This window comes from Flavobacterium marginilacus, assembly GCF_026870155.1.
Classification (GTDB): Bacteria; Bacteroidota; Bacteroidia; order Flavobacteriales; family Flavobacteriaceae; genus Flavobacterium; species Flavobacterium marginilacus.
Genome location: NZ_CP113975.1, coordinates 1557128 through 1787813, shown reverse-complemented (window position 1 = coordinate 1787813; position 230686 = coordinate 1557128). Strand labels below are relative to the sequence as shown.

General features: G+C 34.7%; 184 protein-coding genes and 2 pseudogenes (2 of these 186 cut by a window edge). 54 read left to right on the top strand and 132 right to left on the bottom strand.

What is annotated here, in order from left to right; genetic code table 11:
- The 5 genes and pseudogenes from OZP07_RS07760 to OZP07_RS07740 all read left to right on the top strand — a co-directional run.
- Window positions 1-3225: the 3' portion of an efflux RND transporter permease subunit gene (locus OZP07_RS07760; protein ID WP_281637873.1), read on the top strand. Its footprint begins 6 nt before the window's first position; the window shows 3225 of its 3231 coding nt (coding positions 7-3231); its start codon lies beyond the left edge, outside the window; it ends in the stop codon at window positions 3223-3225.
- 64 nt (window positions 3226-3289) lie between these two features.
- Window positions 3290-4708: a TolC family protein gene (locus tag OZP07_RS07755; protein ID WP_281637872.1), complete on the top strand. Its 1419-nt coding sequence runs from the start codon at window positions 3290-3292 to the stop codon at window positions 4706-4708.
- 227 nt (window positions 4709-4935) lie between these two features.
- A pseudogene (locus tag OZP07_RS07750) lies at window positions 4936-6013 on the top strand (NADH:flavin oxidoreductase).
- Between the two features lie 490 nt (window positions 6014-6503).
- A complete protein-coding gene (locus OZP07_RS07745; RefSeq protein WP_281637871.1) occupies window positions 6504-7892 on the top strand; it encodes a DUF5723 family protein in 1389 nt (462 codons plus the stop codon).
- 48 nt (window positions 7893-7940) lie between these two features.
- Window positions 7941-9494 carry a hypothetical protein gene (locus tag OZP07_RS07740; RefSeq protein WP_281637870.1) on the top strand — a complete coding sequence of 518 codons (1554 nt, stop codon included), beginning with the start codon at window positions 7941-7943 and terminating at the stop codon, window positions 9492-9494.
- A 107-nt stretch (window positions 9495-9601) separates the two neighbouring features.
- Here OZP07_RS07740 and OZP07_RS07735 read toward each other — a convergent pair whose 3' ends face one another.
- The 5 genes from OZP07_RS07735 to OZP07_RS07715 form a co-directional block, all read right to left on the bottom strand.
- Window positions 9602-9976, bottom strand: a complete 375-nt coding sequence (locus OZP07_RS07735; protein WP_194640919.1) for a DoxX family protein — start codon at window positions 9974-9976, stop codon at window positions 9602-9604.
- A 2-nt stretch (window positions 9977-9978) separates the two neighbouring features.
- Complete coding sequence (locus OZP07_RS07730) at window positions 9979-10485, bottom strand: SRPBCC family protein (protein ID WP_281637869.1); 507 nt, start codon at window positions 10483-10485, stop codon at window positions 9979-9981.
- 7 nt (window positions 10486-10492) lie between these two features.
- The gene (locus OZP07_RS07725; protein WP_281637868.1) at window positions 10493-10996 is read right to left on the bottom strand and encodes an SRPBCC family protein; all 504 of its coding nucleotides are present in this window, start codon (window positions 10994-10996) and stop codon (window positions 10493-10495) included.
- Window positions 10993-11313 carry an ArsR/SmtB family transcription factor gene (locus OZP07_RS07720; protein WP_281637867.1) on the bottom strand — a complete coding sequence of 107 codons (321 nt, stop codon included), beginning with the start codon at window positions 11311-11313 and terminating at the stop codon, window positions 10993-10995. Before OZP07_RS07720 ends, OZP07_RS07725 begins: the two co-directional genes overlap by 4 nt.
- Window positions 11314-11457: 144 nt before the next feature.
- Entirely contained in the window at window positions 11458-13389 is a 1932-nt protein-coding gene (locus OZP07_RS07715; protein ID WP_281637866.1) for an LTA synthase family protein, read from the bottom strand.
- Between the two features lie 160 nt (window positions 13390-13549).
- On the opposite strand from OZP07_RS07715, the gene OZP07_RS07710 reads away from it, so the two are divergent.
- Window positions 13550-14227: a response regulator transcription factor gene (locus OZP07_RS07710; RefSeq protein ID WP_194640923.1), complete on the top strand. Its 678-nt coding sequence runs from the start codon at window positions 13550-13552 to the stop codon at window positions 14225-14227.
- Window positions 14220-15482 (top strand): sensor histidine kinase, encoded by a 1263-nt coding sequence (locus tag OZP07_RS07705; RefSeq protein WP_281637865.1) that lies wholly within the window; start codon window positions 14220-14222, stop codon window positions 15480-15482. Before OZP07_RS07710 ends, OZP07_RS07705 begins: the two co-directional genes overlap by 8 nt.
- Here the strand turns inward: OZP07_RS07705 and OZP07_RS07700 are convergent.
- The 38 genes from OZP07_RS07700 to flxA form a co-directional block, all read right to left on the bottom strand.
- Window positions 15472-16233, bottom strand: a complete 762-nt coding sequence (locus tag OZP07_RS07700) for a COG4705 family protein (protein WP_281637864.1) — start codon at window positions 16231-16233, stop codon at window positions 15472-15474. The genes OZP07_RS07705 and OZP07_RS07700 overlap by 11 nt on opposite strands.
- Before the next feature lie 10 nt (window positions 16234-16243).
- Window positions 16244-17008, bottom strand: a complete 765-nt coding sequence (locus OZP07_RS07695; protein ID WP_194641064.1) for a phosphatase PAP2 family protein — start codon at window positions 17006-17008, stop codon at window positions 16244-16246.
- 293 nt (window positions 17009-17301) lie between these two features.
- Window positions 17302-19752 carry a TonB-dependent receptor gene (locus OZP07_RS07690; protein ID WP_281637863.1) on the bottom strand — a complete coding sequence of 817 codons (2451 nt, stop codon included), beginning with the start codon at window positions 19750-19752 and terminating at the stop codon, window positions 17302-17304.
- Window positions 19753-20200: 448 nt separating this feature from the next.
- Window positions 20201-21499 (bottom strand): flexirubin biosynthesis putative acyl-CoA ligase FlxY, encoded by a 1299-nt coding sequence (gene flxY, locus OZP07_RS07685; RefSeq protein ID WP_281637862.1) that lies wholly within the window; start codon window positions 21497-21499, stop codon window positions 20201-20203.
- Entirely contained in the window at window positions 21499-23166 is a 1668-nt protein-coding gene (locus tag OZP07_RS07680) for a C45 family autoproteolytic acyltransferase/hydrolase (RefSeq protein ID WP_281637861.1), read from the bottom strand. The genes flxY and OZP07_RS07680 overlap by 1 nt, the downstream gene beginning before the upstream one ends.
- Window positions 23167-23228: 62 nt before the next feature.
- On the bottom strand, window positions 23229-24743 hold the full coding sequence (locus tag OZP07_RS07675; protein ID WP_281637860.1) for a phytoene desaturase family protein: 1515 nt from the start codon (window positions 24741-24743) through the stop codon (window positions 23229-23231).
- A complete protein-coding gene (locus tag OZP07_RS07670; protein WP_281637859.1) occupies window positions 24740-28426 on the bottom strand; it encodes an MMPL family transporter in 3687 nt (1228 codons plus the stop codon). The genes OZP07_RS07675 and OZP07_RS07670 overlap by 4 nt, the downstream gene beginning before the upstream one ends.
- Window positions 28416-29612, bottom strand: a complete 1197-nt coding sequence (locus OZP07_RS07665) for a DUF2062 domain-containing protein (protein WP_281637858.1) — start codon at window positions 29610-29612, stop codon at window positions 28416-28418. The genes OZP07_RS07670 and OZP07_RS07665 overlap by 11 nt, the downstream gene beginning before the upstream one ends.
- Before the next feature lie 15 nt (window positions 29613-29627).
- A complete protein-coding gene (locus tag OZP07_RS07660; RefSeq protein WP_281637857.1) occupies window positions 29628-30110 on the bottom strand; it encodes a hypothetical protein in 483 nt (160 codons plus the stop codon).
- 32 nt (window positions 30111-30142) lie between these two features.
- Complete coding sequence (locus OZP07_RS07655) at window positions 30143-30514, bottom strand: ApeI family dehydratase (protein ID WP_281637856.1); 372 nt, start codon at window positions 30512-30514, stop codon at window positions 30143-30145.
- A gap of 3 nt (window positions 30515-30517) precedes the next feature.
- The gene (locus tag OZP07_RS07650; RefSeq protein ID WP_281637855.1) at window positions 30518-31168 is read right to left on the bottom strand and encodes a porin family protein; all 651 of its coding nucleotides are present in this window, start codon (window positions 31166-31168) and stop codon (window positions 30518-30520) included.
- Window positions 31169-31171: 3 nt separating this feature from the next.
- The gene (locus OZP07_RS07645; RefSeq protein WP_194640935.1) at window positions 31172-31780 is read right to left on the bottom strand and encodes an outer membrane beta-barrel protein; all 609 of its coding nucleotides are present in this window, start codon (window positions 31778-31780) and stop codon (window positions 31172-31174) included.
- An 8-nt stretch (window positions 31781-31788) separates the two neighbouring features.
- Complete coding sequence (gene lolB2, locus OZP07_RS07640) at window positions 31789-32412, bottom strand: flexirubin biosynthesis protein LolB2 (protein WP_281637854.1); 624 nt, start codon at window positions 32410-32412, stop codon at window positions 31789-31791.
- Window positions 32390-33025, bottom strand: coding sequence for a flexirubin biosynthesis/transport protein LolA2 (gene lolA2 / locus OZP07_RS07635; RefSeq protein ID WP_194640936.1), 636 nt, complete (start codon window positions 33023-33025; stop codon window positions 32390-32392). The genes lolB2 and lolA2 overlap by 23 nt, the downstream gene beginning before the upstream one ends.
- Window positions 33015-33788, bottom strand: a complete 774-nt coding sequence (locus tag OZP07_RS07630) for a polysaccharide deacetylase family protein (protein ID WP_281637853.1) — start codon at window positions 33786-33788, stop codon at window positions 33015-33017. Before OZP07_RS07630 ends, lolA2 begins: the two co-directional genes overlap by 11 nt.
- On the bottom strand, window positions 33785-34849 hold the full coding sequence (locus OZP07_RS07625; protein ID WP_281637852.1) for a beta-ketoacyl synthase chain length factor: 1065 nt from the start codon (window positions 34847-34849) through the stop codon (window positions 33785-33787). The genes OZP07_RS07630 and OZP07_RS07625 overlap by 4 nt, the downstream gene beginning before the upstream one ends.
- A 121-nt stretch (window positions 34850-34970) precedes the next feature.
- Window positions 34971-36173, bottom strand: coding sequence for a beta-ketoacyl-[acyl-carrier-protein] synthase family protein (locus OZP07_RS07620; protein WP_281637851.1), 1203 nt, complete (start codon window positions 36171-36173; stop codon window positions 34971-34973).
- Between the two features lie 96 nt (window positions 36174-36269).
- Window positions 36270-36671, bottom strand: a complete 402-nt coding sequence (locus OZP07_RS07615) for a type II toxin-antitoxin system VapC family toxin (RefSeq protein ID WP_194640939.1) — start codon at window positions 36669-36671, stop codon at window positions 36270-36272.
- A complete protein-coding gene (locus OZP07_RS07610; protein ID WP_194640940.1) occupies window positions 36671-36910 on the bottom strand; it encodes a hypothetical protein in 240 nt (79 codons plus the stop codon). The genes OZP07_RS07615 and OZP07_RS07610 overlap by 1 nt, the downstream gene beginning before the upstream one ends.
- Before the next feature lie 122 nt (window positions 36911-37032).
- Window positions 37033-37290 carry a phosphopantetheine-binding protein gene (locus OZP07_RS07605; protein ID WP_194640941.1) on the bottom strand — a complete coding sequence of 86 codons (258 nt, stop codon included), beginning with the start codon at window positions 37288-37290 and terminating at the stop codon, window positions 37033-37035.
- A 2-nt stretch (window positions 37291-37292) separates the two neighbouring features.
- Window positions 37293-37907, bottom strand: a complete 615-nt coding sequence (locus OZP07_RS07600) for a 3-oxoacyl-ACP synthase (protein ID WP_194640942.1) — start codon at window positions 37905-37907, stop codon at window positions 37293-37295.
- Window positions 37907-39040: a beta-ketoacyl-[acyl-carrier-protein] synthase family protein gene (locus OZP07_RS07595; protein WP_281637850.1), complete on the bottom strand. Its 1134-nt coding sequence runs from the start codon at window positions 39038-39040 to the stop codon at window positions 37907-37909. Before OZP07_RS07595 ends, OZP07_RS07600 begins: the two co-directional genes overlap by 1 nt.
- A gap of 1 nt (window position 39041) precedes the next feature.
- Window positions 39042-39491, bottom strand: coding sequence for an acyl-CoA thioesterase (locus tag OZP07_RS07590; RefSeq protein ID WP_194640944.1), 450 nt, complete (start codon window positions 39489-39491; stop codon window positions 39042-39044).
- The gene (locus OZP07_RS07585) at window positions 39466-40731 is read right to left on the bottom strand and encodes an ABC transporter permease (RefSeq protein ID WP_281637849.1); all 1266 of its coding nucleotides are present in this window, start codon (window positions 40729-40731) and stop codon (window positions 39466-39468) included. The genes OZP07_RS07590 and OZP07_RS07585 overlap by 26 nt, the downstream gene beginning before the upstream one ends.
- A 7-nt stretch (window positions 40732-40738) precedes the next feature.
- Window positions 40739-41437 (bottom strand): ABC transporter ATP-binding protein, encoded by a 699-nt coding sequence (locus OZP07_RS07580; protein WP_281638460.1) that lies wholly within the window; start codon window positions 41435-41437, stop codon window positions 40739-40741.
- A gap of 65 nt (window positions 41438-41502) precedes the next feature.
- A complete protein-coding gene (gene darH, locus OZP07_RS07575) occupies window positions 41503-42501 on the bottom strand; it encodes a BtrH-related acyltransferase DarH (RefSeq protein ID WP_281637848.1) in 999 nt (332 codons plus the stop codon).
- Window positions 42501-42905, bottom strand: coding sequence for a flexirubin biosynthesis protein DarG (gene DarG, locus OZP07_RS07570; protein WP_194640947.1), 405 nt, complete (start codon window positions 42903-42905; stop codon window positions 42501-42503). Before DarG ends, darH begins: the two co-directional genes overlap by 1 nt.
- Window positions 42906-42914: 9 nt before the next feature.
- Entirely contained in the window at window positions 42915-43385 is a 471-nt protein-coding gene (locus OZP07_RS07565; protein ID WP_281637847.1) for a hotdog family protein, read from the bottom strand.
- A 9-nt stretch (window positions 43386-43394) separates the two neighbouring features.
- On the bottom strand, window positions 43395-43829 hold the full coding sequence (locus OZP07_RS07560; RefSeq protein WP_281637846.1) for a hotdog family protein: 435 nt from the start codon (window positions 43827-43829) through the stop codon (window positions 43395-43397).
- A 5-nt stretch (window positions 43830-43834) separates the two neighbouring features.
- Complete coding sequence (gene darB / locus OZP07_RS07555) at window positions 43835-44968, bottom strand: dialkylresorcinol biosynthesis protein DarB (RefSeq protein WP_194640949.1); 1134 nt, start codon at window positions 44966-44968, stop codon at window positions 43835-43837.
- Window positions 44969-44973: 5 nt separating this feature from the next.
- Complete coding sequence (locus OZP07_RS07550) at window positions 44974-45879, bottom strand: NADPH-dependent FMN reductase family protein (protein WP_281637845.1); 906 nt, start codon at window positions 45877-45879, stop codon at window positions 44974-44976.
- A gap of 49 nt (window positions 45880-45928) precedes the next feature.
- Window positions 45929-47584, bottom strand: a complete 1656-nt coding sequence (locus OZP07_RS07545) for a phytoene desaturase family protein (RefSeq protein ID WP_194640951.1) — start codon at window positions 47582-47584, stop codon at window positions 45929-45931.
- A 70-nt stretch (window positions 47585-47654) separates the two neighbouring features.
- A complete protein-coding gene (locus OZP07_RS07540; protein WP_281637844.1) occupies window positions 47655-48539 on the bottom strand; it encodes a lysophospholipid acyltransferase family protein in 885 nt (294 codons plus the stop codon).
- Between the two features lie 4 nt (window positions 48540-48543).
- The gene (locus OZP07_RS07535) at window positions 48544-48795 is read right to left on the bottom strand and encodes a phosphopantetheine-binding protein (protein WP_194640953.1); all 252 of its coding nucleotides are present in this window, start codon (window positions 48793-48795) and stop codon (window positions 48544-48546) included.
- A gap of 86 nt (window positions 48796-48881) precedes the next feature.
- The gene (locus OZP07_RS07530; RefSeq protein ID WP_194640954.1) at window positions 48882-50111 is read right to left on the bottom strand and encodes a beta-ketoacyl-[acyl-carrier-protein] synthase family protein; all 1230 of its coding nucleotides are present in this window, start codon (window positions 50109-50111) and stop codon (window positions 48882-48884) included.
- Window positions 50112-50126: 15 nt separating this feature from the next.
- Window positions 50127-50858 carry a flexirubin biosynthesis SDR family reductase FlxB gene (gene flxB, locus OZP07_RS07525; RefSeq protein ID WP_281637843.1) on the bottom strand — a complete coding sequence of 244 codons (732 nt, stop codon included), beginning with the start codon at window positions 50856-50858 and terminating at the stop codon, window positions 50127-50129.
- An 82-nt stretch (window positions 50859-50940) separates the two neighbouring features.
- Complete coding sequence (locus OZP07_RS07520; protein ID WP_281637842.1) at window positions 50941-52053, bottom strand: WG repeat-containing protein; 1113 nt, start codon at window positions 52051-52053, stop codon at window positions 50941-50943.
- Window positions 52054-52090: 37 nt separating this feature from the next.
- Entirely contained in the window at window positions 52091-53611 is a 1521-nt protein-coding gene (flxA, locus tag OZP07_RS07515) for a flexirubin biosynthesis tyrosine ammonia-lyase FlxA (RefSeq protein ID WP_281637841.1), read from the bottom strand.
- Window positions 53612-53811: 200 nt separating this feature from the next.
- On the opposite strand from flxA, the gene OZP07_RS07510 reads away from it, so the two are divergent.
- Together OZP07_RS07510 and OZP07_RS07505 are read left to right on the top strand one after the other, a co-directional pair.
- Window positions 53812-54885, top strand: coding sequence for a class I SAM-dependent methyltransferase (locus tag OZP07_RS07510; RefSeq protein WP_281637840.1), 1074 nt, complete (start codon window positions 53812-53814; stop codon window positions 54883-54885).
- 86 nt (window positions 54886-54971) lie between these two features.
- Entirely contained in the window at window positions 54972-56225 is a 1254-nt protein-coding gene (locus OZP07_RS07505) for an NAD(P)/FAD-dependent oxidoreductase (protein ID WP_281637839.1), read from the top strand.
- Between the two features lie 73 nt (window positions 56226-56298).
- On the opposite strand, the gene OZP07_RS07500 is transcribed toward OZP07_RS07505, so the two are convergent.
- From OZP07_RS07500 to OZP07_RS07480, 5 genes are all read right to left on the bottom strand, one after another.
- On the bottom strand, window positions 56299-56907 hold the full coding sequence (locus tag OZP07_RS07500; RefSeq protein ID WP_281637838.1) for a hypothetical protein: 609 nt from the start codon (window positions 56905-56907) through the stop codon (window positions 56299-56301).
- Window positions 56908-57278: 371 nt separating this feature from the next.
- Complete coding sequence (locus OZP07_RS07495; RefSeq protein ID WP_432419547.1) at window positions 57279-58718, bottom strand: TolC family protein; 1440 nt, start codon at window positions 58716-58718, stop codon at window positions 57279-57281.
- On the bottom strand, window positions 58699-61869 hold the full coding sequence (locus OZP07_RS07490) for an efflux RND transporter permease subunit (protein ID WP_194640962.1): 3171 nt from the start codon (window positions 61867-61869) through the stop codon (window positions 58699-58701). The genes OZP07_RS07495 and OZP07_RS07490 overlap by 20 nt, the downstream gene beginning before the upstream one ends.
- A 92-nt stretch (window positions 61870-61961) precedes the next feature.
- Complete coding sequence (locus OZP07_RS07485) at window positions 61962-63044, bottom strand: efflux RND transporter periplasmic adaptor subunit (RefSeq protein ID WP_281637836.1); 1083 nt, start codon at window positions 63042-63044, stop codon at window positions 61962-61964.
- A gap of 195 nt (window positions 63045-63239) precedes the next feature.
- A complete protein-coding gene (locus OZP07_RS07480) occupies window positions 63240-63623 on the bottom strand; it encodes a hypothetical protein (protein WP_281637835.1) in 384 nt (127 codons plus the stop codon).
- A gap of 319 nt (window positions 63624-63942) precedes the next feature.
- Here OZP07_RS07480 and OZP07_RS07475 point away from each other — a divergent pair, with 319 nt between their 5' ends.
- Window positions 63943-64512 (top strand): pentapeptide repeat-containing protein, encoded by a 570-nt coding sequence (locus tag OZP07_RS07475; RefSeq protein ID WP_281637834.1) that lies wholly within the window; start codon window positions 63943-63945, stop codon window positions 64510-64512.
- A gap of 90 nt (window positions 64513-64602) precedes the next feature.
- On the opposite strand, the gene OZP07_RS07470 is transcribed toward OZP07_RS07475, so the two are convergent.
- The 8 genes from OZP07_RS07470 to glyA form a co-directional block, all read right to left on the bottom strand.
- On the bottom strand, window positions 64603-65088 hold the full coding sequence (locus OZP07_RS07470; RefSeq protein ID WP_281637833.1) for a hypothetical protein: 486 nt from the start codon (window positions 65086-65088) through the stop codon (window positions 64603-64605).
- A gap of 160 nt (window positions 65089-65248) precedes the next feature.
- A complete protein-coding gene (locus OZP07_RS07465) occupies window positions 65249-65707 on the bottom strand; it encodes a VOC family protein (protein WP_281637832.1) in 459 nt (152 codons plus the stop codon).
- A gap of 208 nt (window positions 65708-65915) precedes the next feature.
- Window positions 65916-66662 carry a LytR/AlgR family response regulator transcription factor gene (locus OZP07_RS07460; protein WP_281637831.1) on the bottom strand — a complete coding sequence of 249 codons (747 nt, stop codon included), beginning with the start codon at window positions 66660-66662 and terminating at the stop codon, window positions 65916-65918.
- Entirely contained in the window at window positions 66655-68310 is a 1656-nt protein-coding gene (locus OZP07_RS07455; RefSeq protein ID WP_281637830.1) for a sensor histidine kinase, read from the bottom strand. Before OZP07_RS07455 ends, OZP07_RS07460 begins: the two co-directional genes overlap by 8 nt.
- A 121-nt stretch (window positions 68311-68431) precedes the next feature.
- Window positions 68432-68929: a GNAT family N-acetyltransferase gene (locus OZP07_RS07450; RefSeq protein ID WP_281637829.1), complete on the bottom strand. Its 498-nt coding sequence runs from the start codon at window positions 68927-68929 to the stop codon at window positions 68432-68434.
- Between the two features lie 70 nt (window positions 68930-68999).
- The gene (locus OZP07_RS07445; protein WP_281637828.1) at window positions 69000-70040 is read right to left on the bottom strand and encodes a GMP reductase; all 1041 of its coding nucleotides are present in this window, start codon (window positions 70038-70040) and stop codon (window positions 69000-69002) included.
- Window positions 70041-70240: 200 nt separating this feature from the next.
- Window positions 70241-70834, bottom strand: a complete 594-nt coding sequence (locus OZP07_RS07440; RefSeq protein WP_100430265.1) for a MiaE family protein — start codon at window positions 70832-70834, stop codon at window positions 70241-70243.
- A 208-nt stretch (window positions 70835-71042) separates the two neighbouring features.
- Window positions 71043-72317, bottom strand: a complete 1275-nt coding sequence (glyA, locus tag OZP07_RS07435) for a serine hydroxymethyltransferase (RefSeq protein WP_281637827.1) — start codon at window positions 72315-72317, stop codon at window positions 71043-71045.
- A gap of 107 nt (window positions 72318-72424) precedes the next feature.
- Between glyA and fahA the strand changes: the two genes are divergently transcribed.
- Both fahA and OZP07_RS07425 read left to right on the top strand, forming a co-directional pair.
- On the top strand, window positions 72425-73708 hold the full coding sequence (gene fahA / locus OZP07_RS07430; protein ID WP_194640973.1) for a fumarylacetoacetase: 1284 nt from the start codon (window positions 72425-72427) through the stop codon (window positions 73706-73708).
- A 170-nt stretch (window positions 73709-73878) separates the two neighbouring features.
- Complete coding sequence (locus tag OZP07_RS07425; RefSeq protein ID WP_281637826.1) at window positions 73879-75063, top strand: hypothetical protein; 1185 nt, start codon at window positions 73879-73881, stop codon at window positions 75061-75063.
- A 254-nt stretch (window positions 75064-75317) separates the two neighbouring features.
- Here OZP07_RS07425 and OZP07_RS07420 read toward each other — a convergent pair whose 3' ends face one another.
- Together OZP07_RS07420 and OZP07_RS07415 are read right to left on the bottom strand one after the other, a co-directional pair.
- Entirely contained in the window at window positions 75318-79070 is a 3753-nt protein-coding gene (locus tag OZP07_RS07420; RefSeq protein WP_194640977.1) for a transglutaminase family protein, read from the bottom strand.
- A 24-nt stretch (window positions 79071-79094) separates the two neighbouring features.
- Complete coding sequence (locus OZP07_RS07415; protein WP_194640978.1) at window positions 79095-79736, bottom strand: protein-L-isoaspartate(D-aspartate) O-methyltransferase; 642 nt, start codon at window positions 79734-79736, stop codon at window positions 79095-79097.
- Between the two features lie 166 nt (window positions 79737-79902).
- Here OZP07_RS07415 and OZP07_RS07410 point away from each other — a divergent pair, with 166 nt between their 5' ends.
- The 10 genes from OZP07_RS07410 to OZP07_RS07365 all read left to right on the top strand — a co-directional run bounded on the left by OZP07_RS07410 (window position 79903) and on the right by OZP07_RS07365 (window position 88282).
- A complete protein-coding gene (locus tag OZP07_RS07410) occupies window positions 79903-80868 on the top strand; it encodes a Gfo/Idh/MocA family protein (protein WP_194640979.1) in 966 nt (321 codons plus the stop codon).
- An 88-nt stretch (window positions 80869-80956) separates the two neighbouring features.
- Window positions 80957-81844, top strand: coding sequence for a 3-hydroxyacyl-CoA dehydrogenase family protein (locus OZP07_RS07405; RefSeq protein ID WP_281637825.1), 888 nt, complete (start codon window positions 80957-80959; stop codon window positions 81842-81844).
- A 39-nt stretch (window positions 81845-81883) separates the two neighbouring features.
- Window positions 81884-82405, top strand: coding sequence for a hypothetical protein (locus OZP07_RS07400; RefSeq protein ID WP_281637824.1), 522 nt, complete (start codon window positions 81884-81886; stop codon window positions 82403-82405).
- A complete protein-coding gene (locus tag OZP07_RS07395; protein ID WP_281637823.1) occupies window positions 82396-83055 on the top strand; it encodes a YggS family pyridoxal phosphate-dependent enzyme in 660 nt (219 codons plus the stop codon). The genes OZP07_RS07400 and OZP07_RS07395 overlap by 10 nt, the downstream gene beginning before the upstream one ends.
- Window positions 83056-83096: 41 nt before the next feature.
- Entirely contained in the window at window positions 83097-83459 is a 363-nt protein-coding gene (locus OZP07_RS07390) for a four helix bundle protein (RefSeq protein ID WP_281637822.1), read from the top strand.
- 107 nt (window positions 83460-83566) lie between these two features.
- Window positions 83567-84928, top strand: a complete 1362-nt coding sequence (locus OZP07_RS07385) for an exonuclease domain-containing protein (RefSeq protein WP_281637821.1) — start codon at window positions 83567-83569, stop codon at window positions 84926-84928.
- A gap of 248 nt (window positions 84929-85176) precedes the next feature.
- Window positions 85177-86094, top strand: coding sequence for a tRNA (adenosine(37)-N6)-dimethylallyltransferase MiaA (gene miaA / locus OZP07_RS07380; RefSeq protein WP_281637820.1), 918 nt, complete (start codon window positions 85177-85179; stop codon window positions 86092-86094).
- Window positions 86095-86142: 48 nt separating this feature from the next.
- Window positions 86143-86808, top strand: a complete 666-nt coding sequence (locus OZP07_RS07375; protein ID WP_281637819.1) for a carboxypeptidase-like regulatory domain-containing protein — start codon at window positions 86143-86145, stop codon at window positions 86806-86808.
- 2 nt (window positions 86809-86810) lie between these two features.
- A complete protein-coding gene (locus OZP07_RS07370; protein WP_281637818.1) occupies window positions 86811-87416 on the top strand; it encodes an outer membrane beta-barrel protein in 606 nt (201 codons plus the stop codon).
- Between the two features lie 125 nt (window positions 87417-87541).
- The gene (locus OZP07_RS07365) at window positions 87542-88282 is read left to right on the top strand and encodes an acyl-[acyl-carrier-protein] thioesterase (RefSeq protein WP_281637817.1); all 741 of its coding nucleotides are present in this window, start codon (window positions 87542-87544) and stop codon (window positions 88280-88282) included.
- 52 nt (window positions 88283-88334) lie between these two features.
- Here the strand turns inward: OZP07_RS07365 and OZP07_RS07360 are convergent, their stop codons facing one another.
- The 19 genes from OZP07_RS07360 to rpsF form a co-directional block, all read right to left on the bottom strand.
- Window positions 88335-89042 carry a response regulator transcription factor gene (locus OZP07_RS07360; protein WP_194640988.1) on the bottom strand — a complete coding sequence of 236 codons (708 nt, stop codon included), beginning with the start codon at window positions 89040-89042 and terminating at the stop codon, window positions 88335-88337.
- Window positions 89043-89045: 3 nt separating this feature from the next.
- Window positions 89046-90632, bottom strand: coding sequence for a sensor histidine kinase (locus tag OZP07_RS07355; protein ID WP_194640989.1), 1587 nt, complete (start codon window positions 90630-90632; stop codon window positions 89046-89048).
- A 59-nt stretch (window positions 90633-90691) separates the two neighbouring features.
- Window positions 90692-91288 carry a dephospho-CoA kinase gene (gene coaE, locus OZP07_RS07350; protein ID WP_281637816.1) on the bottom strand — a complete coding sequence of 199 codons (597 nt, stop codon included), beginning with the start codon at window positions 91286-91288 and terminating at the stop codon, window positions 90692-90694.
- 1 nt (window position 91289) lies between these two features.
- Window positions 91290-92288 carry a glycosyltransferase family 2 protein gene (locus OZP07_RS07345; protein WP_194640991.1) on the bottom strand — a complete coding sequence of 333 codons (999 nt, stop codon included), beginning with the start codon at window positions 92286-92288 and terminating at the stop codon, window positions 91290-91292.
- Window positions 92289-92397: 109 nt separating this feature from the next.
- A complete protein-coding gene (locus OZP07_RS07340; protein ID WP_281637815.1) occupies window positions 92398-93204 on the bottom strand; it encodes an enoyl-ACP reductase FabI in 807 nt (268 codons plus the stop codon).
- A gap of 95 nt (window positions 93205-93299) precedes the next feature.
- The gene (fabV, locus tag OZP07_RS07335; RefSeq protein WP_281637814.1) at window positions 93300-94490 is read right to left on the bottom strand and encodes an enoyl-ACP reductase FabV; all 1191 of its coding nucleotides are present in this window, start codon (window positions 94488-94490) and stop codon (window positions 93300-93302) included.
- Window positions 94491-94581: 91 nt separating this feature from the next.
- A complete protein-coding gene (gene recN / locus OZP07_RS07330) occupies window positions 94582-96234 on the bottom strand; it encodes a DNA repair protein RecN (protein WP_281637813.1) in 1653 nt (550 codons plus the stop codon).
- A 52-nt stretch (window positions 96235-96286) separates the two neighbouring features.
- Window positions 96287-97168: a type IX secretion system protein PorD gene (gene porD, locus OZP07_RS07325; protein WP_281637812.1), complete on the bottom strand. Its 882-nt coding sequence runs from the start codon at window positions 97166-97168 to the stop codon at window positions 96287-96289.
- Entirely contained in the window at window positions 97161-98372 is a 1212-nt protein-coding gene (gene coaBC / locus OZP07_RS07320; protein ID WP_281637811.1) for a bifunctional phosphopantothenoylcysteine decarboxylase/phosphopantothenate--cysteine ligase CoaBC, read from the bottom strand. The genes porD and coaBC overlap by 8 nt, the downstream gene beginning before the upstream one ends.
- Window positions 98373-98381: 9 nt before the next feature.
- Window positions 98382-98699, bottom strand: coding sequence for a DNA-directed RNA polymerase subunit omega (locus tag OZP07_RS07315; protein WP_026709525.1), 318 nt, complete (start codon window positions 98697-98699; stop codon window positions 98382-98384).
- 8 nt (window positions 98700-98707) lie between these two features.
- Window positions 98708-99502: an outer membrane protein assembly factor BamD gene (locus tag OZP07_RS07310; RefSeq protein ID WP_194640997.1), complete on the bottom strand. Its 795-nt coding sequence runs from the start codon at window positions 99500-99502 to the stop codon at window positions 98708-98710.
- Between the two features lie 128 nt (window positions 99503-99630).
- Window positions 99631-100518: a 4-hydroxy-tetrahydrodipicolinate synthase gene (dapA, locus tag OZP07_RS07305; protein WP_281637810.1), complete on the bottom strand. Its 888-nt coding sequence runs from the start codon at window positions 100516-100518 to the stop codon at window positions 99631-99633.
- Window positions 100519-100526: 8 nt separating this feature from the next.
- Window positions 100527-101015, bottom strand: a complete 489-nt coding sequence (locus OZP07_RS07300; RefSeq protein WP_281637809.1) for a DUF6913 domain-containing protein — start codon at window positions 101013-101015, stop codon at window positions 100527-100529.
- Between the two features lie 305 nt (window positions 101016-101320).
- Window positions 101321-102013 carry a hypothetical protein gene (locus tag OZP07_RS07295; protein ID WP_281637808.1) on the bottom strand — a complete coding sequence of 231 codons (693 nt, stop codon included), beginning with the start codon at window positions 102011-102013 and terminating at the stop codon, window positions 101321-101323.
- A complete protein-coding gene (ligA, locus tag OZP07_RS07290) occupies window positions 102003-104024 on the bottom strand; it encodes an NAD-dependent DNA ligase LigA (RefSeq protein ID WP_194641001.1) in 2022 nt (673 codons plus the stop codon). The genes OZP07_RS07295 and ligA overlap by 11 nt, the downstream gene beginning before the upstream one ends.
- A gap of 74 nt (window positions 104025-104098) precedes the next feature.
- Window positions 104099-104572 carry a DUF6495 family protein gene (locus OZP07_RS07285; protein ID WP_194641002.1) on the bottom strand — a complete coding sequence of 158 codons (474 nt, stop codon included), beginning with the start codon at window positions 104570-104572 and terminating at the stop codon, window positions 104099-104101.
- Between the two features lie 133 nt (window positions 104573-104705).
- Window positions 104706-105149, bottom strand: coding sequence for a 50S ribosomal protein L9 (gene rplI, locus OZP07_RS07280; RefSeq protein WP_194641003.1), 444 nt, complete (start codon window positions 105147-105149; stop codon window positions 104706-104708).
- 66 nt (window positions 105150-105215) lie between these two features.
- On the bottom strand, window positions 105216-105512 hold the full coding sequence (rpsR, locus tag OZP07_RS07275; RefSeq protein ID WP_007138295.1) for a 30S ribosomal protein S18: 297 nt from the start codon (window positions 105510-105512) through the stop codon (window positions 105216-105218).
- Between the two features lie 5 nt (window positions 105513-105517).
- A complete protein-coding gene (rpsF, locus tag OZP07_RS07270) occupies window positions 105518-105859 on the bottom strand; it encodes a 30S ribosomal protein S6 (protein WP_035634940.1) in 342 nt (113 codons plus the stop codon).
- Between the two features lie 165 nt (window positions 105860-106024).
- Here rpsF and OZP07_RS07265 point away from each other — a divergent pair, with 165 nt between their 5' ends.
- Window positions 106025-106720: a LytR/AlgR family response regulator transcription factor gene (locus OZP07_RS07265; protein WP_077370383.1), complete on the top strand. Its 696-nt coding sequence runs from the start codon at window positions 106025-106027 to the stop codon at window positions 106718-106720.
- Window positions 106721-106729: 9 nt separating this feature from the next.
- Here the strand turns inward: OZP07_RS07265 and priA are convergent, their stop codons facing one another.
- The 17 genes from priA to corA form a co-directional block, all read right to left on the bottom strand.
- Window positions 106730-109180: a replication restart helicase PriA gene (priA, locus tag OZP07_RS07260; RefSeq protein WP_281637807.1), complete on the bottom strand. Its 2451-nt coding sequence runs from the start codon at window positions 109178-109180 to the stop codon at window positions 106730-106732.
- Between the two features lie 24 nt (window positions 109181-109204).
- Window positions 109205-109960, bottom strand: coding sequence for a subclass B1 metallo-beta-lactamase (gene bla-B1-FLAV, locus OZP07_RS07255; RefSeq protein WP_281637806.1), 756 nt, complete (start codon window positions 109958-109960; stop codon window positions 109205-109207).
- A gap of 15 nt (window positions 109961-109975) precedes the next feature.
- Window positions 109976-110410 (bottom strand): DUF2147 domain-containing protein, encoded by a 435-nt coding sequence (locus OZP07_RS07250; RefSeq protein ID WP_281637805.1) that lies wholly within the window; start codon window positions 110408-110410, stop codon window positions 109976-109978.
- Window positions 110411-110520: 110 nt separating this feature from the next.
- Window positions 110521-111447 (bottom strand): YihY/virulence factor BrkB family protein, encoded by a 927-nt coding sequence (locus tag OZP07_RS07245; RefSeq protein WP_194641007.1) that lies wholly within the window; start codon window positions 111445-111447, stop codon window positions 110521-110523.
- Window positions 111448-111451: 4 nt separating this feature from the next.
- Window positions 111452-112309: a carboxylating nicotinate-nucleotide diphosphorylase gene (gene nadC / locus OZP07_RS07240; protein ID WP_281637804.1), complete on the bottom strand. Its 858-nt coding sequence runs from the start codon at window positions 112307-112309 to the stop codon at window positions 111452-111454.
- Between the two features lie 210 nt (window positions 112310-112519).
- Window positions 112520-113893 carry a M20/M25/M40 family metallo-hydrolase gene (locus tag OZP07_RS07235; RefSeq protein WP_281637803.1) on the bottom strand — a complete coding sequence of 458 codons (1374 nt, stop codon included), beginning with the start codon at window positions 113891-113893 and terminating at the stop codon, window positions 112520-112522.
- 112 nt (window positions 113894-114005) lie between these two features.
- On the bottom strand, window positions 114006-115928 hold the full coding sequence (locus OZP07_RS07230) for a discoidin domain-containing protein (RefSeq protein WP_281637802.1): 1923 nt from the start codon (window positions 115926-115928) through the stop codon (window positions 114006-114008).
- A 295-nt stretch (window positions 115929-116223) separates the two neighbouring features.
- A complete protein-coding gene (bglX, locus tag OZP07_RS07225; RefSeq protein ID WP_281637801.1) occupies window positions 116224-118524 on the bottom strand; it encodes a beta-glucosidase BglX in 2301 nt (766 codons plus the stop codon).
- Window positions 118525-118534: 10 nt separating this feature from the next.
- Window positions 118535-119248 carry a carboxylesterase family protein gene (locus OZP07_RS07220; protein ID WP_281637800.1) on the bottom strand — a complete coding sequence of 238 codons (714 nt, stop codon included), beginning with the start codon at window positions 119246-119248 and terminating at the stop codon, window positions 118535-118537.
- Window positions 119249-120640 carry a glucoamylase family protein gene (locus OZP07_RS07215; protein WP_281637799.1) on the bottom strand — a complete coding sequence of 464 codons (1392 nt, stop codon included), beginning with the start codon at window positions 120638-120640 and terminating at the stop codon, window positions 119249-119251.
- Between the two features lie 72 nt (window positions 120641-120712).
- On the bottom strand, window positions 120713-121612 hold the full coding sequence (locus OZP07_RS07210) for a LamG domain-containing protein (protein WP_281637798.1): 900 nt from the start codon (window positions 121610-121612) through the stop codon (window positions 120713-120715).
- Between the two features lie 16 nt (window positions 121613-121628).
- Entirely contained in the window at window positions 121629-123086 is a 1458-nt protein-coding gene (locus tag OZP07_RS07205) for a RagB/SusD family nutrient uptake outer membrane protein (RefSeq protein WP_281637797.1), read from the bottom strand.
- Window positions 123087-123090: 4 nt separating this feature from the next.
- Complete coding sequence (locus tag OZP07_RS07200; RefSeq protein ID WP_281637796.1) at window positions 123091-126102, bottom strand: SusC/RagA family TonB-linked outer membrane protein; 3012 nt, start codon at window positions 126100-126102, stop codon at window positions 123091-123093.
- A 242-nt stretch (window positions 126103-126344) separates the two neighbouring features.
- Window positions 126345-129089 (bottom strand): helix-turn-helix and ligand-binding sensor domain-containing protein, encoded by a 2745-nt coding sequence (locus tag OZP07_RS07195; protein WP_281637795.1) that lies wholly within the window; start codon window positions 129087-129089, stop codon window positions 126345-126347.
- Window positions 129090-129190: 101 nt separating this feature from the next.
- Window positions 129191-130387: an acetate/propionate family kinase gene (locus OZP07_RS07190; RefSeq protein ID WP_281637794.1), complete on the bottom strand. Its 1197-nt coding sequence runs from the start codon at window positions 130385-130387 to the stop codon at window positions 129191-129193.
- A gap of 76 nt (window positions 130388-130463) precedes the next feature.
- Window positions 130464-132557, bottom strand: a complete 2094-nt coding sequence (gene pta / locus OZP07_RS07185; protein ID WP_194641019.1) for a phosphate acetyltransferase — start codon at window positions 132555-132557, stop codon at window positions 130464-130466.
- A 116-nt stretch (window positions 132558-132673) separates the two neighbouring features.
- Window positions 132674-133744, bottom strand: coding sequence for a magnesium/cobalt transporter CorA (corA, locus tag OZP07_RS07180; protein WP_281637793.1), 1071 nt, complete (start codon window positions 133742-133744; stop codon window positions 132674-132676).
- Window positions 133745-133921: 177 nt separating this feature from the next.
- Here corA and OZP07_RS07175 point away from each other — a divergent pair, with 177 nt between their 5' ends.
- Window positions 133922-134563 (top strand): carboxypeptidase-like regulatory domain-containing protein, encoded by a 642-nt coding sequence (locus tag OZP07_RS07175; RefSeq protein WP_194641021.1) that lies wholly within the window; start codon window positions 133922-133924, stop codon window positions 134561-134563.
- A gap of 35 nt (window positions 134564-134598) precedes the next feature.
- Here the strand turns inward: OZP07_RS07175 and OZP07_RS07170 are convergent, their stop codons facing one another.
- The 4 genes from OZP07_RS07170 to OZP07_RS07155 form a co-directional block, all read right to left on the bottom strand.
- Window positions 134599-135051, bottom strand: coding sequence for a hypothetical protein (locus tag OZP07_RS07170; RefSeq protein ID WP_281637792.1), 453 nt, complete (start codon window positions 135049-135051; stop codon window positions 134599-134601).
- The gene (locus OZP07_RS07165; protein WP_281637791.1) at window positions 135041-136162 is read right to left on the bottom strand and encodes an AAA family ATPase; all 1122 of its coding nucleotides are present in this window, start codon (window positions 136160-136162) and stop codon (window positions 135041-135043) included. Before OZP07_RS07165 ends, OZP07_RS07170 begins: the two co-directional genes overlap by 11 nt.
- Window positions 136163-136268: 106 nt before the next feature.
- The gene (gene dnaK / locus OZP07_RS07160) at window positions 136269-138149 is read right to left on the bottom strand and encodes a molecular chaperone DnaK (RefSeq protein ID WP_194641024.1); all 1881 of its coding nucleotides are present in this window, start codon (window positions 138147-138149) and stop codon (window positions 136269-136271) included.
- Between the two features lie 251 nt (window positions 138150-138400).
- Window positions 138401-139297 (bottom strand): IS982 family transposase, encoded by an 897-nt coding sequence (locus tag OZP07_RS07155; RefSeq protein ID WP_281635207.1) that lies wholly within the window; start codon window positions 139295-139297, stop codon window positions 138401-138403.
- Window positions 139298-139637: 340 nt separating this feature from the next.
- On the opposite strand from OZP07_RS07155, the pseudogene OZP07_RS07150 reads away from it, so the two are divergent.
- The 4 genes and pseudogenes from OZP07_RS07150 to OZP07_RS07135 all read left to right on the top strand — a co-directional run.
- Window positions 139638-139955, top strand: a pseudogene (locus OZP07_RS07150) (SRPBCC domain-containing protein); the annotation flags it as partial.
- Window positions 139956-140165: 210 nt separating this feature from the next.
- Window positions 140166-140621: a MarR family winged helix-turn-helix transcriptional regulator gene (locus tag OZP07_RS07145; RefSeq protein ID WP_194641026.1), complete on the top strand. Its 456-nt coding sequence runs from the start codon at window positions 140166-140168 to the stop codon at window positions 140619-140621.
- An 11-nt stretch (window positions 140622-140632) separates the two neighbouring features.
- The gene (locus OZP07_RS07140; RefSeq protein ID WP_281637790.1) at window positions 140633-141265 is read left to right on the top strand and encodes an NAD(P)H-dependent oxidoreductase; all 633 of its coding nucleotides are present in this window, start codon (window positions 140633-140635) and stop codon (window positions 141263-141265) included.
- Window positions 141266-141312: 47 nt separating this feature from the next.
- Window positions 141313-141879, top strand: coding sequence for a YceI family protein (locus OZP07_RS07135; protein WP_194641028.1), 567 nt, complete (start codon window positions 141313-141315; stop codon window positions 141877-141879).
- A 195-nt stretch (window positions 141880-142074) separates the two neighbouring features.
- Here OZP07_RS07135 and OZP07_RS07130 read toward each other — a convergent pair whose 3' ends face one another.
- From OZP07_RS07130 to OZP07_RS07085, 10 genes are all read right to left on the bottom strand, one after another.
- Entirely contained in the window at window positions 142075-143124 is a 1050-nt protein-coding gene (locus tag OZP07_RS07130) for an alpha/beta hydrolase (RefSeq protein ID WP_281637789.1), read from the bottom strand.
- A 229-nt stretch (window positions 143125-143353) separates the two neighbouring features.
- Window positions 143354-143779, bottom strand: a complete 426-nt coding sequence (locus OZP07_RS07125; RefSeq protein ID WP_281637788.1) for a (R)-mandelonitrile lyase — start codon at window positions 143777-143779, stop codon at window positions 143354-143356.
- A gap of 92 nt (window positions 143780-143871) precedes the next feature.
- Window positions 143872-144750, bottom strand: a complete 879-nt coding sequence (locus OZP07_RS07120; RefSeq protein WP_281637787.1) for a helix-turn-helix domain-containing protein — start codon at window positions 144748-144750, stop codon at window positions 143872-143874.
- A 337-nt stretch (window positions 144751-145087) separates the two neighbouring features.
- Entirely contained in the window at window positions 145088-146284 is a 1197-nt protein-coding gene (locus OZP07_RS07115; protein WP_281637786.1) for an efflux RND transporter periplasmic adaptor subunit, read from the bottom strand.
- 10 nt (window positions 146285-146294) lie between these two features.
- Window positions 146295-150614 carry a CusA/CzcA family heavy metal efflux RND transporter gene (locus tag OZP07_RS07110; RefSeq protein WP_281637785.1) on the bottom strand — a complete coding sequence of 1440 codons (4320 nt, stop codon included), beginning with the start codon at window positions 150612-150614 and terminating at the stop codon, window positions 146295-146297.
- 106 nt (window positions 150615-150720) lie between these two features.
- On the bottom strand, window positions 150721-150993 hold the full coding sequence (locus OZP07_RS07105) for a hypothetical protein (RefSeq protein ID WP_194641069.1): 273 nt from the start codon (window positions 150991-150993) through the stop codon (window positions 150721-150723).
- 202 nt (window positions 150994-151195) lie between these two features.
- A complete protein-coding gene (locus tag OZP07_RS07100; RefSeq protein WP_281637784.1) occupies window positions 151196-151780 on the bottom strand; it encodes a Crp/Fnr family transcriptional regulator in 585 nt (194 codons plus the stop codon).
- Window positions 151781-152809, bottom strand: coding sequence for an SDR family oxidoreductase (locus OZP07_RS07095; RefSeq protein WP_281637783.1), 1029 nt, complete (start codon window positions 152807-152809; stop codon window positions 151781-151783).
- A gap of 115 nt (window positions 152810-152924) precedes the next feature.
- Entirely contained in the window at window positions 152925-153539 is a 615-nt protein-coding gene (locus OZP07_RS07090; protein WP_281637782.1) for a hypothetical protein, read from the bottom strand.
- 808 nt (window positions 153540-154347) lie between these two features.
- Window positions 154348-155133, bottom strand: a complete 786-nt coding sequence (locus OZP07_RS07085) for a ThuA domain-containing protein (RefSeq protein ID WP_281637781.1) — start codon at window positions 155131-155133, stop codon at window positions 154348-154350.
- A 264-nt stretch (window positions 155134-155397) separates the two neighbouring features.
- Between OZP07_RS07085 and OZP07_RS07080 the strand changes: the two genes are divergently transcribed.
- Entirely contained in the window at window positions 155398-157683 is a 2286-nt protein-coding gene (locus tag OZP07_RS07080; protein ID WP_281637780.1) for a GH92 family glycosyl hydrolase, read from the top strand.
- Between the two features lie 68 nt (window positions 157684-157751).
- Here OZP07_RS07080 and OZP07_RS07075 read toward each other — a convergent pair whose 3' ends face one another.
- The 14 genes from OZP07_RS07075 to OZP07_RS07010 all read right to left on the bottom strand — a co-directional run bounded on the left by OZP07_RS07075 (window position 157752) and on the right by OZP07_RS07010 (window position 188354).
- Window positions 157752-159422, bottom strand: a complete 1671-nt coding sequence (locus tag OZP07_RS07075; RefSeq protein ID WP_349293655.1) for an IS1182 family transposase — start codon at window positions 159420-159422, stop codon at window positions 157752-157754.
- 112 nt (window positions 159423-159534) lie between these two features.
- A complete protein-coding gene (locus OZP07_RS07070; RefSeq protein ID WP_281637779.1) occupies window positions 159535-160668 on the bottom strand; it encodes an acyltransferase family protein in 1134 nt (377 codons plus the stop codon).
- A 94-nt stretch (window positions 160669-160762) separates the two neighbouring features.
- Complete coding sequence (locus OZP07_RS07065; RefSeq protein ID WP_194641040.1) at window positions 160763-161413, bottom strand: DUF1349 domain-containing protein; 651 nt, start codon at window positions 161411-161413, stop codon at window positions 160763-160765.
- A gap of 184 nt (window positions 161414-161597) precedes the next feature.
- Window positions 161598-163814 carry a glycoside hydrolase family 3 C-terminal domain-containing protein gene (locus tag OZP07_RS07060; RefSeq protein WP_281637778.1) on the bottom strand — a complete coding sequence of 739 codons (2217 nt, stop codon included), beginning with the start codon at window positions 163812-163814 and terminating at the stop codon, window positions 161598-161600.
- Between the two features lie 196 nt (window positions 163815-164010).
- Window positions 164011-165648 carry a SusR family glycan utilization regulator gene (gene susR / locus OZP07_RS07055; RefSeq protein ID WP_194641042.1) on the bottom strand — a complete coding sequence of 546 codons (1638 nt, stop codon included), beginning with the start codon at window positions 165646-165648 and terminating at the stop codon, window positions 164011-164013.
- Between the two features lie 179 nt (window positions 165649-165827).
- On the bottom strand, window positions 165828-168248 hold the full coding sequence (locus tag OZP07_RS07050) for a glycoside hydrolase family 2 TIM barrel-domain containing protein (RefSeq protein WP_281637777.1): 2421 nt from the start codon (window positions 168246-168248) through the stop codon (window positions 165828-165830).
- Between the two features lie 64 nt (window positions 168249-168312).
- Window positions 168313-170529: a glycoside hydrolase family 43 protein gene (locus tag OZP07_RS07045; protein ID WP_281637776.1), complete on the bottom strand. Its 2217-nt coding sequence runs from the start codon at window positions 170527-170529 to the stop codon at window positions 168313-168315.
- Between the two features lie 404 nt (window positions 170530-170933).
- Complete coding sequence (locus OZP07_RS07040; RefSeq protein ID WP_281637775.1) at window positions 170934-172517, bottom strand: glycoside hydrolase; 1584 nt, start codon at window positions 172515-172517, stop codon at window positions 170934-170936.
- Between the two features lie 119 nt (window positions 172518-172636).
- Window positions 172637-175459 carry a LamG-like jellyroll fold domain-containing protein gene (locus OZP07_RS07035; protein WP_281637774.1) on the bottom strand — a complete coding sequence of 941 codons (2823 nt, stop codon included), beginning with the start codon at window positions 175457-175459 and terminating at the stop codon, window positions 172637-172639.
- A gap of 189 nt (window positions 175460-175648) precedes the next feature.
- Window positions 175649-177295, bottom strand: a complete 1647-nt coding sequence (locus OZP07_RS07030) for a glycoside hydrolase (protein WP_281637773.1) — start codon at window positions 177293-177295, stop codon at window positions 175649-175651.
- 1 nt (window position 177296) lies between these two features.
- Window positions 177297-178904: a RagB/SusD family nutrient uptake outer membrane protein gene (locus OZP07_RS07025; RefSeq protein ID WP_281637772.1), complete on the bottom strand. Its 1608-nt coding sequence runs from the start codon at window positions 178902-178904 to the stop codon at window positions 177297-177299.
- A gap of 12 nt (window positions 178905-178916) precedes the next feature.
- Complete coding sequence (locus tag OZP07_RS07020; RefSeq protein WP_281637771.1) at window positions 178917-181928, bottom strand: SusC/RagA family TonB-linked outer membrane protein; 3012 nt, start codon at window positions 181926-181928, stop codon at window positions 178917-178919.
- 45 nt (window positions 181929-181973) lie between these two features.
- Complete coding sequence (locus OZP07_RS07015) at window positions 181974-183371, bottom strand: cadherin repeat domain-containing protein (protein WP_281637770.1); 1398 nt, start codon at window positions 183369-183371, stop codon at window positions 181974-181976.
- A gap of 909 nt (window positions 183372-184280) precedes the next feature.
- Window positions 184281-188354, bottom strand: coding sequence for a hybrid sensor histidine kinase/response regulator transcription factor (locus tag OZP07_RS07010; protein ID WP_281637769.1), 4074 nt, complete (start codon window positions 188352-188354; stop codon window positions 184281-184283).
- 304 nt (window positions 188355-188658) lie between these two features.
- On the opposite strand from OZP07_RS07010, the gene OZP07_RS07005 reads away from it, so the two are divergent.
- The gene (locus tag OZP07_RS07005; protein WP_281637768.1) at window positions 188659-189219 is read left to right on the top strand and encodes a 2'-5' RNA ligase family protein; all 561 of its coding nucleotides are present in this window, start codon (window positions 188659-188661) and stop codon (window positions 189217-189219) included.
- Window positions 189220-189274: 55 nt separating this feature from the next.
- Window positions 189275-190543 (top strand): thioredoxin family protein, encoded by a 1269-nt coding sequence (locus OZP07_RS07000; RefSeq protein ID WP_281637767.1) that lies wholly within the window; start codon window positions 189275-189277, stop codon window positions 190541-190543.
- 103 nt (window positions 190544-190646) lie between these two features.
- On the opposite strand, the gene OZP07_RS06995 is transcribed toward OZP07_RS07000, so the two are convergent.
- Both OZP07_RS06995 and OZP07_RS06990 read right to left on the bottom strand, forming a co-directional pair.
- On the bottom strand, window positions 190647-191351 hold the full coding sequence (locus OZP07_RS06995; protein ID WP_194641053.1) for a LytR/AlgR family response regulator transcription factor: 705 nt from the start codon (window positions 191349-191351) through the stop codon (window positions 190647-190649).
- Window positions 191351-192385: a sensor histidine kinase gene (locus OZP07_RS06990; protein ID WP_281638459.1), complete on the bottom strand. Its 1035-nt coding sequence runs from the start codon at window positions 192383-192385 to the stop codon at window positions 191351-191353. Before OZP07_RS06990 ends, OZP07_RS06995 begins: the two co-directional genes overlap by 1 nt.
- 162 nt (window positions 192386-192547) lie before the next feature.
- Between OZP07_RS06990 and OZP07_RS06985 the strand changes: the two genes are divergently transcribed.
- The 3 genes from OZP07_RS06985 (at window position 192548) to OZP07_RS06975 (ending at window position 198536) form a co-directional block, all read left to right on the top strand.
- Window positions 192548-193933 carry a TolC family protein gene (locus OZP07_RS06985; protein WP_281637766.1) on the top strand — a complete coding sequence of 462 codons (1386 nt, stop codon included), beginning with the start codon at window positions 192548-192550 and terminating at the stop codon, window positions 193931-193933.
- 11 nt (window positions 193934-193944) lie between these two features.
- Entirely contained in the window at window positions 193945-197217 is a 3273-nt protein-coding gene (locus OZP07_RS06980; protein WP_281637765.1) for an efflux RND transporter permease subunit, read from the top strand.
- A 233-nt stretch (window positions 197218-197450) separates the two neighbouring features.
- The gene (locus tag OZP07_RS06975; RefSeq protein ID WP_281637764.1) at window positions 197451-198536 is read left to right on the top strand and encodes an efflux RND transporter periplasmic adaptor subunit; all 1086 of its coding nucleotides are present in this window, start codon (window positions 197451-197453) and stop codon (window positions 198534-198536) included.
- Window positions 198537-199154: 618 nt separating this feature from the next.
- Here OZP07_RS06975 and OZP07_RS06970 read toward each other — a convergent pair.
- Entirely contained in the window at window positions 199155-200135 is a 981-nt protein-coding gene (locus tag OZP07_RS06970; protein WP_281637763.1) for an IS30 family transposase, read from the bottom strand.
- A gap of 282 nt (window positions 200136-200417) precedes the next feature.
- On the opposite strand from OZP07_RS06970, the gene OZP07_RS06965 reads away from it, so the two are divergent.
- The 7 genes from OZP07_RS06965 to OZP07_RS06935 all read left to right on the top strand — a co-directional run bounded on the left by OZP07_RS06965 (window position 200418) and on the right by OZP07_RS06935 (window position 207133).
- The gene (locus OZP07_RS06965) at window positions 200418-201485 is read left to right on the top strand and encodes a reverse transcriptase family protein (RefSeq protein ID WP_281637762.1); all 1068 of its coding nucleotides are present in this window, start codon (window positions 200418-200420) and stop codon (window positions 201483-201485) included.
- Between the two features lie 7 nt (window positions 201486-201492).
- Complete coding sequence (locus OZP07_RS06960; protein ID WP_281637761.1) at window positions 201493-202137, top strand: hypothetical protein; 645 nt, start codon at window positions 201493-201495, stop codon at window positions 202135-202137.
- 390 nt (window positions 202138-202527) lie between these two features.
- Window positions 202528-203052, top strand: coding sequence for a hypothetical protein (locus tag OZP07_RS06955; RefSeq protein ID WP_281637760.1), 525 nt, complete (start codon window positions 202528-202530; stop codon window positions 203050-203052).
- Window positions 203053-203511: 459 nt separating this feature from the next.
- A complete protein-coding gene (locus OZP07_RS06950) occupies window positions 203512-204147 on the top strand; it encodes a Crp/Fnr family transcriptional regulator (protein ID WP_194641061.1) in 636 nt (211 codons plus the stop codon).
- A 349-nt stretch (window positions 204148-204496) separates the two neighbouring features.
- A complete protein-coding gene (locus OZP07_RS06945; RefSeq protein WP_194641062.1) occupies window positions 204497-204901 on the top strand; it encodes a hypothetical protein in 405 nt (134 codons plus the stop codon).
- Window positions 204902-205095: 194 nt separating this feature from the next.
- Entirely contained in the window at window positions 205096-205512 is a 417-nt protein-coding gene (locus tag OZP07_RS06940) for a helix-turn-helix domain-containing protein (protein ID WP_228520839.1), read from the top strand.
- Between the two features lie 565 nt (window positions 205513-206077).
- Window positions 206078-207133 (top strand): NAD(P)-dependent alcohol dehydrogenase, encoded by a 1056-nt coding sequence (locus tag OZP07_RS06935; protein WP_281637759.1) that lies wholly within the window; start codon window positions 206078-206080, stop codon window positions 207131-207133.
- A gap of 511 nt (window positions 207134-207644) precedes the next feature.
- Here OZP07_RS06935 and OZP07_RS06930 read toward each other — a convergent pair.
- The gene (locus tag OZP07_RS06930; protein ID WP_281637758.1) at window positions 207645-208058 is read right to left on the bottom strand and encodes a hypothetical protein; all 414 of its coding nucleotides are present in this window, start codon (window positions 208056-208058) and stop codon (window positions 207645-207647) included.
- Between the two features lie 672 nt (window positions 208059-208730).
- On the opposite strand from OZP07_RS06930, the gene OZP07_RS06925 reads away from it, so the two are divergent.
- Entirely contained in the window at window positions 208731-209117 is a 387-nt protein-coding gene (locus tag OZP07_RS06925) for a hypothetical protein (protein ID WP_194644074.1), read from the top strand.
- Window positions 209118-209279: 162 nt separating this feature from the next.
- Here the strand turns inward: OZP07_RS06925 and OZP07_RS06920 are convergent, their stop codons facing one another.
- From OZP07_RS06920 to OZP07_RS06910, 3 genes are all read right to left on the bottom strand, one after another.
- Window positions 209280-209681 carry a c-type cytochrome gene (locus tag OZP07_RS06920; protein WP_194644072.1) on the bottom strand — a complete coding sequence of 134 codons (402 nt, stop codon included), beginning with the start codon at window positions 209679-209681 and terminating at the stop codon, window positions 209280-209282.
- 885 nt (window positions 209682-210566) lie between these two features.
- Window positions 210567-212147 (bottom strand): NADP-dependent glyceraldehyde-3-phosphate dehydrogenase, encoded by a 1581-nt coding sequence (locus OZP07_RS06915; RefSeq protein WP_194644070.1) that lies wholly within the window; start codon window positions 212145-212147, stop codon window positions 210567-210569.
- A gap of 61 nt (window positions 212148-212208) precedes the next feature.
- Complete coding sequence (locus tag OZP07_RS06910; protein ID WP_194644068.1) at window positions 212209-212514, bottom strand: rhodanese-like domain-containing protein; 306 nt, start codon at window positions 212512-212514, stop codon at window positions 212209-212211.
- Window positions 212515-212722: 208 nt separating this feature from the next.
- On the opposite strand from OZP07_RS06910, the gene OZP07_RS06905 reads away from it, so the two are divergent.
- The 8 genes from OZP07_RS06905 (at window position 212723) to OZP07_RS06870 (ending at window position 219725) form a co-directional block, all read left to right on the top strand.
- Window positions 212723-213349 carry a Crp/Fnr family transcriptional regulator gene (locus tag OZP07_RS06905; protein WP_194644066.1) on the top strand — a complete coding sequence of 209 codons (627 nt, stop codon included), beginning with the start codon at window positions 212723-212725 and terminating at the stop codon, window positions 213347-213349.
- Window positions 213350-213462: 113 nt separating this feature from the next.
- Window positions 213463-214254, top strand: a complete 792-nt coding sequence (locus tag OZP07_RS06900) for a sulfite exporter TauE/SafE family protein (RefSeq protein WP_281637757.1) — start codon at window positions 213463-213465, stop codon at window positions 214252-214254.
- Between the two features lie 152 nt (window positions 214255-214406).
- Entirely contained in the window at window positions 214407-215819 is a 1413-nt protein-coding gene (locus tag OZP07_RS06895) for an MBL fold metallo-hydrolase (protein ID WP_281637756.1), read from the top strand.
- A 187-nt stretch (window positions 215820-216006) separates the two neighbouring features.
- Window positions 216007-216588, top strand: a complete 582-nt coding sequence (locus OZP07_RS06890) for a methyltransferase domain-containing protein (protein ID WP_281637755.1) — start codon at window positions 216007-216009, stop codon at window positions 216586-216588.
- Window positions 216589-216598: 10 nt separating this feature from the next.
- Window positions 216599-216802 (top strand): hypothetical protein, encoded by a 204-nt coding sequence (locus OZP07_RS06885; RefSeq protein ID WP_281637754.1) that lies wholly within the window; start codon window positions 216599-216601, stop codon window positions 216800-216802.
- Entirely contained in the window at window positions 216799-217095 is a 297-nt protein-coding gene (gene trxA / locus OZP07_RS06880) for a thioredoxin (protein WP_194644057.1), read from the top strand. The genes OZP07_RS06885 and trxA overlap by 4 nt, the downstream gene beginning before the upstream one ends.
- A gap of 64 nt (window positions 217096-217159) precedes the next feature.
- Window positions 217160-217336, top strand: a complete 177-nt coding sequence (locus OZP07_RS06875; RefSeq protein ID WP_281637753.1) for a hypothetical protein — start codon at window positions 217160-217162, stop codon at window positions 217334-217336.
- 148 nt (window positions 217337-217484) lie between these two features.
- Window positions 217485-219725 carry a tetratricopeptide repeat protein gene (locus tag OZP07_RS06870; protein ID WP_281637752.1) on the top strand — a complete coding sequence of 747 codons (2241 nt, stop codon included), beginning with the start codon at window positions 217485-217487 and terminating at the stop codon, window positions 219723-219725.
- 17 nt (window positions 219726-219742) lie between these two features.
- Here the strand turns inward: OZP07_RS06870 and OZP07_RS06865 are convergent, their stop codons facing one another.
- From OZP07_RS06865 to OZP07_RS06855, 3 genes are all read right to left on the bottom strand, one after another.
- Window positions 219743-222661, bottom strand: coding sequence for a PAS domain-containing hybrid sensor histidine kinase/response regulator (locus OZP07_RS06865; protein WP_281637751.1), 2919 nt, complete (start codon window positions 222659-222661; stop codon window positions 219743-219745).
- A gap of 462 nt (window positions 222662-223123) precedes the next feature.
- Window positions 223124-225139, bottom strand: coding sequence for a PAS domain-containing protein (locus tag OZP07_RS06860; protein WP_281637750.1), 2016 nt, complete (start codon window positions 225137-225139; stop codon window positions 223124-223126).
- A 323-nt stretch (window positions 225140-225462) separates the two neighbouring features.
- Window positions 225463-226029 (bottom strand): DUF4494 domain-containing protein, encoded by a 567-nt coding sequence (locus OZP07_RS06855; protein WP_281637749.1) that lies wholly within the window; start codon window positions 226027-226029, stop codon window positions 225463-225465.
- A gap of 259 nt (window positions 226030-226288) precedes the next feature.
- Between OZP07_RS06855 and OZP07_RS06850 the strand changes: the two genes are divergently transcribed.
- The 4 genes from OZP07_RS06850 to OZP07_RS06835 form a co-directional block, all read left to right on the top strand.
- Complete coding sequence (locus OZP07_RS06850; RefSeq protein ID WP_281637748.1) at window positions 226289-226915, top strand: TetR/AcrR family transcriptional regulator; 627 nt, start codon at window positions 226289-226291, stop codon at window positions 226913-226915.
- A complete protein-coding gene (locus OZP07_RS06845) occupies window positions 226905-228230 on the top strand; it encodes a TolC family protein (protein WP_281637747.1) in 1326 nt (441 codons plus the stop codon). The genes OZP07_RS06850 and OZP07_RS06845 overlap by 11 nt, the downstream gene beginning before the upstream one ends.
- 14 nt (window positions 228231-228244) lie before the next feature.
- The gene (locus OZP07_RS06840) at window positions 228245-229324 is read left to right on the top strand and encodes an HlyD family secretion protein (RefSeq protein WP_281637746.1); all 1080 of its coding nucleotides are present in this window, start codon (window positions 228245-228247) and stop codon (window positions 229322-229324) included.
- 153 nt (window positions 229325-229477) lie between these two features.
- Window positions 229478-230686 carry the 5' portion of an MDR family MFS transporter gene (locus OZP07_RS06835; RefSeq protein WP_281637745.1) on the top strand. Its footprint extends 381 nt past the window's final position, so the window shows 1209 of its 1590 coding nt (coding positions 1-1209); it begins with the start codon at window positions 229478-229480; the stop codon falls past the right edge of the window.

The window sequence follows — 230686 nt, the reverse complement described above, 5'->3', positions numbered from 1 at the left end:
AAAATATTTATACAAAGACCCGTACTGGCAACCGTTATCTCCATTTTACTGGTGATATTAGGTGTATTGGGACTCACAAAATTGCCATTACAACAGTTTCCTGACATTGCGCCTCCCTCGGTTTTAGTGACTGCAGTATATCCAGGAGCGAATGCCGAAACGGTTTTACGTTCGGTGGCACCATCATTGGAAGAATCTATAAATGGTGTCGAGAATATGACTTACATGAGCTCCACTGCCAGTAATGACGGTACATTAGCCATCACCGTTTTCTTCAAATTAGGAACCGATGCCGATCAGGCTGCGGTGAACGTTCAGAACAGAGTTGCTCAGGCTACAAGCCAGTTGCCTGCAGAGGTTGTTCAGCAAGGTGTAATTACAGCAAAACAGCAGAACAGTTTTATCATGGCCATCGGAATGTATACTGATGATGAAGCCAAATACGATCAGACTTTTGTTGCCAATTATGCTCAAATTAATATTATACCTGAAATTAAACGTATTCCGGGAGTTGGTGCTGCCAGTATTTTTGGAGGTGTAAAAGATTACTCGATGAGAGTATGGCTGAACCCAACGCAAATGTCAACGCATAATGTTACGCCAAATGAAGTAATGGCTGCCATTCAGGACAAAAGTCTTGAAGCTGCGCCAGGTAAATTTGGAGAAAGAAGCAACGAAGTTTTCGAATACGTTATTAAATACAAAGGAAAACTAACCAAACCAGAAGATTATCAAAACATTGCCATTCGTTCCAATGCCGATGGTTCTGTACTCCGCCTGAAAGATGTGGCGAGAGTGGAACTTGGTGCTTATTCTTATAACAGTTTAACACGTTTAAATGGTAAAAAAGGAATCGTTATTGGTGTGATTCAGCTGGCAGGTTCCAACTCCAATGATATTCAGATTGCAATTAACAAACTGATGGTTAAAGCTTCGAAAGATTTCCCATCAGGAATAAAACACAATATATTCTACAGCACAAAAGTATCATTGGATCAGTCTATTGAGCAGGTAGAACATACCTTATTAGAAGCTTTTATACTGGTATTTATCGTGGTTTTTATCTTCCTTCAGGACTTTAGATCTACATTGATTCCGGCAATTGCCGTTCCAGTTGCGATTTTAGGAACATTCTTCTTTATGCAGCTGTTCGGATTTTCGATTAACTTATTGACATTATTTGCATTAATTCTTGCGATTGGTATTGTCGTCGATGATGCGATTGTGGTTGTTGAAGCGGTTCATGCCAAAATGGAACATAAACGACTGTCTCCAAAAATTGCCACACACGAAGCAATGCACGAAATTACTGGAGCGATTATTTCGATTACGCTGGTCATGGCCGCGGTATTCCTGCCAGTTGGTTTTATGGAAGGCTCAACAGGTCTTTTCTATCGTCAGTTTGCTTTCACGATGGCGATTGCGATTGTTATTTCGGCTGTTAATGCTTTGACATTAAGTCCTGCCCTAGCCGCTTTATTTTTAAAAGATAATCACGGTGCTCACGGCGAAAATATTCCTTACGCTAAACAAGGTTTCAAAGAGAAATTCTTTACTGGATTCAATAATAGTTTTGAAGCTTTAACTAATCGTTACGTTGGCGGACTGAAATTCTTAATCCGTAACAAATGGGTAAGTTTAGGAGGTCTGGCTTTAATTACAATTGCAACGATTGTAATGGTAAAAACAACTCCGTCAGGATTTATTCCGACAGAAGATCAGGGATTTATTGCTATTGCAGTGAATACACCATCCGGAACTTCATTAGACGGAACGCAAAAAGTAATGACCAAAGCCGAGAATACACTGAGAGGTTTGGAATCATCACGATTTGTAACTGCCATTTCAGGTTTCAACTTATTAACGAATTCTACCAGCCCATCATCGGCAGTGGTTTTTGTACTGCTGAAACCAAATGAAGAACGCGGAAAAATCAAAGATATCAACGAAATAATGGCCGATGTACAAGGAAAATTAGGCGCCATTTCAGATGGAAGTTTCTTTGTATTTAGTTTCCCAACCGTACCTGGATTTAGTAATGTGGAAGCTTTGGATTTAGTATTGCAGGACAAAACCGGTGGTAAATTGGATAAGTTCAGTGGTATTTCTCAAACGTTCATTGGCGAATTAATGAAACGCCCGGAAATTGCTGTAGCCTTTACGAGTTTCAAAGCCGATTATCCTCAATTGCAATTGGATATTAATGATGAAAAAGCTGACCAATTAGGCGTAAAAGTAAAAGACATACTGCAGACAATGCAGGCGTATTTTGGAAGCGCGCAGGCATCCGACTTTAACCGATTTGGAAAATATTACAGAGTTGTTGTTCAGGCTGATATTGCCGACAGAGCCGATCCATCGGCGATTGACCGTGTATTTGTAAAAAATAAAAACGGCGAAATGGTTCCGATAAACACGTTGGTAAAACTAAGCCGTATTTATGGTTCGGAAACCGCTTCGAGATACAATCTGTTTAATTCTATTTCGGTGAATGCAATTCCGAAACCTGGATTCAGTTCTGGAGATGCTATTAAAGCAATTGAAGAAGTCGCAGCTCAGCAATTACCAGCAGGTTACAGTTATGAATTTTCAGGACAAACCCGAGAAGAGATTTCTTCAGGAGGACAATCAACAACTATTTTCCTATTGTGTCTGATATTCGTTTACTTCCTGCTTGCCGCTCAGTACGAAAGTTACATTCTGCCTTTAGCGGTAATCTTATCGATCCCAGCCGGAATCTTTGGAGTATTTGCGGCAATCGGATTAACCGGAATTGAAAACAACATTTATGTACAGGTTGCTTTGGTAATGCTCATCGGACTGCTCGCCAAGAATGCAATTCTGATCGTGGAATTCGCCGTACAGAAAAGAAAATCAGGACAGGCATTAGTCAAAGCTTCGATAGATGCTGCGAAACTGCGTCTGCGACCAATTATCATGACATCACTGGCTTTCGTAGTTGGATTGATTCCGATGATGAGTGCCAAAGGTCCGTCAGCTCAGGGTAACCACTCCATCAGTATTGGAGCTGCGGGCGGAATGGTTTCGGGAGTAATTCTAGGGCTGTTGATCATCCCGGTTTTATTCATCGTATTCCAATATTTACAAGAAAAAGTTACTGGAAAACCAGTAGCTGTAATTCATAATCACGAAAATAAAAATGGAAAATTATATCACAGCAATTCTGGTGACAATCATCATCAGCCTCACGTACATAGCGTATAAAGTGTCAAAAGATCTTGAAACTAAAAAAGATACTTGTCCTGAAATTTAATTACGAAAAATGAAAATGAAAAAATATATAACCAAAACCGTGATGATTACCTTTCTGATTGTCACAATAATATCCTGTTCGGTTTCAAAGGATATTGAAACGCCAAAAGATGCATTTCCTGAGAATTTCAGGAATGCATCGGTTTCAAAAGATACAGCCAGTATTGGTGATTTAGAATGGAAAAATTTCTTTACCGATAAAGATATTGTGCAGCTGATTGACAGTGCCGTTACCAGAAATAACGATTTGCAGATCGCTGCAAAAAACATCGAAATTGCGCAATACCGATTTACGCAGTCGAAATGGGGAAATGTCCCGCAGGTGAATTTATTGGTAACTGCCAATACCAATAATCCGTCAGACAATAGTTTTACGGGAATGAACCTGAATCAGGCATTGGGTATGAAACATCTTGAAGATTATTCTGCGGGGGCTTTACTTTCATGGGAAGCAGATATCTGGGGAAAAATCAAAAACCAGAAGAAAGGCGCTTTTGCCAGTTATCTGCAGTCGGAAGAAGTGAAAAAAGCACTGCAGACTACTGTTGTAGCTAATGTTTCTAAAGGATATTACAATCTTTTGATGCTGGATGCTCAATTGGATATCGCCAAGAAAAATGTACAGCTGATTGACAGTACCACTACTATCATCAAATTAAAATTTGATGCCGGACAGGTAACTTCATTGGCTATTCAGCAATCGGAAGCTCAAAAACTAAATGCGGGGCAATTGGTGCCGCTATTGGAACAAAACATTGCCATTCAGGAAAATGCTTTGAGCGTATTGACAGGCTCTTTTCCTAATTCTAAAAAAAGAAGCATTGCTCTTAGCGCAGTTGAAGTAAAAAACAATGCATCAGTCGGAATTCCGTCTTCAATCGTAAGCAGAAGACCAGATGTGAAAAGTGCTGAATTGGCCCTGAAAACCGCCAATGCCAATGTTGGAATCACCAAAGCCGATTTGTATCCTGCTTTAAGAATCACAGCTCAGGGCGGTTTAAATTCGTTTGAATCCAGCAGCTGGTTCAATATACCAGCTTCGTTATTCGGAACTGTGGCCGGTGGTTTGACACAGCCATTGCTGAATAATAAAAGACTGAAAACCCAATACCGTATTGCGACTGCCGAAAGAGAAAAAGCAGTTTTAAATTTCAGGCAGTCGGTATTAACCGCAGTCAGTGAAGTATCGGATGCTTTAGTAAAAGTGGAAAAATTGAACCAGCAGGAATCTATTCTGCAGGAACGTGTAAAAACCTTGAAATTGGCCATTAAAAATGCTAAAATGCTGTTCAAAAACGGAATGGCAGAATATCTGGAAGTACTGTCAGCACAGGCCAGTTTACTGCAGAGCGAACTGGAACTGGCGAATATTAAAAGACAGCAGCTTACAGCCAATACCGAATTGTACCGCGCATTGGGCGGCGGCTGGAGGTAATTTTTATTTAACCATTAATATTAAGGGAAATTAAGTTTTATTTCTTAATTGTAATAGTAAATGATTTATAAACCATTAAGACATTAAGATAGATTAAGTCTTTATTCCCTTAATATCTTAATGGTAAAAAAAACGGTTTGTAAACCGTAAAACAGATTGAGTCTTATTTCTTAATGATAAAACCAAAACAAATTAATAATCTAAATTTTAAATAATCATGAGTACCAATAATTAAGTCGCTGCATCTTAAAAACAGAATCGTGATGGCACCGATGACGCGCTCTTTTTCTCCAAACGGAATTCCGACTGATGCGGTTGCTGCTTATTACCAAAAAAGAGCCGAGGGCGAAGTGGGATTGATATTGTCTGAAGGGACAGTTATCGACAGGCCTTCATCCTCAAATGATGCTAATGTTCCTCATTTTTATGGCAGTGAAGCATTGAATGGATGGAAAAAAGTGATTGATGGAGTTCACGCAGCAGGCGGTCAGATGGGACCGCAGATCTGGCACATGGGAATTATGGACAATCATCATTCGGGCTGGGTGCCTCCGGTTCCTTTTGAAGGTCCTTCTGGATTAAGCAAATCTGGTACTATAAATTGGCAGTACGATGACTGAAAAAGACATTGAAGACACCATTATTGCTTTTGGAAAAGCAGCTGCTGATGCTAAAAAATCAGGTTTTGATACCATCGAAATTCACGGTGCCCACGGATACTTAATTGATCAGTTTTTCAATCCGGAAACTAATTTACGCACCGATATTTACGGCGGAAAAACCATAAAAGAACGCAATCGTTTTGCTATTGAAGTGGTGAAAGAAGTTAGAAAACAAGTTGGAAATGATTTTGCTGTAATTATGCGTTTCTCTCAATTCAAACCTTCGGATTACAATTACAAACTAGCGAAAACACCTCAGGAATTAGACTCCTGGCTCACGCCTCTAGTTGATGCGGGAGTGGATATTCTGCATTGTTCACAGCGCCGTTTCTGGGAACCTGAATTTGAAAGATCAGATCTGAATTTTGCAGGCTGGGCCAAAAAAGTAACCGGAGCTGCAACTATTACGGTTGGTTCTATCGGGCTTTCGGGTGATTTCTTTGGTGCCTTTGCGGGCGAAAGTTCTGAACCAGCTTCCTTAGACGAACTAAACAGACGTTTCGACAGAGGCGATTTTGATTTGGCCGCCGTTGGAAGACCTTTGCTTTCTGACCCCAACTGGACTGCTAAAATAAAAGCCGGGAAAACTGATGAACTTGTAGGATTCAGTAAAGAAGCTTTAGCCAAACTGATATTGGAATAAATTTTCAGCAGCTAAAAATACCCTTTTTTTATTATTTAATTTGATTGCGCTGCAAGACTTTAGTTTTGCAGCGTTTTTCATTTCTATGCTTAATGAAAGAATTATCAAAGGGCATCTATTTAAAAAAATCTAAACACTTAAAAATGACAGCCATCAGTTATTTTTTAAACTAAACAGCTCATTAATTCTCATTTAGAGTATATCTTCCTGATTTCAAAAGAATTACAAATAGTAAGTTTTTACTCTGGTACTTTGTTATTTGTATGAAAATTCAATAAATTATCAGTTCATTATCAGTAAAAAAAACACTTCAAACACTTTTTTTGTAGTCTTTAACTTATGTTTGTTATAAAAAAATTAATTATAACGATTTAATTTGCATTTAATAGATAATCTTTTCTAGTTTTATACCCATCAAATTATCAGGAAATTACGCCCTAAAGTAATATTCTAGTTAAAGTTTGTACTAGTCATTATATCACAGCCCCCAATGAAGTTTTTAAATTTATTAATTCTGTATGTTCTCATTTTTTTCTACAATGATTTTTATGCCCAAGAAACCCTTAACGGCTCTTTAGGACTTAGAAGAATTTACCAGTCAACATTAATTAATCCTGTTTTGATACCTGATTCAACTACAGTGGAAAACTCTGTATCCATACTCCCTTTGGATTTTGGAGGAAACATAGAAATCGGGGCATTAAATCTGGGGACCATTACTTCATCAATTCACGGAGGTGTCTTAAATCTAAACTCAGTAATTGACGGAATGAAAAATTCAAAAAACTCAAACTTGTTCGCTGGAGCAAATATGAGTTTAATGCATGTATACCTTAAAGTCGGGAAAAAAGGTTCCAGAATCGAAATTTCACAAAGATTCAAAACGTCTGCTGCTACGAATATGGTCAGTAAAAATGTTCTTGCTGTTTTTTTTGAAGAGAGTGACAATACAAATCCTACCGTTTCCAATCTGACCAATTCTAAAATAAGAGCTTTGGGATGGAGTGAAATAGCTATGGGTTATACCTCTAAAATTGGAAAAAAATGGAATCTGGGCGGTAAGCTAAAATACCTGACAGGTGTTGCTTATGCATCTTTCTATTCCTCAAAACTGATTGTTACTGCAGCTCAAAACGGAAACTCATTTGATATAAATTCAAAAATCAGAACCTCATCTTTAAATCCAATTGTCGATAAAGCTTACAATCAGGATTTGACTCCATACAAAAACGATGTCAAAACAATGATGGTAGATAATTTAACCAAAAATATTGGTTTTGCAGCTGATTTTGGCATTGGATATACAATCAACAAACAGACTAAAGCTTTTGCTGGATTCAACGATTTAGGATATATAAACTGGGGAAACAATCCATTAACCTATAATACCGTAGTTACACTCACGGATTTTTATCCTATTAAGTATGACTATAATACCAAGAAGTATGATTTATATCTGGATCCAATAATTAATAATGGAACTGCACAGACAAATTCTTTCAAAACAAGTTTAAATACACAGCTTAATGCAGGAATTACTTATCAGCCTGTAAAATGGTTTCACACAACTATTTTAGCAGATGCATATATAGCAGACAATACCTTCTCCTATCCGGGAGCAACGGTTGCCGGAACGCTAAACGGCGGTGATTTCTCTGAATTTACAATGAATGCAGGCTACAACAAAGACAGACCTTTTAGAATAGGAATGGGAATGTCTATGAAACTAAAAGTACTGCAGATGCATCTTTTTTCAAACAACATCATAGGAGCATTTGATGCTTCAAAAATGCGGTCTGCCGACTTACAGTTCGGTTTAAGCTGGGTGTGGAAAAACAAGGTTCCAAAACCCGTCCAGGATGATTTAAACCAAGGTTAAAACAAATAATAATTTCCCCAAATAAATTTAAAAACCTACAAAATAAGCATGAGCCTTTCTACGAAACAATACTCTTTACTAATCAGCATTTTTACTATATTTTTATTAACCTCCTGCGGTATATCTGACGAACTGGATAAAATAAATTCTATCGATTCTGTTGAAGCTTCCGGTTCAATGATTGGAGCTTTGGCTGAGGCAGATATGCCATTAAGCAAGTTTATGCCTCCAAACACTATAACCAAAAAAGATGCAGACGGACTTTACAGTCTTAGCTATACTACTTCGAGCAATTACAATATAGAGAATATAACTTTACCTGTGTTTAATTCTAAACCGGCGGAAATAAATCTGAATAAATTGAACTATTTTACCGACTACAAAAAAGCACCAAAAAATATATATTTCGATGCTCCTGAACAAACCATAAATCTTGACATCGCATCACTAATTCTTAAAGAAACTATATTACCTGACAATGCAGTAATTAAAAATATTACGCTAAAACCGGGTGCCCAAATTAATTTTAATTTAGACGCAGACAGTAACTCACAATCTATCATAACAATAAAAATACCATCATTAGTTAAAGATGGGATTGCTTATTCTAAAACTCTAGGACCAATTACAGGAACCCAGATTTTTAATTATTCAGATGATATCGGCGGATACACATTGAACCTCAGTCCAAATATAACTGTTGGCATTCAATTAAGTATTTACAAAACAGCATCTCCTGCAAATGGTACTGTAAAAACTTCAATAGGTTTTGATATTGGCCAGAATTATGAAGCTATTAATGGATTTTTTGGAGAAATGGAACTTCCGTCAAATCAAATTTCATTGCCTGTTTCTGTACCCAGCAATTTCAAAGGCAGTTCCGACAGTGAAATGGCAATCAATGAAGTTATAGTCAAAGTTCACCTGAATAAAACCGGTTTAAACGTACCTATTGATTTAAATTTTTCAAATGGAGGCTTATGCTATTACCAAGGAAACAGTACGCCAAAAACAATTAGTTTAATCGCAATTCCAAACAGCGACCCTGACAGTTATACTTTTAAGATTACTAATTTTAATGTTTTGAATATTGATAAATTAATTTTAAATCCAACAATTACTCTTAACAAAGGAGTTAGCTCGGGGGAAAATACCATTAATGATGACGCTAAAATTTCATATGATGTTAGTGTAGAAGCACCGTTAGCCATAACCGCCAAAAAGCTTATAATGGAAAAAGTAATACTGAATAAATTAAATTCAAAAATTGATGATAATACCCAGTTTGTTAATGGAAATTTAGTGGTCAAAGGAACTGTAGATTCTCAGATCAATTTTGACACCAGTCTTCAGATTTATCATCGGAGCGATATAAATGACAATACCTATTTCGTCCCATTTTTTGACACACCGATTCTGCTAAAAAAAGGGAGCAGTGAATTCGAATTTACCATCTCCAAACAAAAGTATGATGCAATAAGAAGTTATCAATATCAAGTATTTCAGCTTACTTTAAACGGATCAGATATTGTAAACGAAAATCGAAAAATCAGTTTTAAAGCTGCAGTCAACTTAAATGGAACTATCAAAACGAAGATTTAATTAAACAGCAGAACTTCAATTTATAGAAGAGACGAATAAAAATTACAATGCCCCAAAAACTAGAAATCTTTGGGGCATTTTTATGATATTTCAAATTGTTTTTTAGTTTAAAACAATGCTGAATATTTTTCCTTGTTTTGATACATAATCGAAATCAAAATGGCGCTTAAAACTAATACTAAAGGCAGTCCGCTGGTATCCTGGACAATATTTGTAAGGAGAATTCCAGCCAAAACCGGCAAAATGATTAAAGCTCCCAAAGCTCTAAATCTTGGTATGATGATCAACACCCCGCCCAAAACCTCAGCCGCGCCGACAAGCGGCATAATCCAGCCGATTTCTGTAAAAGCGTTCATAGCCTTCTGCATTTTTTCAGGCAGATTTTCGGGCATTGGCATATAATAAAAAAACTTATTCAGGCCTGCGTTGATAAACATCAGACCAAATAAAAGACTCAAAACGAAGAAAATTTTGTTTTTCATTATTAATTATTTTTAGAGTTAGTAATAAATTCATCCAGTCCGTTCAAAGCAATAGTAAATCCTTCTTTGAAACCCATTGCTATTATTTTCTCCAGATCGACCAAAGTTTCATGTTTAATAGCAACAGTAACAAATGTAGTATTTTCTTTGTCAATAAAATCAATATTCCACTTAGAAAGAGGCATTTCCTTATTTATATTTCCGTTTTCATCACAAAAACCGCTTAAAAACTTGAAATTAGTTTTAGGCGAAATAGAAGTAAAATCCGCTAATGCCCAGTGTTTCTCCCCTTCTGGTCCGCACATCGCATACAATCGTTGTCCGCCTTCTTTAAAATCCATTGATTTTGTTTCAGTAAACCAAGGTTTCGGCCCCCACCACTGATCCAGTAATTCAGCCTTAGTAAAAGTATCCCAAACCGATGCCAATCCAGCTGCAAATTCTTTTTTTACATATACTGTGTGCGCTGCTTTGTCCACAGTAAAATCGAAAATCAGTTTAGTATTCATTACTAAATTATTTTAAAGTTACTAATAAATCGTCCAATCTTTCCAGTGTTGAAGTCAAACCTTCTTTCATTCCCATTTGAATCACTGTTTCCAAATCCTCCAGTGAGTTATAAGTAACCACCGTTTCTACAACTGCGTTTTCGCCTTTGGATGTAAAATTAACCAGCCACAGTGCCTGCGGAAACTCAGAATTGATTTCACCTTCCTCATTGCTAAAGGCATCCAGCGCTTTATAATACTCAATAGGTTTTATTTCAACATAGGTTGTTAAACCCCAATATTCGGTTCCATTTGGTTCTACCATCGCATAATGCCAATGACCGCCTTTGCTGAAATCCATAGATTTCGTCTTGGTTGATAGCGGTTTTGGCGCAAACCACTGGTCCAATAATTCGCTTTTAGTATAACAATCCCAGACCAGCTGCTTACTGCCTCGGAATTCTCTTCTTACTGTAATTGTATTCTTTTCCTTATCTGTCAGGAAATCGAACTGCAGGCTGCTGTTTATCATTTTTGAGTATTTTTAATTGTTACTAATAAATCATCCAATTGATTAAAACGGGGCTCCCAAATCTTTTTGAATTGTTCCAGCCATTTATCTATTTCTTTCATTTTGTCTATCTCAAGACTGTAATAAATTTCTCTTCCCTGCTGTTCCTGTTTCACTAACTGACATTCTGCCAAAATTTTCAAATGTTTTGAAACTGCCTGCCGTGTAGTATCAAAATGCTCTGCGATTGCATTAGGCGTCATAGCCTGCAGCGCAATGAGCGCAATAATGGCTCTTCGTGTTGGATCTGCTATTGCCTGAAATATATCTCTTCTCATTTTATTTTTTATTACGAAACCAATCAGTTGCAAATATATATACCTCTTTTCGGTTTCGCAACTATTTTTGCATTTTTTTGAGATGAGACAAAAAAAACCCAAACATATAATTATGTTTAGGTTCAATTTCGATTATAATTTTACTTAATTATTTCTAAGCTTATATTTTTGCTGATTGTACAAATAAAAAGGAGAAATCACATGTGCCAGTGCATCTTTAGCTAAATCTTTGTTCAGTTTTTCGGGGGTAAAAATGGTATCTTTTTCAACATGAAACTGCAAAGGCTCTTTATTCGGCTGCATGATGACAACTTCGTTTCCTACCCGAAAAGCATTGATATCATTAAACTGCATCATCGCACGCCCTTGAAACGAGTCAGGTAAATTAAATAAATTACGTCCTGCCATAGGAACTTCGGTGTCAAATCCGATTTTTCCCAGTACAGTAGGCTGGATATCAATCTGACTGCACAGTTTATTGTACTTCCCTCCTTTTGGTATTCCCGGACCAATAATTAATGCCGGAATGTGAAACTTATGTATTGGTACCAAATGTTTACCGTAGGTTCTGGTATTATGATCAGCAATTACAAGAAAAATAGTGTTTTTATAATATTCCTCCTTTTGGGCTTGTTTAAAAAACTGGCCAATGGAATAATCTGCATATTTCATGGCATTGTTTACCGTATTCTTTTGCTTATCATAAAGAGCAATTCTTCCATCGGGAAATTCAAATGGCTCATGATTTGAAGAAGAGAATACTAATGATACAAAAGGTTTGTTTCCAAGACTCTTAAAATAATTATTGGCTTTTGCCATTACATCTTCGTCAGACCAGCCCCAAGTTCCGTGGAAAGCGCTTTTTTGTGCATCAAAATCATCCTCATCGATGATTTTATCAAATCCGTTACCGCTGAAAAAAGATCCCATATTATCAAAATTGGCCATTCCGCCATAAATAAAACTGGTATCATATCCTTTTTGCTTCAGCAATGAGGCAATAGTATAAAAATCTCGCTGCGAATTATTCAGCTTCACTACACTTTCAGACGGAGAAGGCAGAAAACCAGTTACAACCGCCTCAATACCGCGCACGCTTCGGGTTCCTGTCGAAAATAAATTGGTAAATAATGTTCCTTCTTTCGTCAGTTTATCAAATTCAGGAGTCAGCGGCAAACCTCCAAGCGAACCTACATATTCTGCCCCAAGACTTTCTTCCAAAATAATCACAATATTGTAAAGTCTCTTTTTAATGCTGTCCGCTTTTTGAATGTGCAGTAACGGAATAGAATCGTCTGTAAAATCGGCAGGTTTTACATCCATATATTTTTTCACCCTCGAGATAGCTTCGGCATAATCCATTTTCCCATACATTTTCTCAGGATTAATTTCGTTTTTCATTGAATACAAAGCAAACGTAACCGTATAAAATGAATTTAGCCCAAGCGAATTGGTAAGGTGATCGGTAGAAAAAATAGCATTACTGGCATTAATAGGTCTTTTCGAAGTCAGACTGGATCTTGCCCCAAAAAACACAAAAAAAGCAATTAGAGGAAATACTAATAATTTTGTTTTATAATTGGTTTCTCTAATTTCAAAAAGCGGTTTTCGGTAACGGATTAATGCATAAACAAACCCTGCCAAGACAATTACAGTAACAAAAATCGACGACAGATAACTTTTGAGCAAAGTTCCGACAACCTCTTTCGGATAAATCAGATAATCAACAAATAATTTATTAGGCCTAGTGTCATATTCATTAATAAAATCAAGCGTTGACAATTCCATAAACAGAATCAGTGTCAAAAACAAAATGAAATATACGGTCAGAAAACCTTGGATTTTCTTCAGAAAAGAATCGGGCACTAAAGCTGTTAATGCCAAAGGCAAAAAAAGAAGATAGCACAGCACAATAAGATCCATCCGAAGTCCTATTGGAAAAATATAACCGTAATCCGGAGTTTCGGCAACACGGTTTTTAAAAATAAAAAACAATACAAAGCGGCTAAAACTTAGAATTGACAAGCCAATTAAAAGAAAATTTAGGAGCGGTTTGGAGAATTGGAATTTTTTCATGTTTGGAGGTATACGGAACATTATTTTATAATTGCGCAAAATAATAGTTTAATTTTGAATTAATCCTGAATTAACATAAAAAATAAAAAATTTTATTACAACAATATGGCAGGCTTAACAATATTCAGTTTTTCTTCAAAATTGATTTGTAAATTGCAGCATGAAAATTTTAATTATCGAAGATGAGCAGGAAATTGCTCAAAGCATTTCAGATTATTTTAAGACCAACGGCATTCAATGCGAAACGGCTTCCAATTGTGCATTGGCACTTACCAAGATTGATAACTACGACTACGACTGCATATTATTGGATTTAATGCTGCCTGATGGAGACGGGTTTACTATTTTAAAAGAATTAAAAAGCAAAAACAAAACCGAGGGCATTATTATTATCTCTGCAAAAGAAAATTTAGATACCCGCATTGAAGGTTTTAATCTTGGTGCCGATGACTATCTGACCAAGCCTTTTCATCTTTCGGAACTTTTAGTACGCATGCAGGCACTCATCCGCCGGAAGAATTTCCAGGGAAGCAATAGTGTTGTTTTCAACGAAATCACTATTGATATTTTCTCTAAAACAGTAACTGTCAGCGGTCAAAAACTCGATCTCACCAAAAAAGAAATCGACTTACTGCTGTTTTTAATTGGCAACAATAATAAAGTTCTGTCCAAGGGAGCTATTGCCGAACATCTTTCGGGAGATATGGCGGATATGCTTGACAACCACGATTTTATTTACGCCCACATAAAGAATTTAAAAAAGAAACTGCACAAAGCAGGAAGCGGCGATTACATCAGAACAATTTATGGCTTAGGCTACAAATGGGAAAATGAGTAAAAAACTGTTACATAAAACCACCAGCAGCTTTCTTGCATTTGCCATCATTATACTGCTGGTATCCGCTCCTGTATTTTATTTCATCTGCCAGCAGCTTTATATTTATGAAACGGATGAGGTACTTCATTTTCATAAAGGCGCATTTGCAAAAGAAAGTTATAAAAATTTCACTGAAAATGACATTGAAGCCTGGAATAAATACAATCAGAATGTCGTGATTAGTGCCGATATGGGAATAACTAAAGATTCCATTTTTGGCGAAATGGCATTTGACTCTGTTGCCAAAGAAAAAGAACCATTCCGTATCATTTATGCTCCTGTCACTATAAATGGTAAAAGGTATACATACAAAGAAAAAATAAGTCTGGTAGAAATGGAAGGAATGGTAATAAATATTGCCATCATGTTCCTTTGCATTATAATTATCCTGCTTATCGGAATTATCTGGATATCAAAAAGATCTGCCGCAAAAATATGGAACCCGTTTTATAATACGCTTCATCAAATGCATGATTTTGAAATCGATAAAAATAAACCGCCGCATTTTTTCCCAACTGATATAAATGAATTTAACCAGCTCAACAAAAGCCTTGAAGGACTCATTGAAAAAAATACTGCCATTTATAAAAACCAAAGGGAATTTGTAGAAAATGCGGCGCACGAACTGCAGACACCGCTGGCTTTGTTTCAGACTAAAATTGACACTCTATTACAGCTGGAACTCAATAAAGAACAATTTTCTGTCTTAAGTTCTTTAAATAATGATGTTTCAAGACTTAACCGTCTTAACAAAAATCTTTTGCTGCTTTCCAAAATTGATAACGAAAGCTATCTTGAAAAAAGTACTATTGTTTTAAATGATTATATTGAAAAACATCTTGATTTTTTTACGGAACAAGCCGAAGCTAAAAATATCAGCATTACAACTGAATTCAGCTCTATCCTTTCTATTTCAGGAAATCCGGCTTTGACCGAAGTTTTAATTAATAATCTGTTTTTGAATGCCATCCGTCATAATGAAAAAAACGGAAACATAATCATCAGCATTCAAAACAATCAATTAACTTTCCTTAATACTGGACAATCGGCACCATTAGCAATTGAAAAGCTGTTCAATCGTTTTTCCAAAATAAATCCTTCATCGCAGGGAAATGGTCTTGGACTGGCAATTATAAAAAAGATAACCGAAATCAATCAGTGGGAGATCAAATACGATTTTAATAACCAATTGCACAGTTTTAGCATTACATTCTAAAAATTCTATTTTTTGTCAGCTGTCCTGTCACAATAACTATAATAAACACAACGACCAACAGCAGACTTGCATTAATGTTACCAAAATTCATGCCTTCTGGTTTTGTCAAATAATCCCCCATTGTCGCACCAATTGGATGTGTCAAAATAATGGCCGACCAATACAAAAGTTCTCTTGAAATTTTTGTCAGATAAACCAATCCGACAACAACAGAAAGCAATAGCACCAAAAGTAAAGTGCTTCCTTCAAAACCCAACGGTGTGTTATGAGCCAGCAGATCACCAAATGCAGTTCCCAATGTACTTGAAGTTAGAATTGCAGTCCAGTATAAAAATTCGGTTCGTTTGTTCAGCCCGTTTTCTATCGTATTGGTTTTTGAATGATATTTCCAAATACCAAATGTAAACAGCAAAGCGACAGTCAGTAGTAAGGTTCCAAATGTATATCCCTCATTTTCTGTAAATCCTAATTCCAAATGAAAGAAAGATCTGCTGATAAAATCGGAAATTGTAGTTCCGGCTGTACTTGCCGGAGTTATTATTATCCAATACAAAAGCGGTTTTTGGCTTTTTGAACAAATTGAAATGATCAGCGCAATTAAGAACAGTGTGATTAGAGCAATTGTTCCTCCCCCATAGCCTAAGTTAAATGTTTGAGAAATTAAATCTCCTGCTGTTTCTCCCATAGTATTGGCACTAATAATTAATGCCCAATAAAAAAGGTTTATTTGGGGTAAATGTTTCTGTTTCATTTATTAAAATTTAAAATTGCATCACCAAACCACAGCCCATTTGTTTCCCATTATAATAAGGCAGAACCATAGAGGAAACTTTCTTTTCTTTTGCTTTAGTGCTGAAAATTTTTCTATTGATGTAAGGATAAATCCAATAGGCCGCTTTGGTACTTAATATTCCAATTCCTGCGCCCGCAGCTACATCAGTAAGCCAGTGACGGTTGTTGACAATTCTAAAAGCACCTGTAGCCGTAGCCACAGCATAACCGCTTATTCCATACCAAATGGATTTGTCTTTGTATTCCTGCCAAAGAAACTCCGCTCCGGCAAAAGCAGTGGCAGTATGCCCCGAAGGAAAGGAATTATTCGAAGAACCGTCAGGTCTTTCTACATGTGTGATATTTTTTAAAGAAAGAACAGCAGCGCTCATCATCAGATAGGAACTGGCCAAAATAATCGATCGGTCTTTGAGATTATTTTTACCGGTCATTCCGCATGCATTTAAAGCATAAACAGAAGCTGCAGGTGCGTACTGCATAATGTCATCGATCGAAAATTTCTGATCGATATTTTCAGTTACTTCGTCCTGAATTTCAAGATTATAGCCCTTGAGCTGATCACTGTTTAGACCAATAACACCATAACCAATTAATAATGAAGGAATTATTAACTGTTTATAATTAAATTTTAAATGCTGTACAGTGTCTTTTACTACAATAGTATCGGTTACACTGTTTTGTGCTGACAGTAAATGTGCTGACAGAAATACAATTAAAAAACTGAACCATTTCATCATAACTATTTTAAAACCAATACAAAGTACAAAATTAATTCTGAATTAATTCTGAATTTGTTTGTGAGGGATTACTTCTTCAAGTTTGTCATTCCGAGATACGAGGAATCCCCGTTAGAAACTCAACAAAGATTGGGGATTTTGATTATGGAATTAGCTGCGGAGATTCCTCGTACCTCGGAATGACAATATTGGGCGTAGATTTTGTGTAAACATTAGTATCACTGAAATCATTGAATGTTTATTTGCGTCTTTGAGAGAATTATAATTAGATAATAGCTCGCAGGAAATCTTTAATAAGCCGGCTCCTGAACGCCGTTATTTTCATTTTCACCTTTCTTGAACTCAAGTTTTCCAAATTTATAACTGAAGGAAATACCAAAGGATTGAACGGGAATTTCCTTTATGTTTACCTGCGAGTAATTTGCGTCATAACTATTCGATTTTTGGCTCAGATATTTATTAAAAGGATTTGTCATGGTAATTCCTAAACTTGCATTTTTATTGAAAAATAATTTTCTAAAAGCCAAATTATAAAAATAAGAAGCTGGACGGTCTCCCTGAACAATTTTCTGGGAGGAGCGGTAATTTCCGGATATTTCGCCAAACATAGTTGAATTGAATTGGTAATTCAGATTCAGATTTCCCCTGTAAATAAAACTGCTTACACTCTCAAAGCCCGGAGTACTGTTGGTTCTCTGCCCGCATTCAATATTGGAACGAATTGTTATTTTATCCCCCATTGAAACTAATCCGAAAAGACTGGCGCCATAGGTGATCTCAGAGCCAATGTTGTAACGAGTTGTCAAGGTAACATCAGTATAATCGGTTCCGCTGATAGTGAGTGTGGGATGAAAAGTGGTCAGACTTTGGATATCGTCAGTGTTTCGGCGGTAGTATCCCGAAAAATAAATATTTGTCCCCTTACTGAAATTTTGGCTGTAGCCCAATTCATATCGATTACCAATTTCAGGTTTTAAAAAAGGATTTCCAGTGCTGATATTGTGCGGATCACTGATATTAAAAAACGGATTTAAATCTTCATAATCGGGTCTTTCGATACGGTAAGTGTAAGCAAACTTTATGGATTGATCTTTATTAAACTTATGCTGAACAGTAAACGAAGGTGCAAAAGTATTGTAATCCGGTATAACTACTCCCACAAAATCTGCCACAGTATTAGTACGTTCATAACGAAGACCGGCTTTACCTACCAAAAAATCATTGAAAAAGGCAAAAGAGCTTGAAGCATAAACCGCATAAATATTCTGCTTGTATTTAAACGCATAGGTCTGCCCTTTGTTGTTTATGTAGGAACCATCTGAGTCCAAAGTATCGGTAACGATATTGTTTTCTATGTTTTGAAAATTTGCTTTAACTCCTGTTTCAAGGGTATAACCTTCGGAGATAGGTTCTGCAAAATCCAACGTAAGTCCCACTTGGTGGTCTTTGCCCGGATTTATGTTTCTAAGTCCCGATAACGGCTGAATATTTTCCTCATAAGAAGTTCGGTGCCCCGAATTAATGTCACTTTTTCCGTTGCTTGATGTAAGCTGAAAATCCAGTTCCCGATTTTCTTTCTCAAAAGTTTTTTTATAATCAAGCCCCCAGTCAATAGCTTTTTCTTTAAAATTACTGATTGAATTTCGTTCACTTTTTATTTCGGACACAAGAGTTCCATCTGCCAGATAGGAAGTTTGGTTCTGCAGCGTTTGTCCCGTTGAGTTATTGGAAAAAGAATTATAACTGAAGGATGCCGCTAATTCATCCTTTGGAGTGATGCTCCAGCTCAAATTAATTCCAGTCCGGTAACCGCTTCTATCAAAAGGATTCACTCCGTTTTGATAGAGTCTGTTAATACTGTCTCTGGCTTCGCTATAGGAAATACGATCGCTGGAACTTTTTGTTTCTGTAGCTAATTGTTTGTTTCCGCTAAAAAAAATACCTGCCCCAAAATTTCCATGACGGGCATTAAAATTGAATGATCCGTTTTCTAAACGTGTTCCGGCCGATAGATTGATACTGCTGTTGATTCCTTCGAGTTTATTTTCTTTCAGAACGATATTTATGATGCCGCCCGTACCCGCAGCGTCGTATTTTGCCCCTGGACTGGTGATAACCTCGATGCTCTTTATCTGATCAGCGGGGATGGTCTGCAGTGCGTCTGAAATACTCGCACCAAACATGCTGGAAGGTTTTCCATTAATCAAAAAACGAATACTGGGATTACCCTGCAGTTCAATTTTTCCGTCAATGTCAATGCTGACCATTGGAACATTTTTCAAAACATCTGCGGCAGTGCCTCCTTGACTTGAAAGGTCGTTTGCGGGGCTGTATACCATTTTGTCAATTTTACTTTGAATTGTCGAAGTTTTCGAAACTATTTTTACTTCATTAAGCTGATTTGACATTGGCGAAAGCAGAATAGTCCCAAGATTCAGCATGCCTGCTTTCTGATTTATACTGGAATTTATGGTCGCTGTTTTATAACTGATAAAATCAATAGTAATGTGATAATCGCCGTCTGGAAGGTTATTGATTGAAAAAGAGCCGTTTTTATCAGTACTCAATCCGTTAAAAACTTTGATTTCCTTTCCTTTATAAATACTGACAATTGCCATTTCTATAGGCAGTTTCGTTTCGGCATCAATTACTTTACCTGTGATTTTACCTTTATTTACAGCAGGTTGTGCAAATGACACAAAAGAGAATAAGAGAGCAGTAATAAAAACTGTATAGCGCATAATAAAAATTCATGCCGTAAAAATACTATCTCAAATCTGAATAAAGTCTGAACATGAAAATTTCTAAAGTAATTATTTTTATTTGCTGCAAAGCTGAAGTGTTATATGTACTTTTTTATTTGCTAAAAAAAAGCCTCTAAAATTTTGAGATTACCAAAACCTTTCTCCTAACATTTTATACTCCTGCTCTGACAAACATTTAACTTTTTTAGATAAAACCAAATGATTCAATTTCAAAACTAAACCAGAGGAGGCTGTCCGAAAAGGACAGCCTCTTGGGGTGAGGAAAAATAATCAAACTATTTTATATTTTCATTTGCTATTAATCAGAATCACACTTAAATCAAAGCAAAAAGACAAGATTGTAAAATAGTAAAAGCGCCTAGTAATAAGTATTTGATTGGTAAGAAAAAAATGTATGCTAAGGGCTAAAAAATGTAGTCTCTTTTCAAAGCGCATTTTTTCTATTATCAAAAAAACGAATAGGCTTTCTGCTGTTTGGATTAAAAATTAATGGCATTAATATTTCATTTGCAGTAAATTCAATTTTGGGAGTTACCCGTAATTTGGATCTAAAATGATCTTTCAATTCTTGCAAAAAAACAGAAGAGGGATTCTGAACCGCAATTTTTATCAAAATCTCGTCGGTTCCCAAATCATTAGATGAAATTTCGATAATATAGTTATCAATATTCCCAAAATTATTCAGAACATCATTCATTGCCGGAGGATACAAAGTGGTTCCTTTGTATTTAATCATGTGCTGTTTTCTGCCAATTACAGGACCTACACGCAATGTATTGCGCCCACATGAACACGAATCTGAATGCAGCTGTACAATGTCACCCGTTTTAAAACGAATGAGCGGCATGGCTTCTATCCCCAAAGTGGTAAATGTTAATTCACCTGATCCGCCATTTGAAACCGGCTTATTGTTTTCATCCAATACTTCTATAATAATTAACTCTGGATGATGATGCCCTCCTACTCCATGACTGCATTCGGTAAAAGCAGTGCTCATCTCAGTCGAAGCATAGGTAGAAAACAGCTTAATATTCCATTTATCTGTTATTTTCTGGCACAAGGTATTGCTGGTAAAATCTTGATTACGGATAGGTTCGCCAATACAAATAGCTCCTTTTACACTTGAATTGTTAATATCAATATTGTGCTGTTCCGCATATTCAATCATTTTTAGTAAAAAAGAAGGAACAGTAATTAGATAAGTAGGTTTGTATTTTAAAATTGAATCCCATTGCAGCTCCGGAAGTCCTGCACCAACTCGGATTACACCGACTTTCATTTTTCGAAGACCTAAAAAATAAGCCAATCCCGCCATAAAACGACGATCAATTGTCGTCATCAGCTGTACAAGATCACCTTCTTTTATTCCGGCGCAGTCAAATGAAATAGCTTCGTTATAAGCTAAACGATCCAAATCTTCATCAGTCAATCCAAAAGTTACAGGATCGCCCAAAGTACCGGATGTAGTAGCATAATCGATAATCCTGTTCTTTGGAACACATAAAAATTCATCATTATACTTTTGTAAATCTTCCTTTGATGTAACAGGCAATAATGCTAAATCCTCAATTGTTTTTATACTGGAAACATCAATATTGCTTTTGGCAAAGATAGAGCTGTAAAAGGGCGAATTTGTATTTGCATACTGCAGCACTTCCTGCAGTTTTTGCTCCTGAAATGCTTTTATATCGGCTTTGGCAGCTAATTCTATTTTTGGAATCATTATAGTTTTCTTTTTGCTTTTTTTAAATAACTGCTAATCTTTTCTCTTTCAACACGTGAAGTAACTTCTTTTGTCAATGCTTTCCCGAATTGTTCCTCAGCCAAGTTATATTTTTTATTTTGATAAAAGTACAATCCAGCTTTATAATAAACAACCCAATAATCAGGATTTAAAGATTGGTAATAATCCAGATATTGATTCGATGGCAAATCGGATTTTTTAGCCAGAAAAGAATCCATTTTTTTGTCTTCGATACGAAATTGAATGTAGTTTTGATAAGCTTCTGTTTTCAAGAATGGATCAGGAGGAATATTCATTGCTGAATTTTCCAATGAAACAATAGCAGCTGTATTCTCTTTTTTGTTTTTGAAAATTGTATTCAAATCATAACAGACAAACTCCCCTAATTGATAGGGATTTGCAGAGACCCAAACCAATCGCTGGGCTGGCTTGAAAACAATTCCGTGGTGAGCCAATAGCTGATTAATCGCTTTTTCATTACCATACCCTAATGGCACATTATCTATTCCTTCTTTATTTCTAAGGATATTGGCAGCAATTTGTGGTGTTATTTTTTGATTCTCATTCAGTAATTGAGTCATTCGGTCAAAACGGTATTGGGAATGACTATCTTTTATTTGAGCCAAATTTCTTTTATTATCTTTTAAAGCATCACTTTGAAAATGATTGGAACAAATTATTTCATTGCCATCAGGAGCTTCAAAAACACCTAAATTATCGGGAGCAATTTCTATTAAAACAGCCTTATCATCATTGGCACTGCCAACCATAATAGACTCGGAAACAAATACTTTCCTTTTTTTAGCAATAGCAACAGCTTCATCAATAGTTTTGGCGTATTGCAAAATTTCACGGGTCACAATAGAAATAGGCGTTTTGGCTATTAATGGAATCTTGGATTTACCGGCATTTATGGTTACGGTTAATCCTTCGGCATTCATTCCGGAACAGGCACCTATCATTCCGGGCCAAGTTATCATCATAAATGGATAACCCTCTTTTGGATTAATAAAAGCAACAATTTTTTCTTTTGCAAAATCATCTCCTGCATAAAAATCAAAATTTCTGCCCAAAATCAAACTTCCGTCATCTGATTTATTCCCCCAAGCAGCAAATGATGTACAGCCTACCATTGCCAGATCCTGAACTGCATGTCCTATATCATGAGCACCATGCAGATACAAATCTCTTAAAAAAGAGGGTGCAATATGGTTTAAATCTTTAGGCGCATATTGGGAAACTCCATAAATTTCAGTTTGAAATTCATTATCAACATTAAGATATAATTTTCGATTATACCATTTTAGGAAATTTCGAAGTAATGATTTTTTAAAATCAGAAGGGATCAATTCATTTATCTTATCAAAAAAGACATGCTCTTGCTTTTTTAACAAGGAGTCGGTCAGGCTCCCAATAGCCAATCCCCTTTCCAATGGATCACCTTCGACATAAAGCTCCCATAAATGCTGTTTATTTTTGAGCAGAAAATTATTGCCGGTATAAAAAATAGTATCAGATTGTTTTTTAACAATAGGGATTGTATTATTATAAGCCGCTATCTCCGGCTGATGACGCATCGACTTTGAAGTACCGCAAGAAATAAGGAATAAGGCAAGGAAAAAAATATATACTGTAAGTTTTTTCATATTCAACTATTCTTGGTTCTCGATTAGTTTTTAAACATTATGACAATGTTCTGTTTATTTCACTATACTTCCTGATTAATTTTGTTTACCAGATAATCTTTTCCTAAAATCTCGGAACACGTAACAACCGCGCCAATGGTAACGCCCAAAACGCCATGCATGTTGATACTCTGTCCTGTTAAATATAAATTATCTAACTTAGTTTTTGACGGAATAAATGTCTTCATCGGATTTTCACAATCTTTCTCATAGCCATACATATTTCCGTTATATCCTCCAATATAATCTCTGTATGACAATGGCGTAGAAGTATGAACTGATTTTATACAGTCTCTTATTCCAGGGAATTTTTTCTCTATTTCATCTAGGAAACGATTCGTTTTACGAGTTTTAAAATCGTCATAGCTTTCGCCTCTATCGTTAACATCGGCTACGGTATTGAAGGTTTCTTTCCATGAATCCAAATCGGAATACTTCATATAAGTAATAAAAGTCATTCCCTCTGCCCAGCCATCATCTGTTTTAGAAGCATTCATCGAAGCCATAAAAGCTTTTGGCCAATTCTGCTCGTTATAATTTTGAGCATCCCAGACTTCACTGCTATTTTTACAATGGTAATAATTCTTGTTCATGTACTTAAACGTTTTTGGTTTAAAAACGACATATAAGCTAAAGGCCGAAATACTGCCTTCTAAACTCGAAATTCTATTGACAAAGGCTTTCCTAAAATGGTTCTCTCCTGCTAATTTCAAGGTAATCTTGGGATCTATATTCGATATAAAATATTTTCCCTCCACACTCGTGCCATCTTTCATTTTGGCTGTGGTAATAGCATTGTCTTCGACAACCAACTGATTGACATCTTTATATTTAAAGACATCACCTCCATATTTTTTAAGCTGTTTTATCAACTGTTTTGTAATCTGGCTGCCACCGTTTATGCAGCGCCATGAACTCTGCATGTAGGTATTAACCGTAAGTGCGTGTACATAAAAAGGGGATTTTTCACCGCATCCTGCATATAAAAAATTACTTCCTGCAAAAACAGCCTGCAACATTTTATTTTCAGTGAGGCTTGCAATAAAATCCTTTGCATTTACAGAAAGAATATCATTGTCATAGCGTCCTTCAGCACTTAAATTATAAAGGGGAAATGTATCGCAGGTGTTAATAATTGCTTCACAATATTTATTTATTGCCTCCCTTTCCTCAGGAAAAAACTTAACCAGCTGATTCACAAAATTTTCATACCCTTGGGCATGAGGAAACTCCATATTTACATCTTCAAAAGAGATTATATCGTATCCGTCTTCGTCCATTTTTTTGAGATTCAGGCTATCCATAATCCCAATGTACTTGAAATATCGATATAAATTCTGCCCTTCGCTTAATCCTCCAATGTAATGAATTCCGGTATCAAAAATCGTTTTATCGCGAACAAACGTCTGCAAATTACCTCCAAACTGATTGTTCTTTTCCAGCACACAAACGCTATAGCCTTCCTTGGCTAAAATTATAGACGAAACAAGTCCGCCCAATCCACTTCCGATTATAACAACATCATAATGCTTTTTCATCCTATCACTTTCTTTAATACAATCATTTCTTCTGTCTCATGCTCAGTTTGAAAACCAAATGATGCTATTTTTTCTTTTAATTTTTTATTTCCCAAAACGATTATTCTGCTTGCCAAATTACATACTTCAGCCAAATTGAACACTGACTCTTCATTCGAAATCAATACTACATCATACTTTTTGAGAGTATTCAATTTATCTTGATCGAAATAATGAATCGTCCTTTTCTTTAGAATATAATTAGTTTTGGCAATGGCTCTATTCTCTTCTGAAAGTATAACCGAATCAATCTTTCTTTGAGGCTCCTGCAATGCCAAAAGTATATCCAATTGCCCATAATCATTTCCAAAATGAAGTATTTTAGCTTTAGAATCCATCCATTTATTTAAATCAAAATATAACTGTAAATTTTGATTAACATCATCTTTTATCGCTTTTACTATCTGAATTTCCTTGAAAGCATAGCTATTCATCAGCTTCGCCTTAAAATAATCCAAACCTTCCAATTCCAAACGCAGTTTTTTATAGTGCTGTTTAAAGAAACTGCTTATTTTTTTAGTTCTCTCTGCAGGATTTGTGCCAAAGGTGGTATCCTCAAACTTGATTCTATCCAAAATAGTTACCGTAGTATTTCCACCATTAATAATAAAATCGCCTTTAGGCAAAACTTCGGAATATCCGTGAATGAGTACTGGAACTATATCCAATTCTAATTGTTCGGCCAAATAAAAAGCGCCTTTATGGAATCGCTTAATTGCATTATCCTCAGACCGTGTTCCCTCTGGAAAAACCATTATGGAAAAACCTTCCTGCACTTTGGAACGCAAATGTTCTACGCCATTATCCACACCGTTTGAAACTGGATAAAATCCAGCCAGACGAACTCCTTTTCCGAAAACCGGAGAATTATAAACCCAATCACTTACCAAGAAAATAATTTTTGGACTCAACATTCCAATAGCCAAAATATCAAGGAACGAGCTATGATTGGCAATAATTACGGCAGGTTTATCAAAGGTCTCATTTGAAGTATTATCTATTTTTCTTTTTAAAGATGGATAACTTGCCAAAACCGAATGCATGAACTTCGACATCAAAAAATGAAATCCTTTTAATTTTGATTTCCTTGAGAAAGGCAAAATCGCCATCAAAACGACACTTCCCAATGATAATACTACGCATCCTAATCCAAAATAGGTAAATGACAGAGCGGAATGCACCAATCGCTTAATTTCATACGGAGATTTTCCTTTTTTTACTCTATTGGTTATAAAAAAATGAAAAATCAACGGCTGAATTATAAATGTAATCATCAGCGCCGAAAATATTCCGATAATGGCAATCAATGATATCGATTTTAGTGCTGGATGTTTGGCAAAAACAAGTACTCCCATTCCCAAAATCGTGGTTGCTACTGAAAGTAAAATTGAGGTTCTATAACTTGGCAATTCAATTTTCCCGAATGTAAATTCCTTTTGTAACGCCGTAGTCATAAAAATACTGTAATCTACTCCTATTCCAAAAATCAACGTACAAACGATGATGTTAACAACATTAAACTGCAGCCCAAAAAGTCCCATAAGACCTGTGGTAAAAATCCAGCTTATAAGAATTGGAATGATGCTGATTATAGCCAATTCAATTCTTCTAAAGGCTATTATGAGAACTAAAAATACAGCAATGAAGGAATAATCAACGAGGTTTTCGAAATTCATTTTTAGAGTTCCTAAAAATGTTTCGTTTGTTTCCTGCCTGTCAATTACAACCAAATTTTGCTGTTTTTTAATTTGATTTACAAAAACATCTCTTTTTTCGCTGGTCACTTTCACTAAGCTGGAAATAGTAAAAAAGCCATTTTTTTGTGCCACAAATTCATCCAGAAAAAAAGATTTCACTCTAAGATATTCATCAATAGTGACTGGCTTAAAGCTCTTGTCAAGCAAATCAAAAAAACCTGAAAAAGCATCAGCCTTAAAGCCATAATGACTTCCTTCGTTAATTAATGTCTGATTCAAATTTGCTTTTTTCTGCGAATCCCAAAAAGAATTCCATTCCTTTATTTTTTGATTTTGAACATCGGCAGAAAAAACAATTCCGCCAATAGAACTAAAATTCAAGATACCTTTTCCAGCTTTATCTTTTTCCAGTACTTTAAAAAGAGCATTATTCTTGGCTATAACTTCATCATAACTTTTACCGTAAATAGCCAAATAAATAGATTTGGAATCATTGTTATTGGCAATTTTGTCTAATTTCCTTTCATTCTGTTTCAGCTCGGGAGTCATGAAATTCAAATCCGAAAGATCATTATTAAACGTAACTTTTGAATATGTAAAAAGCGAAACAATTAGCAATACCAGCATTGAACCTATCAGAAACTTACTTTTGTGATACGAAAATGCACCTAAACTGTCAATCAAATTTGGTTTTTGGATAAACTTTTTGGAGTCAAATTTGTATAAAACCGGAATTAGAATTATTGAAAAAACAGTAGTGGCAACAACGCTCAATCCAGCAAAAATACCTAAATCCTGTAAGGCTTCCGACTTGATAAAAAACAAACACAAAAACGTAATGGATGTTGTAATTCCGCAAAGTAGTAATGGTCTTGTAATATCTTTAAAAACCAACTTCACATTCCTGTTGTTTCTCAAATGGGTTAAAACATATATCGAATAATCCGTGGTTTCTCCTAGTAAAATAGAACTGATACCTAAAGAAATGGCCGATATGCTTCCTTTACAGACATACAAAACTGCCAAGGCAAATAAAGCTCCGAGCAACGAAGGAATAAAAATGATTATTGGAGTGGTAACGCTTCTGTAAAAAAAAGCCAGTATCAAAATCAAGGTAACACCTGCAAATATAGATGTATTTTGAACATCCGACTTAATTTGTGTAGCATTGGCAACAGCCACAGGCGTTGCACCAAAGTAACTCATCTCTGCCTTGCCTTTAAAATGTCTATTTAAATTTGCCTTGATTTTATCCAGATTACTGATAAAAAACGTGTTTTGATCCGTTTCATTTGTCGCCAATTTGGGTGTAATAAAAAGCAGTAAATTTTTCCTGTCCTTTGTTAAAACAAATCCGTTTTGGATAGCAAAGTCATCACCTACACTTAACTGTTCCATTTTTTTTAAGGCAATAAAAGAAATGCCCAGCGGGTCTTTAAGAATAAAATCCTTGGACACCAATCCAGCAGGAGAAATTATCGATTTATAGTCGGCAGCGACAGTATTAGCAATGCTGTCTTTGTGCAGTTTATTTTGGATATGCTCATAATCCTTTTTGTTCAAAAAAAGAGGCAGATTATCGTATACAAAATCAAAAGTTTCCTGAATATTTTCTTCTTCAATCTTGCCTTGAACTTTGGATATATAAGGCTTACAAGGTTCCAGACTGTCTAAAAAGACATTGGCATACTCAGTAAGATTCTCCGATGAACCATTTTCTTTGGTAGAAATTATAATTGTAATCTTATCGGCAAAATTTACCTGATCCAATACTTTTGAGGTTATTCCAGACTGATCATTTGAAGGAATCAATTGATTTATATTTTCCTGAAAAGAGATTCTAAATGCCAAAAATCCCAAAACAAATACAATCGAAATTGCTATACCAAACGAAAGTAATTTCTTGGAAGTAATAAATGTATATAAATCGAATAACTTATTTTGCATGTAACTGTTTTTTGTGTTTTAGATTACCAGCCAAAGTTAATAACAAGTAACTTGTAAGACCAAAAAGGACGGCCATAAAAGTCGCTAAAATAAAACTTCCAACAAGATATTGGGCAATATTTTTTTGAATATCATCAAATGTCATATCCGTGTTCAATATCAATGGTTTGCTGCTGCTAATAAAATAACTTCCAATCTTAAGCGAAGCATAAATAATAAAAGGAATGAAAGGAGGAAAACTTATATTGGAAAATGCAAAAGCAATAGCTTTATTAAGCTTTAACAAAACAGCCAAAAACAATACCAAAATAGTTTGAAATCCCCAAAAAGGACAGATTCCAATAAAAACACCTAATGCAATTGAAGCCGATTTTCGAGTATTCGAATCATTGCTTTCGAGTACATTCTCTAGAAAAAATTGTTTAAGTCCTTTTTTTTTTAGTTTTCTAAAAAAATCTCTAGGCTTAATATACACCAAAGCAATAATAACCAAAACTGTATTAAGAATACTAATTCGGGTGAAATCTTTAAAGGGTCTAAAATGGGAAACCCGTTCTTTTGGATCGTACAAAACCTGAACAGGAATATTCTTTACAGGAATATCTTTCCAAGCGGAACGAACAATAACCTCGATTTCAAACTCAAATTTGTTTGTAAAATAATGAACAGGAATTTTTCGTAAAGGATATAATCTAAAACCTGATTGAGTGTCTTCCAATTTATTTCCGGTTTCGAACCAAAACCAAAAATTTGAAAATTTATTTCCGAAACTGCTCTTTTTAGGCACATTCTCCTGAACCATATTTCGGCTTCCAATTAAAAGTGCATCTGGATTTGTTTCCAAATTATTTAAAAAACTCGGAATATCAGATGCAAAATGCTGACCGTCGGAATCAATTGTAATAGCGTAATTGTACTCTAATGCCAAAGCTTTTTTAAAACCATTTCGAAGTGCTAACCCTTTTCCTGAATTTTTAGGGTGGTGGACTTGAACCAAACTTGAATACTCCTTCAGAATTTCAACAGTACTATCTGTAGAACCATCATTTACAATAATAATAGCAGAAGTATACTGTAAAACCGAATCGATAACCCGCTTTAAAGTTTTATGATTATTATACGTTGGGATAATAACACAAACCTTATGCTGATCCATACGTTTTGCTTCTGAAAAACTAGTATTCATTTTTTAATTCTTAAGCTATTCAACCAATTGTTTTTCAATAGCGTTAAAACTATTGGACTGGGAAATAAATTCACCAACATACGCTTTTAAGGCTCCCGTCTGCTCTTTATAATGATCCAATAAAAACTTCTTATCTTCTTTTTTATTCCCTCTGTAATTGACTATTTTAGGAACATTTTCCTGAATGCTCAAACGAATCATTCGTATCTCAATGGCATTGGGTTCGGCTGTTACGGCATATTCCAGCAATGCTGCTCCTTCCTTGAATTTTTTAGATTTGTCGGTTGCTTTTTTTTCCAGTTTGGAAAGAATAATTATTGATGCTCCCTTATAGGCAACCAAGACTTTATTATTGTCCTCTTTGGTAACATCCGCTAATTTTACTGCCATATCTTTTGCAACGCTTTCCGTTGCAGCAGCGGTCTTATATAACTTTCTGATTTCGGTAACCGAAGGATTTGCGAAAAAAAAGAAAATAAAAAGAAAGGTAATTTTCATGACATCAAAATTAAAAACAGGTACAGTATTTATTATATTTTCTTATAAACACAGCTTAATTTCAAGGCAACTGTTTGGTCAAAATAACTAACATTTTTAACCTTAATCAAATTATCATCCGTTGTATTTATATCTAATTCCAAAAGCAGATCCGGATTTACAAATGGATTAATCAATGCCATAAATTTAACATTACTTAAAGATTCCATAAATAAGGAGCTGGCTGTAATCTGCTCTGTTAATTCTTTTATAATCTGCATCATGCATACACCCGGCATAATAGGATTTCCAGGAAAATGTCCTTCAAAAACTTCATGCTTTTCATTGATTGTGATTTGTGCTTTATACTTGGAATCAACAATGTTTTCCAACACTTTTACTGTATAGAAATCTTTTAATAGCATATTTTATTTTATATCAAATGAATACGATAAACCAAGCTGAAATGATTGATTCAAAACTACTTCGTCATAATTCCCATTATTGTTGTTATCAATATTTGTATTGTAGTTATTACCATAAATATCAACTACTCCCTGTTTAAAACGAGCATCAAGAGACAAACCATTTGGAAATGAAAATCCAAATCCTCCAACAATAGCAAAATCAAATCCTATTGGAGAATCACTATAAAAATAACTTTTATCAAAATTATCATTAACCTTAAAATCTAATGAAGGTCCAACAATAACATGAAATCCAGTTCCAAAAGAAAACTTACTGATAGCACCTAAAGAAAGATAGTCAAGTGAATGCTTTACAGAATTATTAACAGTTATGATACTTTGGTTGTAATAATTATCTATAAGAAGGTCACTATAATTTGAATTTGCCCCTTGCTGTGAATAAACTAACTCTGGCTGCAAAGTATATAGTTTATTAAATTTTATGGCTAATTGACCTCCCAGATAAAAACCGGTCTTAAAATCCGAATCAAAATTTGTCAATCTCGAAAAAACAACACCGCCTTTAACACCAGGCTGAAAAGTCACCTGAGCATTTGATTGTACAATTCCAATTAATACAAAACAAATAATAGTAATTACTCTTTTTTTCATATCTTATTTTATATCAAATGTATAGGTTCCTCCCACCGAAAAAACCACATTAGTATGACTCTCATTATAATCAATTACTGGAATGATTCCTTTTTTAACTCTTGCTTCTATTCCAAAATTAGGAGTTATGCTAATTCCTGCTCCCAAAACAAAAGCCATATCGACACTTGCATCCGTATTGAAATTTTTATCTACTACAAAATCTAATGTTGGACCAAAATGAATGTTAAATTTATCACCAAAAGTAAATTTATTCACGACCCCAAAAGACAAATAATCAACATTAAACATACCATTATCATTAGTTGGTGATTTATATTTTGAACCTTGAGCCGAATAATTAATTTCGGGTTGCAAAGTATAAAATTTTGATAGTTTCAAAGCACCATAAAAACCAAGATAAAAATCAGTTTTTGTGGAGTAATCCCCCCTTTGACTATCTATATTGTCAGTATCATAATAATAGTAGTCATTTCCTTTTGTAAAATGAGTAAAATTGCCCCCTCCCCTTAATCCTGGCCTAAAAGTAACCTGAGCTTGCGTTTGCAGTGTCCCAAAAAAGACAAGAAATAAAACCAGTATACCTTTATTTAATTGATTTTTATTATTCATCACTTCAGTTATTGATTAAAATAATTTAGTTCGATTTTCAATTTTATATTTTTATGCTCGATGGTAATCTTATCGGCAAAAATATCATTTTTAGAAGTATAATAGAGGTTAATTTTTGCTTTTCTTTTAGTAGCGTGTACAATTTTACTTAATTTATTTGTCCCTTTCGAAACGTATAAATAATTCATTTTATTTTTATCCAAAGTCTCATAAACGCTTTCCTCACCGTTATCAAATTGATTGCTTGTGATATAATGACTTCGCAAAAGCAATCTAAAATCCGTTACCAAAGTATTTACCAATAACTTTCTATCCAATTCTTCCAGAATAAAATTGACTTTATAATCTGATTCGGAAATTTCAAAATCGAGCAGCTTATTGCCAAATTCGGTAGTAAAAGCAATTCTATGCGTGGTATCGTTTATTTTTTTGGCAATAAAAATGCCTGTCAGCTCATTTCCGTAAACTGAAATATTGGCTTTATACACATAATCAATTTCCTGATTTGAAAAATAGGGAACATCAAAAACGGCTGTTTCCAAAGGCACAGCTTTGTAATCCTTAACTAGCTTATTACCGGCACATGATGCCAATAAAAAGGCTATGATACTAATTCGAAAAAGAAGCTTCATCGACTTTGGTATTGATTACTTTATTTTTTAAGACAATTCGGGTATAATCTGCAGAGGATTCCAATAATTTAACCTGAATCACAGTCGCATCTTCTTTATCAAAAGTTAAATCGATTTGTTTGATATATTTTTTAAGAGTCGCATCTTTGGGAATAAACTTAGCGATGTTTTGATCTTTATTTTTAAAATACGAAATAGAGAATTCCTTGTCATCAAATAAATCTCCGCTCACGCTTCCAACAATCAGTTTGTTGATTTTTCCAAACAATTTACTGCTTCCAATATCTACGGCACTTTTCTTTCCCTCGTCATTGATAAGTATCTTTCCATTTTTAAAAACGATTGAATAATTGTATGGCTTTTTATATTGCCAGAGCAAGGAATAAGGCTCTTTGAAAATCATTTTCCCCGAAGTTTCAATATCTTTTGACAGAAAATCCAAATGCTTGTACTGCACAAAATCAGTACTCAAAGTCTTTATTTTTTTAGACACCACAGCCACTGACTGTTTAAATGCAGTAACTTCTCCGTCACTCATCTTTTGCTCTTGTGCCCAAGACTGAAATTGACAAACATTCAAAAAAAGTACTACTATAAAAATTTTAGTTTTCATACGCTTTTATATTCAGGAGTTCTTCCAACGGAACAACACTGTAATTGTTTTTTTCTAAAAAAGACAGTAACTGCTCTAACACATTAACCGTTTCGATAGAGGTATCGTGCAAAAGTACAATTCCTCCCGGTTTAATTCTTTTAATTATTCTGTCCAATAAAAATTTTCTATTTTTAAAAACTCCATCCAATGATCGAATATTCCATCCAATAGTTTTGTGTCTTGTCACAGCCAATGCCTTACGAATGGAAGGATTGGTAACACCATAAGGCGGTCTGAACAAGGTAGTTTTCCTTCCTAAAATCGTTTCAATTAAAGCATCTGTTTTCTCAATTTCGGCGATGATTTTAGCTTTGCTGTAAAAATCAAAAAAAGGAGAATGACTGTACGAATGGTTTCCTATCGCGTGGCCCTGCTTTATGGTTTCCGTTAAAATTTCGGGATGTGATTCGATATTTTTACCAATGCAAAAAAACGCAGCCTTGACATCATACTTTTTTAAAACTTCCAAAACAGCAGCTGTCATTTCATTTGGACCGTCATCAAAGGTTATTGCTATTTTCTTTTCAGTTATTAATGGATTACTGCAAAAGGTTTTTACATGGTAATTTGATCCAATAAAAGAAGACCCGATAAATACAATTATAAACCATAAAATACCCACAAATACAAAATATCTGACATCGATTACTACGTAAAAGCTTGCCAAAGCGAGCAGCAAAAGCAGTAAAATAAAAAATACATTTGTCAGGATATACTTCAACAGCTTGAAATTAAAGTGAAACTATGATCTATTCCGTTGCGCTGATTGTACAACAAAATTGTATTATACGTTTCTTTATCTATTGTATTTACTTTTACAATATCGGGAATACTTTGAGTCTGAATAATTTTGGCTCCAACCCACAGCCCAAATGCCGAGGCAGTATTATACTCGCCACTCAAATGTTTGTAATAAATCTGTGGTATATCTGCAAAAGTAACTTCTGATAAATCTTTATAATACAAATCAGAATCCACATCGCCATTATAACCCAAAACTACTGCATCAATATCCGTAAGCTTCAAATTATTGAAAGCTAAAAAAGAACTGATTTTATTTTCAATTTTATCAATTTCCAATATATTCAGAATTTCAACATCCAAAACAGCAGCTATTGTTGCTGCTTTCTTTTCTTTTTCAACTACAAAAAACGCAGCACCTTCACCCTGAACAGCACCTTTGGTTATACTTTTTAAAAATGAATCAAGTCCTTGGTTTTCATTTTTTACAAAACCTGCAAGTCTGAAAAGTGACATTGTATAATCGGCCGTTTCATCTATTCCGCCAACCAATACGGAAGAAGCATCATTTTCATCCATCATCATTTTGGCATCAAATAGTGCCGATTCAAAAGAAATAGAACCATTTACATACGTCAAATTATAGGCTTTGCATTGCAGTCCCAACGCAATTTGACCGCCAACAGTATTGTGTGTCGATTGAATAAAAGAGGTAGGCGTTAAAAACTCTTCATTGTTATCCAAAATTGCCTTCAAAAATTTCTCCGAATCTTCGATACAGCCCATTCCGGTTCCAGTAATAATGGCATCAACGGTCTCCAGCTGAGCTTCCCGCAAAGCCAGAGTCGAAGCAACTATGCCATTTTTAACTCCTTTTGCCATTCTCCTGCTCGCTGCTGGAGAAATAAAATCCTTATAAACAGGCTGATTAATGGGTAAAACAGTATCCACCTCATTTACTGCCGATTCTTCAAGAAAAAGACTATCAAAGGTTTTTTGGGCCGAAATACAGCCTAATCCATTTATAAAAATCTTACTCATTTTTAATCAAAAAAGTTAACACGAATTGCACTAATTTGCACTAATTTACACGAATATAAAACATTAGCCTTTTAATTTCACAAACCAATTCGTGCTAATTCGTAAAATTAGTATTCTATTTTTATTCGCTTTTAGAAAATATCAAAGTCGAACAATTTCCTCCAAATCCAAAAGAATTAGAAAGCACATGTTCTATATTTTTATGCTTTAAAGCTGTTTGGGGTACCAAATCAAACTCAGCCATTGGCGTCTCAAAATTCAAATTTGGAAAAACGACGTTATTTTGAATTGCCAATACACTATACACGGCTTCAATAGCAGCGGCAGCGGCCAATGTATGTCCTGTAAAAGGCTTGGTAGAACTGAAATCGGGAACCTTATTTTCGCCAAACAGCCGAACCATTGCCCGCCCTTCGGATAAATCATTATTTGGAGTTGCAGTTCCGTGGACATTGACATAATCAATCTGCTCCGGTTTCAATTGGGCTGCCTTAAATGCTTTTTCCATTGCCAGAAAAGCACCATCTCCATTTTCTGAAGAAGCAGTTTGATGAAAAGCATCATTTGCATTGGCATAACCCGAAACTCTTGCCAAAACTTTTTTGTTTTCTTTTTTAACCAATTCTTCTGATTCCAAAACCAGAAAGGCAGCGGCTTCTCCGAGATTTAATCCTTTTCTATTATTATCGAATGGCTTATTATAACCATCCGATAAAATCATCAGTGTTTTAAATCCATTGATGGTAAATTTGGACATTGCATCTGTTCCGCCCACAATAACACGATCCAATTTACCGGATTTTATCATTCTGGCTCCCAGCATTATGGCATTTGCAGCTGACGAGCACGCAGTACTGATGGTAGTTACAAAACCTTCCAACCCCAGTTCGTTTGCCATTTTATCGGTATTATCACCTGCATTATGACAGCTGATGTATTTTACAACATCAGGATTTTCAAAATATTCTTGGTAATAGCGTTCTGTCATATCCATTCCGCCCACACTCGTAGCTGAGATTAATCCCGTTTTATACTCGTTAATAGAAGTAATTCCGGCATCTTTTACCGCTTGTTTAGCAGCGATGGTTCCAAGCATGGCGGTTCGGGAAAAATTATTGTCCTTCCCTAAGCCCAGCTCATCTATTAATTCCTGATTGGTCTTTTTAATTTCGCCCACCTTGATAACATCGGCATGAACGGTTGCAATATTCTCGATCGTTGTAATTCCTGCCTGGCTATTCAGCAATGCATTATAATTTTCCTCAACTGAATTTCCAATTGAAGAAATAATACCCATTCCGGTAATGGCGACACCTTTATTCATTATAGATTTTTTGATTTTAGATTTCGAATAAACAGAACATTAAATAAAAATAGCATTTCTAAACTTTAAATCTTAAAAAAGTGAGTTGAAAACTTATTATCTAACAATCCAATTTTCAAGTTCAATACCTTTCAATCTTTCGAAATCTTTAATATTTTCGGTTACTAAAATTAATTTATTTTCTATTGCAGCTGCACCAATTAATAAATCGAAATCATCATTTTGAGGTTTACCTAATTTATTTAAACGGACTTTTTCTTCAGCGTATTTTTTTATTGAACCGTAGATTGGAATTATGACAATTCCTTTTAAAAAAATATCTACTGCTTTGTGCGATTTTATTTTGTCGGCACTATTTTCAGCACCAAATCTTAATTCTAAAACCGTAATTTCTGAGATATAGCAATTTTCGAGACCTTTTGATTTAAGTATTTTGTCAACTTCAAATTTTCCGCGCAAAAAATGTACACAAATATTAGTATCAAGTAAATATTTCATTAGAATTTAATTTCTTTCGTTCTAAATTTTCTACTTGATTTTATATCTGCATTTATTTCATCGGAAGTTTTTTCAGTCGAAAAAGCACCGAAAGATTTATAAAAATTATTTTCTTTGTTTTTAGTTTCCGCCTTTAATGATTTCGTTAACTTTTCTATAAGTTCAAGTTTGCTCATTGAATCTAAACTCTCGAATAATCCAAAATAATTTTCTATTATATTTTTGTCTGTAAAAGTCATTTTGCGATGTTTTAATTCAAAGATAGGCTATTTTACATTTTTTGTCAAATGATTTATCCCAATGTCTGATGCTGAATCAGAGTAAAAGATTATTACTTAAATCTGTCCTCTAAATTCTAAAATTATTTCACTCTATTCTCCGAAATATAAGCTGCCATAACTTCGATAGACTTAAAAATAGTCTTTCCCTCTTTTGGATCTACTAATTTAATTCCATAATCTTTATCAAGCATCACAATAAGTTCCAACGCATCAATAGAATCAAGTCCTAAACCATCTCCAAACAAAGCATCGTCATCATTAATATCAGCAACAGTGATATCTTCAAGGTTTAAAACTTCTATTATTTTACTTTTTAATTCCTGCTTTAATGCTTCCATAATTATTTATTGTATAGTTTTTTTAATTGTTCGTGATTGTGTTCTCTTTCGCCTTTTTTATCAAGCAGATAAAAAAAGGCTTTGTACTCTTCATTATAATATTCCACCCATCCGCATAAAACTTTGTCCGCTTTTTGGGTTTCCAAAAGTATATTGCAGTAGTTTTCCATAAATACCGGGTCATAGTCCGCAAATATAAAGAAAGAATTTTCGCTTTTCAATTGATGTTTAATACTTATTTCTCCTAAACAGATATTAGGTAATGTATAAACAAAAACTGCCGGACTTGGGTAATAATTCTCAGAATCTGAAATCGAATTCTGATGCTTAACATCGGTATCCAAACTCGAGGATTTATTGGCAAATACTAATGCAGTATTGCTTTCTGCTGAATTTTCGGCTGTTGCCAAAAGTAATTCGGCACCTAAAAAAGCCAATTTACTCAGATTATCCATTTTAAAAAACTTCGGATAATTTATTTCAAAATGCTGATATCCTTTCTTTGAAAAACCGGCAAACGAATCCTCTTCGGCGGTAAAAACGGCTTCTCCATTCAAAAAAACTGTATTTTTCTGAATGGTACAAAAAGAGTGAATATAATTTTTATTTACTGTCATTAATATACTTTTTCAAATAAAACAGCTGTATTGCATCCTCCAAAACCTGAAGCAGTTTTTAGAAAATAACGAATGTCCGCATCCGTCTTTTTTTCAATAACCTTAATCGGCTGGGTTACTCCAATGGTATCAAATCCTAATGACGCAAACAATGTATTCTCCTTAACCGATTCTATTCCGATAACGGTTTCTAATAATCCCGAAGCTCCTAATGTATGCCCGTAATACCCTTTAAAACTATTTACCGGTACATTTTCGAGTTCTAACCTGTTTAACGCAATAGCTTCCATCTCGTCATTATAAGGTGTTGCCGTACCATGAGCTGAAATATAATCGATTCGATTACTGTCTATTTTGGCTTCCGCCAAAGCGCTTTGAATACTTCGGTAAAGCCCTTCTCCTGTTCTGGAAGGTCCCGAAATATGGTTGGCATCATTGATGGAGCCATCGCCTATTATTTTTATTTTAGCGTTTTCTTTATTTGAAGAAACCAAAACGGCGGCTGCAGCTTCTCCCAGACTTACTCCCGTTCTGTTAACCGAATAAGGCTTGCACGGCAAATTACTCATTGCCTGAAAGGAGTTGAATCCCGATAAAACAAATTTTGAAACTTCATCACCTGCGACAACAAATACATTGTCATATAAATTCGCCTGAATTAACCTTTTGGCAACTGAAACTGCCAAAATTCCTGAAACACAAGCATTAGAAACCACAATAGGTTCGTTTTTGAATCCAAAAAAAGCAGCAATTTTTTTAGCCAGTACATCCAAATAAGCGGATTCAATATTACTTGAATTTTCTAAAGCTTTTATATTTCCCTTGGTTGTCGAAAGTATAAAACCGGTACGTTCGTCTGATGCCGCTTTTACATTTTTAATGATTGGTTCCAATGCCAAAATCATCATTTTCTCCAATCTCGAATAACCCTCTGCAGAAGTCACTTTGGCGAAAGCCAAATCCAATTCAGCATCATTAATAACAGCTGCATAAAAAGGTGCATTCAGTAACTTTGGATTATCCTGCAATTGAATACCGGAAACCCCATTACCAATGTTTTTTATATTGGCAGCAACATCAAACCCAATGGGTGTAATGCAGTTCGTTTCGGTTATAAAAACTTCTTTTGCCATGCTATTTAACTAAGCCTACTTTTCTTTTCCATTCCGTGTAAAATGGAGGGTTTGTCAACATTAATTCACCGTGTTTGTCTAAAAAAACCTGAACGGTTTCACCTGTACAGACCACTTCATTTTTTATATTGTAAATGGTAAACCTGTATATCATTTTTGCTGCGGGCGTATCTACAATAGTCGTTTCTATCCGGGCTACATCACCGTAACGCAGCGACAATTTATGTTCTAGAGTTGTTTTTACAATGGGAGTCGTAAACTCATTGGCAAAAACATCCAGATAGGCAAGACCATGTTTACGTCCAAAGGCTTCCCTTCCATCCTCAAAATAAGTAATATAATGACCATGCCATACTATTCCAAGTGAATCTGCTTCGTTAAATCGAACACGAATTTCCTGTGAAACGGTCAAGGCAGCTGCTTCTTTATACAGCTCTTTTCTTCTTATCATACAGCAATGCTAAAGTTGTGGTAACTATAAAAAATAAAAACAATAAAAATAATTCAGGCAGCAGATCCAATAGAGATCCGTTGCGCAAAAGTACATCATAAAAAGCTTCCAGACCCCAATTCATTGGTGAGGATTGTGCGATAATCTGCATCACCTTGGGCATGGCAAACACCGGAACCCAAACACCGCCAATAGCCGCCAAAATTATCACAGACGTAGCACCAAACGGAGCCGATTGTTCCTGTGTCTTGGCAATAGTTCCCAATAATATTCCGAAACCAATCGCTGCTAAACCTGAAAACAGTGCTACGATACTCATTAAAATTAAATTTCCTTCAACATTTAAAGGGGGTAACCCTAAATGCGGAAACAGAAATACAGCCACTGCAATCATCATGTAAAACTGTATCAGGCAAATGATTAAATACATCACTGTTTTACCCGCCAAAACAACTCTATTGGAAACAGGATTGGTTCGCAATCGCACAAAAGTCCCTTGACTTTTTTCCTTTACCATATTGATTGACAACGGAATTACAATAAAAAAAACTGCAAAAAGTGTCCAAGCAGGAACATTATGCTGCACCGAATTCGGAAGAATTTCTTTGTCATTTATTTTCGGAATAATCTCTTTGAATGTAATAAAACTTTTTTGTTCAAATTGAGCATCCTCGCCGCCAAGTTCATCCTGAAAAGAAGTATAAATCGATTTGGTTTCTATTTGGGCAATCATTTTGTCGATAGCATTCATCACGCCGCTTCTAAAACTCAATTGAACCGCAGGATCAAAATAAAGCTTGACCTCTTTTTGATCGACAATTTTTGCAATTGGTTTCGTTGCCAACGAATCTGAAAAACCCAGACTGCTTACAATTTTTTGAACATTCTGATCAATTTTGGCCTGCAGATCGCTGCTCAAATGCGGCGGAATGATAATTGCCATTTGATATTTTCCGCTAAAAACAGCATCTTTGGCTTCAGCTTCAGTAATTTTTTTATTGTCAAAAGCGGTAATGACACTAAAAACATCACTCTTTTTTAAATTATCAAAAAGCGTTTTAGAAACCTTTCCATTATCATAATTAACTAAAATTATTGGAATTTTAGTCTCTTGTCCTTTTTTATAAGAGCTATCCTGAATAAGTGTAACGGTGATAATTAATACCAATGGCATTAAAAAAAGAGTCACAACACCTCCCATATCCCGCTTCAACAACAAGAATTCTTTGTAAACTGACATCCAAAGTTTATATAGCATCTCTCAGTTCTTTTCCTGTTAATGAAATAAAAACATCTTCAAGATTTCTGGCATTGGCTGTAGCCGCAATTAAATCCTTAGGTGTCCCCTGAGTGTAAATTACTCCTCTGTCGACTATAGCAATATGGTTACAAAAATCCTGCGCTTCGGATAAATGGTGTGACGTGTAAATTATGGTTGTACCCTTTTTATTAAGTTCCTTGAGATAATCAATAATTACATTTTTTGAATGTACATCGACTCCTACCGTAGGTTCATCAAGGAAAAGTACCTTTGGATTATGCAAAATCCCTGCAATCAAATTGACACGGCGTTTCATCCCGCCGGAGAAAGTCTCGATACGCTTATCAGCAAATTTCAGCAATCCCAAAAGATCCAGACTGTCAATTACTTTTTCTTTTAGAACGTCACCTTTTAAACCATACATACTCCCAAAATATAGCAGATTCTCTCTTGCTGTCAAGGTTGGATACAAAGCGTATTCCTGAGGAACAACGCCAATTCTATTCTTGATTTCATTGGCATTGACCGAGTAATTTAATCCGTCAATCGTGAAAGATCCCGAAGTAGGTTTTACCAAACCGCAAAGAATCGAAATCAATGTTGTTTTACCAGCTCCGTTTGGCCCAAGCAGTCCAAAAATATTTCCTTCGTTTATGTCCATAGAAAAATCATTCAATGAATACATTTCGGCATCATTGTATAATTTAGACAGATGTGATATTTGGATAATTGACTTCAATATGATTGTATTTAGCTTATTGCTTTTTTGAGTTTCTTAAAAAACACTTCTTCTTTATCGGCAATACTTAAAAGCTGGTCGGAAAGCAAATTGTAAACATCAGCTTTGGTACTTCTATTTTTATAAACCCGTGAGGCTTCGACAGCAAAATCTCTCCATAAATCACCTATAGCGGTCATTTCCAGCGACAATTTTTGCAATTCGTCATTATTCAAAATGACTGCCGCTTCCTGTAAAAAAGCTGCATATATAAATCTAAAACCACCACCCCCGGTTCCAATTTCTTCCTGCATTCTGACAATTTGAGCCAAATAATGATTCGCTTTTTTAGTTCCTTCCTTAACTGGCCATTTTTTAATTAGCCTGGCAACAAGACGAATTCCGCGAACACCAATTATTGGCATTGGCGCCAGCATATCGCGACAGGTATTTTTGATACCCTTTATAATTGCCCCTTTCAAGTCTACATTTGCAGGAACCTGAATCGGATAATATATTTGACCTCTTGGAGCAAAAGCCCCTTTGGCAAAACGCACTTTATTTAATTCGTCGTGTGTCAATGTAGTTACGTTTTCCATAACTGGATCACTAATTAAATAATCCGTTTCTGTTTTTCCATAAACTACCAGATTGTGTGCGTTGAAATGAAAACGGTACTCATCAGGAAAATACGTCAGGTTGTATACACCCACCTGCAATCCTGAAGGAATATTATTTTTTAAATTTTCGTCCAATGTCTTAACGGCATTGGCTTGGCTGGAAAATTTTTGTCTTTTAATTTTCAAGCCCAATCGTTTCGCCAGTCTATTGAAAATTTGACCCGGCATAGGTCTATAACTTATCGCAGGAGCGTAATTTACTTTTAGAAATGGGAGATAAACGAAGAAAAGTCCCGAACCAATTCCAAAAACCATTGGTTCGCTAATATTCAATCCATTATGTTTTAACAAATTGGAAGCCACTCCATTCTCACAATGAGCAGATTGATAATGTGTAAAATCGGTTTTCATTAATTAGTCTTAAAATTTTTCAATTCCTCTACAGTTATATTAAAAGAGTCGGCATATTTTTTTAAAATACTGTCACTTAATCCTGCGAAAACCTTAGGCTTAAAATGTCTTTTAACACGCCATTGCCACATTCCCACATAACTGGAAAGTACGCCGATATCCATTCTGCATAACTCCATATAATAACTAATAGGACTTACCTCGTTATTTTCTACCTGAGCCTTGGCAACAGCAATTCGTTCGCTAATTTCTTCAATCGAATTAGAAAGAGCAATACTTTTTGGTTCCCAGCCAGAACTTAAGGCAGTTGTATAATTGCCATTTTCATCCGTAGCATACACCAGCTCTTTCATATTTGTTTTAGAAAGATTTCCTTTATCTTGAGGTACTTCTTCTTTTTTCATTTTCTTTCTCTAGGAATTATTATTTTGAATAAACAACGTAATTTCTCCTTCTGACAGCATTTCGTCTTCCTTATACGTTTTGCATTGTATAGTACACAAACTGTATGAGTCCGAAATAAATTTCGAAATTAATACCGCTTTGGTAACAAGAGTTGAATTAACTTCTGGCAGTGAATATATTTTTAAGGTTTTAATTCCGCTGATAAAACCAATAACATCTGCTCCTGTCTTGGCATTATTATTTTCATCAATAAAGTAATCCTTGGCGACAATCATCGAACAGGTTTGCGCCATATTTTCGACCAGACCAGATTCCGTGAATAAATCATTCTTCAGAAATATATTTTCTGCTTTAATTTGAAAAATAGTGTCTACTTTTTCATCATCAATCTCTAAAATAAAATCCACCATCAGCATGGGAGCACGATGAGGCAGGTAATGGTTACTATTTACAAGTTTTGATGTATCTTTCTTATTCACTGTTTTTAATTATTTAGCCAAAACAGTTTTCATCTGTCCTTTGGCTATTTCTACATTGTTCAATTTACTAACAATATCTACCAAAGTTACTCCTCCAAATTCCTGTATAACAGTAACTGTTGTCCTTATTTCGTCATAAAGTTTGGGAAGCACTTTTATTTCCAATTTATTTATGGAACCAATATAACCTGTGGGAGCCTGTTCATTTCTCAAATAAAACTGATATCCTGTATGCAATGCCACAGACTGAGCCATGTGCTCTATAATTCCAGATTCTACAAAGGAATCATCCTTAAAAAAAACAGCATCATCCTGAATGGTAAACCCAGACACTAACTCAGTTTCAGAATAGCTATACAAAGTATCGACCATTACAAACGGTTTTTTTTGAGGAATTAAAGTCTCCACAAAATCTTTGATGCCTATTGGATTATTAGCTGTCATCGTCATTAACACACTGTTAAATAAGCATACGCATACGAAAAACGACCGCTTTCCGGCACAGACAAAAGAACTTTGTTCCCTTTTACCAGTTTACCTGAATTCATTAATTCTTCTAAGGCCAGATAAATTGAAGCCGAACCGACATTCCCAACATATGCCAAATTCATAAACCATTTTTCCATTGGTATTACCATTCCTTTTTCTGCCAATGATTCTCTTAAACCATCTACAAAATAATGAGAAGAAACGTGTGGCAAAAAGTAATCAATTTGATCAGCAGTAATATTGTTTTTATCCAATGCTTCTTTCATACTTTCGGCACCCTTAACCAAAATATGTTCATCAAGCACTTTTATATCCTGTTTAACTGCAAATATAGATTCGCTGAGCCATTCATTTGGATCAAAATCATTCCAAGGTTTTATATCGCCATTTTCTAATTTATCTCCTCCAGCATACATGCATGTCTCTATTTCATGTGCATAAGAATAAGCTTCCATCCATTCTATTTTTAAGGAAATAGCTCCAGTTGGCTTGTTTTCCAATAAAAAGGCACCCGCTCCGTCAGACAGCATCCATCTTAAAAAATCTTTTCTAAAAGCAATTATGGGCTGCTCTTCCAATTTTTTTAGATTAACAATTTCATTTTCAAATCTATTGGCAGACAGCCACGAAGAAACTTTTTCAGAACCAGAGCAAACTGCATTATTTGTATTTCCGGATTTTACTGAAAGATAACCAAATTTTAAGGCGTTCATCCCTGAACAGCACACCCCTGAAGATGAATTAAGTTCCAGATTTTTATTTTTTAATAAGCCATGTACCATTGCCGCATGAGACGGAACAAGAACATCTGGAGTAGCAGTTCCACAAGATAACAATTCCACATCTTGATCAGTAAAACGATTATCAAATAATCCCTGAATGGCTATATGAGTTATTTCAGCGTTATTGTGAGTACTGTTTCCATTTTTATCTCGTGCATAATAACGGCTTACAATCTTATTATTTCTTAATATTAATCTTCTGCCTTTGGATGCTGTTTCATTTATCAATCCCAAATAATCTTCCATTTCATCATTAAAAACAGCTTCATTTGGCAAGCACTTCGCCGCTTTTGTAATATATACATCAAACATATAATCTAATTTACTCCTTTATAATATTCTAATTCCTGCTTTATTTTTTTAATTTTTAACGGATACGTAAGAACGTGTAATATATAAACTATTGGTGAAACTACCCAAATAGCTAGTATTAAATACACTTTAAATATTTTTGTCCAAAATTTTCTTGATTCCCTTTTAGTTATGATGAAATTTGACCATTTTGAAAAAATTTTATTAGCTGTTTTATCAACTCTAATTAAGTAGGAACTTACTTTTACTGCATTAATCGCAACCAATTTCGTTTGCAAATTATCTAAATCATTCTCATTAAAGCCTGCAAGAATTACTTCTCCGAATTTTGTTGATTCACGAATATCTTTATCTGAAACTCCGGGTAATGGAAAAATTCCAAGATACCTTTTTTTAACTCCTGAAAACATCCACTCTACAATTGTAATCACACTTATCAGATTCCCTACTCTATCTACTAAAGCCACATTCCCTTTTAATAAAGCATTATTTTGCTTCAATAAAACTTTGACTTTTTCCTGCGCCATGAACCACATGTTTCTGGAACCATTTATTGTTACAACTGGTGTATCCTTAAATAAAATTTTGGCTTCCGGACTTTTCAATAAAGAATTTACGGGGATTGAAGGTGTTAAATACCAAACCTGATAATTCAAAAGAATCAAATCAAACTTCATTTCCATTATTTCATTTGGAATGGGTTTAATAGGAGCAGGAATCTGCAAAAATGATTCTGGAAAAGCATTAAAAAAAGCATCATTATTCCAAGGAAATGGGAAAGATTGCTCCATTTTAATTTCATGAAACACTACATTTATTTTTTCTGAATCTAAAAACGGTTTTGCTATATTTCTGGCAATAGTTTCTAATTGTCCCGATTGAGAATAATAGATTACAAGGACATTTTTCATACATGTTTTTTTTTACAAAAGCGAATATAACTTAAATTAATACATAAGACTAATAGACATTTATTTCTTTAAAATTTCTTGATTTATGCGCTCTCTTAACATGAACCCAATCTGGCCATGTTGCAGTATCTTCCGCATCATAAATTCTTAACTTTTGATTCGCATCTTCAATAATCAAATCATCGGGTTGGCATCCCAAAATTAGCGAAGCTGCAACAACACCAGAATGTGTAGCTCCTCCGATTCCATGAGAAAGTGTGCTCGCACCACAAAGATATAGGTTATTTATTTCGGATTTATTTTTATACGAGAACGGACCAACTTGATTTAATGTTTTTTCAGTTCCATACACATTTCCTCTTGTTGAATTAACATAAAATTCATTTGTTTTAGGAGTACCCAACTCTGCTTGTACACAATTTTTTTTTGCCCCAGGAATAATTTTCTCAATATTATTCATCAATTTATTTATTACTTTTTCTTTAAAAATAATGTATGCTTCATTATGATAATCCTCTAACCCGTTAAAACCATTTAAATTATCATAATTCACGTAAGTTACCACTTCAAAATTATGATACCTGCCATTAAAACTCACTGGATCTTTTATTGTGGTACAACTTATAAATACCGCTGGAAACAAATCACCCTCTGTGATATCATTATTCATTAAATCATCAAAATTAGCATCATCATTTTCATCCTTCATCATCCAAATATTACCCGAATCAATCCCAAACTGAGTGACATCCATATCCAAGGTCAAGAATAAAATAAGTGAGCTGACTGAATATTTTGTTTTTTCTAATTTTTTTACTAATCCTTTACTGAGATTTGATTTTCCAATAAGATTTAAATAAGTAACAGCTGGATCTGCGTTTGAAACAACATTTTTAGCATAAATTACTGTTCCATCTTTAAGTTGAACCCCAATTGCTTTTTTGTTTTCTATAATTATTTTTTTTACATCTTGTTTGACTCGAACTTCACCTCCATGTTTCTTGACACCGTTGGTCATTGCCTTTACAATTCCTCCTCCCCCGCCCATGGGATAAAATCCTCCTTCAAGATAGTGACTCATTACAGAACAATGTACCGGAAAACAAGCTCTCTTTGGCGAAAGTCCATGATCGCCGCATTGCACATTTAAAACAGCCTTTAATAAAGGATCTTTGATATGCCAACTGATTACTCTTTTTAATGAAAATAAGGAAAACTTACCAAAGTGTTTGGTTCTAAAAGGCACTGTAATATTTTGCCAAAACCCTTTTAACTTAGGTATTAATTGGAGTTCTCTGTTAACTCTTTGCACAAGAGTTAAATATTCTACAATATTTTTTTTTTCTTTTGGAAAACGCTTAACAAGAGTTTCTGATAAATTTTCAACCCCTGATGGAAAACTAAAGGTTTCTTCACCAATAATAGCATGTTCATATCCTTTGTCATTCATTCGGAAAAAAACCATATCATTTGCAATCCCTAACCCGCGATACAATTCATTCGTAGACTGCCCGTTGCCTATAAGTCCCACATAGTGAACTCCTGGACTAAATCGTTGCCCATTTAAAGTAAAACTATGACTCCATCCACCAGGAACGTAATGCTGCTCTAGTACCAAAACTTTTTGACCAGCACGTGCTAAACAAATTGCTGTTGCCAATCCACCTACACCTGATCCTATAATGATTGAATCATATTTTTTCATAGTTTGCATGCGGTTTTATAAAATACAAAATCAATGAAAAAACTGAATTTTAGCATAATTAAACGTTAAATTACTTATTACTTAATTGGTTCCAAAAATCGAAATAATTGAACCACTGCAAAGGATATTTTTTTATCATACCTTCTACACTTTCTGTATATTCTTTCAGTAAACCCTTTTCGTCACGGTGCTTTACTTTGGCTTCTCTGGTATAAAGATGATAATGCAAATTAGATTCTTTCATTACATAAACAAAAAGAACAGGAACTTTCAATCTGGATGCAATAAGAAATGGTCCTGCAGGAAAAAGAGCTTCTTGCCCCAATAAATTTTCGCTTAACGATTTTACTCCTTCAAAATACCTATCGCCAGTAAAACAAACCAACTCATTTCTGGCCAGTGCAGAATTAATTTCGAAAATATGAGACAAATCCTCTCCTATTAATATAAAATTGATCCTAGGTTTTTTAGTAATACTTTCAAGATATTTCTTTATTGCAGAATGCTCTAAATCGGTAGTAACCAGATTTATTTGCAGATTAAAATCAACTTCACTAAAAAAATGCTCGGCTATCTCAAAATTTCCAATATGGGCACTAATTAATACACCACCTTTCTTTTCTTTTAACAATTTGATAATAAACTCCTTACCATCGTGCTCATAAGTAAACTTATCCTTTAGACCAGCACCGATTGCAATTTTATCAATAATGGTTTGTCCAAATGTATAATAACTTCTAAAAACCATCGTTTTAGATTTTAAATACGGATACCCCAGCCTTTTTCTAAAATAATAAAAGATCGAGTCATTGCTTTTTTTGAGGAAAATAAAATAATACGCTGCTACAAAATAAAGTACAAAATAGGCTGCTTTTACTCCAATTTTATTAATGAAGAAAACAAAAATTTTGTACCCAAGAACAGTACCTTTAGATTTTCCATCCCATTGACTCATTACATTAAGCCTTTGATTTAATTTTATTTTCTATAAGATCATAAAAACTTTGAAAAGTGTCTATTCCTACAAAATCTCCTTCAACTAATTTTACTCCAAAGTTTGATTCGATGGATACAACAAGATCTACATAATCTAAACTATCCAGTCCCAAAGTGTCTTTTAAATTTGCTTCAAACTGGATATCATCACCATCCACCTCAAATTCATCAATTAAAAACCCGTTTACTCTCTCAATAATTTCTTCTTTATTCATGTAATATTTAATATTTTTTTATGGGAAACATGTAATCGCATATTAACTTTAGTCTTTATGACCAATTTTAAGGAATGCTTATTTCATTACTTTTTTTTATACTTTTTAACTACTAATGCTGAATTCGTACCTCCAAAACCGAAGGAATTCGACAAAAATATATCAATTTTTTTATTTAACGTTGTTTTAACCAAATTTAATTTTGCAGCATCAGCATCTGGTGTTTCCAAATTAATATTTGGTGCTATGAAATCATTCTGCATCATCAGAATAGAATAAATTACCTCACTCGCTCCAGCCATCCAGCATTCGTGTCCTGTCATTGATTTTGTTGAACTGACATAAGGATTATTCTCTCCAAAAACTTCAAAAATAGCCTTTGCTTCATTATCGTCTCCTACGGGAGTTGACGTTGCATGGGCATTAATATAATCAACCTCACTTGACTTTATGCCTGCTTCATCCAAGGCTCTTTGCATTGCCGTAGAAGGGCCTTCGACATTTGGAGTAGAGATATGGCCTCCATTGGATGAAAATCCATATCCGATTACTTCTGCCAAGATAGTGGCTCCTCTTTTTATTGCCGAATCATAAGACTCCAAAATCAAAGTAGCAGCACCACCGCTTGGAATTAATCCATCGCGATTGGCATCAAAAGGTCTTGAAGCTTTGGCCGGTTCATCTTCTCTGGCAGAAAAAACACCCAAACCATCAAAACTACTCATCGCATATTTATTAATTTCCTGAGCTCCTCCACAGATAACTATATCCTGAAAACCGCTTTTAATTAAAAAATATGCCATCCCAATAGAATGAGAACCGCTCGCACAGGCAGCACTAATTGTCAAATTAATCCCCCTCAGCTTAAAAATTGTCGAAAGATTCATGGTAACAGTCGAATTCATGGACTTAAAAATAGCCCCCGAACCTATTAAAGTAGTATCTTTTTTCTCACGAATAATATCTGTTGCCTCAATAATAGCCTTAGATACACTATCATTACCATACATAACGCCAACTTCATTTTTTTCAAAAAAAGCATCATCAATATTGGCATTTTTTAAGGCTTCAATAGTTGCCATATATGCATATTCCGTTTCCTCTCCAAGACTTATTCTTTGTCTTCTGGAAAGTAAATTTTTTAAATCCGGTTTAGGTACTGTACCCGTCAAAGCTGATCTAAAACCAAATTCCTTGCGTTCTGGATCAAATACAATTCCAGACTTTCCTTCAAATAAAGAATCTTTTACTTCATCAAGCGAAGTTCCAATACAGGAATAAATTCCCATTCCCGTTATGACTACTCTATTATTCATTGATAACTTTTATTTTTATGAATAAATTCCACCATTAATATTAATCACTTCACCAGTAATATAGCTGGCTTTCTTCGAAACAAGAAAACTAACCAGATCCGCAACTTCATCAGCTTCACCAAAACGATTTAAAGGTATCATTTTTGTCAATTCGGCTTCATCAAGTTCGCTGGTCATATCTGTTTTTATAAAACCCGGAGCAACGGCATTTACAGTAATGTTTCTTTTGGCTATTTCCTGCGCCAAAGCTTTGGTAGCACCTATTATTGCACCCTTAGCAGCCGAATAATTGGTTTGCCCTGCCGTACCTTTCACTCCCGATAAAGACACCATATTTACAATGCGTCCATATTTATTACGAAGCATTTTTTGCATAAAAAAATTAGTCACATTAAAAAAACCATTCAAGCTGGTATTTATAACACTTGACCAATCATCTTGGCTCATCCACATGAACAAACCGTCTTTTGTAATTCCTGCATTGTTTACAATGACCTCGACAACCGCTTTTGGATTTGCCTCTTGCCATTGTGTCAATACTGACTGAACTTCGGTAAAATCAGCAACATCAAATTGCAGAATTTCCCCAGTAGCACCTTTTGCCACTACAGATTCCAAAGTTTCCTCAGCAGCTTTTTTATTGGAATGGTAATTAATTAAAATATGATAATCACTATCCAGTGCCAATTTTTCGCAGATAGCACTGCCAATTCCTCTTGAACCTCCTGTTACCAATGCACACTTCATATATAAAATTTAAATTGTAGATTTTAGATTGCTGTGTTAATTAACACTTTTTCAGAAAGTAATTTTTCAATCTAAAATATAATTACTTTTGAAAAGGTTCTGCGTTTTCAAACCATTGATTTCCTAAGACAGAACCATCTGGTTTTAAAAACCCCCACTTATTTTCGTTCTTAACTCTTGCTGTTCCCTTAATGAATCCTTTTTGATCATCTTTAAAAATCGAAAAAATACCTCCAGCTGTAATACCATACTGCGTTGGAATTACCAATTTTCCGGTTGTATTTATAAAACCCCAATTTTTATCTTTAACCGGTGCCAAACCATCCGCACTGAACATTTCTGCATCATTATAAACAGGATCAATAACTAAAGTTCCCTTCATATCAATATATCCCCATTTTTTACCAACTAATACTGGGGCTAGATTTTTATTAAAAGCTTTGGCTTTATCAAATTTAGGTTCTATAACCCAATTCCCTTTTAAGTCAATAAATCCTATCTTGTCATTTTTTCTAGCATAAGTAATGTCTTGAACCAAAAAATCCCAGATTTTATCTACTCCATCAATTGCTCTGAATTTCCCTGATACTACTAAACCAAAAGCAGTACCATTTTTTGCCCAAGTAACATTTTTAAAATAATTTCCAATTTCGTCATAAATTATTTCTACAACAATTTTACCGGTATTGTCAATTATTCCCCAACGGTCATTATTTTTAACTCTTGCAAAACCGTTTTCAAATGATTTAATCATATCATATTTTGGTTCAACAACAATTGCCATCTTATTGTTTATCAATCCAATTTTATCTCCTTGTCTGATGAATGCAACTCCATCTTCAAAATCGTATAATTTTTCTGTAATTGGAGGTGTTTGAACTTCTCCCTTTTTATTAATAAATACCCATTTTTTATCTTTGGATACTACACAAATTCCGCTATTAAAGTATTTGGCATCGTCAAATGCTGCTGGTATTATTATTTCTCCTTTAGCATTTATAAAACCCCATTTCCCATTATCTTCAAAAGCGGCTAAACCATCTGAAAAGTTTTTAGCATTTTTATATTTTGGCTGAATACCAAATTCCCCCGTTTTTGAAATATAACCAAACTTATCGTCTTTTCTCACTAAAGCCAGTTCTTGAGCACTTATAAATTGATAAAATAGAATAAAAAACAATGCTGATTTTTTCATGTTTTATAATTTTAAAATATTAAAAACAAACAAATTACTAATTATTCATCAAATAATCTTTTACCTTTTGTACAAAAGGATACATAACCTGATCCTTTTCGAACCTTGGGATTATTAATCTAACATCATCATATATTTTTCTTGTTACAGATGAAATTAAATCTTTTTGCTCCAGACAATCAATTGCCTGAACAATAGTTATCAGTTCGATTGCCAAAACTTCAAAAGCATTTTCTATAACCTTGGAGGTAATCACGGCCGCATTTGTACCCATACTTACAATATCCTGATTGTCATTGTTGTTTGGAATACTGTGAACATACATCGGATTCGACAGCATTTGATTTTCGGCAGTGGTTGAAGTCGCCGTAAATTGAACTCCCTGCATTCCAAAATTAAAGCCTAAGGTTCCCAAATTGACAAATGGAGGCAAAAGTTCATTAATTTTTGAATTTAATAAATAATTCAGCTGTCTTTCGGCAAGCATTGTTAATTTGGTAATAACAATTTTTAATTTATCCATTTCCAGCGAAATATAATCTCCGTGAAAATTCCCGCCATGGTATACATGCTGGTTTTTTACATCTATAATAGGATTGTCATTTGCAGAGTTAAATTCTTCTTCGAGAATGGAAGCCACATTATTTATCGTTTCCAAAATTGGTCCCAAAATTTGGGGAACACAGCGCAATGAATAATATTCCTGCACTTTTTCTTTAAAAACATCTTCTGTATTTTCGCCAGAATATAGATGATCTTCCCTCTTTCTAATCAAGGCACTGTCGGCAAGATTCGAACGCATTCTGGAAGCAATTTCCCGTTGTCCCTCATGACGTTTTGTATTATTTAACTCCTCAGAGAAATGATCGTCATACGCTTGTACAACTTCATTAATAGCACCCGAAAATTTTATAGACCAATCTATTAATTTATTAGCATTATGCACATTTACGACTCCTATTCCAGTCATTACCGAAGTTCCGTTCATTAACGCCAGACCTTCTCTGATTTCTACCTGAATAGGTTCTAATTTTTCTATTGCAAAAACTTCTGCCGTAGCTCTTCTTTCTCCTTTATAAAAAACCTCTCCTTCACCAATAAGAACCAAGGCCAAATGCGCCAATTGCACTAAATCGCCGCTCGCTCCTACTCCGCCATGTTCAAAAATTAAAGGTGTAATATCTTTGTTAATAAGTTCTTTCATCAAATGAATTACTGACGGATGAACCCCTGAATTACCTAAGGAAAGCGTGTTTAATCGAGCCAATATTGCCGCTTTTACACAAGCAGCACTCAATGGTTTTCCTGTACCGGAAGCGTGGCTGCGAATCAAATTATATTGTAGCTGTATCCGGTCTTCGTCTTTAATACGATATTGGGCCATAGGACCAAAACCAGTATTCACACCATAAATAATTTTGTTGACTGAAAATTCCTTTAAAAAATCAAAACTTTCATTAACTCTTTCTAAAACATCCTGACTGATATCTATTTTATTATTATCAAAAATTACAGATTCGAACTCTTTTAGACTTAAATATTCCTTTAAAGTATTCATTAACTTGTATTTATTTTTTTACATTAAATATATTAAAATTTTGTTTTTATTTAGAATTTAATGTGGTTAATTTGAATGAGCAAATGTAGCATAATATCGCTAAAATCTGCAAAACGATGTTTTATTTTACAATTATCATTTCAAAAAAAACCTAACTACAACAAAAACAAACACATATATATAATTTTAAATCAAAATAAATGAAAGATTTTGGTTCGGATAAAAAAACCGTTATTCAGGCTAACTTAGATGCCCAAAAAATTGCCTTTGCCCCCATAATGTTTCAGGCGGCGAAATCACTTCGAAATCTAGGAATTTTAGACTATTTGTTTCATCACACAAAAGCAAATACAGAAACCATTGCAAAATCATTAAACTTATCTGTTTACGGTGTAAAGGTACTACTCGAAGCCGGTCTAAGCTTAGAACTGGTTTATCTGAGGAACAACGAATTTATATTAACAAAAACAGGCTACTTCATCCTAAGAGACAAAGCAACCAATATTAATATGGATTTCACGCAGGATGTTAATTATTTTGCAATGAATCATCTCGAGGAATCTATAGTACAGGGTAAGCCAAAAGGGCTAAAAGAATTAGGAAATTGGGATACAGTTTACATAGGATTATCAGAATTGCCGGAAAAAGCCAAGAAAAGCTGGTTCGATTTTGATCATTTTTATTCAGATTATACGTTTCCCGATGTACTGCCTATTCTATTTAATTCCAATCCTAAAACCATTATGGATGTCGGGGGTAACACTGGTAAATTTGCTATACTATGTGCGAAATACAATCCAACTGTAAAAATTACTATTCTCGATTTACCAGGGCAGACCAAAATGGCTCAAAAAAATATCGCCGAAAACAATCTCGAAGATAGAATTTTTACTAAAAATATTAATCTTCTTGATCCTTCCAGCGTTTTACCAAAAGATTTTGATGCTATTTGGATGAGTCAGTTCATTGATTGTTTTTCTTTGGAAGAAATAGAAAAAATTTTCAGCAAAGCTCATGCTGCCATGTCTGAAAACACCCGTTTTTATATCTTGGAAACCTTTTGGGATTTACAAAGATTCCAATCTTCAACATACAGCCTGCACGCAACTTCACTATATTTTACAGCTGTTGCCAACGGAAACAGTCAAATGTTTCATTCGAAAGATATTTTAAAAATCATCGAAAAAGTAGGTTTTGAGGTAGACGAAATACATGAAATCATCGGAATGAGCCACACCTTGATTAAATGTAAAAAAAAGAATCGTATAGAATGATAAATATTTAAATTTGCACAATTCAAAGACGCTATCAGTAAAAATAGTATCTTTTATTTTTAGAAATTTTAATTCCAAAATAATAAATGTTACAAGAGTTCGTAGATGTTTTAATCATTGGAGCGGGACCATCCGGATGTGTTTCTGCTTCCTATCTTCATAAAAAAGGAATCAAGATCAAGGTTGTCGAAAAAACAAAATTCCCTCGAATTGTTGTAGGCGAAAGCCTTATTCCCAGAGTAATGGATCATTTTGCCGAAGCAGAATTATTTGAAAGTCTCGACGCCATGAACTTTGAGAAAAAACTGGGTGCCCGATTCATTAGAGGTGAAGAAATTTGTGTTTTCGATTTTAGCAATAAATTTTCTGAAGGCTGGGATTGGACTTGGCAAGTACCCAGAGCCGATTTTGACAACACCATGGCCCAGGAAGTAATTCGAAAAGGCATTGATCTGGAATTTGAGTCAGAAGTAATCTCGGTTGCTTTTGAAGGAAAAAATTCAACGACAGTTGTTAAGGACAAAAATGGTGTTTTAAAAGAAATCCATGCCAAATTCATTATCGATTCCAGTGGTTATGGAAGGGTTTTACCAAGATTATTAGACTTGGATACTCCTTCAAAACTGGATCCGCATTCCTCGATTTTCACCCACGTTGTCGACAAAAACCGTCCAGAAGGTGAGGAAGGAACAATGATTTCTTTTGACATTCTTGAAACTCAGGTCTGGTTATGGGTTATTCCTTTTTCCAATGGAAATACTAGCTTGGGAGTTGTAGGCCCAACAGATTTTATCAATTCGCTTTCTACTAATAAAGACAACGCCGAAGCCTTAAAAAATGCCATTCAGCTTTCGGACTATTATATTAAACGTTTTGCAGGTGTCGATTTTTTATTCGAACCAATTAAATTAGAAAATTACTCCCGCTCTGTCAAAAAAATGTATGGTGATGGTTTTGCCTTAACTGGAAACAGCTCAGAGTTTTTGGATCCGGTGTTTTCATCTGGGGTTGCTTTTGCAACGGAGTCAGGTATGCTTGCTGCTAAATTATTTCTAAAAGAATCACAAGGCATAGCAGTGGACTGGGAAGAAGAATTTACAGCTTACATGAAACGAGGAATTGCGGTATTTACCACTTATGTAAAGGAATGGTACACTGGAAATCTTCAGACTTTGTTTTTTCATCAGCCCGAAAATCCCGATGTAAAAAGAAAAATATGTGCTGTACTGGCGGGTTATGTTTGGGATGAAGAAAATCCTTTTGTGAAAAAACATGACAATCTAATTAAAAACATGGCCCATATACTCGAAATGGAAAGCAAAAAAACGAAAAAAACCTAGTTTAAAACTAGGTTTTTTTATACTTAATTCATTTATAATATGAAATTTAAAAGAATATTTGTAAATAATTTAATTATTTATAAGCTTTTTTCAAAAGCAATTTCGCTAGTGATTTAGCCGTTTTTGCAAAACCTTCTCCAATTCTGGATTCATTACTATAATTATTTCCCCATTGATCTCCAGGCGCATCTTCACTCGAAACTTCCAACAATACATTTGATTTATTAGCCGTTTCAACAAACTTCAAATTTGTAGTAACTTTTGCAGGCTGTTTCATTATTGCTACATCCCATCCTGGATATATCCAGACAGCTTCGACAATCAACGTATATTTTGCAGAAGTTAATCCCTCTTGAAAAGTAACATCCTTCCCATCTTTGTTAAAAACGACATTTAATAATTCCAAAAATTTTGGATTCCAAATTTGATCTTTACTGGCAGCCCATTTCTTTTTCCAGATATCACCAGTATTTTTTGACTTTTCATTTAAATCTTTCGCTCTATTTTCAACATACTTTTCCTCAGTAAGTTTTTCTTTTAATAAAGTTAATTTAGAATAGTCAAATTCAACATTTACCTCTTTTTGATCCTTTAGGAATCCAAAATCTCCTTTTACAACATCCATGTCTTGAGCGGTCATAATTGAAGAAACAAACAACAGTGCAAAAACAATTTTTTTCATTTAATAATTTGTGTTAATATTAATAATCAATAGTCTTCAAATGTAAGAAATTTTGTTTTCGTTTTCATGAACTGCAAAAAAAATATATAAATAAAAACGATTAATTCTCTAATCTGAAATTTTTCCTTTTTAGACCAATAAATTCAATTATTGTCTTGTAATTTTTAACGGTAATTACTTCACTGTATAAAAAATTGATTATCCAATAACTCTCTGAAATGATAGAATAGCCAGCCCTTGACTGATAAAAATTCTGCTGTTTGCCAGACAGGTACAATCACAAAAAAAGCCCCAAACACTTTGACATGTTTGGGGCTTTTGGCAACTAAAAAAATGGTATTATAAAGTTGTACTGCAATATCACTGAAGGATTATTTCCATCCTCCGCCTAAGTCTCTGTACACATATACAGAAGCATTAAGCTGTTCTTTTTTGGTCTCAATTAGTTCAAGTTTTGATTCTAAAGCATCGCGCTGTGTCATTAAAACTTCAAAATAATCGACTCTGGCCGACTTGAACAAATCTCCTGCCACATCAATCGAACGGTTCAAAGCATCAACCTGCTGTGATTTTAAATCATAGCTTTTTTCTAAATTATTGATTTTAGAAAGCTGATTGGCAACTTCGATATAAGCATTCAAAATCGTACGCTCATAATTATACAAAGCCTGAATTTGTCTTGCATTGGCAGAGCTGTACTCCGCTTTCAAGGCATTTCTATTAATCAGAGGAGCTGCAATATCTCCAGCGAATGAGTACAATAACGACTCCGGAAGCGTAAACAGATAAGATGGTTTAAAGGCGTTAAATCCTATTCCAGCAGTAATATCAAGTGATGGATAAAACTCGGCACGGGCTGTTTTCACATCGAGTTTTGCAGCTTCAAGTTCCAATTCGGCTTGTTTAATATCAGGACGATTGGCCAGCAATTGTGACGGAATTCCTGAATTTACTGCCGATGGCACTAAACTGGCAAAGTTAGCTTTGTCTCTCTTTATTTCCTGCGGATACTGCCCTAGCAGGAAATTGATTTTATTCTCCGTCTCTTTTATGTTCTGAAGAATATCAAACTCCATGCTTTTCGAAGCCATCACCTCAGCCTGAAATTTCTGAACCGCTAATTCTGTTGCTCTCGAAGCTTCTTTCTGGATTTTAACAATCTCCAGCGCATTGCTCTGCAAAGTAATATTCTGCTTTACAATCTCCAACTGATTGTCTAAGGCTAATAATTCATAATACGAATCGGCAACCTCGGCAATAAGATTGGTAATCACAAAGTTTTTACCTTCAACTGTTGCTAAATAACGGCTTACTGCAGCTTTTTTAGAATTGCGCAGTTTTTTCCAGATATCTACTTCCCATTTTGCGTAAGCTCCAATTTTAAGATCCCCTAATGGATCCGGCATTTCTTTTCCAGGCATGATTTCGGTCGAAGCATCACCAGCACCCTGACTCGTGTAACGTCCTACTTTTTCAATTCCTGCTCCTGCTGCTAGTCCAACCTGTGGCAGCAACAGTCCTTTTTTTACACGGATATCATTTTTGGCAATTTCAATTTCCTGCAGGGTAATCTGTAACTCCTGATTATTTTTCAGAGCAGTATCAATCAGATTTACCAAGTTTGGATCTTTAAAATAAGTTCTCCACGGTGTGGCAGAAATATTAGTTGTATCGGTACTTTTATCGAAAGACTGCGGCACGGCTTTTTTCTCTGCCAAAGGCGAAAGAACCGGTGTACAGCTTGCCACCGCTAGGCAGATACCTAGCGGGACAATATATTTAAATGACTTATTATACTGCATGATTATCATCAAATTCTTCAGTTAATGGATTTTCTTTTTGATTTTTTACGTAGGTAAATCTTTCAGCTATTCGACCGAAAACATAATACAGTCCAGGAATTATGAATACACCGCAGATTGTACCTATAAGCATTCCTCCTGCCGCTGCAGTACCAATGGTTCTGTTACCAATTTTACCTGGACCAGTCGCAAAAGCTAACGGAAGCAATCCGGCAATAAACGCAAATGATGTCATCAAGATAGGACGGAACCTTGCTTTGGAACCTTCCATAGCAGCTTCCAGCACCGATTTTCCTGCCGCATGTTTCTGAATGGCAAATTCTACAATCAAAACAGCATTTTTACCCAGTAAACCAATAAGCATTACCATTGCAACCTGAGCGTAAATATTGTTTTCCAAACCTGTAAATTTCAGTAAAAGGAAAGCGCCAAATATACCTGCAGGCAATGACAAGATTACTGAGAAAGGCAGAATGAAACTTTCGTATTGTGCTGCCAAAACCAAGTAAACGAAACCTAAACAGATAAGGAATACCCAGATTGCCTGATTTCCCTGTGCCACCTCATCGGCAGAAATACCTGCCCAATCAATGTCATATCCTCTAGGCAATTTTTCGGCTGCCACTTCCTGAATAACTTTAATCGCAGTTCCCGAGCTGTATCCAGGAGCTGCAGCACCACTGATCTCTGTAGAAGTATACATATTATGTCTCGTAATTTCCGAAAGACCGTACACTTTTTCCAATTTCATGAAAGCTGAGAAAGGAACCATTTCATCACGGTTGTTTTTTACATACAGTTTTAAAATATCCTCTGGCAGAGCGCGGTATTCCGGAGCCGCCTGAACGATAACTTTATAGTTGATTCCGTATTTAATGAAACTGATTTCGTAGTTACTTCCCACCAGCGTAGATAAGGTATTCATCGCGTTTTCGATAGATACACCTTTTTGCTGTGCCAAGTCATTATCGACTTTCATCATAAACTGAGGGAAACTGGCACTGTAAAAACTGAATACATTCGATAACTCAGGACGTTTGTTGAGTTCTTTAACAAAATCGCTGTTAATCTTCTCCATTTTCTTGTAATCGCCTGAACCCGTTTTGTCTAATAAACGAAGCTCAAATCCTCCCGCAGCTCCATATCCTGGTACCGCTGGCGGCTGGAAAAATTCGATATTAGCACCTGGAATGTCTTTTGATTTTTCTTCCAATTCGGTCATTACCTCCTGCACAGAATGCTTACGGTCGCTCCAGTTTTTAAGATTGATCAAACAGGTTCCTGCATTCGATCCAGTACCTTCTGTCAAAATTTCATAACCTGCCAATGAAGAAACGGACTGTACGCCTTCTACAGTTTCGGCAATTTTTTGAAGTTTTACAGAAATGTCATTTGTTCTTTCCAATGATGAACCTGGAGGCGTTTGAATAATAGCATAAAACATCCCCTGATCTTCATTTGGAATAAATCCTGAAGGAACAGTACTGCTCACAAACCAAGTTCCTGCACAGAATCCTAAAAGCACCACAATAGTAACAGCTCTTCTGTTTACAATTTTTCCAAGTACATTTTGATATTTTGTCTGCGTAAGATTAAACATATTATTAAAACCATCCACAAATCGGTTTATTGGTGTTCTCTTTTTCGGTGCTCCGTGATTATTGGTCAGCATCATCGCGCAGAGTGCCGGAGTTAATGTCAATGCCACAACACCAGAAAGAACAATCGCTGTTACCATTGTAATAGAGAACTGTCTGTAAAACATCCCAACAGGCCCAGACATAAATGTAACAGGAATAAATACGGCCACCATCAGGAATGTAATCGCAATAATAGCTCCCGAAATCTCGTGCATTGCTTCTTTAGTTGCTTTCAAAGCTGAGAGATGTTTTTCCTCCATCTTGGCATGGACGGCTTCGATAACCACAATCGCATCATCGACGACAATTCCGATTGCCAGAACCAATGCAAACAACGTAATTAAGTTCAGCGAAATATCAAAAAACTGCATGAACGCAAAAGTTCCGATTAACGAAACCGGTACTGCAATCGCTGGAATAACGGTAGAACGCCAGTCACCCAAGAAAAGGAACACAACTAATCCTACCAGAATAAACGCTTCAATCAAGGTATGGATTACTTTTTCGATAGAAGCATCAAGGAATTTAGAAACGTCATACGAAATTTCATAATCCATTCCTTTTGGGAATTTTTTCTTGATGGTTTCTAATTTGGCTTTCAAATCTTCAATAACTTGATTGGCATTACTTCCAAAAGACTGTTTCAGTACGATAGCTGCTGAAGGTCTTCCGTTCAAGTTTGAGTAAATATCATACATCGAACTTCCAAATTCAATGTTGGCAACGTCTTTCAAACGTAAAATTTCGCCATTCGGATTGGATTTCAAAATGATATTACCGTACTGTTCTTTGGTCGTAAACCTTCCTGAATATTTCAATACATACTCAAATGCCTGAGAACGTTTTCCTGAGGCTTCACCTGTTTTCCCTGGCGAAGCTTCCAAACTCTGGCTGGATAATGCTTCCATTACCTCCTCTGCCGAAATTTTATAAGCAAGCATTCGGTCCGGTTTCAGCCAGATACGCATTGCATATTCACGTGTCCCTAAAATATCTCCCGAACCAATACCGTTTACCCTTTTCAATTCGGACAAAACATTGATATCGGCATAATTGTATAAGAACTTCTGATCTGTATTTTTATCGGTACTGAAAAGATTCACGTACATAAGCATACTCGGAACCTCACGGGTAATTTTCACACCTTCCCTTACTACCAGCGGTGGCAGTTTATTGGTAACCGAAGCCACACGGTTCTGCACGTTGATAGCGGCTTGGTTAGGATCAGTTCCTAAGTTGAATACCACTTGAATACTGGCTTCACCGTCATTTCCTGCATCAGAAGTCATGTATTTCATTCCCGGAACACCGTTTAGTGCTCTTTCTAACGGAATAACAACCGATTTGATCATCAGCTCACCATTAGAACCAGGATAATCTGCAGTAATATTCACCATTGGCGGTGATATGGACGGAAATTGGGTGATCGGCAGATTCATCACCGACAGCACCCCTAAAAAGACAATTATAAGCGATATTACTATCGACATAACTGGTCTTTGTATAAATTTATCAAACATTTGTTTCTATTTTTTTATGATTAAACCAAATTCGTGTTTTACATTAAACTGTTATTGAATACTGTAAACTACTGCAAACTGATTACTTAAAACTATTCTGCTTTTAAACGCAAATGAGTAATAACTTCCTGAGGCGCAACATACTTATAGTGAACTTTATCATTATCTTTCACCTTCTGAACACCCTCCAGCAAGATTTTATCATTTACAGTAATCCCGCTGTCAATCATATATAAATCTGGAATTTCTCCTTTAATTATAATTTCTCTAGAGCTAACCACATCATTTTTATCTACAACAAAAACATATTTTTTGTCCTGAATTTCATAAGTAGCTTTCTGCGGAATCACAATTACATTATGAAGCGGAGATTCCATCAGTACCTTTCCGGTTTGTCCGTGTTTCAATAATTTACTTGGATTAGAGAATCTTGCTCTGAAAGCAATGTTTCCAGTTTCGTTATCAAATTCACTTTCGATAACTTCAACATTTCCTTTTTCTTTAAATGTAGTACCATTAGCTAAAAGCAGACCAACTCTGTTTTGAGCTCTTCCTTTAACATTGGTTTCGTAATCCAGATATTCAGGCTCAGAAACATTAAAATAAGCAAACATCTGACTGTTGTCGGAAAGGCTGGTAAGTAATTCTCCTTCATCAATAAGACTTCCCAGTTTCTTTGGAATTCTGTCGATAGTTCCGTCAAACGGAGCTCTGATTTCGGTAAATGATAAATGCACTTTTGCAAGAGCAACTTCGGCTTTTGCCTGATCTAATTTGGCTTGGGCAACAGCCTGTTCATTTTTTGAAACTATATTTTTATCTGCTAATGTTTTAGCATTTTTAAGTTCAATTTCAGCCGCTTTTTCTTCTGCCTGTGCACCTAATAATTCTGCTTCATAGACTTTTGGCATAATGCGGAACAATACCTGGCCGGCTTTTACAAACTGACCTTCATCAACATAAATATTCTGCAGAAATCCTTTCTCTTGAGCTCTGATTTCAATGTTTCGGACAGAGCGGATTTGGGAAACATACTGCTTAGTAAATGAAGTGTCAATCTTTACAGGATTAGTAACTTCAAAAGTTTCAGCTTCTTCTTTTTCTTCTTTCTTGCTTGTACAGCTTGCAAGGGACAACACGGCAATTAAGCCCGTGAAAACGATAATTCTCTTCATAGTATAAAATTGGTAATTAAGCGAATGGAAAATTTAGGAATACAGAAAATTCCTAAGATCGGAAAATAACCATCAGTTACTAAGGTGAAACTAAGCTGTCCAGAATGAAAATACTTAATAAACCAACATTATACAAGATTATATAAACATTGGACATCCATAAGTCACACCTTTAGTAATTGATGTGAAATGGAATCAAATTCTTAAAACTCCTATTTCAAGATAAATAGGATTATCATGCCCATAATATGGTGCAAAAAAATTGAATTGTTTGGAGTTATCCTTGTAGGCTTGACTGGAGAATGTCAAATACCAATTTGCTAATAAACTTTTACCAGCAGTTAATTCTTTAACTGAATTGTCAGCACTGTGCAGTTCCTCATCCAGATCTACATCAGCTTCTTCAATTAAAACACTTCCGGCTTCTGCTTTTTTGACTTTTACCTGATGTTTTTTTATTAAATCAAAAGAAAGTGATTCAGAAATAATCATTTTAGGAGACGTCTCTGCATGCAGGTATTGTCCTCCGCCTAACAGCAGAAAAAACAAATACATAAAATATAAAGTGACTCCTCTCATAATGACACCAAAAGTAATAAAAGATTAAAATAAAAAAACTTTTTTTTAACCATACCCATTCAAAAAGCCAGCGAAATCGTTTTCTTAAAGTAATATTTTGCAATATTTTATGCTTTATTAACACTCCTAACTGTAATTTTAGTAGTTTAAAGTTTACAAATAGTGTTTTTAACAATCTGTTTTTTCAAAAATTTTACATGCAAAACAGCTGGGACCTGCAAAAATATTTCAATTTTCATCAGACAAATATTAATTCCTATGCTTTTTTTAAGCAATAGAAATCGTTTCTTTGCTAATAATTCATAAAATTAATTCCTTCATGCCCGAATATTTTTTCGATCAAGAATATAACAGTTATACTTATGGCTCAGATGAAGTCAATTTCAAGGAATTTGAAAACTGTACGTTTAATAACTGCACATTTTCTGCCTGCAGTTTTATAGATGTTACTTTCATCGACTGCGTTTTTAACGACTGTATTTTCAGCCAGAGCAAAATAAATCATGTAGCTTTGAGAACAGTAACTTTCTACCGGTGTGAAATCAAGGAAGTTAATTTTGCGATGTGCAGCAAACTCATTTTTGAAGTCCGTTTTTTTGACTGCGTATTGGATTTTTCTAAATTTTATACGCTGAAAATAAAAGGAACGCCTTTTATCAACTGCAGCTTGATTGCAGTCGATTTTATGGCTGCAGATCTGACGGAAGTGCTTTTTGAAAACTGTGATTTATACCGCGCCGAATTTGCGAAAGCCAATGCAAATAAAGCCAATTTCAAGACCAGCAGACATTATACAATTGATCCAAAAACGACCAAATTAAAGAAAGCCATTTTCTCATTGGAAGGACTAAAAGGACTGCTTTATAAACATGACATAATAGTAAACTGATTCTGCAAAAAAAGTTCCCTTAGCAGCCATAAATAAAAGCTGTTAAAGAAACTCATTAAAATATTTCAGTTTTTAAATAATGTAAAAAAATTAAGCGATCATCTCCAGATGATCTCCATCAGTATGCAAAATGTGTTTTGCTCTTTCAATTTCTTCTTGGGCTCCTTTTACGATTACCATAAATTTTCCCTCTTTTAGATGTTCCTGACATTTGACTACCTCTTCTTCTTTAAGTCCTGTAAAAGACAAAAGCGAAATCGTACCTCCCGCAATCAGACCTAAATCAAGACCGGCAATAATCCCGACAAGTGCGCCTGCTCCATAGAGAAACCCAAAACCGGGAATTGCAAACACACCTACTCCCGAAAGCAGGCCAAGAAGTGTACCCGCACCCATCCCAATGACAGCCGGAGTTTTTTTTATCGTATCGAGTGACTTAACTTGAATATGATCTTCAATCACTTCAGCTTTGCCCAGCAGTGAAACATGATCCATAGAAAAATTCTCGTGACTCAATCTTTTTATAGCACTGACTGCTTTGTCATGGGTGTCGTAAACTGCAATTTGTGATTTCATAATAGATACTTTTTAAGTTACTTATAACGTTTCATTTATATCATACTATCCTTAGTAAAGTTACCATTTAATGCGGTAAATACAGCGGTAATTAACTTTACAAATACACAAAAATTCTTTCTTTTTAATTCATTTTCAAAACATTATACCGACCTATATCTTATTGAAACATTTCATCAAACCGTTTCTGCATCTCTTCAAAACTTACATCTTCTTTATGAGTGGCTATCATCCATTTGTACCCAAAAGGATCTAATAACTGCCCACCTCTATCGCCATAAAACTCATCTTTCATAGGCATTAAAACTGTTGCGCCGGCATCAATTGCTTTCTGAAACACCGCATCAGAATCCTTAACATACAAACCAAAAGTTAAAGGATTACCGCCAATAGTTTTTGGACTTACATTTCCCCAATCGCTGTTCTCTTCAGACAGCATCAATAAAGAGCCTTCGATACTTATTTCTGCATGGCCAATTTTTCCGTCGGGCATTAATAATCTGCCCCGCTCTATTGCGCCAAAAGCTTTTTTGTAAAATTCTATAGCCTCATTGCATCCTTTTACTGCTATATAAGCATTCAATGAATAAGCCCCCGGATAAATGTGTGATGTTTCCATAAATTTCATGTTTCTAATTAATACTATTTGATAATCAATACATTAAAATTACTTCTTTCTAAATTATAATCTGCAGTTATATGTAAATTATATAACAGGAGACATTTATAATACAAATTCAAAACACCTATTGCTGAAGCTTTAAGACAATTTTGAATTAAAAAAACCGAAGATTTACGGCTTCGGTTTATATTATTTTTGACAAAAATCAGACTAGAGCTTTTTTGACCAGATCTTTCTTATTACGGGAAACGGGAATCCGATTCTGGTCATAAAGCAGCAAAGTGTAATTATCTTCTTTAAGCAGGCTTTTTACATGTTTTTTATTCACCAAATGGGACTGATGACAGCGAATAAACCCATAAACACAAAGCATTTCATCGTATTCATAAAGAGGCACAGTAGAAATTATCGTTTCACCTTCATCGGTATAAAATAATGTATAGCTGTTTTCGCTTTCGCAACGAACTATATTTTTAACATATACAAAACGGATTTCTTTAAGCGATGAAATAGCAATGCGATGATCGGAACTATTATTGTTTTCTTTCAGATGATGAAGTAAATTCTGAAGCTGCAGATTTTGATTTTTATGTTTCAGCTTTTCGCTTGTTTTTGCAATTGCTTTTTTTAACTCTTCAATATCGATTGGTTTCAAAAGATAATCAATTGCCGAAAATTTAATCGCCTGAATTCCATACTGGCTGAAAGCAGTTACAAATATTACTTCAAAATCATACGAATTGAGTTCCTGTAAAACCTGAAAACCATTCTTCTCCGGCATTTGAATATCCAGAAAAACCAGATCAGGATGACTATTTTTAATAAGCTCTATTCCTTTGTCAGCATCAGACGAAGAACCAATAATCGTTATTTCTGGGCAATATTTTTCCAGTAACCGCTGTAGATTGGTAATATTGTTTTGTTCGTCGTCGATGATGATTCCTTTAATCATTTTTCAGCCAGTTTTTATAACGGATAATAATGTGTGTACCAGATGAACTACTTTGGATTTTCATATCAATTTTCATCTTTTTCGTAGATTGATTAAATAACTCAATTCTTTCTTTAACGAGTTTTAAACCAAAACCTTTCTGCTCTGCTAAAATATCAAAACCTTTTCCATTATCGGCTAACTCAAATAGTAAATCATCTGCTTTTTTTGAAATGGTAACTGTTATTTCTGCTTTTTCTTTATTTGAAATTCCGTGTTTTATCGCATTTTCTATCAAAGGCTGCATCAAAAGAGGAAGTGTTTGCGTTTCGTGAACATTTACCTTTTCATCGATGATTAAACGATACGAGAAAGGATTTCGCAACTGCTCTAATTCAATATAATTGTTAATGCTTTTTATTTCATTTTCAACACTCTGTGTTTCATTTTCACTAGAAGTAAGCGTATTTCTAAGCAGTGAACCAAAACCAGCCAAATATAGATTTGCTTTTTCTATCTGATTATCATTAAGCAGACCCTGAATTGAACCCAAAGCATTGAATACAAAATGCGGATTAAGCTGTGCATAAAGCATTTTTATTTTTGACTTTTGTTCCAATCGTTTTCTTTCAGTCATTCTTCTCATCCAAATGATGTAAACAACTGAAAAAATTAATAGAAAAAACATTCCAATGACAATTTTAAACCATAGTGTCTGGTACCAATCGGGTTCTGTATTGAATTTATAAACGGCGACATATTTCGGATCGTCTTTGTAACGGATTTCAAGCTTATACTCGGCACCAGATTCATTCAAATCCAGAAAAATGAAACCATTCGACTTTGTCCATTCACCTGTTTTTGCATTTACAGTATTCCGATATTCAAAACTATCATAAGTTCTTTTTTTACCATTGGGCTTTCTAAAAACCAAGCAATATTTTTCCCCTTTGAAATGCCTGCCCGCCATTGTTTGAGCAAAATCTTCAGGCCAGGCATCATAAAAATTTGATTTATCTAAAAACCTGTTTTTATGTAATCTGTCTATAGATTCCTGAATAAAATTTTCAAAACTTACCGTTTTATTTAAATCATTGGAATTTGACATTATAATAAAAGGTTTTCTAGCACCTTCTTTCTTCTCAAAATGCAGCTTCAAAAAACTTTCTTTTCCTTTTTGTCTAAATAAAATTAACAGTTTATCTCCGTTAACTAGTGAATCTGTGTAAGGAAGGTAGCCTTTTTCAAAATATGTTTTTTTATCAAAAACAATATTTTCACTATAACTTATTGATTGTTGGACTGAAGTCCATTTTTTTACGATTTTATTATTTTTTAAAATCTGAACTTCAAGATTTTCAATTCTATATAAATCCTTATTTGTTTTGAGAGTATCAATGTATAATTCCCCTATAATATTCCCCTTAAAATCAGTTACCTTAAGATTAATTTTTTCTCCAAATACCGAAAAATATAATTCCCTATGTGATAAATTAGTAAAAAGCTCATGATTTCCTTTATCATGCCCCATGATAAAATTATTTTCAACTCGAACAGATACTTTGTTTAAAACAAAATAGCCATTAGCTGCAGGATCCTCAATTATTTTTTTTGATTGTGCAATACTTAGTGAATAAACAAACACTAATAAGTAAAAGATTTTTTTCATGGTTTTGATTTTTTAGTGAATAATACATTTTTATGAAGCAAATGTAAATGCACTATTGCTAAGAAATCCGGGGTTTTTGAATTGGGTCAGATTCGTCTTGAATCAGGCAAAAAACTGCTGATTACAGCTTTTTAATCATAACAAAATCTTCCATGAGATAACCATTCCCGATTTCGATATTGACTTCTTCAAAAACTTCAAAACCAATTTTCTGGTAGAAATTTAAAGCTTTATTGAATCGGTTTACGTTTAGTAAAAGGGAATCGGAATTATTTTCTAAAGCCAGTTTTTCGACAGCTTCAACAGCAATTCTTCCTATTCCTCTGCCTTGGGTTTCGGGCAGAATATAAATCTTATGAATTTTTGTCTTATTCTCTTTCTGATAATGATGTTCAATTCCGATAAATCCTAAAACAGTTTCTTCTTCGGTAATTAAATGAAACAGCTGTTGTTTTTCATCAAACTGAGCTGTTAATGCTTCGTCAGAATAAAACAAATCCAGCATGTACTGTAATTGCTCTGCAGATAAAATTTCGCCATACGTTATAGGCCAGGTTTTATAAACAATATCCTGAATTGTTTTTATATCGCTGTTTACAGCTTCTGAAATTGTAATCATATTTTAATAAGTCGAAAGTTTAAATGTCGTAAAGTCAAAAGTATCCAACAAGAAAAAATCCTTAAAATAATTAATCGGTGAAAACCTGATTTTCCTGTTCGCTTACTCGTATAAATGTAGTTCGTTTAGTGAGTTCCTTTAGTCTTGAAGCGCCTACATAGGTACAGGTACTGCGCAGGCCTCCCAAAATATCCAGCAATGTATTGATAACCTTGCCTTTGAAAGGTATCTGAACAGTTTTTCCTTCGCTAGCTCTGTATTCAGCAACACCGCCAACGTGTTTATCCATTGCGGTTGCTGAACTCATTCCGTAAAACTGCTTGAATTTTTGACCATCAATTTCAATTAGTTCGCCTCCGCTTTCTTCATGTCCCGCCAGCATACCGCCTAACATCACAAAATCGGACCCCGCACCAAAGGCTTTGGCAACATCTCCCGGAATTGTACAGCCTCCATCGCTTATGATATGTCCTCCCAAACCATGTGCTGCATCGGCACATTCAATAATTGCCGAAAGCTGCGGATATCCAACGCCTGTTTTTACACGGGTTGTACAGACTGAGCCAGGTCCAATTCCGACTTTTACAATATCAGCTCCAGCCAATAATAGTTCTTCAACCATTTCGCCAGTGACTACATTGCCGGCAATAATAACTTTATCGGGATATTGTTTTCGGGTTTGCTTTAAAAACTGAACAAAGTGTTCGGAATATCCATTGGCTACATCAATGCAGATAAATCGAAGCAGCGGATTTGCTTTTATAATTGTATTAATTTTTACAGAATCCTCTTTTCCGGTTCCTGTACTTATTGCAATATAATTATAGAAATCCGGCGAAACTTTCTGCAGGAAATCATTCCATTCCTGCGGAGAATAATGTTTATGAATGGCCGTAAAGAGCTTTTCTTTGGCCAAAACTGCTGCCATTTCAAAAGTCCCGACAGTATCCATATTGGCAGCCATAATTGGAATTCCTGTCCACGAACCTGTACTGTGCAGAAAATTAAAATTCCGTTCCAGTGAAACTTCAGATCTGCTTTTTAAAGTAGATCTTTTAGGTCTGATCATAACGTCTTTAAATCCTAATTTTAAGTCAGTTTCTATTCTCATGGCTATAGCTTTTGGTTACTCTCAAATATAGCCATTTTGAAAGCTGACCCGTAAAAAACAGGCAAAAACTAATAATCCTTTTATCAACAAAATGTAGAGGTTTAAATTTATTTAAAGTTTAATATTGTTTAAATTGAAACTTTTGAATTGCTTTTGGCAAAAGTTAAACCTTAAACTTTTAAACCTTTAAACAAAAAAACTTATCCGTGAATGGTCTCGCCTTTTCCATAATTGGCAATAATCGACTCTTCATAAGCAAGCCATTCTCTCCAGCGTTTTTCGACATCGATTCCAACGCCGTATTTTCTAGCATAGGTTATAAATGTCGTATAATGCCCCGCTTCGCTTTCCATCAGTTCTCTGTAAAAAACAGCGAGTTCTTCATCTTTAATATTTTCCGATAAAACTTTGAAACGCTCACAACTTCTGGCCTCAATCATAGCCGAAAATAATAATCGTTCAACAAGACCCGAAACCCGGCTTCCGTCACCGCTTTTTTTCATGTACAGATACAATTCATTCACATAATCGTCTTTACGCTCACGGCCTAATTTCAGTCCGCGCTTGATAATGATATTGTGTACCTGCTCAAAATGATCGATTTCTTCTTTGGCCAAAGCCAATAAATCCTTTACCAAATCCTGATGTTCCGAATTATTGGTGATAATCGTAATAGCATTGGTAGCTGCTTTCTGCTCGCACCAAGCATGATCAGTAAGGATTTCTTCTATATTTTTCTCTACTATATTGACCCATCTTGGATCAGTTGGCAGCTGTAATCGTAGTACGCCCATCTCTTTATTGGTTTAAGGTTTTGTTTAAAGTTGTTTAAAATGGTTTAAAGGTTTAAGGTTTTATTTAAAAAGAAAAAGTTTAAAGTTTAAATTCCTGTGAAGACTTTAGCATACACAATCATTAAACTTTAAACCTTTCTTAAGCTGAAGTTGAGTTAAACCTTTAAACAATTAAACTCTTAAACAAGCTTAAACTCTTAAACTAAATTTAGAATACGAAGATTGCTCTTTCGCTCATCATTTCGTCAACTTCATTAGCAACAGCTTCGATAACATCTTCGTTAGTATGGTCAGATAAAACTCTGTCAATCAAATCAACGATAGTTTCCATATCTTCTTCAACAAGACCGCGGGTAGTAACTGCTGCGGTTCCAACACGGATACCTGAAGTTACAAATGGTGATTTATCATCAAATGGAACCATGTTTTTGTTTACAGTGATTTCTGCTTTTACCAATGCATTTTCAGCATCTTTTCCAGAAATTCCTTTATTTCTAAGGTCAATCAGCATCATGTGATTGTCAGTTCCTCCAGAAATGATATTGTATCCTCTTTTTACGAAAGCATCAGCCATTGCGTTTGCATTTTTTTGCAATTGCATAGCATATGTAAAGAACTCATCTTGTAAAGCCTCTCCAAAAGCTACAGCTTTAGCAGCAATGATATGCATTAAAGGTCCACCTTGATTTCCAGGGAAAACAGCTAAATCTAATAAAGAAGACATCATTCTGATTTCACCTTTTGGAGTCTTCAATCCCCATGGATTTTCAAAATCTTTACCCATCAAAATCAGACCTCCTCTTGGCCCGCGTAATGTTTTGTGAGTAGTAGTTGTAACAATATGACAGTGAGGAATTGGGTCATTCATTAAACCTTTTGCGATAAGTCCTGCTGGATGAGAAATATCAGCCATCAAAATTGCTCCAACGCTGTCTGCGATTACTCTAAAACGCTCAAAATCCATATCACGTGAATATGCCGAAGCACCCGCAACGATTATTTTTGGCTGTTCTTTAGTCGCTATTTCCTGAATTTTATCATAATCTAATCTTCCTGTTTCTTTATCTACACCGTAGAAAACAGGATTGTAAACACGTCCTGAAAAGTTTACAGGAGAACCGTGAGTCAAGTGACCACCGTGAGACAAATCGAATCCTAATATTTTATCACCTGGCTGCAAACAAGCATGGTAAACAGAAGCATTAGCCTGAGATCCAGAGTGTGGCTGTACGTTTGCATACGCAGCACCAAACAATTCTTTAGCTCTGTCGATAGCAATCTGCTCAATAACATCCACAACCTCGCATCCTCCGTAATATCTTTTGCCAGGATAGCCTTCAGCATATTTGTTTGTTAAAATAGAACCAGCTGCTTCTATTACTTCATCACTTACAAAATTCTCTGAAGCAATAAGCTCCAGTCCATGAATCTGTCTGTCTTGTTCTTCTAAAATAAGGTCAAAAATTTGTTTGTCGCGTTGCATTTCTTTGATTTTCGTTAATTTGACGCAAAAATACAAAAAAACGTTTGGTAAACAATTAGATTATAATATATTTGACAAGTAATTTTCAACAAAACAACACCATTATCATGCCAATAACAGCCAACGACACTAGTAGAAAATCATGGTTAGAGGTACTGCCCGACAGCGACTTCCCTATCCAAAATATTCCGTTTGGAGTTTTCCTTACCAAGGAAAACATTGTGACAGTAGGCTCTAGAATTGGTGATTTTGCAATCGACTTGGGTGCATTGCAACAACTGAATTACTTCGAAGGAATTGAATTGACAGATGATATGTTTATGCAGGATACTTTGAATGATTTCATTTCCGACGGGCAGAAAACATGGCGTTTAGTCCGAAACAGAATTGCAGAAATTTTTGATGCCACAAACCCTGAATTAAGAGACAATACCAAGCATAGAGACATTGTTATTTTCAAGATGGAAGATGTAGAAATGCAGCTTCCTGTACTGATAGGCGATTATACTGATTTTTATTCCAGCAGAGAACATGCAACCAATGTAGGCAAGATGTTTCGTGATCCCGAAAATGCTTTACTGCCAAACTGGCTTCACGTTCCTGTAGGCTACCACGGAAGAAGTTCTTCTATTATTCCGTCTGGAATTCCTGTTCACAGACCGATGGGGCAGATTCTGCCAAACGGTGAAACTTCACCTGTTTTTGGTCCGTCACGATCAGTAGATTTCGAATTGGAAACGGCTTTCATCACTACCGACTGCAATATTATGGGCGAAACTATTCCCATTGCCGAAACCGAAGATTATATTTTCGGGATGGTTTTAATGAATGACTGGAGTGCGCGTGATATCCAAAAATGGGAATATGTACCGCTGGGACCATTCTTAGCAAAAAACTTTGCCACATCTATTTCTCCATGGATTATCACTATGGATGCTTTAGAACCTTTTAAAACTAAAGGTCCAAAGCAGGAACCGACGCCTTTTCCTTATTTGCAGCAAAAAGGAAAACACACCTTTGATATTAATCTTGAAGTTGCCATTGCACCCGAAAACGGAGAGCCGACTATTGTTTCCAGAACCAACTTTAAATATATGTATTGGAGTATGAGTCAGCAATTAGCACATCACACCTCCAATGGCTGCCGTGTTAACTCAGGCGACATGATGGGCTCAGGAACGATTTCGGGACCAACACCGGACAGCTACGGTTCCATGCTGGAATTATCATGGGGCGGAAAAAACCCAATCACTTTAAATGACGGAAGCGAACGTAAATTTATTAATGATAACGACACTGTAATCATAAAAGGACACAGTCAAAACGGACAGGTACGTATTGGTTTTGGTGAATGTTCCAGCAAGCTGCTCCCTCCTTTTGTGAGACAATAAAATTTTATTTCAACTATATAAAATCCGACATTTTTTTATAATCTGTCGGATTTTTTTTGGCATTATTTTTGTATAAAACAGTTTTTTAAATTGATTCATCGTTTCAAAATTATTGTAAATTCGCAAACATATTTTTAACCTGCTATTGACCTAAACTACTACCCCATAAAATGAAAAAAACTACTATTCTAATTGCTTTTTTTACGTTACTTGCTTCTTGTGGCGTAAAACAGACCCAGAACAATTTAGCTTCAGGAAATTATGACGCAGCCATCGATATTGCACTTTCCAATCTGCGTTCCAACAAAGACAAAAAAGGAAAACAGGATTATGTCTATCTGCTTGAAGAAGCTTTCGCCAAAGCTAAAGAAAGAGACTTAAACACTGTCAGCTTTCTGAGCAAGGAAAACAACCCAAGCAATCTGGAGAAAATTTACAATACTTATCTGACGCTAAATGACCGCCAGGAAAAAATAAAGCCTTTGCTTCCGCTGAAATTAATCAAAGAAAACCGAAATGCTATTTTTCCGTTTGACAATTATAACGATCAAATAATAAGCAGCAAAAATGCTTTGTCAAATTATCTGTACACCAATGCTAAAGCCTTAATGCTTACCAAAAACAAAATGAATTACCGCAGGGCTTATGACGATTTAGTTTATCTGGATAAAATAAATCCGAATTACAAAGATGCAGGTAAAATCATCGATGAAGCTCAGTTTAGAGGAACAGATTTTGTTATTGTGACTACTCAAAATGAAACCAATATGCTTATTCCAGTACAATTGCAAAATGATTTATTGGACTTCAAAAGCTATAAAATGAATGACAAATGGACTATTTATCATAATGCCAAACAAAAAGATATTCATTACGATTATGGAATGCTTATCAGTTTTAGATCTATTTCAATTTCTCCGGAGCAGATTAAAGAACGGGAGTTCGTAAAAGAACGACAAATAGTTGATGGACAGAAAAAACAAATTGACTCTAACGGAAAAGTAGTTCTAGACAGGCTGGGAAAACCTGTAATGATAGACAATACCATAAATGCAACGGTGAGAATTTATGAAGTAAGGCAATTTAAATCCTGCCAAATCACTGCCAAAGTAGATTATTTTGACAAAAACACTAATCAGCAGCTAGAATCTTTTCCTATTGCCAGCGAGTTTGTATTCGAAAATATTTATTCTACTTACAAAGGAGACCGCCGTGCTGCAGACGATAATTATTATGCCTATTTTGACAAGAAAATTGTTCCGTTTCCTACAAGCGAACGAATGGTTTATGATACCGGCGAAGATTTAAAAGCAAAGATAAATGCTGTAATTACCAGCAATCAATTTAGAAAATAAACTAACCATATTATATTATCCAAAAAAAGCAGCTCAAAATCGAGCTGCTTTTTTTTACTGTTCTGTATAATACCTCTTGCATTTTAAATACTTACAAAAAAGCAAAATATTTACTTTTTAGCCCCGATTGCAGTGAAAATCCTTTTGTAGAGACGGGTTTGAAACCCGTCTCTACAAAAGATTGCAGCGGAGCGGGACCGATACTTCCTGAAAATGCCAAATTTTTCTGCTCCAAAATAATTATCAAGTTTAGATTATTTAAACCCTACAATCTGTTCTTCGGCGGCGATAACTTCTTCTACGAATTTTTTGTATTCCAAATAATCTGTTGGTTTTATATTATCCCAAAGAATAGTCACCTCTCTTTTTACCTTGAGTGAATTATTTTTCAAAAGTTCAAACTGTAAGGTATAATTTTGATTCTTAAATGAAAACTTTTTGCTTTCTGGTATTTCTGAGAATTTCTTTCCTTCGGGTATGTTCAAGACAACTTCCGATTCATATTTGTTATTATTTTCGTAGTTGAAATAATTAATATCAAATTTTCTGCTTTCAGTGGCAATAATATCTCTTGTGTATACTTTATCGATAAAAGGAATTTCGGTTATCTTAAGTGTTCCCACTTTTTGCAGATTTTCATTTATTGAAAATTTAGTTTCATAAGTAAGCGCTTTGTCAAATATTTCATTAGATAAAAGCTTTACCGACTGCAGAGTAACCAGTTTTTGCAGCTGTTTATTATATCCTTTTTCTATCTCTTTTTCTCTGATTTCCTTTGTAGTAGCATCCGAAAACAATTCATTATAGTATGATTTTGTAGCTCCTTCAATTGTATGCGTGTTCACAAAAACTTTGGACTTATCGTCTAAGGTAACAATCGATGATGTTTTCAAGCTGTTTTGAATCGCTGTATCAAAAGGAATATTTATTAGTTTTGAAGCCTCATTTTCTTTTTTATCAAATGAAATAACTAATGCATTTGCGCTGTATAATGACCCTGGAAGCATTCTGTAAGGCAGATACCTGTCTGTAAGTTCCAAGAAAACATTTTTGTTGTCAATCTTTGTCTGTACTATACAATGATTGAAATCCCTTGATGGAAGCCGCATCGAATTAAAGCCATTATCATTGGTAGAAACCAATACCAAATTAGACTTCAATCCTGCATACTCTGATAATGCCACAAACAAGGTAGATACATCTTTACAGTCTCCTAATTTTGTTGTAATTGTTTTTGAAGGCTTTTGAGGAACATAACCGCTTTGTCTGAAATCCAGCGAACTGTAAGTGATATTTTTTTCTATATAGGTATAAATAGCTTTTGCTTTTTCATCATCTTTCAGATTAGCAGTTCCTTTTGGAAAAATGGTATTGAATGTCTCTTTGGTAATTTTATCCAATTTTAAATTTTTCTTTACCAAATCAGAATACCAATTCGAAATATCGCTCCATGATTTTATAGTTCCTACTTCAATTGTATTGGTAAGATCTGTCGAAATCGGGGCATAATCCTCTTTGAGCGATAAAGCTGGTATATTGGTTCTTTTCCAGATACTGCAGTTCTTGCCATTTATTTTTCTGCTGACTGCGGCTATATCGCCATTGTTAAAATCAGTATAATACTTACAGTCTTCCGGGCTTATCAATGCAAAAATAGCTTCGGTAGACGGATATTCGCTGTCAAAATAACAGGAAAGATTAAAATCTTTATAAAAACGGCCGGTACCATTTTCAATGCGTTCGTATTCTATATAAATAACATCCCCAACTTTTAAATTTGAAAATACTAATAAATCATTTCCTTGTTCTGCAGGGACAATTGTTCCGTCCGGTTTAATGATTTCAGATTTTAAAACCGTATTATTACTTAAGCTTATCGAATACTCCTTCATTTTTTCGATTCCATTCTCAGAAGTCACTTCGTATAAATAGGAAACTCTGGATTTTCTTCCTCCTTCCGGAAAAACATTTACAATGTATTCGTCCAATAATAATACCACACCGTAATCACTCTTTAAACCGGAATTTCTTCTGGTTTTAGCCAATTTGTAAACATCCTTTGTCGCAACTTCATCAATTTCGTTCGGAATTTTAGAAATATCATACAGCTGTTTTCTCAGTTTTTCATTACCTGAATTGTATAACAATGACTGGCGGATGTACTTTTCTGCTTCTTTATTATTCTTCATCAGATTATAAATTGCAGCTTTCTTTTCCATATTTGTAAACGAATAAGGAAAATTGCTCAGATTTTCATCTATGACCGCTAAGGCTTCATCGTATTTATTTTCATTGGACAAGATTGTTATATAGTCATTCCTGAATAAATTTATATAACTATATTCTTTAATCCGTCTTTTTACAATTCTCTCGACTGCAGCTTTATCATTGAGTTCATTATAATAGTTAATCAGTAAATTATCTACTTCATTAATTATTTTATCTTTTGCTAATTCTTCCAAAAGAGCAATTGTCTTGGCTTTGTCATTTTTTAATTTTAAATATAAAGTAGCCGATGCAATTTTAAACTTTTCGTTGCCATGCGTATCTTTATCAATATCTTTCAATAATCGGAACATTTCTTCAACATCTTCTTTTTTGGATGCAATTAAAAAATCAAACATCAGCTCACAAAAACGCTGTTTGTATTTTTTTGAACGGTCTCTGTAAGCCTCCAATTCGGCAATAGAAGAATTTTGAAGCCACTTGCCGTCTAATATCTTCATAAAGTTGACATAATAATAATCGATGTCGTTTTTTTCAATATTTTTTATAATCTCCTGTTTCTTTTGTTCTTCATCGCCCGCTAAATCATAGTACCGAAGAAAATAACTTGCAATAAAAGAACTGTTCGGATATTTTTCATCCAGCCCTTCAATAGCTTCATACGCGTCAATATATTTACCGTTTGACTCATAAGCCGAATACTGAAATAATTTGTAAAGCAGATTATTAGGATTCTTTTTTACCAGATTATCAAAATAAGCTTCATAATCTAATTTCAAGACTTCAGCCTCCGCTGCATCCGATTTTGAAACAGTATACGGCAGATACTCTTTACTGAATTTCAAATCGCCGGCATCACTATAGTCCAGATTTTTCACCTGGGCAGAAAAGTAATCCCCTCCGCTGGTAACAGATAGTTTGAAAAGCAGTCTGTTTACTCCTTTTTCTAAATCAATTTTCAGAGTATAAGCATCGAGATTTGTTCTCTTAATCTCTTCGTTTAAATAGATTTCCTTGTCATTCAAAAATATTTTCAATCCCTGGCTGGCACCAAAGCGCAGCAGAAAACTTTTCTTTTCCGGCGAATCAATAAAAGTCTGGGCATAAATAATTCCGTTGCCGTATTCTCCTTCATTTGTAAAAAACTGATACGCATCATTTTCTACATACTTGGGATTGTACCAGCCAATTTTACCATTACTGTTGGCATCAAAAAGTTTATCGTTTTTGGCATAAATTTCAGCTTCATATTCAATGCCTAAACCGCTGCCGTTCAGATTCTCAAAAACACCGCAAAACTGCCATTGAGTTATAACTCCTAAAGCAGCAAATGACTTTTGAGCCTCTTCAAATTTCATTCTTTTGCGCTCAAATATTGCTTTTCTGTATTTTACAATGGGTAAATCCTTAAACTTTGGGGATGACGCTAAATAGTCGATTTTATTATAAGTTAAATCATTGCAGGCATCTGTCGAAATATCGCTGAGTATAATGTCCCTGTTAATAAAAGGAGCGATATAATACTGGGAATTAGGAAGTTTTTCAAGATTTTTCAGCATCGTTTCATCAAAACTGATCCTTCCCGACTGTTCATCTATAAAAGCATCCAGAAACAACAGATCAATATTAGCTGTTTTGCTTTTTCCAAACTGTTTATCAAATAAAGCTCTTGCTTCATCTCTTTTATTATTAATCAGCAGATTCAAAACATTGGTATAATCTGCCTGCGAATAAATAAAATTTGAAACAAACAGTAAAAACAAAATAGTAATTTTCTTCATAGTTTTGGTTGGTTAAATAGCTTTTTAATTTTTATCTTCTAATAAAGGAACAAAACGGAATTCTCCAAACTCATGTTTTTCAAACTGCGTTTCATTAATACGGACAAGCATAGTCATAATCTGCACATCTTCTCCCAAAGGAATTACGAGTCTCCCCCCCACTTTTAGCTGTGCCATCAATGGCTGCGGGATAAAAGGGGCACCTGCAGTAACAATAACACTGTCAAAAGGTGCATAATTTGGCAGTCCTTTATAGCCATCTCCAAAAGAAAGATGTTTAGGACGGATTCCTAGTTTTGGCAGTAAAACAGAAGTCTGTTTGAACAGCTCATTTTGTCTTTCTATAGAAAAAACCTGAGCTCCCATTAAGCATAAAACGGCTGTCTGATATCCAGAACCGGTACCTATTTCCAGTACTTTATGTCCTTTTTGTATTCCTAAAAGCTGCGATTGAAAAGCAACTGTATAAGGCTGTGAAATTGTCTGCCCGGCTGCAATAGGAAAAGCCTTATCCTGATAGGCATAATCTTCAAAACTGGAATTTAAAAATAAATGACGCGGTATTTTTTTTATCGCTTCCAGCACATTTTTATCCGTAATTCCTTTTTGCTTTAATACGTTTACTAATTGATTACGAAGTCCCTGATGCTTTGCTGTATCTTTCAAAATTTAAGTTTTTTATTATAGAACAAAAATAGAAAACTAAATCAATTTTTCAATTCAAAATAAAACCAAATTCTGCCCCAAAATAATAAGCATTTCTCCTGAATTTAATATTTTTATAAATTGGATTTTCTTATTTTATTACTATTTTTGTGGAAACATCATTATTATGCTGAAAATTGGAGTATTAGGTGCTGGACACCTAGGTAAAATACATTTGCGTTTATTACAACAATCTGAAAAGTATGAATTAGTTGGTTTTTATGACCCCAATCTAGAAAACGCCGAAAAAATAAACAAAGAATTTGGATACAAAAATTTCAATACCATTGCAACCCTTATCCATGCAGTAGACGTTATTGACATCGTTACACCTACACTTTCCCACTATAAATGTGCCAAAGTAGCAATCAAATCCGGGAAACATGTTTTTATTGAAAAACCGATTTCCAATACTATTGAAGAAGCTGAAGAAATTATAGCATTAGCAAAGGAATTCAATGTAAAAGGCCAGGTTGGTCACGTAGAAAGATTCAACCCTGCGTTTATCGCTACCAAAAACATGATTGAAAACCCAATGTTTATAGAAACACATCGATTAGCAGAGTTCAATCCCCGCGGAACCGATGTCCCAGTAGTTTTGGATTTAATGATTCATGATATTGATGCTATTATGAGTGTGGTTAAATCTAATGTAAAAAAAATTGATGCTAGTGGTGTTGCTGTAATAAGCGATACTCCAGACATTGCCAATGCCAGAATTGAATTTGAAAATGGATGCGTAGCCAATCTAACCGCAAGCCGAATTTCTTTGAAAAACATGCGCAAATCAAGATTTTTCCAAAAAGATGCCTATATCTCGGTAGATTTTCTGGAAAAAAAATGTGAAGTAGTCAAAATGAAAGACGCGCCGGAAGTTCCAGGTGATTTTGATATGGTTTTACAAAACGCCGAAGGTGTAAAAAAACAAATTTATTTTGAAAATCCGGATGTAGAAAGCAATAATGCCATCCTTGACGAATTAGAAACATTTGCTGATGCAATTAATAATGATACTACTCCGGTTGTAACACTGGAACAAGCCACTGATGCCTTAAGAGTGGCTTATCAGATTATTGATTGTTTCAATAAATAAAAAACTAAAAATTCCATTAAAGTTTAAGGTTTAAAGTCTATTATGTAGATTTTAAATTTTAAACTTTTTTAACTTTAAATATTAAAAAATGAAAATTATTGCTGTAATCGGAGCCGGAACTATGGGTAACGGAATTGCCCATACATTTGCGCAAAGCGGTTTTACTGTAAAACTGATCGATGTTTCCGAAAAATCATTGGATAAAGGGATGGCAACTATTTTTGCAAATTTAGATCGAATGGTTTCTAAAGGAACCATAACTGAAGAAGATAAAGTCAAAACCATTACCAATATTATCACTTATACTGATATTAAAGACGGTGTGGTTGGTGCCGATTTGGTAGTCGAAGCAGCTACAGAAAATGTAGAATTAAAACTAAATATTTTCAAACAATTAAACGAAGCCTGTTCACATAATACTATTTTGGCAACCAACACTTCGTCAATTTCGATTACTCAAATTGGAGCTGTTGTAGCACATCCTGAGCGTGTAATAGGAATGCACTTCATGAATCCGGTGCCGATTATGAAACTGGTAGAAATCATCCGCGGATATAATACCAGCGATGAAGTGACGAACATCATCATGAAGTTATCCGAAAAACTCGGTAAAACTCCTGTTGAAGTAAATGATTATCCCGGTTTTGTGGCCAATAGAATTTTGATGCCAATGATTAACGAAGCAATCGAAACCCTATACAACAAAGTTGCCGGCGTTTATGAAATTGACACTGTTATGAAACTGGGAATGGGACATCCAATGGGACCTTTACAGCTAGCCGATTTCATTGGTCTTGATGTATGTCTTGCTATTTTGAATGTAATGTACGACGGTTTCAAAAATCCAAAATACGCTCCTTGCCCATTATTGGTAAATATGGTTAGAGCAGGAAAACTGGGAGTGAAATCAGATGAAGGTTTTTATGATTACAGCGAAAGTAAAAAGGCTGAGAAAGTATCAAAGCAGTTTGTTTAAAATCAATTTTGGCAGTTTATAACTATTCAATTGTAAATTATGAAAACATTTGAAGCTGAATATAGAAGTTTATTTCAACGCTTTTTTAATATTATAAACGTAATATATTTAGAGTATTTTATACTTTTTGCCTCTTGTATTTTCATTCTAAAACCAGCAAAACCATATTTAATAATCTTTGGAATACTTCTTTTCATTATTTTTATTGTATTAGTTATCAATAATAATAAAACCAATATCCATAGAATAACTTTTCATGAAAACACTATCGAATTACAAGGAGTAACTTTCAATGAAGAATGGAAAAAATCAATCAGCATAAAAGGAACAAAAATATTTTTAAAAAGTAAAAGTTCTAAGCAAGGTATATGTGGAGCCACTTTTTATATTCAATTAAAAAACACAAATAAAAAATTTTCTTTAAATAGGTTTCAAACTTTTTCTGATCAAGAAATAATTGAAATCTTTAATGAATTTAAAAACCGTAAAGAAGAGAAAATAATTATAGATAAAAAACTGATTGTAAATAGGATCAAAGAAAAAATAGAAAAATGTCAATAAAAAATAATCTTCTACATATAAAATCAACACTTCCAGAACATGTTACTCTGGTGGCGGTTTCCAAAACAAAACCTGTTTCTGATTTAATGGAAGCCTATAATGCCGGTCAGCGTATTTTTGGTGAAAACAAAATTCAGGAAATGGTTGACAAATGGGAACAAATGCCCAAAGACATCGAATGGCATATGATAGGTCACGTTCAGACCAACAAAGTCAAATACATGGCGTCTTTCGTAAGTTTGATTCACGGTGTGGACAGTTTTAAATTATTGGAAGAAATCAACAAACAAGCCAAGAAAAACAATCGAATTATTGATTGTTTACTGCAAATATACATCGCTGAAGAAGAATCAAAATTCGGTCTTGATGAAGAAGAATTGTCAGTGCTTCTCTCCTCGCCTGCTTTCAAAGAGATGAAAAACATCCGAATTGTAGGTTTAATGGGAATGGCAACCTTTACAGATAAACAAAACCAAATCAAAAAGGAATTTCAGCACCTGAAATCAATTTTTGATGGATTACAATCACTGCAAGCTGCAAACTGCAAACTGCAAACTGTTTCAATGGGAATGTCGGGCGATTATCAATTGGCAATTGCATGTGGCAGTACAATGGTTCGAATTGGAAGTAGTATCTTTGGAGGAAGATGAATTAAAAAATCAATATCAATTACAAAAATCAATTCTCTTAAATGGAAAAAATATTCAATTTTGAAGACAGATTAGTTCGCTTCGCAGGTGAATGTATTTTCTTTACAAGACAATTAGAAAAAATATTTGAAAACGAATATTATAAAAATCAATTAATAAGATCATCCGGAAGCGCCTCTCTAAATTTTGGAGAAGCACAAGGCACAGTAACTGATAAAGATTTTATTTTTAAACTTTCATTAGTTGTAAAAGAGTTAAAAGAATCGAGAAATTCTTTAAAAATTCTAGATTATATTAAAGAAGGCGATGATGCAAAAAGAAACACACTTTTAACAGAGATTGAGCAGCTAATTGCTATTTCATCAAAAATGATAATTAATAAAAAACAAATCACTGACAATTAGAAATTCAATGATAACAGCAATTCCAATTTTCATATTAAAAAAAATTGAAATTGACTTTTGCCATTGCTATTGATTTTTGCTATTGATTTTTGCCATTGATATTGAAAATGTACGCAATACTAGACATAGAAACCACAGGAGGACAATTCAACGAAGAAGGAATCACAGAGATTGCTATCTATAAATATGATGGGCATGAAATTGTGGATCAATTCATCAGTTTGATCAATCCTGAAATTCCGATACAGCCGTTTGTTATCAAACTCACGGGTATCAATAACGAAATGCTTCGTGGCGCACCAAAATTTTTCGAAGTAGCCAAACGCATTATCGAAATGACAAACGACTGCGTGCTTGTAGCTCACAACGCCTCTTTTGACTATCGAATTCTCCGCACCGAGTTTCGACGTCTTGGATATGATTTCAATATCAAAACCCTCTGCACCGTAGAATTATCCCAGCGTTTAATGCCGGAACAGCCATCACACAGTCTTGGAAAATTAGTAAGAGCACTGGGGATCCCCATGGCCGACAGACACAGAGCCAGCGGTGATGCCATGGCGACAGTCAAACTTTTCAAGATGCTTTTGGACAAAGATTTAGAGAAAACCATCACAAAAGAACTCATCAAATTTGAAGTTATCAAAGGGGTTTCTCCGAGATTACTGGACATAATCGAAAGCCTTCCTTCTAAAACCGGAATTTATTACATTCACAGAGAAGACGGCAGTATTATATTCATCGGCCAAAGCAAAAACATCAAAAAGAGAGTCAATCAGCATTTTACAGGCATAACCAGCAGTGCCAAAAAAATTCAAGCCGAAGTATTCACAGTAACTTTCGAAGAAACCGGAAGCGAGTTGATTGCACTATTAAAAGCATCTGAAGAAATAAAGAAAAACAGTCCGATTTACAACAGAATGTCACGCAAAAAAATGCTGAATTGGGCAATCTATACCGAAAAAGACAGTGACGGATATTTGAATTTAAAACTTCAAAAAGCAGACGGGCGCAAAAAAGAAATAACCGCTTTTTCCAGCCAGCAGGAAGCAAAATCAGCCCTAAGCCGTATTACGGCAGGCTATCAATTGTGTCCAAAACTAACAGGACTTTCAGATTCGAAAACTCCTTGTCCGCAAAACGAAAACAATCCATGTGACGGTGCCTGTTCAAAGAAAATAACGTCAGAAGAATACAATGACCGAGTTCAGGTTTTTATCGACAAAAATCTTTTCGATAACAAAAACATGATTATCATCGACCGTGGCCGAAAAACCGGCGAACACAGTGCTATATTAATAGAAAACGGAATCTACAAAGGATATGCTTTTTATGATTTGAACTATCAGATTAACACTCCTGATATTCTAAAAAATATCTTGATTCCAACGCCCAACAACAAAAACACCCGAAATTATATTCAAGAATATCTAAGAAAAAACAGGGTGCAGAAAATTATTAATTTTTAAAATTAATTAAGCCATTTTATTGACAGCTGATCCAGCTGTACACTGCAGCTCCTCATTATTCCAGTAGTTTTTCCAAGACATAAAAGGAGTATTTGAGCTACCCTCTCTTTTGGAGACGGGCTGGGGGTGAGGAGTCGCTCTTTTATGCCAAGAAAAACAAACTGTAATAACTGCGGGGCTTCTATTACCATCTGGGCTAGTGAGAGCAGTAGTTAAAAGAAGAAAATGCAAAGATTGCAACAAAACGAATGAAATATTTAATCACCATAGTCGGACCAACAGCCATAGGAAAAACAGCCTTGAGCATCCAGTTGGCTAATCATTTTAACTGCGAAATCATTTCCTGCGACAGCCGGCAGTTTTTCAGAGAAATGACAATTGGAACCGCCGTACCAAGTCCCGAAGAACTGGCTTCAGCAACACATCATTTCATTCAAAATAAATCGATTTTTGATAATTATACCGTAGGTAATTTCGAAAAAGAAGCGCTTATAAAAATCGAAGAACTATTTCAGACCAATGATTACGCAGTCCTCGTTGGAGGTTCCGGATTGTATGTCGATGCTGTTTTAAAAGGCTTTGATGAATTTCCGTCCATAGATTCTGCTATTCGTGAAAAAGTAAATTTAAATTATGAAAATTTCGGAATCGAATATTTACAGCAACAGTTAGAGATACTTGACCCTGAATATTTCCAAAAAATAACTTCCGAAAATCCACAGACCTTACAAAATCCGCAACGTATGATGCGCTTTGTCGAAGTCTGCCTTGGAACAGGAAAACCGTATTCATCATTTTTAAACCAAAAGAAAAACAACCGTAATTTTACGCCAATCATCATTGGCTTGGAAGCCGACAGAAACGTAATCTACGAAAGAATAAACCAGCGCGTGGATATCATGATCAATGAAGGACTTTTGGCGGAAGCCGAAACTTTATATCCCAACAAGGAATTAAACGCATTACAAACGGTAGGTTATAGAGAATTATTCAGTTACTTTGACGGAGATTTTACACTGCCATTTGCCATTGAAGAAATCAAGAAAAACACCCGCCGGTTTTCAAAACGCCAGCTCACTTGGTTCAAACGCAAAGAAAATACCCAATGGTTTAATTATTTGACTGATATAAAATTTATTATTGATTATTTAAAATTAAAAATGTAAACTTTTTTGCAGAGAATTGTATATTTATAGAAACTTAATTTCTTTAATATGAAGCAGATACTATTGTTTTTTTGCCTGTTCTTTTTTCTAACTTCTTGTGAAATTCAGTACGACGGAGAAACAAAAATTGTGGTTACAGGAAAAATTGTTGATGAAAATGGAATTCCAATTCCTGAAAAAAAAATTGATATTACGATATATGGTGATGGCACTTATGCTCCTAGCGATTTGGTTTCTTATGGTAATACAGACCAAAACGGAAGTTTCACACTGATTTTCCCTGCTCCGAAAGGAGACTATAATTTTTCAATAGCTATCAATAATTTAATCAATGAAAGTAGTGAATTTCAGTCGAAAGAATTTTTTGCAAAAAGAAATAATTTTGAAAACTACAAACTGGATTTAAATAAAATCACATTATACAAAACAAAATCGATTACATATTTAAAATTAATTTTAAATAACACCTCAAAAAACAAACAAATAAAAGACATTCAAATAGAAGGAAAACAGACCGATTCTTATATTGATTTAAATCCAGAACCAAACAATCCAAATTATTATTATCCAAACACCAATTTTACTGTAATAAAAAATCAAAATATCATTTTAAAATATACAATTATTGATTATTCAAATTCTGCTGTGACCACTCCGTATAGTATTACTATTCCAGTAAACAATGATGCTGTAACCTATACAATTACATACTAATTATGAAATACACTATCCTCTTAATTTTATTTTGTCTAAAAATATCTTATGGGCAAGAAAAAAAAACTAAAGCTCTAGTAAATTTTAAACCAGAATTTAGTCAATATGCCATAATTCCGTTTAATTTTGGAGACAATTATTTAGCAAAAGCTAATAAATCGAACGTAGGATTAGGTACCAATTTCAGTTTTCTCCAAGTTCAGCATTTCAAACTGGGAATGGGTTATGATTATATCTTTTATTCTATAACAGACCTTTCCAAAACTGGAAATGTTGGAAGCAGCAGATATAATTCTTTTTATGGAACATTGGCTTATGAAATCAAACTTTCAAATGAATTATATTTACAGCCATATTTAGGTTTGGGTTCCATAAACTTAAATTTTAAAAACGGAAATAGAAGTTTTGGACATCAAACAGGGACAGATTTTAGAATTGGTTTTAATTTTGATTATAGATTAAATAAAATTATTTCAGCTTTTACAGGAATCGGTTATGTTTCTTCAAAATATGATATTAATACTGCTCCAGAATTTGTTTCTTTTTATGATAATTCAAAAATGCTTCAAATAAATATTGGAATAAAATTAAAATTCATTAACAACTAAAAAACTAACGATTTTAAAAACATCTTTCTACCCTATTCATAAGAAGTTGAAGACAAATTAATTATTTAACAAATCCTAAAACATATTAAAGGTTTCATACCGAATAAAGCCAAAATATTTATAAAATGCCAATAGATAAAAATTTCACATCCATTCTCAGCAGAGACTGGGAAATTAATTTTACCCAATGCACTCCAAACGGCTATTTAAAATACACCGATTTATGTAATTTACTGCAGTTAACCGCAGCTGCTCATTCTGAAGTGGGCGGTATCAGTTTTACCGATATGCAGGAATTCAATCAAGCCTGGGTACTAAGCAGAATGCGCGTAGAAATCACAGAATTACCCAAATGGAGAGACATTGTAACCGTAAAAACGTGGATTAATTCTCTAGAGAATTCTCGTTCTGTACGAGCGCTTGAAATGTATGTAAACGGAAAAAAAATAATAGGTTCTGAAACCTTTTGGGCTGTTTTCAACACCAAAGCCCGAAGACCAGAACCTTTGGCTTTGCCATACGAACATTTTGAATTATTTCCCGATAAAAAAGCTACTGAAATGGGATTTTCAAAAATAAACCTCCCGCAGGAAAAAGAAGAAATTTTTGAAAGAACCGTTTCTCTATCTGATTTAGACATCGTTAATCACGCCAATAATGTAAAATACCTGGAATGGTGCCTGGATCTTGTTGATGAAAATAAAATACTATCACAACAGATCAAAAGCTTTGAAATGAACTTTTTAAAGGAACTATCTCTCAAGGACAAAGTAATAATTCACGAATGTGTAAATGATACCGACGTCGTGTTTAGCATTACAAAAGACGATAAAACCTGCTACGCTTTACAAGTCAATTGGAAATAAAAAAAAAGCTTCGGAATAATTTCGAAGCTTTTTTGTCTCATAAAAAATCGGATTATTTAGCTTTTACAACTAATCTGAATCCTTCACCGTGAATGTTTAAAATCTCAACATCCTCGTCTTGTTTCAAATACTTTCTTAGTTTAGCGATATAAACATCCATACTTCTGGAAGTAAAATAATTATCATCTCTCCATATTTTTGTCAACGCTAACTCTCTTGGCATCAAATCATTTTCATGGAGAATCAACATTTTAAGCAGTTCATTCTCTTTTGGAGATAATTTAATAGGCTCTTCATCTTTGAATGTCAGGAAACGAAGTTTTGAATTTAAATGAAATTTACCAACATTAAACTCAAATTGAACAACTTCTGTTTTCACATCAGATGCTTTTCTTTGAATGATGGCTTTAATTTTCATCAACAAAACTTCAGAATCAAAAGGTTTATTCAAATAATCATCAGCTCCTGCTTTATATCCTTTTAAAACATCCTCTTTCATAGATTTTGCTGTAAGGAAAATAATAGGCACATCATTATTTTTTTCTCTTATCTCTTTTGCCAGAGTATAACCGTCTTTGTATGGCATCATCACATCAAGGATGCATAAATCATAAGTATCCTTTTTGAATTTTTCAAATCCTTCCATACCATTTTTAGCCAAAACAACTTCAAAATCATTCAGCATTAAATAGTCTTTTAGAACTGCACCAAAATTTAGGTCATCTTCTACTAATAGTATTTTTTTATTTGTGTTTTCCATACTCTAATTTATTAAAGGTAATTTTATAATGAAGGTACTTCCTTTTCCCTTTTCACTCTCTACATATATTTGACCATTATGGTCGTCTACAATTCTTTTTACATAAGCCAGACCTAAACCGTGGCCTTTTACATTATGAATATCCCCTGTATGTTCTCTGTAAAATTTTTCAAAAATTCTTTTTTGAGCAATTTTACTCATACCAACACCATTATCTTTTATTTTAATTAGAACCATATCTTTAATATTCTCCGTATAAATATCAATTTTAGGTATCTCAGGGGTATACTTTATTGCATTTTCCAGAACATTAACTATTACATTCGTAAAATGGACATCATTCAATAAAACTATTTTTCTGATGGCTCCAAAATGAGTTGTAACTGTACCTTCTCTGTCTTCCAGAATTAAATTCACATGCTCAATAGCATCATTAATTACTTCTTCTATATCACTGGATTCTTTAATAATATTCAGTTCTTTCTTCTCTAATTTTGAAATCCTTAATACATTTTCTACTTGGGCATGCATCCGTTTATTTTCGTCCCTGATCATTTCCAGATACTTAAACACTTTGTCTTTGTCTTCAATAATTTTAGGATTTCGGATAGCATCCAAAGCTAAATTTATCGTTGCAATTGGTGTTTTAAATTCATGCGTCATATTATTAATGAAATCATTTTTGATTTCAGAAATCTGTCTTTGACGTATTAACTGATTTAAAGCTGATGTATAAGCAATAATAATGATTAAAGTAAAAATTATAGACAATATTGTAATACTTACCAATTGTGACAGCAGGAACTTCTTTTTGTGCGGAAACGATACATATAATTTATATTTTTCATTCCCTTCATTATCAGTAAATACTGGTATAGAATAAGTTATAGCTTTATCGTAGACAAAATTATCCGATTTTATTTTGGTAACTATTCCATTGCTTAAAATTCCAAACTCAAATTTGGTTTTTACACCATATTCTTCTAATTCCTTTCTGATTAATTTATCAAGTTCCTCATTAGTTACCCTGTCTTCAAGAGGCATCGCTGATAAAATATCCTTATTTGAAATTTCGAAAATAAATTTATCTAAAATGCCTAAATTCCCAACCTTTACACTTTTAACATCAGGAACCAAACTTTGATTAACTGCAGAATTATCAATGGAACTGTTATTGTAAACCTCTGTTATTCTACTAGAACTAAAGCTTTTAAATTTATTGTTATTATCAAATTTTTTATCAAATGAGGGTAAAGTAATATTATACTGTTTTGATTTAACGTTATTAGAATATACTATAGTCTGATTTGTTTTTGGATTTTTTTGAACATAATAAAACTCCATTAAATCCTCCTCTTTCGGCGCAATTCCTGTACTGTCTATCTTTTTATTGATTTTATTATAAAAGCTATAGAGTTCATGCTGCTCCAATTTTTGAGCGACATTCCCTAAAACCTGTTTAACATGGAATTTAAATTGTTCATCATTATTTCGAAATGAGGTATTAAACCAATACACCTGCACAAGAATTATCCCGATCAGGGAAAGACTCATTAGCATTACAAGCAATCTAAAAAACAGTTTATTCATTCAAGCAAAATTAATATTTTAACAATATACTAAATAATGCATTAACCAAAGATTAACATTTAAGAGTTCGTTTGTTTAATTCTTAAAAATTTAAGAATTTTAACAATTTCTAACTTTAATGCCTCGATACTGGTGTTTTCAATAATAAAATCACTTTTTGATGATTTTTCTTCATCGTTCCACTGATTTTTTATCCTTTCTAAAACTTTTTCGCGTGTAGTTTTATCTCTGGCAATAACTCTTTTAATCCTAATTTCTAGAGGGGCAACTACATTTATAATGAAATCACACTCTTTATAACTGCCGCTTTCAAATAAAATTGCACTCTCATAAATAATAAACGGTTCATTCTGATGTTCAAATGTCCATTGCTTAAAATGCTGCCTAACGGCGGGATGAACTATGCTGTTAAGTTTTGCTAAACGATCAGAATCATTAAAAACAATTTCAGATAATCTTTCTCTAATCAGCAGGCCGTTCTCAAAAACAGCATCTCCAAATTCTGCCCGAACCTGATTTAAAACAGTATCCGACTGCATTATTTTTTTTGCTTCCTGATCTGTTATGTAAACTGGTATTCCATGTGAAGCAAACTCATTGGCAACGGTAGTTTTTCCGCTTCCAATACCTCCTGTCAAACCAATTATCTTTACCATGCTATACTTTAAAAAACAATTCAGGAAAAGCTGTTTTCGGATCTTGCTTTAATATAATAACTTTAATATACGATTTTAAAAAACCAAGTCCGTAACCATAAAACTGTTTCCAAACTGCAATTAACGACAAATAACCTATTTTAATACTCTTATTCTGTATAGAAGATAACAAAAACAATGCCAAGAAATAACAAAAATAAATTTTAAGAAGAATATCTTGATTAAAAACCAACAGTATTAAAGATACAAAAAATCCTATTATAAAAAACGTTGGAAAGAAAAAAGTTAATTTATTGTATTGAGGATACCAACTATTGAGTATTGGTCGGGCTTTACCAAATTTACTTACCTGAACAGTAAATTTATCCCAATCGATTCTTCTCTTATGATATACGAATGCATTTGCAAAAAGTCTTGTTTCATAACCCATTTCCCATAAGCGGATAGACAAATCAGGATCTTCGCCGGGATGAATATTCCCGAAACCGCCGGAAGCTTTGAATGCTTTATTAGATAACCCCATATTAAAACTCCTTGGCTGAAACTTTCCGATTTTTTCAGAACCTCCTCTGATACCTCCTGTGGTTAAAAAAGAAGTCATCGTGAAATTAATAGCTTTTTGGATATCTGAAAAACTGTCTAACGCTTTATCGGGACCGCCAAAACAATCCACATAATCTTCCTGCAGAGCTTTTTCAACTTCATTCAGATAATTACTTGGAATAATGCAATCGGAGTCAAAAATTAAAAAATAGTCTCCCCTCGCCTTCTCCATTCCGTAATTTCTGGAATCCCCTGGGCCTGAATTTTCTTTATAGTAATAGGAAATATCAAGTTTGTCACCATATTTTTGAGCCACATCCTGACATCGGATTGTAGAACCATCCTCGATTAGTACAATTTCGAATATTTGATCATAAGTTGATTTTGCTAAACTTTCTAATAATTCATCAACTTCATCAGGACGATTATAAACAGGAATGATCAATGAAAACAACATAATAGTAGTGAGTTATTTTTTTTATTAAATTTCGGCAAAGGTACTTCTTTCTAAATAAAAAAACCATCATAAAAAATGATGGTTTTATATAACAAACGTCTTCTTTAGACTATTCAAACATTTCCATTACTTCCTGACTTACCCCCATATTAGAGAAGCCGCCGTCATGCAGTAAATTTTGTAAAGTCACTTTTCGGGTCAAATCCGAAAACATTACTACTATATAATCTGCACACTCGGCAGCAGTAGCATTGCCTAAAGGAGACATTTTATCTGCAAATGCAATAAAACCTCCAAATCCTTTAACTCCCTGACCTGCCCTAGTCGCTGTAGGAGACTGAGAAATAGTATTTACCCGTACTTTTTTATCTCTTCCAAAGAAATACCCAAAACTTCTGGCAACAGATTCTAAAAATGCTTTATTATCAGCCATATCATTGTAATCCGGAAAAACGCGCTGTGCAGCCATATAAGACAAAGCAATGATGCTTCCCCACTCATTCATAGCATCTTTTTTATACAAAACCTGCATTAGTTTATGAAAAGAAACCGCTGAAACATTCCAGCCTTTTTCTGTAAATTCATAATTCTGATTTGTATAATGATTTCCTTTTCGAACATTAACAGACATCCCTATAGAATGCAGTACAAAATCTATTTTACCGCCTAAAATTTCAACTGCCTTATCGACCAAAATTTCCAAATCTTGAACAGATGCTGCATCGCAAGGTATAATCTGACAACCTATTTTGTCTCCCAGCACATCGATAGTTCCCAACCGCATTGCAGCTGGAGCATTTGTCAAAACAAAAATACCTCCTTCATCATGAATGCGTTCTGCTGTTTTCCAAGCGATTGAATTTTCATCCAAAGCACCAAAAATGATTCCTCTTTTACCTTTTAATAAATTGTACATATTTTTTAAAATAAAGTTATAAAAAAACACCTTATTTCCTTGATTTTAAACCAAGCTATAAGGTGTTTCAAAAATTATAAAATTTGATTTACTAATTAAGATATACTTGGAATCTTAACTAATTCGTTCGTGTCTGCTTTATAATCTACTCCATCAAAACCAAACCCAAATAAGTTATAGAAATCATTTCTGTATCCTTCTAAATCTCCAATTTCGGCAAGATTATCAGTTGTTGCCTGCTCCCAAAGCGCAGCCACTTGTGACTGAACATCCTCACGCATTTCCCAATCATCGATACGAATTCTGCCTTTTTCATCAGTAATCATTGGCTCTCCAGTATATAGTCTTTGCTGATACAAACGCTGAATCTGCTCGATACACCCTTCGTGAATACCTTTTTCCTTCATTATTTTATACAATAAAGAAATATACAGTGGAATTACCGGAATTGCAGAACTAGCTTGAGTTACCAGCGCTTTGTTTACTGAAACATACGCTTTTCCGTTAATATCTGCTAAACTGTCTGAAATTGTAAATGCTGTTGCTTCTAAGTGATCTTTGGCACGGCCAATTGTTCCTTTTCTGTAAACAGCTTCAGTCAATGATGGCCCAATATATGAATAAGCGACAGTTACAGCTCCTTCAGCTAATAGATTTTCAGCTTTCAAAGCTTCAATCCACATAACCCAGTCTTCACCTCCCATAACAGCAACTGTATTAGCAATATCTTCTTCATTACATGGCTCAATAGAAACATCTGAAACTTTTCCTGTATGAAAATCTACTGTTTTGTTTGTAAAAGTACTTCCGATTGGTTTCAAAACCGAACGGTGCAAAACTCCTGTATTTGGATTTAAACGTACTGGCGAAGCAAGACTATATATAATTAAATCAACCTGACCCAAATCAGCTTTAATAAGATCTAATGTCTGTCTTTTTACTTCATTCGAAAAAGCATCACCATTGATACTTTTTGCATACAAACCAGCTTTATGAGCTTCATTTTCAAAAGCAGCTGAATTGTACCAGCCTGGAGAAGCAGTCTTTCCTTCTGCAGGTTCTTTTTCAAAAAACACACCAATTGTAGCAGCATCAGAACCAAAAGCGCTGGTTATTCTAGAAGCCAGACCAAAACCAGTTGAAGCTCCTACAACCAATACTTTCTTAGCTCCAGCTATAGCTCCTTTTGATTTTACATATTCAATTTGATTTTTGACGCTTTGTTCGCTCCCCTTCGGCTGGGCAGTTAAACAAATAAATCCTCTCATTCTTGGTTCTATAATCATAATACTCTTACGTTAATTTATATTGCAATACTTTAAATTGATTGAATGTTCTTATTTTTTTAAATTTAATTGGCAAATATAGCCCAATTATTTAGTTCAACAAGGCTTTTGCATGATTTAAGGCAGAATCCGAAATGACAGTTCCTGACAGCATTTGTGCAATTTCCACTACTCTTTCCTCGTCAGTCAGTAATTTCAATTCTGAAAGAGTATCTTCACCAACAGTAGATTTAAATACTTTGAAATGTTCTGTTCCCTTAGCAGCTATCTGAGGCAGATGGGTGATCGCAAATATTTGCATCTGCGTACTCATTTCTTTCATAATCTCCCCCATTTTATTGGCAATTTCCCCAGAAACTCCCGTGTCGATTTCATCAAAAATCAAAGTCGGCAGTTTTGAATATTGCGCCAAAATTGCTTTAACCGCCAGCATAATCCTTGACATTTCACCTCCTGAAGCCACTTTTTTTAACAGCCCAAAATCAGTTCCTTTATTGGCCGAAATTAAAAACTGCAGTTCATCTTTACCATTTTCAAAATAAGTCGGAGTACTGGTTATTTCCATATTAAAACGCACATTTGGCATACCCAGCGTTTCTAAAATAGCAACCAGTTTTTGTGATAAAACAGGAATAGCATCTACCCTATTTTTATGTATAGTTTCACATATTTGATCCAGATTCTTTGTCGCATCGTCAATTAAAACAGTTAATCTTGCAATTTCGTCATCAATGTTTCCCAGTTCCAATACTGAATTTTCCAGAGTATTCTGAACTGCAATTAACTCATCAACTGTAGTAACCTGATGCTTTTTCTGCAGATTATAAATCAGCTGCAGTTTTTGACTAATCAGGCTTAATTGCTCTGGATCATTGATTAATTTTTCAGAATGACTGTTTAATTCAACAGCTATATCTTCAAATTCAATTTTCAGACTAGAAATCCTTTCATACAGCAAGCTGTAATCTGCAGAAAAAGGAGCCATTTTATGAATTGTATTTTTTATTTCATTCAAATTATGCAGAACTCCAATCTGTTCTTCATTAGCAATAGCTAAAGATTTATCAAGCGATTCTTTGATAATCTCAACATTATTCAGCTGTTCAAAATTTTCTTCGAGAACTTCCTGCTCACCAGACTTTAATTTAGCTCCTGCGAGTTCCTCCAAAAGAAAAGTATTGTATTCCTGTTCTTTTGATGCTTCGGTTTTTCTTTTAATCAAAGCATTTAACTTGCTTTTATCAGCTTTATACTTTTTTAATTCTGATTGATATGAATTGATTATTTCCAAATTATTTGCAATTGCGTCAATAATTTGAAATTGTACCGCTTCATCAGACAATTCCTGAGTTTGCTGCTGCGAATGAATATCTATTAAATACAAACCAAGTTCCTGCAGTTCCTGCAGATTAACAGGGCTGTCATTTACAAAAGCTCTTGATTTTCCTGATGGCAGAATTTCTCTGCGGATAATAGTATCATCTTCATAATCCAAATCATTTGCATCAAAAAAAGGACGCAGATTGTATTTGGATATTTCAAAATGAGCTTCAATCACACATTTTTCTTCTTTATTTTTGAGCGAAGTTAAATCGGCACGTTTTCCTAAAGCCAAACCTAAAGCGCCTAATATTATCGATTTACCAGCACCCGTTTCTCCAGTAATTATCGAAAAACCTTTCGAAAAATCGATTGTTAATTTCTCAATTAACGCATAGTTTTTTATAGCTAGTGAAGTTATCATTAATTAAATTTATAAGTAAAGATGGTTATTTGAAAAAGAAATTACAAAATGACTAATATTTTAATGACTGCCATTTATTTGAATTTGATGGAGAGGTTCTGTTTAAACTATCTACCATATCTGTGATGGTAATACTCGGTCCTCCTGTAAAAACAGATACAATCTCATCTGATTTTGAATCCATAAAAATACGCAGTAAATAAGAATTGGGTTTGGTTTCATTCAGCTTGGCCAAGTTGATTAGAGAACCTTTAATAGTTTCTTTAGCCTTTTTTAGATCTTGGCTCATTATATCTAATCCAGAATAATATTGTGAGCTAGACTGTCTGATATCAGCATAAGTAGGAGATAATAAATCATAAATCAAAAAATACCGGCTAGTTGCACCATCCGACTGATTCCAGCCTTTATAACCTCCTTGCTGTGCCAAATTAGCAATGTTAAGTGCTTCTTTAAAGTAACGGTCACCAATGAAAGGAACAAAAGTATCAGCATCCATTCCTAATATTATATACGAATAAAACGATAAAACTGAAACCAAATTAGAACTGTAACTTGTAGGTATAAAATTCAAATTTTCAAATTCGGTATAATTAAAAGTAAAATCTTTATCATTTATATTCAACACCGGAGATGAATAAGTAGAATTATAAATATTTCTTGAAGACTGTACCTGAATATTTGCAACAAACTGATCTGAACCGTAACTGGAAATCGTAATATACATTGAACAGTTTATCTTTTCTTTCTGCGGAAGTGCCTGCCCTGTCCAATCAGTTTTATTTACAAATTCATTTATGGCAGTCTGTAAAGTCTTAAAAACCTGCTGATTTGAATTACTTATTTTCTGGGTATTTAACGTTACTGTACAATTCAGCTGCTGGGCCTGAATAAAGCCGCACCCCAAAAATAAAAATAATACAAATCTAATCATAAAAATGTGCTATTACTTTATTCAAAATATCATCAGCTACAGCTTCTTTAGATTTTAATTCTAAAGGTTCAATATGAAAATCTTTATCGATAAAAGTCACTTTATTAGTGGGTTTACCAAAACCAGCTCCTTCATCCTGCAACGAATTTAAAACTATCAAATCTAAGTTTTTTTTCTGAATTTTTGCTTTAGCATTCTCAATTTCATTTTCTGTTTCTAAAGCAAAACCAATTAGAAATTGTTTTTTCTTGAATTCACCAAATGAAGCTAAAATATCTTTGGTTTTTTCAAGCTCTATTGTAAAATCATCAGCAGCCTTTTTTATTTTCTGATTTGCTATATTTTTGGGTTTATAATCAGCAACTGCGGCTGCAGCAACAGCAACATCTATGTCCTGATAGTACAAATGGCATGCATCATACATTTCCTGAGCAGAAACCACTCGAACAACTTGAACCAAAGGATTATTAATCCAGCAATGTGTAGGCCCCGAAATCAATATTACTGATGCACCTAAATTTGCAGCGCTCTGAGCAATATCAAATCCCATCTTTCCTGAAGAATGGTTTCCAATAAAACGCACAGGATCGATCGCTTCGTATGTGGGTCCGGCAGTAATGAGTATTTTTTTTCCTTTTAAAGGCAGTTTACTTTCAAGATCAGCTTCTAAAAACGACACAATGTTTTCAGGTTCTGCCATTCGGCCTTCACCAGATAAACCACTGGCTAATTCCCCATTCTCGGCAGGAATCATTGTATTTCCAAAAGCTTTTAATGCTGCAAAACTTTCAGCAGTAGAAGGATGAATATACATATCCAAATCCATTGCTGGTGCAAAATAAATAGGACATTTAGCAGATAAGTAACAGGCAAGTAAGAGATTATCACATAATCCGTTTGCCATTTTTGATAACGTATTGGCAGTAGCTGGCGCAATAACCATAATATCAGCCCAAAGACCTAATTCTACGTGATTATTCCACTGTTCATTTTTTTCATCTGAATTATAAAATTCCGAAAAAACAGGGTTTTTAGATAAGGTAGATAAGGTAAGAGGAGTTATAAAATCCTTAGAAGCAGGTGTCATTATCACTTGGACATGTGCACCTGCTTTTATGAAGAGTCTAACTAATGAAGCCGTTTTATAAGCAGCAATTCCACCAGTAATACCCAGCAAAATCTTTTTTCCGCTTAAAACTGACATTAGTATATATTATTTATTTGAATCTCTGTGATAAATTTTGCCATCTAACCATTCCTGAACAGCTAAAGCGTGTGGTTTTGGCAGTTTTTCGTAAAATTTTGAAACTTCAATTTGCTCTTTATTTTCAAAAACTTCTTCTAAACTATCATTGTAAGTAGCAAATTCCTCTAATTTCTCAGTCAATTCTTTTTTAATTTCAGAATTAATCTGATTTGCTCTTTTAGCCATAATTGTTATCGCCTCATACACATTTCCAGTAGGTTCTTCAATAACTGTTTTGTTGTAAGTTATTGTATTTACCGGAGCATTTGTCTTTTTTAAATCCATGACTTTATTTATTTATTAAATTTTTGTAATTCAACATCAATCTCGGCTAACTTTTCGTCTGCTTTGCTTTTGTATTCAGTAGTTGGTTTGAATTTAATCAGATTGTTATAACAGTTTTTTGCTGTAACCAATCTGTCCTGTTTCTTTATAATAACACTGTTTATTGCCAATAAATAAGCTGCATCTAATTTATAATACAATGCCTTTTCTTTATAAGAAGTACCTGGATAATCTGCAATAAAATTATCAAAAGCAATTAACGCTGATTTGTAATTAGAAATCTTATAATATTCATATGCATTTTCATACACTTTACGCTCAATCTTTTCATTCAGCTTTTTTGATATTGCATTTGCTTCAGCTGCATATTGTGAATTAGGATAACGGTCAATAAATCCCTGAATCTTTTCAATTGCTTTAAAAGTATCTGTCTGATCTATAGTGTAAACCGGAGAAAGCATTGCATAACTTTTAGCTCCTAAAAAAGAACACTCTTCAGCTTTTTCACTCTTTGGATACCCTGAATTAAAACTGTCATACTGATATCCTGCTAAATAATACTGCTTTGTTTTATATAAAGACTGCGCATACATATAAAAAAGCTTTTCACCTTGCGGTTTTCCTCTGTAAGATGGTGCCAGCTGCTCAAAAAGACGTATTGCTTTTGAATATTTACCTGCATCATACATTTTTGTTCCTACATCAAACTTTAGAGCTACGTCTTCTTTTTTTAAGGCCTGTTGATACTCACCACAAGAACTAAAAAACAAAACAACAAGCAATACAGATATTATTTTTTTCATTTCATTCACTGATTTTAATTTTATTGCTTAGTATATACGCAGTAAAAGCCACCAAAGTTAGGTGGCAAATTTAGTTATTAATTTAGCTATTACAAAATATTTCTTTAGTTAAAAAAACGGAGCAGATTTTAAGAATTTTTTACCATTTTTTTCACAAAAAGCTCCAGTCTGCCAGAAAGTGATTCATCTACAGGAACTAATGGCAAACGCAGTACATTCTCTGAAAGACCGAGAATTTTAAATACTTCTTTGATTCCAGCTGGATTCCCCTGCTCAAAAATCATATCTATACAGTCAGCTAATAAATACTGAAGTTTATAAGCGTCATCAACTTTTCTATTCAGTCCTAATCGGATCATTTCGGAAAATTCTTTCGGGAAGCCTTGTCCGATAACAGAAATAACTCCTGATCCGCCCGCCAAAACAATTGGAAGCGCAATCATATCATCCCCTGAAATCACTAAGAAATCTTTAGGTTTATCTTTTATAAGCTGCATCGCCTGAACGATATCTCCAGCTGCTTCTTTTATAGCAACAATATTTTCGAAATCATTTGCCAATCTAATAACAGTTGACGGAAGCATATTGCTGGAAGTCCTTCCCGGCACATTGTATAAAATCACAGGAATCGGAGAGGCTTCAGAAACGGCCTTGAAATGCTGATATATACCTTCCTGACTTGGCTTATTATAATATGGTGAAACAGATAAAACAGCCTCAAAAGCAGATAAATCTCTTGTACGCAGTTCCTCAACAACCTTTAATGTATTATTCCCTCCTACCCCTAGAACTAACGGCAATCTGCCTGCATTCACTTCAATTACCGTAGCTATAACAAGTTCTTTTTCTTCTGCTGACAATGTAGCATTTTCGGCAGTAGTACCAAGCACAACAAGATATTCAATCCCACCGTATATTGAAAAGTTAACAATTGATTTTAAAGCTTCTACATCAATGGTAAAATCGTTTTTAAACGGTGTTACTAAGGCAACTCCTGTTCCTATTAATGATTGCATAATTTAAATTATATTTTGTTTAATATTTTTAAGTATCGAAATAACTCCTCAGTAAAACCTTTATAATTTTCCGGTGCTATATTTACCAGCAAATGATTCAGCCTTTTATCTACAGTCGAAAAACCAGCCTTAAATTTTGCTTTAGAATTATTCGTTAAAAGCAGTAAAAATGGCTTTTCCTCATTATAATAACTAATTAATAAATCAAATTCATCTGAAATAAATTCATTAATTCCCTTATCTGTAAATTCGCATTTTATATTTAGATCTTTCAAACTAAATATTGAATAAGAATATACTTCTTTGTTTTTCAAACTATCGCGATAGACAATAATTTTGATATTATCCTCAACAATTCCGTTTTGAATAATTTCCTGCTTTAATGCATCAGTTTCTAAAAAATGGCTTTCATCTACAATTAAACCAACTCTAACTGCTGGCGAACTTAAAGATTCTTCTTTAACATTCAGCAGCCGCTTTTTTAAGGTTTTTTTCAATAAAAAGCTCTTTATATAATTTAAAATCATAGCACTTTTACAAGATTACAAATTTAATTATTTAAGTCAATTTAAGATGGTAAATTTAAAAAACTACAGTGGTTTTTTAAAACTTTTTGTTATATTCTTAACATTGTTTTTTATTATTTCAAGCACTCTGAAAAAATTAAGCAACGAAATCATCTGCTTTTTACTTCACCATATGCAATAAAAATCAGCAATAAAAAGAATTTTGGCAAATGAGGAAATAAAGACGGAATCAATCCAGGACGAATTGATTATTTCATTTCCATTAACAAAGAAAATCAATAGCCGTTTAATTCTTCAATTCCTTTATCTTTCTCTAATAAATAGCTTGCCATAAAGAAATACGAAAAAAACTGAGTAATTAAACTAACAAAAGTAAAGACATAATTAAAAAAATAAAATTTATATATAATAAAAAAAATATCCGTAATTATAAAACAAATACACATTAACATGCTATTAAAGAAAGCATAACTCCCAATTTTGATATAGTTTATGATTGAAATAATACTCAAAACACTCAAAATTATTCCAAAAAAAACATACAATGAAAAATCAAGTTCTAAATTTTCGAGTTCTAAGTTTAAAACGGAATAACAAATAACACTAATTCCAATAATCAAAATAGAGACAGAAAAACTGTCTTTATAACTAAACTTCAAATATTTAAATTCTTTTTGCGCTAAATACAAAAGCAAAACATAAACAGCCAAGACACATAAAAAAGACCCCATTGCAGATTCACTGATATTAAGCGTAACAAAAACATCTCTAAGAAAAAGCAGCAAAAATATCAGTCCTTTAACAAAAGTAATCCTGTAATTATTAGACACAAAATAATAAATAAACAAAGAGGGGACTATAATTGATTTACCACACAAAACTAAACCTTCACAATCCAATAACTTAAACAGTATAACCAATGCTGAAGTTACAAAATACAATATCAGTGACGGAGTACTAACTTTCATTTATCATTTCTATAAATTTATCTTCTGAAATTATTGAAACGTTTAACTTAGTTGCTTTCTCCAGCTTAGCAGGCCCCATATTATCCCCGGCAACAACAAAATCAGTTTTGGCCGATATAGAGCTTCCCACTTTTCCTCCATTATCTTCAATAACCTTTTTAAGTTCGTCTCTTGAATAAGTCGAAAAAACACCCGAAACCACGAATATCTTTCCTAGGAATTTCTCAGTCGCATTTGGATTTACCTTTTCGACAATCTCAAATTGCACGCCATAACTTTTTAATCGTTCAATTATTTTTTTGTTCTCTTCGTTCTCAAAAAACTCGATTACACTTTTGGCAATTCGTTCGCCAATTTCATCAACCAGAATCAAATCCATAAGGGTCGCCTGCTGTAATGCATCAATACTTTTATAATGCTTCGCCAGTTTCTTGGCAACCGTTTCTCCAACAAAACGTATTCCGAGTGCAAATAAAACACTCTCAAACGGTATTTCCTTTGATTTTTCAACACCATTCACCAGATTCTCAGCCGATTTTTGTGCCATTCGCTCTAAATGCAGAATATCATCAACTTTTAATTCATACAGATCAGCATAGTTATGAACTAAATCATTTTTATAAAGCAAGGCAACCGTTTCGCCTCCAAGACCTTCAATATCCATCGCTTTTCGCGAAATATAATGCTGAATTCTTCCAATAATCTGCGGAGGACAGCCATAAAAATTAGGGCAGTAATGATTCGCTTCTCCTTCACTGCGAACCAACTCAGTTTCGCATTCCGGGCAATGGGTGATGTATTTTGTAGCTTCTGAATTTCCTGGGCGCATATCTAAATCTACCGCAATAATTTTCGGAATAATTTCTCCGCCTTTTTCTACAAAAACAGTATCATTTATTCTGATGTCTAATTTTTCAATTTGATCTGCATTGTGCAGTGAAGCACGCTTTACAATTGTCCCTGCCAATTGTACCGGCTCAAGATTCGCAACTGGCGTAATGGAACCAGTTCTACCCACTTGGTAAGAAATGGAATTTAATTTTGTTGAAACTTGTTCTGACTTAAATTTATAAGCAATGGCCCAGCGTGGAGATTTTGCAGTATAGCCTAATTCATCTTGATAATAACATTTATCAACTTTTATTACAACTCCATCCGTTTCATACGGTAAATTATGACGATGAGTATCCCAATAATCTATAAACTCAAAAACCTCCTCCATTCCAGAAGCAAATTTATACTGATACTTCTCTTTATCAGGAACTTTAAACCCCCAATTTTTAGCACATTCTAAAGCTTCATGTTGAGAAGACCAGCACATATTACTAGCTCCAGCTAAAAAATACAACAAACAACTTAATCGTCTTTTATCAACTTCAGCACTATCTTGTAATTTTAAACTTCCAGAAGCAGTATTTCTCGGGTTAGAATAAGGAGTTTCGCCAATTTCTATCAGTTCTTGATTCATCTTTTCAAATTCAGCCAATGGTAAAATAATTTCACCACGAATATCAAATTTAGAAGGATATCCTTCACCTTTCAACTGCAAAGGAATCGCTTTAATAGTTTTAATATTATTGGTAACATCATCTCCCTGAAAACCGTCGCCTCGGGTAACAGCACGCTTTAATTTTCCATTTTCATAAGTAATACTGATTGAAGCTCCATCATATTTTAGTTCGCATGTATATTCAAGCGGAACATTTCCCAAAACTTTTTGGACTCGATTTTCCCAATCAAGCAAATCTTCTTTAGAATACGAGTTATCCAAAGAATACATTCTATGTTCGTGTTTTACAGTCTTAAAATTTTTAGTAATTGCACCTCCAATTCTCTGTGTTGGCGAGTTTTCGTCAAAAAATTCAGGATGTTTATTTTCTAAATCCTGAAGTTGTTTTAATTTCATATCAAACTCATAATCAGATAATGTTGGATTATCCAGCACATAATAATTATGATTGTGAAGATTGAGTTCTTCCCTGAGCGTTTGAATGGTATCCTGTATATTCATAAACAAAAAAAATGGCTATTCTAGTCGATTTAATAATCTACCAAAATAACCATTTTAAAGTTTAAAAATCAAATTTATGATTCAATAATTGTATTAATTTGATTATATAATTGTCCGTCACTCAAAATAGATCCCTGCTGAATTAATTGAAAAATAGAAAGATTACGTTCTTCAGTAAATTCTTTTCTACCTACTTTCATTTCGATAGTTTCCGTGAACATATTATCACTCAACCACTGCAAACCTTCTTTGGTCAAGAAATCTACATCAGGAACCAAAGATTTTAAAACAATTGATTTTACATAGGTATCAAAACAATGAAACAAGAAAATATGATTTTTAGAGAAAAACTCCAAATAAGTTGCCCTGGTCAAAACGCCTTCCCAAACCAAATCTGAAAAAACATCCAGTTCCTGCTCAGCAACTTCTGGTTTATCCGTTTTGATTTGATCCCATTCAGCCTTATCAATTGCCTGAGCCGCTAAAAAATTAGTAAACTCCTGCGTTAACTCTTCAAATTGTTCTTTTGTAAGTCTCGTGTATTTCATAGTCATTGCGAGAAACGAAGCAATCTCGTTCCTATTTATTAAGAATTAAAGATGAGATTGCTTCGTTCCTCGCAATGACATCAAACAAAAAAATCCCGACTTTCATCGGGATTTCAATATATACATTTAAAAATTATGCTTTTTCAGCAACAATTTCATATGCTAATTCAACGATTACATCTCTGTGTAATCTTACAGAAGCAGTATATTTACCAGTACGTTTAACAATACCGGAAGTGATAAACTTTCTATCAATTTCTTGACCTGCGTTAGCTAAAGCTGCAGCGATATCAATGTTTGTGATAGATCCAAATAATTTTTCACCACCTGCTTTTGCAGAAATTTTAATTTCGATAGCTTTCAAAGCTTCAGCTAATGCTTTTGCATCAGCAACGATTTTAGCTTCTTTGTGAGCTCTTTGTTTAAGGTTTTCAGCCAATACTTTCTTTGCAGAAGAAGTAGCTAAATGAGCAAATCCTTGTGGGATTAAAAAGTTACGACCGTATCCGTTTTTTACAGTTACTACATCATCTTTAAATCCTAAATTCTGAACGTCTTTTCTTAAAATAAGTTCCATGTTGTTGTCCTTTGTTTGAGAAGTTAGGTTCCATTATAATGAAAACCAACAACTATTAATTTTTAATTATTTTAATAAATCGGCCACGTATGGCATTAAAGCTAAGTGACGAGCTCTTTTTACAGCTACAGACACTTTTCTTTGGTATTTTAATGAAGTTCCTGTTAAACGGCGAGGAAGAATTTTTCCTTGCTCATTAACGAATTTCAATAAGAAATCAGCATCTTTATAATCGATATATTTGATACCTGATTTTTTGAAACGGCAATACTTTTTAGTTTTGTTCGTTTCTATGTTCAAAGGCGTAAGATATCTGATATCCCCGTCTTTTTTTCCTGAAGCAGATTGTTGTAATGTTGCCATGATAATTAAGCTTTTTGAGATTTAAGTTTTGCTCTTCTTCTTTCAGCCCAAGAGATAGCATGTTTGTCAAGACTTACAGTTAAGAAACGCATAACTCTTTCGTCACGTCTGAATTCAGTTTCAAAAGCAACAAGAACTTCTCCAGCAACTTTGAATTCGAATAAATGATAAAATCCGCTTTTCTTGTTTTGGATTTCGTAAGCCATCTTTTTAAGACCCCAGTCTTCTTTAGATACCATTTCAGCTCCTCTACTAGTAAGAAAATCTTCAAATTTGCTTACTGTTTCCTTTACCTGAACCTCAGATAAAACGGGATTTAAAATGAAAACAGTTTCATAATGATTCATAAAAAATTTATTTATTTGTTAAATTGGGTGCAAAAGTAATCTTTTTTTTCGAACTAGCAAGCACAAATTAACTATAATCGATGAACGGAGAAAAAAAAATTGAATTTTTAAAATTAATTGAAAAAAAAAACTATTTTTACTCCACCGAATCAAAAACTTAATACTATGAAACTAAACTGTGTTGTTGTTGATGATAGTTCAATACAAAGAATGATTATTGCAAAACTAGTTAATAATCATACCAACTTAAACCTAATCGGAGATTTTTCGAATGCAATTGAAGCCAAAAGCTGCATGACCGTTCATACTGTAGATTTGATATTTCTTGATATTGAAATGCCTGTAATCAGCGGTTTTGATTTTCTTGATGGTTTAAAAACCAAGCCTCAGATTATTTTCATTACTTCAAAAGCAGAATACGCAATGAAGGCATTTGATTATGATGCTACTGATTATCTGCAAAAGCCAATTTCTATTGAACGCTTTAACGCTTCTGTCCGCAGAGCAATTGACCACTTTCTTCTTAAAAAAGAAAACAAAGAGGATGAAGGAGAGCATATTTTTATTAAAAGTAATCTAAAAAAACTAAAGATATTCACTTCCAAAATCAAATGGATTGAAGCTTTTGGCGATTATGTAAAAGTAGTGACGGAAGATGACAGCAATCTGGTACTTTCTACAATGAAATCTTTTGAAAATGATTTATCAAAGGACAAATTTATCAGGGTACACAAATCTTATATTGTAAATATTGACAAAATTGACCGTTTCAACAGCAAGTTTGCTGAAATTGGAGTTACAAAAATTCCTTTGAGCAGAAATAAGAAAGAAGATCTAGTAAAAGCTCTTGCTTATTCATAAAACCATACCTTAATAAAAATCCACATTTACGGTTACTTTAATAGACCTGTATTGTGAAACAGCCTCAAAACTATTCAGTATCTTCTGGATAGTTTTTTTTGTACCTCCAATGGAATTATTTTGAGGAATTTTAATGATTATAGTCCTTATATATTCATTTCGGATTCTGCTGATTGCAGGCTCTTCGGGACCTAATACTGGCATGACTAGATTCTGACTCAAGACTTGGTACAGCCACATAGCACCTTCCTTTAGTTTATCAAAATCGCGTTGTTTCAAAGTCAGTTTTATAATTCTGAAATATGGCGGATACTTATATATCTGCCTGTCATACAATTGCTCATTATACATTCCTATATAATTGGAGTGGGTAACCTGCTGAATAGTATTATGATTTGGGTTATACGTCTGAATAATAACTTTCCCTTTTTTATCAGAGCGTCCGGCACGTCCCGCCACTTGGGTCATCATTTGGAAACTTCTTTCGAAAGCCCTGAAATCCGGATGATACAGCATCGTATCTGCATTCATGATCCCAACCAAATTTACATTATCAAAATCCAGACCTTTGGCAAGCATCTGAGTACCCACCAAAATATCAAACTCCCTATTCTTAAAGCTGTCAATTATTTTTTCGAAACCAAATTTCCCACGCGTTGTATCCTGATCCATTCTTCCGATTTTGGCATTTGGAAAAATAGTAATCAGTTCCTGTTCTATCTGTTCAGTTCCCAAGCCTTTGGTCGTTAAATCTACACTATGACAGGCGTGACAATGCGTTGGATTTGCAATAGAATATCCGCAATAATGGCAACGGAGCTGATTTTTATGTTTATGATAGGTCAAACTCACATCGCAGGACTGACAATGAGGAATATGTCCGCAGGTAATGCATTCTATAATCGGTGAATATCCCCTTCTGTTTTGAAACAAAATTACCTGCTCCCCCAAAGACAAAGACGTTGTAATTTCTTCTATCAAAAGATCACTAAAATGACCGTTCATTTTTTTTCGGAAATACTTATCTTTCAAATCTACCAGCAAAACTTCAGGCAGACTTGAATTTCCAAAACGCTTCATTATTTCGACAAATCCAAACTTACCCGATTTAGCATTATAATACGTTTCAAGACTTGGTGTCGCCGAACCTAAAAGTACTTTTGCCTTGTGCGCATTGGCCAAAACAATAGCCGAATCGCGGGCATGAAATCTAGGAGCAGGATCTGACTGTTTAAAAGTTTGTTCGTGTTCTTCGTCAATAATTATAAATCCTAAATCATAAAAAGGCAAAAACAAAGCCGATCTGGCTCCAATTACAATCTGAGCTTTTGACGCATTTAATAAAACCTGATTCCAAACCTCAACTCTTTCATTATTATTAAATTTAGAATGAAAAACAGCCACTTTATTTCCAAAATGAGTTCGTATTCTGTAAACCAGTTGAGCCGTCAAAACAATTTCCGGCAACAAATACAGCACCTGCTTGCCTGTTGCTAAATATTCTTCTATAAGCTTGATGTAAATTTCTGTTTTTCCGCTTGAAGTAATTCCGTGTAAAAGACAGACTGCTTTTGCTGCAAAATTTTCTTTAATGGATTCAAAAGCTTTTTGCTGATCTGGACTCAATTGCAGTTCATCTTCTCTTCCTTTTCCAGTAAAATTGATTCGGTCTTCCTGCAGGTAATACTCTTCCAAAATTTCTTTTTCGACCAATGCCTTTACAATTGCGGGAGAAGATTGAGCAGTTTCTATCAATTTTTTAACGGTAATCGGCTTTTTTTCAGAAGCGCTTAATTGGAAATAATTTAGAACTATTTCCTTTTGTTTATTGGCACTTTTTAAAATTTCAAGCAGGTCTTTTAACCCGTCATTAGAATCGTATTTCGAATGTAATCTCACATATCGAACCAATTTTGGCTTGTATGTTTCCTGCAGTTCTTCCTGAAGCACCAGAACATTTTTATCAATCAGTTTTTGAATAACAGGAAAAATATTCTTCTTATTCAAAATCGAAATAATATCCTGAATCTTCAATGAACTCTGTTGCTGTAAGGCTTCATAGATTAAATATTCATCATCGGAAAGCTGGGTTTCATCAACAATAGAATCACTTTTACTTGTTATCAGTGTTTCACTTTCCAATAACAAGGCGCTTGGCATGGCATTGCGATACACATCACCTATGGCACACATATAATAATCAGCAATCCACAGCCAATGATTGATTTGAAATTCTGTAACTAAAGGTGCAGTATCTAAAATTTGATGAATCTCTTTGGCTTCGTATGAAGTTGGCGTGTTATTGTGAATTTCAATAACCAAAGCCGTATAGATTTTATTTTTGCCGAAAGGTACTGTGACCCTCATTCCTTTTTTTATAAAAAGGAACTCAGCTTCCGAAACTCTGTATGTAAAAGTCTTGGCAAGAGAAAGCGGCAAAATGACTTCAACGAAATGCATGTAAAGATTTTATAGTCTGTAAATTTACTTTTTATTTAATTTATCAGATACTTTTTTATTTTTATATTCCTGAACCATTTTCAGGGTATGGTTCAAAGACTCTATATCTGTCCAATCATCATGTCCTGGAATACTATATTTTGGAGTTCTAAATTTTGATTGTGCTTTTTTAATGGAGTTTTCCCACTCATTAACATCAGCATCTCCCAAATAGCCTAAATCTTTTGCTTCAGTGCTTTTAACAAAACATCCACCATAAAGCACTTTTTCTTTGTCAAACCAGACTACAATATTATCTGGGGCATGACCCTTGCCAGGAAAATACACTTCAAATTTATATTCTCCTACTTCAAAAATACTGTCATTCGGAATCACAAATTCGGCTCTTATTTTATTCTCCTTTTTAAGAATTTCATCAGTTGCTTTAATTGAATATGTTTTGATTCCTTTTTTCCTGTAAAACTCAAAACCACCTGCACGATCTTCATGAGAATGCGTTGCAAAATACATTACAACCTCTTTTTTATATCTTGATTTTATACTATCCAACAAAGGCTGAAACTGGGCTGGATCCCAAGGAGCATCAAATAAAACAACACCTTTATCTGTAACCAGATACATTGCATTTGCAGAAATCAGAGTTCCCTTATAGTCATGAAAAGTTTTATAAACATAAAAGTCACCTGTGAGATGACTTATTTGCAATGGCGAATTTTTAGCTTGTCCAAAACTATGCGACAGTATGCTGAAGAATACAATTATTGATGTTGCTATTCGCATTCTATATATTTAAAATTAATTCTTAACTCTCGTCCAATATTGAGTTCTTCCAAATAAAGAAACACCAATAAAACCTCTAACTTTTAGTTTATCTTTTCCATCAAGTGTAATGAAACATTTATACTCTTCCCCTTTTAAAGGATCCAAAATTTTTCCGTCATTATATTCATCTCCATCTTTCACAAGGCCTTTTATAATTATCAATCCTAAAATTGGAGCATTTTTATCCTCACCTGAACATTTTAAGCAAAGGTCTTTTCTCTTTTGCGAATTTATTATGTCAATAATTTTTCCGTAGATTTTTCCTGATTTTTCGTAAATTTCAACAATTGATTTGGCCTGACCTGTCTCGTCATCGATAGTTTTCCATTTTCCTAAAACCGTCTGTCCCTGAGCATTAAAAATCATTAAAAAACACAAAACCAAACCAAATACGATACTTTTTTTCATTTTTTATTAAATTATTGAAGCAAAAATTTTATTATTCGAAATTAACTCCTCGAATTACTCTTCGCAAGAATACAAAATTACATTTAAACAATAACACTTATACTCCAACTTTAATTCTCCGATCTGCTCTTTTTTAATTTACGAATCGTTGCATTCAATTCAAACCCTAATAATAAAATCATACAGTTAATCCAGATATAAAACATCATAATCAACAATGTCCCGATCGAACCGTACAATTCATTATATTTTGAAAACCGCAGCACCCAGATTCCGAAAAAATAGGATGAAATAACTATAAGCACTGTAGTAAAAACCGAGCCAACACTAATGAATGGCGGTTTATGTGACTGCTTGGTTCCGTATCGCAATAAAACAGAAGATGTGATCAATATCATTAATATTACAAAAATATATCTTCCTAAAATAATCAGCGGAATGCGGTCACTCAACACATCCTGTATCGCTGTACTTTGAATTAAAACCTCAAAAACTACAATAATTGCGACTGTTAAAAGCAAGAGAATAGAAAGCAGTAATGAAATTCCTAAGGCAACAAAATACTGGTTCAGAAAACCTCTTTTTTCCAAAACATGACGGGAAGATTCGAATCCGCCAAGAATTCCATTTATACCATTAGCCATCAGGAAAATAGATAGAAAAAATCCCGAAGACACTAATCCTGTATGACTGTTATTAAGAATATCGTTTACAATATTAGCTATTGCATCAAAGGTATTTGGAGGCACTCCTTCCTTAACAAATTGTAGAAAATCCTCCTGAAAACCTTCAATAGGAATGTAAGGTATTAAGTTTAAAATAAATAAGGCAAATGGAAACAGCGCCATAAAAAAGCTAAAAGCAACCGCACTGGCATGATAAGAAAATGCTCCATCGATGATTCCTTCAAAATACAATTCTAATAAATCATAAAAAGAAAATCCTCCCAAACCTGGCATTTTGATCTTTTTCAAGATATGCATCAGATTTCTGATAATTGGGATTTTTTCGATTTTTGCCTCGATCTTAAACGTCATAACTCTAAATCGCTTTCAAACTTAAATCCATATTATAAACAGAATGTGTCAATGCACCCGAAGAAATATAATTCACACCGCATTCTGCGTAATTGCGCATTGTTGTTTCATTGATGTTTCCAGAAGATTCCGTTTGGCATTTGTTACCAATTAAAGCTACAGCAGTGCGGGTATCTTCATAATTGAAATTATCAATCAAGATTCTGTGTACGCCGTCACTTTTTAAAATTTCTTCAATTTCAGAAAGATCTCTGGCTTCTACAATAATTTTTAAGTCTAAGTTATTTTCTTTTAAATAAGCTTTTGTTTTGGCTATTGCCAATGTAATTCCTCCTGCAAAATCAATGTGATTATCCTTTAGCATTACCATATCATACAAAGCAAAACGATGATTTTCTCCGCCTCCGATTGTTACTGCCCATTTCTCGGCAACACGAAATCCAGGAGTGGTTTTTCTTGTATCCAATATTTTGGTATCTGTTCCTTCTAACAGCTGTACATAACTATTTGTTTTGGTAGCAATGGCACTCATTCTCTGCATCGAATTCAGCACCACTCTCTCGGACTTTAAAATCGACTGCGAACTTCCTGAAACATGAAAAACCACGTCACCTTTTTTGACTGGAGTTCCATCCTGAATGAAGGTTTCAATCTGCATATTTGGATCCACATATTCAAATATCATTTTTGCAAAAGCTACGCCGGCAATAATACCGTCTTCTTTCACCAGTAATTTGGCTTTGCCCATTGCACTTTCTGGAATACAGGCCAATGAACTATAATCTCCAGATCCTACATCTTCTCTAATAGCATTTGCAATCAATACTTTCAGTTCGTTTTGAAACTGCTCTTCAGTAATCATCTTTTTATTCTTTTAATGGAACGCTAAAATAGGATTTATTTTGTGCAATAAAAAGTAAGTATGTCTGAAAAATTTGGGTTTTTACATTTATTTATGACAAAATTAGTATTTCAATTATTAACTATTCCAGTATCTCTAATAGTAACTTTAAACAAAAAACCTGCAAGAATTAATTCTGTGCAGGCTGTCATTAAATTATAATCATTAAAATTATTCTATACCTTTTTGATCTATCAAATAAATAAGTGATGTCATAGTCGCTGCACCAAGTTCTAACTCTCGTTTATTAATTGCATCAAACTTATCATTTGCAGCATGATGGTAATCAAAATAACGCTGAGAATCTGGCTTTAATCCTGCTTTGACAATTTTTTTAGATGTTAAATGCCCGATATCTGATCCAGCGTGGCCAATTGTAAAGCTATGTACCAAATAAGGTTCAAACAGTTCTTTAAATCCCTGTATCTTTTTCACATTAGCCTCATCAGACTCAATAGAAAAACCTCTTGGAGTAAAACCGCCAGAATCACTTTCTAGAGCGAAAATATGATTTTCATTCTTTTGCTTCGCCGCTTCTTCATATTTGGCACCGCCTTTTCCGCCATTTTCTTCATTCATAAACAGCACTACACGAATGGTGTTTTTTGGCTTATAATTTATGTTTTTAAGCGTACGGATTACCTCCATACTCTGCACTACTCCTGCACCATCATCATGAGAGCCATCTGCCAAGTCCCAAGAATCAAGATGTCCGCCAACAACCATAATATTTTCTGGATGCTCTGTTCCTGTCAATTCTCCAATTACGTTATATGACAACACATCAGGCAATGTCTCGCATGATTGTTTGAAATAAAACTTTAATGCTGGATTTTTTTTTAATGACTCACTCAATAATTCAGCTCCGTTTGTACTTATTGCTGCTGTAGGAATGTATTTTTCTTTTGGCAGGTCACCATAACTTTGGGCTCCAGTATGCGGAAAATCGTCTAAACGTAGATTCATTGAACGCACGATTGCACCTACTGCACCAAATTTTGCAGCTTCTTTTGCGCCGGCAAATCTTTGATCCACACATGCTCCATATGACATAAAAGTTTCAATATTTTCAGGATTCATCGGTCTGTTAAAAAACACAATTTTGCCTTTTATTTTATCTCCTAATGCCTCTAGATCTTTAATACCCTGCACTTCTATAACCTCAGCAGTAAGACCAGTCTTTGCCGTTGCAATAGAACCGCCTAAAGCACATATTGGAACAGCAGTTTTAATTTTATTATCTAAAATGTATGCAGTTTCTTTTTCACCGCGTACCCAATGAGGCACCATTACTTCCTGCAGATAAACTTTATCAAGCCCAAGTCCTTCTAATTGTGATTTTGTATATTCAACAGCTGCTGCAGCATTGGAAGATCCAGACAAACGGCTTCCAATATCATTAGATAAATACTTCAGCCAAGAATAACATTTGGATTCGGTTAAGGCTTTTTTATAAAATAGCTTAATGTTTTTTTCATCATTTGACTGTGCAAATGACATCAGCCCATTTAAAACTAAAGCAGTTAAAAGAATTGTTTTTTTCATGGTAATTATTCCTCTTTTAAGTTATTAAAAATCATTTTCTGGCTTAAAGCAAAGAAACAAAATTCTAAACAACCAAAAGGAATTTCTCCAAGACTTTTCTCTAAATCAGAAATTATTTAATCTCAATAATCTTATTTTTTAATCCAATACCATTTTCATTAAAAGCTTCAATCGAAAAATAATAACGCGTCCCTTTATCTAGTCCTCTAAAATCATAAGTACTGTCATCATAAACCATAATACTGGTGTATAATTTATCAGGGGCAATTCCATAATAAATAGTATAACCAACGGCATCTGTCTGTTTTTTCCATGAAATGATAGCGTTGCGGGAATCCGTTTTATTTCTTTTTACTTTAAAATCAGAGACAGGCTTTGGTTTTTCCAGCAATCCATTTCCAAAAACTCTAAAATCCGAAACTGCAAACATACCAGAAGCATTATGAATATTGACCATTTTAATATAACGTGCGGTAATCGATTTTGTCAGTTCTACATAATCGTGAGGAACATCTTTATCGTTTTTTGATTTATCAATTACCAATGTCCAGTTTTGTGCATCATCAGACATATAGATTTTATACTGATAATAAACATCCATCGCTTTATTATACTGAGTAGCTTTATGATCGGCATAATTGATCTGCAGTGCGTTGATTTCCATCTTTCTGCCTAAATCCAGCTGTAACCACTCACCTGCTTTATCTGTAGCTGCCGACCAATAGGTCTGGATATTTTCATCAGTTAAATTAGATACATCATAACAGATTTTTTCAAATACTTTTTTATCTCCATTATCCATTCTATGTGTTTCAACGTCTTTACATTCCTCAGAAGAAGAAACTGTTGCTGGCTTTTTGTACGAAAGCAGCATCCAGCCCGAAGAAGCTCCTTTTGTCTGGTCACGCTGTCCTGTGGGGAGCACAATTGGAAAATCACCATACGAAGTAATAGAATACATAACATCGTCTTTGTCAAATCCAGCGGGAAACATATCAATTCTGCGTTCGAAACGGTCTTTTATAGAAATTTTACAAGTTCCCGTATTCCAGTAATTCCCATAATTATCGGCAAAAGTATTTCCGTGTCCGGCGCCAATTACAAAACCTCCAGGCTTATACGACATCGGATTATGTTTTTGGTAAATAAATGGTCCCAAAGGATTATCTCCTACATGAACACCATTGGCATAGCCTTTAAATTCAGTTGCGGGAGCACCATACTGCATATAATATTTTCCATTGTGTTTGGTCATCCACGCACCTTCAATAAAATTTCCCCAAGGTGCTGGCTCCATATCATTATTAGGACCAAAACGTTCCCAGCCATGCATTGCCGGATCTAGACCTACAACTGCTTTTGCCTGTCCATACGGTTTCTGAATATCTTCGACTTCAGTTGCGGTATATAATTTTGCATAATCCGCCTGATTTCCTTTTGGAAGCCAAGTTTTATAATCTACCTCAACACCAACAAGAGGCAGTTTTCCGCTTGAACCGTAATACATGTAGACTTTTTTATCATCATCCTGAAAAATTGCAGGATCCCATGTTGGCAGCATTGCCGTGTTTACATGTCTTGTCCATCGTCCTGATTTTGGATCTGCTGTTTTCCAGATTGGATGATCTTTTTTCCATGTTGAACCGACATAAAACAAAGTATCATTGACAACCCAGGCAGCAGGCGCACACTGATCATCATCACCTGGATTTCGCTGAAAACTGCCATAAACAAATTTCCAGTCTGACATGTCTTTGCTCCAGAAAAATCCAGCCTGATTGGTCGCAAATAAATAATAGTCACCTTTATACGTAATAATCACAGGATCTGCACTGGAACGGCGGGACTCTGGAATACCATTGTGATTTTGAGTCGTATAATTGTAACCAATATTAATCGGATTACAATAAGTTGTAGCCGGTTTACTAGGATCAAACCAGTCTGTTTTTCCGCCAACAGCATTATTTTGAGCTTCTGTACTGGCTGTAAAACCAATCAAAAAAAACAAAAGCGTTATCGAATACAGTTTATTCATTTTTGTTCTATTTATATTAAATGATTTAAGGTTTAGATAATTTTTCTTTTGAAACTAAAATTTGTCCAAATATATTCTCGCAAAGACACTAAGACTCAAAAAACCATCTTAACTTTGCGCGTTCGCATCTCTGCGAGAATAAATTAAAGCCTTATTAATGACATTATCCTCACACGGCAATCAATCTGAAACAATCAAGTTTGGAAGAATTTAAAATATTTTATCCTAAATAATAATTGAAAAAAAAGCCCTTCGTCTAACCAAAAACGAAGGGCAGACCAAACTACTAACCAACTTAATTAACTAAATTAAAACTTACCTTATGATCTGCGTTTGAGTTTCCTCCAACGAAAACTTCAAACTGTCCAGGTTCAGCAGCAAATTTTAAATCAGAATTATAGAATTTTAAATCTTCTATAGTAATATCAAATGATACGGTTTGTTTTTCTCCTTTTTTAAGAGTTATTTTCTGGAATGCTTTAAGTTCTCTAACTGGTCTTGTTACCGATCCTACAACATCTTTAATATACAATTGAACTGTTTCTTTTCCATCATAATTTCCAGTATTGGCAACTTCTATACTCACAGTTACTTTTCCGTCAGCATTCATTTTATCCGATGAAATTTTCGGGTTTGAATACTCAAAATTGGTATAACTTAATCCGTAGCCAAAAGGGAATAAAGGTTCGTTTCTTTCATCTAAATAATTAGACCTGAATTTTTCGAATTTACCTTCAGTGTTAGCCAAAGGTCTTCCTGTATTTTTATGCGCATAATAAATCGGCACCTGACCAACGCTTCTTGGAAAAGTTGCCGTTAATTTTCCTGAAGGATTAACATCACCAAACAAAACATCGGCGATGGCGTAACCAGCTTCACTGCCAGCAAACCAAACATTCAAAATGGCTGGAACGGTAGCATTTTCATCATTTAGAACTAATGGTCGACCATCAAACAAAACAAGTACTACAGGCTTTCCTGTTTTCAGTAATTCATTCAATAAATCTTTCTGCGCCTGCGGAATTTCCAGATTGGTTCGGCTGCTGCTTTCCCCACTCATCTCTGCAGATTCTCCTAATGCTGCCACAATGACATCGGCTTGGTTTGCAGTTTTCAAAGCTTCGGCCAGCATTTCTTCTTTGGAACGTTTATCTCTGTTTAAGGTTTTGCCAAACATCGTTGCATTGGTCTCAAAAGTTTCATCATAATCAAGATTGCTTCCTTTGGCATATAACACTTTAGCAGATTTCCCAGCAACTTCCTGAATTCCTGTCAATAATGAAATGCATTTTTCTCCATTAGTCGCCACGCTCCAAGTTCCTGACATATTGTTTTTGGCATCCGCCAATGGACCAATAAGCGCAATAGTTCCCGATTTTTTCAGAGGCAGTAACTGATTTTGGTTTTTTAGCAGAACCAATGACTGCGCTGCTGTTTTTCGAGCTTCATCTCTGCTTGAAGCGGTAAAAATTTCAGTTTTTGCTCTTTTTTCATCACAATATCTATAAGGATCTTCAAATAATCCTAAATCGTATTTTGCATTCAGAATTAAGGTTACCGCATTATTGATCTGCTCTATAGTAACTTTCTTTTCGTCCAAAGATTTTTTCAGAGTAGTCAAGAATCCTTCGCCTACCATATCCATTTCGACTCCGGCATTCAAAGACATAGCCGATACAGTCTGCAGATCGCCCATACCATGCGCTATCATTTCGGGAATACCTGTAAAATCAGTAACTACAAAACCTTTAAAACCCCATTGTTTTCTTAAAACATCTGTCATTAACCATTTATTTCCAGTAGCTGGAATTCCATCCACTTCATTAAAAGATGCCATAACCGAACCAACTCCAGCATCGACAGCTGCTTTGTAAGGCGGAAAATAATCATTGAACATCCGAATATGGCTCATATCAACTGTATTGTAGTCACGTCCTGCTTCGGGCGCGCCATACAATGCAAAATGCTTCACACATGCCAAGATTGTATTGTTCTTCGAAAGGTCATGCTGCTGATATCCATTTACCATCGCTTTGGCAATCTGGCTTCCCAAATACGGATCTTCACCGGAACCTTCTGAAATTCTTCCCCAACGAGGGTCACGAGAAATATCAACCATAGGAGAAAAAGTCCAATTAATACCATCGGCACTTGCTTCCTGTGCTGCAATCTGGGCGCTTCTTTCGATTAGCTTCATGTCCCAAGTGCAAGACAATCCAAGCGGAATAGGAAAAGTAGTTTCGTAACCGTGAATAACATCCATACCAAAAAGCAACGGAATTTTTAAACGGCTTTTTTCAACAGCTATCTTTTGTACTTCTTTAATTTTCTGTACCGATTTTATATTGAACAGACCGCCAACTTTTCCTTCTGCTATATTTTTTGCAACATTCGAACTATTCGCCTGGCCAGTTGTAATATCTCCCGATGTTGGTAAATTCAACTGTCCCAGCTTTTCCTCCAAAGTCATTTTGGATAACAGCTCAGCAACAAATTCGGTTTTAGGTTTAATTTTTACGGTAGTTTTAGTGCTCTTTTTTTGAGCGAAACCCAAAACAGCACAACCTAAAAAAAGTAAGACTAATGTATTTTTCATTCTGTAATTTTTATTTATTTGTATTCGTTTTTATCTGTTTAAACATCCAGTCATAAATTTCTGGGTTGTCATAAACTCTTGTCCAGCTATCGTGACCTGCGTCATCAAAAATGGTTAATTGAACGTCTTTTGCATTGCATTTTTTTAGTTCTTTATAAACTGAAACTGCATAATCCACATTTACTACATCATCCAATAAACCATGAAAAATCCGGGTTGGAATATTGGCAATTTTGCAAATCCCTTCCAGCTGAATCAAATCCACAAATCCCGAAATAGGTATAACTGCTGCAAATACATCAGGATATGAAAGAGCTAAATTCCATGTTGCCCACCCTCCAGAACTTAAACCTGTCACATAAATTTTACTCGAATCAATATTGTTTTCTTTCTGGATTTTCACGATCAATTGATAAATAGATTCGATATTCCAATTTTCATCTTCTTTGCACTGCGGTGCTAAGACATAAGCATCTAATTCGTGAGTTTTCAAATACTTTAAAGGTCCGTGAATTTTTACTTTTTCAAGATCAGTTCCTTTTTCACCATCTCCAGAAATAAAAACAATCAATGGTTTTTTATCTTTTATATTCGCCGGTTTATGCAGTACATAACCTAGTTCATACTTTATTTCAATAACCGTTTTAATTTTTCCTGTAATTTCACTTTGCGAAAAGCCAAATACAGAGAACATCAGCATTAATAGCGTTATTTTTATTTTCATCTAAAATCCATATTTACCAGAATGAAATCCAAGATTTGTCAAGCCCTGTTTTACCTCTGGCGCATTCATGAATAACTTCCAAATCAAACCTGTGCGGTAGTTCTCAATCATTGGAGCAATTGTTCCCTGGTCTATTGCGAGATAACGAGGCGTAACCCAATTGTATTGTGGCGAAAAAGCATCGTAAGGTCCTGCAATTCCCACATAAGTACTTTTCTTTTCATCATACAAATAATGCAAAAATTTCATGCTCTCTTTTGGAGTATATGGAAAAGAAGACAATGCTGCTGTCGGCGTAATTACGCCCAAATCATTATCGGTATCATGAGCTGAATAACCTGTTGTTCCGTCTGGATTTCGGGAATAACTTGCTGTGAGTCCCCAGCATTTCTCGGAATAACCGTTCCAATTTTTTGGATTAGCAACGCAGTGACTGTAAATAATTTTTGCCTGATTTTGTGTTAATTCCCAATAATTGGCATACTTATCAGACAATTGCGAAGGATCTAATCCTAAATACGAATACTGTGCCCAAAACAGAGGTCCTGCATTTCCGCTGACAGTATTGTATTTGAATACTAATGGGATTCCATACTGCGTTTTCCCAGTTGCAATGGTTCCGTTTCGTGTCCAGCCTTCATGATAAGCAGCTACAGGAATTGGGTGCGTTGTTGAAGCAGCTCCCAAAATATAAGCAATCAAACACTCATTATAACCTTCTAATTTGAATTTCATTTCCCATTGATACGTAGGTGACCAATGCCAGTACATCGCTTTTTCACCATTGGTATACCAGCTCCATTCTACCCCTTTCCAAAGTTTGTCTGCTTTGGCTGCCAATTCTTTTTCAGCAGTATTTCCATTTTTAAAATACTCACGCACCGCAATCAATCCTTGGCACAAAAAAGCGGTTTCAACGATATCTCCTCCGTCATCTTTATTCCCAAAAGAAATTGCTTTTCCTGTGGTTCCGTCTATCCAATGTGACCAAGCTCCGTGAAAACGATCTGCTTTATCGAGAAAATCCATGGCTGTGGTCATTCGGGTAACGGCTTCGGCTCTTGGAATAAAACCTCTTTCTATTCCAACAATCAAAGACATTAATCCAAAACCTGAACCTCCAGTGGTTACTTTATTAGCTTCGAATCCAGGGTCTTCTGTATGGTAGCGTTCCCTCCCTAATTTGGAATTGGATTCAGCATAATCCCAAAAGTACTTTATGGCATCTTTCTGAACCTGATCCATGGCTTGTTCATCTGTCAAAGCGATGATTGGTGCTGTTGGAGTTGTTGGTAATGGAGTACCTCCGCTATTACCATTTCCATCAGAAGGTGATGAGGAACATGAATTAAAGAAATTCAAAAAAATCAATATGAATAAATGACTTTTCATTTTTATAAAAATTTAATGGGTAAAAAAATACACACCTGATTTTTGAACAAATCAGGTGTGCAAAATGAATTCTTATCTGTTATCTTTCTCTAATTTGTATAAAGCTGTAACTTCATTATCAGCAAGTGCAGTATCATAAATTCTGAATTCATCCATTAAACCTGTATAATGAAGCATCCATCCATCAGGATTACCCCATGGAGTTCCTAAATGCTGCTGATAACCACCGATAATAAATTTCGAAACTTCAGAATTAGACAATTCTCCATAAGGTCCGCCCCCAGTTGAAGGATCACTTGCGTATCTTTTCGAGATTGTAGCTGGTAAATCTAATTTTACACCATCGATATATATGCTATAAGTAGAACTTGTACCGTTATATGTCCAAACTATATGTTTCCATGATCCATACATATTCTTTAAAATATTATCATCTTTATGCTCAATAAATTGTCCTGACCAAGGAATACTAGGCGTTACATCTTTCTGAATATGATTTTTTAGAAACATCGAAGTATTTGAATCATTCGCTTCAATCAAAGAAAAAATATTTCCCCAGAAATCTGTTTTCTTTGGAAGCATAAACAATGATTGTGCGCCTCCAGTATGCGGATCGGTTTTTATCCACATTGAAACTGAAATATTTTTTAAATTAATTACAGCGTTAGAAACGGTATTATATGTAATAAATGAACTTGCAGATCCTTTATAAGCGTTACCTTTTACCCCAGTTTCATACGTAACATCTGTTCCTACGCCGCCAGTTATAGCATTTTTGGAATCTTGAATATTACCATCAAAACTAAATTTAGCCAATAAATGATCTTTAGCAATTTCATCTGAGTTCTCATAACCTCCAATTGGCTCATAAGGAATTGGACTGTTCGTTTTATCTATACTATCCTCGCAGCTCACAAAAACTGTAGAAGCCAAAACAAAAGAAAGCAAGAAAATATATGTATGTTTTTTCATTTTACTTTTTTTAGAATTAATTATAACCCGGATTTTGTTTAGATAATCCGCCAGACTGTTTAATAAATGAAGCTGGAATTGGAAACAATTCGTTTTTGCCTTCGGTAAAGACTTTATTGTCTATGGCAAAAGCTGCTTTGGCCTGACCTGTTCTCACTAAATCAAAGAATCTGTCATGTTCAAAAGCCATTTCTACTCTTCTTTCTCTCCATATTGCAGTTCTAATATCTGCCTGTGAACTAAAAGCTGTGTTTCCTAATCCTGCTCTGTTTCTGATTTGGTTTAACAGCGGAATTGCAGCAGAGGTCTGTCCCAATTCATTTAAAGCTTCGGCTTTCATTAATAAAACTTCGGCGTATCTTAAGTATTTAATATCAACATCTGTTTCCCAAGCATCGGTATAAGCTGACGAATACGCTTTATAATTGTATCTTTCGTTTTCTACTGTATTTGGAACAACTCTTCCATCATATAAAGTCGATCCTCTAAAAATGATTGTAGCAGCTTTTCTAACATCTCCAAACTCATAAGCATTTACTAAACTTTGTGATGGCGTGTTGAAACCCCATCCCCAGCCACCGGCACCGCGGGCACCTTGTGTGTTAGAATAACCTTCAATTCCTTTGGCTGGTGCAGCTCCCTGCGCATAAATTTCGAAAATAGATTCAGAATCAAATTTTCCTGATGCTTTAAACATAGAAGCATAATCACTAACAATTGAATACCCTGTAACCTTATTAGCATTATCAACTACCTGCTGCCATTTCTTTTGGTATAAACTGACTTTTGCCAATAATGCATAAGCAGCACCTTTTGAAGCTCTTGATCTTTCATTTGTTGAATAAGCTGATCTATCTGGTAACGCAGCAATTGCATCATTCAAATCATTTTCAATAAAAGCATAAACTTCTGCAGACGTTTTACGAGTCAGCTGCATGATTCTATCAGAATCTGAACCAGGAACCGGCAAATGATCTACAATTGGTACTCCACCGTAACATTTTACCAGCGTAAAATACATAAAAGCTCTTAAAAATTTAGCTTCGCCAATTAATCTGGCTCTTAAATTTGGATCAGCCTTATCTAATTTTGGAATAATATTTAAGGCTTGATTACATCTGTTAATTCCATCATAATTTGCAATAAAAGTACTTTCAGCAGATGGATTTGAAGCATTATAAGTTAATGCATCTAATACATCCTTATCAGTACCGGTATCTCCAGGTGAAGAACCTTTATCGGCATCATCAGAAGTAATACTTGAAAGGCCTATCCATCCGAATGAGGTCATATCCCAATTCAGGAATTTATTATAAATGGCCGTTACAAACTGAGCTGCACCAGCATCATTGTTGTATAATTCTATATCTTTTGTAGAAATAGACTCTGTTTGGTCTACATCTAAATAATCGTCTGCACAACCCGCAAAAAAGAACGCTGAAAATACAAACGCTGCTATATATATCTTTTTCATTGTATTAAAATTTTAAATTAGCACCAATTACAAATGATCTTAAAGTTGGATAAGCATCAAGTTCAACACCTTGACTTCCGTAAGGATTAGCATCTCCGTTTAATTCAGGTGAGAAACCAGAGAATTTTTGTGTAATAAATGGATTTATCGCGTTCACATAAATTCTGCAGGAACTAATAAAATTATTCCCCTGAATTGGCAGTTTATATCCTAATGTAATATTGTTGATTCTAAAGAAATCACCAGACTCTAAATAATAAGTAGAAGCTACAGGCACCTGATTGAATGGTGCAGGATTTGAAGCTGTTAAATTATTTGGTGTCCAAAAATCTGAAGCGATAGCATTTTCAATATTTTCTCCAGAAAAACGCTGTGCTTTTTTACCATTATAAACTTTAGCACCTGCAGTTCCGTATCCATCAACAGAGAAATCAAAGTTTTTGTAATTGAATCCTAAAGAAACACCGTAATTCGATTTTGGCAGACTGGATCCAACATACTTTTTATCAGTACTAGCACTTAAAGCATCTTGAGTTACTTTATCTCCTGCTGCATTATAGTATAACATTTTACCATTTGTGCTGTCAAAACCTGCATATTCATAAATGTAAAAACTTCCTAACGGCTGACCAACTGTAGTGTTATCAAGTAATTTAGTATCTTGTCCATTACCTAATCCTCCTCCAATAAGCTGCGTTAATATAACATCTTTTAAACCTGTAAGCTCATTTTTATTGTTCGAAAAATTACCGCCGATCCAATAACTGAAATCATCTGTAATTTTGTCATCCCAGCGCAAAGAAATCTCATATCCTTTGTTGGAAACTTCTCCAACATGTGCTGGTGAAGCTGCTGTGATTCCAGAAGTAAAATAGGGTTTAGTATTTAAAATTACATTTGAAGTATTTTTATCATATACATCAAAAGTTCCTTTTAATCTGCTGTCTAATAGTTCAAAATCTAAACCAACTGAAGATTCTTCAGTTATTTCCCAGGATAGACTAGGATCTATCTGAGAGCTGATAGTTGTTCCCTGATTTAAAATTGAACCTCCTAAATAAGCATTAGGACCAGAAGTATACGATTGATTGTTAAGCGGTACGTTCTGGTTACCTAATCTACCCCAGCCGCCTCTTAATTTCAGCATGTTTATTACTTTCACATCCTGCATAAAGCTTTCTTTGGACATAACCCAGCCTAAACCAAAGGCAGGGAAATTACCCCAGCGGTAATCTTTTCCAAAATTTGAAGATCCGTCACGTCTAATGGTTCCAGTTAACAAATATTTCTCCATTAATTTATACTGGAATCGGCCAAAATAAGATGCCAATTTAGTTTCATTAAAAACCTCATCCTGGTAACTTGTAATATTTGTTTCATAATCATTATCTCCTTTCAAAGACCAATAATTAGAATTTGAATTAACATTTTTTCTAGCTATTGTCAGCTTTTCTCTAGGACCCCTTACTGAAGTCTCGATACCAGCTGTAAGCTCCACATCATGAATTTTTCCAAAAATTTTATTATAAGTCAAATAGTTAGATAAATTCCAATTAAAATATTCCTCTCTGCCTTTTGTCAATAAATTGATATTAGCATTTGGAAATTCTTTCTCATAATCACCAGATACCTTGTTAGGGTTTGCTGCTAACCATATATTTTTAGTATCATCATAATTATACTGTTTCCAAGTATAATATTCACCATTAAATTGTGAAGTAAATTTCAATGACTTTAAAATTTCATAATCTAATTTTAAACCACCCTGCAGGGTTACACTTCTCTGCTGTTCATCATAAAAATTTAGTTGAGCCACTGGATTTCCAACATTATTAAATGAAGATCCGGATTCGCTGGCAAAACCATCATCTCCTACACGGGAAACACCATATTTACCATCAGCAAAATAAACCGGCACAATTGGTGATTGTTTGTATGCATTTGTAAAAGCACTCAATGGTTTTGGTGCAGATTTTGCAGATGTAAAACTGAAAGTTTGATTTACAGTCAGTTTTTTAGAAATTTTAAATTCATTATTATTTCTAAAAGTTGTACGTCCATAATCTAAACCATCTAAAACTGCTTTTTCTTGGTAGTTTCCTAAACTGAAAAAGTATTTTATATTTTCTGATGCTCCAGAAACAGAAATGTTATTTTGAATATAAGTTCCTGTTCTTGTAATTTCGTCAAACCAATCTGTATTTACAGGCTGATCCTGCGAAAATACTGTCGATTGTAATGCCGCATTCGTATAGTGAGCAAATTTATTACTACCAGCCATTTTAACCTTTTTCAAAGGTTCTCTCATACCTGCAAAGCTTTCAATTTCAACAGATATTTTCTCTCCTTTACCTTTTTTAGTCGTAATAATGATTACTCCATTAGCTGCCCTTGTACCATAAATTGCAAGCGCAGACGCATCTTTTAAAATTTCATAAGAAGTAATATCATTTGCATTAATGTTATTGATGTTTTCTGTCTGCATTCCATCAACAACATATAAGGGAGTCCGTCCTCCTAAAGCAGTTCCCATACCTCTAATAATTACCGAAGGCGTACTGCCCGGTAAATCAGATGAAATTACCTGTACACCAGCCGCTTTACCTTGAATGGCCTGCGAAGCATTCAATACTTTGGTTTTGGTAATTTCCTCAGCTTTTATGGAAGAGATAGCTGTAGTATTGTCTATCTTCTTTCTCGTACCATAACCAATGACAACAACCTCTTTCAGCGCGGTGTCCTGGGATTCCTTTAAAGTGATAGTCATTGGTGTCAAAACTGCTGTGACTGAGACAGATTCGAAACCGACTAAGCTAATTTTTAATATATCGCCTTCTTTGGCATTTATACTAAATTTTCCATCAAAATCGGTATCAGTGGACACATTTCCAGCAACAATAAATGCGCCGGGAATAGCAAGTCCGTTCTGATCCAATACTTTTCCTTTTACAGCTTGGCCAGACATATATCCTGGAAGCAGAATAAGAGCTAAGAAGCTAAAAATAAAATTTCTCATAGGTTTATCAAACGTTTTAGTTAGTTGAGCTAAATTAACCAATTACAACGTTGTAGTGACCGTAACACAGGTACTACATGAATACATCAAACTGTATTTTTATTTTTATAAACCCTTGTTTTTAAGTAGTTAACAAAGATCAAGAAGTACTACATCCAAGAGCAATGATGTAGTAATGATGTGTTGTTATTACATAATAAAAACACAGAAAAAGTATGTTATTAATAAATAAATACCCCTTTTTATATTGATAATAGAAATTTTGAAAGTACTTCGTCCTGATTTAGCTCCAATTTTTTTCTTAAACGATAGCGATGAAGCTCTACCCCTCTGAAAGAAATATTCATCATAGGAGCAATTTCTTTGGAAGAAAGATTCATTTTCAAGTATACGCAGAGCTTAATATCTTTGGAAGTTAGGTTTGGATATTTTTTTGAAAGATTGATTATGAATTCATTATTAATCTGATTTAGATTCGTTTCAAAAGTCTCCCATTCATGCTTATTAACGGCGTTAATCTTTATGGCTTTTTTAATTTCGCTTTTTAACTTATTGAAATCGGATTCGGAATCCAATATATTCTGAATATTCTCAATCATTTCACTCTGCTTAGCAATAGAAAGCGATTTACCAGCTACTTCAGAAGATTTAGACTGAAGTTCAAGCTCCAGAATGTGTTTTTCATACTCCTGTCTGTTTAACTCATTCTCGGCTTTCAATTCCATTTCAAGAATCTCTCTTTGATGCTTTAATTCTTCTTTCTGCAGTTTAAGCTTCTGAATATATTTCATCTTATTCCATTTATAATAAAGATATAAAATGAGTCCAGCCACGATAAGATAAACACAAATCATCCAAAATGAATAATACCAGGCATTGGCTACCGAAAATTGAAAATCAGCTGCTTTATTATAATGCAGTCCATCATTATTATAAACCGTTACTTCATGGGAACCGCTGTTGAGATTGTTCAAAAGTATCAGACCTTCTTTTATTGGCACATACTCCTTTGTGCCATTTAGTCTGTAAAACAAATCCGGTTTCGAAGCACCATAAACACCTGAAATCACATCAATTCTCAACTCTGAATTGTGTCTAATTTTCGAATTATTTTCAACTAAAATGCCATTATTAAAAGCTTCAATCTTTACATCAGCATTTTCATTAGTATTGTCCTTTAAATCCAAAGAAATAAAACCGTCATCGAGATTCAGCAGGTAGTTATTTTTATCTTTAAAAATCTTGAGATTGTCATTGATAATTTTTCCTTTATAATATTTCTCCTGAATACTGTTTCTGACAAACTTAGATCCTTTAGCATAAATATGATACAAAAGTCCATCCTGCAGTACCATAAAATGGTTTTCATCGATGGAAACAATATTTGAAACATTTTTAAAATTATCATTAAACAATTGATTTGCTTCCAATTGATTAGTTATAGAATTGAATGTATACCAGGAATTATTAATCAAAAAGAGAATTTCATTTCTAAACTCAAATATTTTAACCCCAAAGTCATTGCTTATTTTACTGCGCTGGGTAACATTATCAGGTTTGGTTTCATAGGCATCATTATATAAAATACGATATAAACCTCTATTAATATCTGCTGCCCAAATTTCATTCTTCCTGTTTTGAGCAAGATATTTAATTGGCTTCAGCAATCCTTTTACAGCTTGCTTTTCCTTTAGATTATTGGCATCATTATAAACAACAACACCGCTGTAAGTAGCCTGCAGATAGGAATTATTAATGCCGCTTTTGGCAAGATTCCATCCTCCGTTAATATCACTCAATCTGCTGAATAAGCCATTTTTATAAATAAATGTGCCTTCGTTATGTCCAATGAGATATTGATCGTTTATTTTACTTATAACCCAGGCCTGTCCCTGCGTACCGGGAATCAAAGAAAGATGTTTGTTTTCGTATTTAAAGACACCATGATTGGAAGCCATCAGATAGCCTTCCGGAGTACTTGCCACCGAATAGACCGAGCCCAGAATCCCTGAATTATCATAAAATATTGAAATCGGAGAATTTACCTCGATATGGGCAATTCCGTTATCCAGACCTAGCCATAGATCATTTTCTTTGTCCTGACCAATACTCAAAATAGAATTGTTCATAAGAACATTATTTCTATTAATATTCTTATAAGTACCATCAGTCAGATCTAGAATATAAACGCCATTATTTGCAGTACCAATAATCAGTTTATTCTTTTTAATAAATTGAGCAGCATTAATATTGGCCGATTTTAAAATTTCATTCAAATCATTTTTCCAAGGGCTCAAAACATTATTTTCAAACACATAAACTCCGTGCTTTTTGGTAAAAAAATAAGTTTTCGCCTGATATTTCTGAATGGAATGAATTACATTATTTTCTAAAAGCGACAGCCCGTTTACTTTTTTTATTTCTCCATTAATCAGTCTGTAAATTCCTTTTTCTACCGAAGCAATCAGTAATTCATTCCCAACAACAAAACAATAGGATATTAAAAAAGGAATTTTTTTCTCTTTAATGACTTTTCCGTCATAAATGAAAAGACCGTTAAAGGATTGAAAATAAATTTTACCATTAAACTTAAATATCTTCCATATTTCGTCATTATTATTCTTTTCATCAAAGACTTTCTTCCCTTTGGAAATAGAAACATAATGCATCTTGGCATCTTTTCGGTACCAATAACCAAACTCCTGATAAGAACCCGAATAAATCTTGTTCCCTTCAACCATTATGGATCGGATTATTGTTTTATTCGGCAGTTTATATTTCTCCCATTTTACGCCATCATACCGCAGCAAATAATTATTATTGGCAAAATACATCGCATTGTCATTACCCTGTACAGCGCTCCAGATCTGATTATCTCCCTGATAATTTGATTTGCTGTAATTTTCAACAAAAGGCAGCAGTTCCTGAGCCGAAATCTGCAGTGAGATAAACCCAAAAATGTATATAAGGAATAGTTTAGCTTTCAAAATGTAGAGTTTTTTATCAAATATAATTACATTTATTCAATTAAAAACACAAAAAAAAGCCTCTGAATACAGAAGCTTTTTGAACCTTTACTATTATTTTTTTAATTCTGCAGTAATTTATAAACCTGATTGGCAATTTCAATTTCCTCATCAGTAGGTATAACCAAAACTTTAGCTTTCGATTGCGGCAAATTGATTTCTCGGATATCTTTGGAACGGATTTCATTTTTGTCAACATCCAATTCAATGCCAAAAAATTCCATATCGGTACAAACCAGCTTTCTCATATTTGCAGAATTTTCACCGATTCCTGCAGTAAAAACAATGGCATCCAAGCCATTCAAAGCCGCTGTATAGGAACCAATATATTTTTTGATTCGATACGCGTTCATTGCCAATGCCAGCTGACAGTCTTTATTTCCCTGCTCAGCATTCGATTCAATATCTCTTAAATCGCTGTATCCTGTCAAACCAAGCATACCGCTTTGTTTTTGCAATAAAGTACTAACTTCATCTACAGTATAATTGAGCGCTTTCATCATATAAAATAAAACCGATGAATCGATATCACCGCTTCGGGTTCCCATAATCAATCCGCTGATTGGAGTAAAGCCCATGGAAGTATCAATACATTTCCCGTCTTTCACAGCAGTAATACTGCACCCGTTACCCAAATGCACTGTAATTATATTTTGGTGCGCTTTATTTGCTGCTTTTAGGTATTCTATTGCTTTTTCAGACACATACTTGTGCGATGTTCCATGAAAGCCATAAGCTCTGATTTTGTTCTCTTTTAAAAAATGCGAAGGAATAGCATATTTATAGGCAATCTCAGGCATTGTCTGATGAAAAGCAGTATCAAAAACAGCTATTTGTCTGGCTTCGGCAAAAATTTCCTCAGCAACAATGATTCCTTGTAAATGCGCAGGATTGTGCAACGGAGCTATGTCACATAAATTTTTTATTTCTTCCTTAACTTCTGGTGTAATCAAGGCTGTATTCGAAAAAGAACTGCCGCCATGCACCACTCTGTGTCCTACTGCTTCAATCTCTTTTGTACTTTTTATAACTCCTTTTTCGTCATCCATAAGCAATTGAGCTATTTTATTAAGTCCAATTTTATGATTAGGGATTGGCAGAATTTCTTCTACTTTATCAGCTTTGGTTACATAACTAAAATTAGAAGTTTCCAAACCAATTCTGTCAATCATTCCAGAGCAGATTACTTCGCCGGCTGGCATTTCAATTAATTGATATTTTATAGAAGAACTCCCTGAGTTTATTATTACTACTTTCATGTTTATATTTTAATGGTTAACGGTTAATCGTTTATTTGTTTAATCGATTAAACGATTTAAACGATTAAACTTTTATTTACAATCCCTGTGCCTGAATAGCTGTTATAACAACTGTATTTATGATATCATCAATGGTACAGCCACGGCTCAAATCATTTACCGGCTTATTTAACCCTTGCAGCATTGGACCGATTGCCAATGCTCCAGTTTCTCTCTGTACGGCTTTGTAAGTATTGTTTCCTGTATTCAAATCAGGAAAAATCAATACACTGGCGTGACCTGCTACTTCAGAATTTGGCATTTTGCTTTGTCCTACTTCCAAATCGACTGCTGCATCATATTGTATTGGTCCTTCAATTTTTAGATCTGGACGTTTTTGTTTTACAATCTCTGTCGCAGTTCTTACTTTTTCTACTTCATCCCCTTTTCCTGATGAACCAGATGAATAAGACAGCATTGCTATTTTTGGCTCTATTCCAAAACCGATACTTGAATCTGCAGATGAAATAGCAATTTCAGCTAATTGTTCAGCAGTAGGATTTGGATTGATTGCGCAGTCTCCAAAAACAGAAACGCGGTCTTCCAGACACATGAAAAATACTGATGATACTACCGAAGAATTTGGTTTGGTTTTAATAAACTGTAACGCTGGTAAGATGGTATGCTGTGTCGTATGTGCAGCACCCGAAACCATTCCGTCTGCATGTCCTTTGTACACCATCATGGTTCCAAAATAGGAAACATCTTCCATTAAGTCCCTAGCCATTCCAAGGGTAACGTTTTTGGCTTTACGCAATTCATAATACGTATTTACATAATCATCATAATTTTCAGACTCGATTGGATTGATAATTGGTACTTTGGTAAAGTCAAAATCTAAACCTAATTCTGCCACTTTACTTTCTATTTGTTTTTTATTTCCAATAATAGAAATATCAACAACATCCATTGCTAACAGACGAGAAGCGGCAATAATAATTCTTTCATCACTTCCTTCAGGCAGAACGATATGCTTTCTATGTGCTTTGGCTCTTTTCACCATGTTGTATTGGAACATTTTTGGTGTCATTCCTTCTGATTTGAAAGCATTAAATTTATCGATTAACGTATCTAAATCAACATATTTGTCAAATGTATTTATCGAAGTTTCTATTTTTTGAATATTTTTAGCATAAATCTTTGGCTTAATATTCCCTATTTCATTGGCAATATGATAAGTACCTCTTTCTACTGTTATAATTGGCACTATAGATGAAAGACCTTCTATCAATTTCAAAATACTGTCTTCGGGTATTATATTTCCTGTCAGAACAATCCCCGAAACTGTAGGGTAATTAGCGGATTCATTTGCCTGCAATGCTCCAAGAATAATATCGGCTCTGTCTCCCGGAACGATAACAAGTGCATTCTCTTTTAGATGCAGCAAGTAATTACGTAACTGCATCGCTCCAATACTATAATTACCAATCTGATTGTTTAAATACTCTTGACCAAACAATACTTTGGCATCCAATGCTTCAACAATTTCCTGTATTGTAGGATTGCTCAAACTGCCAATTAATGGGATGGAATTGATAAGAACTGAGGGCGGTAAACTTTTCTGCAGTGCCGTTGAAACCAATTCTAAATTCTGAGGCTGTACTTTATTGGCAATAACTGCCAAAACTTCAACTTCTTTTATTTTAAATGAATTATAAGCTAAATTCAAATTATCAACTAATTCCTCCAGAGTTTTTCCTTTTCCCGAACCTACAATAATAGTTGGGACACCAAGATTTTTAGCAATCAGCACATTCATGTCCAGCTCAATAACTGTCCCTTCGCCTGTAAAACTGGTTCCTTCGACTAAAATAAAATCAAAACGGTCTTCGAGTTTTTTATATTTTTCAATAATTAAATCAACAACATCACCTAATTTCCCGTTATTTTTTTTCTTGATTAATTTACTTTTTGTGATAGCATAAGCATCTTCATATTGAATATCCAAATCGAAATAGGATATAACCATCTCGATATGCGTATCTTTTTTTCCTTCTTCATAATCTTCAATAACTGGTCTGAAATAACCCACTTTTGCAGTTTTCCCCAACAGCATTCTCAATAACCCCAAGGTAATTATTGTTTTACCGCAATTTTCTTCAATCGTTGCGATATATATAGCTTTTTTCATGTTCACCCTTTTAAAATTTTTATTCTTTTAAACACTTATGCAAAATTATATCTTTAATTTCCTTCTAAATATGACCAAAATCAGGTTTAAATAATAAAGTTATTTATCTTATAGGATTAAAACCAATTCCTTTTTTTAAAATAAAAAACCATTCCGGCTACTGTCAAAACCATAAAACCGATTACAAAATAATAACCGTTTGGTTCCCGCAATTCGGGCATATTTTCAAAATTCATTCCATATACTCCTACAATAAAAGTAAGCGGAATGAATACAACTGAAATAACAGTTAGTGTTTTCATGATTTCATTCATCTTGTGAGCCTGTGCTGCAAAAAAGAAATTGGACGCACTTTCCAATGACCCCATATCCGATTCGATCTGCTCCAAAAGTTCTAAACATTTTTGATGTAGACGGGTAAAAAAACTAAAATTATCCGATTCAATTTCATCAAAGACATTATCCTCTTTGATGCTTTTAATATCATACAAAGAATCCCTGAGCGGTATAATAGACCTTTTTAAGAAATTAAAATTATCCCTATGCTTTTCAATTTTTTCTAAAATGACAGGATCTGCACTATTTTTAGTACAATTAATTAGATCTTCAATTTTATCCTCTTCCGCTTCAATTGTTATATAGAAATTCCCAATAATGGCATCCAGCAGAATATACAATAGATAATCAGCTTTCTTAGTACGCACAATTCCAGAATTGGTTCGAATGCGTTCGCGTATATGTGTAAAAAAATCGCTTCTCTTCTCTTGAAATGAAATCAAAATTCCTTTTTTTAACAAGAAACTAATTTGTTCAACCCTTATATCATCAGAGCTTTCCGAAGGTAACATCGATTTGATATTAAAAAACAAAACATCTTTCTCTTCTTCCAGTTTGGTTCTTTTACTGGTATTCAAAATATCTGCCAGCATAAAATTGTCAATTTTGAAATAAGCAGCTACATCTTTAAGCAGATCAACATCACTCAATCCGTGAATATTTAACCAATTTATTTTAGTTAAATCAATATGCTTTTCCAAATTAGCAATAGTACCATTCTCATATTCATCCACGGAACAATCGTTGTAAACGAACAACTGCATTTCGATTTCTTTGTTTCTATGTAAACCAGTATATTCAAGATTATATGGCTGCAGTCGTTTTCCTTTCTTGTATTTGATTTTTCTCATAAAATAATTTGTATAGTAATATTACAAAAATCTTTTAAAATGAGAATTATTTTACTAACCAATCATTCATTAAAATAACAAAACTATTTCCCCAAGTTTATTTAAAAATGATTTCATTTACAAAAAATAGTTATTTTTATAAGATTGATCATTTGAATAAAATTACACCAAAAAAGTATGGCTAATAAAATTAATATTTCCATTCCAAAACCCTGTAAAGAAAATTGGAACGAAATGACATCTTCACAAAAAGGAAAATTTTGTGCTTCCTGCCAAAAGGATGTTATTGACTTTACTACTGCTTCCGACAGGGAAATATTGAACTATTATAATCAAAATTCGAAAATATGCGGCCGATTTACAAGCAGTCAACTTAATCACACTATCTTCATTCCAAAAGAAAAAAGTTCAATTTGGATGTTGGCAACCGCGTCAATAATTGCTTTCTTAGGATTAGGAAGCCAAACCGCAAAGGCACAAGAATCTATTAAAACAGAACAAACAGACAAAAAACAATTGGATGATTCCACTACAGTCATTGAAGCTAAAGAAAAATCAATGTATCATGGAATTGTTTATGACGAAAATAAAAATCCAATACCAGGAGCAAATGTTATGGTTAAAGGAACCAAAATTATAACACAAACTGACTTCGATGGAAAATTTTCAATAAGTGCAAAAAAAGGAGATGTTTTAATATTCTCTTATATTGGTTATAATACTGTAGAATTTAAGATTAAAAATAATCCTGAAATTACTATCACAATAAAACCAACTTTAATGATGCTGGGAGAAATTGTCATAATGAAAGAGGATTAAGCTTAGCTGGTCATATTAACAAAAAAACCGAGCAATTACTGGCTCAGTTTTTTTGGAACATATGGACAATATTTATTTTTTATAACTAAAAAATGACCATATTTTTTTGCGAAGTCTTGTTTTAAATTTCGAATTTTCTGATCTGACAAAGGATTTCGTGAACTAACAATAAATCCAAATCTTTTCCCTTGTGGAATTTTAATCAAATCAGAATCAAAAATTTTAATAGTACTAATAATTTGATCAACCGCAGTTTCAATATTTTTACCTTTTAATTCAACAAAGTAAAACTCATCATTTGAATGCCTTACAAATCCAAAGTCACACTTCTGAACTTGTTGCGAAGCGATTAAACAATTATCAATCTTAATTCGCGTAAAAACTTCACGTGAATCAATCTCGAATTTCATTCCATTCTCAGATGCTATTTTACTTCTTGAACAACAATCTTGAAGTGCTGCAATCAACTCATCAAAATTAATGTGCATATCGTAACTCTGTTAGTTTATCAAACTCTTCCGAAATAATATCCGAAACCCTGTCAATTGCATTTGTATCAATACTACGAAATTCTTCATTTTTGATGGAATACACTTTTCCATCATTTCGAACTTCATAAACTGAAATATCATTGTAATCTATCCATCTTCCTTCATAAACTATTTTACTTATATCATCTTTTAGTTCTTTATGCTCATTAAAAGTATTTTTTGCTAACATCAAAGTATCTAACGCTGAAAGAACATAAGGGCTATGAGTTGTAATTATTAATTTATGTTTTGTATTATTTATATTTTGTATCAAATAATCAATTAGTTTTTTTTGCTTTATCGGAAACAAATTTAACTCTGGCTCCTCTACTAAAAAATTTAATTCTGGTTTTAAAACTTCTAACCTTAATTCATACTTCAAGACCAAAAGAAGCGGTAATAGTGACTGAATTCCACTCGAAGCTTTATTTAATTGAAATTCACCTGTTAGATTATATATTAAAACTTCATTGTTTACATTAGCATAACCAAAACCAAAATCTTCAAATAACATATTTTGTTTTTCATTTTTTGCGAACTGATACCTTGCTGCAAAATTCTTAAAACAGATAGGGAGCGCAACATTGTTAGCCAATAAACCATAAATTGAAGACTCCACTGAAGAAATTAACATTCTTTCGGGAGGAAAATAAACTGTACTTCTGAAATTATAAATTTGTGCAAAAACATTTTTTATTTCCTCATCTGGAAAATCTTTAAAGAAATCTTTATTAGATGAATTATTTTTTTCGAAATCATTTCTAATATTTAATATTTTCTTCTTTTCAATTACTACTAACAATTCAGGATTAGAATATTCAAAAAAAGAATCATCAATATCAAAATCAATATTATAGTTATTTAATTGATTATTTAAATCTAAGTCTTTTTCATAATTCGCTTTCTCGTACTTATTTTTTAATAGATTAGAAAAATCCCTAAAAATAGAAATCAACTTCGCCAAAACACTTTTTCCAGTAGAAGTATCTCCAATAAACACAACATATTTAGTCAAATCTATTTCAGCTTCTTTTATTGGTCCAAAATTTTTAACTATTAACTTTTCCATCTTTTGTTTTTCTAATTACAATGTAAATATAAACAAAAAACCGAGCCATTTTTAGCTCGGTTTTTATCTATAATCTAAAAGTCTATTCTCTTTTATCTAAAAAAGATTATTTTACTTCTTCGAATTCAACGTCTTCAACATTGTCACCTTGCGACTGTGCTTGTGGCTCAGCAGCCTGACCTTGTTCTCCTTGAGCATACATTGCTTCAGTAGCTGTTTTCCAAGCTGCGTTCACATTGTCTAATCCTTTTTGGATAGCCTCAAGATCTTGAGATTGGTGAGCCATTCTCAATTCTGTTAAAGCGTACTCGATAGCTGTTTTGTTTTGGTCTGAAATTTTATCTCCCAATTCTTTCAATTGACTTTCAGTTTGGAAAATAGTACTATCAGCTTCATTCAATTTTTCAGCTCTTTCTTTAGCTAATTTATCAGACTCAGCGTTAGCTTCAGCATCTTGTTTCATTCTTTCGATTTCTTCAGCAGTTAATCCAGAAGAAGCCTCGATACGGATATCGTGAGATTTACCAGTTCCTTTGTCAGTAGCAGTTACTTTGATGATACCATTAGCATCGATATCAAAAGCAACTTCGATTTGAGGAACTCCTCTTGGTGCTGGCGGGATACCGTCTAAGTGGAAACGACCGATAGTTTTGTTATCAGCAGCCATTGCTCTAGCTCCCTGTAATACGTGAAGCTCAACAGATGGCTGAGAATCAGAAGCAGTAGAGAATACCTGAGATTTTTTAGTTGGGATAGTAGTGTTAGCTTCGATAAGAACAGTCATTACACCACCCATAGTTTCGATTCCTAAAGATAATGGAGTAACGTCAAGCAACAATACATCTTTTACATCTCCAGAAAGAACTCCACCTTGAATAGCTGCTCCAATTGCAACAACTTCATCAGGGTTAACACCTTTAGATGCTTTTTTACCGAAGAATTTCTCAACCTCTTCAACGATTTTTGGGATACGTGTAGAACCACCAACCAAGATAACTTCGTCGATATCAGAAACAGATAAACCAGCATTTTTCAACGCTTTAGCAACTGGTGCCATAGAACGTTTTACTAATGAATCTGTCAATTGCTCAAATTTAGCTCTTGATAATTTTTTCACTAAGTGTTTTGGTCCAGAAGCAGTAGCTGTTACGTATGGTAAGTTGATTTCAGTTTCAGCACCAGAAGACAATTCAATTTTTGCTTTCTCAGCAGCTTCTTTGATACGCTGTAATGACATTGGGTCAAGACGCAAATCGATACCTTCTTCAGCTTTAAATTCGTCAGCTAACCAGTCAATGATTTCGTGGTCAAAATCATCACCTCCTAAGTGAGTATCACCGTCAGTTGACAATACTTCGAATACACCGTCTCCTAATTCAAGAACAGAGATATCAAAAGTACCTCCACCCAAATCGTAAACAGCAATTTTTTGATCAGTTCCTTTTTTGTCCAATCCATAAGCAAGTGCAGCTGCAGTTGGCTCATTGATGATACGCATAACTTTAAGACCAGCGATTTCACCAGCTTCTTTTGTAGCCTGACGCTGTGCATCGTTAAAGTAAGCAGGAACAGTAATAACCGCTTCAGTTACAGTTTGACCTAAATAGTCTTCAGCAGTTTTTTTCATTTTTTGAAGAGTCATTGCTGACAATTCCTGTGCAGTGTATAAACGGCCGTCAATATCAACACGTGGTGTATTGTTGTCACCTTTCACTACAGAATAAGGTACTCTTTTTGCTTCTTCAGTGATTTCAGCAAAAGTATGTCCCATAAAACGTTTAACAGAAGCAATAGTCTTAGTTGGATTAGTTACTGCTTGTCTTTTAGCAGGATCTCCCACTTTAATTTCTCCACCTTCAACAAAAGCGATGATAGATGGTGTAGTTCTTTTTCCTTCCGCGTTAGGGATAACAACTGCTTCATTACCTTCCATTACAGAAACACAAGAGTTTGTAGTACCTAAATCAATTCCGATTATTTTACCCATTTTTAATATATTTAATTTTTATTATATACTTAGTTTCATAACTCGAAGACTCAAAAGCAATCACTGTGCCATTATAAAAAACAAAGTAAATTGTCAGTTTATAATAAATTTGGCATAAAACAGTATGACAAACTGACATTTTGAGATTTATTTACCCCGTCAGTTCAATAAAACCAATACTAATTCGAAAAACAAACTGGCTTTAGCAAAATCATCACTTATTTTATAACTTAGTATCAACCTGAACTCGATTAATAAAATACAGCCAATTGGTTAGTTTTAATCGTTTCGTATTTCAAAGAAGGTTTTTTAGGCAGAAAATTATAAGCAATTATTCCAGCGATAAGATTTGACAAAAAGTTGGTAAATGAACGATGTCTAGAATGTTCAACTTGGCAAATATTTTTAAGTTCATCGTTAACCGTTTCTATTATTGAACGTTTACGGAGTAAAATTTTATCACTCATTTCCATCAAACTATTTTTCATATTATTTCGAATACTTGTAATTAATTGGATTCCATCAACAAATAATAATTGAGAGAGTTTCTCGCTTATATATCCTTTATCACCAAATAGTTTTCCGAAAATAGCATTCAAAAAGCCCTCATTTTTCAGTGGCTCTCTATCATCTACGTTGGCTTGAGTTACAGCAAAACTTAACAATTCTCCTTTGTCATTAATGATGATGTGGAGTTTAAACCCATGAAACCAGCCCATTGTAGATTTCCCTGTAGTGGCAATACCTTTAAAAACTTTGTTTCTACTGATTCGTTTGTTTTTACAAACTCTAATTGGTGTTGAGTCTACAAACGAAATGCCTGTGCAATTGCCTAAGCAACAGGTTTTGGCAAAAATTGTCATTGGCAAAAGAACACTTTGCATTAGTTCTAAAAAGCGATTATAAGAAACTGTATTAGGAAATTCATTTTGCATATGCTTTTGGACATAAAAAATGTAATAATGCTTGAAACAGCGAAAACCACTCAAATGAAAAAGTAAATAAATTGTAATTACTTCTGATTTTGACATAATCGAAGGACGTTTGGAAGGTTTTCCTAGCAGAAAAGACTGTGTGGTTTTATCAAAATCTTTGCAAAATTCATCAACAATAGAAAAAATATCTGTAATTTTATCAAAACAAATCATAAGGTAGAGTTTAGTTAAATATTTAATTGTCAGAAATTTAAATATACTAAATTTTACCTTTTTCTACAAAATTTTCAACCAAAATTATTAATCGAGTTCAGGTTATCATTAAAAAAAATTGTGTCAGCTTAATGACCGATTTGATACAATCTAATTTAACTGACGTAATAACTATAAACAGCGGCAAATGACAACAGAAATCCTAACAACAACTCCAGACAGTGAAATAGTCAGTTCCAGAATTGTAAATACATCGAGAGAACTTGTTTTTCGTGCCTGAACAGAACCTGAGCATTTAAAAAAATGGTGGGGACCAGCTGGGTTTACAAATGCTTTTAATGAATTTGATTTCCGTGTAGGCGGAAAATGGAGTTTCATCATGCATGGCCCTGACAAGGGAAACTACCCTAATGAATGTGAATTTATTAAAATTGAAGTACCTTCATTAATAGCATGGAAGCGTCATTCCAAACCACTGTTCCAAATATTGGCAGCGTTTGAAGAAGTATCTAGCGAAAAAACAAAAATTGTTTTTAAAATGCTTTTTAATTCTGCAGAAGAATGCAATAAATTAAAGCCTTTTGTGGTCGATAAAAACGAAGAGAACTTTGACAGACTTGAAAATGAATTAAAAATAATGGCTCAGGAAACCAGATAACTAAAACATCTTTTCTCTAAAATTGTATTTTTATTTTTTCAAAAAGACACCACAACCCTTGTTTTCACTAGCTTCTCCCCTTATTATTACTGCATTTTAATTATTCCAAAAAGATTTCATTGTATTTTCTTAACAAAAAATTAACTCAAACATTTGTATATACAAATATAAATAATGTTACATTTGTATCAACAAATAAGATATGAAGCCATGAAGATTGAAGATGAATTAAAAAGCACGGTTGAATACAGTAAAGCAAAACAAATTGTTTTGAATATAATGTATACTGTAAACGTAATTACAGAACGCTTTAATGATATCATAAAACCTTATGACATATCAGGAGAACAATTCAATGTATTACGAATATTAAGAGGGCAAAAAGGATGCCCTGCCAATATGTGCATTATACAGGAACGAATGCTCGCCAAAACAAGCAATACAACGAGATTAGTAGATAAATTATTATTGAAAGATTTGGTTACCCGCAACGTATGCCCAGATAACCGAAGAAAAATTGAAGTTCTGATTACTCAAAAAGGTCTTGATTTATTGGCCGAATTAGATCCAAAAGTACAGGAACACGAAGAGTTTTTTGCTAAAAATTTAAACACAGAAGAATTAGAACAGCTGAACAGCTTACTAGAAAAATACCGAACTAAATAAAACAAATAAATATGAGCAATTTTTTGAATAATCAGAATTGGAGATACGCAACAAAGAAATTTGATGCAACAAAAAAAGTATCAGCAGAGGATTTAAACACATTAAAAGAAGCAATTCGATTGAGTTCTTCTTCATACGGATTACAGCCTTATAAAGTAATCATCGTAGAAAATCCTGAATTAAGAGCGCAGCTCCAGCCAGCAGCTTGGGGACAGACACAAATAGTAGATGCTTCACATTTATTCATTTTTGCAAATGACACAAACATTGGTGATGAAGCAATTGATGAGTTTTTGAATGCCATCAGTGTTGAAAGAGAGACTCCTCTTGAAGCATTGGCTGGATATGGGGAATTTATGAAATCTAAAATTTCTACTTTGGAACCATCACTTAAAAACATCTGGACATCAAAACAAACGTATTTAGCATTAGGCAACTTACTAAACGCTGCTGCCGAGCTAAAAATTGACGTAACTCCAATGGAAGGTTTTGTACCTGCACAGGTAAACGAAATATTAGGCTTAGACAAACTAAATTTAAATGCTTCGCTTATCGCAACTATTGGCTACCGTCATGAGGAAGACGCTACTCAATTCTACAAAAAAGTTAGAAAATCACAAGAAGAATTATTTATCACTTTATAATAACAATAATTACTAATTCGAATTCAATCATTTTAAACAATTAAAACATGAAAAATTTAAAAACTATCGCCTTAGCATTCGTAGTAGCATTATCTACTGTAGCAGTAACTGCACAAACTAAAAAAATTGATGCAGCAAAAAGTAACATCAACTGGGTTGGAAAAAAAGTAACAGGTCAGCACTCAGGAACTGTAGGATTCAAAAGCGGTGCTCTAGTATTCAAGAAAAATGTATTATCAGGAGGATCTTTCACAGTTGACATGACTTCATTGACAGCTACAGATCTTACAGGTGAATACCAAGGAAAATTAAACGGTCACTTAAAAGCTGATGACTTTTTTGGAACTGATAAATTCCCAACTTCAACTTTAGTTTTCAAAACTATCGCTCCAAAAGGAAAAGATGTTTACACTGTAAATGCTGATTTAACAATAAAAGGAATCACTAAACCAGTTACTTTTGACATCACTGTAAAAGGAAACACTGCAACTACTGCTTTCAATGTAGACCGTACTAAATATGACATTAAATACAATTCTAAATCATTCTTCGAAAGCATTGGAGACAAAGCTATCTATGATGAATTTGAATTAACAGTAAACTTGAACTTTTAATTTTAGAATTCAATACTGAAGCGGAGGCTGTCTTTTTAGGCAGCCTCTTCTTGTTTATATTAGGCAGTACTATTTTAAGTTTAGCCAAGACAAAAGCCTGCAGATCATTCAATTTGCAGGCTTTTGTTTTTGAATTAAAATTTCAATGTTGATATACAGCATTAGTTGTATATGTAACCATTAAAAAAGTTTTTATCACTTCAGATTTGTTTTAAAGAAAGTGTCTAATTTATCAAATGGAATAATATCCGCTTTATCATACAAATCTACGTGAACTGCATTAGGAATTATCATTAGTTCCTTGGGTTCGGATGCCATTTTATAGACATCTTCACTGAAATAACGGGAGTGTGCATTTTCACCCGCAATTAAAAGCATCGGACGCGGAGAAATTTCTTTGATGTATGTCAGCAGCGGCATATTCATAAAAGACAGAGCATTGGTAATTGTCCAGCCTTTGTTGGAGTTTAATGAACGTTCGTGGTAGCCTCTTGATGTTTTGTAATAGTCGAAATACTCTTTTATAAATTGTGGTTCATCACCGTTTAATTTTGCTGGCAGATGTACTGCAGGAAAAGCCGGCGTACCATTTTCGGCATCGGTCCAGCGCTGAAAACTCATTTTTTCAAATGCTTTTGTACGTTCTTCTGCGGTCATTTTATCGTAATAGCCTTTGGCAAGCACTCTCGACATATCATACATACTGGTAGTGGCAACTGCTTTGACACGCTTGTCAACAATTGCAGCATTTAACGCAAAACCGCCAAAACCGCAAATTCCGATGATGCCAATTTTATTTCTGTCTACATTTTTTTGGAGTCCCAGAAAATCGACAGCAGCGCTAAAATCTTCGGTGTTGATGTCTGGTGATGCGATATTACGTGGCTCGCCTCCGCTTTCGCCCGTATAGGAAGGATCAAATGTTACAACTGCAAAACCTCTTTCCGCCATTTGATTTGCATATAAACCTGATGACTGCTCTTTTACCGCGCCAAAAGGACCACTTATTGCCAATGCTGGCAACTGTATGTTTTCAGAGTTTTTAGGCAGATATAAATCGCCTGAAAGTGTAATACCGTAACGAGTTTTAAACGTTACTGCTGTTCTTGTTACTTTTTCGCTTAACTGAAAAGTATAATGTTCTGTTGTGTTCATTTTTTTTGAATTTGTTTTCGTTTTTTTATTTTGTGCAAAAGATTGTCCGATTATCAAGAACATCATTGCCATTAGAAATATCTTTTTCATTGATAGTAAAATTTAATGATTTTTATGCCAAAAGTGAATTCAAAATAGTCCAATCATAGCCAGCACCAATATTTCACTCAGCAAGTACACCCAACATTGTTATTCCCACACAGGGGTAATGACACAAGTCTGCGGATATTGGGATGTCAAAACATGCCATTATCGGCGTAGTCGGGATATACTAAGAGTTCCCGACTGTACTTAAACTAACAAATTGGACTGTTTTTAATTATTTTTCAGATGCCGCTGTGTTTGCTTCTGCAAAATCATCATCTGATACGGGCTGAAGCCAGGTTACTTGCTTTTCATCTTTAAAATTGGTGATGGCGATGTGAACCATTTTAGTCGCTGCTGTTGCTCCGTGCCAATGTTCGGTGTTTTCGGGAATGTTTATGACATCGCCTTTTTTGATAAATTGCGCCGATTTTCCTTTTTCCTGATACAATCCAGTGCCTTCAATGACGAGCAATACCTGACCTTTTGGGTGCGTATGCCAGACTGTTCTTGCGTTAGGTTCAAAAGTTACTGCTCCGGCAGAAAAATTGTTGTTTTTGTCCTTACTTATCAATGGCGATAAAAAGGCATTTCCGGAGAACCAATCACCGGGTAATTTTTCTCCTTTTGGAAAAATGGATTCGTTATTATCTGTTTTCATTTTTTATCGATTTTTGGTTTTATAATCTAAGGCAAAGGTATGTCGGGAAATTACGGGCGGGCTAAAGATTATCAAACCAAAAATTAAGATAATCAAACCATCACTTCGCGAATTGATTTTGGATTTGTACCCGTTATTTTTTTGAAGAAATTATTGAAGTAAGTAGGATATTCAAAGCCTAGGGCGTAGGCTATCTCTGCGATATTCCAATCGGTATGCTGTAACAGAGCTTTTGCTTCTGCCACAATTCTTTCGGTGATATGGGTCGTAGTGGACTTTCCGGTAACTTCTTTGACCACACGATTCAGATAATTGACATGCACATTCAGATTTTGTGCATAGTCCTGCGCGGTTTTTAGCTGCAACGGATTTTCGCTGGTTTCGACAGGAAATTGTCTCTCTAACAATTCGAGGAAAACAGCTGTTATTCTGGAAGATGCATTTTTATTTTGATTGTAATTTTCCGAAGGCTGTAACTTTAAAGCTTCGTGTATGATCAAGCTGATGTAGCTGCGAATGAGTTCATCCTTAAAAACATAGCTGCTTTTTTGTTCATCGATCATTTTTTGAAAAATAGTATTGAGAAACAAACGCTGCTCTTCGGAAATTTTTAATACCGGCGTTCCGTCAATTTTAAAAAATGCGGATTGGTGCAGACTTTCCGAGCGGTCAATCTGTTTTAAAAAATCCTCTGAAAACAGACAGGTATAACCAATATATTCGGTAGTCAGCGTTTCCCACGAATAGGGAATATGCGGATTTCCAAAGAATAAAATAGTCCCGTCTTGTTCAAAAGTTTTATCTGAATAATGAATTTTGCTTTTGCCGGTTGTCAGGCATATTTTAAAGAAGTCTTTTCTGCTGTAGTTTCGTGTGGCTTCGCTGTCATCTTCAATCTGAAATGCTTTAAAACCTTTCAGTTTTAACTGATTGTTAAACTCGGAAACTATTCGTGTTTTATTGTCTTTCATTCTGCAAAGTTAAGAAATTCAAACTACTTTAATGACAATGATTTTTTACAGACTTTATGTAAACCTGAGTTCGATTAATATTTTATAGCTATAAAACAGACAATCAGCAACTTATATTCTTTTCGATTCATCCTGCAAGGTCTTTTTCATGACCTTGTAGGTATAACTTATTAATAGCAATACCTACAAGGCTAAAAAAACCTTGCAGGATTATAAACATCAATAAAATCAGCGTATTAATAATCGAACTCAGGTTGTAAATAAAATCATGAGAGCTGTATGTGAAAATACATGGAAGACACGAATATTTTATGCCTTCCATTATCTTTTCTAGTTTTTAATCTGCGTGTTCGCCGCTGCCTTTTGATTGTGCCAATAAATAATAAGCACCTTTAACTACGATTTTAGCATCAGATGAAATTTCTTCAATCAGTTTTACTTCGGTATAGCCCAAATCGGTTGTTCCTACAGCAACTTCAACTGCTTTGAAATGAATTTCATTATGAGCTTCTTCTTTGCGATTACCTTCCTTTTTAGAAACTTCTTCGTGCTGGTCTTCCTGAATGTAGATGAAATACTTATCTCCGTTTTTTACAACTGCATCTTTAGGCAGTGCAGGAACAGTCTGGTTCGAAATATTGATGTTCGCTGCCACATACATTCCAGGAATCAAATCTTTAGTATTACCCGGATTGATTTTAGCGTGTACATCAACTGTCTTACTTTCATTGGAAAATGATTTATTGATGCCAAATATTTTTCCTTTGATGGATTTATTCGATTGATTCGTCAATATAAAATCGACTTCCTGACCGATGGAGATTTTGCCCAAATCCTTTTCAAATACATTCAGATCAAGGTGCATCTGGCTGTTGTCGACCACTTCAAAAAGCGTGATCCCAGTGTCTGCAAATGCGCCTTTGGTGATGCTGATTTTACCCACATAACCGCTGATTGGAGCGACAATTGGAACCAAAGACGTACTGCCTTTCGGATTTACATTCAGTGCCTGCAGTTTATTTTTGGCCGCCTGTGCTTTGGCTTTTTCAGAAGCAAGTTTTGATTTTACTTCCTGAAACGTTTTTCGCGGATTGACATTTTCTTCGCTCAGTGTTTTTTGACGTATGAATTCCTGCTCCAAGTATTCAATATTTGCTGCTGCCGACTGATATTCTTCCTGCATTCCGGAAACTTCCAGATTTTGAAGGGTTGCCAGTGTTTTACCTTTGGTGACATAGGTTCCTTCCAAAACAAAAATATCTTTTACCACACCGCCAATCAGTGTCGAAACATCTGCTCGGTTTTGTGGCGGAACGGCCGTATAACCATTGGCTTTGATGACGGTATTGAGATTTTTCATTTCAAGACTGCCTGTTTCAATCCCGATGGTTTCGACTTGTTTTTTGGTTAATGCAACTTCCGTTTCGGATTGTTCTTCTTCATGTTCTTCTTCTGTTTTCTTTTGACCGCAGGAAACCAGAAGAAAAAAAGAAATGGAGAGCAGAAATATTTTATTGATTATTATATTTTTCATAATGAATATATTAATTGTTAGGAATGGATGGGAATTGCAGTTCGATAGCACTTTGATTGTACAAATTAACCGCTTCGGCATTTTGCTTTTTGATGTCAATCGCCTGATTCAGAAAACTGATGTACGACCAATAACTCATATCGCCATTAGCATAGCTTTTTTGCGCTGTATTGATAATCTGGTCTGCGTATTCCAAACCTTCTTTTTGATAATACTGCAGTGTCTTTTGCTGTTTGTCAAACTCATTCTGCAGTTCTTCTTTTTTCAGTTTTAGCGCTGCTTTATTTCGATCGAGTTCCATTTGTGACTGCAAAACACTGATTTCAGATGCTTTGGCTCTGGCCGAATTTACACCTCCAAAAAGCGGAATCTGCAAACCCGCCGTAAATCCCTGAAACAATGATTTGGTATCAATAGTTTGAGCAAAATAACCCAATCCAAGTTTAGGCATTTTCTGTGCCTTAAAAACATCTGTTTCTTTTTGGCTGACCAAAATCTGCTGCGAATAATAATCGTCTACTAGATTTTCTGCTGCAGAAGCTTCTGTTTTTATTGCCTTTTTGTACTGTAATGAAGAAGCTGCGTCGGGAATAACAACATTTTCACTCTGCACAAAATACTGCAATTGCTTTTGGTAAATAACCAAATCATACTCAATCTGTGCTTTGATAGTTTCGATTTCCTTCACTTTGGCTTTGGCACTGATGACTTCGATATTACCGCTTTCCCCAGTCTTGAAACGCAGTTCTGCATTCTTAAGAAATTTGGTATAAATCGTATTCAGTTCGTTGTTCAGTTTTTGCAGTTCAATGCCGTATAAATATTGATAATAGGCCAGAGTCACCGCTTTTTCAATTTCATATTCGGATATCGCTTTATTTTTTTCGGCCAATTTTGCGAGTTCTTCCTGCAGCTGTCTGTTGGCTTTCGTTATTTTTCCAATAGGGAAATACTGCTGTACCGATACATTATGATCATAAGCAGCACTGTTGAACTGCCCTCCCTGATACTGAATCTGCAGAGGATCCGGCTGAAAAGCGGTTTTCTTCAAAGCGTTCTGCTTTTCGATTTCCTTATCAGCTATTTTCAAAGTGGCATTATTGTTTTTTGCCAATGAAACTGCCTGCTCCAAAGTTACCGTCTGGGTATTTTGGGCAAAAGAAAAAGCGCTTATCAATAAAATAATTACTGTAATTATTGGAGTTTTCATTTTGTTTTTTCTTTTAATTCCACGTTCAAATAAAAGATAAAGTATCGGTAATACAATCAGCGTAAGCAATGCTGCTGAAATCAGTCCGCCGATAACCACGGTTGCCAGAGGTTTTTGTACTTCGGCACCGCCGCTGTTGGATAACGCCATTGGCATAAATCCTAAAGAAGCCACGGCTGCCGTCATTAAAACGGGACGCAATCGCGTTTTGGTTCCGATTAAAACGCGCTGCAGCGGATCGGTAATACCTTCCGATTTAAGCTGATTGAAATAAGAAATCAGTACGATTCCGTTTAAAACTGCAATACCAAACAACGCAATAAAACCAATTCCTGCCGAAATACTAAACGGCATTCCACGTAACCAAAGCGCAAAGACACCACCAATAGCCGAAAGCGGAATGGCCGTAAAAATCAATAAGGACTGCTTGATACTGTTAAAAGTGAAATACAGCAAAACCATAATTAATCCTAATGCGATAGGAAGTGCTACCGAAAGCCTTTTATTGGCCTCGATAAGATTTTCAAACTGCCCGCCATACGTCACATAATAACCGACAGGAAGCTTAAAGTTGTTTTCTAGTTTCTCCTGAATTTCTTCTACAACACTTTTGATATCGCGTCCGCGAACGTTTAAGCCGACGGTGATTCGTCGTTTTCCGTCTTCACGGGCTACCTGAACCGGACCCTGCTCGTAACTGATTGTCGCCACCTGTGAAAGCGGAATCTGCTGTCCGTTTGGCAATGGAATAAACAAGTTACTAACATCCGAAATATCCGTACGATTGTCCTGATTCAGCCGGACTACAATGTCAAAACGTTTGCTTTCTTCATATATCCTGCCGGCACTTTCTCCTGCAAATGACGAGCGGATAATCTGATTGATATCACTGATGTTCAATCCGTACAAAGCGATTTTATGATAATTGTATTTGACAGTTATTTGCGGTAAACCGGTTACTTTGTCCGCTTTTAAATCACCGATACCTTCAATTTTTTTTATTTTTGAAATTATTTCTTTGGCTTTGGTGTCTAAAACTTCCAGATCGTCTCCGAAGATTTTAATCGCAATATCGCTTCGGCTTCCCGTCATCAGTTCATTGAAACGCATCTGGATAGGCTGGGAAACTTCAATATTGACAAAAGGTAAATTATCCTGAATCTCCTTTTTCATTGCTTCTCCAATTTCTTCCCAGTTTTCATAATTGCTCCATTCGCTTTTGTCTTTTAGAACAATAATAATATCCCCATTTTCAATAGGCATAGGATCGGTTGGGATTTCACCGCTTCCTATTTTTGTCACAATAGTTTTTATTTCCGGGAATTTTGCCTTTAATATTTTTTCACATTCGGTCGTCGTTTTTATCATTGACGTTAACGAACTTCCGGTCATTATTCTGGTTTCAAAAGCCAGATCACCTTCTTCAATCGTCGGTATAAATTCGCCTCCAATATTCTGGAAAGTAAATAAGGCGACAGCGAACAAACCTATTGAAACAAATAGAACCGTTTTTTTCATTCCCAACGCTTTATTCAGAATCGGGGTATACTTACTTTCGAACCACTTCATCATTCGGTCACTGAAATTGGTTTTGTGTTCTGTTTTTTTGGATAAAAACAAAGAAGTCATCATTGGCACATAAGTCAATGACAAAACGAAAGCTCCAATAATGGCAAATCCAACGGTCAGAGCCATTGGCTGAAACATTTTCCCTTCTGTTCCCACCAGTGCCAAAATTGGCAGATATACAATCAAGATAATGATTTCTCCAAAGGCCGCACTGTTCCTGATTTTGGAAGCTGATAAATAGACTTCGCTGTCCATTTCTTCCTGAGTCAGTTCGTTCTTTCTCTTGATTTTTGCCAAATGATGCATTGTAGCTTCTACAATAATTACGGCACCATCGACTATGATTCCGAAATCAATCGCTCCTAAACTCATTAGATTCCCGCTTACGCCAAAATAATTCATAAGGATAACAGCAAAAAGCATCGACAGCGGAATTACCGAAGCAACGATCAATCCGGCCCGAAGATTTCCGAGAAATAATATCAGAACGAAGATTACGATTAAAGCTCCTTCAACTAAGTTTTTGGTCACCGTCCCGATGGCGTTATTGACTAGTTTTCCTCTGTCAATGAATGGCTCGGCAACAACTCCTTCGGGTAAGGATTTGTTGATCTGCTCCATTCTTTCTTTAACTCTTTTAACAACAGCACTGGAGTTTTCGCCTTTCAGCATTAATACCAATCCGCAGACAATTTCGCCTTTACCATCTTTTGTCGATGCTCCGTAACGCAGTGCAATTCCTTCGCGCACAGTGGCCACATCACGAACCAACACCGGCGCGCCGTTTCTGTTTTTGATTACCACATTCTGCAGATCGGTGATTCCTGATGCCATTCCGACTCCGCGAATGAAATAGGCGTACTCATCTTTTTCGATATAAGCCCCGCCCGTATTTTGATTGTTTTTTTCTAAAGCATCAAAAATCTCTGTAATAGTTACTCCCAGACTGTTGAGCATGTTAGGGTCAACGGCTATTTCGTATTGTTTTAGTTTTCCGCCCCAGCTTCCTACATCGGCGACACCTTCAACACCCTGTAACTGTGGAATGATAATCCAGTCCTGAATGGTTCGGAGTTTTACGGCATCGTACTTGTCTTCATAACCCTTTTTGGCATAGACATCATATTGAAATATCTCGCCAAGTCCTGTAGATATTGGTGCTAATTCCGGTGAACCAGCATACTTTGGAATATTTTCCTCCGCCGCTTTTATTCTTTGAAAAATCTGCTCTCTTGACCAATAAATGTCTGCGTCTTCTTTGAAAACAACTGTTACAACCGAAAGCCCAAAGCGCGAAATACTCCGCAGTTCTATTACTTTCGGAATGGTTTTTACGACCTGTTCCAACGGATAGGTAATTAACTGTTCCACTTCCTGACTGGCAAGTGTAGGTGCCGTGGTAATAATCTGCACCTGATTATTGGTAATATCAGGTAAAGCATCAAGCGGTAACTGCTTGATGGAATAACTGCCCCATGCCAAAAGCACGAGGGTAAAGAGCAGTATAACAAACTTGTTCTTTATGCTAAATTGTATAATCTTGTCTAACATTTAAAATGTATAATGAATTAGAAATAGGCAGTATATTAGCTGCCTTTATTCGTGCCAAAGCACAGCTTTCTAACCCGAATCCCAATATCTATCGGGATGGGCATCATTATACTAATTGTGGCGGCTGCCAGATACTTCCGTAGAAATTGGAAGCAAAAATGGATTTGTAAGCAGGTAATTGTTTTTTAATGCTTTTGAAAGCAATAGGGAAATCAATAACTGTAAATTTTGGATAATCGGTCATTTGTGAACCGCAGCAGCTGCAAACGCAAAACGGAGAACATAAATCATTTCCTGCAGTGTGGGAATGATTGTCAGCTGTAACTAATCCGGATTTCGAATGTGCAGAACCATCTGCTCCCATATCTGCACAGGGCATGCATGAAAGCAATAGAAAAATGAGTGATAATATGATGCTTGTAAGTTTCACGATTGTAAAAATAGGATTTTTATTTTTATCCTAAAAAAATTATTTGGAATGAATCTAAAATGAAATTTAATTTTTGAAGTTATTACCATTAAAAAACTCCTTAATTTCTTAAGAAGTTTATAGTTCAAAATAATTATGATATAGATCAGAATTACCGATTGTTTCCCTTTACAAGTTCTTTCCGCAACCGGCTTAGTGACTGCGGCGTGATTTTCAAATAGGAGGCAATATACTGCTGCGATACCTGCCGTGCCAATATGGGATAACGCCTGACAAATTCAAGATATTTTGTTTTTGCATCGCCAAAATTCAAAAAATCATTGTCCTTGATTTTATTGAGCAAAGCAGTTTCGGTCAGGCTTTTTATAAAAATAAACAGATTAGGAACCTCATCACACAGTTTTTCAAGAACCGATTTGGAAATGGTATAGGTTTCACAATCCGTCATCGCCTGAAAAGCGTCTGTAGAAGGTTTTGCAGTATAATAACTTTCTAAATCGACAAAAAACTGATTCTCTCTTACGAAATATTTAGTCACCTCGTTCCCATTTTCATCAGCTGCATACACTCTTACAATTCCGTTTTCGATAAAAACTATTTCATTGCAAATTTTATGAAACTCCTGAAAATGTTCTCCGGCTTTCAGTGCTCTGCATTTGTAATTTGATACGATATAATCAATGTCTTCAGCCGAAAGAATACCGCCAAAACCCAAAACTGATTTTAATTTTTCCATTTATGTTAATATTCTGTTTTCAAAAACACTTTCTGCACAGGCCAGTACAGCCGCTTTCGATGACAAAGGCTGCCACTGAAGTTCTTTCTGTGCTTTGGTGATTTCCGTTTTTCTTTTTATTCCCAATTCAATTAAGATTGGTTTCAGTGATTTTTCAAAGATAGAAAATAATCGTGCTGCAAAATTGGGAAGTTCAGCTGTAGGGATTTTTTTGCCGGGATACTGCTCTTTCAATATCATAGCCACTTCCTTGAATGTCATATAACCCGAAGAAGCAATATAACGGTTTCCTGCAGCCTGCGGCTTTTCCATCGCTTTGATCAGCAAATCTGCTGCCGAACGGACATCGATGATATCAAACCCAATTTTTGGCAGGGCCGGCGAACTTCCGTCCAAAATTTTAATGACGATATTTGCCGATGTTCCAAAATCATTTTCCAAAACAGGCCCTAAAATAGCTCCGGGACAAACCGTTACCAATTCCAGATTTGTGCTGTTTTGTCTTATAAACTCCCAAGCCGCTTTTTCGGCAATTGCTTTACTTTTAAAATAAGGCGTAGTGTCATTACTGCAGGTTTCATCTGTCCAGTCGTTTTCATCAAAAACTTTATTCAGTTCTTCTTTTGACTTTCCATAAACTATGGCAGCAATTGACGAAACCATAACTACCCGTTTTACATTATTGGCACTTGCAGCTTTCAAAACATTCAGCGTTCCCTGTTTTGCGGGAATAATCAAGTCGTTTTCGTGTTTGGGAAGTTCTCTCGGAAAAGGCGATGCGATATGATGCACACAATCAATATTTTTAGTCAGTTCGAACCAAATAGCACTGTCATTAAGATTCGCTACTGCAAAAGTCAGTTTGTCAATATTCGCCGTTTTTTTGCCAATAATTTCCCGAATGGAATTTATCCGGTCTTTGCTTTGCAGAGTTCCTACTACTTCATACCCTTTGTTTAAAAGCTGAATAGCGGTGTGGGAACCCAAAAATCCTGTAATCCCTGTGAGTAAAATTCTTTTGTTATTCATCGTTCCTATGTTTTTTTTACAAAGGACAAAAACATAGAAGAGATTACAATTACCATTTGATAAGAAATATGAGTCAGTTATCCAAAACCGTTGCAACAACATTTATCAGGAATACCTATTTTTCGAAATCAATTATTAATTTGTCAATTTCGTTGTTAATTTCAGCTATTGAAACTTTATTTCCATTCCCAAATGAATATAAATCATTTGATATTTTTATTAATCTTCCCATAAGAGAATTATCATCAGGTGACCAAGTTTTTCCAATTTTGATCTCTCCATTATTATCAGTAATTAAAAAATAATATGATTCGCCATCTAAACCATGATATTCATCACTATAACTTTTTGTTTGTCTTGCTAACAGCTGAAATAAACAACCAATTTTTGTGTAAATATTTTCATCTATTTTATTTTTTTTACTTTCAAACTTTACGCTGTCTTTCTTTTTAGCCCGCCAATAGCTTTCAGTTAATGTAATGGAAATTACAAAATATTCTTTATTGTTTTTTTCGATTGAAAACGCATACTCTTTTGAAAATGAAGGGATAGCAATAAATCTAGCATATGGATAACCAGACATACCTTCATAACATAATGTGTTTAAGTTTCTATAATAATTTTCTAAGCCTCCGCCGACATAAAATGTGGCAGGTTCCAGATGTTGTTTTTGTCCATAACTTAGTAGAGTATTTAGAAATATAACCGTAAAAATTATTGTGCTTTTCATTTAGGTTTTTTAACATTGTCTATTGATCAGCCCCTATTCTAATGGAGTTGGGATTAAATTAAGCTCATTATTCGATTTACAAAAACATTTCATATGCAAAAACAGCTTTCCGTTAAAGTATTGCTTAAATCTGTTGCAGCTGTTGGAAATAGTGATTCCCATTTATAAATTTAGCCATATTCGGATTTTGATAAACGCAGTATTTAGAATTATTGGAATGAATAGTATTAGACCTAAAGTAAATGACCAATATCTGAAATTTTCATCGTAGAAAAAAAAACTTATAAAAGTCAAAATTAAAATTACGATCAATTGACTAATCACATTGTATTTGTTAATTTCTTTTGAAATTATTGAAGCTAAAATTTCTCCTAAAAAAAACATTATTGACGATGCATTTATCAACAGAAAGAAAACTCTAAGCATTTTTTCAAATCCATCTTCGTACCAATAAACAGCAATTACAAGAAATACTAAGCTGGTATAAATTAGACTAGTTGAACTAGTAAAAAAAGTTTTTAAAACCTTATTGACATATTCGAAATAGCTTTCCTTTTGAATAATTTTCATCATGTTCTTTTTATTACGATATTTTCTTTTCTTTACTGCCATTTTTATTTATACACCTAAAAAGAACCAAGCTTATCTATCACAAAAAAGCACAAGGCTGATAAACATAAAAAGATATTGCATGCTAATATATAAATCATTAAAGATATATAGTATGCTTTGTTTTTTTTTATCTCAAAATGAGAAACAAAAAAAGAGGCTGTCCAAAAAGTAAGGACAGCCTTTTTTAATTCTATTTCTATAATCCTTTTCCAGTAGCTGCGTAGTAAATTCCGCCATACAAATGCTCTAAAAACCAATGATTTTTATATACATTATCTATATGTCCCAAAGCAGTATAGAATGATCTCCCGCCATCAAATTCATGATACCATGAAATTGGGTGGAAATTACCCATTCCTTTTCCAACCAGATCATTTGAGCCTCTTTTCCAAACTACAGCAGGATCATATGTTTTTTCATCAACAGCAATGAGATATTTAAGCCCTGATACTTTTTCCGGACCAAATTCGTACCATTCATCTGTCCATAAAAGAGACTTTGGAAAACTTTCCAATCCGGGAAAATCATGATTCAATATGACAAGTTTTGCAGTCTGCTGTCTTGGGTGTATGTAAAACATTCTTCCAACAAGCTTGGTATACCATTCCCAATCGTATTCTGTATCGGATGCGGCGTGTATTCCAACAAATCCTTTACCAGACTGAATAAATTTTTGAAATGCAGTTTTTTCACTTTCATCAAAAATATTATAAGTTGTGCTCAAAAAAATTACAGCATCATAGTTCTTTAATTTATTCTCCGTGATCTTTTCTGAATTTTGCTGCCGGTTAACTTCAAAATTATGCGTTGCCGCTAATTCATTAATTGCAACAACTCCCGCTTCAATCGATTCATGATACCAGCCGGCTGTTTCGGTTATTAATAAAACCTTAAACTGTTTTTGTGCGTTTATTAGATTTGAAAACAGAAATAAAAACATATACAGCCCAATTCTTTGAAAATAATTCTTTTGAAAAATCATATTTATTTATTGTTTACTATTTTTTGAAGAAAATCAATTAATCCCTAAAAATTCAATATTCATAAAATCTAAAGATAGATATAAAACTGACAAATTGCTATAATAAATGCTTCAGAACAAATCATGACAGAATTTAACGCCAATTGAAATCACTTTGAAGTTATTCATGACCACTTTAAGCTTAACTAAAATAATAATCAGTAAAGAAAATTATTCTTTATTTTTACGCTTAAAAGTATTTTCTTATCAATCAATAAGTATCCAATGAAAAAATTCTTTCTCTCTGTCATATTCTTAAGTTTCTTTCATACCAATGCACAGCAGAATCTGGTTCAATATGTAAAACCAATTATCGGCACTGAAAAAATGGGACACACTTATCCCGGTGCAACAGTACCATTTGGAGCCATTCAGCTCAGCCCGGAAACCGATACAATCTCTTATGAATTGAATGGAAAATACAACGGCGAAGTTTATAAATACTGTGCCGGATACCGCTATGAAGATAAGACCATAGTCGGTTTTAGCCACACACATTTAAGCGGAACGGGGCATTCAGATCTTGGTGATTTTTTGATAATGCCTACGCAGGGAAAACTGCAGTTAAATCCAGGAACAGCTTCTAATCCAAAAAACGGCTATCGTTCGGCATTTTCTCATGCTAATGAAACTGCCGAAGCCGGCTATTATAAAGTAAAATTAGACGATGAAAATATTTTAGCCGAAATAACCGCCACAACCCGAGTTGGCATGCATCAGTATACTTTCCAAAAATCAGATGAAAGCCATATTATATTGGATTTAATGGCTGGAATTTATAATTATAATGATAAAAATGTCTGGACGTATGTTAGAGTTGTAAACGACACTCTGGTTACAGGCTACAGGCAGACGAACGGTTGGGCAAGAACAAAAACCGTTTATTTTGCTATGGCTTTTTCCAAACCTTTCACTCAATACGGTCAGAAGAATTATGAGGCCAAACAAGCGTACAGAGGTTTTTGGGGAAAATTTGATCAGAATAAAAACTTCCCTGAAATAGCCGGAAAACAAATCAGAATGTATTTTGATTTTAAAACCAATGAAGCTGAAAAAATTAAAATAAAATTTGCAATATCTCCAGTAAGCCAGGAAAACGCGCTGCAAAATATGAAGGCAGAAATAAAAGACTGGGATTTCGAAAAAGTAAAAACCCAAGCACAAGCCATTTGGAACAAAGAACTGAATAAAATTAAAATCACTGCTCCCGATGATGTCAAAGTTAATTTTTATACCGCCATGTATCATACTTTTATAAATCCTACAGTTTATACTGATGTAAACGGTGAATATAAAGGCCTGGATCAAGGCACGCATAAAACTGACGGTTTTACCAATTACAGCACTTTTTCACTGTGGGATACTTATAGAGCACTGCATCCTTTTTTCAATATTATTCAGCCTTCGCGAAACAATGATATGGTAAAATCAATGCTGGCACATTATGCCCAAAGCAGTCTTCACATGCTGCCTATCTGGTCACATTATGCCAATGATAACTGGTGTATGAGCGGTTATCACAGTGTATCTGTAATTGCCGATGCGGTTATAAAAGGAGTTTATAACGGTGATCCAAACGAAGCTTTACAAGCCTGCGTTACTACTGCAAAACATCGGGATTATGAAGGTATTGGCTATTATATGGACTTAGGATATATTCCTGCCGAAAAAAGCGGTGTCTCGGTATCAAATACTTTGGAATATGCATACGATGACTGGTGCATCGCCCAGCTAGCCAAAAAACTGAATCAGCCTGAAATTTACAATGAGTTTATAAAACGCTCTGAAAACTGGAAAAATAATTTTGAATCAAAAACCGGTTTTATGCAGCCTAAACTGGCAGACGGTACTTTCAAAAAAGAATTTGATGCTTTGAGTACCAATGGTCAGGGATTTATTGAAGGCAACAGCTGGAATTACAGCTTTTTTGCACCGCATAATCCAGAAGCCTTAATTAATTTAATGGGCGGAAAAAAACTGTTTGCTTCTCGATTAGACACTTTATTTACAATGCATTTACCTGATTCGTTTTTTGCCGAAACAGAAGATATTACCCGAGAAGGAATCATTGGCGGGTACGTTCATGGCAATGAGCCTGCGCACCACGTTGCTTATTTTTATAATTGGACAGACCAGCCTTGGAAAACACAAGCGCAGGTCCGAAAAATTTTAAATATGCAGTACAAACCAGCTCCCGATGGATTGGGCGGAAATGACGATTGCGGACAAATGAGTGCCTGGTATATTTTCTCTTCACTGGGATTCTATCCTGTTGCTCCGGGATCTGATCAATATGCATTGGGATCGCCTCTTGTGAATAAAGCAGAACTCACATTGGATAACGGTAAAACTTTTACAGTTGAAGCCATTAATCAAAGTGCCAAAAATGTCTATGTTCAAAAAGTGCTTTTGAACGGACAGCTTATCCATAGTTTATCTATCAATCATGCTGATATAACTAATGGTTCCAAAATAACCTTCTATATGGGCTCAAAGCCTAAAATAAAATAGTCCAGTCCTTGCCAATTGCGAGTTACGTCATTAAAAACAAAGAGGCTGTCCGAAAAGGACAGCTTTTTTTATGCTGCAAATTTCAGGAATCGATTTTGGGTTGGTTGATTAATGAAAAAATATTCTGTTACAGTATTTAAAAAGTGAATTTCGACTTTTATAGCTCTATTTAGAACTCTGAAGGAGATTTTTAGATGAGTTTTCGACGCATCATTGTTCTTTGCTATCATTTTTCTGAAATTATGCCCGATAGCCATCAATAGAAATTCCATTTCCACTTTTTCGATGCTTGTGAAAGTAAACCGGCTGAATTTATTGTTGTTTTTTAGCTGTCCGAATACTGCTTCAACTTCTATTGGGCGTTTGCTTCGGTGTTCGAGTCCTTTTTCGCTCATGAGCAGCTCTTTGGCCTGAGCCCTTAATTGGTTCAGGCGGTGGTTTACTTCTATTGTTCTGTTTCCTTTGGCTTTATGGCACAAACTTCTAAGTGGACATCCATCACATCTTTTTGCTTGATAATAAGATACTTGTGATTCGTATCCGTTGGCCGATGTCCGTTTTCCACTGCCAATGTTTTCCATTCTTTGTCCCATTGGACACACATAAAAATCCTGCTGTATATTGTAGAACAAATTCTGGACAAGAAACGGATTGTCCTTCATTTTTTTCTTCTGTTCTTTGTGAAAATAATTATACTTTACATAGGCCGTTATGTCTTTATTTTCAAGCATTTCGTAGTTTTCTTCGCTTCCATAACCAGCATCGGCTACAACTGTTTTGCTTTGTTTTTGATACATTTTTTCAAATTCCTCCAAATGGGATTTTAAAGTCGTAGTGTCGTTAGGTGTCTGATGAATGGTTACGTTGGTAATGAATTGATTTTCAGTAGAAATCTGAGGATTGTATGCAGGTTTTAACTGTCCGTTTTTCATATGGTCTTCCTTCATTCTCATAAAGGTAGCGTCAGGATCTGTCTTACTGTAGGAGTTTCTATTGCCTAAAATCACTAAATCTTTTTCGTATTTTTCAAGCTTTGGCAGGTGCTCTTCCTGAAGCTTTTCAAGCTCTTTGGTTATCTTCTTGTTGGGCTCTTTGAGTTTTTTATTGAGTTCTGATAATTTTTCTTTCAGCTCTTCCGAGTTTATTTTTTTTGGTAATTCTTCCTTGTTGACTTCTTGATTATCTGATAAAATACTGTTTTCAATGTCGGATAAGATACTGTTGATTTTTACTTCGAGCTTTTCTTTGTATTTCTCTATAGAACCCCGCCAGACAAAGGTGTATTTATTGGATTTGGCTTCTATTTTTGTTCCATCAATGTATTGGATATCCAGACTGACATAGCCCATTTCCACAAGCATTTTGACCACCTCTGCAAATAAATCTTTGATGTTTTCTTTTAAAATCTTTCCTCTAAAATCGTTAATGGTTCTAAAATCAGGAGTTAAGTTGCCTGAAATAAACATAAAATGAATGTTCTCAGTAAGTGCCTTTGCTATTTTTCGGCAGGAATAAGTGTTGCTTAAATAACTGTAAAACAAAACCTTAAGCATCATTCTGGGATGATAGGCCGAGGTGCCTCCTCCTTTATATATTTTAAGTATATGACTTATATCCAATGAATTGACAATCTTATCCACTAAGCGGACAGGATGGTTTTCTGAAATTTTATCAAAAATATTTATCGGAAAAAGTTCCGGTGTATTGATCGATTGCGATTTAAATATTACTTTAGCCATTGCTCGTTTTTTGTGCAACTCTAAGATACTATTTTAGATTAAAAACAGCAAAAAAAAGGCTGTCCTTACTTTTTGGACAGCCTCTTTGTTTTTAAATTATATCTGCATCCATTTATTCTACTGCAACAGGTTTCTTCTTTTGAAATTTGTTCTGAAGCCAATTGCGTACAGGTTCATCGTATAATTTCAAACACAAATAAGCTATTAGAATACTTGCAATTAAAACTCCTATACCTAATACATAACCATTTTCCAGCGAAACTTTATTGTCTACAACCCAAGCGGTATACCAATAAACGAGCGGATAATGCGTGATATAAATTGGATATGAAATATCTCCTAACAGCTTGCATATTTTAAGGGAAAACGGGTTTTTAATTTCGCCTCCTGCACCAATTGAAACAATTAGAGGAAAAACAAGAATAATACAGAAAGATTCATATAATCCATTCATCCATAAACTGTTTTCGTCTCCAATTCTTGGCACACTAAGACCAATTGCAATCAATAAACTGCAGACCCAGAAAGCCCCCTTTACATGAATTAGTTTTCCTAAACGGGAAAGCAGAATTCCTGCAAAAAACGGATACAACAAACGGGTAAACCCAATATTCATCTGTTCTAAATTCAATGACCATCCGCCGATTACATCGCCTTTTGAACCAAAAACAGTATAATTGACAAGTATTCCGGCAAAAATCAAAACAAAAACAGAAAGCACTTTGTTAGAGAATTTTCTAAAAATTAATGCGTATAAAATATTGGCTATATATTCAAAAAACAGCGACCACGCAGGACCATCCAGCGGATGCATTTCGCCCCAGCCCCTGATCTCCAGAGACGGCGGAATTGGAAGCAATGTGAAACCAATAACCATCGTCAGAATCAATTTCCAGACTTCCATTTTGGCAATCATCGGGAACAAAATATCCGAAGCCTGAAAATAATAGAAAATGGCTCCGATAATCATTCCCATAATAACCATCGGCTGCAAGCGGATCAAACGCCGTTTATAAAACTCCCATTGTGTCATTTTTCCCCAGCGGTCATCGTATGCATACGCAACAACAAATCCTGATAAAAGAAAAAAGAAATCCACAGCCAGATAGCCATGATTGATAATCTGTTTGAAACGGTTTCCGCCGTTAAACGCTTCAAAAATATGAAAAGCAACGACTAAAATTGCGGCTACTCCACGTAAACCGTCTAGAATTTCATAATGTTTTTTGGGTTTAATATCTGTCATAAAATAGTTGATTGTTGATAATTGATTGTTAATGATTAATGGTAACTGCAAAATACAAACATTTCATTATATCATTAACAATCAATAATTAAAATTACTCTTGGTGATTTTTAAGCCATTCCGTCCTGCGCTGGTCTGGCAAATGTTTTACAGAGAAGTTTTCGAACTTGGCTTCAAAACCTTTTCCGTCGGGTGAAGCTGCCATTAAACCGACCATTACAGGCTTGTTATCTTGTAACGGAGAATTTCTCGTCATGATATATGTTTTATCGTCATACGAAAAAAAGACTTCAACAGCATCTAATCTTCTTACGACTTTAATCCAAACAAAAGGCGGTGCTTTTTCCAGAGCTGTTACGCTCCAATCGCTTTTATCATGCGTTACGACAGTACTGATGTTAAATTTTCCGTCTACAAATTCAACTCCGGTTTTAATATAGTTTTTTTCATCAACCCGAATCATTAATCCCATTTGATCAAAACGAGCTTTATAATCTCCTGTTAATTTCACTTTTGCTTCAAACTCTCCACCATAATCTGCATAATAAAAAGGGGCATCATCAACGGTAAATCCATAATGTGAAATCCGCCAGTAATCACTGTTGGCAGTAACATTCATAATCAATGCATTGTTTTTTATTTCCCACTTTTCAGGTTCGTTAAACCATTGCATTTTGTTTAAACTTTGAGCAGAAAGATTTTGCAATGACAAACAGACAACTGCAAATAATACTATTTTTTTCATGTTATTTAAATTTTAAAACAATAAAAGTGTTTTCTTTTTAAACCATTAAGAGATTAAGGAAATAAAGCCTTTATGACTTAATGATACTTAATACCTTAATGGTAAAAAATAAAAATTTAATTTTAAAAAGCTGCAACTTTTACAATTACAGCTTTGCAACCAACCACCTTAGAAATAAATGAATCTATTGAAGTGAAAAACTCACTTTAGATTTTATATCTGCAGATGATGCTCCAATTAAAGCTTCAAAAGCTCCAGGCTCGGCAACCCACTCGTGTTTTTTATCGTCAAAGAAACTTAGGGCAGTTTTGTCAACAGTAAAAGTTACCGTTTTTTCTTCGCCCGCTTTAAGCGAAATTTTCTCAAAACCTTTTAATTCTTTTATCGGACGAACCAAAGACGATTTTAAATCACTGATATAAAGCTGAACAATTTCAGCCCCATCGCGGTTTCCTGTATTTTTTACTTTAACCGAAAATGTAATCTGGTCTCCGCTTGACAATTGCTTTTTATCTGCAGTTACTTTACCATACTCAAAAGTCGTGTAACTTAAGCCGTGGCCAAAAGGGAACAATGGTTTTATCTTTTGCTTTTCAGCCCAGCGGTACCCGACAAAAATTCCTTCTTTATAAGTTACTTCGTCACCGCCTGGGAATTGTCCTAAAGCATGTGCTCCGTTATCATTTAATTTAACCGGGAAAGTAAATGTCAGCTTTCCAGATGGATTCACATCTCCAGCCAGAACTTTAGCCAAAGCTGTACCTGCCTCAGTTCCTAAAAACCATCCCTGCACAATTCCGGGAACTTCATTTACCCATGGCATAGCCACCGCATTTCCCGAAATATTTACAAAAACCACATTTTTATTTACCTTAACCAATTCACTGATTAGTTTATCCTGATTGTATGGCAGTTCTAAGCCTTTACGATCCTCTCCTTCGGCGTCCTGATGATCGCTTTTATTCAAGCCTCCGAAAAATAAAACTACATCAGCATCTTTCGCCGCTTTTAAAGCTTCGGCGGTTAATTCTGCTGGAGAACGTTTGTCTTCTAAACTAACTTTTGCAGCAACTCCATTATACTTACTAGTCGGATCTCCTACGTAGCCGCGAGCGTAAACAATTGCTACCTGGCTGCCAATTCTCTTCTTTAATCCGTCAAGAGGCAATACTTCGTATTTTGCTTTAAGCGAAGAACTTCCTCCGCCAACAGTCATCATCTTGATCGCATTTTCTCCAATGACAGCAATTTTCTTGGTTTTATTCAAGTCAATCGGCAGAATATTATTTTTGTTCTGAAGCAGTACAATTCCTTCTTCAGCGATTTTTAAACCAGCCTCGGCATGTTCTTTTGTTCCAAATGATCCAAAAGGTCTTTCTCTATTCATCGTAGTCAAGAACGATAAACGCAGAATACGGCGCACTTTTTCATCTAATTCTTTTGTTCCGATTTCCCCTTTAGCAATCATCGTTGAATATGGTTTTGCCAGATAATAGTTATCATACGCATTGCTTGTTCCCCATGAAAGTCCATTAGTCCAAGAACCAAATTCCATATCCAGACCATTATGAATCGCTTGATTGGTATCGTGAACTCCTCCCCAGTCTGAGATTACAACTCCTTTGAATCCCCATTCGCCGCGGAGAATATTATTTAACAAAAACTCATTATGACAGCAGTGCTGCCCTTTGTATCTGTTGTACGATCCCATAATAGCCCAAGCATCACCTTCCTGAACAGCTGCTTTAAATGCCGGCAGATAAATTTCATACAGCGCACGGTCATCAACATTTACGTTTACGGCATTGCGGTTTGTCTCCTGATTATTTAAAGCAAAATGTTTTACGCAGGCTGCAACTCCGTTTGACTGCACCCCTTTAATATAAGGCACAACCATTTTTGAAGTAAGAAAAGGATCTTCGCCCATATATTCGAAGTTACGGCCGTTTAATGGTGTTCTATAAATATTTACGCCTGGTCCTAACAATACATTTTTATTTCGGAAACGTGCTTCCTCACCAATTGATTTTCCATATAAAGAAGCCATTTCCTTATTCCATGTGGCAGATAAAGCAGTAAGTGCAGGAAATGCAATACACGAATCATTTGTCCAGCCTGCCTGATCCCATTCGTCCCATTTTACTTCGGTACGAATTCCATGCGGTCCGTCAGTCATCCAGTTTTCTGGAATTCCCAGACGCGGAACACCTGGCGAACTGAATTTTGACTGCGCATGAATCATCGCAATTTTTTCTTCAGTTGTCATTTTAGAAAGTGCATCTTCTACACGTTCATTAATAGGTTTTTTATCGTCAAGATAAACTGGAACTTTATTTTGTGCATTCACTCCGAATGAACCTAATAATAGTAAAAAAACAATCGTTTTAACATTTTTAAACATACCACATAATTTATTAAATCATTAAAATACTATCAGGACATTTTAGCATTTCCTAATAATATTGTAAAACTAAAACGTAATAGTATGTGTAGGATTTTTAAACAAAAAAAGTAGTGAAATAAAAAACCAAAACACTGAAAAACAAATGATTAAAACAAAAATAAGATTAAAAAAAGTAGTGCTTTTACAATCAAAATCAGCCTTTCGAAGGTAATAATCCAATTTTCATAACTCTTTCCTCAAAATCATTTCGAGAGACAGCGGCTTTATTCCGGGCTTTGGTCCGATAGTTATAAATCGTGCTTAAAGAGTAACGAAGAAATGCTGCGATTTTTACGCTGTCTGTTATCCCAAGACGGATTAATGCAAAGATGCGGAGTTCAGTATTCAGCAATTCTCCCTGCTTCAATACAACCTGTTCTTCACTGATGAGTAATGCATTAAAGTCTTTTACAAAAGTCGGATACAGATTTAGAAAAATTACATCAAAGTTCTCATACAGTTCTTCCAGTTCTTTTTCAACCAGAGTAGTCGATTTCAGCATCTTGAAAATTTCATCAAACTGTTTGAGTGCTGCTTTTTTGTTTAGAATAACACGGTAATTTTCTAATTTATTGATATAACTGGAGCACAGACTGAAAAAATGTGCAATATATTCTTCTTTAATATGATTGGATTCAGATAATTGGGCATTTCGTTCCTGCAGCTGGCTGTTTGTTTCTGTAATATCCTTGTTTAACTCGGCTAATTTTTGGCTTGTCGCAAAAAGTTCTCCACGAATTCTGGATACTTTTTTCATTTGTCGAGAAACATAAATCACAGCCAAGATCAGAAACACCGAAAGTAAACTAATGCACAAAAGGTATATCTGCAATTCGCTTTTTCTTTGGGCTTCTCTTTCTAAATAAGCGGTATTTATAATCGAATAAATTTCAGACATTAACAGTGTTCGAAACTGAACATTGCAGTAAAGTGCGTCTTCAATTGCCGACTGAGTGAGCTTATAAGCCATATCAACATCGCCAATTTCGTAAAAAACCAATGCCAATTCCTGAAGTGAAGCATTGTCTTTTATAGCATTTTTAATATCTGCAGCAGCAGAAAGCGCATAATATTTTTTCCTTAGTTCTAACTGCTTCGTAGTTTCATAAATTTTACCAAAAAGGTACGTAATCATCGCGTACTGCGAATCTTCCTCTTTTGTATTTTCTAATAAAACCGATAATTGTTTTAGGGCAAGAGTATATTTTTTATTGAAAACATTTTTCTGTGCCTGGTTAATTTTAAACTCCAATGTTCGAGGATTTAATACCCCTAACAAAGAGTCTCTATATTTTCCTATTTGTTCAATATATTCTCTGCTTCTGCTATTTGCGTTATAATGCTCGAAAAATTCCCGATACACCATATAATAATTTGGAAGCAGTGATTTGGTCAATGTTTTCTTATTGATGCTTTTCAAAATAGCTTCCGATTCACGGTATTTTCCAGATGAAGAATATAGGTTGGCCAATTGCAGTTTAGCTAAATCCGAAAAAGCTTTATTTTGCAGTTCTGCTGCAATTACAAGATTTTTTTTGACATATAAAATTGCAGAATCAGAATCGAATTTTTGGTATTCAGCATATAACGTTTTGTTGTAATTGTATTCCTGTTCCTTCGATAGATCTTCGGATTTAATTTTTTTGAAATTCAGAATGCGCTGCTCCTTTACTTGAACATATTTCGATTTATTTTTTAAAGCATCATTTAACTTATCAAAAATAGAATCAGCCTCCGATGAATAACCCGAATAACTTATTGTAAGTAAAAAAAAAAGCAGGTAATTTTTCAAACTGAATAATGGCTAAATGATATGGATTACAAATATAATAAAGTGAATAGAATGTTTTTGATTTCTATTTACAATTAGAAAACATAAAAGCTGCTCCTCATATGAGAAACAGCTTTTACTAATTAACAAAACTGAAACTTATTTTTAATTTCTTAGAAAACTATTCAAAATTCTGCTGGTTATTTTACCTGAATAGTAACCTCTGCTGGTTTCAACCAAGTGCTGGTAAAATTAACTTTTATAGGCTCACTGCCTCCTGTTGACTGAATGTAAGCAACAAGATGTCCGTGAAATGCTCTCTGAACATTATCAGTATAATCACCCATATCGCTGTTATTTCCAGCTTCCAATCCTAATAAAGTACCTGAACCGCTCACTGCGCAGATAATTTCATTATCAGAAAGTATTACAGGCAGTCCTTTTTCATCCAATACCTGAACGATCACTTTGGCAACGCCATCTTTATTAACAGTGATATTTTTTTCATTAACCACCAAAGCATACGGCTGCTGAGAAGAAACAATTGAATATCTGCTTACAACCTTGTTATCATCGCTAAGTCCTATTGCTTCTAATTTACCCGGAGTAAAAGGAACATCCCAATAAATCACGCCTGTATTTTCGTCGTATTTCTTTTCTTCACCAATAACTTTTCCGTTTAATTCTAAGCGGGCTTTGGCTGCATTAGTGTAACAAACCACTCTGATGATCTGGCCTTCATTGTAATTATTCCAGATAGGCCAAGCATCTTTAGAAAGTTCTTTTTCATTATTGCTGATGTATGTTCCTGCATAAATCATTGGTTTCTCTGACCATAATGACTGACGGAAATATCCTCTTGGCTTAATAATTCCGGCAAGATCTACCAATCCAGAATAGAATCCTCTTGATGGCCAAGCATTCGATTCACCTAAATAATCAATACCTGTCCATAAAAACTGTCCAAATATATGTTCGTTATTTTTTACTGCCAGCCATGGTGCCATATCATGAACATTCTCACTTCCAAAAATCACTCTGTTAGGATATTTTTTGTGATCCGAACCATATTTGCTTTCTGTGTAATTATATCCTGTGATATCTAAAGCTCCTGGATATTCTGTTTCGTTAGACATTGCAACACCTGCAAGGCCTGCTGTTGTAGGACGGGATTTATCATATTTTTTCACAGCTGCTACAAGACGTTTGGCTATACCGCCAAGACGCATTGCATCTGGTGCATCTTTTTTGTAACCGCCATAATTGGCTTGTCCAAAGCCGTCTTTTCCATTATCCAGAACAGGGTGTGAATATGGGTCATTTGGATAATCAACTTCGTTACCAATACTCCATCCAAAAACAGAAAGATGATTGCGGTCACGGCGTACCATGTCTTCTAAATCTTTCTCACCCCATTCAACAAAAATATCATTAGAACCTTCAAAACCTGGAGTTCCTACATTCCATCCTGTTAACCATTTACGTTTTGGAAATTCCCACTCATCATATGCTTCATTAAGAACTAAGATTCCTAATTCATCACAAAGAGCATAAAAATCTGGTGCCTGAGGATTGTGGCTTGTACGAATAGCGTTTACGCCTATTTCTTTTAAAGTAATCAATCTGGTTTTCAAAACCTCTCTTGGTACTGCAGATCCTAAAACTCCAGCGTCATGGTGCAGACAAACTCCTTTCATTTTCATCCATTTACCATTCAAAGCAAAACCTTTATTGGCATCGAATGTAAAATTTCTAAAACCTGTTGATGTAACTGTTTTATCGACTGTTTTCCCATCCTTTAGAATAGTTGTTTTTAACTGATACAGATTTGGGTGTTCTAAATCCCATAATTGAGGATTTTTTACATTTATTTTGACAGCCGTTTTGTTTTCTTTGTTGGCATCAACAAGCACTTTTTGAGAACTTTTGGCAACTGTTTTTCCGCTGTTGTCTAAAAGTTCATTGACAACTGTAAGGTTTGCTTTTGCAGATGAACCGTTTTCCAAAGCTACTTCAACATTCAAAGTCCCAGTTCCATTAGCAACTTCTGGATAGGTATAAACACCCCATTGTGCAATATGCACCGGATTTGAATAAACTAACCATACATTACGATAAATTCCTGATCCTGAATACCAGCGGGAATCGGCACTCTTACTGTGATCAACACGTACAGCAATGATATTATCTTCTCCATATTTCACAAAAGGAGTCGCATCATAAGCAAAAGAAATATATCCGTTAGGGCGTTTTCCTAAAGAATGACCGTTAATAAAAACTTCGCTTCGATTATACACACCTTCAAAATATAAATAGACTTTTTCGCCTTTCTTATTTTGAGGAATATTCAATGATTTTCTGTACCATCCAATTCCTCCGGGAAGATAACCTTGACAGCTCGCCAAAGTTGGACTCAATCTCCCCTTCACGCTCCAGTCATGAGGAACATTTACTGATTCCCATTTAGCATCATCGTATGTAGTGTTTTGTGCACCCGAAGCATCCTCCAGCGTAAACTTCCAGTTGTCATTAATTTTTTTTGAATCCCCAAACGATATCTGGCTAAAAGCTGATAAGCAGGAAAAAATAAGAATTGGTAATGCGAGCTTTTTAATAGTCATTATGTATTTATTTTAATTATTCATTCGTATATTTTGATTGATGGTCTTTTTTTTTTTGATGAGCTTATTTTTTGACAGGCTTTATTCCTTCATGAGTAGGAGTTACAGGCAATATTGCTCCATTCTTGTCAAACTCCATTTTATCAATACAGACTTCCCTATTGAATCCAGCAGAATTTCCCATTGTCATTCCTTTTGGATAATTGAAACGGTGGTAAACAATGTACCACTCATCTTTGCCCGGTATTTGAATAATCGAATTATGACCAGTTGCAAATATGCCTGCTTCTTTATTTTTTGCGATAACTAAATTGTTTTCCGGGATAGTGATTTTCCCAAATGGGGAATCTGAAATTCCATAACGCACTCGGTAATTTTCGCTTCGGGTGTCATCTTCAGACCATAAAAAGTAGTATTTGCCATTTCTAAAGAATACTGTAGTACCTTCACGGAAAGTTTTATCCGGAGTTATTACCTTAACCGATTCGGGTTTGATAGAAATCATGTCCTCATTCAATTCGGCACAGGCCATATAATTATTTCCCCAATATAAATAGGTTTTCCCTGTCTGAGGATCTGTAAATACGTCCGGATCTATCTGCTGTCCATCTGTAACTCCTTCAGGAAATTTATTTACCAAAGGTTTTCCTGAGTCTATAAATGGTCCTTCGGGCTTATCGGCTGCAGCCACACCAATTTTCTGGCCAGCTGTGAAATAAAAATAATATTTATAAGTGTTTCCAACTTTTTTCTCTGTAATACAAGGAGCCCATGCATTTTTTTTTGCCCAAGTCACATCTTTTTCGAGATCCAGAATAATTCCTTCATCGGTCCAGTTTACCAAATCAGGTGAAGAGAATGTCTTAAAATAAGTTCCAGACCAGCCGTCAAATCCGTCACTTGTAGGGTAGATATAATATTTAGAAGTTTTTTCAGAATACATTACATCAGGATCGGCATATAAACCATTCAAAGCAGCATTATTAGCAACCGAAGCAGTAACTGACCAAATTTCTGATGGCTTTCCTTGTATAGCAACCGTATATTTTACAGGCCCTTTTGTAAAATCCTGAGGTGTTTTTGGACTAACACTAACACCGGCAAGTTTTGTAAAATCAGGATTGAATGACGCTAAATTTGTTCCCCATTTTACAGGAAGGTGAACTTGTTTTGTGGCTGCGTCAAGTTTTATGTTTATCTTTTTTATTTCTTTTGCTTCAGGAGAACTCAAAATATCATCTGCACTTCCCCATTTACTTTCCAAACGTGCCAGTTCATCTGCCGTTATTGGCATAACCGTTCCGTGGCGCGGGTGAAAATTCATCGTAACGGCATTGTCAATTACTGAGAAATTCTCTAAATCACTGGTTTTTGTAAACTGATATTTACCTTTGGTATATAAATCATACATCAGGATATAATCTTTCGAATTGTTCAGTTTAAAAACTCCAGCTCCTTCCACAGGATACTTAGTCTGCTGTACATATTTGTCATTCAAAACATAACCTTCGGTAAGTTTATCAGAAACTGCAATTTTTATGCCTGCTCCTGCTCCTTCAGTTTTGAAAAACAAATGATATTTATTGTCTTTGAGAATAATTTCACCGTCAATACACGCACCGTTTGTCGGGCTGAAAAACAACTGCTTAGGCTCCGTTTCCAAATCGGTAAAATCAGCATTGGCGTAAGCATAATAAATTTTGTCAATATCATTTCCGTGCTGCATAGACCAATAAATCATGTATTTGCCTTTTTTTGCATCATATATTGTCTGCGGTGCCCAAACGCGTTTTAAATTTTCTTGGTTTGGATATTTTTTTTGAATATTTATAATCGCTGAACTCCAGTTTATTAAATCATCTGATTTTAATAAAACCATTGCTCTATTAGAATCCCAGCCTTTGTCCGAAGTCATATCGGTGGCAACCATATAGAATGTTTTACCATCTTCACCACGAAGAATATGCGGATCTCTCACACCTCCGGTTGAACTGATCTGCTTAGAATCGATTACCGGCTGATTATTATTTAATGCTCTAAAATTATAGCCATCATTACTTACCGCGAAACGAATCGCTTCTTCATTACCTGAATTACCAGTAAAATAGGCAAATAAATAGGACGTTGTTTTTGCTTTAGAATTCTTTAGTTCTGACTTTGGCAGTTTCTTTTTTGAAACCGACTGCGCGTTAGCCTGCCCAAGAATAACCAAGGCAGTTAACAAAAAAACCAATTTATAAGATTTTTTGTTTTTGATGAAGATGTTTGAATTAGTGTTCATGCTTATTAGAATATGATTAGCTATTTAGATACTTTGACAATTTTGTACAAACCTGTTTTAACCGTTGGCCCAAAGCAATCCCAGCTATTCCATCCCATAGTCCGTTTGGGGGCACAGCTATGAAATTCGGTTTTAGTTTGGGATTGAACTATAAGGCCAATCATTAAAAAAAACAAAACAGGTACTCTTGTTTTACGAAACTTATATACAATCATCAGTATTCTCTTTATTTATAATTGCTTAAATATTGTTTTTTAAGTAATACAGTCATACTATAAGTGTGGTTTATACATTTGTAAATATACCTCAAAAAAATATCTAAAAGCTATCATTATCGAAAAATAATTCCAAATTAGAATTCATTCAGTTCTTATTAAAACTTTAAAATAAATCTCTGTAAAACCTTATTGAAATTCCCCTACGAATGTGACAACAGATCGGGCTGGAATTTCCAGATTATCAATCTTCTGAATGTCCTTTCTGCTTAAATTAGAATTCTCTGATGTTACATAAGGAGTTAATTCATTGTTTTTGAGTGTTCCCTTAGTTAAATCAAATTTGTATTTCTGATTTGATTTCCCGCAGTTTACCGCAACCACTACCAGTTTTTTATTTGCTGTATCTTTATAAGCAGTAATCATTACATCATTTGCAGCCGCCAGTTCGTCTTGATTAGGGACATCTATTCTAAGCATTCCCGGACGCACAAACAATGAGTAATTTCCAAAAGCCCAAAGCAGTTTTGAATCATGAAATTCTCCGTCATTTTTCACATACTCCGGTGCCGTTCCTCCTTTACTATTTCCGTCATCAAGATAAATCAGACCATCTTTATAATCTACTCGGGTAAGCGCTGTCCACCACTGCCATGAAGCCGCATTGGCAAGCGCAATATCATTGTGTATTAAACGCGCAACAAATAATGCCGTCTGCATGCCTAAATCTCTTCCGCCGCCGCCGCCGCCAGGAATTTCAGCTTCTCCTGGATTTTCTAAAATACAGTATTCCGACTGCCAGTATTTCAATCCTGGTTTTTGTTTTACATTCGCAGCAATCAGCTTTCTGCTTAAAACCTGTCTGTCAACCGGCCAGGTTGTAAAATAACTATGTCCTGAAATAGTATTCTCGACATTAGAAAGTTTAGAAATATTCGTTTTTGTATTTCCAAAAAAGTAATCTATCTGGTTATCGCGGTTTTCTCCGTTTACATTTTCATACAAATAGTTGATTTGTCCAGCTTCGGCAATAACAATTTTGTTATTCATTTTTTGAGCTTTCAGTTTTTCTGAAAGAGATTTTGTCAAATCATAAATTTCCTGATTGGTTGCCGGTGTTCCTTCCTGACTGTTTTTGTCACCATTATTAGCCATCCATTCCCATTGAGGCTCATTTATTGGACTGACATAATCAAACTTTACTCCTTCATTTTTCTCCAATCCCTGAATACTTTTAACAAAGAAATCGGCAAATTTTGGGATAGCTCCTTCTTTCAGATTCAGTTTATTTTTCTGCGTTGCAAATGACAATCCGTTGTTTGTCATATGAACTGGAGGACTGTTTGTAAAAATTAAATATTTTTCGACACCGCGTTTTTTTGCTGCCTGCAAAAACCATCTTTGTCCTTCCTGTTTTGAAAAATCATAAGTTCCGTCAGCATTCAGGAAACATTCGCTTCTTCTCCATTGATCTGAAACCCTGCTGTCTTCACCTTGTTCCATACTTCCTGCCCCGAGATTGAATCTCCAGATAGAAAGTCCGATACCTTTTGGATTTCCCTGTGCATCGATTTCTTTGCTAAACAGTAAATCAGCAATGGCATTCTTTTTTTGTTCCGGCCAATTTTTTCCAACAAACTGACATCTCCATGCATCAGAACCACCAAATCCATCCATGGTCTGTACGACATTATCAGTACTGATGCTAATTGTCCGCTGTGCAAAAGAGTGTATACTCATTAGCAATACAAGCGAAACATATACCTTTTTCATTTTTTTATTCTTTGTATATTAATATTATAACTATTATCAGCTTTTACGATAACACTCAAGAGATTCTGCTTATTAACTTGCGGGAAAATCTGTAAAAAATATCATAATCTAAACAAAAATCAATGCCTTACAATAAATTGTTTGACAACTGATTTTTCGTCATTTTTCAATTTTAGTATATAAGTTCCAGATGGAAGATCAGAAGTATCCAGTTCTATATTTTTACTATCACTATACGTTCTGTTTATAACAATTTTTCCTTGCATATCATATACAACAAGAGCTGATGCAGTACTATTCATTTCAGCAAGCCCCATACGCATCACCTCATCAGCAGGAACAGGCCATAATGATACGTTTGCCGCTCCGCTTCCGTTCTTCTCATTTGAATCTACACCTAAACTGCTAGAAGCAAGAGCTGCTATTTCGTTTTCAGATAATGTGTAATTGTAAATTCTGAAATCGTCTATATAGCCATTGAATAACGGATCTGCAGTGTATTGGCCGATATAATTAAGAATTGGTTTAAAATCATTTGGGCTGACAGTCGAGTTATCCAGCTGTTTTACTAATTTACCATCGACATACATTTTTAAACCTTTTGTTTTACTTATTGTTACAGCGACATGTACCCAAGTGGAGACTGCTAACTTGTCACTCTCCAATTGAATCTCACCATTCCCATTATTGATTACAAAACGTAAATTACCACTGTTAGCATTGGCAGTTAAAAACATATTTTCATTCACACCATTTCCAAAATCAAAAATTCGCTGCCACTGATTTCCACCTTTCCAATTTACCCATGCTGCAATAGTACTTTCATCATGATTAGCCACATTTGCTGGAAGCTGCAAGAAACCATTAGTACCTTTCAGCGAAATTGCTTTTGAGCCTGTTTTTCCGTCAACAAAGGCAATATCACCGTATGAAGCACTGTGGTTTAATTGAATACTCTTGTCTAATGTATTATCATCAAATTGAAAATGTGCTATGATATCTTTATTGCCTGTGGCTGCAGCCGAAGTTTCATTCGAATAAACAGAACGATTCAAAGAATAATCTACTGCTTTGATAACATAAAAATAAGTTTTCCCTACAGATGCTGTATTATCGACAAAAGAAGCTGTTTTTATATTTCGGCCTATTGTATTGTAAGATCCGCCTTTTGATTCGGCTCTAAAAACTGTATAGCCGGCAACATCTGCATCCGTACTAGGCGTCCAGTCTAACCGAATAGAAGCAGCATTAGCTGTGGCTGTTAAATTGCCTGGAGCACTGGGAGATACAAAATCTATAGGAGTACCAATAGGGATTAAACGCCATTGCTGCTGCGTCCCTCCAGATTTTTCGGATTGTTCAATATTATCTCCTGTACTGGCAGTCTGCAGACATTTTGCACTGAATCGGCTGCGAATATAAAACCATCCATCCTCGGAATAATCAAGAAACCACTGCTGGTTTACTGATTTAAGATCGTTCCAAACGACAATTTTTCCTCCATCCTCTAATGAATAATTATAGATATCCAGAGACATGCCATTATGCTGTGCTGTAAATGTAAAATAGCTAAAATCACCACCAATCCTAGAATCGACTGGAGTAACATTCCATTGCTGATATGCAGCACTTGAATTATAATTGTATTGACGAAGGCTTGAACCAGCTGAAGTAGAGCCATTCTCAACTTCCAATACTTTTCCGCTTTTGCGGTTTACTAATATATAACGGCCATTTATAACCGGCTGTATATCATCACCCCAAGTAATATTAACAACCCTTTCGGCATTGGTTTGCCCCTTTTGGTAGCCGGTACCCCCTGGCAATTGCATCGTATATTCACGCTGCGGGCCATAACCATCAAAATAAACCTCTTTGTCTTTTGATATAAAACGGTACGAAGTGGCCACAGCCTGTCTTTCAGAAGTTCCTCCAAATGCCTGCACGCTGCCTTGGCTTGTTTTATAAACTGCGGCGGCTGTCCACTTTGGACGATTTTCTGCATAAGCCAATCGTTTTCCGTTTCGGCTTGCTTTTACAAATTCACCTCTTGCAAGTTCGGCGGTTCCCCACCATATTCCGGTCTGCATGCCGTATTTGATGCCAACAATTGCTTCCATTACATTGTGTAATTCATCAGCGGTGGCATACTTGCCGTCAGTTCGGACTTTCTCAAAAAAACTTGCATAACCATCAAATCCACCAGCAAGCTGATGCGTATTCCCTTCATCTAAATTAGCCTTTAACTGATCATACCAATTATGAGCCAGATCGCAATTGAGCGTATTCCCTCCCGAAACACGGATAGCAGAAAAATAAGGATTACTTTTTAGACGAGCTGCAATATCATTAAAGTTTGTAACAGTACCCTGCCCCCATCCATTATCTGGTTCATTAAAAGGTGCTACAGATACTACGGTTCTCCCTTTTCCCTGAGCATATTTTGTACTTGCATAGATCAGCTGTTCCCAGCGTTGGGCATAAGCAGTACGATCACCAGGACTAAACCAGGAAGCTACAAAAGGGTGGTCACAATTGAATGCCACTTTTGTTTTTTCTCCTGTTAAAGCCACAAGAGCAAGACGTCTGTCCAGCCAATCTGTTTGACTGCTGTATGTTATTCCATCTGCTCCTACATAGTTGCCGCTTTGAAATTCACCATTAATCAGTTCACGAGTAGGCTGAAATGATATTCTTACAATATCAACATTTTCTTTGCCCATAAAAGATACGCCTCTGCGCATATTATTTTCATCAGGCCAAGCGGTATCAAGTCCCCATGTAACAGGAGCTGAAATACCATTATCAAAAACACTAAATGGCACTGTGTTATCTGTAATAGGCTGTGCTATTAAGTTATCACTTGTGCTAGATTGTGCATTTATGTTTATTATTCCAAATCCTAACAATAAAACCCCTAATAGGAAATATTTTTGCCTCATGATTGTCAATTGTTTTTCACTTATTTTAACTTATATCAGATAGATGCAAATTGCAGTTCACAAATAGCATGTACAATATGACTGCCAATTATATATACTTTTTTGCCCTGCCTTTTTTTGCCCCTAACAACACTAATTCATGAAATTAGGGGTAAAAAAAGCAAAACAAAGTTCTATCCAAAAAATATTTTACTTGTAGGTACCAACGTATGTTACAACTGATCTTGCTCCTATCTCAAAACCTGCTGCATCTACATCAGTTCCTTTTTTCAGACTTTTAGTATCTGAAGTTGTGTAAGGCGTAAACTTATTATTTGTTAAAGTACCTCCTGAAAGATTCAGCTTGTACGTTCTTGCTGTGTTACTGAAATTTACAGCTACAATTACCAATTTTTTATTCGTCGCATCTTTGTAAGCAGTCAGCATTACATCAGTAGCTGCAGCCGCATTATCCAAACCTGGTATCTGCACCCGCACCATTCCCGGTTTTACAAAGAAAGAGAAGTTTCCTAAAGCCCAAAGCGTTTTGGAATCCCTAATGAAGCCGTCATTTTTGCAGTAATCGGCATTTCCAGCTCCTTTTGACGCGCCGTCATCTACGTGAATCAGACCATCTTTATAATCACCACGGCTAATTGCTGTCCACCACTGCCATGAAGTAACACCCCCAATAGAAATATCTGTACTAATAATACGGGCTGTCCAAAGTGCTAACTGTATTCCCAAGTCTCTTCCAGGACCACCACCGCCAATCAATTCAGAAGCTCCAGGGCTTTCAAGAACACAATATTCAGAAGACCAAAGACTAAGTCCCGGAGCTGTCATAATTTTTGAAGCAGCCAATTGTCTTGAAGTAATAAGTTCGTTCAATGGCCAAGCCTGCCAATAACTGTGACCAGATATTGTTTTCTTTACATTGCTCATTGAAGCAATATTTTTTGTAGAATTTGGTCCAAAGAAATAATCAATCTGACCTGATCTGCTGGCTGTACTGCTCACCGTTTTATACAATGGCTCATAAGCTCCAGCTTCTCCTACAACAATTTGGGAACTAAGACCTTTTGTCTGCAGTTTTGGAGATAAAACAGATACCAAATTGTATATATTTGCATTTGTAGCAGGTGAACCTTCCTGACTTGTTCCATCCCACTCATACTGCGGTTCATTGAAAGGGCTGATATAATCGATTGTCAGACCATGAACTGTTTTCAATTTATCAATTGAATTCACCCAAAAATCTGCCAATTCAGGCATTTTTCCATCCTTTAGATTGTAAAACTCTTTAATGCTTGCATGAGCTTTACCATTATTTGTCAAATAAACAGGCGCACTATTTGCAAAAGCCAATAACTTTTCAACCCCGCGTGCTTTAGCCGCTTTCATAAACCATACCTGTCCAGCCTGCTTGGTCATATCATAAGTAACACCATCAGCAGTAAAACATTCGGTACGTCTCCATTCATCGCCTATATCACTTGCATCACCCTGCTCAGTACTTCCTGCTCCCAGATTAAAACGCCAAAGTGATAATCCAATTCCTTTTGGATTCCCATCAGCATCTACATCTTTACTGAATAATAAATCAGCGATAGTGTTTCTTTTATCCTGAGGCCAGTTTTTACCAATGAAATTACACTGCCATGCATCCGAAGCACCAAAGCTTTCCATTGTCTGCAGATTAGCATCAAGATTTACATTCAAATCTCTTGTAGTAGAATTAACTGGTGTTGAATCATCAGTACTATCAGATGAACTGCAGCTTATTAAAGAAGAGTTGATGAAAAGCAAGCCCGCAATCAGCAGGCTTACTTTATAATTATTTTTAACAATAGTCATATTAATAACCAGTATTTTGAGTTATTAAACCACCGCTTAAATCTATTTCCAATTGTGGAATTGGCCATAGTAAATTTTTGGCAGGATTAAAATTGGTTCCTTTGTCCTGAGCCTCTTTCAAATTGGTAGTTTCATAAGGATCTGTAGAACTCAAATTGTATTTAACAAAAGTTCCGTTTGGTCCCATCAAAGATTCAATAACAGATTTTCCAGTACTTGGGTCTTTCTCACGACGGATATCAAACAAACGTAATCCTTCGAAAGCCAATTCTAAACGACGCTCTTTGTAAATTTGTCTCAATAAATTTGGACCAGCCAAACCTACTTTAGGATCAAGTTTTACACGGGCTCTGATAACATTGATATCTGCTAAAGCTCCACCTGCATCACCTAATTGATAAGCAGCTTCTGCTCTTGTCAAATACATTTCAGCCAAACGAATCAATGGCACATTCAATGGTAAGTGTCCGTCTTTTTTGTCCAATGCACGACGTGTAGCAATTGGAATATAATATTTACGGCAGATACGTCCTGATTTATTATCATTCAAGCTGAATTTATGAGTTGGATTCAATACTTCGTCACCATAAGCAGCTTCACCCCATTTAGTGATTGTACTTCTACGTCTAATTACGTCATTTTCAGAAAGGTAAGCATTTTCCAAATCACTTGTTGGCATACACCATCCCCATCCGTCAATAACATCTTTTGCATCATTGCTTGGGAAGTTTTTCTTATCCTCGCCTCTTGCGCCTGAAAAAGTAGGAAGCATAGATCCTAAATTTTTATCCTGTACAGAAGAAGACTGAGCCTCCAAAATTGATTCTACACCATTATGGTTGTTAACATCCCAGATTTTCAAGAAATCTGCTTCAAGAGCATAAGGTCCTTCAGTGATAACTTTGTTTGAGTATTGTTTTGCTTCTGCCCATTTACCTTGAAATAAAGATACACGAGCTAATAAAGCATAAGCAGCCCATTTGTTCACTCTTCCGTTTCTGTCAACTGGAATGGTTTCCAATTTTGCTGCAGACTCTTTAAGATCGGCTTCAATTTGTGCATACACAGCAGTAACTGGGCTGCGCTCTAATTTCAAATCACCTGTTCCAAGAGATGTTGTATATAATGGAACAGCTCCAAAATTATTTACAAGCTCATAATAGCAATAAGCACGTACAAACAATGATTCACCGATATATTGGTTTTTTTGTAAATCAGAAAGCGGCGATAAAGCCATTTTTTCTAAACCAATGTTAGCTGATTGAATGGTATAATAATGAGCGGTATAAATACTGTTCATAGATCCCATATTTTCTGGTGTAACGATGTACTGAGCACAAGGTCTGAAAGCACCGCTGTCCTGTCCTGTATTCCCCATCCATGCATCGTCAGTAGCTGATTCATTTGTCAATCTTGGTGCCAGTAATGTATACCAGTCGTTTGACATTAATAATCTATGCGTTAGTTCGTTTACATAGTTTTCGCATTCTGTTGCTGTTTGAAAATAGTTTTCTAAAGTTTGAGTTCCTCTTGCTTCTTTATCTATAAAATCTTCACAAGAAACTGCAAACAATGAAAATGCTATTATCGATACTATTATTTTTTTCATATCTGTTTATTATTAAAATCCTACATTAACTCCCATCAAAACTGTTGGCTGTACTGGGTAATTCCATCCGCCAAATCCAGAACCTAAAACACCTCCGCCAACTTCAGGATCAACACCTGTGTAGTTAGTCCATGTCCATAAGTTTTGTCCTGATAAAGAAAGTCTAAGTCTGTCCAATCCAAATTGGTTAAGGAAAGTATATCCAATCTGAATGTTTTTCATACGTACATATGAACCGTCTTCAACATATAAAGATGAGAATTTGGTAAAGTTTTCATTATCGTCATTTTTAGACAAACGAGGAACATAATTCGAAGTTCCTTCTCCATGCCAAGCCATATTTTCAAGTCCAGCAACTTTGTTTGTTAAACTTGCTCCATTGTACAAATCAGAAATATTCTGATTAATCAATTCATTTCCAACACTTGCATAAAAGTTAGCAATCAAATCAAATCCTTTGTAAGCCAAATTCAAGTTTAATCCCATTGTGAAATCAGCCCATGGAGAACCAAGTTTTGTTCTGTCTTTGTCATCTAGTTTACCGTCACCGTTTACATCTTTAAAACGAATGTCTCCTACTTTAGCATAAGGCTGTAATTTAGTTCCGTGATTATCTGTATGAGAATTCAATTCTGTCTGATTTTGGAACAATCCGTCTGCAACATAACCATAATAGTATCCTGGCTCATCACCTTCAACAGTCAAGGTTCTGTTACTTGATCCGTATAATTTTTCACCGTCAGCCGATAAAGAAATCATATCAACATTTACAGTCGTAAACGTAAAATCTGCACCATAAGAGAAAGATCCTTTTTTATCTTTGTAAGATAAAAGCAAGTCAATACCATTCGATTTCATAGAACCTACGTTTGTCCACATCGTTGAATAGCCTGGGAATCCGCTGTAAGTTGGGAACTGTTTCAAGAACAGCATGTCTTTTGTTGTTTTTTCATAGTATTCTAATGATCCGGATATTTTATTTTTCAATAATCCAAAATCAAGACCAAAGTTGATATCCTCAACAGTTTCCCATTTGATATCTTTGTTTGCCATAGAAGAAGGGTAAGAAGTATCTACAACCTCACCTCCAATAACATAATAACCTTGCCCAATATTAGACTGGTAAACTGAACCTGGTAAACTTTGGTTACCAACTTTACCCCATCCAGCTCTTAATCTAAGATCATTGATAACCTCTTTTGTATTTTCCATAAAACCTTCATTTGAAATTCTCCAAGAAGCTGAAGCAGCTGGGAAATTTGCCCATTTGTTATTAGCCATAAATTTTGAAGAACCGTCACGTCTGAATGAACCTGTCAAATAATATTTACTATCGTAGTTATAAGAAAGACGGGAAAGATATGACTGTAAAGAACTAGACCAGCTGTTACCGCCGCTGTTACGATTTTTGGTAGCAGCATTTACCTCTCTCATTAAGTCTGTGTTGTTTGGAACACCTTCTCCATACGCCCAAACATCATTTCCATTGTACTCTTCCATTGTAGCACCTACCATTAAAGATACATTATGTTTATCAGCAAATGTTTTGTTATAAGTTGCTGTAGTCTGCCATGTCCAGTCATGATTAGTGGTATTCTTTCTTTCAACACTATTGATTTCTGCTTTTTCGTGTGCCGCATCAATTATGAAATCAGGTCTGAAAATACTTTGTGTTTTATCACCTACTTCGATAGATCCCTGTGTACGGAAAACAAGTCCTTTGATAGGCTCATACTGCAGGTATGCATTGGTATTCAAACTGTACTGATCAGTATAATCATCATATCTTGCAACAGAAGCTACTGGATTCCAAACATACGATGGAGAACGCGCATAGATGCTGTATTCATTTTCGGTACCGTTCAATTGGTCTGCCGGTTTGTAAATTGGCGTAATTGGATCAATTTTATCAAAATCGGCCCAGTTTCCTGGTGATCCCCAAGTTTCGAAACGTGGATTTAAAGTGACACCAACCGAAACTTTATCAGAAAACTTGAAATCATTAGCAACTCTGGCAGTAATTCTTTCCCATCCGCCTATTCCGTAAAAAGAGTCAGATTTATAATAGTTCAAACTTGCTGCATAGGTGTTTTTTTCAGAACCTCCTGTTACTCCTATAGAAGCATTTGTTACTGGTGACGTTTTTTTGATTCCTGCACCCCACCAATCAGTAGTTTTTCCTTTATACTGTTCTGCATTTGGCAGATACTCAGAATATCCAGAAGTAGTATACGCTTTATTCATAATATTAGCATAGCCTTCAGCATCTGCCATATTATAAGGATTATCCATCATTTGGAAACCCCTGCTCAAATCAACATTGAATTTAGGTTTTCCTGTTTTACCTTTTTTAGTAGTAATAAGGATAACCCCGTTTGAAGCACGTGAACCATAAATAGCACTTGCAGATGCATCTTTAAGTACATCCATAGACTCAATCTCATTGTTGCTCAAAAAGTTGATGCTAGTTCCCATCGGGATACCATCGACAACATAAAGAGGGTCTGTACTAAGGTTAATTGTAGATATACCACGAATCAATACTCTTGGCTGTGCTCCTGGTCCTCCAGCTCCTGTAATCTGGACTCCGGAAACTTTTCCCTGCAGTGACTCTGTGGCATTACCTACTGTCATTGTTTGAAGCTCTTTTCCTTTTACAGAAGAAATTGAAGTCGTTACATCTCTCTTTTTCACTGTTGCATAACCTACAACAACAACTTCGTCTAAGTTTTGTCCTGTTTGTTCCAAAACCACATCAATTGTTGTTCTATCACCAACTGTTACTAATTTTGTTGTAAATCCGATGAATGAAAACTGAAGCTCGGCGTCTTTGCTTGGAACTACAATAGAAAATTTACCATCAAAATCGGTAGAAGCAGAAGCTCCTGTTCCTTTCACAATAATATTTGCACCTGGAATCGGCAAGGCAGTTTTGTCCTTAACAGATCCTTTTACTGTTATTTGCGCAAATGTTGCCGTACTGCACAACACGGCTATAAATAACCATATAAATTTATATTTCATATCTAAATATTTTATTATTAAATGTTACAACTAGGTTATAACAAACTATTTTTTTGTTATAAAAGCTCTTTCCAGTTCAGTATCAAGAATTACTTTATACACACCTGGAGCAGCTGGATATTTAGCATTTCCGTTTTCACCTGGTGACATAGTTGCGATACCATTTTTGATAAGCCTCCAAGATGGATTCCACCATTGTCCTGTAAATGTTGCTTCTATAGTTCCAGTAAGCGTATACTCACCCACTAACTGATATGGATTGTTAGGATTGTTTGCTAAATGAAGTCCTGTTTGAACCCATCCATTCCAAGTATCCCAGTTAGCATCTTTGATGCCGCCTCCGCAGACACTTACGAAAGGTCTTCTCTGTGCTTCATCATCATGCCATAATCCGTTAGCAATATTTGCCCAGACTTTACTTGACGGCGTATATTTTGTAACTGTGTACGCTAATGTATTTGGATTGACTTTTATTTTATAGTATCCTTTTGTTGGTAAAACAATTGGAGCTGCAGTAACATCGTCTTTTAAGTTTCCTGATGCGCTCAATCCAAAACAGTGCGGTGCAAAATCTGATTCCTGCCCTAAGAAATAAATTTCTTTATTATCAGCATCAGCATAATATTTAAATTCGAAATCCTGTCCGTTTTTGTCATGGAAATACATTGGAACTCCAACTGCATCTGTAGTAAGGTTAGTTCCTTTTGGCTGATCGCATAAATAAATTGCAGGATACTCATTAGTAGCAACAACATTAATATTTAATGTTCCTGTGTTTGGAATTGCAAATTTATCTCTTGCAGTAATTGTCAACACATAATTAGCAGCTGTTACAGGCAGCGTATATGTTTTGTTGAAAGTATATGACTGAGGTGCACCTGTCAATTGTACAGTTTCATCAATACCTAAAGCAGCACATTTTACCTGAACAAAATCAATACCTGAATTATCGTTAACAGTGAAATTCACAGGCATTTGGTTACTTGTTGATAACAATACAACAGCTCCTTCTTTTGGAGTTATCATAGCTATCGCAGGAGCATCAAATTCTCCGTCTAATCGTAAATTAATATCCTGATCAACTGAATTATTAGAAACGTCTGTTACAGTCAGCTTAATTTTAAAAGCTTCAGATGCTCCTCTGTCAGCAGGGATTTCAAAGAAATAACTTAAATCATAAGTTGTAACCAAAGGATCTGCTGCAAAAACAATCACTTTATCTAATGCTAATTCTGCTATTTGAATTCGTACGCTCTTTAATCCTAAATCATCTGCCAAAGCAGCCTTGATTTCAAATTTTCTATTAGGAGCACCATAAATTTCTGTTGTGCCAACTGTCAGAGTAGGTTTTTCTGAACTTGGAAAATCATCTTTATTATCTTGACATCCCGTAAAAAGGACTGCAAAAAAAGTAAGAAAAAATAAAAATTTAATTTTTTTCATTTCTTTAATTTTAAAGGTTATTTATTGGTTTTTTAATTTTTAAACTATTCAATAGTATCAGGCAGTATTATTAAACTATTCAATCTTGTAACTGCTCCGTTTTATTCTTGTTAGTTTGTCCTGTTCATTTTTTGTTTTCTAAATAAACAAGAGAGCTGGTTTTGTTTGGATTTAATGAATCAAATCATTTAAAGGATTTAACAGCTTCCTTTCTGCTAAATGTCCTTCTTTGTTCTGCAATAAACTATTGCAGTAAAAAAATGTTCTTTGGGTTTTTGTCATACGGTTTTTAGATTAATTGTTAGGGTTTTGGTTATTTATAAGTGTTTGTTTTACATTTTTAATTTTTAAGAAAAAAAATTATTCGCTGGAACTGTCAAAACTGATTCGCTGACAGAATACAAATAATGTTTTTTAATTAAGTGTTTTTTTTAATATCCATCTTTCGACAGACTTTTAATAATCAATTCAAAATTTATTATAGACTACGAAAACGATTTTTATTTTGATTAAAATATCCTTTTACAAAACTTATTAAATTGACAATAATATAACGTTGTAGTAACTATAAGTGCAAAGTAATGGCTAGTTCTAAAGTTTCATGAGGGGTAAATTGGAAAAAAAAGGAGGTCAAATTGGCAATCAAATAGTTTAAAGTCCAAAAAAATACGAAATAACAAAAAATAGTAAATAATTTTTAAATGATATGTAATTATTGTTTTACAGAACAAACAGATTCATATTTTTAAAATAATAGTGTAAATAATCTATATTTTAAGATTAGGGAGACATAATGACGAATAAAAATGAAAATACCAGACTATGATTATTTATTTTAATCTTAAACAAATAGCATCTGGTTAAAAAAAACTAAAATACAATGAGGGAGACTCATCTCCGATTCAAATATTATTTGACAATATTTAAATCGGAGTTAAAAGAGTTTTTGTATTTCTTGATATATTCTGACGGTGTCATTCCAAAAAGTTTAACAAACTGCTGCCTGAAATATTTTGGATCTTCAAAACCTACTTCAACACTTGCCTGAGCGATATTCATATTTTCAGTAAGCATTAACATCGCAGCTCTTCTTATTCGGATGGACCGTATAAACGCATTTAATGTCTGCCCGGAAATAATTTTAATTTTGGTGTACAGTGTTCTATGGCTCATGCCCATTTCGGCGGCAAAATTTTTAATCGTATAATCACGTTTGTGAATATTAGCCTCAATAACAGCAATACATTTTTTTAGAATTTCCTGATATTCGGCTGGAACCTTCTGCGTATTTTCTCGAAGTGTAATGCTATCCAGAAAATAAGTCCGCAAATTACTGCGGCTTTTCAGCAGTGATTCGACACGGGCGACGAGTAAATCATCGTCAAACGGCTTTGTTATATAATCATCGGCTCCGTCGCTTATTCCCTGCAGATGTGTTTCCGGATTTTTGGATGCTGTCAATAATATGACTGGAATATGGGATAAACTGCTGTTTTCTTTTATTTTTCGGCATAATTCAAGTCCATCCATAACATCCATCGCAATATCACTGATCACCAAGTCGGGCATGTGTTTTTTTGTCAGTTTTAAACCTTCTTCACCGTTATCTGCACTATATATTATATGTGTTTCTGAAAATAGCTGAATCAAATAATTTCTAATATCTGTATTGTCATCTACTATCAAAAGGGTTCGCTTTTCAGTGAGCATCACTTTATGCAATTCATTATCCGGAGCAGATTGGCTTGAAGCCTCAACAATATCTTCTACATCATCAGTCATTAATTCTTCGACCAAAGGACTCAATTTTGGAATAACAATACTTATATGCAAATCTTCAAAATGATCCTGACCTTTTAAAAACGTGAGCTTAAAAGTACTTCCTTTTCCTATTTCGCTCGTACAGCTAACTGTTCCTTTATGTTTTTCGACAAAATATCTAACAATAAATAACCCGATTCCAAAACCAGAACTGCCTCCTACCGGCACTTTTGAATTCACTCTCTTAAATTTCTCAAAAATAGTTTCCAAATCATCAGCTGCAATTCCAGTCCCGCTGTCTAAAACTTCGATAATTACATCTGTTTGATTTTCGGACAAATGAAGACTGATTTCTCCACCGGCAGGAGTGAATTTGAAAGCATTTGAAATCAAATTAAACAAGGATATTTCAATTTTCTCATAATCTCCTATTATTTCAATATTGTTTTCCGGTATCTGAAAAGTATAATCAATGTTTTTATCTTTTGCCTGATTCACAAAACACTGATGAATTTCATAACAAAGATTATTGACATTTATAACTGACATTTTGAGTTCATCGGCATCATTTTCAGCTTTACGAAAAAGGAGCAGCTGATCTACTAAACTCAAAAGTCTTCTTGCATTTCGATGTGCTATTACCAAATCAGTCACCGAAGAACTATTTTCTACATTTCCTTTTTTAATAGCCTTTTTTAATGGATTTATGATCAAAGACAAAGGCGTACGGAACTCATGAGAAATATACGTAAACATTGATGACTGCTTTTCGGCAACTTCTTTTTCTTTGGCCCTTTCTAATTCGGCAATTTTTACCTGATACTTTAATTTTTCCTTGTTTTTATTATATCGGATGTATCCATAAATAATTCCTGCTCCCGCCAGTAAATAAAAACTGTATGCCCACCAGGTTCTATACCATGGCGGTGAAACAATAACAGTGATAAGGCTTTTTTCTTTGTTCCAGCCTCCTCTAAAATTAGTTGTTTTTACTTTGAAAACATATGTACCCTCTGACAGCCTTGCATAATTTGCTTTCCTAGCCTGACCTACATAATTCCAGCTGTCGTCCCAGCCGTCTAAATAGTAAGCATAATTAATTTTATCGGCATTGTTATAATCCAATGCCACAAATTCTATTGATAAAGCTGTCTGGTCATATGGCAGTTTCACTTCTTTGATTCTGCCGGAATCCCATTCAGTAATTAAATCGTTTTTATTTTCTTCAATAGGCTGATTGTTTAAATAAAAATCTGTCAGCAGTAAATTATTCTTCTGGCTGAACTCTTTTATGTCTTCTGGAAAAAAGGAGTTAAAGCCATTTATCCCTCCAAAAAGAAATTCTCCGCTAGACAATTTCAAACCAGCATTGAAGCTAAATTGATTACTCTGCAGTCCGTCATTTGCTGAAAAATTCCTAAAAGTTTTGGTCTTTTTATCAAATCGGCAGATTCCGTTGTATGTACTCATCCATAAATTTCCGGATTTATCCTCCAGCAGTCTCAAAATCGTATTAGAAGGCAGACCGTCATCTGTAGTCAGCCTTTTGAAGGTATTTGTTTTTCTGTCAAACAGCACCAGCCCCCCTTCCTGAGTTCCCAGCCAAAGATTTTTATCCTTATCCTCATGTATGCATCGTATAGGATTTCCAATTAGAAACTTTTGGTATTTTCTGCTTTTTTTATCGATAGCTAATAATGACGTATAATTACAGCCCCAAAACTTACCGTCACTCGCCTCAACAAGGCACTGCAGGTTATCAATAGTTTTATTAAAAAGCACAAAACTGTTTTTAGCTCTGTCAAATAAATACAATGAACCCTCATTGGTCGCACTTGCCCAAATATCTCCATCAAAGTCTTTATATACAAACCAGATGTTTTTCTCAATCTGTCTGGTAGATGGATTGTAGCACGAGAACTGGGTAATAGTATTGGATGCAGAATTAATCCGGTTTACTCCACCGGCCCAGGTTGACACCCAGATGTCATTGTTATTATCCCTGATTATTCCTGTGATAAAATTACTGCTGATTTTATGAGAGGAAGCGGCCGTAGTGCTATAAATGGTATAGGTATTGTTTTTTTTGTTCCAATATTTCAAACCTGCTCCATCTGTCCCTATCCAAAGATTCTTTTTTTCATCTTCGCAAAATGACAAAATGAAATTTTCGGCGGGATCGCTGTCTTTTACATTATATCGGATGTTTTTAAAATATTTCGGACTGCTGCTTATCATGCTTATGCCACCTCGCAAGGTGCCTATCCACATATTTCCTGAAGCATCTTCGTGCAGACTCCAAATCGAATTACTTTTTACAAGCTGTCTGCCTTTGGACAGACTATAAGGAACCGCTTTTTTACTTTGACCGATCACTTTATAAATACCGCTTCCATCAGTTGTTACCCACATTTCTTTCTTCTTGTCAATACGGATATCCGAAACTGTAGAATTAACCGGCAGATAATTTGAGGATAAAAAATTAGTCCGTGTGTCAAAAGAATAAAGCCCTTCGTCTGTCCCCAGCCAAAGAACTGCATCAGCAGACAGCTTCATGCATTTTACCTCTCTCGATAATGAATAAACAACCTTTAGTTTTTTGGAATTATAATTATACTGGCAGATACCCACATTTCTAACATACACCCAGCAGCGATTATTCTTTGAATCATTTTCAAGAACCGTGGCATTATAATTAAACAGCGTTTTGCTGGATAGTTCAAGACCCACAGACTTTCCCGTATAGGAACCGTTCTCATAAATAAGTACTCCAAAATTTTGTGAAGCGACCAATACCTGTTCTCTGGAAACTGCCCGAATCTGATGCACTACATCTTTTAAGTTCTGAGCGGCGCTATTTTTTGAAACAAAGGCAAGAGGATGAAAAATGGCTTCTCGTTTATCAAAAACGCAGGCACCATTTGCACCGCCAACCCATATATTTTTTTTAAAATCTCCCTCAATATGATAAATTGTATTGAACGCCAATGAGTTTTTATCATTAATCTTATTGCGGTACACTTTAAAATTATAACCATCATAACGGTTTAATCCATCATAAGTTCCAAACCACATAAAACCGTCACTATCCTGATAAATTGTAGTAACTGAATTATTAGACAGCCCATCAGATATATCAAGAAATTTAACGGAGTATTCTTGCGAAAAACCGTTTATAGAAAAAGTGAGTAATAGTATGAAATGCAGGATAAAATTCTTCAACGAAGTAGGTTTTAATATTATTTTTAATACGTGTAAAAAACACAATTAAAAGGCCAAATTTACCAATAACAAATAGAAACAGCGAAACAAAATGATTTAAAACTGCTCCTTTTTATTAAAATGAGCATGCTAAGTTAGCAGGTATTTGAGTTAAAAACAAACAAATCAGACTTTAAACACTTCTTCTAGGAACAGACTGTATTTTTATAAGAATACTACTCTACTTGAAAAATTAATCTTCGAATTTTCTTAAATTTCCGGCTTGCCGGCAAAAATCTTTATTTTTACATATTAAAATAAATACATGGAAAAGCTATATTCTCTCGTCATTCATCCTCCTGAGGAAATCCTTATTTTAGTCAAATCCATGAAAAAACAATTGGCTGGCGAAGTGGGCTGGTATAATAGTAAAAATTCTGTAGGGCACATTACCATCTGCGAATTCAAAGCAAATGAGACAGCGATAGAAATCATCAAAAAACAAATTGACAAACTATGCGGTCCTTTGATTCCTGTCGAGGTACACCTAAATGAATTTGGTACATTTCCCAACGGTGCCTTTTTTATAGCACCCAACAACGATTCGAAAAAAGATTTGAAGCACATCATGAAGCATTTTAACAAATCGCTTCAAATTCTGGATATGAAAAAAAGTGATAATCCGCATCTTTCCATCGCCCGAAGGCTAAGTCCCGAAAATCTTTTCAAAGCCAGCCGATTATTTACCGAAATCGATCTGCATTTTGTTTGTGACAGTGTGGTTTTACGTCAATTTGACGAAAACATAAAACAGTTTTTTGTAACAGATACTTTCAAATTCGGCAATAATCCGCCGCCTGAGCTATTTCAGGGAACGCTTTTCTAAACCTAACAGGTTTTAAAAAACTGTTAGGTTTCATATTTATGATTTTTTTGACAAAATGAAAAAATTCGGAAGTGCAAAAAATAGTAAATTGCAGTTTGAAAAAGAATACAATGATTCCCAAAAAACACCATCAATGAAATTTACTATAAAACATACTTTCTTCATTGCCTTTTTATTTTTTATCTCTTTTGCAAAAGCGCAAAAAACGGCAATAAATTTCTTTGAAAACGATTATAAATCGGCACTGGAAAAAGCTAAATCATCTAAGAAACCCATATTCATAATGGTTTATGCTGCTTGGTGTTCTCATTGCAGTAAAATGAAAAGTACGGTTTTAAAAGAACCCAATGTCATTGCTTTTTACAACAGCAATTTCATCAATGTAATGATGGATTCTGAAACTCCTATTGGAAAAGAATTCATGAAAAAATACAACATAAAATCTTTCCCCATTTTCCTGTTTTTGGATGAAAAAGAAACCCACCTGTACAGCACCGGAGGTGAGTTTACCACCGAGGAATTTATTGCTGAAGCCCAAAAAGTTTTAAACCCAAATACGCAGATCCCTACTTTGGAAAAAAAGTTTAATGAAGATATAAGCAGCCCTGAAAACTGCATTATGTACTTAAGTGTTTTAAGAAAAAGTATTGATTCGGATAAAAGTGATGAAGTTACTGCCAGATATTTAGCTACCCAATCCAAAGATCAGCTGATAAGCCCTATCAACTGGAAAATTGTCGCATTTGGCGTGAATGAATTGAATTCGAAAGGTTTTGAAACCATCATCAGTCATCAAAACGATTTTGCCAAAGCAGCTTCGCCAAAAAGAGTTGAAGCCAAAATTCTAAATGTAGTCAAGAAAACATTAACCCAAAACATCAATTATTTAGATTCCATCGGCTATTCTAAAAACAGAATCCTTGCAAAAAACATCAATCTTGCAAAAGCAGATTCTTTGGTTTTCAAACTTGATTTACAAATGTATGAAGTCACAAAAAGCTGGAAAAAGTACGAGCAGACCACTTTAGAATCGGTAGAAAAATGGGCTTGGAATGATTACCAGACGATTAATAATATTTCCAAAATTTACATTGACCATATCACCGATAAAGAGGCCTTAAAAAAGTCAATTTTGTGGGCAAAACGATCAGTTGAGATTAACAATTCAGCCGAAAACACTCTTTTATTGGCGAGACTGTACAACAAAATCAATGATAAAAAAAGTGCAATCGAAAATGCACAAAAAGCCAAAAACATTATTATCGCTATGGGATGGGATGTCAAAGATGTAAATCAATTTCTAAAAGAGTTAGGCACAAAATAAATCTGTTAAAAAAACTTTAGAAACTGAAAGCAAAAAGCCTGCAAGAAAATAGTCTTAGCAGGCTTCCTGTTTGAAATAATTGAGTTAGTAAGCACGTTTATTTCTAAATTTTATTTTTCAATCGATCTGTTAATTCGCGTTTATAGGTTATTCCAATAGGCAGTTTTTCCTTTTTGATAAGGACAAAATCCTTCTCGGCATCGTCAATTTTATCGATTGCAGCGATATATGATTTATGGATTCTGATAAAGTTTTTTCCAGGAAGCTCTTTTTCTAATTCGGCAGTAGTAATCGACGCTAAATACACTCTTTTTGCCGTAAACAGCTTCACATAATTACCAAAACTCTGTGCATATAAAAGTTCGTCCAGTGCTATATCAATCATATAACCGTCAACCTTTACAACAATTGAATTGACGATCATTTCTTCGGGTTCAGTTTTGATGATTTCCATGGAAAAAAAACGCTCAACAGCTTTCAGAAATCTTGGAAAATAAATCGGTTTCAAAAGATAATCAATCACGCCGTAATCATAACTTTCTAATGCAAATTCGGAGTAAGCTGTCGTTAAAATCGTTTTGGGATGATTCGGAATAATTTTCAGCAGTTCCATACCTGAGATTTCGGGCATATTGATGTCCAGAAACATCAGATCCACCTTATTTTCCCGAAGATAATCCATCGCTTCAATGCCGTTATAGCCCTGAAAAACCAATTCTAGCTGCGGATTCTGCTTGATATAATTTGCCAAAACATAATGCGCTGCCGGCTCATCGTCAACAATAATGCATTTTTTTGGTTCCTTCATTATACAATCTTTTTTAGCTGCAGTTTCAAATCTACAATATAAGTATTTTTATCGTCTTTAATATCCAGCTGATACTCTTTTCCATAAATTAGATTCAAGCGTTCGATGGTGTTTTTTAAACCAATTTTGGTCGAAACCACATCCGTTTTCTTCGGAATGGAATTGACTGCATGCAGATGAAGCAGTCCGTTTTCGACAGTAATTATAATGCGGACAAAACATTTTTCAATGGCGCAGGTACCATGTTTAAAAGCATTTTCGATAAAAGCAATCAACAGCATCGGTGAAACTTTATAAGCGTTCTCGTTGTCAATTTTGCAGTCATACGTGATATCACAGCGATACCCGACGCGCTCTTTCTCGAGTTGAATATAACTATTGATAAACTCCAGTTCATCTTCAAGTGACACACATTGTTTGTTATTGCTTTCCAGCTGATAACGCATCAGCTGTGAGACCTTCATAATCAGATCGGGAGTTCTTTCTGGAAATTCTAAGCTTATTCCGTAAAGTGTATTGAAAGTATTGAATAAAAAATGAGGATTCAATTGTCCTTTCAAAGCATTCAGCTGCATCTGATTGAAAAGCAGTGTTTCATCAGTTTGTTTTTTATTAATTCTGTAGAATTTAAAAACAATTATCGGACTCAAAATACAGACCAGAGTTCCCAAAACACTCGCCAGCTGATAAATATAACTTCTTTGATGTGAGTTTTGATACAAATGACATTTGGCAAACATATCCAAACCTGTAATTTCATATAAAACTATCGAAAACACAAATACTCCCAAGAGGGTTAAACCAATATATGCCAGCGGTCTTTGTTCTTTGAATAATATAGGAAGTATAAAAAAACGGTTGAACTGGGCATGCATATATAAAATGCAGTAGAAAAAAATTCCCATCAAAATGGAAACAAAAGAACTGAATAACATCCAGTCATTTTTCAGGGTATAAATCGTAAATGAAAAACTGACGACGGCAATTTCCTGCCACCATTTATTCTCCATTATATCATTAAACTTTTTGTTCATTTTCATACTTAAATAGTTTACAAATTAACTGCTATTTTTTAATTATTATTACCAATAAATGACCAATTGAATTGGTCATTTATAATTGCAGTACATCATTTAAGGAGGCTTATATCCGCTTAAGAGAAATAATTTTGTTTCATAATTTTACATTTGAGTTTTATGTATTTCAACAAAATTACCTTATTCATTTTCCTGATTTTTGCCAGCTCCGGCTTTTCACAAACCCTGTCTTTGAAAGAAGCACTAAAAACAGGTCTTGAAAACTACGGCTCTGTAAAAGCAAAAAGCAATTACAGCAAGGCTTCGCAGGAAACGCTTAAACAATCCAAACGCGATTATCTGCCTAATCTGAACCTTTCGGCTCAGCAGGATTACGGAACAATCAATGGGCAGAATGGTGCTTTATACGGTTTTAACGGTTTAGGAACTGCTTCTTCCGGACCGGCACTTCCGGAGCAGAACTGGAATTCGGCTTTTGGAGCATTATATCTCGTGAATATGAACTGGGATTTTTTCACATTTGGAAAAGCGCAGGAAAAAATCAATCTGGCCAAAGCTGATGTTCAGGTTAAAGAAAAAGATCTGAATCAGGAAAAATTTCAGCAGCAAATCAGAATTTCATCGGCTTACCTCAATTTATTAGCAAGTCAGCGATTATTGATTTCACAGCAGAAGAATTTGAGCCGTGCCGAAGTTTTCAAAAAAACCGCTGTAGCCCGCGTAAAAAATGGATTATTGGCCGGAGTCGATTCTACATTGGCAACAGCCGAAGTATCAAAAGCTAAAATGGCTTTGAATCTGGCTCGGAATTTCGTCAAAGAACAAAACAATAAACTGGTCGATCTGATGGGCGTTGCCCCGCAGGATTTTATAACTGATACCCTTTTTGTAAATCAGATTCCAAAACAATTGGCTTTCGCCGAAAATGCGCCGGACAGCCTTCATCCGCTATTGCAGTTTTATAAAACAAAGACAGATTACAGCAGTCAGCAGACCAAATTATACAAACGCTTTTACTATCCTACGGTGAGTGCATTCGGCGTGCTGCAGACCCGCGCCTCTGGTTTTAATACCGGTTATGCTATCGATCAGACTGCTTTTACCAAGAACTACTGGGACGGCGTAAATCCGGATCGTTCCAATTATTTAGTCGGAATTGGAATCAGCTGGAACCTGACCACTCCGTTCCGAATGAGCAGACAGGTACAGGCGCAAAAATATGTTACCGAAGCTTTGAAAGAAGAATACAATCAGGCGGACAGAGAATTGAAATCACAGCTGAATTTTGCCAATGATAAAATCAAAATCACTCTGGAAAATTATGCCGAAGCGCCTGTTCAGGTCAGCGCAGCTCAAAGGGCTTACGTACAAAAATCAGCTTTATATAAAAATGGATTAACCGATCTGACCGATTTGACACAAACTATGTTTACGCTAAACCGTGCCGAAATTGACCGTGATATTGTGAATAACAATGTCTGGCAGTCTTTTCTGCTGAAAGTGGCAGCAACGGGCAATTTTGACTTATTTATGAATGAATTTTAATTAAAAACCAGATGAATTTAATACGTTTTGCACTCCGCAAACCCATCTCTATATTGGTATTAGTAGCCGGTTTATTTTTCTTCGGAATTGGTGCCATCAAAGACATCAAAGTAGATATTCTCCCGAAAATGAATCTGCCGGTAATCTACATTGCGCATCCGTTTGGAGGTTATACGCCAGATCAGATGGAAGCCTATTTTGCCAAAAATTATGTGAATATTTTACCTTTTGCCAACGGTATCAAATCGGTCGAAACCAAGAACATTCAAGGTTTAATGATTATGAAACTGACCTATTATGAAAATACCAATATGGCACAGGCCGCTGCCGAACTGGGTGCACTTTCAAATAGAATACAGGCTGGATTTCCTCCGGGAACTCAGCCTCCGTTTATCATTCGTTTTGATGCTTCTTCCCTGCCGATTGGTCAATTGGTTTTGAGCAGTAAAATACGTTCCAATAACGAACTGCAGGATTTGGCCAACGTCTATGTCCGTGCTTCGTTTACTTCAATTCCCGGTTTATTATCGCCGGCACCTTTTGGCGGAAGCCCAAGAACTGTCGAAGTTAATGTAGATCCAGACTTGCTCCGATCGCACAATATGACACCCGATCAAATCGTGGAAGCCATTCGTGTGAACAACCAGACAGCTCCTTCAGGAAACGTGAGAATCGGCGATGTCAACTACATTTCGCCAACCAATAATACGATTAAGGAAATCAAGGATTTCGAACAGATTCCGCTGTTTAAAGGCGGGGTTCAGAACCTAAAATTAGGTGATGTTGCCACGGTAAAAGACGGTGCCGATATTACTAACGGTTATGCCTTGGTCAACGGAAAACGCTCCGTTTATATCAGTATTGCCAAAGCCGGAGATGCTTCGACCTGGGATGTGGTTCAGAAATTGAAAGCCGAACTGCCAAAAATTCAGAGCACGCTTCCCGAAGATGTTAAATTATCATATGAATTTGACCAGTCGGTTTATGTAATCAATTCGGTTAAAAGTTTAATTACTGAAGGAATAATTGGAGCGGTTTTGACCGGATTAATGGTACTGCTTTTCCTTGGTGACCGCCGTGCGGCTTTGATTGTAATTCTGACGATTCCAATTTCGATTATTTCGGGCGTTTTGTTCTTGAAATTATTCGGGCAGACGATTAACTTAATGTCGCTGAGCGGACTGGCATTGGCTATCGGAATTCTGGTAGATGAAAGTACCGTAACGATAGAAAATATCCATCAGCATCTCGACATGGGAAAACCCAAGGCACTCGCTATCTGGGATGCCTGTAAAGAAATTGCACTGCCAAAATTATTGATTCTGCTTTGTATACTTGCCGTATTTGCTCCTGCCTTTACAATGGCTGGGATTCCGGGAGCTTTATTTTTGCCCTTGGCATTAGCAATTGGATTTTCGATGGTGATTTCGTTTTTATTGTCACAGACTTTTGTGCCTGTAATGGCGAACTGGCTGATGAAAGATCATCCGAAACACCAACATGCACCCAATATTACCGACGATGAAGCCGAATTCAATCAATGCGGTTTAACACCTGAATCAGAGAAACAACTGATTACTCAAAAAAAAGAGTATGTTGAAAGAACTGATACTGACGGAAACGGAAAAATCAGTGCTTTTGAGCGTTTCAGAATGCGCTTCATGCGCACGCTTGAACGGTTGTTTCCTTACAAAAAAGCAGCTGCTTTAACGTATTTGATTGCAGCAACTATTCTAGCTGTTGTGTTTATTTCGTTCATCGGAAAAGATGTTTTCCCGAAAGTAAACTCAAGCCAGTTTCAGCTGCGGATGCGTGCTCCCGACGGAACCCGATTAGAACGTACCGAAGAAAAAGCCATTTTGGTTTTGAAAGAACTGAAAAAAATGGTCGGCAGTGAACATATTGGAATATCGTCTGTTTATGTGGGCCAGCACCCGTCTTTGTTCTCGATTAACCCAATTTATCTGTTCATGGCAGGTTCTCACGAAGCCGTTTTTCAAGTGAGTCTGAAAGATTATCATGCCGATATGGATGAATTTAAAGACGAGTTCCGAGCCAGAATCAAAAAAATACTGCCTGATGTAAAAATGACTTTCGAACCAATTGAATTGACTGATAAAGTGCTGAGCCAGGGCTCTCCTACTCCAATCGAAATCCGAATTGCTGGAAAAGACAAAAAACGAAATGAAACCTACGCGAATCAAATCATAGAGAAACTGAATAAATTTCCCTATTTCCGTGATGTGCAGATTGGTCAGCCGATTCATTATCCGGCAATGAATATTGATATTGACAGAACCCGTGCCGCTGAACTGGGCGTGGATATGAATGATATTTCGCGTTCGCTGATAGCTTCGACCTCATCATCAAGATATACCGAAAAGAATACGTGGATTGATGAAAAATCAGGATTGTCGGTGAATGTTCAGGTTCAGGTACCGCTGAATCAAATGAAAAGCAAAACCGATATAGGGGAAATTCCGGTATTGAAAAACTCGCTACGTCCTGTTTTGAGTGACGTTGCCAAAATTACACCCGGCTATGTGAGCGGTGAAAATGACAATTTAGGGGCCATGCCATACATTACTGTTACAGCAAACATCAACAAAACCGACTTGGGGACGGCGACAAAAGATGTGGATGCAGTGATAAACTCACTAGGCGAATTACCTCGTGGCTTATTCATCACGCCTATTGGAATGAGTAAAGTATTGAGCGAAACATTAAGCAGTTTACAGGCTGGATTATTAGTTGCCATCTTTGTAATCTTCTTAATGCTGGCCGCTAATTTCCAGTCGTTCAAAGTGTCGCTGGTGATTCTAACCACAGTTCCGGCGGTAGTTTTGGGAGCACTGCTAATGCTTACGATTACCGGCTCAACGCTGAATTTACAATCGTATATGGGAATCATCATGTCGGTTGGGGTTTCGATTGCCAATGCGGTTTTATTGGTTACCAATGCCGAACAGCTGCGAAAAATAAACGGCAATGCACTCGAATCAGCGCGTGAAGCGGCGGCACTGCGTCTTCGTCCGATCATTATGACTTCGGTGGCGATGATTGCGGGTATGTTACCAATGGCAATTGGTCATGGCGAAGGAGGCGATCAGGTGTCACCGCTGGGAAGAGCTGTTATTGGCGGACTGTTATTCTCCACCTTTGCCGTGTTATTGATACTGCCGCTGATTTTTGCCTGGGCGCAGGAACATACCACGACACAATCGGTTTCATTAGATCCCGAAGACGAAGAAAGCATTCATTATATCTCATCATTAAAATCATAATATAAAAAGCTTTGATGAAATTGCTTTACTAACAACTAAATAAAAAATGAACCACATACAGACATAGATTTATAACTGATCGTGAAAGAATAGATAGAAAACAGCACTATTTTTCACATAGATGGACTATGTAAAAAGTAAGACGTCTATCCAATCTTTAAACATTAGAAAAATCTATGTTTCTATGTGGTTAAAAAACAATCTCAGCCATTGGGTACAAAACATTCACATTTATGAAAAAAAATAAAATATACTTATCAACAACGCTGGCAGTTACGGCGTTACTTTTTCTAAACAGCTGTAATTCCAAGAAAGAAGAAACTGCTGCTGTTACAGAAATCGAACCTAAAACAGAAACCTTTCTTTTGCAAAAAGAAAAACTAACCACCGAACTGCGTTTACCAGCCGAATTAACAGGTTTCCAGCAGGTGGATCTGTATGCCAAAGTGAGCAGTTTTGTAAAAACGCTGCAAGTAGATATTGGAACCGAAGTCAAAAAAGGACAGCTGCTGATTGTTCTGGAAGCACCCGAAATCAGTTCACAGCTGGCGGCAGCCGAATCGAGATTAAAATCGATGGAAGCGATTTATGCAACCAGCAAAAGCACCTACAGCCGCCTGTATGAAACGAGCAAAGTAGAAGGAACGATTTCCAAAAACGATCTGGAAATGGCAAGCGGCAAGAAAAACTCGGATTACGCACAATATCAGGCAGCAATTGCAGCGCACAAAGAAGTTTCGATTATGAAAGGCTATCTCGAAATCCGCGCTCCTTTTGACGGTGTTGTGTCGGCAAGAAACGTGAATTTGGGAACCTTAGTTGGCCCTGCTTCGAGTTTGCCGTTATTGACAATCCAGCAGCAGGACAAACTGCGTCTGGCGGTTTCTATTCCGGAGCTGTACACGGGTTACCTGCACCAGGGCGACGAAATGAGTTTTAATGTAAAATCACTGCCGGATACTTTTAAAGCGACGATTCAGAGAATGTCCGGTGCTCTGGATTTGAAACTGCGTTCCGAAAGAGTCGAAATGGATGTGCACAACACCAAAGGCAGTTTACTGCCCGGAATGGTAGCCGAAGTCCTGTTACCGCTTAACGCCAAAGACAGCACCTTTGTCATTCCAAAAACGGCATTGGTGAATTCAGCGGAAGGTATTTTTGTTATTAAGGTTGTCAATCATAAAGCCACCCGAGTGGATGTTAAAAAAGGAAGAGAAATCGATGATAAAATTGAAATATTTGGTGATTTGAATTCGAATGATAAAATGGTAAAAATTGCCAGCGAAGAAATTAAAGAAGGTGATGATATAAAGGAATAATCTTTAATAGTTAATTTGTGGTTAAAGTGCTGTAAGACTTTAGGGTTTTATGGCACTTTTTTTGTTTTGCAGTACCTGTTTTATAATACATTTTACGAAAAGATGTGGATGGGTTGTAAGAAAAAATGAATATATTTGGAAATAATAATTAGGCACAAACATTCACATATAAACCCAAATTCGGTCGGTTGGTGAATGTTTGTATCGAATATAAACGAGTTAGTGGCTATTTTTCCGCAGAAACAGATTAAATAATAAAATATTATGGATTTTGAAATTGACGAAATTAGAGAACTGACAATTGATTCAAATCAATTAGAACATACCGAAAAAACATATAATTTCTATTATGACGAAACCAATAATATTAGAAAATTCTATTTAAAGGAAAATGATTTTAATGATTCTTCCAAAAGTAATTTTGTACTTGGTGGAATTGTTTTTGAAACTACTAAAACTGATTTTCGAGATTGTTTTAATAAATTAAATTTACAATACAATGTAACTGAAGTAAAATTAAAAAATCTTGCTACAGGAGATTTTATTTCTTGTCTTAAATCAAAAAAGCTTAGGATATTTTTAGATTTTTTATTTCATAGCGATTTATACATGGTGGATTCAACATATAAATGCAACAGTATTCAATTTATTGATTTTTTCGGCGAAAATTTCATTAGGTGTTTTATAGCCAAATCTTTTTCTGGGTCTGTTGTTTAATGTATTAACTACTGTTTTTATTTGTTGTTCTTCGATGTTTTCAAAGTTAGATTTTTTAGGAAAATATTGTCTTATTAATCCGTTTAAATTTTCATTGGCTCCTCGTTCCCAGCTATGGTAGGGTTTGGCAAAATAATAATCGATATCTAAATCTTCTGCAATGGCCCGATGATTGGCAAATTCCTTTCCATTATCCGAAGTAATGGTCTTGATTATTGGTTTCCAATCTTTCAATAATTCAATTGTTTTCTGCTGTATTGCACTAGCTTCTTTGCTTTCTACTTTTCCCATAAAAAGTATTCCAGAGGCTCTGTCATTGATAGTTAGTAACGCTCCTTTGTGATTCTTACCAATGACCAAATCAATCTCTAAATCGCCCAATCTACTTTTCTTTTCTACTATCTTTGGACGCTCGCTAATATCGACCCTACCAATAATAAGTCCTCTTTTATCCTTTAAATGTCCTCTTTTTTTATACTTTTTACCCTTGGCCCTAAGATGTTTATATAAGAGTCCTCCTTTGCGTTTATTTTCCCAAATATATTGATAGATTCTTTCTTTAGAAACCATTGCTCTTTTGTCAATTTTTGCTCTGCCAACAATTTGTTCAGGACTGTAATCTTGCTTTAAATAAAACAAAATATTTGCTTCAACTTCTGAGGTTAAAGTGCATTTTTTGATCTTAACCTTATGCCTGTTTAAAGCTTTTTTATCCGCCAAAACAGCTTTATAAACACCACTTCTTTGATCAGAATTACGTTTTATTTCTCGAGAAATAACTGATTTGTTTTTATCTACCAATTCAGCAATTTCGGAAATACTGATACCGGCATTTCTATATACTTCTATTTTGTATCTTTGTTCTAACGTTAAATGTGCCATCTATTTTGAGTGTTGCAACCCAAAGATATGATGATTTTTTCGCCAACTCTAGTGTTATTCTTTTGACCTAGGTCAAAAGAATAACACTAGAGTTTTTTTTCACGTTGCATTTATTACTTGAATCTAAGAAGAAAAAAAACAGATGATAAAAAAATCAGCATAATCAATTTAAAAAGAGAATATAGTGGGTAGTTAGGGTAAAATTATGGATATGAGTTCGTATCCGATTATTAGAATAAATTACTATCTACCTTACCCTAACGCCCACTTATATCTTTAGAGATGGATTTACTTCAAATAGAAACAAAAAAACAATTTTTATATTTTTTAAGATGTAGAGAATCTTTTTTAGATGCTGTCAATTTAAGAGAATATGTAATAATTGACAATAAAAAAAATGAAAATGTTGACTTCGAAATACTTGAAAACACAATAGCTATTGAAAAATTTTATATCGAGAAAAGAAATCCAACTTTAGGTTATAGAACTATACATAATTCTTTAAATCACGAATTAGAACATTGTCAAAAAACATTAAATACTGGACTATCAAATATTTATAAACCGTTAGATTGTGTCCAAGGCTTTGTATTTAAAAAGAATATTAAAACAAATGCTTTTGTGCATTTAGCAAAAAAACAAATACTTACATTAGACATTAAGGATTTTTTTGAAACTATCACCCAAAATCAAATTATTGAAGCACTTAGTAAATTGGGTATAAATATTCAAATTTCTGAATGGATTTCTAATATTGCTTGCGTAAATGGATATCTAGTACAAGGTTTTAGCACTAGTCCAATTCTTGCAAATATTGTTGCTTTAGAAATGGATTTAGAAATCCTTAAAAATATTGATGAAACAATTAATTATACTCGTTACGCAGATGATTTATATTTTTCAAGTGACTTATCTCAATTGAATCTCGAATTAATCACAAAAATCATTACTAAATATGGTTTTGAAATTAACAATTCCAAAACTAAACTAATGAAAAGAGGTCAAAAACAATATGTTACAGGGCTTTCTGTATTTGACAATAGTTATCCGAGAATTCCAAAAAAAATAAAGAGAGAATTAAGATTAGAAACATACTACATTGGAAAATATGGATATGAAGAACATATTATGCGGAAATTAAAAATTAAAAAACATCAATTAAAAAATCAAGAAATTAAAAGTTTAATCCTTAATGAAATAGACATAACTCGTGATAGAATATATGGTTGGTTGCATTTTATAAACTCTATCGAACCAAATTTCAGTAAAAAAATCACACAAGAATTAAAAAAAACTTCTGCCAATCGAGTAGACGGCTCCTCCCTAAAGGCATTCTATGGTAAAATCTAAATGAATAATGAAAAAAATAATTGACGGAAAAATAAATTCTACAGAATATGACAATGCTTTGTGTAAGGTTTTATGGATTTTAAAAGAAGCAAACATTTCCGAGGAGGACAAAGAAAAGGAAATAGATGTATGTGAGGGATTTCGTAATGATTGGCATAAAAAAAATGCTTTATCTGTACCTACATTTCGAAAATTAATTTATGCTACATATGGTATTTTGAATCCAAATGTTGAATGGGAAAATATACCATATGCTAATCAAGAAGCTTATGAAGTGGTTAAACAAATTGCATACATAAACATAAACAAGTTTCCTGCCGATTCTTATTCAAATGATTTGGAAATAAAAAAAGCATATAATGAAGGAAAAGACGAACTTTTAAAACAGATTAAAGATTTAAATCCTAATATAATAATATTTGGAAACACACTCAAATATTTTGAAGATAAAGATTTAGCAGAAATAAATTGGAATATTTCAAAAACAGAAAAAAAATATGCAGATAATAATACTTTCAATACAGCATTTTACATAATTTCTAATAATAAACTATGTATTAATGCATATCATCCTTCATATCCAAAAATAGCTGACAAAACATATTGGAAAGAAATCAGAGAAGCAGTTCTATCTTGGAAATCAAATAAATGATATATAAAGAAATAATTGTAAAGTCAGAATAATTAAAAGTTTCAAGAATTATGAGAAAGGTTTTACCCACTCTGGTGTTCGTTTACAACGAGTACCTACTTAAATCAAAAAAGTAAATCATAGCGTTTATAACACAATTACTAAAACAAAGACTTCTTCTAAATTTATTATGTAATAACATCTTAATAACCACGTTCCAAACACTTTATTTAGTTTTCACAAATAACAGACACTTGTTGTAAGCGACCACCAGATTGAAATTATTGAAATATGTTGCATTCCTAAAAAAACGAAAATTCCTGTTTTGGCAGAACTTTTTTTTTATATTTGATTAAACACAAACGAAGGTTTTTTGACAGATTAACGTTAGTAGTAATTCTTAAAATCCTAATGAAAACTGAAATAATAGAAAAGGCAAATTATTGGATTAATAACCAAGATTTTGAAGAAGAAATGATTGTTTTAACAGAGGGAATTGAAGAACATAATCACTGTTTCTCATTTCTGTGGTGTATAAAAAAAGAAAAACATTTGGATTGGAAGCAAAGAACGAATTGGATTGGATCTGGACGTTTGCTAATTAGTAAAGATGGAAAAATTGCTGAATTTGAAGGATCAGCTCCTTTCGTTGATTGGATTCATCATTTTGAACTAAAAATTCAAAATATTGAAGACTATTGGTTGTTAGAAATTCCGTATAGAAAAAAAGATATTTCAAAACTTAAATCGGCTATTAAGTGCTCTACAAAAGAACTAATGGAACTAGTCAATAAAGATGACAAAATAATCTTTGATGAATCAAAAGCCTGGAATGACCATTTTCCAAAATTTAAAGAAATCGCTGATGATCTAAATCGATCAGGAATTAACTGTCAAGTGGAAATAAGACAGAGAACTGCTACTAACCCGCTGTAGTACCAGAACGAGGCAGGCAAGCTTAAAGCGACCTTAATAACAGTAAAAAAGTCTGTCCTATTTTACATTTTTGATTATATCTTCCTTTGTTCTATTAATTTAAAAACAGAATATTATTTCTGTAAATTCCATCAAACCCCGATCGCACAGAATTGCATTCTATGCACACAAAGTGATGCAGACAAAGCATATAAAAATATTTAATTGGCAATTCGAATGGGCACATCTTGCAAAACTGCTCTAACGAGTGCTTGCCTCTGCGCCTCTGCCTGAAATTAGGCAAAGACGCAAAGAACATAAAGGATAAAGTTTTTGAAAAACATTCAAAACTAATTTATTCTGTAAAATGGTACTAGTCACTGATAGTCATATAAAATTATGATTAGACATGTAAAAAAATAGACTGAAAAAAACCTTTCTTGCAACGAATATGTTAAAGTATATCATACAACATATTTTTTGAAATTTCAGCAATATTTTAGCACTAAAACCGTACGAAAAATTGATGTGACTAATAATATTGACACTATACGCCGGCTAATTTTAAAATATATCGAAATTGATGATTTGGAGTGGCTCTATTGCTCTTCTCTTTTCAGTATTGAATATATCAATAAAAAAGATGTTCTTCTTCTTCAGGGTTCGACATGTAGGAATGTCTATTTTGTTATTAGCGGATTGCTTCGAATTTATTTTGTGAATTACAAAGGAGAAGAGAAAACATTTCATTTTTCGATTGAAAATACTTTTGCAGCTGATTATGAAAGCTTTCTAAAAGATATTCCTTCAAGTTTTGCTATTCAAGCTCTGGAGGATACAATTGTAATGAAGATTACTCTTGAAAAACTGGAGGATTTTTATAAAAAAGTAAGAAATGGTGAAAAACTTGGCAGACTAATTGCTGAAGACTATTTTTTTATTGTTAGTGATAAAATAAAAGCAATTTATACCCAGACTCCCATAGAAAGATACAATGCAATGAATGCAAAATTTCCAAAAATATTGCAGCGCATCCCACAACATTATATTGCTTCTTATCTTAATATTAGTTCCGTTCATCTTAGCCGCTTAAAGAAATACGCTGCAGAAGAATAATTACAAATCGATAACAAATGTTATCAGTTTAATCCGCTTTACATTGTTCCTTTGTGTTATAATTAATGAAAATCAATCATTAACTAATTTGCTATAGTCTTTCAAAGTGGTTTATAAAATACCTGAATTAAGATTTTTTTTATTAAAACTATATTATAACTAATAGTTATATTCTATGATTAAAATTGTAAGAAAATCAAATTAATATAATATAGTTTTACTGAAAATAATTTTCCCATTACGTATAAAAACTAAGCATACTTTGAATTGAGTAAAATCTATTTCTAGCAAACTTCTACATTTTTTATTCCAAACTAAGATATTCTATCTTAACAACTATTAACATACTATGTTTACAATTCTTACCTATAACAATGTCCAATTTCGCTATGGTTCAAAAAGCTGGAATTACACTTTTGATGAAATTGAAGAACTGAGTCTAGTAAAAAAAAACAAATCCTACAGTAAAGAGAATTTTGCTTTTATCTCTGTTACAGCACTAGCCTATTATTTTATGCTTTTCTCAAATTTAATGGATCTGTATTATATAATCCCAGCCATCTTGTGCTATTCCGTCATTATTACATTGCGTTTTCATGACACTTCTAAATTTGAATTTTATGTATTTGTAAAAGACATTTATAACAAAGAAACTATAATTAAAATTAAGACAACAGACAGAACAAAAATTGGTAAACACATTGATTTATATTTGGATTTAAAGTTCAAAAAATTAGTTTCCCAAGAAATTTAATACCTCAAACAGCTTATGTTATATACAGGAATTTCCCAATACGATTTTGTTTTAATAGGCATAGCGGTAGTTTATGGTTTTATTATTACAACAAAGAAAAAATAAAAAAATATTTTTAAACCCTACTTTTAAAATATTTCAAAATTGAACATTTAAAAGACTCTGCATTTGTATTGAACCCAAATACAAACTACATGGATAAAAACACCCCAAATAATATGAGTACTTCATCTATTAAAAAAAAGATAAAAAACATTAGAGAACTGAAAAATTACACTCAGGAATATATGGCTGAACAGTTAGGTATCACTCAAGCAGGTTACAGCAAAATTGAAAAAGGCAAAACAGATTTAGGATACAGTAAACTCGAAGAAATTGCCAATGTGTTTGGGCTTACTGTAGAAGCAATAATTAGTTTTGATACTCAAAAATATTTTAATAGTTTTAATAATGTGAACGGGAATTACAATGGCAATATTCTTATAAACTCAGAAAATCAAACAACATTAAAAAAACTTTATGAAGATAAAATTATCCTTTTAGAAAAGCTTCTAAAAAGAACCAATTCAGAACTAGAACGCTATGTGGATCAGTATGGTGAATTAAAATAATTACCATCTCAGAAAGTTTCTGATAATAAGTGTAAAAATTTAATTAAAAAAGACCCGATAGCGATATAGACAACGATAGCACAGAATTGCATTCTGAGCCCACAAAGTACAGCAAACAAAGCATATAAAAATATTTTAATTGCCAATTAGAGCGGGCTAAGTTTGCAAAACTGCGCTAACGAGCACGCAGAACTAACGGCTTATTAATTTCCCGAAGATTGTTACTTGTTCAGTGCGCAATTATTCAGGTTTAGAAAATGATTTGGATGTGGTATAGCTGCATTTATTTTGATGTTTTTAGAAATTCAAAAGACAATTATTCTTGCTCTGCTTTACAGGGACAGAAAACAATTCATTATGCAGATTAATTGAAACAGCAATTCTTCCATTGACTAGTTTTAATTCGGATAGTGATGTAACCGCAAAAAAATCAATCAGCATACAGTACAAAAATAATTGATAAAATATTTGAATTTCTTAAGTATTGGATTGTTTTCCATAAATCGAACCTTACTCAAACAATTAACTTTGTATAATGGAATAACGCACTTATAATTAAAAAAATATGGAAACTACAAATGTAAAAGCTTACGGAACCGCATCTGCTGATGCGGCTCTGGCACAAATGGATATCCAGCGCAGAACCGTTACGGCAAAGGATATTGAAATTGATATTCTATATTGTGGTGTCTGCCACTCTGATCTGCACACCGCCAGAAACGACTGGGAATTTACAACTTACCCAACTGTTGTTGGTCACGAAATTGTAGGGAAAGTGACCAAAGTAGGAAGCGAAGTAACGAAACTAAAAGTGGGTGATTTTGCAGCTGTGGGCTGTATGGTAGATTCGTGCCAGACTTGTGACAGCTGCAGACAGGATTTGGAGCAATATTGTTCGAATGGATTTACAGGAACTTATAATGGTAAAGACAAACATTTGGGAGGAATGACCCTTGGCGGTTATTCGGAGAAAATTGTGGTAGAGGAACATTTTGTCCTGAAAGTGCCAGCAAATCTTGATTTGGCCGCCACAGCACCTTTATTATGTGCAGGAATTACAACCTGGTCACCGCTCCGTCACTGGAAAGCAGGGAAAGGAAGTAAAGTAGCCGTTGTAGGATTGGGCGGACTCGGTCACATGGCAATAAAGCTGGCCAAAGGTCTTGGCGCCGAAGTAACGCTGTTTTCGAGAACTCCGGGAAAAGAAAAAGATGCTTTGGAACTGGGTGCCGATTCAGTAATTATTTCTACTGAAGCGGATCAAATGGGAGCTGTAAACGGAAAATTTGATTTGATCATCGATACCGTTCCTTATATCCATGATATCAATCCTTATGTGGGAACTTTGAACACAAATGGAACACTCGTAATTGTAGGCTATCTTGGAGGAATAGAACCGTTTCTAAACACAGTTCCGATGATAATGGGACGGAAATCGGTAGCAGGATCTTTAATTGGCGGTATTGCCGAAACTCAAGAGATGCTCGATTTTTGCGGTGAACACAACATTGTTTCCGAAATTGAATTAATCAAAATACAGGACATCAACGAGGCTTATGAAAGAATGCTAAAAAGCGATGTACGTTATCGTTTTGTGATAGATATGGCATCACTTAAATAAGCTGCTGTCATTCTAACTTTTAAGACTTCAGTAACTTTACCGCTAGTTCCTCAGCGGCTCAAAAAAAAACCGTTATCACTTAAATATAAGCGGTAACGGTTTGCTGAAAAAAAATTAACCCTGTCTCAGATCTGCACAGCGATAGCGAACTGACGAAGTAATTCTAAATTATCGGAGTTTTGCTGACAAAAATTATGACCCAGACGTTGTGAATTTTCTTTTTTCTAAAACTAAACCACTATGGACTGAAAGTCTGTAGATTTGGTTAGGCAGACTGAAAGTCTGCAAGATTGGATTACGAAAATTGATGAAATTTTGCCACAGATTCACAGATAAAAAATGATTTTAAAATCTGTGAATCTGTGGCAAAAACTTTTTTAGAAACTAAAGCGAGATGCGCTGAAAGTGCATAGTTTTAAACTCTATTTGAAACCAATAAAACACCAATCTGAGACTGGTATTTTTATTGAAAAAAAACAAACTAAATGCCTTTTTTTTTAAAATTAAAAGACTATTCAGAGATAACAACTTTTTGTATTATGAATTCTGTTTCTGATTTTTTGAACTTAATTTCAAAAGTCCCTTTTGCTACAGATTTGAATTTGTAAACTGCTGTTTTTGGAGCAGGAACCTGCATGGTACAAACTTGTGATGGATACTTTACTTCAACCTGTAAACCTTTAACCGAGCCAATAGCTGCTTCTGTAAACTTACTGAATTCTCCACAGGCAGTTTCGGGTACAAAAGTTACATCAAAACTTAATTCTGTATTCACTTTTCCAGTTGCAGGACCTTTTACTTCTGTAGCTAAAGCACTTTTTACAGTTTCTGTAACTGGTGACTTATCATCATCGTTATTACAAGAAACAAAAAAAATTAACCCAAATAAAACTACTAAAACTGATTTTAACCTAAAATTTTTCATACTAAATATTTATATTGTTTTTATATTATGAAGAGGCTAAATAAGAAATAAGGTTGCTTTGAGAAAATGTTAAATATTCCAAACAAACCATTAAACAGCTATTTATCAATTATTTATTTTTATAAAAAAATATCAGATTTAGGACTTTATTTTTAAGATTCCGCTTTTTTGTTATCAAAATAAGTTACCATTATAAAAAATAACAAAAGCCTTAACTAAATTATATTAAGAGCTAAAGTCCCCCTCGTAAACGTAAAGGACAAATTTTGTTTAGGCAGCTGAAATTTCTCATTGAACTCCGATAAAAGTGAAAATCCTTGTAAGCCGGAGTTTGACTTACAAGATTAGTTTGTCAGTTCGCTATCGCTCTTACAAAATGGACAGCAGGACTGAACTTCTTATGAAAAATGAATTTTATGCTCCAAAAAATCATACCGCACAGATCTACATAAAAATACTGTATGATAAGATTTCATTCGTAAAAATGCCGCATTCTGAGCTAATGGAATTAAAAAATTGTTTTATAAAGAATACATTTCTAATTATTAATTTATTGTAAATGAATCACTGCCCTTCTAATAACAAGAAAAAACTTTTTCATGACATCAATATTAAGTGTCAACTAAACGTTTATTTATATTTACTAGCAAAATGTACATAACAATTAAAAAAATGACTAAAATAAAAATAAATACATTCGCAAAATGGGAGTCTTTCACTAGTGTATTTAATAATCAAGGAGCGCCTTTATTACTGCAAATTGATATTGAAAACAAAACAGATGAAAAAGTTATTATTGATTCCATATGTTTTTCAATAAAACATAATTTTATATTGTTTAAAACCCAAAAAGACATTTTAAAAAGAGCAAAGAAATACGCAATAAATCCAAAAATGACAATATCATTGGAAATAGATGTTCGATATTTATTTAATAAATACTCAACTAATAAAAAATTCAATATAAAAATAGTATCAAACAATGAAATATTTGAAAGTGATATAGTTCATCTAGGATGCATTGAAAATTTCAATAACAGAAATTATCAGACCATATAGATTTATACAGTCATAGTACATCTCTTAGGTTTTAAGTCTCTTAAAAAATTATAAGCGGCTAAAACACTTCGTATCTTAGTAACAAAAAAAAACCGTTATCACTTTAAATGTAAGCGGTAACGGTTTGTTGAAAAAAAAATTATTCGGGGTACTAATTCAAAATTATTTTTTTTCTAATTCTCGTATATAATTGACCAGCTTCCAGCGCTGATCATCATTTAAAAGTTCAAAATAAGTAGCCATCGGTGCTCTTCCGTTCGTTATTTTCCAAAAAATAGCTCCATCTGGCTGGTTTTTTACATTTAACGCTGCTAAGTTAGCAGGATGAGGCTTTAAGGCATGGCCTGCTTCACCATTTCCCTGTCCATTATTTCCGTGACACAAAACACACATTTCGTCGAAAATTACTTTACCATCATTTGTTGCTTTTTGATTTCCTACAAATGGGTTCGTTAAGGAGCTGCTATATTCTGGTGCTGACCAGTTTATTTCCTGCGCTATACTTGTTGTTCCTGACACAATTAGTAAAGCAAATACCGTTAGAAATTTGAATTCTGCTTTCATGGTCTGATTGTTTTTAATTATGAATCAAATTTATGAAAACGTTGTAGCAAGAAACCTGATAATTATCATGAAATCAGTGAATTTTCAAATAAAAACAAAAATAACAATGCAAAATTAATGAATTCAAAATAAAAAAGCAATTTATTGAGTATTCAATAAGTTTTCACACTAAGCAACACACACAATATCAAGATAATTAACACAAAATAAATTTTAAATATTTTATATTTTTAAAGAAATACTTAATTTATCACATGAAAGCGAAAGTGAAATAATGACATACAAAAGTACTGCTGCAAATGCCAGAAGTCATGCGGAAAGCATCAGAGAATCATAAATGGTAGAACGCTTTTGTAAGAAATCGAATCAGCAGATAGAGAATTGATCCTGCTAAAACTAAAGCAATAATGAAGGTAATAAGGTTAATCACAATATTTGGAATAAAAGCCAGATGAGGATGAACATAATAAGGTTCACGATGCAGTTGTTCGTGTATTGTTTTGGCTGCTATTTTTATTCTCTTTTTGATGTTTGATAAATTTTAAAACTTACTACTAATTTAAGCAATAATTATCATACTTTCGAAAGTAATCCTCTTAATAATCAAACAGTTATTTTTCAAAAGAGATTCAAATACTTCCATCTCTTGTATCTAAGTGTTTTCGCAAACCAATTTCATGCAAAGATTCTGTGTTGATTTTCTAATAAATCTATATTTTATTTTTATCAGTTTACTCCTGCTTTATTAAAACTAAAAACTGCTATTCTTTAATATGGCTTTAGAAATATTTTGAAAAAATGTTTTAAGTGCAGAATCTATGTGCAACAAAAAACCGTCTCATTACAGCATGCAACGAGACGGTTTTAAACTATTTTAAAAAACGATTACAAAATATAATCGGTATTGATGAAATTCGATTCTTTACTGTTTAATAATTCCTGCAGAATTTCATTATTATATGCATTGTCTTTTGAAGCGACGAAAGTTCTAATTGAGAACGAACGCAAAGCATCATGAATACTCAATGTCCCGAAAGCAGAATCTTTTCTTCCTGTGAAAGGAAAAACGTCTGGTCCTCGCTGACAAGAACTGTTGAGGTTAACACGACAAACCAAATTCACCAAAGTATCAATAAGCGGTGCAATAGTTTTGATGTTTTTACCAAACAAACTTACCTGCTGTCCGTAATTGGACTCGGCCATATCATTTAATGGCTCCTGAATATCTTTGAAAGTCAAAATTGGTACTACCGGACCAAACTGCTCTTCATGATAAACACGCATCTCTTTATTAATTGGGAACAAAATAGCAGGGAATATAAAATTATCTGAATGTTCTCCTCCTTTTGCATTAATTACTTTTGCCCCTTTGCTGACAGCATCATCAATTAATTCCTGAATATATGCCGGTTTTTCGGTCTCTGGAAGCGGTGTTAAAGCAACTCCTTTTTCCCAAGGATTTCCAAACTTTAATGCATCTACTTTTTCGGCAAAACGCTTGTTGAATTCAGCGGCTACATTTTCGTGAACATAAATAATTTTTAGCGCAGTACATCTTTGTCCGTTAAAAGATAAAGTTCCTGCAATACATTCCTGAATAGCCAAATCTAAATCGGCATCCGGAAGTATAATAGCTGGATTTTTAGCCTCCAGACCTAATACCAGACGCAGTCTGTTTTTATTAGGGTGCTGATCCTGTAAAGCAATAGCTGATTTACTGTTTCCGATTAAAGCCAGAATATCTACTTTTCCAGATTTCATTATCGGCGAAGCAATTTCCCTTCCTCTTCCATAAACAATGCTGATTACGCCTTTTGGAAAACTGCTTTTGAAAGCTTCCAATAAAGGTGAAATCAATAATACACCATGTTTTGCCGGCTTGAATATTACAGGATTCCCCATAATCAAAGCAGGTATAAGCAGTGTAAATGTCTCATTCAGCGGATAGTTGTAAGGTCCAAGACACAATACAACTCCAATTGGTCCTCTGCGCACCATTGCGTTTATACCTTGAACTTTCGAAAAATAAGCAGAACGGCTGTTCAGTTCTTTATAACTTTCGATAGTATCCTGAATGTATTCTACAGTTCTGTCAAATTCTTTTTCAGAATCGCCAAGTGTTTTTCCAATTTCCCACATCAAAAGTTTAACTACTTCTGCACGGGTTTCTTTCATTTTAACAACAAACTTTTCCATGCATTTGATACGGTCAACCACTTTCATTGTTGGCCATAATCCTTGTCCGTTATCAAAAGCCGCTCTGGCAGATTCTGCAACCTCCAGCGCTTCTGCTTCGCCCATAAACGGAATAGAACCTAATAATGTTGGTTCATATTTCTCCGTTGAAGATATAGTTGAATATACAGGTGTTGTTTTTCCAGTCCATTTTTTTAATTCACCATTTACCAAATAAGTGTCTTGATTAAGCAGAGACGTAATTTGGAATTCTTGAGGTATCGTATTCATTCTTTGGTTATTTTGGTTATTTCCTAATAAATTTAAAAAGAGGCAGTGCCTCTTTGTGATATTAAACTATATCACCTTCCCATTCTATAATGCCGCCAAGCAGATTATAAGCATTTTCTATACCTAATTCGTTCATTATTTCACATGCCTTTGCACTCCTCATTCCGGAACGGCAGTATACATAATAATTTTTACTCTTATCTAATGCTGCAACAGCATCGACAAACTCCTGTCCTTTATGAATATCAATATTAATAGATCCTTCTATTATTCCTTGATCGCATTCGTCTTCGGTTCTTACATCTAATAGGACTGCATTTTCATCGGCTTTCATTTGAGAAACCCATTCTTCTTGTGTCAAATTCATAATATATAATTTTTCGTAAAAATACGAGATTTTTCTCAAACAATACACTTGTTTTTTGTGAATTACACAATATTTTAAAGAAAACGTTTTCGTAATACACAAACTATCCTCACACTATATCATACTCAATTTCAATTATAGATAAGCACATATTTTCATTATTTTTACACTCTTAAAATTCTAAAATTATTTTTTTAAAATAAATCCGATGCCTGAACTGTTAAAAAAAATATTCCCGACTTTCTCTAACGAATTGATACAGGATATCAAAGCAAATGAAATCATCAGGACATTCAGTACCGGAGAGGTCATTATGCGCACTGGGCAGTACATAAAAAATACTGTTCTGTTAGTTAAAGGAACAATCAAAGTCTATCGTGAAGACAGCGACGGAGGAGAATTTTTCATGTATTATTTACAGCCTGGGCAAGCCTGCGCGCTATCGATGGTTTGTGCAGTCAAAAATGAAAAAAGCAAAATCATGGCAAAAGCGGTTGAAGATGCCGAAATCATCATGCTGCCGTTATCAATGATGGACAAATGGATGATGCAGCACAGAAGCTGGTACGAATTTGTTGTAGGTTCCTACCGTAACCGCCTGGAAGAAATGCTGGAAGTAATTGACAGTATCGCCTTCAGAGCAATGGACGAACGCTTGGAATTTTATCTAAAACGCCAGGTAGAAGCCTGCGGTTGTAAAGAACTGAAACTTTCGCATCAGGAAATCAGCTCTGATTTAAATACATCAAGAGAAGTTATTTCGAGACTGCTAAAGAAAATGGAACAGAGAGGTCTGGTAATTCTGTCCCGTAATCAGATTGAAATATTGATGTAAATTTTAAAAAAACACAAAATACAAATCTCAAATTCCACAACTTTTCCAAAAGTGACAAAAGTTACCAAAGATCAGCAATAGTCTTTGCATCTTTGCCGTAAACAAAACAAAACATGGAATATTTCGGTTATTTGGCTGCAGTCATAATAGGTCTCTCACTGGGGTTAATCGGTGGCGGTGGTTCAATTTTGACCATTCCGATATTGGTCTATTTGTTTAAAATTGATCCAAAACTGGCAACCAGTTACTCCTTATTCATCGTAGGAATTACAGCTTTATCAGGATGTTTCAGCCATTACCGAATGGGAAACCTCAAAATCAAATCGGCATTATATTTTGCAGTACCCTCAGTATTTTCAATATTGGTTATTCGGGAAGTAATTATTTTAAAAATTCCGAATATACTTTTTACAATAAATGATTTTCAAGTTACCAAAAACTTTCTGATTATGATCATTTTTGCAGTTCTGATGATTACTGCTTCTTTTTCTATGATCAGCAAGACCATAACACAGACACAAGTTCTCCATACCAATTATTGGCAGCTGTCAGCAATTGGAGCAGTTGTCGGAATCATAACTGGTTTTCTAGGTGCCGGCGGCGGTTTTTTAATCATTCCTGCTCTTTTATTTTTTGCTAATTTACCAATTAAACAAGCGGTTGGCACTTCATTATTAATCATATTTATAAACTCGGCTATTGGTTTTTTAGGTGATTTATACATTAAGACACCTATCAATTATATTTTTTTAGCCAGCATTTCAAGCATGGCTTTCATCGGAATGATTATCGGTACACAATTATCAAAAAAAATAGACGGTAATAAACTCAAGCCAATGTTTGGCTGGTTTATTCTGGTAATGGGAATTTACATCGTTGTCAAGGAGATTTTTTTAAGCAGCTAAGATGCTGAATTTCTAAATCTTTTACTTAAAACTTTTTAACGATTAAACTTTTAAACAGTTAAACAAATTTAAACCATTAAACTTAGCTTCTTAGCAGCTCAGAATCTTAGTAACTCAACAGAAACTTAGTAACTTTATACAAAATAAAAATCATGCAGATAGAACAAATATACACAGGATGTTTGGCTCAGGGAGCTTATTATATCACTTCTGATGGCGAAGCGGTTATAATTGATCCGTTAAGAGAAACACAGCCTTATCTGGACAGAATCGAACGTGATGGCGCAAAACTGAAATATATTTTTGAAACCCATTTTCATGCCGATTTTGTTTCGGGTCATCTTGATTTAAGCAAAGAAACCGGTGCTGCCATAGTCTATGGACCAACTGCAAAACCCGAATTTGAAGCTGTCATTGCAGCTGATAATCAACTATTCGAAATAGGAAATATCAAAATAAAAGTACTGCATACTCCTGGCCATACATTAGAAAGCTCTACTTATTTGCTGATTGACGAAAACGGAAAAGATCATGCTATTTTCTCTGGTGACACTTTGTTTATTGGCGATGTAGGAAGACCAGATCTTGCTCAAAAAGCCACTTCAATGACTCAGGAACAATTAGCTGGGCTGCTGTTTCATTCGTTAAGAAACAAAATTATGACTTTAGCAGATGATGTTATTGTATATCCAGCCCACGGTGCTGGCAGTGCCTGCGGTAAAAACATGAGCAAAGAAACGGTTTCGACCATTGGAAACCAAAAAGCCAGCAATTATGCATTGAGAGCCAACATGACCGAAGCCGAATTCATAACTGAAGTAACTGACGGACTGCTTCCTCCCCCAGCCTATTTTGGCATGAATGTCGCTATGAACAAAAAAGGATATGACAGTTTTCAGGAAGTTCTAAAACACGGAATGAACGCTTTATCGGTTACCGAATTTGAATCTGCCGCAGATGAAACCGGAGCATTACTATTAGATACCCGAAAAAACAGCGATTTTGCCAAAGGCTTCATTCCGCAGTCTATAAACATCGGTATTGATGGTGATTTTGCTCCTTGGGCAGGCGCTTTAATTGCCAATGTAAAACAGCCCATTCTGTTAATTACCGAACTGGGACGCGAAGAAGAAACCGTAACCCGATTGAGCCGTGTAGGTTTTGACAATTTAATTGGTCATTTAAAAGGCGGTTTCGAAAGTTGGAAAAATTCAGAAAAAGACGTTGACACCATAAAAAGAATAACCGCCGAAGAGTTTCAAAAACAAGTAAAAATTGGCGAAAGCAAAATAATCGATATCCGCAAAGAAACAGAATACCGTGCTGAGCATGTTGCTGAAGCTTACTGTAAACCGCTCGCCAGCATCAACGACTGGATAAAAGACATCAATCCAAACGAACACTTTTTTATGCATTGCGCCGGAGGATACCGCAGTATGATCGCATCCTCTATTCTGTATGCCCGCGGTTTCCGAAATTTCAGTGAGATTGAAGGAGGATTCAGTGCCATCTCCAAAACGGATATTCCCAGAACGGATTTTGTGTGCCAAAGCAAGATTCAATAACAAAAATCAATGGCAATGCCAAATTCAAAAAATAAAAAGAACAATTAGGGCGAGACCACATTAATAAAAGCGGCCAGCTTCTCGTTGCGGTTAGTCGGCCACTTTCCTTAATGCGGTCGGGCTATCCATGCTACTTTGGTAGCTTATTTCTATCCCTCTCGCGAACACCTAAGAACATCAAATAAAAATGGAAAACAGCAATCAAACTTTTTGGGATAATCAATATAAAGCCGACATATTAGGCTGGGATCTTGGAACAATTTCTCCCCCTATAAAAAGTCACATTGATACATTAAAAAATAAAAACATTCGAATCTTGATTCCCGGCTGTGGGAACTCCTACGAAGCCGAATATCTTTTGGAACAAGAATTTACTAATATTACGATTATCGATATTGCTCCAGTATTGGTAGAAAAATTAAAAATCAAGTTCAGAAACAGCCCTGCTATCAATATTATTTTAGGCGATTTTTTTGAACATCAGGGAGAATATGATTTAATAATCGAACAAACCTTTTTTTGCGCACTGCTGCCTGAGATGCGTGAAGATTATGTATCAAAAATGCATCAGCTTTTAGCCAAAGAAGGAACAATTGCCGGACTATTATTCAACAGAATATTCGAAAGTAATCCTCCTTTTGGCGGAAGCCAAAAAGAATATGAAATACTTTTCAAAGACACTTTTAATTTTATAAAAATGGAAGAATGTCAAAATTCTGTTGCACCAAGATCCGGAACTGAATTATGGATTGAATTTCAAAAAAAATAAACCCAAAAGAATGAAAAATTTATTGTTAAGCAACTGGCATGTCATGCGGATTTTCCGTTTAGCTTTTGCCGTATTTTTATTCGTACAGGCCTACAATACGCACGAATGGTTTTTTATTATCTTTGGTTTATTTTTCTTTATTCAAGCACTATTTAATTCAGGATGCGGACCAAAAGGCTGTGCCGTTCCCAAAAACAAATACCCTAAAAAATGAGTACTTTCAACGATATAATACAATCTGAAAAACCAGTGCTGGTTGATTTTTTTGCGACATGGTGCGGACCATGCCAAACATTGGCACCTATTCTAAAACAAGTAAAAGACAGTTTAGGTGACCGAGTTTCGATCATCAAAATTGACGTAGACAAAAACCAGCAGATTGCGGCACAATATCAGGTACGCAGTGTTCCTACAATGATACTTTTCCAAAACGGAAAGCAGTTATGGAGACAGTCTGGGGTATTAAGTACTGCCGATTTAGTTAAAATTATTGTAGAGAAAAGTTAATTAATGATTCTGATTCAAAAAAAATAATACTTTTGAATCACTTTAAAATCAAAAATCAAAAAAAATGAAAAACCTAATCACCATTATAGCAGTAGCTCTTTTTTCAGCAGGTATGAATGTAAGTGCTCAGGAAACAAAGCCTAAAGAAACTCCTAAAAAAGAATGTTCTGCAAAAGAAAAAAAAGCGTGCGACAAATCTAAAAAGTCTTGTTGTGATGCTAAAACTAAAAAGAAAGCGTAATGTAATTAATTTATAATGCCCCGAAAAGAGTGTTTGTTTATTCAGACACTCTTTTTTTTGTAAAAGCACTGTATTTATTGCTAATTATTGCAAAAAATACCTTTGCTTCTGTTTTAAAATTCTATATTTTTGAGAAAACTAACTCTTCATGCTCAAAAAATCATCAATTATTATAGCCATCCTTCTAATCTTTGTGGTTTTTAGAGTTTTTATTGTTGACAGCTGTAGTACGAAAGATGCTGAATATACCGAATCTCTTTTTGTCAATAATACCTATGTAGGTGATAAGTCCTGTGTAAAATGCCATACCTCCGAACATCATCAATGGAAACAGTCAGACCATTATATGTCAATGCTTCCTGCCAATGATTCGACTGTAAAAGGAGATTTTAATAATGTAACCTTCACTGCTGACGGCATTACGAGCAGATTCTTTAAAAAAGGCTCTAAATTTTTCATCAATACCGAAGGAGCTGACGGTAAAAACCATGATTTTGAAGTAAAATACATCTTTGGATACAAACCCCTGCAGCAATATCTGGTTCATTTTCCTGGAGGAAGAATGCAGGTTCCCCGTTTGAGCTGGGATGTAAATAAAAGAAAATGGTTCAATCAATATACAGGGCAGAAAATACCTTCACACGACTGGCTGCATTGGACTGGCAATGCCCAAAATTGGAATACGATGTGTGCATCCTGCCATTCGACCAATCTGCATAAAAATTACGACACCAAAACCGATACTTACAAAACCAGCTACAGCGTAATCAATGTAAGCTGCGAAAGCTGTCACGGAGCTGGACAAAAGCATTTAAATTATGTAAACAGCTCCGACTATAAATCAGGCGATAAAGTAACTGGAAGTTTTATGAAGCTAGGCAGAAACTCAGGACAATTGGAGCAGATCAATACCTGCGCGCCCTGTCATGCCCGCGTTTCCGAAATCAGTGCGAAACACATCGACAGTAAAGAAATTATGGATAATTATATTCCGCAGATTCCCGATACCGAATTTTTCCATGCAGATGGACAAGTCAATGATGAAGATTATATTTACACTTCCTTTTTGCAGAGCAAAATGTACAGCAAAGGCGTAAAATGCAGTAACTGCCACAATCCGCACAGCATCAAACTGAAACATATCGATAATCAGACGTGTGTACAATGCCATAACACTTCCAAATACAACACGCCAAAACACACTTTTCATACATCCAATTCAAAAGGATCACTTTGTGTAAACTGCCACATGCCTGGAAAAATATATATGGGTAACGATCTGCGCCACGATCATAGTTTTAGAGTGCCCCGTCCTGACCTGTCTGTAAAATACGGCACACCAAATGCCTGCAGCAACTGCCATAAAGACAAATCAGAAAAAACTCTGGCCGATGCAGTAATCAAATGGTATGGTCCAAACCGAAAATATCATTTTGCCGACGACCTAATTCCTGGAAGTAAACTGGATAACAACAGTGAACCTCATCTGATACAGTTAATAAACACCCCAAATATCCCAAATATAATTAAGGCTACAGCTGTTTTCTACTTAGGAAGTTTTAGTGACCAAACCAGTTTAAATACACTGTTATCCTGTTTAAACCATAAAGATGCACAGGTACGCTACAGAGCTTTGCGCAGTCTGGCTATTTTCCCTGCTGAGAATTGGATTAAAAGTGCCGGCCCATTATTGTCGGATAACGTGAGGGCTGTCCGAATCGCTGCAGCTGATTTATTTTTGGGTTTACCAAAAAACCAGATCCCAAGCCAATTTGCAGATGCATATACTGCAGCCGATAAAGAATTAGTTAGTTTTCTTCATTATCAAACCGATTTTTCAACTGGAAATGTAATGCTGGCCGATTATTATTTGAAAATTCAGGATTATACAAATGCCGAATCGTTCTATCTAAAAGGACTCAAAAAAGACAATCAGATGAATTATGCTTTACTTAATTTATCTTCGCTTTATAATGCCGTTGGCAAAAACGATGCTTCCTTACAGGTTTTACAGAAAACTTTAAAAAATGATCCAAATAACGAACGTATCTACTACAACCTGGCATTATTATACAATGAAATGAACAATCAGGATGCTGCGGAAAATTCTTTTGCGAAAGCGATAGCCTTAAAATCGCAAAACCCAAGAGTGTATTATAATTATGGGCTAATGCTCAATACTAAGAAAAAATTCAAGGAAGCCGAAACGGTACTGCAAAAAGGAATTACTATAAATCCTGACACACCCGATTTATATTATGCACTTGCTTTTGTGTACATTCAATCCGGAAACCAGACTAAAGCACAGCAGACGGTTCTTCAGCTAAAACAACTGGATTCTTCCAATCCAAATTATCAGGAGCTGTTTAAAAATTTCGGATTACAATAATAGTTTCTTGGGTTAGTCTAAACGATTTTTGTGAACAACCATCTTCGGAGTACCGCTTCCAGATCGTCTTCGATTATTGGTTTGGAAATATAATCGTTCATCCCAAATTCGAGACATTTATCTTTTTCGCCAACCATAATTCCAGCAGTTAAAGCGATTATCGGTAATTCGCATCCTTTTTTATGGTTTCTAATTTCCACAGCAGCGTCATATCCGTTTTTGATAGGCATTTGTATATCCATTAAAATCAAATCTGGATTATTGATTTTGAACTGTTCTACACCCTCCTGTCCGTCCATAGCTTCTAGGATAATAGCGTTAGGAATAATCCTTTTTACCAATGTTTTAGCCAGGAACATATTTATTTTATTGTCTTCTACAATCAAAATACGCAGTATGCCCAAATTATTTGAACCTTCAATCTTTGAGATTACCTTATTGGACATCAAATCGGCAAAAGTATCTTTAGGAGGTTCAGCTTTTTTAAATTTAACCAAAAAGAAAAAATCACTTCCGTCTCCATACTTACTTTTCAGCTGAAGGTTACTCTTCATCAGTCCAAGAAGCAGATTGGAAATAGCCAGCCCTAAACCAGTACCTCCAAATTTTCTTGATGTAGCATTGTCTTCCTGCACAAAGGAATTGAAAATTTTCTTTTGATTGTACAGCTTGATTCCAATACCGGTATCTTTGATAGAAAATTTTATGCCCGTTTTTTTTTTGCCCCCTTTTATCTGTTCAGCATCCAAATGGATGTGACCGAAAGAAGTAAATTTTAAAGCATTGCTTATTAAATTCACCAATATCTGTTTCAGCCGAATCGAATCTGCATATATATACTGCGGAACATTTTCCCCTATAGTAAGCGACAAATCGATATTTTTGAGATTGGCTTGATGTTTAAACAATTCTATCACCTGATGCAGCAGTCTAAAAAGATCAACATTTTCAATGTTCAGATCTAATTTACCGGATTCAATTTTGGAAAAATCAAGTATGTCATTAATAATTTCCATTAAAGAATTGGCCGAAATATTGACCGTTGACATATACTCCAATTGGTTTTTTTCGAGTTCAGTTTTCATCAATAAATCAGTGAAACCTACTATCCCGTTTAGTGGCGTACGGATCTCGTGACTCATATTCGATAAAAAATCCGATTTGGCTTTATTGGCTTCTTCTGCTTGAATTTTGGCCTTTTTTAATTCTTTATTGGTTTGCTTTAATTTTTCGTTTATTTCTTCGTATTCATTATATTTTACATACAAATCTTTTTCGCTGTCTTCTGCCTTTTCTTTAGCTCTGATTAATTCTAACTCCAATAATTTGTGCTCGGTAATATCCCGTATAGTTCCCAAAATAACCAAAGGCTTATTTTCTTCGTCCCACTTTAAGGTTCCAAGTCCATGCACCCAGCGTTCTTCTTTATCGTTTACTCTTATTATTTTATATTCTCTGTCAAATTGTTTTCTTTTACCAACCACTTCTTCTTGGAAATAGACAGCTAATTTCTCTCTCCAGTCCGGGTGCACTAAAGCAGTCCAGCTTGCTTCATCCAGATCATAATCAGCATCAATGCCTAAAATAGTATCCAGTAAATCAGTACGTGCCCATTTTCCGGTGTACATATTAATACTGTAAGTCCCTATCTGAGCTATGCTTTGGGTTTCTTTTAAAAAAAGCTCACTTTCTTTCAGTTTTACTTCCGCTTTTTCCCGTTCGGTAACATCTCTTACAAAGAGTAAAGCCTGCTTTTCTGACAGTTTAACTGCATCAATTGACCAAAGACGTTTGCCTTTATCACTATGTATAAAAGGAATAATATCATTTGAGGTTTCATTCAGAAAAAGAGTGCTTAAAACCGATTCAATCTTTGGTAAAAAATTCGATGGTGTTAAATCATTTAGTGATTTTTTTAATAATTTCTTTTTTGAATATCCTGTAATTTTTGATGCTGCAGGATTTATTTCCAGAAACTGTCCTTCTTTGGTAACAACTATAACCCCGTCGGGTGCATTTTCAACGTAATTTCTAAACTTGGCATTACTCCTCTGCTCCCGCTCTTTGTCCCTGATACTTTCAACTTCTTTTTCTTTGGCCAGAATTTCACTTTCTATCCGTTTTTTTTCGGTAACGTCCTGAGCAATTCCCCTCAGGGCTACAACTTCATTTTTATCGTTTAACACTGGAATTCCTGTTCCATAAATCCATTTAAACCTATTGTTGGGAAATAGTATTTTATGTGTTACTTCATAAGGCTCTTTCTTTTGTATACAGCCATTTATTCTGGCATACAGCAGTTCTTTATCCTCTTCTGTAAAATAGTTTAAATAGTTATCAAATAAAGGGACTAAAAGACTTTTTTCCATTTCAAAAATTTGATACAATTCGTTGGACCAAATCAATTCATTAGTAACAATATTGAATTCCCAGCTTCCAATTTTAGCAATTTTCTGAGCATCATTCAATAAACTTTCGCTTGCTGATAACTGCTCTTGAATTTTTCTGATTTCGGTAATGTCTCTGCCTATAGAATACACTAAATTTTTGGAAGGATTTATAATAGAAGTCCACTGCACTGTTATGTGTTCTCCGCTTTTTGTAATGATTCTGTTTTCAGAAATAACAGACTTTTTTCCGCTTAAAAGTTCTTGTGCAGAAAACTCTACTTTGGGTATATCATCCGGATGAATGTAATTGAGAAAACTCTTCAGTAATAATTCTCTTTTGGAGTAACCTAATTTATTAATGAATACTAGGTTAAAATCTTTCAGATTTCTGTTTAAATCTGAAACACAAATAAAATCTGAAGTTTCTCTGGTAAAAAACTCATAATTAGCAATAGAATCAATCTTCTTTTGCAATAGCGAAATGGTATTTTCCTGCTTTTTTATTTTTTGTAACAATTCTTCAACAGATGGTAATTTTTCTTTCATATCTGCAAAATGTATTAGTTAAAAAATCATATAAGGAATCGCTTTTTTTTCAAATAGATAATAATATTTAGAGACAGCATTTAAACAGTATGCACAGTTTATAACAAAATGCTAATTAGAAATAATTGATTGAAGTTTTGGGGAAAATATGAAATTAAAGGTATAAAAATTATTTGACACAACGCACTAACTCACAAATAATTGAGAACATAATTTGTCAAAAAAAATAAAAAATAGACTAAACCACTATGGCCTGAAAGTCCATAGATTTGCTTAGGCAGACTGAAAGTGCAAAGTTGGATTGCGAAAATTGATGAAATTTTGCCACAGATTCACAGATAAAAAATGATTTTAAAATCTGTGAATCTGTGGCAAAAACTTTTTTGGAAGCTAAAGCGAGATGCCCTGAAAGTGCATAGTTTTAAACTCTATTTGAGACCAATAAAAAAAAGCTGTCTGTCCTTACTTTTTCAGCCATTTATGCAGTACTTTTTCTAAATCAGCATGAACTATTGGTTTTGTGATGTAATCTGACATTCCGTGGCTGATGCATTTATCCTTCTCGCCGTTTAAAACTCCTGCGGTCAAAGCTATAACAGGAATATGCATAACCGTTTTCGATTTCCGAATGGCCGTAGTAGCGTCATAACCATTTTGAATCGGCATCTGAATATCCATCAAAATAAGGTCTGGCAGTTCCATTTCAGAAAGGACTACTGCATCATAACCATTTGCGGCTTCAATTACAGTACAGCTGCCAATAATTTTTTTGACTAATGTTTTGGCCAAAAGCATATTTATTTTATTGTCTTCGGCAATTAATATTTTATAATTATCGAGAGAATTAGAAATCTCTGAAGATTTTTTTTCTTTAAAATTCATTGGAATCAAAGGACTGTTTTCTTTTTCATTAATTTTTTCAAAAGGAATAATAAAAAAGAATTCACTGCCAACTCCAAATGAGCTAGTCAGTTTTAGTTTACTCTTTTTTAATTTCAAAAGCTGGCTTGAAATAGCCAGACCCAAACCGGTTCCGCCGTATTTTCTTGTAGTGGTATTATCTGCCTGAATAAATGACTGAAAAATTTTCTTTTGATTTTGAGTCTTTATACCAATTCCTGTATCGATTACCGAAAATTTAATATTGGAGACAATTTCATCTGCATCAGCTTGTTCAATCTTAAGCTTTATATGCCCCGAAAAAGTAAATTTCATTGCATTACTCAGCAAATTCACTAATATCTGTTTCAGCCGGAAAGAATCTCCTTTTATAAACTGCGGAACAGCATGATCAATATGGAGTACCAAATCAATTTTTTTATGATTGGCTTCATATTTGAATAAATTTATTATTTGATTTGATAATTCGTAGATATCAATTTCTTCAGAAATCAATTCCAGCTTACCCGATTCAATTTTAGAAAAATCAAGAATATTATTGATGATTTCCATCAATGTATTTGCTGATTCATTTACTGTAGAAAGATATTCTAACTGGTCTTTATCAAATTTTGTTTTAAGCAGTAAATCGGTAAAACCTATAATTCCATTGAGAGGTGTGCGTATTTCATGGCTCATGTTTGCAAGAAAATCAGACTTTGCTTTATTAGAGGCTTCTGCTTTTTCTTTTGCTTTAATGGTATCGGCTATTTCTTTTTTTTGAGTAATATCCTGAACAACACCTTTCAGAGCAACTACATTGCCATTACTGTCAGTTACCGAAACTCCAGTGCAGTATACCCATTTTATTTTTTTGTTTGGCAGTATAATCTGATGTTCCATTTCATACGGTTCACTGCCTGCAATGGTTTTATTAATATTCAGCCTTAATATTTCTGCATCTTTTGGCAAAAAACAGGACAAGTATTTCCCGTAAAGCTCAGTATCATTTTGGATTTTTTCAAATTCAAAAATTTTATACAATTCGTTGGACCAATTCAATTCCTGAGTTATTAAATTAAAATCCCAGCTTCCGATTTTTGCAATTTTTTGAGCTTCGTTTAATGATTTTTCACTGGATAACAGTTTTTCCTGTGTTTTTCTAATATCAGTAATGTCCCTGGCAATCGAATATACTAAGTTATTGGAATAATTTAAATTGGATTTCCACTGCAGAATAACGATTTCACCATTTTTTTTTATATATCTGTTTTCAAAATCAACTACTGGAGAATTTTTGGGTAACAAAGTGAATACTGATGAAGTCTTTTCCAGATCATCAGGATGAATAAATTCAAAAAATGGTTTAGATAATAATTCTTCTTTTGAATATCCAAGCACATTAACAAAAGAGTCATTAACCATTTTAAAATAAGCATTAGCACCTACAATGCAGGCTAAATCAGGAGAATTTTTTATAAAATACTCAAAATTGATTTTATCCTCCTTCTCATCATGTAACGCTTTTATCAGCAGTTCCTGCTCCTTAACTTTTTTAAGAAGCTCTTCATAGCTAAACTCTTTTCTTGACTTTCCCATTATCCTTCCTTAAGTTAATACAACGTCACTCTCGCATTTTTTTTATAAATATAGGATAGTCTGACAAAAGAAAAAATATCAAAATGGTTAAAGCGGGAAAAAAATCAAAATTTAACACTATTAAACTCATTAACAAAAGTCTGATTTTGGCTAATATTTGAAAAAAAATAAAATGATTCAGTAATTAATTTCAGCTATAAAAAAATCTATGATTACCCATTTTGCTGATAAATAATGAAATTTAGACCAAAAAAATAAAAGGATTTTTTCAATGCATAGCCAGCACCAAAAAAATCCTTTTTTATGTATTCAGCTGCTGTTTTTTAAGCTTCCTGCTCATCTTCCTCCAAAACCGTTTCAAATTCCATAGGATCTTCAAAATCAGTTTCTTTTATTATTTCGGGTTTAGAGTTTTTGCGGGCATTAAATTTTTCCAATTCCTCCAATTCACCATCTTCTCCCGAAAAATATGGAAATACATCCATAATTGGAGACTCAGAAATAGCAGGAATGGAATATTCGCCCATAGTCGTCTTCATCACATGAACCGTATTATCAAAAGCTTCTTTCACATCATTGGCCTGTATCAGTAAATACATATTTGATTTTCTTTCTTTACCGCTTTCTTCATCATAAGCCATTAATGAAACTCTGGTTTTAAACCAGCGGTCCGTATTTTCAAAAGGATGAATCTCCGCATAATTGGCCATTTTTATATTGGTGATTTTAAATTCTTCACTAATATAAGCGGACATCTCTTCGGTGATTCTGCTCTCTGCTTCTGTATAAGATAAAGCATCTACCAAATAAGGTTCTGTTGTAACCTTTTGTCCTCCAGTTTCATCTGTTTTTCTGTACTTAACTTTGCATTCGTACCAAATTGTGCTCATATATTTTTTTTAAGGATGCCAAAGATAGATTTTAAACAAAAAAAAACGCTTAATTCGCAAAAATAGATATTCACAATTTATTTATTCATTGATAATCAATAATTTAAATATCAATCCATACAATTTAAAACTAATTTATGTAATTTTAAATACAATTAAATTTTTAATTCAAAAAATGTTAAAATAAAGTTAAAGCAAAATTAAACAAGTGTTTAATTTAAACAAGTGTTTAATTTTGTACAGAATTTAAAATGGAACAGTGAAAACGGACTTTAACGAAAAACAAATTCAGATTCTTCTGGTAGCGGAAAATCTTTTTGCTGAAAAAGGATTTGATGGTACTTCGATAAGAGATATTGCCAAGGAAGCCAAAATTAACATTGCTATGGTTTCTTATTATTTTGGCAGCAAAGAAAAGTTACTGGAATCTTTGGTCTTATATAAAACTTCAGGGCTTAAAGAACTCTTAAGCGATCTAATAGACGAAGAACTGGATCCAGTTGGAAAAATTTACAAGCTAATTGCCCTTTATGTCAATCGGCTTAATTGCAACAAAGGAATTTATCGAATTTTACATTTTGAATTAGCTTCGAAAAAAAGAGTTTTAGAATTAGAATCTTTTTCAGAAATAAAAAAAGCAAACCTAAAATCATTAGAAATTATAATTCGAGAAGGTCAGGCCAAAGGAGTATTTAGAAAAGATGTCATTATTGAACTTTTAACTCCTACAATTTTAGGCACCTACTTTCATTTTTATATGAACAGACCTTTTTTTGAAGAAATTTTAAATCTAAATACCGAAGAAAAATACAACAATTACATAAAAACAACTTTGACAATGCACATTCAACAAACCATTAAAGCCCTCTTGACGTATGAAAGTTAGAAATTTAATGCTCTTTGGAGGGTTCTTCATTGGAATTTCATCCATCAATGCCCAAGACAAAACCAATTTAAAGCTCGAAGAAGCAATACAATTGGCATGGACAAAAAGTAATGAAGTTTCATTGGCGAACACCAAAGCAGACACCAAAAAACACGAATTACAATCGGCAAAAAACAATCAGTATCCTGATTTAACAATTTCTGGACAATTTCTTGGTTTGAATGAACCAACAATAAGTTCCAATATTAGTCTGGGAGACTCAGGTGCAGGAATGCCTGCCCCAGGTCATATAGCTATAGGTCAAGCGAGCTTAAAAGTTCCAATATTTTCTGGATTTAAAATTCAAAATGAAATTAAGCTTCAGGACAATTTATTCCAGGCAGAAAATGCAATGGCTTCTAAAACAAAAGAAGATGTGGCAATGAGGGTAATAAACTATTATGCCAATTTGTACAAATCGCAAAGAACCATTGAATTAATAAAAGAAAACCAAAAAAGTGCACAGCAGCGCGTTACTGATTTTATTGCTTTGGAAAAAAATGGAATTATACCTCGTAATGATTTATTAAAAGCACAGCTACAGGTTTCTAAACTTCAGCTTTCTCTTGATGAAGCAATCAATAACGAAACGATATTCAATTACTACCTTGTTACTATATTGAAATTACCAGCAGGAACAAAATTAGTAGTTAATGAAAGTGATCTGATTAATTTCCCAAAGGATGAAATTCCTACTGACGAGAAACCGGCACTTGAAAACCGTAAAGATTTGGAAGCATTAAAATTCCAGGAGAAAGCCTCTCAAAACAACTTAAAAATGGCCCAGTCCAACTATTATCCAACTGTTGCTTTGACCGGCGGATATGCTGCTTTAAACATACAGCACATCTTGACGGTCCAAAATGCCATGTTTTTAGGTGTTGGTGTTTCATATGATCTTAGCGGTATTCTAAAAAACGGTACTGAGGTAAAAATTGCAAAAAGCAAAAATCTTGAAGTTCAAAATTCTGAAGAGTTATTAAAAGATAATATTCGCGTGCAGGTACAGCAGGCAATTACCAATTATGATCTGGCTGTAAAGCAAAGTATTGTTTTAACCCAAGCTGTTGAACAGTCTGCCGAAAATTATCGTATTGTAAAAGATAAAAACGAAAATGGACTTGCAGATACCAATGATTTACTGGATGCCGATGTAGAACAGCTTAGATCAAAAATCAGCGAAACTATTTCCAAAGTAGATGTTATTCAAAGATATTACGAATTACTATCAACAACAGGACAGCTATCACAAACCTTCAATCTTTCAAAAATATAACGACCACCAATATCATGGAAAAGAAAAAAACAAACACCAAATTCATTATAATCCTATTGGTTTTAATCCTAGGAGGAGGAACTTATGGAATAGTAAAATACATTCATTCTCAATCACATGAAGAAACGGATGATGCTCAGATAGAGAAAAACATGAACCCAATAATTCCAAGGGTTTCTGGTTATATCAGCAAAGTGTATGTAAAAGACAATGATTATGTAAAAAAGGGAGATACCTTATTTACCATTGACAAAAGAGATTACCAATTGAAAATTGAAGAAGCCAATGCTGCCTATATCGGTTCTGAAAGCAGTTTTGAATCTGCCAAGGAAGAAATTGGAAGCGCATTAGCAAATGTTGCTGTTTCGAATGCCAATATACAATCTGCAGGAGGAAATATTGAGACTGCAAAAATTAGATTAGGAAGAGCAAACAGTGATTATGTACGTTATGAAAATTTATACAAAACGCATTCGATCACTAAACAGCAATACGAACAGGCTCTAGCTGCAAAGCAAGAAGCAGAAAGCCAAGTACGTATTTTGGAACAGCAGCAAAAAGCAAGTTCTTATCAAAAATCGGCTATTGAAGCAAAATCAAGAGTTTCTGACAAACAGACACTTGTAGCTGCCGCTAATATTAAAAAAGCAAAAGCATTATTGGAAGCAGCTCAGTTAAATTTAACTTACACAGTAGTAACTGCTGCAATTGACGGTCAGGTTTCAAAAATTGATATCCAGCCAGGACAATTGGTACAAGCCGGACAGTCTTTATTTTACATCATTAATAACAATGAAGCTTGGGTTGTGGCTAATTTTAAAGAAACACAGCTAAACAAAATGGTAGTTGGGCAGAAAGTAACGATAAAAGTAGATGCGTATCCTGATTATGATTTCCAAGCTACTTTAACTTCATTTTCTCCTGCTACAGGTTCTCGTTTCTCTTTGTTACCGCCTGATAATGCTACAGGAAACTTTGTAAAAACAATTCAAAGATTACCGGTAAAAATCAGCTTAGATGCATCAAATGATCCTGAAAAAGTAAAATTATTACGTCCAGGCATGAATGCTGATGTTGATGTTCATTTGAAATAAGACTTTTTTAGACTGCATGGATTATTAGACTTTTAGATGACTTAGATTGTTGGATAATTCCATACTTTCTAACTGAAAAGTCTAATAATCCAATACTCTAAAAGTCTAACAATCTAAAAAAAGTCAAAATATCCAATTTTATAATTCATATAAATGACAAAAGTACAAGCAGCAGACGACGATTTAGTAGAATACGGATTTAGACGCGTCATTATCACGATTACGGCGGTACTTTGTGCACTGTTGGAAATCGTTGATACGACTATCGTAAACGTAGCGCTTACCGACATGCGGGGAAGTCTTGGTGCAACCCTTACAGATGTGGCTTGGGTAATTACCGCATATGCTATTGCAAATGTTATTGTAATCCCAATGACCAGCTGGTTGTCGCAGCAATTCGGAAGACGTAATTACTTTGTAGCTTCGATTATACTTTTTACAGTGTGTTCTTTCCTCTGCGGAAATGCAACAAACATTTGGGAATTAGTAGCCTTTCGATTCGTACAAGGTATGGGAGGGGGAGCCTTATTGGTAACGGCACAAACAATCATCACCGAGAGTTACCCAATTGCAAAACGCGGAATGGCTCAGGCTATTTACGGAATGGGCGTAATTGTCGGACCAACACTCGGTCCGCCATTGGGAGGTTATTTGGTTGACCATTATTCTTGGCCTTACATTTTTTACATCAATATTCCGTTGGGAATTATCGCAACCGTTTTGGCAATTTCTTTCGTAAGAAGTCCAAAATACGGCGAAAAACTAAAAGCAAATCAAGTCGATTGGTGGGGAATTGTATTATTAGCCGCTTTCATTGGTTCTTTACAATTTGTTTTAGAACACGGACAACAGGACGATTGGTTTAATGACCCTTTAATTACAACCTTAAGTGTAGTAACCATTATGGGGTTAATACTTTTCATATGGAGAGAACTCACTTATAAACATCCAATTGTAAACTTAAGTGTCTTAAAAGACGGAAACCTGAGAATAGGAACCGTAATGTGTTTTATTCTTGGTTTTGGGTTATATGGTTCAACGCTGATTATACCAATTTATACGCAGTCAATCTTAGGCTGGACAGCTACCGATGCGGGATTATTGTTAATTCCGGGTTCTATAACCACAGCATTTATGATGCCGATTATTGGTAATTTAATTCAAAAAGGAGTACCGCAGACTTATATGGTAGCAGTAGGATTTTTAATCTTTTTCTTCTTTTGTTTCATGATGTACAGTAATATGACTCCCGACACTGGAGTAGAACATTTATACTGGCCATTGATTTTGAGAGGAATAGGACTCGGATTATTATTTGTACCAATAACTACTCTTTCATTATCGACCCTGAAAGGAAAACAT

Bases quoted from the DNA above. Each gene is read 5' to 3' on its own strand.
- OZP07_RS07705 (WP_281637865.1), top strand. From the start codon at position 14,220: ATGAGTAAAAAACTGTTACATAAAACCACCAGCAGCTTTCTTGCATTT.
- OZP07_RS07285 (WP_194641002.1), bottom strand. From the start codon at position 104,572: ATGAAATACACGAGACTTACAAAAGAACAATTTGAAGAGTTAACGCAG.
- OZP07_RS06865 (WP_281637751.1), bottom strand. From the start codon at position 222,661: ATGAAAGAAAAATTACCATCTGTTGAAGAATTGTTACAAAAAATAAAA.
- OZP07_RS07090 (WP_281637782.1), bottom strand. From the start codon at position 153,539: ATGAAAAGCACAATAATTTTTACGGTTATATTTCTAAATACTCTACTA.
- OZP07_RS07230 (WP_281637802.1), bottom strand. From the start codon at position 115,928: ATGAATAAACTGTATTCGATAACGCTTTTGTTTTTTTTGATTGGTTTT.
- OZP07_RS07710 (WP_194640923.1), top strand. From the start codon at position 13,550: ATGAAAATTTTAATTATCGAAGATGAGCAGGAAATTGCTCAAAGCATT.
- OZP07_RS07450 (WP_281637829.1), bottom strand. From the start codon at position 68,929: ATGATTACAATTTCAGAAGCTGTAAACAGCGATATAAAAACAATTCAG.
- OZP07_RS07130 (WP_281637789.1), bottom strand. From the start codon at position 143,124: ATGAAAAAGATATTTCTAATGGCAATGATGTTCTTGATAATCGGACAA.
- dapA (WP_281637810.1), bottom strand. From the start codon at position 100,518: ATGCAATCATTAATAGGAACAGGAGTTGCCTTAGTAACACCGTTTAAA.
- OZP07_RS07585 (WP_281637849.1), bottom strand. From the start codon at position 40,731: ATGTCAGTTTACAAAGAATTCTTGTTGTTGAAGCGGGATATGGGAGGT.
- OZP07_RS07480 (WP_281637835.1), bottom strand. From the start codon at position 63,623: ATGAGAGGAGTCACTTTATATTTTATGTATTTGTTTTTTCTGCTGTTA.
- OZP07_RS07070 (WP_281637779.1), bottom strand. From the start codon at position 160,668: ATGACAGATATTAAACCCAAAAAACATTATGAAATTCTAGACGGTTTA.
- OZP07_RS07105 (WP_194641069.1), bottom strand. From the start codon at position 150,993: ATGCCCTGTGCAGATATGGGAGCAGATGGTTCTGCACATTCGAAATCC.
- OZP07_RS07740 (WP_281637870.1), top strand. From the start codon at position 7,941: ATGAGCCTTTCTACGAAACAATACTCTTTACTAATCAGCATTTTTACT.
- OZP07_RS06960 (WP_281637761.1), top strand. From the start codon at position 201,493: ATGAAAAAAATAATTGACGGAAAAATAAATTCTACAGAATATGACAAT.
- lolA2 (WP_194640936.1), bottom strand. From the start codon at position 33,025: ATGAAAACTAAAATTTTTATAGTAGTACTTTTTTTGAATGTTTGTCAA.
- OZP07_RS07645 (WP_194640935.1), bottom strand. From the start codon at position 31,780: ATGAATAATAAAAATCAATTAAATAAAGGTATACTGGTTTTATTTCTT.
- OZP07_RS07315 (WP_026709525.1), bottom strand. From the start codon at position 98,699: ATGGATTTAAAAAAGACAAATGCTCCGGTAAATACAATAACTTACAAC.
- OZP07_RS07110 (WP_281637785.1), bottom strand. From the start codon at position 150,614: ATGTTAGACAAGATTATACAATTTAGCATAAAGAACAAGTTTGTTATA.
- OZP07_RS07730 (WP_281637869.1), bottom strand. From the start codon at position 10,485: ATGAATACTAAACTGATTTTCGATTTTACTGTGGACAAAGCAGCGCAC.
- OZP07_RS06915 (WP_194644070.1), bottom strand. From the start codon at position 212,147: ATGAATACGATACCTCAAGAATTCCAAATTACGTCTCTGCTTAATCAA.
- OZP07_RS06995 (WP_194641053.1), bottom strand. From the start codon at position 191,351: ATGAAGGAACCAAAAAAATGCATTATTGTTGACGATGAGCCGGCAGCG.
- OZP07_RS07050 (WP_281637777.1), bottom strand. From the start codon at position 168,248: ATGACTATTAAAAAGCTCGCATTACCAATTCTTATTTTTTCCTGCTTA.
- trxA (WP_194644057.1), top strand. From the start codon at position 216,799: ATGAGTACTTTCAACGATATAATACAATCTGAAAAACCAGTGCTGGTT.
- DarG (WP_194640947.1), bottom strand. From the start codon at position 42,905: ATGAAAAAAGAAGAAGTACCTCAAGATAAAGGAAATCTTTCTAAAACA.
- OZP07_RS07530 (WP_194640954.1), bottom strand. From the start codon at position 50,111: ATGAATAATAGAGTAGTCATAACGGGAATGGGAATTTATTCCTGTATT.
- OZP07_RS06885 (WP_281637754.1), top strand. From the start codon at position 216,599: ATGAAAAATTTATTGTTAAGCAACTGGCATGTCATGCGGATTTTCCGT.
- OZP07_RS07695 (WP_194641064.1), bottom strand. From the start codon at position 17,008: ATGAAATGGTTCAGTTTTTTAATTGTATTTCTGTCAGCACATTTACTG.
- OZP07_RS06860 (WP_281637750.1), bottom strand. From the start codon at position 225,139: ATGGGAAAGTCAAGAAAAGAGTTTAGCTATGAAGAGCTTCTTAAAAAA.
- OZP07_RS07220 (WP_281637800.1), bottom strand. From the start codon at position 119,248: ATGAAAATAAAAATAACGCTATTAATGCTGATGTTCTCTGTATTTGGC.
- OZP07_RS06890 (WP_281637755.1), top strand. From the start codon at position 216,007: ATGGAAAACAGCAATCAAACTTTTTGGGATAATCAATATAAAGCCGAC.
- OZP07_RS07355 (WP_194640989.1), bottom strand. From the start codon at position 90,632: ATGAATAAACTGTTTTTTAGATTGCTTGTAATGCTAATGAGTCTTTCC.
- OZP07_RS07670 (WP_281637859.1), bottom strand. From the start codon at position 28,426: ATGCAAAATAAGTTATTCGATTTATATACATTTATTACTTCCAAGAAA.
- OZP07_RS07210 (WP_281637798.1), bottom strand. From the start codon at position 121,612: ATGAAAAAACATACATATATTTTCTTGCTTTCTTTTGTTTTGGCTTCT.
- OZP07_RS07155 (WP_281635207.1), bottom strand. From the start codon at position 139,297: ATGATTTGTTTTGATAAAATTACAGATATTTTTTCTATTGTTGATGAA.
- OZP07_RS07465 (WP_281637832.1), bottom strand. From the start codon at position 65,707: ATGGAAACATCACACATTTATCCGGGGGCTTATTCATTGAATGCTTAT.
- OZP07_RS06875 (WP_281637753.1), top strand. From the start codon at position 217,160: ATGAAAAACCTAATCACCATTATAGCAGTAGCTCTTTTTTCAGCAGGT.
- porD (WP_281637812.1), bottom strand. From the start codon at position 97,168: ATGATTAGATTTGTATTATTTTTATTTTTGGGGTGCGGCTTTATTCAG.
- OZP07_RS07385 (WP_281637821.1), top strand. From the start codon at position 83,567: ATGTACGCAATACTAGACATAGAAACCACAGGAGGACAATTCAACGAA.
- OZP07_RS07005 (WP_281637768.1), top strand. From the start codon at position 188,659: ATGGAAAAGCTATATTCTCTCGTCATTCATCCTCCTGAGGAAATCCTT.
- OZP07_RS06840 (WP_281637746.1), top strand. From the start codon at position 228,245: ATGGAAAAGAAAAAAACAAACACCAAATTCATTATAATCCTATTGGTT.
- OZP07_RS07065 (WP_194641040.1), bottom strand. From the start codon at position 161,413: ATGAAAAAAATAGTATTATTTGCAGTTGTCTGTTTGTCATTGCAAAAT.
- OZP07_RS06870 (WP_281637752.1), top strand. From the start codon at position 217,485: ATGCTCAAAAAATCATCAATTATTATAGCCATCCTTCTAATCTTTGTG.
- OZP07_RS07075 (WP_349293655.1), bottom strand. From the start codon at position 159,422: ATGGCTAAAGTAATATTTAAATCGCAATCGATCAATACACCGGAACTT.
- OZP07_RS07095 (WP_281637783.1), bottom strand. From the start codon at position 152,809: ATGAATAACAAAAGAATTTTACTCACAGGGATTACAGGATTTTTGGGT.
- OZP07_RS07655 (WP_281637856.1), bottom strand. From the start codon at position 30,514: ATGCTATTAAAAGATTTCTATACAGTAAAAGTGTTGGAAAACATTGTT.
- OZP07_RS07245 (WP_194641007.1), bottom strand. From the start codon at position 111,447: ATGACGTTTAAGATCGAGGCAAAAATCGAAAAAATCCCAATTATCAGA.
- OZP07_RS07520 (WP_281637842.1), bottom strand. From the start codon at position 52,053: ATGAAAAAATCAGCATTGTTTTTTATTCTATTTTATCAATTTATAAGT.
- OZP07_RS07360 (WP_194640988.1), bottom strand. From the start codon at position 89,042: ATGGAAAACACAAATAAAAAAATACTATTAGTAGAAGATGACCTAAAT.
- OZP07_RS07265 (WP_077370383.1), top strand. From the start codon at position 106,025: ATGAAACTAAACTGTGTTGTTGTTGATGATAGTTCAATACAAAGAATG.
- OZP07_RS07295 (WP_281637808.1), bottom strand. From the start codon at position 102,013: ATGAAAGTTAGTACTCCGTCACTGATATTGTATTTTGTAACTTCAGCA.
- OZP07_RS07605 (WP_194640941.1), bottom strand. From the start codon at position 37,290: ATGGAAGCATTAAAGCAGGAATTAAAAAGTAAAATAATAGAAGTTTTA.
- darB (WP_194640949.1), bottom strand. From the start codon at position 44,968: ATGTTTGATGTATATATTACAAAAGCGGCGAAGTGCTTGCCAAATGAA.
- OZP07_RS07610 (WP_194640940.1), bottom strand. From the start codon at position 36,910: ATGACTTTTACAGACAAAAATATAATAGAAAATTATTTTGGATTATTC.
- OZP07_RS07620 (WP_281637851.1), bottom strand. From the start codon at position 36,173: ATGAATAAAGGTGTCGCCATTACCGGAATGGGTATTATTTCTTCAATT.
- OZP07_RS07660 (WP_281637857.1), bottom strand. From the start codon at position 30,110: ATGAAAATTACCTTTCTTTTTATTTTCTTTTTTTTCGCAAATCCTTCG.
- OZP07_RS07455 (WP_281637830.1), bottom strand. From the start codon at position 68,310: ATGAAAAAAATCTTTTACTTATTAGTGTTTGTTTATTCACTAAGTATT.
- OZP07_RS07395 (WP_281637823.1), top strand. From the start codon at position 82,396: ATGTCAATAAAAAATAATCTTCTACATATAAAATCAACACTTCCAGAA.
- OZP07_RS07030 (WP_281637773.1), bottom strand. From the start codon at position 177,295: ATGACTATTGTTAAAAATAATTATAAAGTAAGCCTGCTGATTGCGGGC.
- OZP07_RS07505 (WP_281637839.1), top strand. From the start codon at position 54,972: ATGTTACAAGAGTTCGTAGATGTTTTAATCATTGGAGCGGGACCATCC.
- OZP07_RS07590 (WP_194640944.1), bottom strand. From the start codon at position 39,491: ATGATAAGAAGAAAAGAGCTGTATAAAGAAGCAGCTGCCTTGACCGTT.
- OZP07_RS07200 (WP_281637796.1), bottom strand. From the start codon at position 126,102: ATGAGAAATTTTATTTTTAGCTTCTTAGCTCTTATTCTGCTTCCAGGA.
- OZP07_RS07445 (WP_281637828.1), bottom strand. From the start codon at position 70,040: ATGAGAATAGAAACTGACTTAAAATTAGGATTTAAAGACGTTATGATC.
- pta (WP_194641019.1), bottom strand. From the start codon at position 132,557: ATGAAAAAAGCTATATATATCGCAACGATTGAAGAAAATTGCGGTAAA.
- OZP07_RS07510 (WP_281637840.1), top strand. From the start codon at position 53,812: ATGAAAGATTTTGGTTCGGATAAAAAAACCGTTATTCAGGCTAACTTA.
- rplI (WP_194641003.1), bottom strand. From the start codon at position 105,149: ATGGAACTTATTTTAAGAAAAGACGTTCAGAATTTAGGATTTAAAGAT.
- OZP07_RS07040 (WP_281637775.1), bottom strand. From the start codon at position 172,517: ATGAAAAAGGTATATGTTTCGCTTGTATTGCTAATGAGTATACACTCT.
- OZP07_RS07340 (WP_281637815.1), bottom strand. From the start codon at position 93,204: ATGTACAATTTATTAAAAGGTAAAAGAGGAATCATTTTTGGTGCTTTG.
- OZP07_RS06925 (WP_194644074.1), top strand. From the start codon at position 208,731: ATGACTAAAATAAAAATAAATACATTCGCAAAATGGGAGTCTTTCACT.
- OZP07_RS07085 (WP_281637781.1), bottom strand. From the start codon at position 155,133: ATGATTTTTCAAAAGAATTATTTTCAAAGAATTGGGCTGTATATGTTT.
- OZP07_RS07390 (WP_281637822.1), top strand. From the start codon at position 83,097: ATGGAAAAAATATTCAATTTTGAAGACAGATTAGTTCGCTTCGCAGGT.
- OZP07_RS07310 (WP_194640997.1), bottom strand. From the start codon at position 99,502: ATGAAAAAAATAATATCTGTATTGCTTGTTGTTTTGTTTTTTAGTTCT.
- flxY (WP_281637862.1), bottom strand. From the start codon at position 21,499: ATGATTCCAAAAATAGAATTAGCTGCCAAAGCCGATATAAAAGCATTT.
- OZP07_RS07170 (WP_281637792.1), bottom strand. From the start codon at position 135,051: ATGCACATTAATTTTGATGAGTTGATTGCAGCACTTCAAGATTGTTGT.
- OZP07_RS06895 (WP_281637756.1), top strand. From the start codon at position 214,407: ATGCAGATAGAACAAATATACACAGGATGTTTGGCTCAGGGAGCTTAT.
- OZP07_RS07405 (WP_281637825.1), top strand. From the start codon at position 80,957: ATGAAAATTATTGCTGTAATCGGAGCCGGAACTATGGGTAACGGAATT.
- OZP07_RS07345 (WP_194640991.1), bottom strand. From the start codon at position 92,288: ATGTTGTTTTCATTGATCATTCCTGTTTATAATCGTCCTGATGAAGTT.
- OZP07_RS07145 (WP_194641026.1), top strand. From the start codon at position 140,166: ATGAAGATTGAAGATGAATTAAAAAGCACGGTTGAATACAGTAAAGCA.
- OZP07_RS07475 (WP_281637834.1), top strand. From the start codon at position 63,943: ATGCCCGAATATTTTTTCGATCAAGAATATAACAGTTATACTTATGGC.
- OZP07_RS07175 (WP_194641021.1), top strand. From the start codon at position 133,922: ATGGCTAATAAAATTAATATTTCCATTCCAAAACCCTGTAAAGAAAAT.
- OZP07_RS06845 (WP_281637747.1), top strand. From the start codon at position 226,905: ATGAAAGTTAGAAATTTAATGCTCTTTGGAGGGTTCTTCATTGGAATT.
- OZP07_RS07025 (WP_281637772.1), bottom strand. From the start codon at position 178,904: ATGAAAAAAATAATAGTATCGATAATAGCATTTTCATTGTTTGCAGTT.
- OZP07_RS07755 (WP_281637872.1), top strand. From the start codon at position 3,290: ATGAAAAAATATATAACCAAAACCGTGATGATTACCTTTCTGATTGTC.
- corA (WP_281637793.1), bottom strand. From the start codon at position 133,744: ATGAGAAAAATCAAATACAAGAAAGGAAAACGACTGCAGCCATATAAT.
- OZP07_RS07165 (WP_281637791.1), bottom strand. From the start codon at position 136,162: ATGGAAAAGTTAATAGTTAAAAATTTTGGACCAATAAAAGAAGCTGAA.
- OZP07_RS07650 (WP_281637855.1), bottom strand. From the start codon at position 31,168: ATGAAAAAAAGAGTAATTACTATTATTTGTTTTGTATTAATTGGAATT.
- nadC (WP_281637804.1), bottom strand. From the start codon at position 112,309: ATGATTACTGAAGAGCAGTTTCAAAACGAACTGAAAGTATTGATTGCA.
- OZP07_RS07550 (WP_281637845.1), bottom strand. From the start codon at position 45,879: ATGAAAAATGTCCTTGTAATCTATTATTCTCAATCGGGACAATTAGAA.
- miaA (WP_281637820.1), top strand. From the start codon at position 85,177: ATGAAATATTTAATCACCATAGTCGGACCAACAGCCATAGGAAAAACA.
- rpsF (WP_035634940.1), bottom strand. From the start codon at position 105,859: ATGAATCATTATGAAACTGTTTTCATTTTAAATCCCGTTTTATCTGAG.
- ligA (WP_194641001.1), bottom strand. From the start codon at position 104,024: ATGAATATACAGGATACCATTCAAACGCTCAGGGAAGAACTCAATCTT.
- OZP07_RS07135 (WP_194641028.1), top strand. From the start codon at position 141,313: ATGAAAAATTTAAAAACTATCGCCTTAGCATTCGTAGTAGCATTATCT.
- OZP07_RS06935 (WP_281637759.1), top strand. From the start codon at position 206,078: ATGGAAACTACAAATGTAAAAGCTTACGGAACCGCATCTGCTGATGCG.
- OZP07_RS07700 (WP_281637864.1), bottom strand. From the start codon at position 16,233: ATGAAACAGAAACATTTACCCCAAATAAACCTTTTTTATTGGGCATTA.
- OZP07_RS07020 (WP_281637771.1), bottom strand. From the start codon at position 181,928: ATGAAATATAAATTTATATGGTTATTTATAGCCGTGTTGTGCAGTACG.
- OZP07_RS07595 (WP_281637850.1), bottom strand. From the start codon at position 39,040: ATGGCAAAAGAAGTTTTTATAACCGAAACGAACTGCATTACACCCATT.
- OZP07_RS07440 (WP_100430265.1), bottom strand. From the start codon at position 70,834: ATGGGCGTACTACGATTACAGCTGCCAACTGATCCAAGATGGGTCAAT.
- OZP07_RS07215 (WP_281637799.1), bottom strand. From the start codon at position 120,640: ATGAAAAGTCATTTATTCATATTGATTTTTTTGAATTTCTTTAATTCA.
- OZP07_RS07675 (WP_281637860.1), bottom strand. From the start codon at position 24,743: ATGAAAAAGCATTATGATGTTGTTATAATCGGAAGTGGATTGGGCGGA.
- OZP07_RS06940 (WP_228520839.1), top strand. From the start codon at position 205,096: ATGGATAAAAACACCCCAAATAATATGAGTACTTCATCTATTAAAAAA.
- OZP07_RS07535 (WP_194640953.1), bottom strand. From the start codon at position 48,795: ATGAATAAAGAAGAAATTATTGAGAGAGTAAACGGGTTTTTAATTGAT.
- OZP07_RS07625 (WP_281637852.1), bottom strand. From the start codon at position 34,849: ATGAGTAAGATTTTTATAAATGGATTAGGCTGTATTTCGGCCCAAAAA.
- OZP07_RS07080 (WP_281637780.1), top strand. From the start codon at position 155,398: ATGAAAAAATTCTTTCTCTCTGTCATATTCTTAAGTTTCTTTCATACC.
- OZP07_RS06980 (WP_281637765.1), top strand. From the start codon at position 193,945: ATGAATTTAATACGTTTTGCACTCCGCAAACCCATCTCTATATTGGTA.
- OZP07_RS07015 (WP_281637770.1), bottom strand. From the start codon at position 183,371: ATGAAAAAAATTAAATTTTTATTTTTTCTTACTTTTTTTGCAGTCCTT.
- OZP07_RS07580 (WP_281638460.1), bottom strand. From the start codon at position 41,437: ATGTATTCATTGAATGATTTTTCTATGGACATAAACGAAGGAAATATT.
- OZP07_RS07720 (WP_281637867.1), bottom strand. From the start codon at position 11,313: ATGAGAAGAGATATATTTCAGGCAATAGCAGATCCAACACGAAGAGCC.
- darH (WP_281637848.1), bottom strand. From the start codon at position 42,501: ATGAAAACCGATTTTACACATTATCAATCTGCTCATTGTGAGAATGGA.
- OZP07_RS06970 (WP_281637763.1), bottom strand. From the start codon at position 200,135: ATGGCACATTTAACGTTAGAACAAAGATACAAAATAGAAGTATATAGA.
- OZP07_RS06955 (WP_281637760.1), top strand. From the start codon at position 202,528: ATGAAAACTGAAATAATAGAAAAGGCAAATTATTGGATTAATAACCAA.
- OZP07_RS06900 (WP_281637757.1), top strand. From the start codon at position 213,463: ATGGAATATTTCGGTTATTTGGCTGCAGTCATAATAGGTCTCTCACTG.
- OZP07_RS07370 (WP_281637818.1), top strand. From the start codon at position 86,811: ATGAAATACACTATCCTCTTAATTTTATTTTGTCTAAAAATATCTTAT.
- bglX (WP_281637801.1), bottom strand. From the start codon at position 118,524: ATGAAAAATACATTAGTCTTACTTTTTTTAGGTTGTGCTGTTTTGGGT.
- glyA (WP_281637827.1), bottom strand. From the start codon at position 72,317: ATGCAACGCGACAAACAAATTTTTGACCTTATTTTAGAAGAACAAGAC.
- lolB2 (WP_281637854.1), bottom strand. From the start codon at position 32,412: ATGAAGCTTCTTTTTCGAATTAGTATCATAGCCTTTTTATTGGCATCA.
- OZP07_RS07000 (WP_281637767.1), top strand. From the start codon at position 189,275: ATGAAAAAATTCGGAAGTGCAAAAAATAGTAAATTGCAGTTTGAAAAA.
- OZP07_RS07420 (WP_194640977.1), bottom strand. From the start codon at position 79,070: ATGAAGAAAATTACTATTTTGTTTTTACTGTTTGTTTCAAATTTTATT.
- fabV (WP_281637814.1), bottom strand. From the start codon at position 94,490: ATGATTATAGAACCAAGAATGAGAGGATTTATTTGTTTAACTGCCCAG.
- flxB (WP_281637843.1), bottom strand. From the start codon at position 50,858: ATGAAGTGTGCATTGGTAACAGGAGGTTCAAGAGGAATTGGCAGTGCT.
- OZP07_RS07365 (WP_281637817.1), top strand. From the start codon at position 87,542: ATGCCAATAGATAAAAATTTCACATCCATTCTCAGCAGAGACTGGGAA.
- flxA (WP_281637841.1), bottom strand. From the start codon at position 53,611: ATGAATACTTTAAAGGAATATTTAAGTCTAAAAGAGTTCGAATCTGTA.
- OZP07_RS06985 (WP_281637766.1), top strand. From the start codon at position 192,548: ATGTATTTCAACAAAATTACCTTATTCATTTTCCTGATTTTTGCCAGC.
- OZP07_RS07115 (WP_281637786.1), bottom strand. From the start codon at position 146,284: ATGAAAAATATAATAATCAATAAAATATTTCTGCTCTCCATTTCTTTT.
- OZP07_RS06920 (WP_194644072.1), bottom strand. From the start codon at position 209,681: ATGAAAGCAGAATTCAAATTTCTAACGGTATTTGCTTTACTAATTGTG.
- recN (WP_281637813.1), bottom strand. From the start codon at position 96,234: ATGATAACTTCACTAGCTATAAAAAACTATGCGTTAATTGAGAAATTA.
- OZP07_RS07035 (WP_281637774.1), bottom strand. From the start codon at position 175,459: ATGAGGCAAAAATATTTCCTATTAGGGGTTTTATTGTTAGGATTTGGA.
- OZP07_RS06965 (WP_281637762.1), top strand. From the start codon at position 200,418: ATGGATTTACTTCAAATAGAAACAAAAAAACAATTTTTATATTTTTTA.
- OZP07_RS07500 (WP_281637838.1), bottom strand. From the start codon at position 56,907: ATGAAAAAAATTGTTTTTGCACTGTTGTTTGTTTCTTCAATTATGACC.
- OZP07_RS06975 (WP_281637764.1), top strand. From the start codon at position 197,451: ATGAAAAAAAATAAAATATACTTATCAACAACGCTGGCAGTTACGGCG.
- OZP07_RS07470 (WP_281637833.1), bottom strand. From the start codon at position 65,088: ATGAAATCACAAATTGCAGTTTACGACACCCATGACAAAGCAGTCAGT.
- OZP07_RS07100 (WP_281637784.1), bottom strand. From the start codon at position 151,780: ATGGAAAAATTAAAATCAGTTTTGGGTTTTGGCGGTATTCTTTCGGCT.
- OZP07_RS06910 (WP_194644068.1), bottom strand. From the start codon at position 212,514: ATGAATTTGACACAAGAAGAATGGGTTTCTCAAATGAAAGCCGATGAA.
- OZP07_RS07690 (WP_281637863.1), bottom strand. From the start codon at position 19,752: ATGCGCTATACAGTTTTTATTACTGCTCTCTTATTCTCTTTTGTGTCA.
- rpsR (WP_007138295.1), bottom strand. From the start codon at position 105,512: ATGGCAACATTACAACAATCTGCTTCAGGAAAAAAAGACGGGGATATC.
- fahA (WP_194640973.1), top strand. From the start codon at position 72,425: ATGCCAATAACAGCCAACGACACTAGTAGAAAATCATGGTTAGAGGTA.
- OZP07_RS06945 (WP_194641062.1), top strand. From the start codon at position 204,497: ATGTTTACAATTCTTACCTATAACAATGTCCAATTTCGCTATGGTTCA.
- OZP07_RS07205 (WP_281637797.1), bottom strand. From the start codon at position 123,086: ATGAAAAAGATATATATAGCAGCGTTTGTATTTTCAGCGTTCTTTTTT.
- OZP07_RS07600 (WP_194640942.1), bottom strand. From the start codon at position 37,907: ATGACAGTAAATAAAAATTATATTCACTCTTTTTGTACCATTCAGAAA.
- OZP07_RS06855 (WP_281637749.1), bottom strand. From the start codon at position 226,029: ATGAGCACAATTTGGTACGAATGCAAAGTTAAGTACAGAAAAACAGAT.
- OZP07_RS07680 (WP_281637861.1), bottom strand. From the start codon at position 23,166: ATGAAAAAACTTACAGTATATATTTTTTTCCTTGCCTTATTCCTTATT.
- OZP07_RS07490 (WP_194640962.1), bottom strand. From the start codon at position 61,869: ATGTTTGATAAATTTATACAAAGACCAGTTATGTCGATAGTAATATCG.
- OZP07_RS06930 (WP_281637758.1), bottom strand. From the start codon at position 208,058: ATGAAAAATTTTAGGTTAAAATCAGTTTTAGTAGTTTTATTTGGGTTA.
- OZP07_RS07250 (WP_281637805.1), bottom strand. From the start codon at position 110,410: ATGAAAAAAAGTATCGTATTTGGTTTGGTTTTGTGTTTTTTAATGATT.
- OZP07_RS07745 (WP_281637871.1), top strand. From the start codon at position 6,504: ATGAAGTTTTTAAATTTATTAATTCTGTATGTTCTCATTTTTTTCTAC.
- OZP07_RS06990 (WP_281638459.1), bottom strand. From the start codon at position 192,385: ATGAACAAAAAGTTTAATGATATAATGGAGAATAAATGGTGGCAGGAA.
- OZP07_RS07725 (WP_281637868.1), bottom strand. From the start codon at position 10,996: ATGATAAACAGCAGCCTGCAGTTCGATTTCCTGACAGATAAGGAAAAG.
- OZP07_RS07560 (WP_281637846.1), bottom strand. From the start codon at position 43,829: ATGACAGCTAATAATCCAATAGGCATCAAAGATTTTGTGGAGACTTTA.
- OZP07_RS07045 (WP_281637776.1), bottom strand. From the start codon at position 170,529: ATGAACACTAATTCAAACATCTTCATCAAAAACAAAAAATCTTATAAA.
- OZP07_RS06905 (WP_194644066.1), top strand. From the start codon at position 212,723: ATGCCTGAACTGTTAAAAAAAATATTCCCGACTTTCTCTAACGAATTG.
- OZP07_RS07615 (WP_194640939.1), bottom strand. From the start codon at position 36,671: ATGAAATATTTACTTGATACTAATATTTGTGTACATTTTTTGCGCGGA.
- OZP07_RS07545 (WP_194640951.1), bottom strand. From the start codon at position 47,584: ATGAAAAAATATGATTCAATCATTATAGGATCAGGTGTAGGTGGATTG.
- OZP07_RS07125 (WP_281637788.1), bottom strand. From the start codon at position 143,779: ATGAAAACAGATAATAACGAATCCATTTTTCCAAAAGGAGAAAAATTA.
- OZP07_RS07375 (WP_281637819.1), top strand. From the start codon at position 86,143: ATGAAGCAGATACTATTGTTTTTTTGCCTGTTCTTTTTTCTAACTTCT.
- OZP07_RS07665 (WP_281637858.1), bottom strand. From the start codon at position 29,612: ATGAATACTAGTTTTTCAGAAGCAAAACGTATGGATCAGCATAAGGTT.
- bla-B1-FLAV (WP_281637806.1), bottom strand. From the start codon at position 109,960: ATGCGAATAGCAACATCAATAATTGTATTCTTCAGCATACTGTCGCAT.
- coaBC (WP_281637811.1), bottom strand. From the start codon at position 98,372: ATGTCAGTTTTAAGCGGAAAAAAGATTTTGCTGGGTATTACTGGTGGA.
- priA (WP_281637807.1), bottom strand. From the start codon at position 109,180: ATGCATTTCGTTGAAGTCATTTTGCCGCTTTCTCTTGCCAAGACTTTT.
- OZP07_RS07460 (WP_281637831.1), bottom strand. From the start codon at position 66,662: ATGATTAAAGGAATCATCATCGACGACGAACAAAACAATATTACCAAT.
- dnaK (WP_194641024.1), bottom strand. From the start codon at position 138,149: ATGGGTAAAATAATCGGAATTGATTTAGGTACTACAAACTCTTGTGTT.
- OZP07_RS07410 (WP_194640979.1), top strand. From the start codon at position 79,903: ATGCTGAAAATTGGAGTATTAGGTGCTGGACACCTAGGTAAAATACAT.
- OZP07_RS07190 (WP_281637794.1), bottom strand. From the start codon at position 130,387: ATGAAAGTAGTAATAATAAACTCAGGGAGTTCTTCTATAAAATATCAA.
- OZP07_RS07235 (WP_281637803.1), bottom strand. From the start codon at position 113,893: ATGAAAAAAACAATTCTTTTAACTGCTTTAGTTTTAAATGGGCTGATG.
- OZP07_RS07120 (WP_281637787.1), bottom strand. From the start codon at position 144,750: ATGAAAGACAATAAAACACGAATAGTTTCCGAGTTTAACAATCAGTTA.
- OZP07_RS07485 (WP_281637836.1), bottom strand. From the start codon at position 63,044: ATGAAGAGAATTATCGTTTTCACGGGCTTAATTGCCGTGTTGTCCCTT.
- coaE (WP_281637816.1), bottom strand. From the start codon at position 91,288: ATGGTAAAGATAATTGGTTTGACAGGAGGTATTGGAAGCGGAAAAACT.
- OZP07_RS07400 (WP_281637824.1), top strand. From the start codon at position 81,884: ATGAAAACATTTGAAGCTGAATATAGAAGTTTATTTCAACGCTTTTTT.
- OZP07_RS07735 (WP_194640919.1), bottom strand. From the start codon at position 9,976: ATGAAAAACAAAATTTTCTTCGTTTTGAGTCTTTTATTTGGTCTGATG.
- OZP07_RS07495 (WP_432419547.1), bottom strand. From the start codon at position 58,718: ATGATAATCATGCAGTATAATAAGTCATTTAAATATATTGTCCCGCTA.
- OZP07_RS07425 (WP_281637826.1), top strand. From the start codon at position 73,879: ATGAAAAAAACTACTATTCTAATTGCTTTTTTTACGTTACTTGCTTCT.
- OZP07_RS07140 (WP_281637790.1), top strand. From the start codon at position 140,633: ATGAGCAATTTTTTGAATAATCAGAATTGGAGATACGCAACAAAGAAA.
- OZP07_RS07540 (WP_281637844.1), bottom strand. From the start codon at position 48,539: ATGAGTCAATGGGATGGAAAATCTAAAGGTACTGTTCTTGGGTACAAA.
- OZP07_RS07715 (WP_281637866.1), bottom strand. From the start codon at position 13,389: ATGAAAAAATTCCAATTCTCCAAACCGCTCCTAAATTTTCTTTTAATT.
- OZP07_RS07060 (WP_281637778.1), bottom strand. From the start codon at position 163,814: ATGTTTAAAAATGTTAAAACGATTGTTTTTTTACTATTATTAGGTTCA.